The following is a 230,686-nucleotide window of genomic DNA, read 5'->3' on the forward strand; positions in this document are numbered from 1 at the left end:
TGATGCGGAACGAGAACGCCATTGTTACTTCTGGGTGCTACGGGAATCTTGGCACAGCCATCAAACCAAGCCTATGTTGACGTGCTGACGGCGCACTCTACCCATCACATTAAAAAACCGACCGATGTTAGAGCAACTGATGAGAAAACTTTTTTCTATTAGAGAGACAACTGGATGCGATGTCGAGGTATCCGTTGGTGGAATAAAAGCAAGTGCTAACTTGTATAGTTTAGTAATGACATATCGTACTGTGTGATCCATAGACATCCTTTCAACTAAAATGGATGTCTATGAATAGAGAAATTCAGAAAAGATTACAGTGGGTGAAGATGTATGAGGAATGTGGTGATGCAGGCCTCGTATGTCGTCGTTGTGATATATCTAGACCAACATTACGCAAGTGGGCGAAGCGATATAAGCAGAATGGAATCGCTGGCCTAGAAAGCCAGAGTAAACGCCCTCATTCTTCTCCAGATGCCAAGATTACCGATGAATTAAGAGCGTTGATCCTTGAGATGTGTGAGAAACGCAACCTAGGGGCACGACGCTTACAAACAGAACTAATCCGACTTCATCAAATACACCTAAGCACAGCGACAATCCATAAAGTTTTATCAGAAGCTTGTGTGAAAAAAATTGTAACTTACCGACGTAAAAAAGATTTCCAAAGATACGAGCGTCCGATTCCTGGTGATAGAGTCCAAATGGATACCTGTAAAATAACGGCTGGAATTTATCAATACACAGCTATCGACGACTGCTCTCGCTATCGAGTTTTGAGGTGCTATTCTCGGCGCACAGCAGCAAATACAATCGACTTTATCGAATGTGTAGTGGATGAGATGCCATTTCCTATCCAACGAGTTCAGACGGACAGAGGGCGCGAATTCTTTGCAGAGAAAGTCCAGAAGCAACTTATGTTATATGGAATAAAATTCCGCCCCAACAAGCCTAGTTCACCTCACTTGAATGGTAAAGTTGAACGTTCCCAGAAAACGGATAAAAGCGAGTTTTATCCGACCATAGATGTAAGTGTGGGGCTGGATGAGTTGGATCTGCTGTTATCTGAATGGCAGCACTACTACAACTGGGAGCGTCCACATAGCTCTTTAAAAGGGCTAACACCGATAGAAAAGATTACAGAGTTATCTGACCAAACTCCTCTGTCTGAAGAGGTATTACAGCGCTACCAGATATGGAAAGAGAGGTTTCAAGAGCAGAATTACAAGCTTGATCTTCAGTTAAGAAAATTGAAACCATCTCTGTGAATCACACACTTAAGGCTGTTTCAATCGCGTTATTTGAGTCTTAGAACTATCGAATTTGATTTATTTTTGCTTTCTATTTTTCCATTTCCATACTCGTTTCGTAACTGTTAATAGATTACATCGTAGTCATAGAGCCTAATTCAATTTAAGCAACCACATCCTTCATGAATGTTTGTTGCCTTTTAAACTATTGCTGCAGAGCAAAAACGCCTCACAAGGAGGCGTGTAAAAGAGATACTGGTTCCTATCGAGTTTTTAGCAGTTCATCAACATTGTTATTTTTTACTACAGTCCAAGGGATGTCGTATCGCTTTGAATCGCCGTTGTTCCAGTTTAAATCCCCACTATATTGATTCCAAACCTCAGATTTTGGAGTGTACTCTTTACCAATGATATGACGTAGCGCCACATCAATTGAGCCTTGCATCTGGCCGTTAGCATCTTGAAGTATCGAAACCATCTTGCCTTCTTTGACAGAATGAAGAGCGTCAGTCACACCATCGATTCCTGCTATTGCGTATGATGAAATGTCACCGCCTGTACCTTCTACCGCTTCAATAGCACCCAATGCCATTTCATCATTCTGACCGATGATTCCATTAATTTTATTTCGGTACTTCATCATCCAGTTCTCCATTAGCGTCATACCTTCAGCCCTCGACCAGTTTGCAGTCTTGCGTTCGAGGATGTTTACCGCACCTTCTGGGCACTCAGCTATGGCTTTTTCGTTGCCTTGGCCGCGCTGGATTTCACCTGAGCCACCTTTAGGACCTTCTAGAATAACAATATTACCTTTACAGCCAATTTGTTCCATTACGTATTTAGCTTCTAAATAACCACCTTGTACATCATCTGATACAACCTCTGATGTCATCTGTTCGGTATTTAGACGAGCGTTAGTCACGACAACAGGAATACCAGCTTCATTAGCCATGTCTACGACATCTACGTTTGCGTCGTAGTCCATTGGGTTTATGATGATTGCGTCGTGTTGGGTTCTAATTGCTGTTTCTGCCTGGTTGTTTTGAACCAATGGGTCATAACGGCCATCGTACATCGTGATCTCTACATCACCTGATTCGACTAAGGGGTGCTTGTATGCCGCTTGCTCCATTAACTGGACGAACTCTGCTTTCATACCATACATAAGAACGGCGATCTTGTAGTGGTCCTTTGCGAAGACTGGTGAAGATGACATAGCAAGCGTAGCGGTAACAAGACTACTAATAAGAACTTTTTTCATATTATTTCTTCCGTTTGAGTTGGAGTAGTTATTGGGGTGTTTACTGTTTTATTTTTGTAATATTATCGAGATTGCTTTCTTGAAGGATCGAGCATCACAGCTGATACAATCAAAATACCTTTGATAATTTGTTGATAATAGGACTGAACGCCTAATAGGTCTAAACCGTTGTTCATAACACCAATGATGAGAACGCCAAAAAGAGTTCCAGTCAGTGTGCCAATGCCACCAGCCATTGAAGTACCCCCAATGACGACGGCAGCGATAGCATCGAGCTCATAGGCAAAACCTGCATTAGTTTGAGCTGAACCGGTACGAGCGGTAAGTATGAGTCCAGCAAGAGCAGCAAGCACGCCACATAGTGTGTAAACCGCTATTTTTACCTTATCGACATCAATGCCGGATGTTCTAGCTGACTTCTCGTTTCCTCCAACGGCAAACACATATCGACCAAATAGTGTTTTGTTTAGGAGCACCCACGCCACAACGAAAATGACGCCGAAGATGATAACTGGAGTAGGGATACCTAATACATAACTGTTGCCGATTACACGAAAGTCTCGCTCTAGAGAAGAAACGGGGTTGCCATCAGTGGTTAGCATTGTCATACCTCGAGCTGCAGATAACATGCCCATTGTTACGATGAATGCTTGTAGTTTGAATTTTGAAATAACGTAGCCGTTGACTAATCCACACAACGCACCAATGGTGATCGCAATGATAAACGGCAGAAGAATTAGTGAATCAAAGTTGACTATTGCCATGGCATCTGATTTGGTGACAAACCTTGCAGCGACGATACCTGATAGTGCAAGTACAGATCCGACAGATAGGTCAACACCAGCGATAATAATGACAAACGTCATACCTATCGCCAGAATACCGTTGATAGAGACTTGGCGAAGAATTGATAGAAAGTTACCTTGAGTTAAAAAGTAATTGCTATCCCAAGTCCCCATTTTGACAAAATATTGGCCAAGTACGCTTACGGCGAGGCAAAGAAATAAGAAAGCAAATATAATTCCATACTTGCTAATTATTTCCATGACTCTGCGAGGTGAATTAGACGCTGAACCTTTTTTGATAAGAATATCCATTATTGAACCTTATTTTATGACGCTAAGCTTAGTAATAGTTGCTGAGTGGCTTTTTCCTTTGGCACGATGTCGACGATTTCACCGTCTTTAAATACGATGACTCTGTCACTCATACCTATCACTTCAGGAAGTTCTGAAGACACCATGATGATCCCTTTACCTTCTAAAGCCTGCTCAGACATGTACTTGTAAATCTCTTTCTTTGCCCCAACGTCTATACCGCGAGTGGGCTCATCGAGCATTAGTACCGACGGGTTGGTCAATGACCACCGACCTAACACTACTTTTTGCTGGTTACCACCAGAAAGGTTTTGAACAAGCTGTTCTCTGTTCGGCGTTTTGATTTTGAACAGTTCAATCATGCTTGTGACATCTTTAGCTTCGGATGAATGATCCAAAAAGCAGTAGCTAGATTTGTTCTTTAAAGAAGATATTGAGATGTTATGAGCAACTGAGCCTGATAGAACTAAACCGGTATTTTTACGGTCTTCTGTTACGTAGGCTAAACCTGCTGAAATTGAGTGTTTTGGAGAGGTGTTGTCAATCTTTTCTCCGTCCAAGTACACGTTACCTGAAGTTGGTACTTTGATGCCGAAAATAGCGTTGAGTACTTCAGAACGCCCTGAGCCAACCAAACCGTAGATGCCCAGGATTTCTCCCTTCTTGACCGAAAAATTTATATCGCGAAATTTTTCACAGTTGAAATTGCGCACTTCAAGGAGATCTTCTTTTTCAGGGATATTGAACTTAGAAAACTCCTCATTTATTTGACCACCTATGATAAGTTCGACGATGTCTTCGCGAGTCACATCCTTCATTTTCCCATCGGCAATGTATGTGCCATCACGAAATACAGTGTACTGACTTGCAACTTCAAAGATTTCTGACAGACGATGTGAGACGTAAACAATGCCTTTACCCTTGTTAGCAAGTGAGCGAATTACATTTAATAACTTCTTCGATTCCTCCTCACCGATTGCTGACGTTGGCTCATCCATGAATATGATGTCAGCATTCGAATGGGATAATGCTTTTGCTATTTCTATGAGTTGCTGCTCAGCGACGCTTAGGTTGTAAACTAGCGTATTTGGGTTGATATCAAAATCTAACTCTTTCAAAAGTGCAGTGGCTTTTAAGGTCATCTTATTGAAGTCGACGAAACCAAATTTTTTCTTAGGCTCTTGGCCAAGATATATATTCTCTGCAACAGTGAGGTTTGGTATCAAGCTAAGCTCTTGCTGAACGATAGTAATACCTGCATTCAGGGCATCTTTAGCGCTAGAGAAAGTCATTTCTTGACCTTTCACGCTAATGGATCCTTCGTCAGGTTGAAGAAAGCCCATTACAACGTTCATAAAAGTACTTTTGCCTGCACCATTACCTCCACAAAGAGCATGAATCTCCCCCGCATGCAGATTGAAATTGATGTCTTTGAGCGCTTTAACTTCGCCAAATGACTTTTTTACCGACTTGACCGAAAGTAGTGGGGTGGCTGTGATCATTACTTAGAAACCTCCAATGTTGGAAATTGCTTATGAAGTTCTTTGAGATAGAGTTGATATACCTCTTCTGTTTTAATCACATTGTCTAAAGTTGGTGTTACCTTCGAGCTTTCATCGAGAGTGACAAAGCTTTCAACAACGTCATAATCAATTTTTCCAGATAATGCCCATATCGCTTGAATTGCTGCTCCTAGAGCTCCTGCCTCCACGTTGACAGGGCAGATTGCCTCAACATTCATTGTGTCGGCGATGATTTGACGCCAGTTAGCCGACTTAGAGCCCCCCCCAATAAGGCGTATTTCTTTAACATCTATCCCCGCATTGCGTAATAAGTCCATGCCATATCTAAGCCCAAACGTAGCCCCTTCAATGACTGAGCGAACAATGTTGTCGCTATTGAAATTAGCAATGTTTAGATTATGAATAGAAGCCCGAGCTCCTGGTAAGGCTGGAACTCGCTCGCCATTAAAAAATGGAAGAAACGAAACGCCTTCAGCACCAATCTCAGTACGAGCAAGGCTTTTGTTAAACTCACTTAGGTCCATGTTGAAAATACTTTGAACTTGAGTTGTCGCAGAAGTTACGTTCATCGTACAGATAAGCGGAAGCCAACCATTCGAACTAGAACAGAAGCTTGCAATGCTAGGGTGGTTTAGTTCTATGTGATTACTGGTGAACGTGAAAATCGTGCCTGAAGTACCGAGAGAAAGTGTGACTATCCCATCTTTTACATTACCGGTGCCGATTGCCGCCATCATATTGTCGCCACCACCTGTAGCAACAACGACATTGTGACGGAGTCCAAGCGCTCTCATCGCCTCCCCTTTAACAAAGCCAATAGACTCATGAGCTTCTTTAAGAGATGGTAATGATGAGATCAGCCGACCCGATGGATCGATAAGATCACATACTTCTTCATTCCACTTTCGAGCCCTTATATCGAAGAGGCCAGTGCCTGATGCATCGCCATATTCCATGACACATTCACCAGTTAACCAGTAGTTAAGGTAATCATGTGGAAGTAAAATATGATGGACTTTTTGATAATTCTCAGGCTCGTGCTTTCTCATCCAGAGTATTTTGGAAGCGGTGTACCCAGTTTCAACTCTCAGTCCAAGTTTTTCGATGGATGCCTGTTCACCTCCGAGCATTTCAAGAATCTCTTCATTCTCAGATGCGGTCTCAGTGTCGCACCACAACTTTACGTTACGAATGGCATCGCCATTTGAATCGAGAGCCACTAACCCATGCTGTTGCCCTGAAATACCGATCGCATCGATTTGTTTGGGGTGGATTTTAGCCTCAAAACATGCGGCATAAAATGCCTCCGTTAATGCATTGATCCACCAGGAGGGATCTTGCTCTCGCTTTCCGTTTGTATCTGAAATCAACTCGTGGGAACGTGAGCATTCAGAAAGTACTTTGTGAGACAACGAGTCCACAATGACGACTTTTGTGCCTTGAGTCCCACAATCAACGCCCGCTATTAAGCTCATTTAATTACTCCATATCAATGATGATTTTTACATCAGAAGGGTGAGCTTCTACCGCGCGCTGGTAAGCCTCAATAGAGTCGTCAAATTTGAATGTGCGACTGATAAGAGGCTTAACATTAATCTTCCCAGAAGAAATAAGGTTAATCGTTTTTGGGTACATGTTTGCGTAGCGGAAAATGGTTTTGAAGGTGATTTCTTTAACTTGTGCAGCCACAATGTCGAATTTAACGGGCTCGATAGGCATACCAACTAGAACCGCTGTTCCATTGGGTGCGATTACACTGCACATATTGGTGATCACTGATTCAACACCGCAACACTCAAATAAAACATCGACACCAATACCATTTGTGATGGTATTAACAACGTCTTGAACGCTTTCTTTACTGCTGTTAACCGTGGTAATGCCTTCATAAGCCGAAATAATGTTAAGTTTTTCATCAACAACGTCAGCAACGATAACGTTAGAACACCCTCCAGCTAAGGCCGACAGCGCGCACATCACGCCAATGGTTCCTGCTCCATAAATTAAGGCAACATCACCTGGTTTGATCTCAGCTTTTGTTGCTGCCTGCATGCCGATAGCTAAAGGTTCAACCATTGCTGCTTCAGCGAAGCTCATGTGATCTGGAATTTTGAAGGTGAATGCGGCAGGGTGGACGGCATAATCAGAACAGCAACCATCATATGGAGGTGTAGCCCAAAACTTAACATTAGGGTCTAGGTTGTAAAACCCTCCCATTACTTCACGTGAAGAGGGGGAAGGTACGCCGGGTTCCATGCAAACGCGATCGCCAACTTTAAGGTGTTGAACATTCTCTCCAACCTCTGTGACAATACCAGATGCCTCATGACCTAAGACCATAGGCTTCTCTACTATAAAATGGCCAATCTTACCGTGTTGATAGTAGTGGACATCAGAACCACAAATTCCGACTGACTGGATTTTGATTTTCACGTCATCTTTACTTTCTAGTTGTGGTTCTTTAACTTCCGTCAAAGTTAGCTTGTTGGTTTCTTCTAGTACAAGAGCTCTCATTATGTCACCTCTATTGTTATCGTTAACATTGTGTGTGACGAAAATCTAACCTTTTGAGGTGTTTATTTATACTTTACGGATCACAAAAATCATATGACGGATGAATTTTAAGCTTATATATGTGTCTTTTGTGTCTTTTTGTGATTCTCATAACATTAAAATGTTTCTTATAACATTTTTGTTTGAGGGTTAACGCTGTTAGAATGCCTTATAGACTGGTGTCAGTGCCGGGCAATACCTTGGCGTTTACTTATCAAGCGAGTGCGTAGAAAGATAAAATGAAAAAAATAACAATGGCAGATATTGCAAAAAGAGCGAATGTTACGGCAATTACAGTTAGCAGAGCACTTTCGACACCCGACAAGGTAAAGGCAGAAACAAGAGAAAAAATACAAAAACTGGCCAAAGAAATGGGATACATCCCGAATATGCTTGCCAAAGGCTTAAAGTCAGGCTCTAAATCCATAGGAGTGATTGTCCCTTCTATTCAAAACCCTTTTTTTGCAAAAGCTATTGAGCGGATCTCAAGGTACGCTGCTGAAAGAGGGTACAATTGTATTTTTTTCACTTCAGATGAGTCGAGCGATATAGAGGAGAGTTGTGTTAATACGTTAGTAAGTTATAACGTTGAGGGCATTATTATCAGTGTTATCTCTGAAGAAGAGAATTATCAGCCAAGTTATTTTAAACATCTGAAACACATAGAAATACCGGTTGTCTTACTTGATAGATATGTTGAGCAACCACATGATTGCGGTGTCTACCTAGACAATATTGACTCTGGGCACAAGTTGGCTAAAGAAATAATTAAAGACCAAAATAAAGAACTGTTGATTGTTGCCGGACCACCTCAATCGAAAGTATCAAACGATCGCTTAGCTGGGATGAGTCGTGTATTTCAGCAATTGTGTTCACAAATGAAGGTCAGCATCATTCACGCGGATTTTAACAAAAGATTGGCGAGTGAAAATGTGAAAATATTTCTTAATAACTCTAAGCCAGATGCCATCGTAGGGTTAAATAACCAAATCACGCTTGGGTGCTTAGAGGCGAGTTATTTAAGTGGGTACAAACCCGGGGATGATATAAATTTTTATAGCATAGATAGAGTTGTGGGGGCGGAAAGTTTTGGCGTTTCAATACCATGTATTGAACATAATATTGATGAATTAGCCATCCAGTCAGTCAGTCAGCTTATCAGAGTGATAGAAAGTAAGAGCAACTCGAACATAGGAGATATTGTGATTCGAGGGAAAGTCCTGTCAAAGCAACCCTATGATGAACTTTGAGCCCTAAGAATTTGTTAATAAAGCCTCGTTTTATATGAGGCTGATTGCTCCAGACAAGGTGGCGATCAAAATAATCGACTTTCTCTTCGTATGTTAGGGTTTGTAAAGATATCGGTTTCATCGTTTGAATTGGTTGAGAATTCGGAAAGCACAGCACCATCAGTGTGAGCTTTAAACCAATGTTTCGAATCTGGAGAAAGCGTTAATTGATCGCCTTTCTCAAGTACTACTTCGTGAAAGACGCTAAAATTCTCAATGTCTTTTGGGAGTGAGGTCGTAGGTTTTTCAGTTGCTTGTCCTGAAATAAAGATGCTGACACGTCCAAATCGACAGCGAAAAGTTTCCTCTTTGCCTTCTACCTTACCAGCAGTCGGATGTATGTGTTCTGGGCAGGTTTGATGGGGGAGCATGATCAACTCTTTTGCGCAACATCTCTCGGTATTTACGTAGGTGTGAATAACCAGTCCTTGCTCACGAAATTTATCTAGCCCAAAGTCTGTTATCTCAAGTGAGGTAATCTCCTCCATTTTTAGAAAGAGGCCTGACTTTTCAATGATATTGTTAATATCGGTTGAAATGCTTTCTATGGAATCCATAATTTAACCCTGTCAATAGAGAACCATTCGCAAGCGAATGGAATTTCGATGAAAGTTGATAACTTAAGACTATATCTATTAACATTCTAACGCGACAATAAATACTTTCTTTGTGTGACCTGACTTACAATGTTGAGTAATTAACTACGCACGTGGGGCATACTTTTCTAAGTCAGATCGAGAGCGGCTTCTTTATTATAGACTTACTTAAATTGATATCTCCCGCTGATATAAATCAAGAAAGTGCCATCGAAGTCAGCAGATAATGTCATCAAAGCCACTATAGAGCTACTCATGCTTTATAAGGAATATGTCCATACCGTCACGACAGATTGCGGGAGAGAGTTTGCAGGTCATGAAACCATCGCAAAGGCATTGGAGGCTGATGTGTAGTTTGCCCACTTTTATAGCTCTTGGGAGCGAGGAGCCAAAGAAAATGCTAGGCAATATGTGCAGAAAGGAACCGACTTAACAACGGTAACAGACAGCGATATTGAATTCGTTGTATCACGGATAAATTATCGACCGAAAACGTGCTTAGACTTCAAGTAATCAGCGATTGTCTTTAAAGAAATGGCATTGGTGGCTTGATATTGGAGAGTGTCGTACTTCGCAGTTGAATTCGGGACCAAACGAATGCATTAGGCGGGAAATATTGCGTATAAAGTAACCCTTAAATTGAATGTTACTTTGATTCACTGTTTAACATGTTGTGTAATTCGGCCCCTTGTTACGTTTGCACTGCGTTAGGTTCTTGAATAAATAAAAACTGCCCGTAGTAAAAAGGCAGTTTTTATAAAACAAGCTATCGAGCTTAATAACTAAGCATTATGTGTTTGATAGTGGCGTTAACACCTGTAAGCGGGCTTCGTTACAGGCTGTTTCTAGTTTGTGCGGTAAAGCGTCATCAGAAATTAGATAATGGAAGTCAAGCAAACCACCGATCTTGTATGTTGCCGCTTGATTGATGGTCTTTTTCTCTACGATTAGATATCTTTTCATGCTTCTTTCCATAACTAAGTTGGCGATGTTCGACACTAACCTGTCTGAAGCTGTCACACCAAACTTGTCGTGTACGCCGGCAGATGAAATAAATATCTTTTGAAAGACCATTGAAGTTATTACGTCATTAGATGTTGAAATGAAAGTATCGTGCAACGCATTGTAATCACCACCTTGTAAGATCGCTTTACAGTTAGGTTTGTTCTTAAGAGCAATGAAAACATTCATTGAAGCAGTAACGCCTGTGAATTTAACGTGATCAGGTATTGATCCTATTATATCCGCATTGAGCACACCGTTATCAAAATAAACGACGTCATTCATTTCAACAAAATCTGAGACGACAGTCGATATGTAGTTGTTAACCTTAGTTGGATGGTAAATGTTAGTAGGGCTGACTTTACTTTTTGAAGAGGGGGGACTTGACGCTGTAGGTAAAGTTGAAGGTAATAGCTCTTCACTGCTCGGTTCTTGATCTTCCCATGTATCGTCGTGGACGATCGGACTACCACGGCGGATATACCCACCGTAGTATTCTAGAGGAAATGAATGTGCAGCATTGGAGCTTAAATCTCGACGAACGGTCATTTCTGACACTTCTAAAAGACGAGCGACTTCTTTCAAATGAATTTTGTCGCTGTGTTTTAGGCATGCTTCAATCCGTCTAAGCCTTTCTAACCGCTTTGTAACCATGTTTTTCCATTTCCGATTTTTCACTGTCGAATGATTCTTGCTCTTAGTAACCATCACTTGTTGGAGCTTCACCAGAGACGATGCTGACACTAGCACTGGCACCTATTCGGGACGCTCCTGCATCAATCATTGCTTGTGCTGTTTCTCTTGTGCGAACTCCACCGGATGCTTTCACCCCCATTTGTTGGTCAACATTATCACGCATTAATCTAATATGCTCAACTGTTGTACCACCTGTAGAAAAACCTGTTGAGGTTTTCACAAAATTGGCACCAACACGTTTACTAATGTGACATAAATGAACAATTTGTTCATTATTTAACAAGCAAGTTTCGAAGATCACTTTGAGTAAGACTTCTCCACAAGTTTCCTTAATTGCTCTGATCTCATTTTCAACGATATCCCAATTTCCATTAAGCACCTCGCTAATGTTCACCACCATGTCAATTTCGTCAGCCCCTAGTGTAATAGCATTTTGGGTCTCGAATACCTTGGTCTCTGTTGTGTTTGCGCCCAGTGGGAAGCCAATAACTGTGCAGATCTTCACATTTGATTTTGCTAAACGTTCAGCACAATACTCAACAAATCCCGGGTTAACGCAAACAGAGAAAAACTGATGCTCATGTGCTTCGTCGCATAATTTATTGATTTGATGGGTTGTTGCATTCGCTAATAGAAGAGTGTGGTCAATGTAGTGGTTCATGGTATTACCTTATGTTTAATTTGAAAGTACCTTCGTGTTATTTTTATAACACCGAAGGTTGATATGTGTTCTGAAATTAACTTTTTATTGTGTTTATATGCGTGGCTCCTCACGTTTTAGCTGAAAAAATCATCAATTGAGTGATCTTTGTCTCGGTAAAGAGGTGTTTAAATAGATTAGTGTTAATTTAATAACACGAATAGAGAGTGAACAATGAAAACAATTGCTGTAATCGGATCTAACATGGTCGATCTCATTTCATACACGGAACGTATGCCAAAAGAAGGTGAAACATTAGAAGCTCCATCATTCAAAATGGGTTGTGGTGGGAAAGGAGCTAACCAAGCTGTAGCTGCTGCGAAGATGGGAGCTGATGTAGTTATGGTTAGTAAGGTAGGTGATGATATGTTCGCCGATAATACGATCAGAAACTTTCAGTCCTATGGTATTAACACACAATATGTAAGCAAAGTTCCACAGATCTCAAGTGGAGTTGCACCTATATTTGTCAACCCCACATCTCAGAACTCAATTTTGATCATTAAAGGGGCTAATGAGTATCTTAAACCGGCTGATATTGATAAAGCGGAGAGCACACTGATTGATTGTAGCTTGATCGTTCTTCAACTCGAAGTGCCACTTGAAACCGTTTATGCTGCGATTGAGTTCGGTAATAAGCACAATATCCCCGTGCTTCTTAATCCAGCCCCAGCTGTTCCTGAGCTTGATATTGAGTATGCATGCCGATGTGAATTTTTTGTTCCGAATGAAACAGAGTTAGAAATACTAGTAAACAAGCCAGTTGAAACAGTCGAACAAATAAAAGAAGCGGCAAAGATTCTTCTTAATAAAGGTCTGAATAACATTATTGTGACCATGGGAGAAAAAGGAGCATTATGGTTGAATAAGGACGGAAAGGAAGTCTTTATTGAGCCAACAAAAGTCAATGCTGTGGACACGAGTGGTGCCGGAGATGCATTTATAGGCTGCTTCTCACATTATTTTATGCAAACCTGCGACGTGAAAAAGTCGTTAGAAAAAGCCTCGTTATTTGCTGCATTTAGTGTAACTGAAAAGGGGACGCAATTTTCTTACCCTAGTATCGAGCAATTTAAAGAATTCGAAGCTAAAAAATAAAATAATAAACAATATAATGGATTGAATTTAAAATTAATATGGCTCATTTTTATGAGCCAAGAATAACGTGTACTAAAAGGAAACCTACAATGATAAAAAATAACACAATCCAAGGAGCTGATGGGTATTTAGATAAAACGCCCATATTCCAATTTATACTATTATCTTGTCTATTCCCATTATGGGGCTGCGCTGCTGCGCTGAATGATATTTTAATCACCCAATTTAAGTCGGTTTTTGAATTATCCAACTTTGCAAGTGCTCTTGTACAGAGTGCATTTTATGGTGGGTATTTCTTAATTGCGATACCTGCTTCTATCGTAATAAAAAAATCATCGTATAAAGTTGCTATTATGATTGGCTTATCACTTTATATATTTGGGTGTGCGGCTTTCTTCCCAGCTTCTCACATGGCGACTTATACCATGTTCTTGGCTGCGATCTTTGCTATTGCAGTTGGCTTGTCATTCCTAGAAACAGCGGCGAACACTTACTCTTCGATGCTTGGGCCTAAATCACATGCAACACTTCGTCTTAACATCAGCCAAACTTTTTATCCTGTAGGTGCGATTGCAGGTATCCTTCTTGGTAAATACCTGATTTTCCAAGAAGGAGCTAGCCTAGAGTCGCAAATGGCAGCCATGTCGCCAGAACAGGTTCATGCATTTCGTTTGGAAATGCTAGAGCACACTTTAAAGCCTTATAAGTACATAATCTTTATTCTTATTGGTGTTCTTACTCTCTTTTCGTTCACGCAATACCCTAAATGTAAAGTAGCTCAACAAAGCGGTAAAAAGGCACCGTCTATTAGCGAAACTCTGCAGTACCTATCGACTAACTCTCGATTCAAAAAGGGTATTATTGCACAGTTTTTATATGTAGGTATGCAAGTCGCAGTATGGTCTTTCACAATACGTTTAGCACTAGAGATGGCTGACATTAACGAGCGTGTAGCCTCTAATTATATGGTGTACTCATTTGTTTGTTTCTTTATTGGTAAATTCATCGCGAACATATTAATGACTAAATTTCCTGCCGAGAAAGTACTAATTACCTATTCAATCGTTGGTATGGTGTTTCTAGCGTACGTATCTTTAGTTCATGACTTTAGTGCGGTATACGTAGCAGTTGGTGTGAGTATTCTCTTTGGTCCTTGTTGGGCGACTATTTACGCAGGTACATTGGATACAGTAGACAATAAATATACAGAAACGGCGGGCGCAGTCATTGTTATGGCAATTGTAGGAGCAGCTGTTGTACCGGCAATTCAAGGTTTAGTGGCCGATGTTGTTGGCATGCAATTATCTTTCTTAGTGAACTTTGTTTGTTTTGGTTATGTTGGCTATTACTTTGTTGGCGAAATGAAAAGCAAAAGCCAAGAACAACCTGAATTAAAAAAACAAGTCAATTAATATAATAAAGCTACTTTAATCGTAGCTTTTACCTTCTGGAGATATCAACATGTATACTTTACCGTTGAAAAGAAGTCAGTTTAATAATCAAGAAAATATAATTGTTGAATCTGAAAACTTTAAAGTGTCTGGCTTTAAATATAATTCGGGAATTGAAGCATTAAAGATAGAAAACTCTCAGGGTTATTTGGTTATCTTACCTTATATGGGGCAGATGATATGGGACGCAAAGTTTCTTGGTGAAGACTTATGCATGGAAAACATGTTTTCTGAACCAAAACTAGAGAAGGAAGTTGTAGCGACGTATGGCTGCTTTGCTTTTCACTCGGGGCTCATTCGCAATGGTTGTCCTAGCTCTGAGGATTCTCACCCTCTTCATGGTGAAATGCCGTGTGCGAGTATGGATAAGGCTTGGCTAGAGATAGACGAACAGAAAGTTACCATCACAGGTGAGTATGAATATGTTATGGGTTTTGGAGACCATTATCTTGCAACACCATCGGTCACATTGGAGAAAGGCGCATCTTTATTTGATATTGCAATGAAAGTGCAGAACCTTGCGTCTGTTCCTATGCCTCTTCAATATATGTGTCACATGAATACAGCCTATTTCCCTAATGCTAAATTGAAGCAGAACATTCCCGATACTGCGATAACATTGCGAGAGTCTGTTCCTAGCCACGTTAAACCAACGCCGCAGTGGTTAGATTTTAATGAATCATTAAAATCGCGAGAAAAACCAATACAGCAACTATCCACTCCCGACATGTATGACCCTGAAATAGTCTACTTTATGGATAATTTATCTCAGTTCACTCAGCATGCTGAATTTGAAATGGAGATCGCTAACGGAAAAACATTAGTGACCAGGTTCGATACATCAATGCTGAATTATGCGACTCGTTGGATTCTGCATAATGGGGACCAGAAGGTAGGGGCGTATGTACTACCTGCAACGTGTCGTCCCGAGGGCTACCTGGCAGCGAAAAGAAATAACACGCTCATTCACTTACAACCTCAAGAAGTTAGAGTGTTTTCTGTGACTACGGGCATCGTTTTACAACATGAGTTCATGTAAAGGTTGTGATTGATAAAGTAAGGGAACAATCATTGATGTAGGTACCCCTTAGTAAGCAACGACAATACAACTGGAGCGAATTACTCGTTCCTGTCTTTTTAGAATTCCTTTGTAATGGAGCTTACGTCATACCTTGTCGAGTCAAAGGTCACGACCTTAAGGTTTAAGGCTGTTCCCCGATCGCCTGTTTCAACCAGAATTTTGGTAGGCGTAGTTTGGTAAATAATGAAGAGCGGTTCCCTATTGGGAGCCGTTCTTGTGTTTAAATTAAGCAACCAAGGGTTGTTGGTGTTGCTTATTTATAACGTCGAACGAGAAAACCTCAACCTTAAACCATTGCATAAATCGCGTTTGTTATCGATAGCTACAGGCTCATTAATAAGACATGTGATAAGGAGAGTAGTCCACAAGCGTGCTCCTAAATCCAGAAATGATTGTTGATACTTTGCGTGAAGTATTTTTTGGCCCACGCACAATGAGATCGAGCTTTTATTAGAAATATTGAGCCAAAAATAAAATAATGAGGGCGAGAGATCCCTACCCTTATTTGTTATGGATAACGTTTATCTAATTGATGTACAAGGCTATTTTACGTACGCCTTCTCGGTGTTAAGCGACGACGAGACAAAAATCGATTTGGCGAAAACTGGCTCACCAACGAGTTCAGTGGCATCATTAAGGTTGATTTATAAGTCAACTGAGTGAAGTAATTTGACACTAATTGAGGTTTCGTCGATCAATGTAAAGACTTTCGGGCGAATCTCGCTAATCCACCAATCATTATAGGTTTCTTCATAAATCCGCTGTCTGGCTTCTTCATTTTCAAATTCTCGGAGCCAGACAAAAAAGTCAGTGTCGGTGTCGTCCGTTTGGATATATGTATCGACTATGACCATACCTTTGGATCGTTGGTAGGGGAGAAGCTCTTCGTGCATCCAACGTAGCCATTCAGACGTTTTTCCGGGTCTGATTTTATATTCTCGTAACTCGATAACTTTCAACTTTAATACTCCAATATAATTGATGCCCTAACCACCTCAAAAAATCATCATTTATCTCCTGATTTTTGGATTAGAGCATTAACGACCAAGCCTCTTTTAAGCTCTTTGTATGCATCTTATCCATTATGGCGAAGACATAGCTATAAAAATGACCTAAGATACTGTTACTGTTACTGTTACTGTTACTGTTACTGTTACTGTTACTGTTAATGTTAAACATAATAATTTAGGTCGATGGATTGTGGCTAAACATGAAATATTAATTATTGAGTCAAGAAGTGCAAAAGATATTTTTGACGATAGATATGAAGGCGCGACCCTTAAAGAGGTTTTGAAGCTACAAGGGGTATCAGCAAAGCATTTTGAAGTGGTCAATAAAGCTTACTTTGAAAAAGCCATTAAATATGCAGCAAGTAAGCACATCAAGTATGTGCATTTTAGCGGCCATGGATCTGAAGAGGGTATTGCGTTAACGGACGAGTTTATTACGTGGCAAGAGTTTGATGAGATAGCGTGGCCACATTTGAAAGATACGTGTTTATGCTTTTCAAGTTGCGATGTTGCCAAAGGTATCGAAGAAATATTCGAATACCATAAGTCATTTTGTAATGCCGTGATTGCCCCTACGAGGGAAATCACTTGGGGAGAAGGTTTGGTGGCCTTTAGCGCTTTGTACCATCGAGCTTTGTCATGCTCGACCAGCTCCAGTCAGGATGTGAGAGTGTTAAATCATATTGTTGGTGCGGGTACGTTCAGTTTTATTGCTTCTGCTTATAGATCGACAACATACGCCGTCGGTTAAGACATCGCCATTAAGCGGTGTGCACTGGTTTTGATACGGCGGTACACACGCTTAATCGTACTTTCTAATGCCTTTTATTTTCTCTGCGTATTTTCAAAAAACTAGCGGACGGACTCAACATGGATAAGACCAGTTTTCCAGAACTACCAATCAAGCTCTCCCATCCAATGGTCAGCCTTTATCGACTATTAGACGAAAAGAAAAAACATTCCCATTCGCTAGGTGAACAAAACTCGATCCTTGAGCTTCAGTTATATCTTCAAAATGCATGTCATCTGGCAAGGACGGCGTACTCTTCATCCATCACGCTGAAAAGCCGACCAATGTTAGAGCAATTGATGAGAAAATCGTTTTCACTTGAGAAACAGTTGAACGCGATGACCAAACATCATGAATGGCTAGGAGGTTCTGATACGCAAATGCTGAAACAGGTGGGGCTTATTAGAGACGCCTTGTCGAGCGAAAGTCAGCGTCTGAGTGAATAAACTTTCCGATTTTGCTACACCTGAATATTACCCTCATTGAGAACTTGGAGATCTAAACATGGAACGACTGATTAATGAGTTACATTTCATTAATTCCCCAAAAGCAGTAGACACTATTGAAGTGGATATAGACAGCCTTCCGACAGGGTGCTACGACTATGTGGACATTATCGTTGAGACTTTACGGCCATTGGCAGAGTCATCACCGGATCTGCGTGCCACTGTTTATGTACAACAGGTATTATCTGTCAACTTTGGGCATTCAGGCAGTTCAATCTTTATTGGTGTGGTTGGAAGCCCGAATGCTTTATCGGTGATTTTGAATGGATTCCAATCCATACCTGGGGTAGGTGCTCGCTACGGAGGTTCTATTTTCACAAACCAATCCCGTCGTAGGCTTCATATAGAAGATGGCTTTATTTGGCAGCAAGAAGACAATGTCACTTGGGCGGTAGCCTCTTCGACAGAGAGTATTGAAGAGACCGCGGATGAAAGTGTTCAATATGATGAACACCATTTTGAACGTTATCCAAGTCAGGCCAAAGTTTATGAAGCCGGCGACTTGTTAAAAAAAACAACCAAAGCTGATGGCTCTGAAGTCGACCATGTCGTTAACTCTGAGGACTTTGTTGCCTCACACTCTAAAGGCATTTATACCCGAACTCGAGCGGCTCGAGCAGACGCAAGAGTGGGATCGATTCGGACAATAATAGAAGATGTTTTTGGGCTGCCGGAAGGCTCAGTCAAGCTTTGCGACCCCGATGGAAACTCACTACGTGCGGATGCAAAAATAGGCACACTTCGTCGACGTTGGGATGAATGCTAAATCATTCGCTTTATCGTTTGAATCTCAAATATAGTGACAAGAGACTTGAACTACGCCCTACGTGTGATGATGATGTGAAAGCCCGTCGCCTGATCCTATATGAAATCACGGAATGTTTGTTCAAATCAAGCATGATAAAGATGAAACGCGTGGTAGAAGGGATGCGTCAATGAGAGGCGATTGAAGATGATGTGCATGTTGATAAATGGTAGGTTACCATAACTCATGATTTATGGGTTCAGGTATCGTTCAAATAGGGTTGGTACTCCTCACTTGAATGGCAAAGTGAAACGCACGCCGCAAAAGTGAGCTCTATCCGATCATAGATATTCTGTGAGGCTGGAAAAGTTAGATATGCTTTTAGCAGAATGGCAACACTTCTGTAATTGGGAGAAGTCCCACCGTTCGTCAAAGGGCTAGCCCCAATTACTGAGATATCTGATCAAACCCCTTTGGGTATGTACATTTTTGTGCATAGCGTCGACAGTCGTAGACTGGAGTGAGATAGAGTAACCTTTAATTCCTCGTGGTTTCCCCACCTTAAATTGTTACGTATATTGCGAGTTAGTGATGTTTATATCCAGAGAAGCATTCGACACAAATCTGAGGGAAAAGTGACTTGATTATCCACTGCTATTTGTATTCGGGTTTTGTTTTTTTCGGATTCGATCTTGTGTTGACACTCTTTCACTGAGCTTTTCCAGAGCGGATAATGAGATTGAATGAAGGTTATTTTTAGTTGGTTTCCTGTTCTTGACGGCTTCACCAGCAACACTTCCGGGGCCATTGAATACCTCGTAATAACTGCCATCGGGAAGAATCTTAATACCTATGTAGTATTCTGGAGTGTGGTCGACTGGAAACGTCAGAGAGTTTTTCATTGTGGTCTTTATTTGCACCTTTCGACCATCAGGTGTTTTTCCGTCGTGATGTTTTTCTAGGCCAGGGTACAGTTCTAGATCGTAGTCTTGTTCGACTAGAATCTCGCCCAAGTCACCAACTAACCTTCCATCTAACGTAAATTGTTTTTTGTTGTATTGCTTTTGGAGAGCTTCTACAATTTTTAGCATTTCTTTGACAGCGTGATGGATTTCCATATCTCTCCTTATTACTCTTACGAGTGTGAATTTTCCCACAGTACAATCCTGAAGTCAGAAGAAGTGAAGCGCATTCATTTAGCTGCTACTGATGCTCCATTCTTAAACTCTATCCAGTTTTATCACACAAGTGATAAGCACTTCGTGTATTGCCATGCCAAGGCTGGAATGAACCGAGTTGTTTCCTGTTAATTGCGATCTTAGACTTTGATGCAGGCTAACGAAAAAATTAACCGCTATCGAAGCCGTATTACCTGGGTAGTGTAAGCTAGGATTTGCTCTGCAGGCATAGGCTTAGCGTATAAGTAACCTTGTACCACATCAATGTTCTGAGCTTGACAAAATTGGCTTTGCGACGGGGTTTCGACGCCTTCAGCGACAATCGTTAGATTCAATTGATGAGCAATATTGACCATGGCTTGGACTAGGGCTGCATCTAGAGGGTGTTCAGGAGCAAGGTGGATGAAGGAGCGATCGATTTTTAAGTGGGTGATTGGGAAGCACTTTAAATAACTTAACGAAGAATAGCCAGTGCCGAAGTCATCAAGCGCGATGTTCATACCCTGTTCCTTTTGGGTATTCAGTGCCTCGATTAGCCAGTCAGGTGATTGAATCAAAGTGTGTTCCGTCAATTCAATACCCAGATCCGATGCAGACAAACCATATTCATCTCGGTAAGCCTCTAATTGATTAAAAAAATCGATACGCTCTAACTGTTTGCCAGACACATTGATGTCAATCCGGATGTTTATGCCGGCTTTTTTCCATTCTCTCGCTTGCATGCACGCGTGTTTGAGTACCCATTCTCCAATGAGGAGGATCAGGTCGGAACGCTCCATAATCGGGATAAAAATGTCGGGTAACACCGCTCTATTTGATTCTGAGGGTACCCATCTAAGGAGAGCTTCGCAAGAGAGCAATCGCCCAGTTTGAAAGTCGAACTGGGGTTGATAAACCAGCTTAAACTCATCATTAAGTAAAGAGTCGCGGAGTTGTGATGAAAGGGTCCATTGTTGTTGCAACGCTTGGCTGAGGGACGAGGTATAGAACTCATAACGGTTCCGCCCCGCTTTCTTCGCTTGATACATCGCAATATCGGCATGTTTCAGTAGCGTCTCTTTGCTGCCGCCATCACGCGGATAGAGACTGATGCCAACGCTAGCGGTGAGAAATACATGTTCATCATAAAGAGCAAAGCTTTGATTAAACGCTCGAACGACTTTATTTGCAATGATGTGGACGTCGTCCGTACATTCGATGCTGTGAATGAACAAGATAAATTCGTCTCCGGCAAAACGCGCCAGAAAGTCCTCTTTTCGAATGATTGTTTTGAGTCTTTTGGCTACGGAAAGCAATAAGCGATCTCCCCAAATATGACCTAAGGTATCATTGATATATTTAAAATTATCTAAGTCTATAAACAACACGGCAAAGGGTTGGTTTAAGGAATGAGCTTGAGTGATCCTAATGTCCAATTCTTGCTCTAAACCTCGTCGGTTTGGGAGGGAGGTCATCGGATCGGTAATGGCAAGAGCTTGTAATTCCTTGCGAGCGGCATATTGTTCGGATAAATCGATATCTACACAAAACATTTCTGGGGAGTTGGTGTGTTGTTTTAACATTACGTGTGCAGAAAACACTGGGACGAGGTGCCCCTCTTTGTGACGAAGCATGAGCTCAGAGGATGGAATAGGTATCCCTTGCTTGATCCAGCCTTGATGACGCTGTATGACTTCATCTCGCATTTCATCTGGGATGATGAGATCTTCAAGTCGATTGCCAAGGGTTTCACTGCGGTCATACCCATAGATTACTGTACTGGCCTCATTCCAGTAGATCACACGTCGGTTAACGTCATAACCTTGAACGGATACTTTAGGCAGCGTATCCAGCAACTGAATAAAATGGTCTTCATCAGAGTGATGACTTGGCTTCGTAGGTTTCATAGATCGCTAACCTTTATTCTAAGAATGGAGCTCTCGTGCTGTTCTCGACAAGCTGAACCGTCAAGTATTAAGTGGTATTATAAAATTTGGTGCATATATAAGTATATAATATCCCAATGAAGATGGGGGAAGAGTAAGAGGGAAGTCTGAAAGTTGTGATGAGGCTCTGAATTGAAACCAAAGCTGCTTGGGTAAAGATAGGCTTGTATGACATTGATATTCTTTTGAGTTTGCTTCATATCATCCGACCCGACGTACTTGATTCACGAAGGAGTGAACGTCTGAAAAAGAGAGAAAATGATGGCAACGACCTTGAAAAACGCCTCACACATCACTTTCGGTTGTCGAGTGTTAGAAAGAATCTCGCCTGTTGTATAGCTCCCCCTTTCCTCTAATTCGTCTCAGACACAGTTTGCCTAAGCTCTCACACAAATGCTTGACACGGAAGGCTAGCATGTTGCGTTTCTCTAAAAGAATCGAACGGTGCTTTTATCTCATCTCATATGGCTTCTGTGAGGCAACATCAAGGAAGTCACGATATTCAATGGGAGATTGAAGCCTCTCTTTTGCGGACACCTTTTGCCTCACGCTTTCACCGCTCCCATCGGTGTTGCCGATAGGTGGCAATATTCTGCCTGTTTTATTCGCCCTACCTCTTTAAATCTTATAGGTGATTAGTGGCATATAAATTGCTTAAGGACTCATAACGACAACCAAATGGTTCGGATACGTATAATCATCAACCGAATGATTGGTTTAACCAAATGGTGTCTAAATACAATGTGTTAATAAGGAAATAAAACAGTGAAAAAAGCAGTGGTATTCGCTTTGGTATGTGCAGTTTCAGCTTCAACGCAAGCAGCGTCACTTCCAAACTTTGGGGCGTTCAATCAAATGATGGGGCAAGGTGGTTTGGGTGGCACATTCTTTATTACGGGGACAACTGGATTCACCGACTATAAAGAAGATGAGATCACGGACACAGCCGCAATCGCAGGCGTTCGCGCTGGTTACCAATTCAATCCGTACCTCGGTGTCGAGCTTGGTTACATTGATATGGGGTCTGTCGACGTTGACGCCGACGTTGAACTTTCTAATACCACCAAATACATTGCAGTCAAACCCATCTTACCGATTGGCTTTTTTGATTTGTATGCGCGTGCAGGGGTTCATTCTTACGATGCCGAAGTCACACATCGTTTAGGGGGGAGTATAGATAACAGTGGTACGGAGGGCATGTATGGTGTCGGGGCCGATCTGCGCATCAATAACTTTAGCGTCGGTGTGGGCTACTCGCTGTATATCATGGACGATCTTGATGTGGGGAACTACGAACTGAACGCCACGGTACGTTTCTAAGCGCATCTTTACGCGCATGCGAATTGGCCTTTCGCGATTTAAAACGCTAGGGCGTGGCGTTTCATCACCGCCTTCGTATCAAAGCAATAGCGCTCATGGGATCATGAGCGCGACGTGTTTTGCATGGTGACCAAAACATGACCTTGATGTTCGCTCTGTGCTTGAGTGACATCGATGTCACGATATCAAGCAAAGTCGTCCGCCGTTTTGGATTCGGGAGTGACGGCACTCATGGGGGCGCAGACAAGACGGGTAGGGCGTGTCTTTTTCATTACCTTGGTTGTAGCATTGCGATGCACACTGTCTCAAAGGGCCCTCAATCGCCACGGTTGTGTCTCAGGATGAAACATTCATGGCTACAAGTCTCTTATTTTTTGGGTTTTCAGGAGGAATGAAAACGGCCTTAAGGCACCACGGGACTTTAACTATTTGCCCAAATCTTTTAATCCACAACACTCTGACTTCTGTTGATTTGAAGCAGGGCGTTTCGGTTTCTGAAACAGTGAAAGCCGTTCAGCCTCCTCATATCGCTCTTATTTATGACCGAAAAGAGCCAGATCTAGCAACACGGCAGATGACGAAGTCATCGTAAAGGGAACGATTGAACAACGATGACTGGCAGCGATATTGAACTCGCTATGGTGGACGAATTATTGACCGAAAAGTGTGCCGATGTCCGTACGCAGTGAGTGTCTTTAAAGCAATGTCTTGGTTGTTTGAGATAAAGAAAGAGTCGCAATGCACTGTCCAACTCGAGTAATATACTGAAAACTGATGCTTAAAGCATTGATGTGATGACGATATTATGCAAGCGAGTGGGTAGAAATGATGTTGGAAAGGGTGAATTTAAGAAAGTTAATAGTAATTTTGTGTGTGTTTGCTACGGTGGTCACCTTGTTCAACGCTTTCTATTCACTTTACCAGGTGCAGCGAGAGCTCATCATCCATACGACCCTTGAGTCTAACCGAGTGTATGCTAAAAAGATGGCAGACATGACGGATGCGTTTCTTGATTCCGCAATGACACAACTCCAGTACAGTGCAAACGCGCTCTCCCAAAGGGCGAATGACAGGAGTGCTTTGACAGAAGAAACGAAACGACTCAAAAATCAAACCAAGTTGTTTAATTCGGTTGTCATTGTGAATGCTGATGGCGTTATTACGGCCGTATCTCCTGAGACGGTGAATGTGAAAGGGGTTCAGTTGACGAGTGAAAGTTCACTCCAATCTTTAAAAGCCCAAGCTCCTTTAGTGACGGATCCTTTCGTCTCTCCTGCAGGTAATTATCTTATTAGCCTGTCCTACCCCATTTTTTCGAATCAGAGAGAATATCTTGGCTACATCGGTGGGACTATTTATCTAGAAGCCGAGAATATATTGTCGGATTTGTTGAATGATCACAGTTATGTGGATGGCTCTTACCTTTACGTTGTGGATCGTCATGGAACGTTGATTTATCACCCAAACAAATCGAGAATCGGTCAAGTCATCAGAAACAATCGCGCCATTAATTCGGTATCCAAGGGCGAAAGTGGCAGTTTAGATGTTGTCAACTCTTTAGGTATTCAAATGTTGGCAGGGTATGCTCCTATCTCTCGATCAGGTTGGGGAGTGGTTGCTCAGAAATCCAAAGAAAGTACGTTGTTTTTGGTGAATCAACAGATGAAAGAGGTGTTTGTCACTACGCTTCCGGTCGGATTATTGACGTTAGTACTCATTTGGGTGTTTTCTCATTTTATATCCAAGCCATTAAAACAATTAGCTCTGGCAGTTAGAGGTGCTGATAGTCATGTCGGTACCGTCAATGATGTTAAGAAAGTCAACTCTTGGTATTTTGAAGCCTCGCAATTGAAAAGTAGTTTCTTAAAGTCTTTTGGAGTGGCGTTTAAAACGATTGATACACTGCATACTGCAAGCTTAACGGACTCTATGACGGGTTTATTAAATCGGAGAGGTTTAGATAAAGCGGTTGAGAGCTTACAGCCTCAAACGACACCGTTTTCGATTCTTGCATTAGACATTGATTATTTTAAAGTCGTTAATGATAACTTTGGGCATGATGTCGGTGATGATTTATTAAGGTGCTTTTCCCAATTAATGAAGGAACACTCTAGAGAGCAAGATTTACTGTTTCGCTCTGGTGGGGAAGAATTTATTATATTTTTAATCAATACTGATGTGCGGGCCGCTTTTAGATTTGCAGAGCGGTTACGTGAGAAGGTGGCGTTACACGACTTTGCTTCTGTTGGACAGATCACGGTTTCGATTGGCGTGGCTTTTTGGGAAGGGAAAGATAAACCCGTTCATATGACTTTAAAAGAGGCCGATACCGCGTTATATCGAGCAAAACATAATGGTAGGAACCGCTCTGAAGTTTATCTTTCCGATGAAAAACACGAACAACAGTCTCAATCAGCCCAGTGAGCGTTTTTCGCCTATTTGGTGCGTTAGAAAATCATGACTAAAGCCTGAGTTCAACTGAGAAGTACGACACGCACCGATATCAAGCAGATCAGCCATGTCATTAAATACAAGAGTTGGCTGTTTGATATTGACACACGTCCTTTGCCGATAATATATCTGCAATAAAACAAACTCTCTAGCAAGGCATACCACAGTTGTTAGAGAGAACCTTTCTTATAAAAAAGAGACTCACTAAACGCCATATTCATGTTAAAGGTCGCTCAAAACCGTCGCTATTTCATCGCCGATGTCGCACTAGACTTTGCATTGTGATGGGCATCATCTGCGCGATGCTTGGGGAATATAGGGTGGCTTCTTACGATCTTTTTAAGTGCTCGATAAAATCTCAAAGTGCTAGGTGATCAAGCGGCACCGTTGACGTTGTATTAGACGGGATGACAATGCTCATTTTCACAGTTGATGTTTGAGAATGATGAGTGAGAAAAGTCGACGGAGTGTTTACATTTCTACAGATAAAAGGTAGCGTCACAGTCATATCATTTTTTTATGCACTTTGTACAATAAAGTGAGGATGCGTATCTCTATAAAGAAATCACTAGTGACCTCTTCTTGGTTTCATTACCTTGTTCTGGCCTGCTCTTTGATCCTAACTATTGCAGCATGGCAAGTCACACGTCAGCAATCGCATCAAAAATCTCAGGTTCAGTTTGATTTTCAAGTCAATCAATTGCTCGGGCTTGTTCAAGAAAGAATGCGTAAATATGAAGAGGCATTGAACGCGGGGTTGGCGGCGAATCATATGTTTTCGTCAACGGTTAACCGCGACAATTGGAAGGTGTTTGCGAATCAATTTGATATAACATCTCATTTTCCTGGCGTGAGTGGGATTGGCGTTATTCACTATGTACCTAAGAAAAAAAGCCCCTCTTATTTGGCTTGGCAGCAAGAGAGCTCTCCTTTGTATGATGTGCACCCCATTCGCAACGCTGAAGACTATTGGCCTATTACTTATATTGAACCTGAAGAGGCAAACCGAGCTGCTGTCGGACTGGATATTGCCCATGAAAATAATCGATATACAGCAGCAAAGCTTGCAAGAGAGAAAGGGAGCCCTCAAATCACAGGGCCCATAATATTAGTTCAAGACTCTAAGCAAACCCCGGGTTTTCTGTTTTATGCTCCGTGGTTTGATAGGAACAACGTGCCTGAATACTACGGTGATGACGCGGATGGCTTTTTAGGATTAGTTTATGCCCCTTTTATTGTTCAAAACTTAATGAATGGGACGCTTGATGATGCTAATCGCCTCATTAATTTCAGTATCCATGATGGCGATGTGTCGCTCTATGATGAGCAGGCAGGCGCTCGCGAATCCTCGTTAGAGCCCCCCATTTTTGAGCAGCAATTAGAAGTGAATATGTATGGAAGAACGTGGATTTTTGATTTTCAATCATCGCCTTTATTCGAAGCCCAACACCAGAGTAATCAACCAACATTGATCTTGCTGTTTGGCTTAATCGTGAACGCCATGCTAGCTGTCATTCTGATGATATTGAGAAATGGAGAAGAGAAAGCTCAACGTTATGCAAAAAGATTGAGCCAAGATTTGCAAGACCGGACGGATCGTCTAGAGCGAACTTCCGCCAATTTAGAAACAAGAAACCTTGATCTAGAAAGAGCAAATAGAGAGCTTGATCAGTTTGCTTATGTTGCATCGCACGATCTAAAAGCGCCCTTGAGAGGGATATCGCAATTGGTGTCATGGATAAATGAAGACATCGAGGAGTACCTAACCCCAGAAACAAAAGAGTATAGTCGTCTTTTACAGGGACGAGTTGCCAGGTTGGAACAATTACTCGATGACTTATTATCATATTTTAGAGTCGGTAGAAAAAAAGATGATATTCAAGACTTCTCTTTAGCGAACAATGTCAAAGAGACATTTGAGTTATTGAATACGGACAATAAGGCAACACTTATTTGCAACGATAGTATTGGCCCTTTTCGAACGTTGGGTGTCCCACTTGATTTAATATTACGAAATTTGATTTCTAACGCCATTAAACATCACGATAAAGAACATGCCAATATTAAGGTTTCTGGTGTTAACCAAGAAAATCATTACGAGTTCCGTGTAGAAGATGACGGACCTGGAATTCCCATCCCGCTTCAAGATAAGGTTTTTGAGCTTTTTCATACACTACAACCTCGTGATAGGGTTGAAGGTAGTGGTCTAGGTTTGTCTATCATCAAAAAAACTTTAGAACTTTACGACTGCCACTTCGAATTGCGCGCTAATGCACAAGGCGGGTGTTGCTTTAGCTTTACATGGCCCACTGAAGAGTTACTCGAAAAAAGGAGGTCATATGGAACATAACGATAGAAAAACGGTCAGTATTCTTCTGGTGGAAGACGACGATATCGATGCGATGGGTATTCAACGTTCATTAAGAGCGTTCAATTTACTCAACACTATACACCGAGCTCGTGATGGATTAGAGGCATTAGAGGCGCTTAAAAACGATGCGGTGGCTCGCCCTTTCATTGTGCTTTTGGATTTAAACATGCCGCGAATGAGTGGAATGGAGTTTTTGTCAGCCATTCGCTCGGACGAAAAATTGAGTGACATCGTGGTTTTTGTGCTTACGACCTCCCAACTTGATGAAGAAATATCTGCAGCCTATAAGAAAAATGTCGCAGGTTATATTGTGAAATCTTCATCCGACAAAGATTACAAACAGCTTATTAGTTTTCTAGAAAATTATTGGAACCTTGTTGAGTTACCAAAATAATAAAGCCAAGGGGGCTTAAATGAAGGTTTTGATCATTGATGACGATACAGTCGATACTCTGTCTATTGTTCGAACATTAAAAAATACAGATTTGCCTCTAGCTGTTATTGAGACAGCCGACACCGGTGCTAAAGGCTTGGAGCTGGCTTTGCAACAACAATTTGATGTGATCTTACTGGATTACCAACTTCCGTCCACTGACGGATTTGAACTGTTAATCGAGCTGCGCGCAAAAAATGATTTTTCTACATCGATTGTAATGTTGAGCCACAATGACGATGAAGAGATTGCCTTGAAGTGTATTGAGTCCGGCGCTCAAGATTTCATTATGAAAAGTGAAGTAACGGCCGTAAGACTGAGACGAGCAATTGTTATTGCATCTGAACGACATCAGCTTGAACAGCAAGTGTTGGAGACACATATTGAGTTAAAGCGACTAGCGGAGAGTGACAGTTTAACTGGTCTGAATAATCGCCATTTTTTTGAAGAACGTTTAACTAAAAAACTGCTTTCGTCGGCACAAGAGAGCTCCTCGTTTGCTTTAATGTTGATCGATATTGATAGATTTAAGGATGTCAATGATCGTCATGGGCATGTTTTAGGGGATAGAGTCCTCAAAGAGGTGGCTGAGAAGCTTAACCGCTGCGTAGGGTATAATGATATTTTATGTCGCTTAGGTGGTGACGAGTTTGCGCTTCTATTCCCTATTGGAAACAATAAACAGTACGTCCAACAGTTGGTCAATCGACTTTTGTCTGAGTTTCGTTCGTCGATGTGTGTGGACGGTGAGTTCTTAGATTTAACGATTAGTATGGGGATTGCAAGTTTCCCTGAATGTGCATCAAACTCTATCGAGTTACGCAAATGTGCTGATATTGCGTTATATCGTGCTAAAGAGAAAGGAAGGAATCAAGCCCAGTTTTATTCAAAAGCGTTTCATGATCAAATGAACCGCCGAGCAGAGCTTGAAAGAGGCCTCAAGCAAGCCTTGGTAAAAAATGAGATGGAGCTTTATTACCAACCTCAGTTTAATGTGGATATGAAACTAATAGGAGCTGAAGCTTTGTTGCGATGGAAGCATCCGGAGTTAGGGATGGTTCCGCCAGACAGCTTCATACCTGTGGCAGAAGAAACTGGGATGATCGTCGATATTGGTTTTTGGGTGATCGAGACGGCCTTGAAACAATTACAGTCTTGGTTAAACAGCAAAATGTTGACAGAGGACTTTACGTTAGCGATTAATTTATCCCCACGTCAATTAACTGACCGTTTTTTAGCGAAAAAAGTGAAACACCTTCTTGAGATTTATGGCATCCCTGCTTCAAATGTGGAGTTTGAAATTACGGAAAGTAACCTTATTTCTGGTGAGTGGGCGTCTGAAGCTTTAGGTAAAATCAGTGATTTAGGTGTGAAAGTGGCTGTGGATGATTTTGGGACCGGTTACTCTTCACTGTCTCATTTGAAGGATTATACGATTGATGTGATCAAAATCGATCGCTCTTTTGTTGAGAGCATTGAACGGACAAAACCAAGACAACTCTTTACCGCAATTTGTGCGTTCTCACACAGCTTAAAATACGAAACGGTAGCAGAAGGGATAGAGACGGACATTCATGATGCTATATGTAAAGAGGTGGGAGTGAAACGTTTACAGGGATATTATTACTCTAAACCACTACCTGTAACGGTTTTTGAGCGTCAATATTTCTGTGCTGCATGAATTGATAGATTAAAGTGGTAGAGCCACCCCCAAAGCGGTGACGAAAGGCATGTTGGGTTGAGAGTGTTTTAATCCCCTTACTGTAAATAGACATAACTGTTACGGTACATTTTGTTCGGACGCAGGGGGGAGGCTTCTTGTTTGTGGCAGAATAAATAAGGAGTAGCAAAAAAGCGATCATCAAATGACACTTTTTTTCATAACCGATCCTCTTACCTGCGAGCTTTCTTGATCTTCCACTACAGTTTTGACTGTAAACTGTAGTAAAATTACGCTAATTTGTTTTTATACCGATTTATTTTGAATTGAACGAGGTCAGTCCTATGTCAGCTAAGAAGCCTATGGCTCTAGTGATTCTTGACGGTTACGGTCACCGTGAAGACACAGCAAATAACGCAATCGCGAATGCAAACACTCCATTTATCGATAGCCTGTTTGCTAACAAACCAAACACGCTAATCTCTGCTTCTGGTATGGATGTAGGCCTACCTGACGGTCAAATGGGTAACTCAGAAGTGGGCCACACGAACATTGGTGCAGGTCGCGTGGTATACCAAGACCTAACTCGTATCACTAAATCTATCGCTGATGGTGAGTTCGCTGAAACACCTGCTCTAGTCGAAGCGATTGACTCTGCAGTTAAAGCTGAGAAAGCAGTACACATCATGGGTCTTATGTCTCCAGGTGGCGTACACTCTCACGAAGACCACATCTACGCAGCGGTTGAAATGGCGGCAGCACGTGGCGCTGAGAAGATCTACCTGCACTGCTTCCTAGACGGCCGTGACACGCCGCCACGTAGCGCACAAAACTCTCTACAACGTTTCCAAGACCTATTCGCTAAACTAGGTAAAGGCCGTGTGGCTTCTCTAGTGGGTCGTTACTACGCAATGGACCGTGATAACAACTGGGATCGCGTTCAAGTAGCTTACGATCTTCTTACTCAAGCGAAAGCAGAATTCACAGCAGAATCTGCAGTGGCTGGTTTAGAAGCGGCTTACGCTCGTGAAGAGAACGACGAGTTCGTTAAAGCAACAGCGATCAAGGCGGAAGGCCAAGAAGACGCGATCATGCAAGATGGCGATGCGGTTATCTTCATGAACTACCGTGCTGACCGTGCACGTCAAATCACTCGTACGTTCGTACCAGATTTCGACGGCTTCGAGCGTGAAGTGTTCCCGGCAATCAACTTCGTGATGCTAACGCAATACGCTGCGGACATCCCACTAGCTATCGCATTCCCACCTGCGTCTCTAGAGAACACCTACGGTGAGTGGCTATCTAAGCAAGGTCAAACTCAGTTACGTATCTCTGAAACGGAAAAATACGCACACGTTACATTCTTCTTCAACGGTGGTGTTGAGAACGAGTTTGAAGGTGAAGAGCGTCAATTAGTTGCTTCTCCAAAAGTGGCGACTTACGACCTACAACCAGAAATGAGCTCTGCTGAGCTAACTGAGAAGATGGTTGCGGCTATCAAGTCTGGTAAGTACGACACTATCATCTGTAACTACCCGAACCCAGATATGGTTGGTCACACTGGCGTTTATGAAGCTGCAGAAAAAGCGATTGAAGCGATGGACGAGTGTGTTGCTAAAGTAACAGCAGCTATCGAAGAAGTGGGCGGTCAAATGCTGATCACTGCTGACCACGGTAACGCAGAGATGATGGTAGACCCAGAGACAGGTGGTATCCACACTGCTCACACAAACCTACCAGTGCCTCTAATCTACGTGGGTGACAAAGACGTTGAGTTCAAAGAAGGCGGTAAACTGTCTGACCTAGCTCCAACAATGCTTTCTCTAGTCGGTCTAGAAATCCCAGCAGAGATGACAGGTACAGTTCTGGTTAAATAGCTTTCGAGTTATTGAACAGTACGCAAAATACTGAGAGCCCGCACCTTGTTGTGCGGGCTTTTTGTTTTTTAGATGCGAGAGGCGGGTAAACGAGATGCGAAGGGCTTAAAAGCGGATGCTCTAACAATCTTTTCGTATCTCGATACTCGCATCCCTCATCTTAAGTGCATAACAATACCCCGCAACACCACCTACGACGTTCCCCAATGCCAAGCCAATAAATAGACCTTCAATACCATCTAGCAGGCTACCAATCCAAGCAAAAGGTAGCGTGAACAGGAATAGGCGCATAAAGCTCCATTGGAAAGCTTTGAGTGGTTTGTGCATGGCGTTCATGCCGCTAATCAGCATCATCACTATGCCTTGGAAACCATAGCTGAACGGGACGACTAACAAGTAGTGCCATAAGATGTCGCGAACCGACTCTTCTTGAGAGAAAAGGGCGGCGAGCGGAATACTAAGTGGCACCATCATCAAGAAGATGAGCCCTTGGAACAGCACGGCAAAGCGCATGCTTAGGAACAAGGCTTTGAAGCTACGCTCTGGGTTGCTCGCCCCAAAGTTCTGCGCCATGAAAGGGGTCAGGGCAGAGGTGAGAGACATCAACACAATGATCAATATCGACTCAATTCGTTGCGCAGCTCCATAAGCAGCCACAGCCTCAGTCCCTTGCTTGGCGAGCATCATCATAATAATCGCGCCTGCCAGCGGATTCAGCGCATTAGATAGTGCCGCTGGCGTGCCAATGGTAAGGGTCTGCTTCCAATCATTGAACATGTCTTTAGGTTTAGGCAGTGCCAAAAGCTTCTCACGTTTGATAAGCACGTAAAGTGAGCCGCACAACGCGCCAAACCAACTCAAACCACTCGCTATCGCGGCTCCTTGAATACCGAGTTCAGGGAAAGGCCCGTATCCAAAGATGAGTAGTGGGTCGAGCACGCCATTGATAAGGCCAGCCAACATCATAATTTTGGCGGGGGTTTTGGTATCGCCACTGGCACGAATCGCGCTGTTACCTGCCATTGGAATCACGAGCAATGGGATCGCGAGATACCACACCAACATGTATTCCGATATCAAGGGTAGCAACTCTGGCTCAGCGCCAAGTGCTCGGAACAAAGGCTCTAATGTGAAAATACCGAGCGTTGAAGCACTAATGACGAGAATGACGGCCAGCAATAGTCCATGTGCGGTAAAACGTGCCGCATTGTCGGAGTTGCCTTTGCCAAGTAGCCGACCGATGTTGGTAGAAAGTCCAACCCCAATCCCCATGGTGATGCAGTTAATCGCAAAGGTGATCGGGAAGGTGAAGCTCACGGCTGCGAGCGCTTGTGTACCCAGCAGTGAGATGAAGAAGGTATCGACAAGGTTGAACATCAAGATCGCCACCATACCGAAGATGGTCGGTATGGTCATGGTTCGCAATGTCTCTGCTATGGGAGCCGTCAAAAGCCCGTGCTTATCTCGCATGTACAACGCCGTAAAAACTAAAAGCGTAGGATAAACAGATGTGGCTTGGAAAGAAAGGAAAGCATCTGCCCTTTGAGATCACAAATTTTTTCTATAACCCCTTGGGATCTTTCACTTCGCCCCAACATAGAGAAGGAGCCCACGCCAATCGTGGCAACTATCAATTTAAATGGAAATTATCAGGAGATAAGACCGATGAATATCCGTCCTCTACATGACCGAGTTATCGTTGAGCGCCAAGAAGTTGAATCTAAATCTGCTGGTGGCATCGTTCTAACTGGTTCTGCCGCAGAAAAATCAACTCGCGGTGTAATTCTAGCTGTGGGTAAAGGCCGCATCCTAGAAAATGGTTCAGTACAACCATTGGACGTTAAAGTTGGCGACACCGTTATCTTTGCTGAAGGCTACGGCACAAAAACAGAAAAGATCGACGGCAAAGAAGTTCTAATCATGTCTGAAAACGACATCATGGCGATCGTTGAGTAATCCGCGCTATATAAACTGAACTGACTGAAAATAGAATTTAAAGGAAATAAAGATGGCTGCTAAAGACGTTAAATTTGGTAACGACGCACGAGTTAAAATGCTAGAAGGTGTAAACGTTCTGGCTGACGCAGTAAAAGTAACGTTAGGTCCTAAAGGTCGTAACGTTGTTCTAGACAAATCATTTGGCGCACCAACCATCACTAAAGATGGTGTTTCTGTGGCACGTGAAATCGAGCTTGAAGACAAGTTCCAAAACATGGGCGCACAAATGGTGAAAGAAGTAGCGTCTCAAGCAAACGACGCTGCGGGTGACGGTACAACGACAGCAACAGTACTTGCTCAAGCTATCGTAAACGAAGGCCTAAAAGCCGTTGCTGCTGGCATGAACCCAATGGATCTTAAGCGCGGCATCGACAAAGCAGTTGCAGCAGCAGTTGAAGAGCTAAAAGCACTGTCAGTGCCATGTGCAGACACCAAAGCTATCGCGCAAGTAGGTACTATCTCTGCAAACTCTGACGCAACAGTAGGTAACATCATTGCTGAAGCGATGGAAAAAGTGGGTCGTGATGGCGTTATCACAGTTGAAGAAGGTCAAGCGCTGCAAGACGAGCTAGACGTGGTTGAAGGTATGCAGTTCGACCGCGGTTACCTATCACCTTACTTCATCAACAACCAAGAAGCGGGTTCTGTTGATCTAGAAAGCCCATTCATCCTTCTTATCGACAAGAAAGTATCGAACATCCGTGAACTTCTTCCGACTCTAGAAGCGGTTGCTAAGGCATCTCGTCCACTTCTAATCATCGCTGAAGATGTAGAAGGCGAAGCGCTTGCAACGCTAGTTGTGAACAACATGCGCGGTATCGTGAAAGTGGCGGCTGTTAAAGCACCTGGTTTCGGTGACCGTCGTAAAGCAATGCTACAAGACATCGCTATCCTAACTGGCGGTACGGTTATCTCTGAAGAGATCGGTCTAGACCTAGAGAAAGTAACGCTAGAAGACCTAGGTCAAGCTAAGCGTGTGACGATCACTAAAGAAAACTCAACCATCATCGATGGCGCGGGTGAAGAAGCGATGATCCAAGGTCGTGTTGCTCAAATCCGTCAACAAATCGAAGAGGCGACTTCAGACTACGACAAAGAGAAACTACAAGAGCGTGTTGCTAAGCTAGCAGGCGGTGTTGCAGTAATCAAAGTTGGCGCTGCGACTGAAGTTGAAATGAAAGAGAAGAAAGACCGTGTAGAAGACGCACTTCACGCAACTCGCGCTGCAGTTGAAGAAGGTGTGGTTGCGGGTGGTGGTGTTGCACTTATCCGCGTTGCTTCTAAAGTTGCTGGTCTTGAAGGCGACAACGAAGAGCAAAATGTGGGTATCCGCGTAGCACTACGTGCAATGGAAGCGCCAATCCGTCAAATCACGAAGAACGCAGGTGACGAAGAGTCAGTGGTTGCGAACAACGTGAAAGGCGGCGAAGGTTCTTACGGCTACAACGCTGCGACTGGCGAGTACGGCGACATGATCGCAATGGGTATCCTAGATCCAACGAAAGTAACTCGCAGCGCACTACAATTTGCTGCATCAGTTGCTGGTCTAATGATCACAACAGAAGCGATGGTAACAGACCTACCGCAAAAAGACGCGCCAGCTATGCCTGATATGGGTGGCATGGGCGGTATGGGTGGCATGGGCGGTATGATGTAATCACCCCTCGCTATTCATAGTGACATTGAAACGGAGACTTCGGTCTCCGTTTTTTATGTCCTGACATCGTCATTCCCTACAGCGAAGCACGAGCGTGATAGGGAATCTAGTTACTTGGGTAGAGAAGATTTTCAGGTGTTGAGATTCCAGACACTTCGTTCCTCAGTTCTGGAATGACGTGAATGCTAAGTACATCGAACTCTCGTCATTCCCTATAGCGAGGGACGAGCGTGATAGGGAATCTAGTTACTTGGGTAGAGAAGATGGTCAGGTGTTGAGATTCCAGACACTTCGTTCCTCAGTTCTGGAATGACGTGAATACTGAATGCTTCGAACTGGCGTCATTCCCTATAGCGAGGGACGAGCGTAGTAGGGAATCTGGCTCTTAGTCTTTTATCATCTCGTTCACTCGAATCCCGCATCTGCTCCTATCTGCTCTATACTCAAAAAGACAGTTATGACATTGATTTAACATGGATGACTGTTAGATAAAGCAAAATAATGAGATAACTCTATGATTGTTAGTGAACTTATCGATTAATAATTGACTTATTGATCGCTAATAAACGAATCAATCTCGGATTCAGTCAGTGGAGACTCCCCAATGAAAAAACTACTTTCAGTACTTGCAGTATCAGCAGCGGTCATCGCTCCGGCGGCCTTTGCTTCATCGCCAGTGATGTTCTCAACAATCAATGGATTTAATGCACCAGATTCTGATGCCGTTGGCGGTGTTCGCGTGGCGCTACTTCACGGTAAAGTCAATGACCTAAAAGGTGTAGATCTTGCGGTGATTGGTATGTCTGAAACTCAAACCACAACGGGTGTAAACCTTGGATTTTTTGGTGCGTCTAAGGTAAACCAAGAGATGACCGGTGCATCTTTGGGTTTCTTCAACTGGAATGAAGGCCAAACAACGGGTGTTAACTTTGGTGCTGTGAACATTACCAACAATGTAAAAGGCGCTAACGTAAGTTTCGTGAACTACTCGAAAGGCGACACTATGGTCGATGTCGGTGCAGCGAACTTGTCTGAAGTCTCGACGGTACAAGTGGGTATCTTCAACAAAACCAACAAGATTGAAGGGGTGCAAGTTGGCCTAATTAACTGTGCTGACAACGGCTTCTTCCCTTGCTTCCCGATCGTTAACTTCGCTAAATAACGACTACAATCAAAAGCCAAATCACTGTGAGCACCTAAGTCGATAGATTAGGTGCTTTTTGATGTTCGATGAATGACTCAAAATCAAGAGTTATTCATCGATATTGTTGAAGTGTATTTAAGGCTTATTGAATCGACCTCTGCGCATCCATCTTTGGTGTACGCCTCGGCGGAGACTCTGGAAGCTGTTTTCAAGCTTATCGACACCCAGCAAAACCATGATCGCTAAAACAGTGATGATCACCGATTGGCTAAGGTGTCCCAGTGCAATCATCATCCCCAATGCGGCCAAGACCCAGATAATAGCGGCAGAAGTCACGCCATGAATCTTCCCATCTAACGCCATCATCACCCCAGCCCCCAAAAAGCCGACGCCAGTAATGATTTGGCCTAACACACGCGCTTGGTCGAGCGTATTTGGTGATAGGCTTATTGCCATCGTCAGGAATAAATAGGTACCACTGATGATCAAAACCGAGGTGCGAATCCCCACTGGTTTACCGCGTGTTTGACGTTCAATACCGATTAAGGCGCCGCACAACATGCACACGGCGAGTGCTGCCCAGCTAAAAGGGGCAAGATTGAGGAATTGTTCGATGGTTTGTGGCATATCACCCCCTCTTAAACATGAAAGAATAGGGCCGAGTATGCGGATAATAGGTCGCACGATCGAACAAAAAGTTTTTGTCTAGACGATTAATCTTTACCGTTTGGTCACGGGCAACGACTGCTGAGCACTCACAACCGCTGGTGGTCATTTCAATGAGATAAACCTTTAATACCAATCGTAGTAAATAATTGCTCACCCTAGCTTGTTAAAATGCTCGATAACTGCGTTAGAATTTTTGATTGTAGAATAACTACTTATCGAAAAATTCTGCCTTGTTCTCAAGCCTTTTTACTGCGCTATTTTTGATCACTTATTTACTGTGATTGGTATAATGCATGTGGTTTGGTTCGAACTATTTTTTCGGTAACGTTTTATTCTAGGTGGAGGTCGAGTGGTGTTTTGCTGCTGCGGCCACCAATCTCTCGGGTGAGCTTTGGTACAAGATACCCAGACACTTCCGCTATTAAACCTTGCATGTGCTGCTTTGCTTCTTCATCCGAGATATAAAAATGGGCGGCGCCCTGTACCTTATCAAGTACATGCATATAGTAGGGTAAAACCCCAGCATCAAATAGGCTCTCGCTCAGGCTCTTCAAAGCGTTCACACTATTGTTGACGCCCTTTAGCATGACACCTTGGTTAAGCAGAATCACGCCACTTTGTCTGAGTTTCGATAATGCTTGTTTTAGCTCATCGTTGATCTCATTGGCGTGATTAATATGGTTTACCAACACCACGTTCAGGCGAGTGGTGCTTAGAATGTGGCACAGCTCATCAGTAATACGCGCAGGGATCACCACCGGCAGGCGACTGTGAATGCGAACCGTCTTAACGTGGGGGATAGCTTCAATTGCGTTAACTAGCCATTTCAATTCACTGTCTTTAGCCATCAACGGGTCGCCCCCAGAGAGCAGCACTTCATTGATCTCTGGATGCTGAGCCACATACTCAAGACTCGTTTGCCAAACCGACTTCGAACCTTTGTTGTCTTGATAGGGGAAGTGACGACGAAAGCAATAACGACAGTTCACCGCGCAGCCACCTTTCACTATCATCAAAGCGCGGTTTTTGTATTTGTGCAGCAGTCCCGGAATCGCGTTGTCTTGCTCCTCTAATGGATCGGCAGAGTAACCTTCATGCACTTCAAATTCTTCGCTCAGTGGCAAAACCTGACGCAATAGCGGATCGTGTGGGTTGCCTTTTTCCATTCGCTCGACAAAGCTTAACGGGACGCGCAGTGCAAATAGGTTGCGTGCGGCAAAGCCTGCTTGCCACGGTGTTGGGTCTATTTCCAATGCTTCAAGGAGTTTTGTCGGGTCTGAGATCGCATTCGATAGCTGTTTGAGCCAGTTTTGCTCAACAGATTCGACTTTTCGGGTTATGATATGCGGCATTGAAATCAACTCAAAGATGTGTAAGAGGAAATCATGGCGTCAGTAAGCACCAATGAATTCAAAGGCGGTTTAAAATTCATGATGGATAACGAGCCTTGCTCAATTATCGAAAATGAATACGTTAAGCCAGGTAAAGGCCAAGCGTTTAACCGTGTTAAACTTCGTAAACTGCTGTCAGGCAAAGTGTTAGAGAAAACATTCAAGTCAGGCGATACAGTAGAACTAGCAGACGTTGTCGACGTTGATCTAGGCTACCTGTACTCAGATGGCGAGTTTTTCCACTTCATGAACAACGAGACATTCGAGCAAATCGCTGCAGACGCGAAAGCCGTTGGCGAAACAGCTAAATGGCTAGTTGAAAACGACGTATGTACTCTAACGTTGTGGAATGATAACCCTATCACAGTAACTCCGCCAAACTTTGTTGAAATCGAAGTAACGGATACCGATCCTGGCCTGAAGGGTGATACTCAAGGTACGGGTGGTAAACCAGCAACTCTAGCAACAGGTGCGGTAGTTCGTGTACCTCTATTCATCGCTATCGGTGAAGTGGTTAAAGTCGACACTCGTACTGGCGAATACGTTGGTCGTGTGAAGTAATTGACTTCAACTGTTTGATGAAAGGTCGCTTAGGCGGCCTTTTTTATTATCTGCTTTTTTTCTCGTCTTCTGATTTATCCCCAATAGAGACCTGCCCCGCAAAATTAGCACAAATGTGTATTGTTCGTAAAAATCTTATAAATTTGATGAATCTTTCGATTATTCCTTAATGTAACAATTTGATACATTAGCCTCTGTTGTCAGCGAGTTGCATATCAATTTGATTTTTATCGATTTAACTCAATGACAATCCAATAAGGAGAATAAAATGGAAAGCAGAGGCTTAGGACAGGGTTTGAAAGTAGAAGAGAGACGTCAGCTACTACACAAAGGACTCAAAGCGGCAGTATTTGGTATTCCGCTGCTCGCATTAGGCTTAACAATTAATAGCTCAGTGCTGATGACCGATGCCGGTTACAGCTACGTGCACCAAAACAACATTACGGGTGAACTCGATGTATTCACAGAGCCGGGCATTCACTTTCGAATGCCGTTTCTGTCTAAGATCACCAAGTATGACCAAGTCATTACCGTGTCATTTGGCAACAGCAAAGGGGAAGATTTCTATCAGAGGTTAGATCCGGTACAGGTGCGTTTTGCTGATACCTATATCGGGCAGATCCCAGTGACGTTCCGCTTTAAGCTGAGTAACGATCCACAAGCTGTCGAAAAGATGCATAAAGAGTTTCGTAACAACAGCAACTTGATTGATGCTTTGTTAGTGAAGAATGCGCGTAACGTAACGGTGATTACCGCAACCCAGTACACGGGTGAAGAGTTCTTCCAAGGTGGCTTGAACCAGTTTAAATCCAAACTGGGTGACCAGTTGCGTGAAGGGATCTACCTGACCGAGCGTCGCCAAGTTGAAGTGGAAGAGTTAGAGCTAGCTCCAGTTGGGGCAAACCAGTCAAACTCAAACCAGCTCCAGCGAACCAATCAATTGGTGTGGAAGACAGTTCCGGTAGTAGACAATACTGGGCAGCCAATTCGTCAGGACAACCCGCTGCAGCAATATGGTATTCAAGTGACGCAGGTGACGATTGGCGACCCTCAACCAGAGAAGCAGCTGGATCAGCTCTTGGCGGACAAGAAGCGTCTCGTTGCAGACCGCATCCGAGCTATTCAGGAGCAAGAGACCTCAAAAGCGCAAGCGGAGACAGAGCAGCTACGTAAAGAGATTCAGCGTACTCGTGAGGTTCAAGATGCGCAGCGCAGTAAAGAGTTGGCTATCATCTCTCAACAAAAAGAGGTCGAAGTTGCCCGTCAAATAGCGGAGCGTGAAATCGTAGAAGTCGAGAAGACCAAGCGATTGGCTGAGGTTGAAAAAGAGAAAGAGCTTGCGATAGCAGAAGCGAACCTAGCGATTCAGAAAGCCAATGCGTTGTCTGCTGAATTTGAAGCGAAAGCGATTCTTGAAAAAGGTCGAGCGGAAGCTGCAGTACTGAAGGCGAAGTATGCCGCACTTGGTGCTAACCGTGAGGTGTATCTCGCTGAGCTAAACCGTGAGGTGGCGAACTCACTGTACAACAACCTGCAGAACTTCCAAGTACAGATGCCACAAAACTACATCGGTGGCGGTGAAGAGACTGGTTTGAAAACCAACCTCGATGTGATTACAGGCTTCGGAGCTCTGGGCTTAATGGAGCAAACCAAGAAGGTCACACAGCAATAAGATCATAGGTGGTCAAAAGCTCTGATTGCACCATGATTTAGAAAAGCAAAGAGGCTGATACTCAGGTATCAGCCTCTTTTTCTTGAATCGGATACTATAAAAATATGCGACTCTTGCCAGCCATATGACATTGTTATTTTTGTGGTGATAATTCTATCAATAATAGTTTCACTTTATGTAAGGCGGTGTAAGAGATGTTGAAAAACGTGAAGAGCAGGCAAAAAAAAGCAGAACCGGCTCACCCAGTTCTGCTTTTCGTTTTCCTTCGAAGTTCGTCTATTCGAAACTCGCCTATTCGAAACTCGAATCTGCTTTTAAGCTCTTCGCATCTCGTCTACTCGAATCTCGTATCCGCTCTTAACTAGATCATAAACACAAAGATCACAGCCAATGCGCTGATTAAGCCTGCAAATGCGTAGCACGCAACTTTACCAACAACACCTGTGTGAAACTTAAGATCGTGCATGCCGTGGTGAACACGGTGCATGGCGTGCCACATAGGTAGAGCTAGTGTACCAATCACAAACAGGCCACCAATGATGCTGGTAGCGAAGCCTGAAACGCGCTCGTAGCTCATCGCTTCTGCATCGATAATGCCCATTGGTACTAGGATACCGAGTACTAGGATCGTGATTGGCGTGATCATCGCAAACCAAGTACCGCCAGCACCAAATAGGCCCCACCAGATTGGCTCGTCAGAACGTTTAGGAGCACGATTTACTTTGTAACTTGGGTTCATAATTTAGCTCCTTAAACCACAACAAGAACGATGAGTGAAATAAAGGCGACTGCGGCCCATTGACCAAGTACGATAAGCTTCTTATCGAGCAGTTTACCTTTGATACGAATCGGCATTACTTGAGGCATCATGCTAAAGAAGGTTTGAGCATGAAGCAGGCTACCCACTAGTGCGACAATGTTAATGCCAACGATGAAAGGGTTTGCCATGAAGTCTAGCCAGGTTTGCCAAGATTCAGGCCCTTTCACAAGTGCACCCAAACCAAAGGTTAAGAACACAGTGAACAGCACCAGTGGCAGCACCGTTGCTTCGCGTAGCATGTAGAAGCGATAGAATGGATGCTTGCTCCACCACGTTCGATTCATTTCACGAACATAAGGTTTACGGTTGCTCATCTTATGCCTCCTCTGATGTTTTTGCTTGGTTCTTGCTAACTGAAGTACCGTCAGGTTTGAACATCGAGATAACGAAGTCCATAGAAGACTCAACTTTGCCTTGGTTTACTGCCGCTGCTGGGTCGACTTTCTTCGGACAAACTTCAGAGCAGTAACCCACAAAGGTACAACCCCAAGCGCCGTTTTCACCATTGATAAGCTTCATACGCTCATCTTTACCGTTATCACGGCTATCTAGGTTGTAACGGTGAGCAAGAGTCAGTGCCGCTGGGCCGATGAACTCAGGGTTCAAACCGAACTGAGGACACGCTGCGTAGCAAAGACCACAGTTGATACAACCAGCGAACTGTTTGTATCTCGCCATTTGCTCTGGTGTTTGCAGGTTAGTGCCGTCTTCTGGCTTGCGGTCATTACCAATGATGTAAGGCTTGATCGCTTCTAGGCGCTCGATGAACGGCGTCATGTCGACAATCAAATCTTTCTCGATTGGGAAGTTAGCCAATGGTTCGATAGTCAGGCCATTCGGGTAGTCACGTAAGAAGCTCTTACACGCTAGCTTTGGCACGCCATCGACCATCAGGCCACAAGAACCACAGATCGCCATACGACAAGACCAACGATAAGAGAGGTCTTTGTCTAGGTTATCTTTGATGTAGCCAATCGCATCAAGAACCGACATGGTTTCATCAAAAGGCACCTTGAAAGCCTGCATGTACGGTTCTGCATCTTTCTCTGGGTCGTAGCGCAGGATATCTACTTTTTGGATACGATTCGCTGACATTACGCTTTCTCCTCTTCACGGTTCTCATCTTGAGCTGCTTTTTCAGCCGCTGCCGCTTTCTCTGCTGCTTCACCATACAGACGCGCTTTCGGTTGAGACTTGGTGATCTTAACGTCGCTGTAGTCGATGGTTGGTGCTGCATCTTCGTTGAAGAAAGATAGAGAGTGTTTTAGGAAGTTCACGTCATCACGCTCAGTGCAGTTGTCGTCTAGACGTTGGTGTGCACCGCGAGACTCTTTACGTAGGATTGCTGAGTGAACCATCGCTTCCGCAACCTCTAGGCCGTAGCCCACTTCGATAGCGTAAAGTAGGTCAGTGTTGAACACCTTGCCTTTGTCTTTAATGCTGATCTTCTTGTAGCGCTGCTTAAGCTCAGTGATCTTATCGATGGTTGCTTGCATTAGGTCTTCTTGACGGTAGATACCACAGCCTGCTTCCATGGTGTGACCCATTTCAGTACGAATATCTGCCCAGTTCTCGTCGCCTTCTTGGTTCATCAGTGCTGCGATGCGATCTTCGACCGCTTTCACTTGCTTCGCGATAGACTCTTCATTCCAGCCTTTGAACTCTGCGGCACGTTTCACAGCGTGTTCACCAGCCACGCGGCCAAATACCACGAACTCAGCCAGAGAGTTAGAACCTAGGCGGTTTGCACCGTGTAGGCCAACCGACGCACATTCACCCACCGCGAATAGCCCCTTAATGCGAGTCTCACATTCACCGTTGGTTTCGATACCACCCATGGTGTAATGAACAGTTGGACGAATTGGGATTGGCTCTTTTGCAGGGTCGACGTTCACGTACGCTTTCGCAAGCTCACAGATGAACGGCAGACGCTCTTGCAGGTACTCTTCACCAAGGTGGCGAAGGTCAAGGTGGACTACATCACCAAGCGGGTGCTTGATGGTGTTGCCTTTCTGCTGCTCATGCCAGAATGCTTGAGAAACTTTGTCACGTGGACCCAGTTCCATGTATTTGTTTTTCGGCTCGCCCACTGGTGTTTCAGGGCCCATGCCGTAATCTTGCAGGTATCGGTAGCCGTTCTTGTTGACGATGATACCGCCTTCACCACGACAACCTTCGGTCATTAAGATTCCTGTACCAGGAAGACCTGTTGGGTGGTATTGAACGAACTCCATATCACGCAGTGGTACACCGTGGCGATAAGCCATTGCCATACCGTCGCCGGTTACGATGCCGCCGTTTGTATTGCAGTGGTAAACACGACCTGCGCCACCCGTTGCTAGTACAACCGATTTTGCTTTGATGGTAACAAGCTCACCTTCAGACATGTGAATCGCGATAAGGCCTTGTACTTCACCTTCTTCAACGATCAAATCCACCACAAAGTACTCGTCAAATCGTTTGATTTGGTCGTACTTCATCGAAGTCTGGAACAGAGTATGAAGCATGTGGAAGCCGGTTTTGTCCGCTGCGAACCACGTTCTCTCTACTTTCATACCGCCAAAGCGACGTACGTTTACTTCACCATTTTCTTTACGACTCCATGGGCAGCCCCATTGCTCCATTTGGATCATTTCGCGAGTCGCGTTCTCAACAAAGTATTCAACAACATCCTGTTCACATAGCCAGTCGCCACCGCCAACCGTATCGTTGAAGTGGTTATCTAGGCTATCTTCGTCCTTGATTACAGCCGCTGACCCGCCTTCTGCTGCCACCGTGTGCGAACGCATCGGGTAAACTTTAGAAATCAGTGCGACTTCTAATTCAGGATTAGCTTCAGCCGCTGCAATAGCAGTACGAAGACCAGCGCCGCCTGCGCCGATGACTGCGATATCTGTGGTAATTGTCTTCACAGTTATCCTCCAGTGTGATGCGGAGTTTTCCGCTTGTTATTATTAAAAGCCGATTTAGGAAGTTCTAAATAGTCGTAACCATTCAGCACCCCTAAGCCTTAAGTGGTAGGTTCAGTGTATGAGAGGATGTGATTTCAAAAATTGATGTATTTAGTGTTTTGCTTCGGTAGTGCAAGCGAGAGCATAAACTTTATGGAATCTGTGACTGTAGTCACGGCAAGAATTTGTTGCGTGCTACAGTTAAGATAAGGTGTCGATAAATGTAGCGAAATTGAGAAGTTTGTTATTGATTTTGTTGATTATTGTTCGCGTTAATCATCAACGCCAGTGTTAGAAACTTTCTGATAACTAAGGCTTAAGAAAAGGTGATCTTTTGCTAAACAAACGGTATCTTTCGCTCCAGTTATTTCAGTGAGTAATTCTAAAATCATGAACCAAGCTAACTGGCAGCCAGCTGCGCCGATTAAGCAGTTGAAACAACGTGCTTTATTGATTCGTCAGATCCGTGACTTCTTCTTTGAGCGTGATGTGATGGAGGTTGATACCCCAGCCATGAGCCACGCCACGGTCACCGATGTGCACTTGCATACTTTCAAAACCGAGTTTGTTGGGCCTGGGTATGCCGGTGGTCAAAAGCTGTTTTTCATGACTAGCCCTGAATTTCATATGAAACGCCTACTAGCGGCTGGCAGTGGCTGTATTTATCAGATTGCCAAAGCCTTTCGTAATGAAGAGAACGGCCGTTACCACAACCCTGAGTTTATGATGTTGGAGTGGTATCGCGTTGGTTTTGACCATCACAAGTTGATGGATGAGATGGATGACCTGCTTCAGTTAGTTCTGAAATCGGACAAGGCTGAGCGTATGACTTACCAAAACGCGTTTCTCAACGTGCTCGGAGTTTGTCCTTTAGAAGGTTCGATGGAAGCGCTAAAAGTGTGCGCTGGCACTTTAGGATTGAGCGATATTGCCGATCCTGAAGAGGACAGAGACACCTTGTTGCAACTTCTATTCAGCATCGGTGTGGAGCCGAAAATTGGTCAAACGGTACCTGCATTTGTCTATGACTTCCCAGCTTCGCAAGCGGCGCTCGCTAAGATTAACCCGCAAGACAATCGCGTAGCGGATCGCTTCGAGGTTTACTTTAAAGGCATTGAACTGGCTAACGGGTTCCACGAATTGGATAACCCGCAAGAGCAATTGCAGCGCTTTGAAGAAGATAACCAAAAACGCATCGAGATGGGCCTAGAGCCACAACCTATCGACCATCATCTCATTGAAGCACTCAAAGCTGGCTTGCCAAGCTGCGCAGGTGTGGCATTAGGTATCGACCGATTAATCATGCTCGCAATGGGACACGATCATATCGATGAAGTGACGGCTTTTCCTTTCCCGCGCGCTTAACGCTTGTTTCTTGAGTTAGCTAATCTTCAGCTCTAATTCTCTAATCGAGAACTTCAAGGTTAGCTGACCAATATCCCCGTTCCCACGACCGCGACAATAGCACCAATCCAAGCGTAGGCGTTGGGCCTCTGCTTGGTGTAAATCCATAGAATAGGCAGCAGCATAATCGGTGTGGTCGATGATAACAGTGCCACCATACCGACATTCCCTTCCTGTAGTGCATAGAGAATTAATGTCATCCCAACAGCCATCGCGAGGAAGCCGTTGATCGCGGTAATGAACAGGATCTTGCCGTTAATCGGATGGATCGCGCGCGACAATTTAGCACCCGTTAGCCTGAATAGTGAGTGAGCAACAAAAGCGGTAATCATACGAATCGCGGAGGCGGCGACAGGATCGATGTTGGTCTGCATGACTGGTTTGGCAATGATGCCTCCCAGAGCTTGGCAAATTGCTGCTGTTAACCCTAAAGCGACGCCAATCCAAACGGTGCCTTTGATGGCCTCAAGTTGGTTGTTGGCTTGTCCACGACGACCAAAGAAAATCGCCGTGAGTACGCCACTAAATACCAGTGCAGAGCCGATAAGCTCTAAGCTGGTCATACTTTCACTAAACAGGAAGTAGCCAAGAATGGCAGAGAAAACGGCGTGACAAGAGAACAATAAACCAGCTTGGCGTGGCCCCATTCGGTTCAAACAAGCAAATAGGGCGGTATCACCAATGAAGATACCAATTAATCCTGACAGCATCATAGGAGTGATTAAATCGGATTCTACGGTTGCCCAGCCTCCGGTTAGCCAAGCCATGGTTGAGAGCATGATCGCGGTGCAGCCCATACGCCAACGACTATAGGCAAACGAGCCTAGATGCTGAGCCGGCTTTACCGACATCAAGCTGGCAATCGCCCACAAAAAAGCCGCCGCTAAGGCCAACCATTCAAATCCCATTACTCACATCCATGTAAAAAAGCGAAGAGAGTTAATATGCCCGAAAGCGTTGAGTTCGCAAAGGGTTTGATTGATGGAGACTCAAAATAATACGGGTTTGAAGTGGAGGAAGCCCTGAATAGGCAGAGAAAGGCGTCACAGCGCAATTGGGTTTTGAGCTGTGACGAGTTTGGGTAAGAGGGAGTTAAACGAATAAGAACATCGCCAGATAGACAATTGCTAGACCAACGACACCCAAGATCACGCCCATTTTCGCCATGTCTTTGCTTTCGATAAGACCAGTTGAATAGGCGAGTGAGTTTGGTGGTGTGGATACCGGTAGAATCATGCCGAGTGATGCAGAGAAGGCAACCACAACTAGCAATCCTTGTAATCCACCAATCGCAGCTAAACTCTCCATCGATGCGCCAATGGCTGCAGCGATCGGCATCAGCAAGTTAGCGGTCGCGGTGTTGGACATGAAGTTGGCCATTAACCAGCAGACGATAGACAGCGTTAATACCACAGCAGCCGGGGAGAGTGATTCATAGTCAATCGCGTGTGCTAGTGCCGCGGCAAGTCCGGTTTTATCTAAACCAATACCAATCGCAATACCACCGGCGACTAACCACAATACGTCCCAGTTAATCAGTTTGAGTTCTTCTTTGCCCATGATGCCCGTCAAGGTAAATACGGCTAATGGAATGATCGACACCACATAGGTGTTCATCCCGTGCAGCTTAGTCGTCATCCACAATAGAATCGTTGCAGCAAAGGTGACGTAAACCACAATCGCACGCCAACTCTTTTTAAATTGACCATCGAGTCTTAACACCATGTTCTTCTGCTGAGAGGGAAAGAACTTCTGTAGCAGAACCCAGGCAATCGTCAGCTGAATAATCACAAAGGGTAGACCCATCATCATCCAGCTGAGGAAGTCGATGGCGTTTTCTCCGGTCAGGTACTGCAGTGCGATAGCGTTTGGTGGTGTACCGATTGGCGTTGCAATACCACCGGTATTGGCCGCGATTGGAATACACAACACTAAGGCTTTAATGCCTAAGTCACCTTTGGGCGCAGAAGCGACAATTGGACCGAGTAGGGCGAGCATCATCACCGTGGTTGCGGTATTCGACATGAACATGGAAAACACAGCAGTAATCAGCATCAGGCCGAGCATGATAAAGCGAGGTTCTGTTCCAAAAGGTTTTAGCAGAACGCGCGCTAAGTTGTTATCCAGTTCGTATTTTGAAGCTGCGATCGCCAACGCAAAGCCACCCATAAACAGAATAATAATGGGTGACGAGAAGGCGCTGAAGATATCGGTGTATTTTATCAACTCTCCTAAATCATGACCTGCTGGTGGTTGTCTGAATAGGTGTAAGCCTTTGTCCGATATCATGATCACCTCAAGAGTGATGATCAGGATCGAGGTGGCAAAAACCGGAACGGGCTCTAATACCCACAACAACGCAGCCAGTAAGAAAATGGCTAGTAGACGATGCTGAATAAGGGTCAGATCGTCGATGGGGATAGAGTCGATAGGCATAAAGAGCACACCTAACGGAATGGCAAAGCAGATCAGCAGTTTAACGAGTACGCCAACATTGAGCTTAGGCATGTGATGGAAACCCTATGAAGAAAATATCTACAAATAGAGTAAGTTATCTGAGTTTAGGATACTTAGGCGACGGTTGTAAAATTGCAAAGTCGTTTAACTTTTCGGCAACTGTTTTGCTTTTGGTCAATATTTGTAAATCCGCTTTGATATCGAGCAGATTATGGATACAAAAAAGGCGAGCCATGAGCTCACCTTTCAAATATCAATTAACCGCTAGCGCTTATTCTTGCTCAGCGTCCGGTTGTACTTTTTCTGCTTCTGCTTCTGCTTCTGCTTCTGCTTCTGCTTCTGCTGACGCGATATGTGCGTATGGAGTACCTAGAACCGTTTTCTCACCGTTTGCCATGCTCTCGTCGAACTTGATTGCGTCTTTAGCAAATAGGTTGATAACGGTTGAACCTAGCTTGAAGCGGCCCATCTCTTCGCCTTTCTTCAAGATAACCGCTTTGTCACCCTCAGCTGGATAATCCCACTTGTAAACCGTGTTACCGCGAGGTGGAGTAATTGTGCCAGCCCAAATTTGCTCGATGCTGCCAACAATCGTTGCACCAACTAGAACTTGAGCCATTGGGCCAAATTCCGTATCGAAAATACACACTACACGCTCGTTACGAGCAAACAGGTTAGGAACGTTTTCTGCTGTTAGTGGGTTCACTGAGAACAGATCACCTGGTACGTAGATCATTTGGCGCAGTGTACCGTCGCATGGCATGTGAACGCGGTGGTAATCACTTGGTGATAGGTACAGAGTCGCGAAATCACCGTCTTTAAACTCTTCAGCAAGGTTTGCATCGCCACCTAATAGCTCACGTGCAGAGAAATCATGACCTTTTGCTTGGATCAGTTTGCCGTCCGTAATTGGGCCAAATTGGCTTACGCGTGCATCGGCAGGGTGCACAATCACAGATTCGCCTTCCGCGATTGGACGCATACCTTCTTTAAGTTCACGTACGAAGAACTCGTTGAAGGTCTTGAAGTGTTTTGGATCGCTGTGAAGGGCTTCATCCATGTTCACTTTGTACTGCTTGATGAACCAGTTGATGATCGCTGTCGTTAAGCCGCCCGCTTTAGCCGACGCTAGTTTACCGACTAAGCGAGTCAGTCCATGTTGTGGAATCCAGTACTGCAATCCAACTTTGATCTTATCCATTGTATTAATATTCCAATGTTGTGTATTTCTTCAATGAAAATCAGTTAATGACACTTTAGGGCGCGAGATGTTACTCAATATCGCGTCCATTGTCAGCAAGTGCGCAAACTTTGGTTGCAACTGCTGAGAGTTATTCACAAAATTTGCCTTAAAGATCAGCCTTCTTGTTTCTTGAGTACTGTCGGTTGGCTTTGTTTTCAACCATGCTCTCAATGATGCGATGATAGTTTTCAAAGCGGATGCGGCTGATCTTTCCATCTTCGACTGCTTCGCGCAGGATACAACCTGGGTCATCATTGTGCTTACAGTCGCGGAACTTACAACCACCAAGATACGGCTTGAATTCAACAAAGGCTTCGGTGATGGCTTCAGGCTCTAAGTGCCATAAACCAAACTCACGAACCCCCGGAGAGTCAATCAAGTCACCGCCTGATGGGAAGTGGTACAGGCGCGCTGCTGTTGTGGTGTGTTGGCCAAGACCTGAGTTTTCTGACACTGCGCCTTCTTCGATATCAAGTGTTGGCATCAGCGCGTTAACTAGGCTGGATTTACCTACGCCCGATTGACCAACAAAGATGTTGATGCGGTTTGCCAGCTCAGCTTCAAGCTCAGCGATGCCGTAGCCTGTCTCTTTACTTACAAAGAGAACCTTGTAGCCAATCTCCTCGTAGATGGTTAGGGTCTGTTTGTATTCTGCGAGCTGTTCTTCGCTGAGTAGGTCGACTTTGTTCAATACAATCAGCGGCGCAATGCTTAATGTATCTGAGGCGATAAGGTAACGGTCGATGATGTTCAGAGACAGCTCAGGCAGTACCGCAGACACAATCACCATTTGATCAACGTTAGCTGCGACAGGCTTCAGGCCGTCGTAGTAATCCGGGCGAGTTAGAATAGAAGTACGTGGCTCAACGGCCTCAACTACACCAGAAATGCCAGCCATCGATTCAAGACCAGCACGCCAGATCACTCGGTCGCCAGAGACCAAGCTTTCGATACCACGACGTAGGTTACAACGGTGGATCTCGCTGGTTTCAACGTCTTCAATATCTGCATGTTGACCAAATCGAGTAATTACTAGGCCACTCTTGGTGCCGCCGAGCATGCTCTCATCCCACTGGACAGAGTCTTCCTGCTTGAGTCGTTTCTTTTGGTTACTGCGTACGCGTCGCACTTGACCTTTGGTTAACTTTTTCTTTTTTGCCACAATTTTCTACTTAACACATCTAACTTGATGATAGGGAACTCGACGTAACTGAGTTTGTTACCGTGATATTTACGCGGCACAAAACCTAGTTTGAGTATACTTATTTGGGTATAGTACCTCTTTTACACGCAAACAAATAGGCAGCGCCATTATGTCCTTTAGCGATCAGAACCTAATATGGGTTGATCTAGAGATGACGGGACTTGATCCTGAAACTCATAAAATCATTGAAATTGCTACTATCGTCACCGATAGTGAGCTGAACATTCTTGCTGAAGGCCCAGTATTAGCTATCCACCAACCAGACAGCGAGCTGGACAAAATGGATGAGTGGTGTACGAATACGCATACCGGTAGCGGCTTAGTGAAACGTGTGAAAGAGAGCACTGTGACGGAACAAGATGCGATTGCTAAAACGATCGAGTTTCTTGAAAAGTGGGTACCGAAAGGCAAATCGCCGATTTGTGGCAACAGTATTGGCCAAGATCGTCGTTTCTTGTACAAGCATATGCCTGAACTGGAAGAATACTTCCACTATCGCTACATCGACGTAAGCACCTTGAAAGAGCTGACGCGCCGTTGGAAACCGGAAGTATTAGATGGCTTTACTAAGTCTGGTAGCCACTTAGCCTTAGATGACATTCGCGAGTCGATTGCTGAACTTCAGTATTACCGCAAGACGATTATTAATATCTAATCAATTCAAAATGGTTGTTTTGAATTGATTATCTGGCTGCGAAATCAACATTTTTTTGAAATTCTGTGTGCTTTTTCAGCACTTGACGAAAAAGTTGCAGAATTTTGCATTAAGGACTTGCATCACAAAAAAATGCTCTTATAATTCGCAGCCCTGAACGGCGAAAGACGTTTTCAGAATGCGACACTAGCTCAGCTGGTAGAGCGCAACCTTGCCAAGGTTGAGGTCACGAGTTCGAACCTCGTGTGTCGCTCCAAATTGATAGCTTTCATTGTGCTTAACAATGACATCCGGACGCGGGATGGAGCAGCTTGGTAGCTCGTCGGGCTCATAACCCGAAGGTCGTCGGTTCAAATCCGGCTCCCGCAACCACATTACAGTTAAACGCGTTAGCGGTTAACTATGCGACACTAGCTCAGCTGGTAGAGCGCAACCTTGCCAAGGTTGAGGTCACGAGTTCGAACCTCGTGTGTCGCTCCAAATTGATAGCTTTCATTGTGCTTAACAATGACATCCGGACGCGGGATGGAGCAGCTTGGTAGCTCGTCGGGCTCATAACCCGAAGGTCGTCGGTTCAAATCCGGCTCCCGCAACCACATTACAGTTAAACGCGTTAGCGGTTAACTATGCGACACTAGCTCAGCTGGTAGAGCGCAACCTTGCCAAGGTTGAGGTCACGAGTTCGAACCTCGTGTGTCGCTCCAAATTGATAGCTTTCATTGTGCTTAACAATGACATCCGGACGCGGGATGGAGCAGCTTGGTAGCTCGTCGGGCTCATAACCCGAAGGTCGTCGGTTCAAATCCGGCTCCCGCAACCACATTACAGTTAAACGCGTTAGCGGTTAACTATGCGACACTAGCTCAGCTGGTAGAGCGCAACCTTGCCAAGGTTGAGGTCACGAGTTCGAACCTCGTGTGTCGCTCCAAATTGATAGCTTTCATTGTGCTTAACAATGACATCCGGACGCGGGATGGAGCAGCTTGGTAGCTCGTCGGGCTCATAACCCGAAGGTCGTCGGTTCAAATCCGGCTCCCGCAACCACATTACAGTTAAACGCGTTAGCGGTTAACTATGCGACACTAGCTCAGCTGGTAGAGCGCAACCTTGCCAAGGTTGAGGTCACGAGTTCGAACCTCGTGTGTCGCTCCATTTTGAAAGTGAAACATGAAGAGCATTCTGGTAGAGTGCAATCCTTGCCAAGGTTGAGGTCACGCCTAAGCCTTGAAGATCGGGAACCTCGTGTGTCACTCCAATTTGATAGCTTTCATTGTGCTTAACAATGACATCCGGACGCGGGATGGAGCAGCTTGGTAGCTCGTCGGGCTCATAACCCGAAGGTCGTCGGTTCAAATCCGGCTCCCGCAACCACATTATAGTTAAACGCGTTAGCGGTTAACTTATGCGACACTAGCTCAGCTGGTAGAGCGCAACCTTGCCAAGGTTGAGGTCACGAGTTCGAACCTCGTGTGTCGCTCCAATTTGTAGATTAACGCGAAAGCGATAATCGAAAGGTGAAAGACCTTTCCGTGATGCGACACTAGCTCAGCTGGTAGAGCGCAACCTTGCCAAGGTTGAGGTCACGAGTTCGAACCTCGTGTGTCGCTCCAATTTGTAGATTAACGCGAAAGCGGTAATCGAAAGGTGAAAGACCTTTCCGTGATGCGACACTAGCTCAGCTGGTAGAGCGCAACCTTGCCAAGGTTGAGGTCACGAGTTCGAACCTCGTGTGTCGCTCCAATTTGTAGATTAACGTGAAAGCGATAATCGAAAGGTGAAAGACCTTTCCTGATGCGACACTAGCTCAGCTGGTAGAGCGCAACCTTGCCAAGGTTGAGGTCACGAGTTCGAACCTCGTGTGTCGCTCCATTTTGAAGATTAGCGTGAAAACGGTAATCGAAAGGTGAAAGACCTTTCCTGATGCGACACTAGCTCAGCTAGTTTAGCGAATCCTTGTCAAGGTTGAGGTCACGCCTAAGCCTTGAAGATCGGGAACCTCGTGTGTCGCTCCAATTTCTTTCTAAGCTATCTAGCTTGGATATAGGCTGTAAGCCTAAGCTCTTTCTTTAATGCTGCGAAGCATCATCCCTTAAAAAAGAAAACAATCCTCCAATACTCTTGGTGGATATTTTTTTGTCTCAAATTTGTCTTAGCTAATGGAATGCTAATAACTATCAGGTTTCTAAAGAAGATACTTGAGGTTTTTCATATCTATAAACAGACTTATCCACATATTGTTTGATGTGGATAACTTGGTTGATAAAGTTATTTCAGCCTTAATTCTCAAGTGCTACTGAAAAGATCCTTTCTAATAAAATTACTTTACATTGTGATTTATTATTTTAAGTTGCTGTTTTTATTGGTTTTGTTTGTTTTTGTGGGTTTTAGGTAGGATCATTAACTCGTTGTTTATTGATCTTAATCATTTATCCGAACTGTGTTTAACTTTGCTGCCATGTGGAAAGTTTGAGAGAAATTAATTTTTTTTCCACATTGTAAAATTTGAGAACAAGGTCAAACATTGTGCTCAAATTCTATGAAACAGCTTACTGTTATTTTTCCGCTAACCTCGCTATATATCAAGCTTCTCGACTGATATTCATAGTCAATGCACTAAGCGTCTCTCGGTAGTCCTTTTTCAACAATTCGAATAAGTCGCTCCTTTTTGCTCTTAATCTTATTCACAGACTCTCTAGGAGAGGTTGTTGAAAGGGTAGCTTGTACTGAGTTTGGCAATTGTTGGTTTTGTTTTTCTAACGCCCATTGGATATGTTCATCGAGCATCTCATTGTTACCTAAATGAGACTCTAAAATATCAATGATGCGCTGTTGGTAAGGCGCATTACCCATCGCAACGAATAAATTACGTAGCCATTGCGTATGGCCAATGCGTCGAATCGCAGAGCCTTCCATCTTTTTCAGAAAGGTTGCCTCATCCCAACTTGCTAATGTGACTAAATCGATATCTTTGAATGCTTCACGGCGGTGAAAATCCGTTTGCTTACTCACATCAGCATGTCGATTCCAAGGGCAAACCAATTGGCAGTCATCACAACCGTAGATTCGGTTGCCAATGGCTTCACGGAACTCAAGCGGAATAACACCATCGAATTCGATAGTCAGGTAAGAGATACAACGACGAGCATCCACAACGCCGTCTTCTACGATGGCACCTGTTGGGCAAGACGTTATGCAAGCGGTACATTTACCACACTCTTCGGTGTTCGGTTCATCCACCGGTAGTGGGATGTTGACCAGTAGCTCTCCTAGGAAAAACCATGAGCCTGCTTCTTTATCGAGAATGAGTGAGTGTTTACCTGTCCAACCTAAACCAGCCTTTTGAGCTAAAGGTCGTTCTAAGATCGGTGCGGAGTCTACGAATGGACGATAGTCCAGCCCTTCAATCTCTTTTTCGATTTTTTGACCGAGCTTCTTTAACTGATTGCGAAACAGTTTGTGATAGTCACGACCCAGCGCGTAACGGCTGATATAACCTTGAGTATTGTCTGCAAGGTTGGTTGCGAATTGTGCTTCAGGTGGCAGATAGTTCATGCGAGCACTGATCACTCGAACGGTACCTGGGTGTAACTCATCAGGCCTCGCGCGCATCATGCCGTGACGAGCCATCCAATCCATTTCACCGTGGTAGCCAGCATCTAACCAAGCTTGCAAAGCCGCTTCATGTTCACTTAAGTCGACGTCGCAAATGCCCACTTTTTGGAAACCGAGCTCTTGTCCCCAAGTTTTAATTTGTTCAGCAAGGTGGTCTAGATTCATAGCTTAGCGGCAACTTTATTCATAACTTTGTAATAAGTTTATATCGTGACATGAGCGAAAATGGGGGCGGATCTTAACGGATCTTAATAGTGTTGACCAGAACAGAGGCGAATTCATGGTTATTTTTCATATTACTTACACTTGAATGCTTGTCTCTCAAAACCTTCACGGTTTACTATTCTTGTTCTTTTGATTTTTATATAGTCAACGATCGATTTTTAGAGAACGTATTCATGAGCACAAAACAGTTTACTTTGAAAGATGAGCAAGCAACGATTCAACTGGGGACGGAGCTTTCAAATCTATGCTCACAGCAAACCACTATCTATTTGCATGGCGATCTTGGCGCAGGTAAAACGACGTTCAGTCGTGGCTTTGTAAAAGCGCTTGGTCATCAAGGAAATGTAAAAAGCCCAACCTATACTCTGGTTGAACCATATCAATTGGCAGATTGGCAAGTATATCACTTTGACCTATATCGTCTTGCTGACCCTGAAGAGCTAGAGTTCATGGGGATTCGTGACTACTTCACTCCTGATGCTATTTGTCTGGTTGAGTGGCCAGAGAAGGGAGAAGGTTTACTACCAGAAGCCGATCTTGATATTGATATCCGTTACCAAGATGATCACCGAGTCGTCTCTTTAACCGCCAACAGTGAATATGGACAACGCTTACTTAGTCAGTTGGAGTTATGTTGATTTCTAAACGCCTTCTTTCCGCAGTGGCCACGATGGCCGCTGTTTTCTCATTGTTGTTTTCTTCCTTTGCTGCTGCGAACTCTTTAAAAGGTTTACGTGTGTGGCCTTCCCCTGAAGAGACCCGAGTTGTTATTGATCTGAAGTCCGAAGCGGATTTTAGCTATTTCACGTTGACTAGCCCTAGTCGTTTGGTCGTAGATCTTAAACGTACCAATCTCGCGACCAAGTTACCGGTTACCGTGACAGATAGTCCGGTATTAAAAAAAATCCGTAAGAGCTCTCCTCCCGAGAAAACAACCTATCGTTTAGTGTTTGAGTTGAAGAAATCGACAAAAGCAGAGATCTTCAAATTGAGCCCGACACCGGGTGGTCAATATGGTCATCGCTTGGTGATCGACCTTCCGCATGGTGAAACGAAAAAGTCATCGGCCAGTTCAACGGTAAGTAAGAGCATTGATCAAGTTCAGCGAAGCAAAGATATCCTGATCGTGATTGATCCTGGGCATGGTGGAGAAGACCCAGGCTCTATTGGACCGTCTGGAAAGTATGAGAAAAATACAGTGTTAAGTATTTCTCGCCAAGTTGCTGCTAAGTTGAATGCCGTACCGGGCGTGAAGACTCGTATGACACGAAATGGTGACTACTTCGTTAACTTGAACCGTCGTGTTGCGATCGCTCGTGAAAATGAAGCACATCTGTTGATATCAATTCATGCGGATGCATTTACTACGCCTCAACCTCGTGGCGGTTCTGTATTCGTACTCAATACTCGTCGTGCTAATACGGAAATTTCCCGCTGGATTGAGAACAAAGAGAAACAGTCGGAGCTCTTGGGTGGCGGCGGCGCGGCTTTCACTAATAATATTAACGATAGAAACGTTAACCAAACCTTATTAGACCTGCAATTTAGCCACTCTCAGAAAGAGGGCTATAAATTGGCGACGGAAATCCTATCTGAGATGGGGAAAGTGGCGAGGCTGCACAACCGTAAACCAATCAATACCAGTCTAGCGGTATTACGCTCACCACAGATTCCGTCAGTATTGGTCGAGACGGGTTTTATCTCTAACCCAACGGAAGAGAAGCTTCTGTTCCAACGCTCACATCAAGATAAGTTGGCAACAGCGATTACCACCGCGGTGGTGAAATACTTGAAAGCGAACCCACCGGAAGGAATGGTGCTATCGAACACAGCAAGACCTACACCAGCTCCAGTCGCCTCTACCATTATTCATAAGGTCTCGCGTGGCGAGTCGCTGTCAGTGATTGCGAAGAAGTACGGTACAACCACCAAAAACTTGATGACGATGAACAACCTGAAATCGACAGGTTTGGTTATCGGTCAGAAGCTAAAAGTACCTGGCGCGGCGCAAAGTGTCGGTAACGATGTTGAAAGACGCACCATCACTCACGTGGTGAAGCGTGGGGAATTCTTAGGTAGCATTGCTAATAAGTATGGTGTGAGTGTCTCAGCGATTAAGCGTGAGAACAATCTGCGTTCAGATATCGTCAAAGTTGGCCAAAAACTCAAGATTACCATTAGTATCAAGGCGTTGCCGTTGCGTAAGCACACTGTGGTGCGTGGCGACTACCTTGGTAAGATCGCTTCTAAATATGGAGTGACCGTAGACAGCATTCGTAAAGCAAACAAATTGCGCTCTGACGGCTTGGCTGTTGGACAAGTGTTGGTTATCCCTCACAAGTAGTGAGTAGAAAGCCAGAGCGAGTAGAGAACCATTATGACGATTAAGATATTACCAGCGCGCCTTGCCAACCAAATCGCAGCCGGAGAAGTGGTTGAAAGGCCGGCTTCGGTGGTTAAAGAGTTGGTTGAGAACAGTCTGGACTCTGGTGCGACCCGAATCGACATTGATATCGAGAAGGGCGGCGCTAAGCTGATTCGCGTTCGTGATAATGGTAAAGGCATCGTCAAAGATGAACTAGGGCTGGCGCTAAGCCGACATGCGACATCAAAGATTCATACCCTTGATGACCTTGAAGCTATCGTGAGCCTTGGCTTTCGTGGTGAAGCTCTTGCGAGTATCAGTTCGGTCGCGCGCTTAACCATGACTTCACGTCCTGCGACGCAAGATCAAGCGTGGGCAGCGTATAGTGAAGGGCGTGACATGGCGGTAAAATTACAGCCAGCGGCACATCCAATCGGTACTTCAGTCGAAGTCTTAGACCTATTCTTTAATACGCCGGCAAGACGCAAGTTCCTGCGTACCGAAAAAACCGAGTTCACCCATATTGATGAGCTCTTAAAGCGCATTGCCTTGAGTCGTTTCGATGTGACGATTAATTTGCGTCACAACGGTAAGATGGTGCGCCAATACCGCGCAGCTAAAACTGAAGTTCAAGCCGAAAAACGTATTGCGGCTGTGTGTGGTAATGCGTTTGTCCGTCATATGCTCAAAATTGAGTTGGAGCACCAAGGGCTTAAACTCCACGGTTGGATTACGACGCCAGAAGGTGCGAGACAGCAGAGCGATCTGCAATACTGTTATGTGAATGGTCGTATGATGCGCGACAAACTGATCAATCACGCGATTCGTCAAAGCTACGAGACCAGTCTACGTCCTGATCAATTTGCTACCTACGTGCTGTTTATTGAGCTCGATCCACATCAAGTGGATGTTAACGTTCACCCAGCTAAGCACGAAGTGCGTTTTCATCAAGCGCGCCTGGTGCATGATTTTATCTATCAAGCGTTAAGCGATGGGTTAGCGCAAACCAAACAGATTGAAGCGGCGCCACTCAATCAATCCGCTTTTCACCAAGCTGAGTCTGAATCGAGTGATGAAGCCACCGGTCACACTGAAGCTGTTAACCACTCAGAGGGTGTTGATACCTTTGTTTCGTCACAAGCCTCTAAACGGTCTTCGCCAACAGGTGCAGAACAAGCGTCTGAGCGAGCAAGAGAGGCGATCGACAAAACGCCGGCTTATCCAAGAAAAGCGGAATCAGAGCATGCTCAAGAGTCGGTTCAAGATCGCGCGCCGAGTTACAATCAGAGTCGTGCAAAAGCCGGTTCTAAACGAGAGGGCGAACCAAGCATAGGTTATGACTCTCGAAGTGGACAAGCGACCAACTTTACAGGCTCTCCGCGTCAGGAGTGGATTGAATCTCGTCCTGCTCCAAAACCTGATAAGCCTTCGAATCAGCATCATGCAGAGCCGGCACCGTCTAAGCGTGAAGTCAAAGCCTACAAAGAACTGCTGCAAACTCCCGAGTTTCCAAGTTCGACAGCAGGCGACAGTGCGCTTTCAAAAGATCCATCGTCGAGGGCAGCTCCTGTAGTTGAACACTCACCGGCTGAAAGACCGATCATTGCTGAGCTTGGTAAAGCGATCACTGTGGTTAATCAGCGGTATTTGGCAATGGGAAGTAAAAACGGGTGCTTATTGCTGTCTCTCGCCAAAGCAGAGTACTTGCGTGTGTTGGGGCAGCTCAATACTCAGCATGGACCATTGAAAAGTCAGCCGTTATTGGTACCGCTATCGATGAAAGTCGGCAGTGAATTGGTTGAGGTGATGAAAACAGTCAGCCCTCAACTGAACTTACTAGGCATAGAGCTTAAAGCCAGAAACAGCGAAGCGATCATGGTGATGGGAGTGCCATCACCTCTAAGGCAGCAAAACTTACAAACTTTAATCCCAGATCTGTTATCGTACGCGGCTTCGCTCGATATCCAACCCAATGATACTCAAAGTTGTATGCAACAGTTGGTCAATTGGATTGGTGTTCAAACCGCGCAGGTAAAAAGCGACTACACTTTATCTGAAGCGGTTCAATTAGTTGGGGAACTTGAACAGCTCTGGCATGGTCTACTTCCATTAGACGACCCTGAGTTTGTAAACCCAGTTGATTTTTCAGCGACCATTGCAGCGTTTACGGTTTAATTTATTGAGCTGCGCGGTCAGTTTGCGCAGCACTAAGCTCTGAAAAACAGAGCGCTTTAACAGAGAAGCAAAAACAAAATATCATGACTCAGAAACTACCTTTAGCACTGTTTTTAATGGGGCCAACCGCATCAGGTAAAACAGATCTAGCCATTCGCCTACGCCAGAAGTTCCCAGTAGAGATCATCAGTGTGGACTCGGCGTTGATCTACAAAGATATGGATATTGGTACTGCGAAACCAGACGCAGAAGAGTTAGCCCTTGCTCCTCATCGCTTGATCGATATTTTAGATCCGAGTGAATCCTACTCCGCGGCAGATTTTCGTCGTGATGCGCTCAAAGAGATGAACGACATCGCTGCGGCAGGAAAAATACCATTATTGGTCGGTGGTACTATGCTTTACTACAAGGCGTTGCTAGAAGGGCTATCCCCATTACCAGCGGCAGACCAAGAGATTCGTAAACAGATTGAAGCAGAAGCAAACGAGCACGGTTGGCAAGTTATGCACGATCAATTAAGAGAGATTGATCCAGTATCTGCGGAAAGAATTCACCCAAATGATCCACAAAGATTGTCAAGAGCATTGGAAGTTTTTCGAATTTCGGGTAAAACATTAACAGAGCTAACTCAAACGAAGGGCGATAGCCTGCCATTTCGTGTGAAGCAATTTGCTATAGCTCCCAAGGAAAGGGCTGAACTGCATCGTCGTATCGAACTGCGTTTCGAAAAAATGATAGAAGCAGGTTTTGAAGATGAGATGAAAGCGTTATACGCTCGAGACGATCTTCATCCTGATCTTCCATCGATCCGTTGCGTAGGATATCGTCAGATGTGGGACTATTTAGATGGGAATTGTGACTTAGATGAAGCGGTATTCCGCGGAGTCTGTGCAACCCGTCAATTGGCCAAGCGCCAAATCACCTGGTTACGCAGTTGGGATGATTTGACTTGGTTAGATAGCGAAAACATTGAACAAGCGCTAGAAACTCTTTCAGATGCAATAGCATCTGACTAGCATAGCTGTGTATAATGTGATCGCTTTTGCGTGAATATACTCTGGAAAGGATCCGTTATTGAGGCTTTTTAAACTTACAGCCTTTCAATAACAACGGAGTTTTTTTATTCGTTTAGCTCAGATGCAAAGGCCGCACCTTTTTGTGCACCACTAGCTAAATAATTACAACAAAATACAAAATAAGGAAAATAAAATGGCTAAGGGGCAATCGCTGCAAGACCCATTTCTAAATGCACTACGTCGTGAGCGCATTCCAGTATCTATCTACCTTGTAAACGGCATTAAGCTGCAAGGTCAGATCGAATCTTTTGATCAGTTTGTGATCTTATTGAAGAACACAGTAAACCAAATGGTTTACAAGCATGCTATTTCTACAGTGGTTCCTGCTCGTGCAGTTAGCCACCACAGCGGTGAGCGTGCACCTGCTGATCGTGCAGAGAAATCTGAAGATTAATCGTTCAATCAATACAGCTAAAGCTGTAATAAGGAGTTGGTTGCTTGTTTGACCGTTATGAATCCGGTGAGCGAGCCGTACTTGTTCATATCAACTTCACGCAAGAGGGTGAGTGGGAAGACTTAAGCGAATGTGAAATGCTAGTCTCCTCTGCGGGGGTGGAAACACTACAAGTGATTACTGGTAGTCGTCAGTCCCCGCACCCTAAATACTACGTCGGAGAGGGTAAAGCCCAAGAGATCGCTCAAGCCGTTCAGTTAACTGGGGCTGAAATTGTGATTTTTAATCACGCCCTCTCTCCTGCCCAAGAGCGCAACCTAGAGCACTTGTGTAAGTGTCGTGTGATTGACCGCACTGGTCTTATCTTAGATATCTTTGCACAGCGTGCGCGAACTCATGAAGGTAAGCTACAAGTTGAGCTTGCTCAGCTTCGTCATATCTCTACTCGACTGATTCGCGGTTGGACCCACCTTGAGAGACAAAAAGGTGGTATTGGTCTTCGTGGTCCAGGAGAAACTCAACTAGAAACAGATCGACGTCTGTTGCGTGACCGTATAAAAGCGATATTACGTCGTTTAGCTAAGGTAGCTAAGCAGCGTGAACAGGGCCGCCGTGCTCGTAATCGAGCTGAAATCCCAACCATTTCTCTTGTTGGTTACACCAACGCAGGGAAATCAACACTGTTTAACCAGATCACGCGTGCTGGTGTGTATGCAGCAGATCAACTGTTTGCAACGCTCGATCCAACACTGCGTAAAATTGATCTGACGGATGTAGGTCCGGCAATCCTTGCAGATACTGTAGGGTTTATTCGTCACCTACCGCACGATTTAGTCGCGGCATTTAAAGCAACGTTACAAGAGACGCAGGAAGCTGACATTTTGTTACATGTTGTTGATGCCAGTGATGACCGCTTTCGTGAGAATATTCAGGCAGTTCATGATGTATTAGAAGAAATTGATGCTCATGAGGTGCCAACCCTTGTAGTCATGAACAAGATTGACTGCATGGAAGACCAAAAACCTCGTATTGAGCGAGACGAAGAGGGCGCTCCTCGCGCTGTTTGGGTCTCGGCAATGGAAGGAGAAGGCATTGAATTACTGTTTGAGGCGCTGACAGAACGTCTAGCAAGCCAAATGGTTCAATATCGACTTTGCATTCCACCTCAACATCAAGGGCGCATTCGTAGTCTGTTTTTCCAGTTGAAATCTATTCAACAAGAAGAATATGATGAAAATGGTAACCTCTTGATAGATATCCGAATGCAACAAGTGGATTGGTCTAAACTAGAAAAAAGAGAAGGGGCACTCTTAGGTGACTTTATCGTTACCACAGAGACTGCTACAGTATAACGTCATATCAAATGATGGAGCTTTCTAATGGCGTGGAATGAGCCTGGAAATAACAACGGCGATAATGGCCGCGATAATGACCCTTGGGGTAATAAGAATAATCGCGGTGGCCGAGATCAAGGACCGCCAGACTTAGACGAAGTGTTCAACAAACTGAGTCAAAAGTTGGGTGGCAAGTTTGGTAAAAAAGGTGGCAACGGTTCATCTGCAGGTGGCGGTGGTGCAATTGGCTTTGGTGTCATTGCCGTTATCGCTATCGCGATCTGGTTCTTTGCGGGTTTCTACACCGTAGGGGAAGCAGAGAGAGCTGTGGTACTTCGATTAGGTCAGTTCGACCGTATTGAAGAGCCAGGTCTAAACTGGCATCCACGTTTCATCGATCAAATTAGCGATGAACAGCTGGTTAACGTTCAAGCGATTCGTTCACTGCGTGCTTCTGGCACCATGCTGACTAAAGACGAGAACGTAGTGACGGTTGAAATGGGTGTTCAATACCGCGTTTCAGACCCATACAAATATCTGTATCGTGTCACGAATGCGGATGACAGCTTACGCCAAGCTACGGATTCTGCGCTTCGTGCAGTTATCGGTGACTCGCTAATGGATAGTATCCTTACTAGCGGCCGTCAACAGATTCGTCAAAGCACTCAAGAGACACTGAACCGTATTATTGATAACTACGACATGGGTATCCTAGTTGTAGACGTTAACTTCCAGTCGGCTCGTCCACCTGAGCAAGTTAAAGATGCATTCGATGATGCTATCGCGGCTCGTGAGGATGAAGAGCGTTTTGAGCGTGAAGCAGAAGCGTACCGAAACGACATTCTTCCTAAAGCGACAGGTCGTGCAGAGCGTTTGAAGAAAGAAGCTGTGGGTTACTCAGAGCGCACTATCAATGGTGCACTTGGTCAAGTGGCTCAGTTTGAAAAGCTACTTCCTGAATACCAAGCAGCTCCAGAAGTAACACGTAACCGTCTGTACCTAGATACAATGGAAAAAGTGTACTCAAGCACGTCTAAAGTGCTGATTGACTCTGAATCGAGCGGTAATCTACTTTACCTACCGATTGATAAGTTAGGCGCTCAAGGTGGTTCTAAGTCGGGCTCTCGCTCTACTAAAGCGCCATCAGCTTATGATCAGATTGAGCTAGAAACTCAACCTGAAACGCCATCGAGCTCTCAGTCTCGTTCAGATAGCTCACGTCAAGGGAGATACTAATAATGCGTAAGTTAATGATCCCTGTATTGGTCGTTGCGTTAGCACTGATGCTGATGTCTGTGTTCGTTATTCCAGAAGGCGAGCGCGGTATCGTGATTCGTTTTGGTCGTGTATTGAAAGATAACAACGACATTTCTCGAATCCACGAGCCTGGTCTGCACTTCAAACTGCCACTGTTTGACCGTGTGAAAACACTAGACGCACGTATTCAAACAATGGATGGCCGCTCTGACCGTTTCGTAACGTCAGAGAAAAAAGACGTCATCATCGATTCGTACGTGAAATGGCGTATTCAAGACTTCGGTCAATACTACCTGGCAACGGGCGGCGGTAACGCACTAACGGCGCAAGCACTTCTTGAGCGTAAAGTGACAGATGTACTTCGTTCGGAAATTGGTTCTCGTGAGATCAAGCAGATCGTTTCTGGTCCTCGTAATAGTGATGTGCTTCCAGATTCAGCGGACAGCGACGTGGTAACCACGGTTGCAGCAGCTGAAGCTCTTGAGGTAGATGGTGAACGTGACAAGATCATGGAAAACGTTCTTACCGACACGCGTGAGAGTGCACTGAAAGACTTAGGTGTGGAAATTGTCGACTTCCGTATGAAGAAGATTAACCTTCCAGACAACATCAGTGACTCAATCTACAAGCGTATGCGTGCAGAGCGTGAATCGGTTGCTCGTAAGCACCGTTCTCAAGGTCGTGAGCGTGCAGAGGTTATTCGTGCACAAGCTGAACTAGAAGTAGCAACAGTACTGGCAGAAGCGGATCGTACTGCGCGTGTTACTCGAGGTGATGCGGACGCAGAAGCAGCGAAGATCTACTCTGAAGCATACAACAAAGATCCTGAGTTCTTTGGCTTTATGCGTTCACTGCAAGCTTATGAGTCATCATTTAGCGATAAGAGTGACATCCTAGTACTGGATCCGAAGACTGACTTCTTCCAATACATGAACAAAGCAAAAGGTGCACAACCTCAATAAGCCAACAGGCTGAATTGAACCTTTGCACTGCTAAGGCACAAAAACAAAAGGCTTCCACGATGGGAGCCTTTTTTGTTTGTATCGACAATCTAGATGTCTTTCAATCCTTCTCGAATCTCGAATCTCGAATCTCGAATCTCGAATCTCGAATCTCGAATCTCGAATCTCGAATCTCGAATCTCGAACTACCGATACGTCATAAACGCGATAACCGCGCCGGCTACCACTAAGCAACCACCAATACGTCGAAGCTGATTATCTGGTTGCTCGCTAAGCTGCGCCATCATGTTGCGCCAGCCTCTTGGAGCGATAAGTGGCCCTAAACCTTCGACGACCAAAACTAGGCCAATAGCCAACCAAATAGAGTGAGACATGATAGGTGCCTTGTGAGATAAAAAAGGAATAATATCAGTATCGTTGCGCATTTTGATAGCGCCTTGTATATGCCACTCGTGATCAAATCTCACGATTGTGAACAAAAAATGACTGCAAGAATTGTGATTCGGTGCTAGAATCCATTTTTAACTAGCAACAGATACTGGAAAGATGGGAAATAACGTAGTCGTTCTAGGCACCCAATGGGGTGACGAAGGTAAAGGTAAAATTGTTGACCTTTTAACTGAAGATGCAAAATACGTGGTTCGCTACCAAGGCGGTCACAATGCAGGTCACACACTTGTAATTGACGGTGAAAAAACCGTTCTTCACTTAATTCCATCAGGCATCCTGCGCGATAACGTTAAATGTGTTATCGGTAACGGTGTTGTACTTTCGCCTGAAGCACTTCTTAAAGAAATGAAGCCTCTTGAAGAGCGCGGTATCCCAGTGCGCGAGCGTCTTTTCGTTTCTGAAGCTTGTCCTCTAATTCTTCCGTACCACATCGCTATCGACAACGCGCGTGAAATCGCTCGTGGCGCGAAAGCTATCGGTACAACGGGTCGTGGTATCGGTCCAGCTTACGAAGATAAAGTTGCTCGTCGCGGTCTACGCGTTGGTGACCTTTTCGATAAAGAAATGTTCGCTGAAAAACTAAAAGAAGTAATGGAATTCCATAACTTCCAACTAGAGCACTTCTACAAAGCTGAGACAGTAAGCTACGAAGAAGTACTTGAGCAGTGCATGGGTTATGCCGATCTACTAACTTCAATGGTTATGGACGTAACTGACGAACTAGACGCAGCACGCAAGCGCGGCGATAAGATCATGTTCGAAGGTGCTCAAGGTACTCTACTAGATATCGACCACGGTACTTACCCATACGTAACTTCTTCTAACACGACTGCTGGTGGTGTTGCTGCAGGTTCTGGTTTCGGTCCTCGTCACATTGGTTACATCCTTGGTATTACTAAGGCGTACTGTACTCGTGTAGGTTCAGGTCCATTCCCAACTGAGCTTTACGATGGTCTAGACAAGCAAGACCCAGTAGGTAAGCACCTAGGTGATGTTGGCCACGAGTTTGGTGCAACAACAGGTCGTCTACGTCGTACAGGTTGGTTTGATGCAGTAGCAATGCGTCGCGCAATCCAAATCAACTCTCTAACGGGTATGTGTCTGACTAAACTAGACGTTCTTGACGGTCTAGAAGAGATCAAGATCTGTACTGGCTACAAGATGGCCGACGGTACTATCCTAGAAGTTTCTCCAATGGCTGCTGAGTCTTTCGAAGAAGCAACACCAATCTACGAAACAATGCCAGGTTGGTCTGAGACAACATTTGGTGCTAAGACAATCGACGCGCTTCCACAAGCTGCTCTTGATTACATCAAACGTATCGAAGAACTAACAGGCGTACCAGTAGACATCATCTCTACAGGTCCAGACCGTAACGAAACTATTATCAAGGTTCACCCTTACAGCGCATAGTGCTGATACACGAAAGTGTGTAGATAATAGAAAGTTGTTCGAAAGCCAGCTGAAATACGCTGGCTTTTTTGTGCCTACTATTTGGTGCTCGTTGACTATGCGTTGTGAGTGTGATGATCTTTTGTATGCTATCTGGCAAAGTATTGCCGATTGACGGCAAGTTTTGTCTAAAGCGATACGAGTAATTGCCGATACAGATATCATAGTGAGTAAAATGTAATTGAACTTGGATAATCCAAAGGCTCAATGCGTTTTTAAAACAAGATAATAGAGTGCAGGTATGAAGCTACGAACTGTGGCGGCTTCATTGATAATGGCGCTGAGCTCCTCCTTGAGTCATGCTAATTTGGCTGATGTCGGTGAGCCGGTACCTATATACACAGAAGCTGAACTGATCAATCTGATAGAGAAGAATCAACACCTTGAGCGTGTGAAAGCTGATAAGTGCCAACTGGTTGAAGATATTGTTGCGCGTGCGACACGTATCAGTTTGCCTTCTTATGAGTTTTTATACGGTGATATGCTGGCTTGGGGTGTATGTGTAGAGCAAGACGTTGAGCTTGGTCTGTACTACATGGAAAACGCTGCGCATCAAGGTCTGCCGGCCGCTTTAGAGCAGCTTGGCCGTTACTACTCGCGTGGTACCTTGGTTCAACAAGACAAAGAGCGAGCGATCCCTTATCTACGTGAAGCGGCATCTATGGGTAACCTTAATGCACGTATTCACTTAGCTGAACTTTTACTGCGCGATTACGGTAGCCCGCTAGATTATGAAGATGCGTACCGCTGGCTGTATAACTCCGTCACTGCCGACCAGCGTCAACACAAACGCATTTCTGTATTGAGAAGTGGGTTGGAGCAAAGAATGCCAGACAACATTATTGCTCGAGCCAAACGACGCGACGTTTTCTGGTAATAACGAATTCTAATCCTGTAATGATCTCTGCACTCATTATTACGGGACACCGAAAGATTACTGAAAGCTGAAAAGCCCTGCCTAATTGGATTAGTGCAGGGCTTTTTGCATTTAGATAGCCATGCTATTACGTGGCGAGATTATTGAACTACTTCACCTGACTCAACGACGGTTTCACGAACGACTTTAGTGAAATCCAATGCTTCTTGACGAATCTTATCTTCATCAACAGTGAGCATGTTGCGGTCTTTCATCAGCAGTTTACCGTCGACGATTGAGTGGCGAACGTTACCTGAGTTTGCAGAGTACACCAGTGCAGAGTATGGGTTGTAGACCGGTACCATGTTGGGTGCTTTGGTATCGATCACAATGATGTCTGCCAACTTACCAGTCTCTAATGATCCGATCTTATCTTCCATATGGAGCGCTTTTGCTGCGCCCATTGTCGCCATGTCGATCACTTTGATCGGTGGCATTGCTGCACGATCTTTGTTTACTAGTTTGTGAACCTTGGCAACTTGGTTGAATTCATCAATCGTGCTCAAGGTGTTCCCCGACATTGGACCATCAGTTCCTAGGCCAATACGCACTTCTTCGTCGTACATCTGCAAAGCAGGTGAGACGCCTTTCGCTGACTTAATGTTCGCGCTCATGTTGTGTGCAACGCCCATGTCAGACTCTTTCACTAGTTTAATGTCTTCGTCATCAACCAAGATCATGTGTGCGCCAACTAGGTTTTTATTGAGTGCGCCAATGCTATGCATGTACTGAACAGGTGATAGACCATCAGAGCGCTCGGCGATCTTCTCTTCTTCACGATGAGACTCTGCAAGGTGGATCATCACGGGAACATTCAGCTCTAGAGATAGCTTCGCCACTTTTTGTAGGATCTCTGTGGTGTTGGTGTAAGGGGCGTGCGGTGCGAACGCTGGGGTGATACGCGGGTGGTCTTTGTACTCTTCAATGAAGTTGAGTGCGTACTTAATTCCTTCTTCAGCATTGGCTGCATCCGCGACTGGGAATTTAATCACGGTCTCACCTAATATCGCGCGCATACCAATCTTATCGACGGTTTTCGCTACCTCGTCTTCGAAATAGTACATATCTGCGTAAGTCGTTACGCCGCCTTTCACCATCTCTACGTTACCTAGGTTTGCGCCAATACGGACCATATCGCGCGAAACCAGTTTTTTCTCCAATGGGAAGATATAGCGGTGTAGGCGATCAGGTACATCGTCCGCCAAAGAGCGGAATACGGTCATTGAAACATGGGTATGAGTATTGATAAGACCGGGCATCACGATATCACCGTCGACATCAAGCACTTGTTCAGCTTTATATAGCTTCTCTAGTGAAGCGTCGCCTACCGCGATGATTTTGTTGTCTTTAACCACTACCGTACCGTTTTCATATACAGTTTTATCTTGGTTCATGGTCAGAACCATGGCATCTGTGATCATCAGATCCGCTTTCTCCATCGCGTTACTCGACAACGAAAACAGAGAGAGACCCGCCATCGCTGATGCCATTAAGGTGCGTTTTAATTTCATATCAATACTCAGAACAGGAGTTGGTAAATGTTGCTGAATCATAGTGGATTTTATTGTTGTCGCAAACGTTTGTTTTATCGTTTGCGTAAAAACTGAAAGGTTCGACGTAATTACGATCGGATATTTCACATCATGAAGATTTGTATCAATTTCAGCTAATTTGTCGGTTTTCTAAAGCATATCTGTAGCTTACCTGTTGCATCGGATATAATAGATTTATATCCCTTCCTTGCATGAGCAGGCCCGCCTATGACCAAAAAGATACCGATGTCAGAAAATACGACAACCACAGCGAATGCTGACCCTTTTGCAGACCGAGAGTCGCAAAACTACGAGAACCCAGTTCCAAGTCGCGAGTTTATTCTTTCGTTTCTGACGGATGCGAATATTCCAATGAACCGCAACGATCTGTTCGATGCATTAGGTTTATCTGGTGAAGAGCAATATGAAGGCCTGCGTCGTCGTCTACGCGCGATGGAGCGTGATGGTCAATTGATCTTTACCCGTCGTCAATGCTACGCCCTGCCTGAAAAATTGGAGCTAGTGAAAGGCTATGTGATTGGTCACAAAGATGGTCATGGCTGGGTGCGTCCCGATGGTAGCACAGGCAAGGATGATGACATCTTACTGCCGCACCATCAGATGAAGACGCTAATGCATGGTGATTATGTATTGGCGCAGCCAACTGATAACAGTAAACGCGGTCGTCGTGAAGGTCGTTTAGTTCGTGTACTTGAAGAGCGTACAGCACCGTTAATCGGTCGTTTCTTCCTTGAGTACGGCCACTCTTATGTCGTCCCTGATGACTCTCGAATCAGTCACGACATTCTGATCCCAACCGAGCATAAAGGCGGTGCTCGTATGGGTAACGTTGTGGTGATCGAAATTATGGATCGCGGCGGTCGTTCACGCAATATGATGGGTAAGGTCATCGAAGTATTGGGTGAGAATATGGCACCGGGGATGGAGACTAAGATTGCGATTCATACGCACCAAATCCCTCATGAGTGGCCTCAAGCGGTTGAGAAACAGGTTGAAAACCTTGGTGAGCATGTACCTGAAGAAGCGAAAGAAGGCCGTGTAGATTTGCGCGAGTTGCCTTTGGTCACGATTGATGGTGAAGATGCGCGTGACTTCGATGATGCGGTTTATTGTGAAGCGGAAAAAGATGGAGGCTGGCGTTTATGGGTCGCCATTGCTGACGTAAGTTACTATGTGCGTCCAGATACCGCCCTAGATAAAGAAGCGATTAATCGTGGTAACTCGGTGTACTTCCCATCTCAGGTTGTGCCGATGCTGCCGGAAGTACTATCGAATGGCTTATGTTCATTGAACCCGCAGGTTGACCGCTTGTGTATGGTGTGTGAAATGACCATCTCAGAGAACGGCAAGTTATCAGGTTACAAGCACTATGAAGCGGTGATGAACTCGCACGCGCGCCTGACATACAACAAGGTAGGCGCCATTCTCGATGGTGATGAAGAGCTTCGTCAGCGTTACGAGAAAGAAGTCCCACACCTTGAAGAGTTGCATAAGATGTACAAGGTGCTTAAGCAGACTCGTGATGAGCGTGGCGCGATTGAGTTTGAAACAGTAGAGACCAAATTTATCTTCAATGCCGATCGTAAGATTGAGCGCATTGAGCCTGTGATTCGTAACGATGCACACAAGATCATCGAAGAGTGTATGATTCTGGCAAACATCGCTTCTGCCTCATTGGTGGAAAAAGCCAAAGAGCCTGCGCTATACCGAATTCACGAAACGCCTGGAGAAGAGCGTCTTGCGGGCTTTAAAGATTTCTTGAGTGAATTAGGCTTAAGCTTGGAAGGGGGGCTACAACCATCGCCAACCGACTACGCGCAACTGATGCGTCAAATTAACGAACGTGAAGATCGTGAACTGATTCAAACCATGCTGCTGCGCTCTATGAAGCAAGCCGTGTACAACGCCGACAACTGTGGTCACTTTGGCTTGGCTCTGAAGCGTTACGCGCACTTTACTTCGCCAATTCGCCGTTACCCAGACCTACTGCTACACCGTGCGATCAAGTACTTGATTGCTAAAGGCGAAGGCCGCAACACTGACCGTTGGACACCCACTGGTGGTTACCATTACTCGTTTGATGATATGGATTTCTACGGTGAGCAGTGTTCGACAACGGAACGTCGAGCCGATGATGCCACTCGTGAAGTATCGGACTGGCTGAAGTGTGAATACATGCAGGATCACGTTGGTGAAGAGATGCCGGGTGTGATTGCTAACGTGACTGGTTTTGGTTTCTTTGTTCGCCTAACAGAGCTGCATATTGATGGCCTCGTACACGTGACGTCACTCGCGAACGATTACTACCAATTCGACCCAATTGGACAGAGATTAATTGGTGAGAGTTCTGGTAATATCTACCGCCTTGGCGATTCAGTGAAAGTTAAAGTCTCTGCGGTAAACCTAGATAGCCGCCAAATTGATTTTGATATTGTCGACACTGACCGCAAGCCTCGTGGTAAAGGCAAAACCGCGAAGAAACGTGCAGCGGATGCCGCGAAAAAGGCGAAAAGCAAGAAACGCGCAGCGGTAAAAAGCCGCCGTCCGGGAAGCAGTGCTAAACCATTAGTTGAGCCGACCAAGCGCCCTGATGGTAGCAGTGAAGAAGAGACACGCAGTAAGAGAAAGCCGAAGCGCAAACCGGCGAGTACCGATAAGCCGAAAGCGAAAAAGAAGCGCACAGCAAAGCGTAAGCCAAAAGCGCCAAAGGCTTAACACAGGAGTAGGCAGAAGCAGTGCCTACTCGATATTGAATAGTGAATTAAGGAGAGGCGCAGTTTGCTCTCCTTAACGTAACAAACCGAACAGGTAGACAATGAGTAACGAATTTATCTACGGCATTCACGCGGTGAAGGCTGTACTAGAAAAAGATCCAGCGCGTTTTATCGAGGCTTATGTATTAAAAGGCCGTCAAGATGAGCGTCTATTACCGCTGTTAAACCAACTGCAGCAGTTTGGGGTGTCTATCCAACAAATGGGTCGTAAGGTGCTGGATGATAAAGCTCAAGGGGCTAACCACCAAGGTATCATTGCTAAGGTGAAACCCGCTAAGCAGCTGAACGAGAACGATCTTGATGACATTCTTGCGCAGCATGATCAACCTCTACTGCTGGTTCTTGATGGTGTAACAGACCCACACAATCTAGGTGCTTGTTTACGGAACGCTGATGCAGCTGGTGTTGCAGCTGTGATCGTACCGAAAGATCGCTCTTCACCGTTAACCGCGACAGTAAGCAAAGTAGCATGTGGCGCAGCAGAGACTGTTCCTCTAGTTCGCGTAACTAACTTGGCGCGTACTATGCGTGCGCTACAAGAGAAAGGCGTGTGGTTTGTAGGAACTGCGGGTGAAGCGACGCACGATATCTACCAAGCAAAACTGACGGGTCCATTAGCGGTAGTGATGGGGGCAGAGGGTGACGGTATGCGCCGCCTAACGCGCGAAACCTGTGATGACCTGATTAAGATCCCTATGGCGGGCAGCGTATCAAGCCTCAATGTGTCAGTGGCTTCTGGTATTTGTCTGTTTGAAGCGGTACGTCAGCGTTTAGCGCAGTAAATCGCTCATTGAATTGATTTATTTCTAACGCCCACCACATGCTGGTGGGCGTTTGTTTTCATCGAATTAAGGTAGATCTTGAGAGAACCGTGGGTGGCTAGAAAAACTGTTTCATTATTCGCCAAATACCACTTGCCAATACGGGGTTCTTTCTATAACATTTGCCGTCCTTAAAACTCAGTCAATTATCTTTAGTTCCTTGCTTCCTCTGGATGACTGAGCCAACTGTGGAAGCTAATAATCCGTAAGGAGCAACCAATGCGTCATTACGAAATCGTATTCATGGTGCACCCTGATCAAAGCGAGCAAGTTGCTGGCATGATCGAGCGTTACACTGGTTCTATCACTGAAGCTGGCGGTAAAATCCACCGTCTAGAAGACTGGGGCCGCCGTCAAATGGCTTACCCAATCAACAAGCTTCACAAAGCTCACTACGTTCTAATGAACGTTGAAGCTGGTCAAGAAGTGATCGACGAGCTAGAAACTGCTTTCCGTTTCAACGATGCAGTTCTACGTAACATGATCATGCGCACTAAAGGCGCTGTGACTGAGCAATCTATTATGCTTAAGCAAAAAGAAGAGCGTGCAGAGCGTGCTCCTCGTCGCGAAGAGCGTACAGAAGCTAAGCCAGAAGCATCTGCTGAGTAATTCTTTTTTGGCGTAAAGCCTTAAAAAATTCTCAACTTGTTTTAGGTTCTTGGTAATTACTTCGGTATTTATTGAAGACCGCTTTTTTAAATTTAAGATCAGGAGATAGCCCATGGCTCGTTTCTTCCGTCGTCGTAAATTCTGCCGTTTCACTGCAGAAGGCGTACAAGAGATTGACTACAAAGACGTAGCAACTCTAAAAAACTACATCACTGAAGCTGGTAAAATCGTACCTAGCCGTATCACTGGTACAAGCGCTAAGTATCAGCGTCAACTAGCTCGCGCTATCAAGCGTTCTCGTTACCTAGCACTTCTACCATACACTGACAAGCATCAGTAATTGGTAAGAGTTAATAAAAGTTTAAGAGGACTAAGATAATGCAAGTTATTCTACTTGATAAGATCGGTAACCTAGGTGGCCTTGGCGACCAAGTAAACGTTAAATCTGGCTACGCTCGTAACTTCCTTATCCCACAAGGTAAAGCAGTTATGGCAACTAAGGACAACGTTGCTATGTTCGAAACTCGCCGTGCTGAACTAGAAGCTAAAGTTGCTGAGCAACTAGCTGCTGCTGAAGCTCGCGCAGAGAAAGTTAACGCTCTAGAAGCTGTTGTTATCGCTTCTAAAGCTGGTGACGAAGGTAAACTATTCGGTTCTATCGGTACTCGCGACATCGCTGACGCTATCACAGCTGCAGGTGTTGAAGTTGCTAAGAGCGAAGTACGCCTACCTGAAGGCGCTCTACGTAACATCGGTGAATTCGAAGTAAGCATCCAACTTCACTCTGAAGTATTTGCTACTGCGAAAATCGCTATCGTTGCTGCTGAGTAATTTCAGTCAAAAGACGAATTCTTTCTTTTGAAAGTTTTAAAGCACCAGCTTCGGCTGGTGTTTTTTTATGTCTGGAATTTGAGAACAACGACCTGAAGACGTCTAAGACTTGCGATACATAAATGAGAGAGAACAAGGCGTCTAGGTAACCTATGATGATCTTTTTACCCTAAAACGGTTTCTACTGGGTTTAGAAGTGGAATAATAGGTTTACGGAAAGTACAGAGTCTGCTTTATCTAAGCCATTTGGTACTTTGTCGTGGTACTGACGAGAGTGTGCAATCTTGAGCGCGATGTTTTCGGTGATATCGTTTACTGCTTCAAGTTCTGTATCGAGCCTTAGGTTACTTCTGCCCGAAACCAGCGTCATATCGACATTGAAACTTAGGTTCGGCAAAGCCTGCCAGGTCGAATTTACGTTGCCTCGGAAAATACCCTCTTCGACGATCTCTGGAAAAATAATATCATCGTCATCGATTTCATCTAGGTTTGGCTCTTGGTAACGAAAACCAGGACCAACTTCAAACTCTAGAACGAAGGTTTCAGTATTTGAGAATTGATAACCTAAGCCTGTCGAAATCGTATAATCCTTGAAGTAAGCACTGTAGCGCGAGTCTACCCCTTTAAAACTTCCGTAAAGATAGGTTTTTGGGCTTAACTTATAGTCGCTCTGCGCGGTGTAAGTCGACTGTCTTTTGTCTTCTTCACCATCTTTATAGAGGTTGTAATACTTCCATTCACCTGTACTACGGTGACGCCCTTCAGTGTATTCCGCACTGAGTCGCGCATTGAGCGAGCGAGAGTCTGAATTACCGGTATGCGATTGGTAGCCAAACTCAACTTCCGTCGAGAGTGGATCTTCAGGTTCAGTGTCTGTGTCACTCGGCGCGATATCCATATCCACAACATCTGTTGCTACTTCTAATTGTAACTCTTCAGCTGACTCTAAAGGCTCAGCCACTTCTATGGAGTCAAGAAGCTTATCAACAGAGGATTCTGTGTCATTAGCTAAAACTAATGGAGTGCTCAGTAGGCCAAGGCTAAGAGCAAATAATTTGGACACGCATACCTCATTTGGACAGTGAATGAATGGGGAATCGTAATGCTAGGCTTGGTGATTTTAGTCAGCAATAAGTAAATTCTTACGTAAGACGAAAACAAACCGACTCCATAGCATTACAAATGAATGTTCTTGGGTATAATGAGCGGTCATTATTAGTTATTTGAGTGTAGTCATAGTGGATACCAGAAATCAGAAATCAGCCAACGATCAGGTGGACGCGATTAAAGTCCCGCCCCATTCATTAGAAGCTGAGCAATCCGTGATTGGCGGCCTGTTGCTGGACAACGAACGCTGGGATACGGTTGCTGAGAAGGTTGTGGCGAAGGACTTTTATAGCCGTCCGCACCGTTTGATTTTCGAAGCGGTGAAAGACATTCTAGAAGAAAGTGCCCCTCTGGATCTCATTACACTCTCAGAACACTTAGAACTGCGCGAGCAACTAGAAGAGGTGGGTGGCTTCGCTTACCTTGCAGATCTCGCGAAAAACACCCCAAGTGCGGCAAACATTAACGCGTATGCCGATATCGTTGCGCAGCGTGCTCTGGTTCGCAGCCTGATTGGTGTTGCGAATGAGATCGCCGATTCTGGTTATGACCCGCAAGGTCGCACATCAGAAGACTTACTTGATCTTGCCGAGAGTAAAGTATTCGCGATTGCGGAAGGTCGTGCGAGTGAGAACGAAGGCCCCCAAAACGTAGACAGTATTCTAGAGAAGACGCTAGAGCGTATCGAGATCCTATATAAAACGCCACAAGATGGTGTGACGGGTGTCGATACCGGTTTTAATGATCTCAATAAGAAGACCGCAGGTCTGCAGGGCTCAGATTTAATCATTGTCGCGGCGCGTCCATCAATGGGTAAAACCACCTTTGCGATGAACTTGTGTGAAAACGCAGCGATGAAGCAAGACAAGCCAGTGCTTATCTTCTCACTAGAGATGCCAGGCGAACAGCTAATGATGCGTATGCTGGCGTCCCTTTCTCGTGTAGACCAAACCAAAATTCGTACCGGTCAGTTGGATGATGAAGATTGGGCTCGAATCTCTTCGACTATGGGTATTCTCATGGACAAGAAGAATATGTACATCGATGACAGTTCAGGTCTAACACCCACCGAAGTGCGTTCACGTGCGCGTCGTATTGCTCGTGAACACGACGGTCTTTCAATGATCATGATCGACTACCTTCAATTGATGCGTGTACCGTCTCTTTCTGATAACCGTACATTGGAAATTGCTGAGATCTCTCGCTCTCTCAAAGCTCTAGCGAAAGAGTTGAATGTTCCGGTTGTGGCACTGTCTCAGCTTAACCGTTCCCTTGAGCAGCGTGCTGATAAGCGTCCGGTGAACTCGGACTTGCGTGAATCGGGCTCGATTGAGCAAGATGCCGACTTAATCATGTTTATCTACCGTGATGAGGTTTATAACCCAGACAGCGCACTAAAAGGTATCGCTGAAATTATCATAGGTAAGCAGCGTAACGGTCCGATCGGTTCGGTTCGTTTGACCTTCCAAGGTCAGCACTCTCGATTTGATAACTATGCAGGCCCTGCATTTGATGATGAGTAACGCTCAATGACGTATATGAAAGCGGCAACCGCAAGCATTGATCTCAATGCACTAGAGCACAACCTTCGTCAGATAAAGTCGAAGGCTCCTCAATGTAAAGTGATGTCGGTAGTCAAAGCCAATGGCTATGGTCACGGCTTACTGCAGATTGCGAAACACTCTAACAATTCCGATGCGTTCGGCGTCGCTCGTATTGAAGAAGCGTTGCAGTTGCGTGCGGGCGGTATTGTGCAACCTATTCTACTGCTTGAAGGCTTTTATACTTCAGGTGATTTACCGATCCTTGTTGCGAACAATATACAGACCGTGGTCCACTGTGAAGAGCAGCTAATCGCACTAGAAAACACCCAGCTTCAAGCGCCGGTCGTTGTCTGGTTGAAGGTAGACAGTGGCATGCATCGATTGGGAGTTCGCTCTGAACAGTACCAAAACTTTGTAGAACGTTTGCATCAATGCCCGAATGTCGCTAAACCACTGCGTTACATGAGTCATTTTGGTTGTGCGGATGAATTAGATAAAGACACCACACCGCAGCAGACTGAACTCTTTCTGTCGTTAACAGAGGGCTGTGAGGGTGAGCGTTCTTTAGCGAACTCGGCAGGTTTGTTAGCATGGCCTGAAAGTCACCTAGATTGGGTGCGTCCTGGAATTATCTCTTATGGTGTTTCTCCGTTTATTGAGCAGACAGCACAAGATCTGGGCTTTCAGCCTGTGATGACTCTGACCTCACATCTGATTGCAGTTCGTGATCTCAAAGCCGGTGAGAGCGTTGGTTATGGTGGAAACTGGACCAGCGATCGCGATACCAAAATGGGTGTGATTGCTATTGGTTATGGTGATGGTTATCCGCGAACCGCACCTAACGGTACACCAGTATTCATCAATGGTCGTAGGGTGCCGATTGCTGGTCGTGTCTCTATGGATATGCTGACGGTTGATCTCGGTCCAGATGCCGCTGATCAGGTAGGTGATGAAGCAATCTTATGGGGTAAAGAACTCCCTTCAGAAGAGGTGGCGTCTCACATTGGTACGATCGCTTATGAACTGGTTACCAAACTCACCTCACGTGTTGAGATGGAGTACGTGAAATTGTGAGTAGTAAAAAAAGGTGGTTTGCCAGTGCTATCACGCTGGCGGCCTCACTGGTTTTTACGTCCGCTCAAGCCTCCAGTCAACCAGAGAAACAACCTAAAGACTCTGCGTTTGTTCCCTTCTACTTCAGCACTGAAACTATGGGCAATACCTTTGGTGGTGCTGGTGTCGCAAAAGGGGTAGGGCAGCCACAAGCCGCCCTGTTTGGTACTGCTCTTTATTCCGATAAAGACAGCTATGTCGTCTTCTTGTCCGCTTTTAACTATGCGTTATCGCAGAGTCTCCTGTTTAGTACTCAAATGTACCAAGCTCGTTTTAATGACAACCCGTATTATCTCGGTGAACAGGGCAGCAATGGCTCTTCCGATCTGGATAACACCGTCACTGACGGCTACGAACAGAACTACCAAGCGGAGTTTAAATATCTGCTGCCTTGGGGCAATGTGGCTGAGCATGGTTTGCTGGGCGCGTTTCAGCCGATTAAAAATGTCAGCTTTGCCTCTCCATTAGAGTCTGGTGTGAGTTCGATTCTTTTTACACCGTTTTACACCTCTCGTGATCTCAAAGAGCTCAACCAAACCGAGAAAGCCACCGGCTTCAAGTTAAGCTTTGATTGGGATAACCGAGACAGCACTCACAACCCGACTAAAGGCTCTCACTCTTTGCTAGAGCTGACCACAGGCGCTGACGATTGGTCCGAAGATGACCCTTGGTTTAAGTGGTCATTTCAAAACAGCCAATACTTCGCATTAGGCCCACTTGGAGATTGGTTTGATCAACAAGTCCTCGCATTTGACTTCTATACTGCGGATACACCAACGTGGGATGACTGTTCTGATCAGGTGTGTGCTCGTCCGCCTGAAACGGAACAAGCACGCCTTGGTGGTCTATATCGACTTAGAGGCTATACCGGTGGTCGGTTTCATGGTCGCTCTGCGGTTCATTACTCCGCGGAGTATCGAGTATTACCTGAATGGCAGCCATTGGAAGATATTCCTCTGATTAATTACTACGATCTACCTTGGTGGCAGTGGGTTGTTTTTGCCGAAGCAGGGCGAGTGGCCGATGAGTACGATGTAAAAACCCTGCACTCTGATATGAAGTGGAGTTTAGGTGGAGCGGTACGCTTTCAGGTAGAGGGCGTCGTGGTACGAGCTGAATTAGCCCGCGGCGGCGATGAAGGCACCTTTAGGATCATGATAAACCAACCCTTCTAAAGTGTATTTTTTCGCGCAATTGAGCCTAAAAAAGCTTTTGGCCTATGGTAGGTCTAAAGCACTAGTAATAAGAGCGGTTGAGGGACATACCACTCTTATTATCGTGTTGTCTGTGCTACTCACCTTGAATAGTCACAATCACAGTACGGCTCCCACCGAAATCACGGTGTTCACCTAAGTAAATGCCCTGCCATGTTCCTAAAGCTAATCGACCATTGGTAATCGGGATTGTCACACTATTGCCCAGAAGCGATGCTTTAATGTGAGCAGGCATGTCATCGTCGCCCTCATACGTATGACGATAGTAGGGTGCTCTTTCAGGTACATAACGATTAAAATGCGACTCCATATCCGCACGTACGGTAGGATCAGCATTCTCGTTAAGGGTTAAGCTTGCAGAGGTATGTTGGATAAATAAGTGTAATAAACCAACAGTTGGACAATTAATGTCGTTGATGTGTTGTTCAATTTCATCAGTGATGAGATGAAATCCACGCTTTCGTGCATTGAGGTGAATAGTCTTCTGAAACCACATATAGCATCCTCTATAATGTATTTGGCAAAAAAGCGGTTTAACGCTATCTTTTGAACTTGAATTTATAAGGTTTAGTTCACACTTCTACAGTGTATAACCGAAATCAGCGTCAGTGAGTGGTTCACAAAAACGAACCGTGATTTATCTCAAGGCGCTGATGATTATATACGGCATAATACGTCGTGAAAAAAAATTACATAGAATCTTTCAGTGATGATGAAATCTTTGTCGTCACCGAGTCATAGAGCTTTTGCCTAATCGGGGGTTCTCTTATCACATTAATGATATTGAGAATAAAACCTAAAGTAACATCGGGATAGTTACCATGTTGAAAAATATCAACCCAACGCAAACACAAGCGTGGAAATCTCTAACTGCACACTTTGAATCTGCTCAAGATATGGATCTAAAAGAGCTATTCGCTCAAGATGCAAAGCGTTTTGATGCGTTCTCTACTCGCTTCGGTTCAGACATCTTAGTCGACTACTCTAAGAACCTTATCGATGCAGAAACAATGCAGCACCTATTCGCACTTGCTAATGAGACAGAAGTGAAATCTGCAATCGAAGCAATGTTCAAAGGTGACGCAATCAACCAAACTGAAGGCCGTTCAGTTCTTCACACTGCTCTGCGTAACCGCAGCGACAAGCCAGTAATGGTTGATGGTAAAGATGTAATGCCTGCTGTAAATGCTGTTTTGGCAAAAATGGAACTCTTCACACACCGCATCGTATCGGGTGAGTGGAAAGGTTACACAGGTAAAGAGATCACTGATGTTGTAAACATTGGTATCGGTGGTTCGGATCTAGGTCCATACATGGTGACGGAAGCTCTAACACCATACAAAACCCGTCTAAACATGCACTTCGTTTCAAACGTTGATGGTACTCACATCGTTGAAACACTGAAGAAAGTAAACCCAGAAACAACACTGTTCCTAGTAGCTTCTAAAACGTTTACCACTCAAGAAACAATGACCAATGCACACTCTGCACGTGATTGGTTCCTAGCAGAAGCGGGTGATGAAGCGCATGTTGCTAAGCACTTCGCAGCGCTATCTACTAACGCAACGGCAGTCGCTGAGTTTGGTATCGATACAGACAACATGTTCGAATTCTGGGACTGGGTTGGCGGTCGTTACTCTCTATGGTCTGCAATCGGTCTATCGATCTCACTGTCTGTCGGTTTCGACAACTTTGTTGAGCTTCTTGAAGGTGCTCACGACATGGATAATCACTTTGCTTCAACTGAGTTTGAAAGCAACATTCCAGTTATCCTTGCGCTAATCGGTATTTGGTACAACAACTTCCACGGCGCTGAGTCTGAAGCAATTTTACCTTACGACCAATACATGCACCGTTTTGCTGCGTACTTCCAGCAAGGTAACATGGAATCTAACGGTAAGTTTGTTGACCGTGACGGTAACCCAGTGGAATACCAAACCGGTCCTATCATCTGGGGTGAACCTGGCACAAACGGCCAGCACGCTTTCTACCAGCTGATTCACCAAGGTACTAAACTGATCCCTTCTGACTTCATTGCTCCAGCAATCAGCCACAACCCAGCCTCTGATCACCACCAGAAGCTAATGTCTAACTTCTTTGCTCAAACTGAAGCACTAGCATTCGGTAAGACCAAAGAGACAGTAGAAGCTGAATTCCTAGCAGCAGGTAAAACAGCGGAAGAAGTGGCAGAACTGGTACCATTTAAAGTGTTTGAAGGTAACCGTCCAACAAACTCTATCCTAGTTAAGCAAATCACGCCTCGCACTCTGGGTAACCTAATCGCGATGTACGAGCACAAGATCTTCGTACAAGGTGTTATCTGGAACATCTTCAGCTTTGACCAATGGGGTGTAGAGCTTGGTAAGCAACTCGCGAACCAAATCCTACCTGAGCTTGCAGATGACGCAGAAGTGACATCTCACGATAGCTCAACTAACGGTCTAATCAACGCATTTAAAGCGCTTAAAGCTTAATTGCGTTGAACCGATAGAAAGAAACGTCAGCCTTCGAGCTGGCGTTTTTGTTTTTGTTGAGTAGAGCGATATGATCTGGTCTATCGCAGGTAATAAAAAAGGTTGGCACTGCGCCAACCTTTCTTTCAATTCGCTTTCTCTAAAGTCGAACGTTCGATGCTGTTATTCGAAACAGATCTCGATGAAGGCGTTACCCCATTGAGATGAGAATGGCATAATGATGATCGCACCTTCACACTTGTGACGGATAGTGTGTCCTTTGCCTGATACAACAATCGGTGTTGCCATATCAAAGTCAAAGCCACTTTCAGCAAGGATACGCTTTGCACCACCCGTTACCATGTTCGTGATCTCACCAACCATATCGGTCACTTCTTCGTTTAGACCGTTAGGGCGCTCACCTAGCATGTTCTGCATGATCTCTAGCGCTAGGCCTTCATCAAAGGTGATCGACATTGAACCACGAGATTGTGGGCCCACCATACCGATTAAACCAGAGACATCACCACGAGCGATTTCATCTTTTTTAACTCTAGGTTTCTGTGGCTTCAATTCTAGAGAAGCCATCGTTTTCAGCACATTCATGAGGGAAGCTAAAAACGGGTTTACAAATTCAGCGCGCATAATGTTCTTCTATAATCTTAATCTTTCAGCTCAGTCGAGCAGGCTTGGCAAGTGCCATGAGATTCGATGACGTGATTGGTCAGTCGAAAGCCGTGCTTTTCTGCATTGTTAGCAAGTTGAGCTACTAGGTTATCGTCTTGCAGTTCAATAACGCTGCCACATTTGTCACAGATAAGCAGCTGTGAGAAATGTTTGTGAGCATTACAAGAGCAGCAGCATATAAAGCTGTTTGTTGACTCAACTCGATGAATGAAACCTTGTTCCAACAAAAAGTCTAAAGCGCGATATACAGTAGGTGGTTTGGCCTGAGGTTCACTTTGCTTAAGCTGTTCCAGTAACTCATAAGCACTAGAGGCTTTTTTATTCGCTAAGATAAGCTCAAACACTCGCTTTCTTTGAGGTGTTAGACGAACGCCTCGTGATGCGCATATCCCTTCAACTTGCTCTATTAATGTTTGGTCCAAATTTTTCACCATACAAAGGGACGGTCCTAACTGTTTACTATTTTTGCAGCAAGATCAGTGAGGTGTCCTTAATTTCAATAAAAGTCAGGTACAGAGCGTATTGTGACTTATGGCTTTGAATAAAACAAGGTAACTCAAAATGACTACATGACTCAAGATATAACTGATTATTGACGTCAAAATAGAGGCTCTGTGAATGGGTTGAAATATAAAAGTGTGAGGTAAAGATCATATAGCGTAAACAAGGTATAGCTATTACAATGGCCGACTTCACTTTTGTTGGCTGCGCCAATAAGTACGTTTGACTCGTAATTAGGGTATTTACCATGACACATTCATGTAGACTTTCTGTTGCACCAATGCTCGATTGGACTGATCGTCACTGTCGCTACTTCCATCGCCTGCTGTCTCAGCAGACTCTTCTGTATACGGAAATGGTAACGACAGGCGCAATACTGCATGGTAAAGGTGACTTCCTAGAGTACAGCGAGCAAGAGCACCCTGTGGCGCTACAATTAGGTGGCTCAACCCCAGTTGATTTGGCGGAATGTGCCAAACTTGCTGCAGAGCGTGGTTACGATGAAGTGAACCTTAACGTAGGTTGTCCATCTGATCGTGTTCAAAATGGTCGCTTTGGTGCTTGTCTAATGGCTGAGCCTGAGCTGGTGGCTGATTGTGTATCAGCGATGAAAGAAGTCACCGATATCCCTATCACAGTGAAAACGCGTATCGGCATCGACGAGCAGGATTCATACGAGTTCTTAACTCAGTTTATCTCAACGGTTTCAGAGAAAGGCGGCTGTGAGCAATTTACTATTCACGCTCGTAAAGCTTGGCTGAGTGGCTTGAGCCCGAAAGAGAACCGTGAGATCCCACCGTTAGACTACACACGTGCTTACCAAGTGAAGAAAGATTTCTCTGACTTAGTGATTGCGGTGAATGGCGGCATTACTACTCTAGAGCAGACCAAAGAACATCTGCAGCACTTAGATGGCGTAATGATCGGTCGTGAGGCCTACCATAGCCCATACATTTTGGCTGAAGTGGATCAGCAGATCTTCGGTTTAGATACACCAATCAAGAAACGTTCACAGGTTGTTGAAGAGATGTACCCTTACATTGAGCAAGAGTTGATGAAAGGTGCGAGCCTAGGTCACATCTCTCGTCATATGCTTGGTCTGTTCCAAAGCATGCCGGGTGCCAGACAGTGGCGTCGTTACATCAGTGAGAACGCACACAAGAAAGGTGCAGGTATCGAAGTGATGCAAACGGCACTAGCGAAAATTCCTAAAGAACTGAATGTATAGTCTTTAGGTTTATCACCCCGGCGAAATTTACCACTGTTGGTTATTTTAACCATTTTAAAGAAAACCAAAGCCATGCATGAAAATGTGTGGCTTTTTATTTGTTTGATTTTTAAAGGTTTTATTTTTATCTCGTGTTGGTATGGAAGCTGCAATGAGCAAGGTTAAGAGAAACAGGTCATCATAGGAGACCATTATGTTTGAATTAATCTTTGTTCTTATCTTTGTTGTGACGTTATTGGTAACAGGTATTACTTTTATGACGGTATTGGCAGCAACGGGGCTGGCACTCGTCGTGATGGTCGTATTGGGTATGGTAGGAGCGGTATTAAAACTATTACCTTGGTTGATTGTCATCGCGATTGGTATTTGGTTCTTCAAGAACGTAGTGAACAGCTCTAATCCTCGCCGTTATTAACGGGTTATTGGGCGAAAGTCATGGTAACGTCAAATTTGACCACAACGGATGTTTGTCGCATCCGTTGTGCATATGTGTGGTAGAATTTTACTCATTAGTCTATGAATATACTTAGAATTAGTACAACGTAATGGAACGGGAGTTCTCTCAAATGAATAAAATGCCATTAATTGCTTTAGTGGGAATGTTATCTTTCAGTTCGACAACGTCTGCTCAAGAAGAACCTTTCTACACGGCGAAAGTCGGTGCCGATATGTGGTGGGGAAGTACAAAGCTTAATGAAGTGGGACAAGATGATTCACAATCACCATCTTTGTACTTTGCATTTGAGCACAAGTTCCCAATGTTGCCGAACGCAAGTATTCGTTACACGTCAGTTGATGCAGAAGCATTGGCGTTTGATAAGTATGACTACACTTTTTACTACACACTGCTAGAGCACAAGTTAATGAACTTTGATGCTGGTGTGACCTTCTCTCAGTACTCTGACTCAAACTACGTTGAACCTAAAATGGGCGGTAAGCAAACGGACTTTGATGAGCGGTTGTGGAGTTTCTACGGCAACGCTGAAATTAATGTTCCTGATACTAATTTTGATATCATTGGAACTATGGAGTTTGGTAACAGCAGCGGTATCAAGAGCACGGATCTCATGGCTGGCGTTCAATACCGAATCCCAGTGGCCGGTACACAAGTTGCTCTGCGTGGTGGCTACCGTGTTATCGATCTAGACTCAGATGAATTCTTTACTTCTGATTTAGGTAAGAGCTTCGTTATGGTTGATGGCTGGTTTGCGGGCGCAGAAGTGATTTTCTAATATCGAGGCCGCTAGGCTACATACGATAAGCTGAATTAAATGATATGAAAACGCGACTGAATCTCAGTGGCGTTTTTTGGTTTTGGATATACCAATCTGGAATGAGTTAGTACTCCCATCACTTTTGGGGATTCTTATGCATTGCTTCAATCGACGTCTATTATTAAAAGACACAGTATTGCAGAGTCACAGCAAAGGATGGGATATGACACTCAATGAACTACGCGCACTCTATCGAGAAAATCAGCTGGTGGAAGCTATCATAGAGCCCTCAATCCAAGAAGGGGCTTGGGTTGTGGAGTTTCGACACATGAGCGGCGGCTTTGTACTGTTGACCGATGTTCATGGTGAAGAGTGCCATTATGCCGACCTCGACTTGGCATCAAAGTCCGCAATGGCTGTCGGATTTCAACAGGTTCGCATCGAAAATCAACAACAGTGAATGAACCCATAACGGTTTTTTACTTCCAAAAAGTTATAAAACATACTTTTCTATTCTTTCTTGTTATTAAAAGGAGTGGTTAATCTATCGTCACGCAATGATTAGGGATGTCGTGACCATGTCTTTAAATAAGAAAGAGTCTTCACAGAATAACGCACAAGCAGGTAGCAACGAACTACCGGGCTTAGCTGCACCATTAAATGATCAACAATTAGGTCATCTTCAACAGAGTGTTTCTGAACTTTCACCACAACAGCTTGCTTGGGTAAGTGGTTATCTATGGGGTGTAAGCCAAAACCAACCTTCAGCGGCAGCAGCTCCAATTGCTCAAGCAGCGGCTGTGGTTGCGGCTAAACCTGCTGGTAAGCTAAGCATCATCTTTGCTTCTCAAACGGGTAACGCAAAGGGTGTCGCAGAAGCACTAGAGTCTGAAGCAAAAGCACAAGGCATTGCGGTTGAACTGTTCGACGCGAGTGACTACAAAGGTAAGAACTTAGCAAAAGAAACACACGTTATCTTCGTTGCTTCAACGAACGGGGAGGGCGAAGCTCCTGATAACGCGATTGAACTGCATGAGTTTCTCCAATCGAAGAAAGCACCTAAGTTACCGAACCTGCAATACGGTGTCATCGGTCTCGGTGACTCAAGTTATGAATTCTTCTGCCAAACTGGTAAAGATTTCGATAGCTTCCTATCTAAACTCGGCGCGACGCCATTTATTGATCGTGTTGATCTAGATGTGGATTACGAAGCGCCAGCACAAGAGTGGCGTGCATCAGCACTTGAGAAAGTGAAAGAAGCACTCTCTTCAGGTACTGAAGCTGAGGTGGTTCAACTTCCTGTAGGCCAACAAGCGGCTGGTCATAGCCTTTACACCAAACAGAATCCATACACAGCAACACTATTAACCAGTCAAAAGATCACCGGTCGTGATTCAGGTAAAGACGTTCGTCATATCGAGATCGATTTAGGCGAATCAGGTATTACTTATCAACCGGGTGACGCATTGGGTGTTTGGTTTGAAAACAGCTCAGAACTCGCGAATCAAATTCTAGCGAAAGTAGGTCTTTCTGGGGTAGAGAGTGTTGATGTCGATGGCGAGAGTCTTTCTATTCATAGTGCTCTAGTCAGCAAATATGAGATCACCGCATCGAATCCACAACTCGTAACTAAGTTTGCAGAGTTATCGGGCAGTAAGAAGCTAATTAAGCTGGTGGAAGACAAAGATAAGCTTCGCGAGTACGCAGGTAACACTCAAGTTGTTGATGTTCTCTCAGAGAAGAAAACAAAGCTATCCGCTGATGAATTACTTGGTCTGCTACGTAAGCTAACACCGCGTCTTTACTCCATTGCATCAAGCCAATCTGAAGTTGATGAAGAGGTTCACCTAACAGTAGGTTTAGTGGAATACCAAAAAGGTGATGAGTCTCGTCAAGGTGGCGCATCAAGCTTCTTAGCTCAGCGCTTAGAAGAGGGCGGTGAAGTGAAAGTGTTTGTAGAGAACAACAATAACTTCAAACTTCCTCAAGATGATGCAACGCCGATCATCATGATTGGCCCGGGTACAGGTATCGCACCATTCCGTAGCTTCATTCAAGAGCGTGACAACAATGATGCTGAAGGTAATAGCTGGTTGTTCTTTGGTGACCGTACCTTCACTCAAGACTTTTTATACCAAGTTGAATGGCAGAAGTACTTGAAGTCAGGCGCTCTAACCAAGCTTGATGTGGCATTTAGTCGCGACCAGCAAGAGAAGGTGTATGTTCAAGACCGTCTCATCGAGCAAGCTGAGCAAGTGTGGCAGTGGCTACAAGATGGCGCTTACCTCTATGTATGTGGTGATGCGACTCGTATGGCAAAAGATGTCAACGAAGCGCTGATTACAATCGCACAAGAACAAGGCAAGCAGAGCCGAGAGCAAGCTGAAGAATATATTAACGATCTACGTAAAGCGAAACGTTACCAAAGGGATGTGTACTAATGAGCAAGCAAGTTATAGAGCAAGAAGTATTAGGCCAAGTGCTGGGCCCATTAGCAGACAACGAACGTTTAAAGCGTGAAAGTAATCATCTACGTGGCACCATTGAAGCCGATCTACAAGATCGCGTCACAGGTGGATTTACGGCGGACAACTTCCAACTGATTCGCTTCCACGGTATGTATCAACAAGACGACCGTGATATCCGTAACGAGCGTGCTAAGCAAAAGCTAGAACCGTTGCACAATGTGATGCTGCGTGCACGTATGCCGGGTGGCATCATTACACCAAAGCAGTGGCTAGCAATTGATAAATTCGCGGATGAGAGCACTTCGTATGGTTCTATCCGACTCACTACGCGTCAAACGTTCCAGTTTCACGGTGTATTGAAGCCAAACATCAAGTTGATGCACCAAACGCTAAACAGCATTGGGATTGATTCGATCGCGACAGCGGGTGACGTAAACCGTAACGTACTATGTACGACCAACCCTGTAGAATCAGAGCTTCATCAAGAGGCTTACGAGTGGGCGAAGAAGATCAGTGAGCACCTTTTACCAAAAACGCGTGCTTATGCTGAGATCTGGCTAGATGGCGAGAAACTAGAAACGACCGATGAAGAGCCGATTCTAGGTAGCAACTATCTACCTCGTAAATTCAAAACCACGGTAGTGATCCCGCCACAGAATGATGTGGATGTGCACGCTAATGACTTGAACTTCGTGGCAATTGCAGAAGACGGCAAGCTGGTGGGCTTTAATGTGCTTGTCGGTGGTGGTCTAGCAATGACTCACGGTGATACGTCGACTTATGCACGTAAGGCGGATGACTTTGGTTTTGTACCACTAGCAAACACATTAGATGTTGCAGCAGCGGTTGTAACAACACAACGTGATTGGGGTAACCGTTCTAACCGTAAGAACGCAAAGACCAAGTACACCTTAGACCGTGTTGGTATTGATGTCTTTAAAGCTGAAGTAGAGAGACGTGCAGGGGTGAAGTTCTCTGATAGCCGCCCTTATGAGTTTACTGGTCGAGGCGATCGTATCGGTTGGTCTGAAGGTATCGATGGTAAATTCCACTTAGCACTGTTCATAGAGAATGGCCGTCTACTGGATTTCCCTGGTAAGCCTCTAAAAACAGGTGTTGCTGAAATCGCTAAGATTCATAAAGGCGATTTCCGCATGACAGCAAACCAAAACTTGATCGTTGCAGGTGTGCCAAAGAGTCAAAAAGCCAAAATCGAGAAGCTTGCTCGTGAATATGGTCTGATGGACGATGCAGTAACTGAGCAGCGTAAAAACTCAATGGCATGTGTGGCATTCCCAACTTGTCCATTGGCAATGGCTGAAGCGGAACGTTTCCTTCCTGAGTTTGTGACGGATGTAGAAGGCATTCTTAAGAAGCACGGCTTACCGGAAGATGACAACATTATTCTGCGTATTACAGGTTGTCCAAATGGTTGTGGTCGAGCGATGCTAGCGGAGCTTGGTCTCGTTGGTAAGGCGCCGGGTCGTTACAACATGCATTTAGGTGGTAACCGAGCGGGTACTAGAATTCCTAAGATGTATAAAGAGAACATCACCTCTGCACAAATCCTTCAAGAGATCGATGAGCTGGTGGCTCGTTGGGCAAATGAAAGAGAAGAGGGCGAAGGGTTCGGTGATTTCACTATTCGCGCTGGCATCATTGAAGAAGTGATCATTTCTAAGAGGGATTTACATGCATAATTCTGTGACTTCCAAATTGAAGTTGGCAGATCTGCTTGCATTAACCAAGACGGAGCAAATTCTCCGTCTTTCAGAAATCAATGCTGAGTTAGAGACGCTAACCGCTCAACAAAGAGTTAAGTGGGCACTAGAGAACCTAGAAGGCAATCACGTTGTCTCATCTAGTTTTGGTATTCAAGCGGCGTTAATGCTTCACCTTGTGACCCAAGCGAAACCGGACATCCCAGTGATCTTGACGGACACTGGTTACCTTTTCCCTGAAACGTACCGCTTTATTGATGAGTTAAGTCAGCAACTGACATTAAATCTTCAAGTCTTTAGAGCGAAACAGAGCCCGAATTGGCAAGAAGCGCAATACGGCAAGTTGTGGGAACAAGGTTTAGAAGGGATAGAAAAGTACAACAAGCTAAATAAAGTCGAGCCAATGAGGCGTGCACTGGATGAGCTTGATGCAGGGGTTTGGTTCTCGGGGTTGAGAAGAGAGCAATCTAAGTCTCGTGCAAACCTTCCTATACTCTCTATTCAAAATGGTGTGTTTAAATTCTTGCCTGTCATCGACTGGAGTAATAAAGATGTTCATTATTACTTAGAAGAGCATGGTTTGAGTTATCACCCACTACGAGAAGAAGGCTACCTATCCATTGGTGACACTCACACTACTAAGAAGTGGGAGCCGGGTATGACCGAAGAAGAAACGCGATTTAATGGTTTGAAACGCGAATGTGGTCTTCATGAAGACGATGGTGAGCAATACGGTTCCGGTATTTAGTCCATCTTGTGTTGAAAAAGCTGCTTTTAAGCAGCTTTTTTTATGTTTGTAGAATATGAAAATTACCAATTGTGGATAACTCTGTGGGTAGCTTGTAGTTCGATTGGGGTTAAACTTGCATAAATATGGCTTTGAATGTTATTTCTGCACTCAAGCGTTATTTTTGCAATTTTCTTGAATTAAAGCTTGCCAATGTGAGGAACATCTCTATAATGCCGCCTCACTGACACGGCAGACGCCACAAGGCTTCAGCGAAGAATGTTAGTTCGGCAACTAGCTTAAAGCGATATTTCGCTTCTACTTTTAGAAAGTAGAAATTAATTTTCAAAAAGTGTTTGACACTGAGAATTAAGTCGCTAGAATGGCCGCCTCTTCCGAAGTGATGCAAGTCACAACGAAGAAAAGCTCTTTAACAATTTAAACCTATCAATCTGTGTGGGCACTCGTTGATGAATATCACTAAGTTTGTTTTCGCTTTTAAAAGCAAAGGCAAACAGATTCTTCGGAATCAAAATGATTTCAATGAACTGAGTGACCAATTAAGACTTCGGTCTTAGCACAGTCAATTCACTATCGTTAGATAGAATCAGTATTCATTGAGTCGACAAAATCTTAAATTGAAGAGTTTGATCATGGCTCAGATTGAACGCTGGCGGCAGGCCTAACACATGCAAGTCGAGCGGAAACGAGTTATCTGAACCTTCGGGGAACGATAACGGCGTCGAGCGGCGGACGGGTGAGTAATGCCTAGGAAATTGCCTTGATGTGGGGGATAACCATTGGAAACGATGGCTAATACCGCATGATGCCTACGGGCCAAAGAGGGGGACCTTCGGGCCTCTCGCGTCAAGATATGCCTAGGTGGGATTAGCTAGTTGGTGAGGTAATGGCTCACCAAGGCGACGATCCCTAGCTGGTCTGAGAGGATGATCAGCCACACTGGAACTGAGACACGGTCCAGACTCCTACGGGAGGCAGCAGTGGGGAATATTGCACAATGGGCGCAAGCCTGATGCAGCCATGCCGCGTGTATGAAGAAGGCCTTCGGGTTGTAAAGTACTTTCAGCAGTGAGGAAGGGGGTGTCGTTAATAGCGGCATTTCTTGACGTTAGCTGCAGAAGAAGCACCGGCTAACTCCGTGCCAGCAGCCGCGGTAATACGGAGGGTGCGAGCGTTAATCGGAATTACTGGGCGTAAAGCGCATGCAGGTGGTTTGTTAAGTCAGATGTGAAAGCCCGGGGCTCAACCTCGGAACTGCATTTGAAACTGGCAAACTAGAGTACTGTAGAGGGGGGTAGAATTTCAGGTGTAGCGGTGAAATGCGTAGAGATCTGAAGGAATACCAGTGGCGAAGGCGGCCCCCTGGACAGATACTGACACTCAGATGCGAAAGCGTGGGGAGCAAACAGGATTAGATACCCTGGTAGTCCACGCCGTAAACGATGTCTACTTGGAGGTTGTGGCCTTGAGCCGTGGCTTTCGGAGCTAACGCGTTAAGTAGACCGCCTGGGGAGTACGGTCGCAAGATTAAAACTCAAATGAATTGACGGGGGCCCGCACAAGCGGTGGAGCATGTGGTTTAATTCGATGCAACGCGAAGAACCTTACCTACTCTTGACATCCAGAGAACTTTCCAGAGATGGATTGGTGCCTTCGGGAACTCTGAGACAGGTGCTGCATGGCTGTCGTCAGCTCGTGTTGTGAAATGTTGGGTTAAGTCCCGCAACGAGCGCAACCCTTATCCTTGTTTGCCAGCGAGTCATGTCGGGAACTCCAGGGAGACTGCCGGTGATAAACCGGAGGAAGGTGGGGACGACGTCAAGTCATCATGGCCCTTACGAGTAGGGCTACACACGTGCTACAATGGCGCATACAGAGGGCAGCCAACTTGCGAGAGTGAGCGAATCCCAAAAAGTGCGTCGTAGTCCGGATTGGAGTCTGCAACTCGACTCCATGAAGTCGGAATCGCTAGTAATCGTAGATCAGAATGCTACGGTGAATACGTTCCCGGGCCTTGTACACACCGCCCGTCACACCATGGGAGTGGGCTGCAAAAGAAGTGGGTAGTTTAACCTTCGGGAGGACGCTCACCACTTTGTGGTTCATGACTGGGGTGAAGTCGTAACAAGGTAGCCCTAGGGGAACCTGGGGCTGGATCACCTCCTTATACGAAGATGTTCACGATAAGTGTCCACACAGATTGATACGGTTTAGAAAGTTAAGAGATATCTTAGTGTCCCGTTCGTCTAGAGGCCTAGGACACCGCCCTTTCACGGCGGTAACAGGGGTTCGACTCCCCTACGGGATACCATCTTTAAGTGCATTTTTAATAGTGCTTTTAAAAATGGTTACTTCATTAAGAAGTGATTAGCTCTTTAACAATTTGGAAAGCTGACTGATTTAAATAACAGAGTTATTTAAATCAAATTAAAAGTTCTCAATGTTTACTTTTCGAAGTAAACACAACACAAACACATTCAAGTGTCTTGTATTCGAATCAATGTTTACATTGATTCACCATTGAGTCCGGCAAACATGTAATAAGAATTAACCCTTCTTATTACAACCAAAAACCTTGGTTGCTAGTTTGTCTTTACTGCCATTTTTCTTCACTTTTTAAAGTGAAATCAAATAAGCAAGTGAAAGCAAACAGTCATCAACTCGAAACTTCTTCGGGTTGTATGGTTAAGTGACTAAGCGTACACGGTGGATGCCTTGGCAGTCAGAGGCGATGAAGGACGTATTAACTTGCGATAAGCCCAGATTAGGTAGTAAAAACCTTTTGAGTCTGGGATTTCCGAATGGGGAAACCCACTTACATAAGTAAGTATCTTGTTGTGAATACATAGCAACAAGAGGCAAACCGGGGGAACTGAAACATCTAAGTACCCCGAGGAAGAGAAATCAACCGAGATTCCGAAAGTAGCGGCGAGCGAAATTGGATTAGCCCTTAAGCTTTTAATGATGCAGGTGAAGGCTCTGGAAAGTGCCGCAATAAAGGGTGATAGCCCCGTAACCGACACATCATAATCAGTGAAATCGAGTAGGGCGGGACACGTGATATCCTGTCTGAATATGGGGGGACCATCCTCCAAGGCTAAATACTACTGACTGACCGATAGTGAACCAGTACCGTGAGGGAAAGGCGAAAAGAACCCCTGTGAGGGGAGTGAAATAGAACCTGAAACCGTGTACGTACAAGCAGTAGGAGCACCTTCGTGGTGTGACTGCGTACCTTTTGTATAATGGGTCAGCGACTTATATTCAGTGGCAAGGTTAACCGTTTAGGGGAGCCGTAGGGAAACCGAGTCTTAACTGGGCGTTCAGTCTCTGGATATAGACCCGAAACCAGGTGATCTAGCCATGGGCAGGTTGAAGGTTGAGTAACATCAACTGGAGGACCGAACCGACTAATGTTGAAAAATTAGCGGATGACTTGTGGCTAGGGGTGAAAGGCCAATCAAACCTGGAGATAGCTGGTTCTCCCCGAAAGCTATTTAGGTAGCGCCTCGGACGAATACTACTGGGGGTAGAGCACTGTTAAGGCTAGGGGGTCATCCCGACTTACCAACCCTTTGCAAACTCCGAATACCAGTAAGTACTATCCGGGAGACACACGGCGGGTGCTAACGTCCGTCGTGGAGAGGGAAACAACCCAGACCGCCAGCTAAGGTCCCAAAGTATAGCTAAGTGGGAAACGATGTGGGAAGGCTCAGACAGCCAGGATGTTGGCTTAGAAGCAGCCATCATTTAAAGAAAGCGTAATAGCTCACTGGTCGAGTCGGCCTGCGCGGAAGATGTAACGGGGCTAAGCTATACACCGAAGCTGCGGCTGCACACTTTAGTGTGCGGGGTAGGGGAGCGTTCTGTAAGCCGTTGAAGGTGGTCTGTAAGGGCTGCTGGAGGTATCAGAAGTGCGAATGCTGACATGAGTAACGATAAAGGGAGTGAAAAACTCCCTCGCCGGAAGACCAAGGGTTCCTGTCCAACGTTAATCGGGGCAGGGTAAGTCGACCCCTAAGGCGAGGCCGAAAGGCGTAGTCGATGGGAAACGGGTTAATATTCCCGTACTTCTTACAATTGCGATGGGGGGACGGAGAAGGCTAGGTGGGCCTGGCGACGGTTGTCCAGGTTCAAGTACGTAGGCGGAAGGTTTAGGTAAATCCGGACTTTCTTAACGCTGAGATACGATGTCGAGCCACTACGGTGGTGAAGTCATTGATGCCATGCTTCCAGGAAAAGCCTCTAAGCTTCAGATTGTAAGGAATCGTACCCCAAACCGACACAGGTGGTCGGGTAGAGAATACCAAGGCGCTTGAGAGAACTCGGGTGAAGGAACTAGGCAAAATGGTACCGTAACTTCGGGAGAAGGTACGCTCTTATCGGTGAAGTCCCTCGCGGATGGAGCTGACGAGAGTCGCAGATACCAGGTGGCTGCAACTGTTTATTAAAAACACAGCACTGTGCAAAATCGTAAGATGACGTATACGGTGTGACGCCTGCCCGGTGCCGGAAGGTTAATTGATGGGGTTAGACTTCGGTCGAAGCTCTTGATCGAAGCCCCGGTAAACGGCGGCCGTAACTATAACGGTCCTAAGGTAGCGAAATTCCTTGTCGGGTAAGTTCCGACCTGCACGAATGGCGTAATGATGGCCACGCTGTCTCCACCCGAGACTCAGTGAAATTGAAATCGCTGTGAAGATGCAGTGTACCCGCGGCTAGACGGAAAGACCCCGTGAACCTTTACTACAGCTTGGCACTGAACATTGACCCTACATGTGTAGGATAGGTGGGAGACTTTGAAACCGCGTCGCTAGATGTGGTGGAGTCGTCCTTGAAATACCACCCTTGTAGTGTTGATGTTCTAACGTTGGTCCCTGAATCGGGATTACGGACAGTGCCTGGTGGGTAGTTTGACTGGGGCGGTCTCCTCCCAAAGAGTAACGGAGGAGCACGAAGGTGGGCTAATCACGGTTGGACATCGTGAGGTTAGTGCAATGGCATAAGCCCGCTTGACTGCGAGAATGACAATTCGAGCAGGTGCGAAAGCAGGTCATAGTGATCCGGTGGTTCTGAATGGAAGGGCCATCGCTCAACGGATAAAAGGTACTCCGGGGATAACAGGCTGATACCGCCCAAGAGTTCATATCGACGGCGGTGTTTGGCACCTCGATGTCGGCTCATCACATCCTGGGGCTGAAGTCGGTCCCAAGGGTATGGCTGTTCGCCATTTAAAGTGGTACGCGAGCTGGGTTTAGAACGTCGTGAGACAGTTCGGTCCCTATCTGCCGTGGGCGTTGGAAGATTGAAGGGGGCTGCTCCTAGTACGAGAGGACCGGAGTGGACGAACCTCTGGTGTTCGGGTTGTCATGCCAATGGCATTGCCCGGTAGCTAAGTTCGGAATCGATAACCGCTGAAAGCATCTAAGCGGGAAGCGAGCCCTGAGATGAGTCTTCCCTGGCGCTTTAAGCGTCCTAAAGGGTTGTTCAAGACTAGAACGTTGATAGGCAGGGTGTGTAAGCGCTGTGAGGCGTTGAGCTAACCTGTACTAATTGCCCGTGAGGCTTAACCATACAACACCCAAGGGGTTTTGATGGACTCAAGATATACAAACGCTTGAATGAGTTTGAAGAGAACAAGAAACAGCTTTCCGAATTATTTTACCTTTAGCTTTTTAAAAGCTGAAAGTAATAAAAGAATTTGCTTGGCGACCATAGCGTTGTGGACCCACCTGATTCCATGCCGAACTCAGAAGTGAAACGCAATAGCGCCGATGGTAGTGTGGGGCTTCCCCATGTGAGAGTAGGACATCGCCAGGCTCCTATTTATTTTCACTTTTTTGAAAAGTGAAGACAAAAAGTTCGACTTGTCTCAATGAGACGAGTCAATATAGGATTTTAAGTAAAAAACTTAGAGTTTTATGTTGACTTACAGAGTCAATCGCGTATTATACGCATCCGCTTCAACGCTAAGGCGTTGATAGCAAAGCTCTTTAACAATTTAAACCTATCAATCTGTGTGGGCACTCGTTGATGAATATCACTAAGTTTGTTTTCGCTTTTAAAAGCAAAGGCAAACAGATTCTTCGGAATCAAAATGATTTCAATGAACTGAGTGACCAATTAAGACTTCGGTCTTAGCACAGTCAATTCACTATCGTTAGATAGAATCAGTATTCATTGAGTCGACAAAATCTTAAATTGAAGAGTTTGATCATGGCTCAGATTGAACGCTGGCGGCAGGCCTAACACATGCAAGTCGAGCGGAAACGAGTTATCTGAACCTTCGGGGAACGATAACGGCGTCGAGCGGCGGACGGGTGAGTAATGCCTAGGAAATTGCCTTGATGTGGGGGATAACCATTGGAAACGATGGCTAATACCGCATGATGCCTACGGGCCAAAGAGGGGGACCTTCGGGCCTCTCGCGTCAAGATATGCCTAGGTGGGATTAGCTAGTTGGTGAGGTAATGGCTCACCAAGGCGACGATCCCTAGCTGGTCTGAGAGGATGATCAGCCACACTGGAACTGAGACACGGTCCAGACTCCTACGGGAGGCAGCAGTGGGGAATATTGCACAATGGGCGCAAGCCTGATGCAGCCATGCCGCGTGTATGAAGAAGGCCTTCGGGTTGTAAAGTACTTTCAGCAGTGAGGAAGGGGGTGTCGTTAATAGCGGCATTTCTTGACGTTAGCTGCAGAAGAAGCACCGGCTAACTCCGTGCCAGCAGCCGCGGTAATACGGAGGGTGCGAGCGTTAATCGGAATTACTGGGCGTAAAGCGCATGCAGGTGGTTTGTTAAGTCAGATGTGAAAGCCCGGGGCTCAACCTCGGAACTGCATTTGAAACTGGCAAACTAGAGTACTGTAGAGGGGGGTAGAATTTCAGGTGTAGCGGTGAAATGCGTAGAGATCTGAAGGAATACCAGTGGCGAAGGCGGCCCCCTGGACAGATACTGACACTCAGATGCGAAAGCGTGGGGAGCAAACAGGATTAGATACCCTGGTAGTCCACGCCGTAAACGATGTCTACTTGGAGGTTGTGGCCTTGAGCCGTGGCTTTCGGAGCTAACGCGTTAAGTAGACCGCCTGGGGAGTACGGTCGCAAGATTAAAACTCAAATGAATTGACGGGGGCCCGCACAAGCGGTGGAGCATGTGGTTTAATTCGATGCAACGCGAAGAACCTTACCTACTCTTGACATCCAGAGAACTTTCCAGAGATGGATTGGTGCCTTCGGGAACTCTGAGACAGGTGCTGCATGGCTGTCGTCAGCTCGTGTTGTGAAATGTTGGGTTAAGTCCCGCAACGAGCGCAACCCTTATCCTTGTTTGCCAGCGAGTCATGTCGGGAACTCCAGGGAGACTGCCGGTGATAAACCGGAGGAAGGTGGGGACGACGTCAAGTCATCATGGCCCTTACGAGTAGGGCTACACACGTGCTACAATGGCGCATACAGAGGGCAGCCAACTCGCGAGAGTGAGCGAATCCCAAAAAGTGCGTCGTAGTCCGGATTGGAGTCTGCAACTCGACTCCATGAAGTCGGAATCGCTAGTAATCGTAGATCAGAATGCTACGGTGAATACGTTCCCGGGCCTTGTACACACCGCCCGTCACACCATGGGAGTGGGCTGCAAAAGAAGTGGGTAGTTTAACCTTCGGGAGGACGCTCACCACTTTGTGGTTCATGACTGGGGTGAAGTCGTAACAAGGTAGCCCTAGGGGAACCTGGGGCTGGATCACCTCCTTATACGAAGATATTCACGATAAGTGTCCACACAGATTGATACGGTTTAGAAAGTTAAGAGACGATATTGGGTCTGTAGCTCAGCTGGTTAGAGCGCTCGCCTGATAAGCGGGAGGTCGGTGGTTCAAGTCCACTCAGACCCACCACTATCTTTTCCCAGAGATAGCGGTCAATATCGATTTCGTTGGGGCTATAGCTCAGCTGGGAGAGCGCCTGCCTTGCACGCAGGAGGTCAGCAGTTCGATCCTGCTTAGCTCCACCATCTTTAAGCGCATTAGCGATAGTGCTTTTAAACATGGTTTCATTAAGAAATCTGCTCTTTAACAATTTGGAAAGCTGACTGATTTAAATAACAAAGTTATTTAAATCAAATTAAAAGTTCTCAATGTTTATCTGTTCTTATTTATTAAGAACAGTAAACACAACACAAACACATTCAAGTGTCTTGTATTCGAATCAATGTTTACATTGATTCACCATTGAGTCCGGCAAACACGTAATAAGAACTAACCCTTCTTGTTACAACCAAAAACCTTGGTTGTTTACCATACATAAAGACCTCTTCGGGTTGTATGGTTAAGTGACTAAGCGTACACGGTGGATGCCTTGGCAGTCAGAGGCGATGAAGGACGTATTAACTTGCGATAAGCCCAGATTAGGTAGTAAAAACCTTTTGAGTCTGGGATTTCCGAATGGGGAAACCCACTTACATAAGTAAGTATCTTGTTGTGAATACATAGCAACAAGAGGCAAACCGGGGGAACTGAAACATCTAAGTACCCCGAGGAAGAGAAATCAACCGAGATTCCGAAAGTAGCGGCGAGCGAAATTGGATTAGCCCTTAAGCTTTTAATGATGCAGGTGAAGGCTCTGGAAAGTGCCGCAATAAAGGGTGATAGCCCCGTAACCGACACATCATAATCAGTGAAATCGAGTAGGGCGGGACACGTGATATCCTGTCTGAATATGGGGGGACCATCCTCCAAGGCTAAATACTACTGACTGACCGATAGTGAACCAGTACCGTGAGGGAAAGGCGAAAAGAACCCCTGTGAGGGGAGTGAAATAGAACCTGAAACCGTGTACGTACAAGCAGTAGGAGCACCTTCGTGGTGTGACTGCGTACCTTTTGTATAATGGGTCAGCGACTTATATTCAGTGGCAAGGTTAACCGTTTAGGGGAGCCGTAGGGAAACCGAGTCTTAACTGGGCGTTCAGTCTCTGGATATAGACCCGAAACCAGGTGATCTAGCCATGGGCAGGTTGAAGGTTGAGTAACATCAACTGGAGGACCGAACCGACTAATGTTGAAAAATTAGCGGATGACTTGTGGCTAGGGGTGAAAGGCCAATCAAACCTGGAGATAGCTGGTTCTCCCCGAAAGCTATTTAGGTAGCGCCTCGGACGAATACTACTGGGGGTAGAGCACTGTTAAGGCTAGGGGGTCATCCCGACTTACCAACCCTTTGCAAACTCCGAATACCAGTAAGTACTATCCGGGAGACACACGGCGGGTGCTAACGTCCGTCGTGGAGAGGGAAACAACCCAGACCGCCAGCTAAGGTCCCAAAGTATAGCTAAGTGGGAAACGATGTGGGAAGGCTCAGACAGCCAGGATGTTGGCTTAGAAGCAGCCATCATTTAAAGAAAGCGTAATAGCTCACTGGTCGAGTCGGCCTGCGCGGAAGATGTAACGGGGCTAAGCTATACACCGAAGCTGCGGCTGCACACTTTAGTGTGCGGGGTAGGGGAGCGTTCTGTAAGCCGTTGAAGGTGGTCTGTAAGGGCTGCTGGAGGTATCAGAAGTGCGAATGCTGACATGAGTAACGATAAAGGGAGTGAAAAACTCCCTCGCCGGAAGACCAAGGGTTCCTGTCCAACGTTAATCGGGGCAGGGTAAGTCGACCCCTAAGGCGAGGCCGAAAGGCGTAGTCGATGGGAAACGGGTTAATATTCCCGTACTTCTTACAATTGCGATGGGGGGACGGAGAAGGCTAGGTGGGCCTGGCGACGGTTGTCCAGGTTCAAGTACGTAGGCGGAAGGTTTAGGTAAATCCGGACTTTCTTAACGCTGAGATACGATGTCGAGCCACTACGGTGGTGAAGTCATTGATGCCATGCTTCCAGGAAAAGCCTCTAAGCTTCAGATTGTAAGGAATCGTACCCCAAACCGACACAGGTGGTCGGGTAGAGAATACCAAGGCGCTTGAGAGAACTCGGGTGAAGGAACTAGGCAAAATGGTACCGTAACTTCGGGAGAAGGTACGCTCTTATCGGTGAAGTCCCTCGCGGATGGAGCTGACGAGAGTCGCAGATACCAGGTGGCTGCAACTGTTTATTAAAAACACAGCACTGTGCAAAATCGTAAGATGACGTATACGGTGTGACGCCTGCCCGGTGCCGGAAGGTTAATTGATGGGGTTAGACTTCGGTCGAAGCTCTTGATCGAAGCCCCGGTAAACGGCGGCCGTAACTATAACGGTCCTAAGGTAGCGAAATTCCTTGTCGGGTAAGTTCCGACCTGCACGAATGGCGTAATGATGGCCACGCTGTCTCCACCCGAGACTCAGTGAAATTGAAATCGCTGTGAAGATGCAGTGTACCCGCGGCTAGACGGAAAGACCCCGTGAACCTTTACTACAGCTTGGCACTGAACATTGACCCTACATGTGTAGGATAGGTGGGAGACTTTGAAACCGCGTCGCTAGATGTGGTGGAGTCGTCCTTGAAATACCACCCTTGTAGTGTTGATGTTCTAACGTTGGTCCCTGAATCGGGATTACGGACAGTGCCTGGTGGGTAGTTTGACTGGGGCGGTCTCCTCCCAAAGAGTAACGGAGGAGCACGAAGGTGGGCTAATCACGGTTGGACATCGTGAGGTTAGTGCAATGGCATAAGCCCGCTTGACTGCGAGAATGACAATTCGAGCAGGTGCGAAAGCAGGTCATAGTGATCCGGTGGTTCTGAATGGAAGGGCCATCGCTCAACGGATAAAAGGTACTCCGGGGATAACAGGCTGATACCGCCCAAGAGTTCATATCGACGGCGGTGTTTGGCACCTCGATGTCGGCTCATCACATCCTGGGGCTGAAGTCGGTCCCAAGGGTATGGCTGTTCGCCATTTAAAGTGGTACGCGAGCTGGGTTTAGAACGTCGTGAGACAGTTCGGTCCCTATCTGCCGTGGGCGTTGGAAGATTGAAGGGGGCTGCTCCTAGTACGAGAGGACCGGAGTGGACGAACCTCTGGTGTTCGGGTTGTCATGCCAATGGCATTGCCCGGTAGCTAAGTTCGGAATCGATAACCGCTGAAAGCATCTAAGCGGGAAGCGAGCCCTGAGATGAGTCTTCCCTGGCGCTTTAAGCGTCCTAAAGGGTTGTTCAAGACTAGAACGTTGATAGGCAGGGTGTGTAAGCGCTGTGAGGCGTTGAGCTAACCTGTACTAATTGCCCGTGAGGCTTAACCATACAACACCCAAGGGGTTTTGATGGACTCAAGACATACAAACGCTTGAATGAGTTTGAAGAGAACAAGAAACAGCTTTCCAGATTACTTTTCTGAAAGAAAATCAGAGAAGAAAGAATTTGCTTGGCGACCATAGCGTTGTGGACCCACCTGATTCCATGCCGAACTCAGAAGTGAAACGCAATAGCGCCGATGGTAGTGTGGGGCTTCCCCATGTGAGAGTAGGACATCGCCAGGCTTTAATTTCGACTTGTCTCGATGAGACGAGTCAACATAGGATTTTAAGTAAAAAACTTAGAGTTTTATGTTGACTTACAGAGTCAATCGCGTATTATACGCATCCGCTTCAACGCTAAGGCGTTGATAGCAAAGCTCTTTAACAATTTAAACCTATCAATCTGTGTGGGCACTCGTTGATGAATATCACTAAGTTTGTTTTCGCTTTTAAAAGCAAAGGCAAACAGATTCTTCGGAATCAAAATGATTTCAATGAACTGAGTGACCAATTAAGACTTCGGTCTTAGCACAGTCAATTCACTATCGTTAGATAGAATCAGTATTCATTGAGTCGACAAAATCTTAAATTGAAGAGTTTGATCATGGCTCAGATTGAACGCTGGCGGCAGGCCTAACACATGCAAGTCGAGCGGAAACGAGTTATCTGAACCTTCGGGGAACGATAACGGCGTCGAGCGGCGGACGGGTGAGTAATGCCTAGGAAATTGCCTTGATGTGGGGGATAACCATTGGAAACGATGGCTAATACCGCATGATGCCTACGGGCCAAAGAGGGGGACCTTCGGGCCTCTCGCGTCAAGATATGCCTAGGTGGGATTAGCTAGTTGGTGAGGTAATGGCTCACCAAGGCGACGATCCCTAGCTGGTCTGAGAGGATGATCAGCCACACTGGAACTGAGACACGGTCCAGACTCCTACGGGAGGCAGCAGTGGGGAATATTGCACAATGGGCGCAAGCCTGATGCAGCCATGCCGCGTGTATGAAGAAGGCCTTCGGGTTGTAAAGTACTTTCAGCAGTGAGGAAGGGGGTGTCGTTAATAGCGGCATTTCTTGACGTTAGCTGCAGAAGAAGCACCGGCTAACTCCGTGCCAGCAGCCGCGGTAATACGGAGGGTGCGAGCGTTAATCGGAATTACTGGGCGTAAAGCGCATGCAGGTGGTTTGTTAAGTCAGATGTGAAAGCCCGGGGCTCAACCTCGGAACTGCATTTGAAACTGGCAAACTAGAGTACTGTAGAGGGGGGTAGAATTTCAGGTGTAGCGGTGAAATGCGTAGAGATCTGAAGGAATACCAGTGGCGAAGGCGGCCCCCTGGACAGATACTGACACTCAGATGCGAAAGCGTGGGGAGCAAACAGGATTAGATACCCTGGTAGTCCACGCCGTAAACGATGTCTACTTGGAGGTTGTGGCCTTGAGCCGTGGCTTTCGGAGCTAACGCGTTAAGTAGACCGCCTGGGGAGTACGGTCGCAAGATTAAAACTCAAATGAATTGACGGGGGCCCGCACAAGCGGTGGAGCATGTGGTTTAATTCGATGCAACGCGAAGAACCTTACCTACTCTTGACATCCAGAGAACTTTCCAGAGATGGATTGGTGCCTTCGGGAACTCTGAGACAGGTGCTGCATGGCTGTCGTCAGCTCGTGTTGTGAAATGTTGGGTTAAGTCCCGCAACGAGCGCAACCCTTATCCTTGTTTGCCAGCGAGTCATGTCGGGAACTCCAGGGAGACTGCCGGTGATAAACCGGAGGAAGGTGGGGACGACGTCAAGTCATCATGGCCCTTACGAGTAGGGCTACACACGTGCTACAATGGCGCATACAGAGGGCAGCCAACTCGCGAGAGTGAGCGAATCCCAAAAAGTGCGTCGTAGTCCGGATTGGAGTCTGCAACTCGACTCCATGAAGTCGGAATCGCTAGTAATCGTAGATCAGAATGCTACGGTGAATACGTTCCCGGGCCTTGTACACACCGCCCGTCACACCATGGGAGTGGGCTGCAAAAGAAGTGGGTAGTTTAACCTTCGGGAGGACGCTCACCACTTTGTGGTTCATGACTGGGGTGAAGTCGTAACAAGGTAGCCCTAGGGGAACCTGGGGCTGGATCACCTCCTTATACGAAGATATTCACGATAAGTGTCCACACAGATTGATACGGTTTAGAAAGTTAAGAGACGATATTGGGTCTGTAGCTCAGCTGGTTAGAGCGCTCGCCTGATAAGCGGGAGGTCGGTGGTTCAAGTCCACTCAGACCCACCACTATCTTTTCCCAGAGATAGCGGTCAATATCGATTTCGTTGGGGCTATAGCTCAGCTGGGAGAGCGCCTGCCTTGCACGCAGGAGGTCAGCAGTTCGATCCTGCTTAGCTCCACCATCTTTAAGCGCATTAGCGATAGTGCTTTTAAACATGGTTTCATTAAGAAATCTGCTCTTTAACAATTTGGAAAGCTGACTGATTTAAATAACAAAGTTATTTAAATCAAATTAAAAGTTCTCAATGTTTATCTGTTCTTATTTATTAAGAACAGTAAACACAACACAAACACATTCAAGTGTCTTGTATTCGAATCAATGTTTACATTGATTCACCATTGAGTCCGGCAAACACGTAATAAGAACTAACCCTTCTTGTTACAACCAAAAACCTTGGTTGTTTACCATACATAAAGACCTCTTCGGGTTGTATGGTTAAGTGACTAAGCGTACACGGTGGATGCCTTGGCAGTCAGAGGCGATGAAGGACGTATTAACTTGCGATAAGCCCAGATTAGGTAGTAAAAACCTTTTGAGTCTGGGATTTCCGAATGGGGAAACCCACTTACATAAGTAAGTATCTTGTTGTGAATACATAGCAACAAGAGGCAAACCGGGGGAACTGAAACATCTAAGTACCCCGAGGAAGAGAAATCAACCGAGATTCCGAAAGTAGCGGCGAGCGAAATTGGATTAGCCCTTAAGCTTTTAATGATGCAGGTGAAGGCTCTGGAAAGTGCCGCAATAAAGGGTGATAGCCCCGTAACCGACACATCATAATCAGTGAAATCGAGTAGGGCGGGACACGTGATATCCTGTCTGAATATGGGGGGACCATCCTCCAAGGCTAAATACTACTGACTGACCGATAGTGAACCAGTACCGTGAGGGAAAGGCGAAAAGAACCCCTGTGAGGGGAGTGAAATAGAACCTGAAACCGTGTACGTACAAGCAGTAGGAGCACCTTCGTGGTGTGACTGCGTACCTTTTGTATAATGGGTCAGCGACTTATATTCAGTGGCAAGGTTAACCGTTTAGGGGAGCCGTAGGGAAACCGAGTCTTAACTGGGCGTTCAGTCTCTGGATATAGACCCGAAACCAGGTGATCTAGCCATGGGCAGGTTGAAGGTTGAGTAACATCAACTGGAGGACCGAACCGACTAATGTTGAAAAATTAGCGGATGACTTGTGGCTAGGGGTGAAAGGCCAATCAAACCTGGAGATAGCTGGTTCTCCCCGAAAGCTATTTAGGTAGCGCCTCGGACGAATACTACTGGGGGTAGAGCACTGTTAAGGCTAGGGGGTCATCCCGACTTACCAACCCTTTGCAAACTCCGAATACCAGTAAGTACTATCCGGGAGACACACGGCGGGTGCTAACGTCCGTCGTGGAGAGGGAAACAACCCAGACCGCCAGCTAAGGTCCCAAAGTATAGCTAAGTGGGAAACGATGTGGGAAGGCTCAGACAGCCAGGATGTTGGCTTAGAAGCAGCCATCATTTAAAGAAAGCGTAATAGCTCACTGGTCGAGTCGGCCTGCGCGGAAGATGTAACGGGGCTAAGCTATACACCGAAGCTGCGGCTGCACACTTTAGTGTGCGGGGTAGGGGAGCGTTCTGTAAGCCGTTGAAGGTGGTCTGTAAGGGCTGCTGGAGGTATCAGAAGTGCGAATGCTGACATGAGTAACGATAAAGGGAGTGAAAAACTCCCTCGCCGGAAGACCAAGGGTTCCTGTCCAACGTTAATCGGGGCAGGGTAAGTCGACCCCTAAGGCGAGGCCGAAAGGCGTAGTCGATGGGAAACGGGTTAATATTCCCGTACTTCTTACAATTGCGATGGGGGGACGGAGAAGGCTAGGTGGGCCTGGCGACGGTTGTCCAGGTTCAAGTACGTAGGCGGAAGGTTTAGGTAAATCCGGACTTTCTTAACGCTGAGATACGATGTCGAGCCACTACGGTGGTGAAGTCATTGATGCCATGCTTCCAGGAAAAGCCTCTAAGCTTCAGATTGTAAGGAATCGTACCCCAAACCGACACAGGTGGTCGGGTAGAGAATACCAAGGCGCTTGAGAGAACTCGGGTGAAGGAACTAGGCAAAATGGTACCGTAACTTCGGGAGAAGGTACGCTCTTATCGGTGAAGTCCCTCGCGGATGGAGCTGACGAGAGTCGCAGATACCAGGTGGCTGCAACTGTTTATTAAAAACACAGCACTGTGCAAAATCGTAAGATGACGTATACGGTGTGACGCCTGCCCGGTGCCGGAAGGTTAATTGATGGGGTTAGACTTCGGTCGAAGCTCTTGATCGAAGCCCCGGTAAACGGCGGCCGTAACTATAACGGTCCTAAGGTAGCGAAATTCCTTGTCGGGTAAGTTCCGACCTGCACGAATGGCGTAATGATGGCCACGCTGTCTCCACCCGAGACTCAGTGAAATTGAAATCGCTGTGAAGATGCAGTGTACCCGCGGCTAGACGGAAAGACCCCGTGAACCTTTACTACAGCTTGGCACTGAACATTGACCCTACATGTGTAGGATAGGTGGGAGACTTTGAAACCGCGTCGCTAGATGTGGTGGAGTCGTCCTTGAAATACCACCCTTGTAGTGTTGATGTTCTAACGTTGGTCCCTGAATCGGGATTACGGACAGTGCCTGGTGGGTAGTTTGACTGGGGCGGTCTCCTCCCAAAGAGTAACGGAGGAGCACGAAGGTGGGCTAATCACGGTTGGACATCGTGAGGTTAGTGCAATGGCATAAGCCCGCTTGACTGCGAGAATGACAATTCGAGCAGGTGCGAAAGCAGGTCATAGTGATCCGGTGGTTCTGAATGGAAGGGCCATCGCTCAACGGATAAAAGGTACTCCGGGGATAACAGGCTGATACCGCCCAAGAGTTCATATCGACGGCGGTGTTTGGCACCTCGATGTCGGCTCATCACATCCTGGGGCTGAAGTCGGTCCCAAGGGTATGGCTGTTCGCCATTTAAAGTGGTACGCGAGCTGGGTTTAGAACGTCGTGAGACAGTTCGGTCCCTATCTGCCGTGGGCGTTGGAAGATTGAAGGGGGCTGCTCCTAGTACGAGAGGACCGGAGTGGACGAACCTCTGGTGTTCGGGTTGTCATGCCAATGGCATTGCCCGGTAGCTAAGTTCGGAATCGATAACCGCTGAAAGCATCTAAGCGGGAAGCGAGCCCTGAGATGAGTCTTCCCTGGCGCTTTAAGCGTCCTAAAGGGTTGTTCAAGACTAGAACGTTGATAGGCAGGGTGTGTAAGCGCTGTGAGGCGTTGAGCTAACCTGTACTAATTGCCCGTGAGGCTTAACCATACAACACCCAAGGGGTTTTGATGGACTCAAGATATACAAACGCTTGAATGAGTTTGAAGAGAACAAGAAACAGCTTTCCAGATTACTTTTCTGAAAGAAAATCAGAGAAGAAAGAATTTGCTTGGCGACCATAGCGTTGTGGACCCACCTGATTCCATGCCGAACTCAGAAGTGAAACGCAATAGCGCCGATGGTAGTGTGGGGCTTCCCCATGTGAGAGTAGGACATCGCCAGGCTTTAAATTATGGACACTTGCTTAAAGCAAGTAAGCCACTGCGGAGTGGTAGTTCAGTTGGTTAGAATACCGGCCTGTCACGCCGGGGGTCGCGGGTTCGAGTCCCGTCCACTCCGCCACTTATTCGAGAGCCTCGCCCAGTGTGAGGTTTTTTCGAATCTACAGTATTGAAATTTTAGGGGTGTAGCTCCAATTGGCAGAGCAGCGGATTCCAAATCCGCGTGTTGGGAGTTCGAATCTCTCCACCCCTGCCATATCCAAGGCTCTAGTCGAAAGACTGGGGCTTTTTCATAGCTATCGTTCAATAAATTCAAACTACCCATACAACACTTCCCCATTTCCCTATTCAACGATTCCTCTATACTTTCCCAACCTGTTTTTCGGTTCATACCAATCGTAGTAAATAATTGCCCACCCTAGCTTGCTAAAATGCTCGATAACTGCGTTAGAATTTTTGATTGTAGAATAACTACTTATCGAAAAATTCTGCCTTGTTCTCAAGCCTTTTTCCTGCGCTATTTTTGATCACCTATTTACTGTGATTGGTATCATATCAGGTCGGATACTCTTATCGCTTGGTAGGGAACACGATCACGTTATCTTGTATCGATTCTGGTTGTTTCTGTAGATCCCACTCTTCGTGATCTGTACTCATCTCTATGGGCATAGGCGCATCGGACATAGCCCGCTTAAGTTCACGTATACGCTCAGAGACATCCTTAATCTGTTTCTCATCGTAATCACAGTAGTTTCTTAACCAATGGAACAGCATCTGATTCGCAGGATAGATCATGTCCTTAAACCCTTTATACTGTCTCAGCATGCTGTTCATGTCAGCATCAAAGCACATCACTTGCTCGGTATCAGGCAAGCACCCAGAATTTTCAGCAGTATCCTTAAAGAACCAGGCTATCTCGTTTATATGCGACTGCATGCTTCTGTCCGAGCGACTAAAGAAGCGGTATTCGCTGTTTGCGGCCAAGAAGTTATTCAGAATAGGCTCAAAGGTATCATTATTCATGATCATCAGATCTTCACCGAAGTACTGAACCAAGTTAGCTATGCGCTCAATGAAGTCGGTTAGAAACCGTTGGTATTCACCCTTCTTAAGATCAACGAAGGTCATCACATACCGCGTATCTTTCTCAATAGCGAAGATGATGGGTTTACGTTGAACTCGGACTACATGCACCAACCACTCACAGAGCTCTTTTGGAGTACTGCCATCATTTTCTTTCAAGTAATCAGTATCATCAGCTATTAACTTGCATGGAGCAGGGGCTATTGGTGAGAACTCTCTTCCTTTTCGAGTCACGGTGAAGAAATCACTAGCTGCTTTAGTACAGTTGAAAATTAACATGATTCTCTGTTTTAGTTTCTTAATTTGTTCCAGATTAAAGACCATTTGAATAAATGCAACTACAGACAATGTGTAAATGACTTTGGAGCATGAATTTTGTTAGTAGTATCTGGTATCACGTTTGTCGCTGACATCGTTAATTACATCTAACGATAAACGACCTCACAATCTACGAAAGCTTAGTTTGGACTGGAGGGGAAGATTTTGATAGCAACGGTATAGAGGCTACTTAGGAGCAGCCTCTATGTAGGGTCGGAGTGTTATTTGTTTAACTCTTTTTCTGCGAGTTTAGCTTTCTCAATCATTGGTGTAATCGTTGAGCCTTGAATTAAGATTGAGAACACCACAACTGAGTATGTCATGACTAGAATGATCTCTTTTACATCAATCAGTTTGTCTTCGATGACCCAGATACCTGATGGGATAGATAGAGCCATTGCAAGTGCTAAGCCACCACGTAATCCACCCCACGTGAGGATGTTAACTGAGCACGGGTTATAGCTTCTAAAGCGCTTAAAGCCAATGTATGATAAAAATACACTGAGGTAACGCGCTCCTAGTACTAACGGTACAGAGAAAGCCATTAAGATCCAGTCTTCTTTATGGAATTCAAAAAGCAGCATCGACATACCGATCAGTAGGAATAGCACGCCATTTAGAAACTCATCGATGAGCTCCCAGAAGTGGTCTAAGTGATCTTCACTCTCTTTTGAGAATCCGATAAAGCGTGTCCAGTTGCCAATCATAATACCTGATACGACCATAGCTAATGGGCCCGATACATGAAGCACTTCTGCAAACGCGTATCCGGCGGTTGGGATACCAATCGTTAGTAACAACTCCATAGAGTGATCGTCGGTATTGCTGATTAAGTAGTGGAATATAAGCCCCAATACGAAACCATAAACAATCCCACCAATCGCTTCTTGAATAAATAGCATCGTTACGCTGCCCACTGTTGGAGCTTCGCTACCAAATGCGATAGTAAACAGAGTGACAAAGATAACCAGACCGAAACCATCATTGAACAGTGACTCACCTTCAATTTGGGTTGAAATACGTTTTGGGGCATTGAGTTTCTTAACAATCGCTAAGACTGCAATCGGGTCAGTCGGAGAGATAAGAGATCCAAACAGTAAGCAGTAGATAAGATCAAACTGAATGCCGATAACTTGGCAAAATCCGTAAAGCGCAAACCCAATGAAAAAAGTCGAAAATAGAGTCGCTCCTAACGCGAGCACAGTAATTTCCCATTTCTGATCTTTGAGGTTAGGGAGTTTAATCCCTAGCCCACCTGCAAATAGTAGGAAACCTAAAATCCCTTTGAGTAGAAAATCTTCGAAGTTGATACTCGCCACTGTCTCTGAAGCGATTTCAGACAGCTGAAACCAATCGTTTTGACCAGCAATCAGGATAATTAGTGAAAGCATCATCGAACCAGCAGTAATAGCGATTGTGGTTTGCATCTTTCCTATCTTGCTGTTTACAAACGCTATCAACATAGCGGCTGCAGATAAAAAGCAAAGTGTGTAGTAGACCGACATTGGATTTCCGATATGTAACAAAATATGAAAATGAATTTTCGTCCTCTATCGCTTAAATAGCAAACGGTTTTTTGTCATAGATTAGTTATCAATTTCTCCGTTTAGACGTCTAGACTCCTTTTTAATGTGTGATAGGATGGAGTGATAATTAAAGGAATGAGGCTGTACTGTGGGAAGTAATGTAAAGCAACAGATCGAAGCTCAGTTAGAGCAACGAATTCTATTGATCGATGGTGGTATGGGCACCATGATCCAGAATTATAAACTGGAAGAGCAGGACTATCGAGGTGAGCGCTTTGCCAATTGGCATAGTGATCTTAAAGGCAATAACGACCTTTTGGTGCTTACTCAACCTCAGCTTATTAAGGACATACATTCGGCTTACTTAGAAGCTGGCGCAGACATCCTTGAAACCAATACCTTTAACGCAACTACCATTGCGATGGCTGACTATGATATGGAAAGCCTCAGTGAAGAGATTAACTTTGCTGCTGCTAAGTTGGCGCGTGAAGCTGCTGATGAGTGGACTGCAAAAACACCTAACAAGCCTCGTTACGTAGCTGGCGTGCTTGGCCCAACGAACCGTACTTGTTCGATTTCCCCTGATGTAAATGACCCTGGCTATCGAAATGTTAGCTTTGATGAGTTAGTGGAGGCTTACTCCGAATCAACTCGAGCGCTGATTAAAGGTGGTTCTGATCTGATCCTGATTGAGACCATTTTCGATACTCTAAATGCTAAGGCTTGTGCATTTGCCGTTGATACTGTGTTCGAGGAGTTAGGGATTACTCTTCCAGTCATGATCTCAGGTACTATCACAGACGCATCAGGTCGAACGCTTTCCGGTCAAACAACAGAAGCTTTCTACAATTCATTGCGTCACGTTCGCCCACTGTCCTTTGGCTTGAACTGTGCCCTTGGGCCTGATGAACTGCGACCTTATGTCGATGAGCTTTCTCGCATTTCAGAAACCTTTGTTTCAGTTCACCCTAATGCTGGTCTTCCTAACGCATTTGGTGAATACGATCTCTCTCCTGAAGATATGGCCTCTCATGTAAAAGAGTGGGCGGAGAGCGGCTTCCTAAACCTAATCGGTGGTTGTTGTGGCACCACTCCAGAACATATTCGCCATATGGCTAATGTGGTCGAGAACGTTAAGCCGCGAGCTTTACCTGAGTTAGCTGTTTCATGCCGCCTATCAGGGTTAGAGCCCCTCACCATCGACAAAGACACCTTGTTCGTCAATGTTGGTGAGCGTACCAACGTTACTGGTTCTGCTCGATTCAAGCGTCTAATTAAAGAAGAGCTTTATGACGAGGCTCTGGAAGTTGCTCGTCAACAAGTTGAGAATGGCGCACAAATCATCGATATCAACATGGATGAAGGCATGCTAGATGCTGAGGCGTGTATGGTGCGTTTCTTAAATCTATGTGCGTCTGAACCTGAGATCTCTAAAGTGCCTATTATGGTCGACTCTTCGAAGTGGGAAGTCATCGAAGCGGGCCTGAAATGTATTCAAGGCAAGGGCATCGTTAACTCCATCTCTTTAAAAGAAGGTAAAGAGAAATTTGTTGAGCAAGCTAAGCTGATTCGCCGTTATGGTGCTGCGGTTATCGTGATGGCTTTTGACGAAGTCGGTCAAGCAGAAACCCGTCAGCGTAAGCTAGAGATTTGTACTAACGCATACAATATCTTGGTGGATGAAGTTGGTTTCCCACCGGAAGATATTATCTTCGACCCGAACATCTTTGCTGTTGCGACCGGTATTGAAGAGCACAACAACTACGCGGTTGATTTCATTGACGCGGTAGCAGACATCAAACGCGACCTTCCATATGCGATGATTTCAGGCGGTGTTTCTAACGTATCGTTTTCTTTCCGTGGTAACAACTACGTTCGAGAAGCGATTCACGCGGTATTCCTGTATCACTGTTTCAAGAACGGTATGGACATGGGTATCGTTAATGCTGGTCAGCTTGAAATTTACGATAACGTCCCAGATAAACTGCGTGAAGCGGTAGAAGATGTTGTTCTTAATCGTCGTGATGACTCGACTGAGAGATTACTAGATATCGCTGCGGAATACGCTAATAAAGGTGTTGGTAAAGAGGAAGATGCTTCCGCACTCGAGTGGCGTACTTGGGCGGTTGAGAAGCGCCTAGAGCATGCACTTGTCAAAGGTATTACTGAATTTATCGTCGAAGATACTGAAGAAGCTCGTTTGAATGCCAGTAAGCCATTAGAGGTCATTGAAGGTCCCTTGATGGATGGCATGAATGTTGTGGGTGATCTGTTTGGTGAAGGTAAGATGTTCCTTCCTCAGGTAGTTAAGTCAGCGCGTGTAATGAAGCAAGCCGTTGCACACTTGGAGCCTTTCATTAACGCTTCTAAGCAAGCTGGTTCTTCAAACGGTAAGATTTTGCTCGCTACCGTAAAAGGCGATGTTCACGATATCGGCAAGAACATTGTGGGCGTGGTACTGCAGTGTAATAACTACGAGATTATTGACCTTGGAGTGATGGTTCCTTGCGAACAGATCCTAAAAGTCGCTAAAGAAGAGAATGTCGACATTATCGGCCTATCTGGCCTAATTACTCCATCACTCGATGAGATGGTGCATGTCGCTAAAGAGATGGAACGTTTGGATTTCGATTTGCCACTGTTGATTGGTGGTGCAACAACTTCCAAGGCGCATACTGCCGTTAAGATTGAACAGAACTACAAGAACCCTGTGGTGTATGTGAACAACGCATCACGAGCGGTTGGGGTATGTACGTCTCTATTATCTGATGAGCTTCGCCCGGCGTTTGTTGAGAAGCTAGATTTGGATTATGAGCGTGTCCGTGATCAGCACAACCGTAAAAAGCCTCGCACTAAGCCGGTAACGTTAGAGCAAGCTCGAGCGAATAAAGTGGCTATTGATTGGGAAAGCTATACGCCGCCAGCTCCAGCTAAGCCGGGTGTGCATGTTTATGATGACTTTGATGTTTCGACTTTGCGTCGTTACATTGACTGGACTCCGTTCTTCATGACTTGGTCGCTAGTGGGCAAATACCCTGCCATTCTTGAACATGAAGAAGTAGGCGAAGAGGCAAAACGTCTATTCAAAGACGCCAATGACCTGCTTGATCGAGTTGAACGTGAGGGCTTACTTAAAGCTCGTGGTATGTGTGCGCTGTTCCCTGCGGCAAGCGTTGGTGATGATATTGAAGTTTATACTGATGAATCACGCACTGAGGTGGCTAAGGTTCTTCATAACCTACGTCAGCAAACAGAAAAACCAAGAGGTTTTAACTACTGTCTGTCTGATTACATTGCACCAAAAGAGTCAGGTAAGAAAGATTGGATCGGTGCCTTTGCCGTAACAGGTGGCATTGGAGAGCGTGAGCTTGCTGATGAATATAAAGCGGCGGGCGATGACTACAACGCCATCATGATTCAAGCGGTAGCTGACCGACTTGCTGAAGCATTTGCCGAGTACTTACATGAGCAAGTACGTAAAGATATCTGGGGCTACTCAGCCGATGAAAACCTATCGAATGATGAGTTGATTCGTGAGAAGTATCAAGGTATTCGTCCAGCACCGGGTTATCCTGCATGTCCTGAGCATACTGAAAAAGGCTCATTGTGGGAGCTACTGAAAGTGGAAGAGACGATCGATATGTCTTTGACGAGCAGTTACGCGATGTGGCCAGGTGCATCAGTATCGGGTTGGTATTTCTCTCACCCTGATTCACGTTACTTTGCAATTGCTCAGATTCAGCAAGATCAAGTAGATAGCTACGCTGATCGCAAGGGCTGGGATGCGCTGGAAGCAGAGAAGTGGTTAGGTCCAAACATTAACTAAGATCGACTAGAAAGTAAAAGGGTTGCCATTGCGCAACCCTTTTTTAAATCTGTTTGAATGTATTACTCTTGCTCAAATAACTCTTGGTGGAGTTTCTGAATTGCCGAGCGAGAAACGGACTCATGCACTAAGAAACAAAGGTTGTGTGGGCTTGCGCCGTAGCAGATCATGCGTAAGTTGAAGTCTTCAAGAGTGCTGAAGACCTGTTTTGCATAGCCTTTGCTCTCACTCATATTGTTACCGATAAGTGCCACAAGGCATAGGTTGTGTTCAACTTCTACTGTACATAGCTCTTCAAGCTCTTTGCGCACGACTTCAGGCAGTTCTGGAGCTCCACCAGAAGTGTCTGTCTGATCCAGCGTCAGAGAGACACTGATCTCTGACGTTGTAATAAGATCGACAGAGATCTTATGCTTAGCAAGGATTTCAAATACTTTTGCTAGGAAGCCGTATGCATGGAACATGTTCGCACTGCGCAGTGTGACCATAGTTTGGTTACAACGCAGGGCAAGTGCTCTGAACAGTGGCGAGCTCTCAACTTGTTGACGAATCCAAGTACCGCCTTTTTCAGGTTCTTTAGAAGAGCCGACAAAGACAGGAATTTTATGACGTAGCGCTGGCACCAATGTAGAAGGGTGCAAGATCTTCGCGCCAAAGTTCGCCATCTCAGAGGCTTCACTGAAGCTGATCTCTGGAATTGGTGAAGCTTTAGGGGCGATACGAGGATCTGTGGTGTAGATCCCCGGGACATCAGTCCAAATCTCTAGACCAGAAGCTAATACTGACTCTGCAATGAGTGCTGCTGAATAGTCGCTTCCGCCACGACCGAGTGTGGTTGTATTGCCTTCATCGTCCGCACCAATAAAGCCTTGAGTGATGACGACGTACTCTTGGCATAAAGGAATCAGTTTCTCTTGAGCAAGCTGAGAGATCTGCTCCAGTTGAGGTTCTGCTTTGCCGTAAGCGTCATTGGTACGCAACACTTCTCTAATATCAAATCTGACTGCAGATACGCCACGCTCTCGAAGAATTTGCGCAAAAAGGTGGGTCGACATTAGCTCACCACACGCCACTAGATGGTCAGTTAACTTGGCACTGGACTGAAAAGATGCAGCTTCTGCAGCACTGGCAACGTTGTCCAAAATCGCATGGATCTCTTTCTCGACACTCATAGGCTCTGCGAGTTGATCTAAAATCGCGTGATGAATATCGGTTAGTTGACTCATTAGCTCTTGGCGGCGGGCTTGGTCTTGTACACCGTTTGCCAGTTCAACTAAAAGATTGGTGACGCCTGAACACGCACTGCTGACAACAAGCTTGGTATTTGGGTTATTCTCAATAATGGCTGCACAGTGACTCATTGCTTCAAAGTTAGCAACGCTTGTCCCACCGAATTTGGCGACATTAAAAGAACCAGCTACATTAGATGCGCTCACGATAAATCTCCCGACTTCCTAAAATAAAAATTACTGTTGGTAATCCAACGTCCAATGTTTTGAAGAGAGGGTTTAGAGCAAAAAGAGAGGTGTGTATTTGAATTGTAAACCTCAGAAGCTCCTCATCATATTGGAATGATGACAGTTAATGGGATTCAGCCCAATTAACCGATAACAGAAACCCGACATGTTTCAGTTACCTCGGCACTGCTCCCCCTGAATGCTCTGTATTGGAAATGTGGTTCCACAAAACATCTACCTGGGCAGTGCTCCTCTTCTGCTTGATAGCTGATTTATTGAACGTGTTTGCGGTAAGAATGTCAATCGATAACTCAAGATAAAGTGAAAATAAATTTAACAATTCTGTGACAGTGGTTTGACCTCGAGACTTTCGACTAATTGCTGAGGTTGTAGATTTGCTTTAGTGTGGAAGGTTGATGTCATAAACATAAAGGATAATTATGTCGAACCTGCACACAATCTCAATCGCTGAAAGCTTCTTTCCTCCTCATCGCACGTTAATGGGACCTGGGCCTTCTGATATTTCCCCGCGAGTGCTACAGGCGCTGAGTCGTCCTACTATCGGTCACTTAGATCCTCTGTTTATCAATATGATGGATGAAGTGAAACAGCTACTAAAGTACGCCTTCCAAACGGAAAACGAGTTTACGATTGCGGTCTCAGCACCGGGTAGTGCAGGTATGGAAACCTGCTTCGTCAATCTGATTGAACCTGGCGAAAAAGTGATTGTGTGCCGTAATGGTGTATTTGGTGAGCGAATGCGTGAAAACGTAGTTCGCTGTGGTGGCGAAGCTATTTTGGTTGACGATGAGTGGGGGAGACCTGTATCGGTCGATAAAGTGGAGCAAGCACTCACTGAGCACCCAGATGCGGTCGCGGTTGCGTTTGTTCACGCAGAAACATCAACGGGCGCCCTTACAGATGCGGAAGCGATTTCTCAGGTTGCTCGTCGTTTTGACGCACTAACCATCGTGGATGCTGTGACTTCATTGGGTGGTGTCCCGCTGCTGGTGGACGAATGGCAGTTAGATGCCGTCTATTCGGGTAGTCAGAAGTGTTTATCTTGTGTTCCGGGCCTTTCGCCAGTGACGTTTTCGCAAAAAGCGGTAGAGAAGATGAAAGCGCGTCAATCGCCTGTGCAGAGTTGGTTCTTAGATCAGAGCTTGGTACTGGGGTACTGGAGTGGGGAAGGAAAGCGTAGCTATCATCATACTGCGCCGGTAAATAGCCTGTACGCACTGCATGAATCTTTAGTGATTCTACGCAATGAAGGGTTAGAGAATGCTTGGGAGCGTCATCAATCAGCGCATCGTGAGTTAAAGGTTGGGCTTGAATCGCTGGGTCTAAGCTTTGTGGTTGAAGAGGGAAGTCGGCTACCACAATTGAACGCGGTGTATTTCCCTGAAGGGATTGATGAAGCGGCGGTTCGAACACGACTGCTTGAAGAGTACAACCTAGAGATTGGCGCAGGTCTTGGCGCATTAGCCGGGAAAGCGTGGCGAATTGGCTTAATGGGTTATGGTGCTCGCAAAGAGAATGTTGCCTTGTGTTTGAAAGCTCTGGCGGATGTTTTAAAGTAAACAGAGTGACTCATTGATTTAAAAGGCGAACGAATCATCTCGTTCGCCTTTTTTATTGCGTTGCTATTGAGCGCTGCTGTGCGCTGATGAGGTCGATGATTTTACCTGTGATGGGCGCTGGTACTGCACCGTTGAAAAATCTCGATTAGGGAATAGGAATTGCGCTTCGCTGCGAATTTGTTCTGCTTTGCTTTCGTCCCCTAAGCCTTGGTAAGCCAAGATCAGGTTGTTGTAAAACGCAGGTCGAGGCTTCGACTTGATGATATTCAAAGACCAATCGATATACGGCTGAATCAGCTTCGGATCTTCTTGATAGAGTCCGATATTGAGATAAGTACTGTAGATATCCCAATCGTAACGATCTTTCCAAACTACAGGGTTCGAAACCTCTTTTAGAATGTCCGGATTTTTAGGCTGAGACTTCTCAAACTTGGTCAGTACATAGTTGGTATGCAGGGCACTTAACATATAAAAGCTGACAAGAATAGGCACAACCAAGCTCGTTACTCTAAACAACGTCTTACTGATAATGCTAAATCCCTTTTGGTAATGCTGGGAAGTGCGTTGATCTACCCAGTAAAGGAGCACGATAAAGGTGATCCAGTGAATCGCTGAGTGGTAAAACGGATACTCAAGTTGTGAGTGTAAAACGATCGGAATAAACAACGCGAACAATGCGAGCCGCGTTCCTTTTATTGCAGTGGTTATCCGACCTGCGACTAAAGCCGCTGCAAGCAGAATACCGATAATAGGCACGATACCGCCTTCGACGCCCCAAAATAACAACTCATTGTGTGGATGGTCCATCGCTGGAAGGCCAGGGTGATAATTGGGATTAAGTTGATGTTGGCGTGCTGTATAGAGCGTATATTCAGACTCAAACTTACCGTAGCCGTAACCAGAAAATGGCTTTTCCACCATCATGTCGAGGGCTTGCGGAAAAGTATAAGCTCGAGGGCTTTCTAAGTGTGTACGCTTGCTGGCTAAGCTATCCGCTGCTTGTAAGTTGATGATAGCGAAACCGGCAATCAGCCCAAGTACGACAGAACCACACCAGCCGTAAAAACGTTTCTTGGTCGAAAACTTGTAAAGGTATGGCAGGATAAGGACAAAGCTTAACACGCTGGCTAGCCAACCCGTTCTGGATGCGATGATGATCAGCAGTGGTACTGTGATTGCTGGCATAAGATAGAGCAGAAATGATTCACTCAGTTTGAGGTTGTACTTGGTTGGTTGTCTTGCCAGTAGATAAGCAGAAAGTACAAACCCAGTTGCGAGAAAACTTGCCATCACATTTGGTTGTTGAAAAATACCATAAGGACGGTTGGCTTTGGTGTTGTAACCAAACATATTGCCCGCTTCTAAGAAAAAGTACTGGAAGTAACCAAACAGAGCTTGAAGCATCACGGCAAGTACAATGAACCACAGTAAGCGCTGCTTGTGTTTGTTACTGAATTTGAACTGCTGAAGAAGAACAAACAACGCGAAACCAGCCCATAGTCCAAGTAAGCGACCTGAAGCTCCGGAAAGTGCAGCATTACTGTATAAAACTGGCAGGGTAAGAATTATGCAGCTAATCAGAAGTCCAATAGTGAGCTTTGAGTATTTGATGACACGGTTATTGGCCATTTGATAAAAGCCAATTGCCAGAGTAAAGCTCAAGGCAAGCCATGTGGTTGGGTTGAAGGAGAGCGCTAGGCCTGAACCACCAGGGTTGGGCATAAAAAAGTGCATAGCGATGAGAAAGACAACAGCCAAAGAAACCAAAAAGGGCTTATTGAGCGGAAGTTGAGTCACTTGAGCCTCAAGCTGTGTACCACTGGTGTGTATTGTCGCCATAGATCCTTAACCTTATAAAAACGGGGCTTGTTCAACTAGAACAAGCCCCGATACTGTAACACTTTTCGCCTTATTCGCTGAGTGCTATTGTAGACCTATTTCATAGTTAACATAGGCTTAAGAAAACGAGCGGTGTGAGAACCTTCGACTAATGCCACATCTTCTGGTGTACCAGCGGCAATAATTTCACCGCCACCTTGGCCACCCTCTGGGCCAAGATCGATGATCCAGTCTGCGGTTTTAATCACATCCAAGTTGTGTTCGATGACTACGACGGTGTTTCCGTGGTCACGCAGACGGTGTAGAACGGTCAATAGCTGTTGGATATCGTGGAAGTGTAGGCCTGTGGTTGGCTCATCTAGGATATAAAGAGTCTTACCAGTATCACGTTTAGATAGTTCACGAGCCAGTTTAACACGCTGCGCTTCACCACCAGACAGCGTTGTCGCGGCTTGTCCGAGTCGAATATATGACAAGCCCACGTCCATTAATGTTTGGAGCTTGCGTGCGATCACTGGAACTGGGTTAAAGAATTCGCGAGCATCTTCGACCGTCATCTCTAACACTTCATCGATGGTCTTGCCTTTGTAGCGTACTTCCAACGTTTCACGGTTATAGCGTTTCCCTTTACATACATCACAAGGAACGTATACATCTGGTAAGAAGTGCATTTCGACTTTAATAACCCCATCACCCTGACAGGCTTCACAGCGTCCACCTCGAACGTTGAAGCTAAAGCGGCCCGGCTTGTAACCACGAGAACGCGCTTCTTGTGTACCCGAAAACAGTTCACGAATCGGTGTGAAGATACCAGTATAGGTTGCAGGGTTAGAGCGCGGGGTGCGTCCAATTGGGCTTTGGTCGATATCGATAACCTTATCGAAATGCTCTAAGCCTTTTATCTTCTTATATGGCGCTGGTACTGCCGTGGTTGCACCGTTAAGTTGCGTGTGGGCGATCTTAAAGAAGGTATCGTTAATTAGAGTTGATTTGCCTGAACCTGACACGCCTGTAATACAGCTGAACAGACCGACAGGAATTGTGGCTGTCACCTCTTTAAGGTTGTTGCCTGTCGCACCAATTAGCTCAACCACTTTCTTTTTGTCGATTGGAGTACGCTCTTTTGGTACGGCAATTTCTTTTACGCCACTGAGGTACTGACCAGTTAAAGAGTTTGGATTGTCGATGATCTCTTGCATGGTGCCTTCGGCTACAACATTACCACCATGAACACCAGCGCCCGGACCAATATCAATCACGTGATCGGCGCAACGAATCGCATCTTCATCATGCTCTACCACCAATACCGTGTTACCAAGATCGCGAAGGTGTACGAGAGTCTGTAGTAGTCGCTCATTGTCGCGCTGGTGGAGACCAATGGAAGGTTCATCTAGAACATACATAACGCCAACCAGACCTGCACCAATTTGGCTTGCAAGTCGGATTCGTTGCGCTTCACCACCCGAAAGTGTCTCTGCGCTGCGTGATAGGTTGAGGTAGTTCAAGCCAACGTTGACCAGGAAGTGCAGGCGGTCGTTGATCTCTTTCATTACCTTTTCAGCAATTTGGGCGCGCTGACCGTTTAATTGTAGATTTTGGAAGAATGCCAATGCATCAGCAATACTCAGCTCGACAATTTGCGGTAGGGTAGTATCACCAATAAATACATTACGTGCTTCGAGTCTTAGACGAGTGCCACCACAGCTAGAACATGACTTGGTTGAGATGTATTTCGCTAGATCTTCACGAACCGAGTTTGACTCCGTATCACGGTAGCGTCTCTCTAACGTATTCAGAATACCTTCAAACGGGTGACGCTTAACTCGAATATCGCCACGATCATTGATGTACTTAAATTCAACCTCTGTTCGACCTGAGCCTTTCAAGATGATGTCTTGAGTTTTCTTTGGTAAAGAGCTGAACGGGGAAAATAGATCAAATCCGTAGTGCTCAGCTAGCGAGGTGAGCATTTGGAAGTAGTAATAGTTCTTTTGATCCCAACCTTTGATGGCACCGTCTGCAATACTTAGGTTGTCGTCAACAATAATGCGGCTTGGGTCGAAGTATTGCTGTACACCTAGGCCATCACAGGTACCACAGGCACCGGCAGGGTTATTGAAAGAGAACAGTCGTGGTTCAAGCTCTTGCATGCTGTAACCACATTTCGGGCAAGCGAAGTTAGCCGAAAATACGATCTCTTCTTGATCGTTATCGTCCATCCAATCGACAACAGCGATACCGCCAGATAGCTCTAGAGTCGTCTCAAAAGACTCAGCGAGTCGTTGTTGAAGATCAGGGCGAACCTTAAAGCGATCCACTACCACTTCAATCGTGTGTTTCTTATGCAGTTCTAGTGCTGGTGGATCGGAAAGATCACAAGTCTCTCCGTCGATCCTTGCTCTAATAAAGCCTTGAGCCGCAAGGTTTTGCAGTGTCTTAACATGCTCACCCTTACGCTCTTTAACGATAGGTGCCAGCAGCATCATCTTCGAGCCCTCTGGCAGCTCTAGTACCTTGTCCACCATTTGGCTGATGGTTTGCGCAGCAAGAGGGATGTGGTGATCTGGACAACGAGGTTCACCAACACGAGCATACAAGAGTCTCAGGTAATCATAGACTTCGGTAATTGTACCGACGGTTGAACGCGGGTTATGAGATGTTGACTTTTGCTCGATAGAGATCGCTGGAGACAGGCCTTCAATGTGGTCAACATCGGGTTTTTCCATCAGGGATAAAAATTGACGAGCGTAGGCAGACAGTGACTCAACGTAGCGGCGTTGACCTTCTGCATAGAGGGTGTCGAAAGCCAGTGAAGACTTACCAGATCCAGACAAACCCGTAATCACAATTAGCTTATCTCTTGGGATTGTTAGGTTTATATCTTTGAGGTTGTGCGTGCGAGCACCCCTTACTTCAATTTTATCCATTTCGGGCAACCATGTAGTTTTCAGTGGCTAAAGTATTACATAGTGTGAGTTTTGTGCAAAGTTTTACTGGATAAAAAAACAGTACAAAAAGGCAGCTCGATTGAGCTGCCTTCAAAATACATTTAAAGCAGGATGCGATTAAGCTTCTTTCTTGGTTGAGTGTTTATCTAACTCAACTTTTTGCTCGTCTTTTTTGTATAGGTTTTCGTAGCAGAAGTTTGTTGCTTCGATATAGCCTTCAATGCTACCACAGTCGAAGCGTTTACCTTTGAATTTGTAGGCAAGTACACAGCCTGATTGAGCCTGTTTTAGTAGCGCATCGGTGATTTGAATCTCGCCGCCTTTGCCAGGTTCAGTATTCTCAATCAGCTCGAAGATATCTGGGGTCAGAATGTAGCGACCAATGATGGCTAGGTTACTTGGAGCGGTGCCTTGCTCTGGTTTCTCTACCATGTCATCCACGCGGTAAAGGTCATCTTTAATCATTTCACCTGAGATCACACCGTATTTGTGTGTTTCGTCTTCTGGCACTTCTTGTACCGCAACAATTGAACAACGGAACTGTTTGTAAAGTGCGACCATCTGCGCAAGTACACCCTGCTGCTCGTTCACGCATAAGTCATCAGCCAGTACCACAGCAAACGGTTCATCACCAACAAGCTCACGACCAGTTAAGATAGCGTGACCTAAGCCCTTCATTTCACGCTGACGAATGTAGGTGAAGTTTGCCGCTTCAATCGTTTCACGAATGTTATACAGCAGTTCTTCTTTATTAGTGCCACTGATTTGGTGCTCAAGTTCGTAGTTTTTGTCGAAGTGGTCCATGATCGAGTGCTTACCACGGCCTGTTACGATACACATGCCGTCCATGCCTGCTTCAATGGCTTCTTCAACGCCATATTCTATGAGTGGTTTGCTCACAACAGGCATCATCTCTTTTGGCATCGATTTAGTTGCAGGTAAGAAACGTGTACCGTAGCCAGCCGCCGGGAAAAGGCACTTTTTAATCATGGTAAAAACCCTATATCTTTAATAATTATCGAATCAGCTTAGTGCGCTGAACATTTCTGAGGGCAACTCTAGCACAGGTAATGTCGAAAATTCAGCAACAATCCGTATGCTTTATTGGAGCTGACCTCAAAAATATTAATATTGGCATGTTATGAAATTAGGTTCTGGTTTGCCCACGCTATAGCTTGCACTCGATTCTTTACAGCCAGTTTACCGTTTTAGCGCGTAAAGCCTCGCCCGCTCCAAGGGCGGGGATACAAGCGCATACCGCGAAGCGGTATTTACAGAACCAACCATTTTCTGTAAACTATTTCATATGAAGCGAGCATACAAAGAAAGATTCTATCCAACCGAACAACAAACCGAACTACTGGCAAAGTCGTTTGGTTGTGCTCGTTTTGTCTGGAATAACTCGCTAAAGTTCCGCACCGATGCGTACTATGAGCGTGGTGAATCTATTGCTCACTCAGTGTTGGAAAAGCGTTTAGTGCCTTTAAAAGCTGAGTTTGAGTGGTTGAAAGAAGTATCTAGCGTGATATTTCAACAATGCCTACGCGATCAACAAGAGGCATTCAAAAACTTCTGGGAGAAGCGCACCAAGTACCCTAAGTTCAAATCGAAACATCATAAGCAATCCATTCGTCTAACCAAAGCTGCGTTTAACTATAAAGACGGGCAATTATTCATTGCTAAGTCAAAGCAACCTTTAGATATTCGTTGGTCGCGTGAACTACCAAGCGAACCTAGTTCAATCACTATTTCAAAAGACAAAGCAGGTCGATACTATGTGTCGATGCTATGTGAGTTTGAACCTAAATCAATGCCAATAACCGCTAAAACGGTTGGCATTGATTTAGGTTTAAATAACCTGTTCATCACTGATAGCGGTGAGAAAGTCGATAATCCTCGCTACACCAAATGCTACGAAAAGAAACTGGCATATCTACAGCGAAAGCTCGCCAAGAAAAAGAAAGGCAGCAAGAACCGCGACAAGATGCGTCAGAAAGTCGCTAGGCTACATGCAAAAATAGCCGATTGTCGATTAGATAACTTGCACAAGTTATCTCGCAGACTAATAGATGAAAGCCAAATCATCTGTGTTGAGTCGCTCCAAGTGAAGAACATGATCCGAAATCCAAAACTAGCTAAGTATATCGCTGACGCTTCATGGGGCGAGTTTGTCCGTCAATTGAAGTACAAAGCGGAATGGGCTGGACGCACTATCGCAGAGATAGACCGCTTCTTTCCTAGCTCAAAACGTTGCTCTAGTTGCGGGTTTGTACATGAATCCATGCCGCTTAATCTCAGAGACTGGACTTGTCCAGAGTGCCAAACGCACCATGATCGTTATCTATTACATAAAATAACCAGTCCACATAGTAAACAAAGAATACTTTACATCTAAATACCTACGTCATAGAATCCATATCTATTACAGTTCTTCACAGTAAGAGAGTGGAAGTCATGCAGGTAAGAAAGATTAAGATCAATAACCAGAGTGAAGACTTCTGGATTGTAGTTGGATCTGATTACCTCCCTATCAAAGAAATAGACCTTTACCTTAAATACCTACTCTCTACTGGTAAGTCACCAAACACCATAAGATCATACGCCTATCACCTAAAGGAACTGTGGCTCTTTTTAGCTGATGCTGAACTGGAATGGGACAATGTTGGCTTGGTCGAAATGTCGAAATTTATCAACTGGCTGAAAGTTGGTTATACAGGGAATGTAATGACGTTATCTGAAACCACGTCATTACGCTCAGAGAAAACAATCAACACCATCGTTACGGCAGTGATCTCTTTTTATGACTATCACTCAAGGCTGGATAACACAAAAGAGTTGCAGACCAAGAAAGCCAACAAGTTTGGCGGCAAAAACTACAAATCTTTCTTGCACCACATAAGCAATCAAGAAGGTAACTCCAGAAACATCCTCAAGATAAAAGAACCTAAGCGAATTCCTAAAACACTCACCACTGATCAGGTGAAAAACCTGATTAAAGTAAGTGGTAACAGAAGAGATAAGTTTCTAATCAGCTTGCTTTACGAAACAGGAATGAGGATCGGTGAAGCTCTTGGGTTAAAGCATGAGGACATCCAGAGTTGGGACAAAGTTATTCAAGTTATTCCTCGTAAGAAAAACGAAAATAACGCTAGAGCCAAAAGTGACGAGCAAAGGACGATAGATGTTAGTACGCAACTAATTCAGTTGTACACGGACTACGTAGTGTATGACTTTGACGAAATTGAGTCCGATTATGTATTTGTGAATATTTGGGGAGAGAATGTCGGCAAGCCTCTGACTTATAGCACTGTCTACACCAAATTTCGACGCTTGGCTGAGAAACATGGTATCCCTTTTTCGCCGCACATCTTTAGGCACACTCATGCCACCGAACTATTAAGAAGCGGTTGGGATGCGTCATATGTCCAGAAGCGGCTCGGACATAAAGACATACAAACAACCATAAACACCTATGCCCACTTGGATGACCAAGACCTCAAGCAAGCATTTCAGAAATTCCAGAAGGACAAAAAATGAGTAACAAACTAGCAATTGTAGGCACTGGTAGCACAGGGCTGAATGCGAAAGAGGTAAACCCTTCTGATAGTGTCAGGAAACTTGCTATAGAGGCTGTTGAGCGCATGTTAACAGGCGAGCCTGTAAGAGTGGCGAAAGAGTCAAAGTTGGTATTTAAGAATGTCGCCAAAGAAGCTGGTATATCTTCAACAGTGCTTCATCGAGAGTTCGGTGATGTGATGAGTTATGTTGAGGCTAGAAAACGCAGTGGGAAAGCACCGCGCACCACAATCCATGCTATCGACGCTAGAAAAAAGTGCTTTGAAGCTATCAGGCGCATCGTAGGCAAAGAGCCACTTGTCATTTCCAAAAGTGCAAAACTCAATGTTAAGAATGTAGGCAGAGAGGCAGATGTCGATGATTCCTATATTTACCAAGCATTACCTGATGTCCTTGAGGAAATTGTTAAACAGCAATCTGAAAATGAAGTCTTCGGAAATAAGGAAACTAATGCCAAGTTGATGGCTGCGCTTCAAAGGTTAGTAGAAAAAAACAAAAAGGTAACGGTTAAAGATGTTTGCCGTGAGGCAAAGATGCGCGAACAATTTGATATGGTAGTTCGCAAGAGCTATCCAGATGTACATAGCGCCATTCTTGATGTTATCACTAGGCAAAAGGAAGAGAAACGCTTAGAAGAGCGCACAGCCATTTTAGAAGCACTAGAGCGCCTAAGAACAGGCAACCCATTAAACACTACGCCAATACCTGCTGGGCGCTATTTAAGCGTTAAAAAGCTGATGCATGAGTCAGGTGTACATGAAACAACTATTCTTCGGTATCACCGTGACATAGCTGATGACTGTATATCCCAAAAAAGGATTGATACTGATGACGTGTGGTTTTTGAATGATGGCGAACTTGAGGTTAAAGGTGGTACTGATGCGTCAAAACTCAACTTTAGCCAGATTCCTTTTGAGTGGCTCAAGAAGTCAGCTATGGACTTCATCAAGGCGAGTTATGCAACAAAATCGACGGGCACTTTAGTTGGTCATATTCATGCCATAAAAATGTTTGGTAATGCTCTTCAAGAGCTGAACGAATCATGCACACCAACTGATATTGATCGTTCGCTAATAGAAAAAATGCTATTTGTTTGGTCGAAAGCTGGGTTAAAAAACACGAGCTTAAAAAGAAGGCTTGGTTCGCTCAGGCAGTATGTTGAATGGTGTGAAGATACAGGGGTCATTACATTCGGCTCTACGAGACTAATTCGTGACTCCGACTATCCTAAAGAAGAGAAAAAAATTCCTAAGTTCATACCCGAATATGTAATGAGCCAGTTAAACGCCAACATAGACGGCCTTCACCCACATGTGATGCGATTTTTCTTAACACTTCAAGAGGTGGGGATGCGTATAAGCGAGTGCTGCGCCCTGCCGTTTGACTGTATTTATGCCGATGCTCAGGGTGATTACTTCATCAAGTATTACCAATTCAAAATGAAAAAAGACCATGTTGTTCCCATCAGCACAGAACTGGTTGAAGTTATAAAAGAGCAGCAGCGTGAAGTGATTGCTGAATTTGGCAGCGCGACAGAATTGTTATTCCCTACGCCTAAATTCCAACAAAATAAACGAGCATATCCTCGTGCGGGGAAGGCGTGGTCTAAAGGAACGTTAATTAAAAACCTTAACGCACTGGCTAACGAGCGCAACATAGTTAGCGAAGACGGTAGCATTTACCATTTTTCTTTTCATAAATTTAGACATACCACAGCGACTCGAATGATCAACAACGGAGTCCCACAACATATTGTTCAAAGGTACTTAGGGCATGAGTCGCCGACGATGACTAGCACCTATGCGCATATATTGGATAAAACGTTAAAACAGGAGTTCGCTAAATTCCAAGGTAAGATGGTTGATATTAATGGGGATATCTATGGTGTGGAAGAGGTTGCTAATAGCTTGTCAGAAGGCTCAGATGCAGACTCTCTAGATGCTCAGTGGCTAAAGAAAAACATTGCTGTCCAAACCTTGCCAAACGGACTTTGTTCACTTCCCGTTGTGCAAGGAAGCTGTCCTCATGCTAATGCTTGCTTGACCTGTCCTAGCTTTAGAACTGACCATCGGTATCTTCCTCAACATAAAGATCAGTTGCAACGAACAGAAGAAATTATTGCTACGTGTGCAAGTAAGGGGTGGACACGGCAACTAGAAATGAATGAAAAAATTAAGCAATCACTGGTAAATATCATTGAACCGCTAGAGGTAAAGCAAAATGACGCATAAGAGAAATACTTCTGGTCTGAAATCTACAGCAGGAAAAAAGAAAGAGGTGGCTCTTAAGAAAACGGATGAAGCCATAAAGCGGCTAATAAAGACCGATAAGCCAATCAATTTCAACACGGTTGCAGAAGAAGCTGGAGTATCCAAAGCGTGGCTGTACAAAGAAACCGAAGTCTCTGAGCGAATTAAGCGACTAAGGGAGCAATCATCGAGCAAGAAACCTTCTGCTCGAACCACAACTTCTAAGGTCGGTGACGCCTCTAAAGACGCTCTAATAGCCACTCTTAAGTCCAGAGTGAGAGAATTAGAGTCGGAAAACAATGACCTTAAAAAACAGCTAGAGGTGGTATACGGAAAGCTCCATGATGCTACTATGTAGATATATCCACATAGTCAGAGGTATTATATAAAAAAGGATTTTTGTTTAGTAGGCGGCTTCATGTATAGATAGTGATCGAGATATTAACGCAGCAATGAATATAAAAACCGTCGGACTGGCGGGGTTAGTCTAGGGAGCGACTGGATCGGGGATTGGAGCAATCCAGTCTAGTGAAGGCGTGATGAGCTAGAAACGTTCTCATAGCAATATAAGAACCCTTGCCCAACAGGGCGGGGAGAAGTCAGGAAAGATTTGATAAAGATGGGATTTGACTGTGAACTCACTGATGAAGAGATCTTCTGCGATTTGGGTATTCGAAGCGCCAGTTTGAAGACAGCGTATCACTTGTAATTCACGGATAGTTAAGTCGACCGTAATGGGACAAGTGCTGATGTTGACGATATTGCGATAGTAGAACAGCAACTGACTGGTGATTTTTCGAGGTAGCCAATTCTCACCATCAATGATCCTAGTGATGCCTTTGGCTATCTTTGGTTTTGTATCGCTGCAGTAGAATAACCCTTTTAAGTGGCCGAAGCGGATGATCTCTTGAGTTTGCAACGGCTTTTCAACATTGAACAGAATGATTTCAAAGTTCTTCCACAAAACGGCAAGGTTGGGGAAAGCCTCAAACAGCTCAGGCAGTTGCTTGTAGTCGACCAAGAGGGTTCGGTTGCTCTGCTTTTTATTAACACACATCAACTCTCCCGGAGGCATTCTATACATTGGAATAGACAGCAACTTTTCTATTTCATTGATGTATAGGTGACTCTGTTCTGTATCTGAGCATAAAAAGTGTAGGGTGCGAGTATATCTCGATACCTTCATATGAAAGCTCCTTCTATAATTTAGAGGCGTTCACACTGTCATGATGTGAATTTCATCACTAGTCGCTATATTATGACTTGCGTTGAATATCAATTGACCAAGTAAATGAGTGGTTTATAAGTGGCGAAAAAAACAACATTCGTCTGAATATCATGATTTGTTACGTTTTTATTCTTTCGATTCAATAGAGAATCGGATTGCGATTTATCACTGTTAAAAAGCGTGTTATTCTTATGCGCTAAAATTTTTAAGACTATGAATTTAGACGGAGCAAATCATGGCTAGCCGTGGAGTTAACAAAGTTATATTAGTGGGTAACCTAGGTAATGACCCTGAAATTCGTTACATGCCAAATGGCGGTGCAGTAGCGAACATTACCATTGCAACGTCAGAATCATGGCGTGATAAAGCAACTGGCGAGCAGCGCGAGAAAACAGAATGGCACCGTGTCGCTCTGTTCGGCAAACTAGCAGAAGTTGCAGGTGAATACCTACGTAAAGGTTCTCAAGTTTACATTGAAGGCCAACTGCAAACCCGTAAATGGCAAGATCAAAGCGGTCAAGATCGCTACACAACAGAAGTTGTGGTTCAAGGCTTTAACGGTGTAATGCAAATGCTTGGCGGTCGTGCTCAAGGCGGCGCACCAGCTCAAGGCGGTATGGGTGGTCAACAGCAACAAGGTGGTTGGGGTCAACCTCAGCAACCACAACAGCAGCAATACAGTGCACCTGCTCAGCAGCAAGCACCTCAACAGCAAGCTCCACAACAGGCTCAACCTCAATATAATGAGCCTCCAATGGATTTTGATGACGACATCCCGTTCTAGACTCTGTTTTTCATAAATCAGAAAACAAAGTATTAAAATGGAAAAGCCGCGTTTGTCGCGGCTTTTTGCTACCCAAAAGGCTTAACGCTTTATTTACAACCTCGAATTATAGTATAACGAAGCAGTACGGTATAATGTGAGTTGAAAAGGATTTCGTTATTCATGAGATATACCCCAACCCTTAAGTTGAGCACCCGTTTGGTTGCATTCGTTACTGTTATTGTTATCAGTGCAATGTTTATTCTATTCATCGGGGGCACACTCTCTTTCAAACGCATTGGGCAAGAGTATCTCGATCACTATTTGGTCGGGATTGTCGATGTTGTGGATAAAGAGATGGAAGATCCTGATGCCGCGTATTCTATGCAGCGTTGGATGCCCAAAATGTTGCAGGCCAGCAATATCGTCGAGATGAAGCTCTCAAACTCCACCGGTATTGTTTATCGCTTTAAAGACACGTCTCCGCAAATCGACTCAGATCGCCTTTATGAGCGTACTTTTGTATTGGAGCGAAATAATGGCTACCAAATCGAATTCAAGGCGTTACCTCCTTATATTGGTTACAACTATTCAATGGAAGCAATGTGGTCGATAACTTTAGCGGTGGCTCTGATCATTTTCTGCTTAGCGAGAGGTGTGCGGTGGCTTAAAGAGCAACTAATGGGCTCTGAAATGCTCGAAGAGCGCGGACGAATGATTCTTGCTGGGCAAGTGGAGTCTCATGCTAAGGGGGATGAGCGAGAGTGGCCATATACAGCCAGTGAGGCTCTTGATGTATTGATTGAAGAGCTGCAAGACGCCCGGCAAGAGCGCAGTCGTTTTGATACCTTTATTCGCACACATACCTTCTTAGATAAACTCACCGGTACGGCTAATCGAGTACTTTTCGATAACAAACTGGAATCGGCTCTGCATGAGAGTGGGGCGCGTGGCGGTGTGCTTCTTGTCCGTATCGATGAGTGGGAACAAGTTCGAGACAGCAATGACAAGCAAGTCACTGACGCCTTTATCGTTGAAGTGGGTGAAGTATTGTCCAATATCGTCCAGCGTTATCCTGATGTTATCTTCTCTCGATATTACGATGCCGACTTTGCGGTGTTCATTCCTCATCAAGGTAGTAAATATATTGCGACATTGGCTGCCCAATGTTTGAGACAACTTGATAAATTGACCCCACCGGAGCCGCTAGATGTGGATAATTGGTGCCACATCGGTGTGACCATGTATGCAGAGGGTGAGCGCCATAGTCAAATTATGAATGAGGCTGAAACGGCGCTGAAAAGTGCTCAGTTAGAGCGAAGTAACAACTGGAGTCGTTACCCTAAGCTAAATAAGAATGAGCTGGATCGCGGTAGTGTTCGTTGGCGAACATTATTGGATAGGGCATTGCAGCCGGAAAACTTAGTAATCTTCGCACAGCAGTGTTATCTTATGTCCAATAAAGGGCAACCTTATGAATTACATAGAGAAATGTTCGCAAGGATTCAAGACCCAGAGAAAGGTTTACTCAAGTCTTCTCGGTTTATGCCTGCAGTAGAGCAGATAGGTTACCAAGCGCAAATGGATCAGTCAGTTTTACGGGTTTTATTGAAGTCAGTAAAAGAATCCTCGGAGCTGATGCATTACTCTATTAATCTAAATGTTACTCCTTTCGCGAATAAGCAGCACTTTAAGTGGTTTAGAAGTGAGTTATTGCAGCTTTCAACCCAACAACGCGCGCATTTAGGTTTTGAATTCTCAGAAGGTCATGTGATCGCCCACTTGGATTACATGAGACCTGTCGCAAAAATGCTGAAAGGACTTGGATGCAAAGTGACGGTTGGCCAAGCGGGTCGAACGATTGTCAGCACTCACTATATTAAGGATTTGAAAATCGACTTTATTAAGCTGCATAGAAGCTTGGTTAAGAAGATCGATCAAAGGCATGAAAATCAACTGTTTGTACGCAGTTTGATTGGAGCTTGTGGAGATTCTCCAACGCAGGTTATTGCGGTTGGTGTAGAAACGAACTCAGAGAAAAATACTCTGCTTGAGTTGGGAATCCACGGCTATCAAGGACGATTGTTTGATGAAGAGAGGCAAATTATTCCGGTTCCTCAACTGGATAAGCCTAAGTTAAAAACAGAGTCGGTAGTTAAAGTTGGCCGAAGAAATCGATGGCGTAAGAGTAGTAGTTAACCATGAAGTTAAAAGCGATTTTAAATAAAATAAAGCCTGCCTCAAATGGCCCACAAGCTCAGGTGGTTTTATTAAGCAGCGAAGCGGTTTATGTTTCAGCAGCGGATAATAGCGTCATTGCTACACCAATCATGAATGGTGATTGGGAGAGTGCCTTGAAAAAGTCACTTGCAAGTGATGTTTTCAATAGCGCTAGCCTGCAATTGATCGTGAGTGCTAACTACTACCAAACCTATCAAATTGATAAGCCGGAAATTCCTGAAAGTGAATGGCCGGTCGCATTGCCTTTCTTGCTCAAAGATCTTGTGTCAGAGCGTGTTACTGAAATCACCGCCAGTGCGGTTACTTTGCCTACGTCGAACAAACTTCAAGTATATGTTCTTGCAAAAAAACTCCTTAATAAACTACTGAATGTAGCAGGACAAGCTCAAGTGACACTCAATGGTGTGGCACCTGAAGATGAACTGTGGGGTTACAGCGCGGGTGAGCTATCGAACTTCATTTTATTGCAACGCAGCAAAAACGCGCACTTTAAGCTGGGTGCTTTTGTCGATCATACCGTGTGTTTCCAGCGCTCTATTCGTAGTGTTGTGCCACCGTTAACTGGAGTTGCCTCGAGTGCTCTTCAAATGGACGGTCTGGCGCTTGAGCTGCAACGTTCAATTGATTACCTCTCTTCACAGATCAAAGGTGTGCAACTGCGACAGCTAAAAATATGCTGCGATGAAGAGGATGAAGTAGAGCTAAAAGAGGCGCTATCTAATACCTTAAGTTCTAGTGTGTCTCTGATCAGTGAGAATCGGCGTGAAAGTTCCGAATCGCTGCTTGTAGAGCTCGCACAAGCACACTCTGAATTCAGAGTTAATCTCTATCCAGAGCATTTAAAGCCGAAAAAAGAGTATTTTACTCTAACCAATGTTGCAGCATCTTGGGCTTTAGTTTCTGCTGTTATGCTCTCAGCTTATGGTTTTATACACTATCAAACAGTTAATGTTGCAGATGAACTGGTTGTTCTTCAGCAAAAGTCCAATCAATTAAACAGTCAGGTGAAGCAGCTTAATGCTGAATTAGTGCAACATAAGCCCTCTCCAGAGAAAGTGGCGGCCGTTGAGCGTCTCAAACGTGAGATTCAAGCAAAAAAAGACGCATTACTGGCGGTAGGTCAATACGACGAGAGCCAGCAAATGGGGTATTCTGGCGTCATGAACGCCCTGGCTAAATTGGGGCGTAATGACATCTCGCTTTCTCGCATTTATATGACTCATGACTCGCTTGATCTTTCAGGTTTCGCTCGCAGTGCCGAGGTGATTCCTAATTGGGTTGGGCAGTTCAAAAATGAGCTTAATCTCGTGGGGCGCGCGTTTGAAAAACTGAAGATTGGTCGCAATGACCAAGATGTTGTGACGTTTGAATTAAGCACCCGTAGGGAGAATTAATAATGCAAAGGTGGGGGCAGTATAGCGATAAATTTCTAGCGCTAAGCTCAAGAGAAAAATGGCTGGTTTTACTGTGTGGTTTCGTCGGTCTATTTATGCTCCTATTCAGTGTATTGGTTGAGCCTGCATACAATGATTTACAAGCCAAGCGAGCAAAGAGTATGAATTTGACTCAGTCAAATCAAAGGCTTGAAGGTGAACTTTTGGTGCTGCAAGCTAAGCTCAATAAAAATCCAGACAAAGAGATTGATATTGAGTTCAAATCACTGATGGCTCAGAGCCAAGCGCTTTCAATGGATCTGGCTCAAATGGTCGATGGCTTGATTTCACCATCGCAGATGACAGAGCTGTTAGAGAGTGTTTTGAGTTCTGGTAAAGGGTTGAAACTTGCGTCGTTGGAGTCACTAAAACCGGAGCCAATTTCAAATGAAAAAGGTACCAGTGAGTACTCGGGTTACTACGTGCATCCCGTTCGTATGGAACTGACAGGCTCGTACTTTGATATCTCGGCTTATCTACAGGCATTAGAGTCTCTTTCTGTTCGTTATTACTGGCGAACCTTCCAATATAAGGTAGAAGAGTACCCGCAAGCTCGTTTGGTATTTGAGGTTTACACATTAGGGACAAGACAGGAGTTTATCGGTGGTTAGAGTTCTTTTCGTGTCTCTGCTGTTTTGCAGCTCATCGGTTTTCGCCGCGCAAGATCCAACCGCACCACTAGGGTGGTTGGTTCCCAAAGAACAGAAAGCAGCACCCGTTAAAAAGGCCCCAACTCGTTATCGGCTACCTTCATTACAGAGCATAGTGTGCAAAGGGGAAAGCCCGTGCTATGCCATTTTGAATGGTCAGGTTGTCTCGCAAGGCGAGATGGTTCGTGGGTATAAAGTAAAAAAAATAGATTCAGAATATGTCACTCTTCAGAGAAGTACTCAGCAGTGGAAGTTAGAGCTGTTCTCTTTGGATATTAAGAATAATTAAGGTTTGAGTGAAGACATGCGTCAACTTGTAGTAGCAATTCTAGTTTCATCTTTAGTCGGTTGTTCTATGGGCCACCGTGACCCAGTAGAGATCAAAGCGTCTTTAAATGAATCCATTAATGAAGCCAATAGCCGCGCACTGAGTGAGCTTCCTTCATCGGTTCAAGACGATCTTATGCCGCAATTTGACGATGATCCAATGTCGCCAAATATGGAGACGGTTAAGCGTTTTCGTATTCAAGCCAATCGCGTTGATGCTCGAGCTTTTTTTGCAAGCTTAGTCAAAGGGACGGAGTTTAGTGCCGCAATTCACCCAAGTGTTACGGGCAACATTACCGTTAATTTGACCGACGTTACTCTGGATGAAGTGCTGTCTGTCGTACAAGATCTTTACGGCTACGATATCGAGAAGCGCGGTAAGGTTATCCAAATCTTCCCTGCTGGCTTGCGCACCGTGACTATCCCTGTTGACTACTTGCAGCTCAAGCGAGCAGGTCGTTCATTGACGACGATTACAACAGGGACGATCACGAACTCAGACTCGAATTCATCTAGCTCAAGCTCTAACTCAAACAACGCTTCTACATCTTCAAACTCTTCGTCTTCGACAGGGGGCACTGAGATTGAAACCACGTCTGAGAGTGACTTCTGGCCTCAGTTGGAAGCGGCGGTGAAGCATTTAATTGGTAGTGGCAATGGACAAAGCGTTGTTGTGACACCTCAAGCCAGTGTGATTACTGTGCGCGCGTACCCTGATGAGATTCGTGAGGTTCGTCAGTTTTTAGGTGTTTCTCAAGAGCGCTTACAGCGTCAAGTTATCTTGGAAGCTAAGATCTTGGAGGTCACTCTAAGCGATGGCTACCAGCAAGGTATTAACTGGACCAAGATGTTCTCATCCAATGGTACTAACTACACAATAGGCACGGGTAACATTGTTAAAGATACAGCGGGTGTCATCACTCCTGGGACGCTACCTGGACTTGATCCGGTTGGTGCGCTGCTCGGTGGTCAATCGAATATTGTTGTCTCTGGCGGTAGCTTTGAAGCGGTATTGAGCTTTATGGGTACTCAAGGCGATCTGAATGTACTATCTAGTCCACGAGTAACGGCATCAAACAATCAAAAAGCGGTGATCAAAGTCGGTACCGATCAATACTACGTGACGGACTTATCGAGCTCTGTAGGCAGTGGCGACAACGCTAATGTTGCACCAGAAGTTGAACTAACCCCATTTTTCTCTGGTATTTCTCTCGATGTTACGCCTCAGATTGACGACACAGGCAACGTGTTCCTTCATGTCCATCCTGCAGTTATTGATGTGAGCGAGGAGACCAAGTCTCTAAACCTCGGTTCAACAACAGGCATCGTCGAATTGCCGTTAGCAAGAAGCTCAATCCGTGAGTCAGATTCGGTGATTCGTGCACGAAACGGTGATGTTGTTGTGATCGGCGGATTGATGAAATCTAACTCCAGTGATATGACTTCTAAGGTGCCATTTTTGGGTGACATCCCTGTACTTGGTCATTTGTTCCGAAACACCAGTCAGTTGACGCAAAAAACTGAGCTAGTGATCTTACTAAAACCGACAGTTGTTGGTGTGAATACTTGGCAGAGTGAGCTTGAGCGTTCACGTGAACTGCTGCAGCAATGGTTCCCTGATGAAGAGTAATCCGCAGTTTTACGTAATGGCGGCGTCACAGAGGTGAGTAGTGATGTATCAAGCTCACTTTGGTTTTGAACAACCGCCATTCTCTTTGACGCCAAATACGGATCTTTTTTATGGCTTAGCACCGCATTTTGAAGCGATTCAGACGGTGCTTGCGGCACTCGATATGGGTGAAGGTCTCATTAAGATCACCGGTGAAGTTGGGACAGGTAAAACAATGGTTTGCCGTATGTTGATAAATCATTTGGGTGACAACACGGCATTAATTTATTTGCCTAATCCCGTATTGTCAGGAGATGACTTGCGATACGCTGTCGCTAAAGAGTTGGGGCTCGACGTTCAAAACCAAGCCATGCTGGTGGATGAGATCCAACACAAGCTGATCGAACTAAATCGCTCCGGAAAAAGAGTCGTGGCGATTTTGGACGAAGCTCAGGCTTTGTCGGATGAAGCGCTAGAAACCTTGCGTCTGTTTGGTAATTTAGAGACGGAATCGACCAAACTGCTGCAGATCGTACTGTTAGGCCAGCCGGAATTAGAGACTCGCCTAAATGCACATCATCTAAGACAATTGCGTCAACGCATCTCTTTTAGTTCTTGTTTGCGAACACTGAATCTTGATGAGACTGTTGCCTATATCGACAACCGAATCAGCAAATCTGGTGGTGCATCAACCCTATTTAGTTTGAACCATAAGAGAGCGATTTGGCGTTCAAGTAGAGGTGTTCCTAGGCTAATTAATCAACTGTGTCATAAAGCACTGTTAATGGCTTTTAGCGAGCATAAGCAGGCCGTCGAAAATCAGCACCTGTTTTCAGCGATGCATGAAACCTACGATGTATTAAAACCTAAGTTTAAGAAGCCAATTTTGTGGGGTTGGAGTGAATCATGAGTACCATAAATAACGCCTTATCAGAATTGGCTAAGAAAGAATCCAGAGTAGCGATTGAAGCTGCTGAAGTACCAAAGATAAAAACACGCTCTCCATTGCTGTGGGTAACGGCTGGCTTCTCATTGAGCCTGGCTATGGGCGGATGGGCTGTGTCTCAAGGGCCAAGTGTGGAGTCCGGTACGGTTGAGCGAAGCCGCGCAGTGAATGATGAGGTCACTGCAACTAACGTTGTTTCATCTCCTGTATTAGCAGAGTCACCGACGAAAAAAGTCGTGTCTGCAGAATCACAACCTGCGCCTGAAAAAGCGTTAGCTAAAACGGCTGCAAATGGTAAACCTACGACGGCAACAAATACTTCGGTTGACGCGGCATTAGAGCCGGTAAAAGCGAGTCGAGCGAACGTCAGTGTCAAAAAAACTACCGATACACCGACGGTGACAACATCAAAACCAGTGTTATTGGCAAGCACGCAAACAACGAATGCTCAGCCGAAAAAATCACTAGCTCAAGCGAAACCGTTAACAGCCGAGAGTGCAGCCACTGCACAAGAGAACGCAAGCGGGATCGTTGTTGAGCAAGTTGATCTGACTCCGGAGCAATTGGCTGCAAATGCCGTTGGCCGAGGTAAGAAGGCACTTGATGCCAATAATCTAGAGGGTGCACTGCAAGGGTTTACAGAAGCGCTGCGCTATACACCTCGCGATGAAGAAGTCAGACAGAAACTTGCGATACTCTATTTTGGTAAGGGTGAAACACGCAGAGCCTACGAGCTTTTGCAAGCGGGTATACGCTTGAACAACGACAGTGAAGCCTTGCGATTAGGACTATCAAAACTGTTAGTCAAAGCAGATCAAGCAGAGGCGGCACTTAGCCCGCTGTTGTATTTACCAAGTAACGTATCCAAAGAGTACCTTGCGATGCGCGCTGCGCTAAGCCAAAAAGCTCAGCGAGAAACGATCGCGCTAGAGAGTTATCAAAAATTGACGGAGATAGAGCAAGACAACGCACGCTGGTGGTTAGGTTTAGCTATTCAGCAAGAGCGTCAATTGATGTTTGAAGATGCAAAGCAGTCTTACCAAAATGCGTTGGTTCGTGTCGGTATCTCATCACAATCTCAAAGTTTTATTCGCGATAGGCTAAAAGTTATCTCAGACCTAGAGGGCACCAAGAATGCAGATTAGATTAAGAAAAAGACTCGGTGACCTATTAGTTGAAGAGGGTATTATTACTGAGGCGCAAGTTGACCAAGCACTTGCCGCTCAAAAGAGCTCAGGCAGAAAGCTAGGTGATACGCTCATTGAGCTCGGATTCTTGTCTGAGCAACAGATGCTGAGCTTCTTGTCGCAACAGCTTGATATTCCTCTTATTGATTTAAGCCGTGCTGCGGTTGATGTTGAAGCGGTACAACTGCTTCCTGAAGTGCATGCGCGACGTCTTCGTGCGTTGGTTATCGGCAGACAAGGTGACACATTACGCGTTGCGATGAGTGATCCTGCGGATCTGTTTGCTCAAGAAGCTCTGCTTGGTCAATTAGGTGATTACGCGCTTGAGTTCGTGGTTGCCCCTGAACGCCAGTTGGTTGATGGCTTTGACCGTTATTATCGTCGTACCAAAGAGATCGCCTCATTTGCTGAGCAGCTGCATGCTGAGCATCAAGTGAATGGAGCTTTTGATTTTGATATCGCAGAAGAAGATAGCGACGAAGTTACCGTTGTTAAGCTTATCAACTCACTGTTTGAAGATGCGATTCAAGTTGGCGCTTCCGATATTCACATTGAGCCAGATGCCAATGTATTGCGCTTACGTCAGCGTATTGATGGTGTGCTGCACGAGACACTGCTTAACGAAGTGAATATCGCGTCTGCACTGGTTTTACGTTTAAAATTGATGGCAAACTTGGACATTTCTGAGAAACGTCTACCACAAGATGGTCGCTTTAACATTCGCGCCAAAGGGCAATCGGTGGACATTCGTATGTCGACCATGCCAGTGCAGCACGGCGAGTCGGTGGTGATGCGTCTACTTAACCAATCGGCGGGCCTACGTAAGTTAGAGTCTTCAGGTATTCCAGCCGATCTCTTGATTCGTCTGCGCAAACAGCTGCGTCGACCACACGGTATGATCTTGGTAACGGGTCCAACAGGTTCAGGTAAAACCACCACGCTTTACGGTGCGCTGAGTGAGCTCAATGAGCCAGGTAAGAAGATCATCACCGCTGAAGATCCGGTGGAATATCGTCTACCACGTATCAACCAAGTACAGGTTAACCCGAAAATTGACCTCGATTTCTCAACCATTCTGAGAACCTTCCTGCGTCAAGACCCGGACATCATCTTAATCGGTGAGATGCGTGACCATGAAACGGTCGAGATTGGTCTGCGAGCTGCATTAACCGGTCACTTGGTATTAAGCACCCTTCACACGAACGATGCTGTTGATAGCGCTCTGCGTATGATGGATATGGGGGCTCCAGGTTACTTGGTGGCTAGTGCCGTGCGTGCGGTAGTGGCTCAGCGATTGGTTCGTAAGGTGTGCAGCGACTGCAAGGTAGAAGATGAGCTAGATGATGCACGTAAACAGTGGCTCAGTGAGCGATTCCCCAATCAGGTTTCTGCGTCATTCGTAAAAGGTCGCGGTTGTCAGAACTGTAACCTCACCGGTTATCGTGGCCGAATTGGTGTTTTTGAAATGTTGGAGCTTGAGCAAAATATGATGGATGCCCTTCGCGCTAATGATGCGGTCGGTTTTGCTCAAACAGCAAGACGCTCTGAAAATTATAAACCACTGCTCGCATCGGCGATGGAACTGGCGTTGCAAGGGGTAGTCAGCCTAGATGAAATTATGCACCTTGGTGAAGGTGACGCTTCAGGCTCGGCAGAACCAATCTTGTTGTAGAGGTGTAGAGTATGCCTACTTATCGTTATGTTGGTCGCGGCTCCGACGGTCGTCAGGTTTCCGGACAATTAGAGGCGAATAGCGAAGAGCTCGCTGCTGAGAGTTTGATGGGGAAGGGGATCATCCCAACTTCGATTAAACCGGGCAAAAGTGGCGAATCTGTGCTGGAGATGGACGTCTCTAGCCTATTCTCACCTAACGTTCCGCTCGAAGTTTTGGTGCTTTTCTGTCGTCAGTTATACAGTTTGACTAAAGCTGGTGTTCCTTTGCTACGCTCTATGAAGGGCCTCACGCAGAACTGTGAGAACAAGCAACTCAAAGCTGCACTTGAGGAAGTGAGTAATGAGCTCACCAATGGTCGTGGTCTTTCAGCATCGATGCAGATGCACCCTAAAGTGTTTAGTCCGTTGTTCGTCTCTATGATCGGAGTCGGCGAGAACACGGGTCGACTGGATCAGGCTCTGCTTCAACTCGCTGGTTACTATGAGCAAGAGGTCGAGACTCGCAAACGCATAAAAACAGCAATGCGTTACCCAACGTTCGTGATCAGCTTTATCTTGGTCGCGATGTTTGTGTTGAATATCAAAGTGATCCCTCAGTTCACCACCATGTTTGCGCGCTTTGGTGTTGACCTGCCGCTGCCCACGCGAATCTTGATTGGTATGTCGGACTTTTTCGTCAACTACTGGATGTTGATGGTTGGCGTGATTGTTGGTTTGATTTTCGCGTTCAAGGCTTGGGTGAAAACCGATAAAGGTTTGGAGACGTGGGATAGATTCCGCCTCAAGATGCCAGTGATTGGTGGGGTTGTTAACCGAGCTCTATTGTCGCGCTTTTCACGAACTTTTGCTTTGATGCTTAAAGCGGGCGTGCCATTGAATCAATCTTTGGCGCTATCAGCAGAAGCTCTGGATAACCGATTCCTAGAGTTGCGTGTCCAAGAGATGAAATCAGCGATTGAAGCGGGCAGTACGGTCTCTTCAACCGCGATTAATAGCGAGATTTTCACACCACTGGTGATACAAATGATCTCGGTGGGTGAAGAGACAGGTCGTATTGATGAACTGCTTCTCGAAGTGTCGGACTTTTATGACCGAGAAGTGGATTACGATTTGAAAACCCTGACAGCGCGTATCGAACCGATTTTGTTGGTAATCGTCGCTGGCATGGTGTTGATACTGGCTTTGGGTATTTTCTTGCCGATGTGGGGCATGCTCGATGCAATTAAAGGGTAGTGCATGATAAATAACCTACGACGCTCACGTTTTGTCATATGGAGTGTGGTTATTCTGTCTATTATCACGGGATTGTTATCGGCTTGGCGTTCGGTAGAAACGGAGGCGACGCACACGGTTTTGGTCGTTGTGAGTAAGCGTATTTTAGACCGTGCCAATCTCTATAAGCAACAGTATCTTCTGAATGGCCATCAGGAGCGTAACAGCTTAGGAGAGCCACTCCGATATAGCAGAACGGGTTGGCTACTACCTATTGATCAGAGCGATGTAAGCTGTGATTATTGGTTAGAGCAGTTATATCCTGATAGACGAGTTTTAGGTTTGAAAAGCCCTAAAATTGAGAATTTGAGCGATCAATTTGAGTACCATTGTCGCTACAAATATACAGAAAAATACCAAATAGAGATTTTACTCAAAGGTGAACGTTTTCGTGTGATGGCCAATATTTTGGCTTAGTGAAAATGTTGACGGTTTTCTATGGTTTTATAGGCGTGCATATGTATAATGCGCATAAGCAATGAGATGAGAAGGTAGAAAATGCTTAAAAATCAAAAGGGTTTCTCCCTTGTTGAATTAGTGATTGTGATTGTTGTGGTTGGTTTGTTGGCTGTGGCAGCACTACCTAAATTTCTAGATGTGACTGACGAAGCGAAAAAGTCGAGTATTGAAGGTGTCGCTGGTGGCTTTGCGACGGCAGTGTTGTCGGCTCGCGCTCAGTGGGAAGCTGAAGCTCGCCCAACAGCAAAAATTGGGAATGAAACATACAATACTGTAAACTATGATGGTGTTGATTTTTGGTTGACGAGATCGAAGAACAGTAGCAACGTCGATACTGATTTTCGTGACGGCTACCCTTGGGCACTCAATGAGAATTCCACCTCATTTCCACAGAGTCTAACCAACGAAATTTGTTCAGAGCTGATGGACAATCTTCTGCAAAACCCGCCAAAAGTAGGGGATGTAGATAATGTAGCTAGCGACAGCAACTACAAGTACTCAGCGGAAGCGAATACAAATGATGCGACCTGTACTTACGTTCAACTTGAAGGTAATACTGGGCATCAGTTTGTTTATGAAATCAAAACTGGTCGTGTGACCGTAACGTTGCAGTAACCCTGCATTATAAACATAGAGAGAGTCAAACTATGAAAAAACAAGGCGGTTTCACCCTAATCGAATTAGTGGTAGTAATTGTTATCCTAGGTATTCTTGCTGTAACGGCAGCACCACGTTTCCTAAACCTGCAAGATGATGCGAAGCGTGCATCAGTAGAAGGCTTACGAGGTGCGATTGCAGGTGCATCAGGAATCGTATACGGCAAAGCTGCAATTGAAGGTGTTGAAAAAAGCACAAGTAAAGCTATCAATATTAATGGTACAGATGTTGACATTGTTTTCGGTTATCCTGCTGCAACATCTACAGCGTTACAAGCCGTAGTATCTGGATTATCAACCGACTGGAAGTTAGTAAACTCTCCTGTTAGCGGCGGAGTTGGATATGGTTTCTCAAATTCAAACCAAGAGTGTTATGTAGAGTATTTAGCAGCAGCTGCTAGCAATGCTGAGCCAACAATCCAGTTAACTAACTGCGATTAATATAGCTGTTGTATATGTAGAGGCCAGCACCTGCTGGCCTTTTTTCTATCTACCACACATTACTGTTAAAACCATAGGTAGAGATATCATTTTACCTATCAATATCTTGTATAGTTGAAGTCACACCGTAGTGAGAGGTTTGTGATGAAGAGAAGTCTCCCAAGTTATGGCTTTACCTTAGTCGAGCTGATAACGGTTGTTATTTTACTGGCAATTCTATCTACCTATGCTTCCAGTCGTTACTTTGGTGCAAGTTCTTTTAACAGCGACTTGATCAAAAGTGAGCTGATTTCTTCTCTTCGTTTAACCCAGTTACGAGCAATGCATCGGAATGGGCTTTGCAACCGGTGGGGTATCGTTCAAAACCAAGCTGGTCAAGTATCTGAAGATGAAGATGAAGATGAAGATGAAGATGCGAAATGCTTATCTACTCTAAATCAATCCGACAGCAGTTTTGTTAATATTGCGAATTATGATGCAACTATCTTTTTGACATCAGCTGATGGCTCCCAGTTTATCGACTTTGATAGCATGGGCCGCCCAAGGCAATGTGATACCAGCATCGGCCAATGTACATTGACCGCTCAACCTAAATCTGGTTTGTCATTCTCGGTTTGTATTAATACGCAAGGGGGAATTCATGATTGCTAAATTCAAAGGCTTCACTCTAATTGAAATGGTTATCGTGATTACTATTCTTGCCATCGCTATCACTGGTGTGACTGCCTCCTTGTTTCCTCTGGGCAAGCAAAGTGCCGATCAGGCAGCTGCAGTGAAAGCAGCTGAGCTAGGGCGTGCCGTTATGGATGAAATATTAGGTCGTAATTTTGATCATAAATCAGGTCCTAATGGTGGTTTACCTAACTGTATCCCAAAGTTAGTAGATGATGCAGAATCGTGCACTTTACCGGAAGATTTAGGTCCTGATGATGGTGAAGATTTTTCTGATAAGTCAGCTTTTAATGATGTTGATGATTTTAATGGATTGACTGGGTTAGTTACCGATGTCCTTGATGAGGATCTTCAAGGAATAAATGCTGGCTATACGGATTACAGAATCAACATTGAAGTTTTTTACGAAGTAGATGATTCTGGAATAATGTTAGGGCAGGCCTCCGCAACTGCTACGCATTATAAGCGTATAAATATCGTAATTACTGACCGTCAAGGTCAAGATTATCCAATTTCAGCGATTAGAGGTAACTTTTGATTAAGATTCGAGGCTTTACTCTAATAGAGATGGTGGTGTCTATTATTTTATTAGGCATCGTTGGATTATTTTCTGGGGAAGTTATTCGTCAGTCTCTTGTACTTTATTCTGATGTTGAAGCTCGAAGTTTATTAATTCAACAAGGTCGTTTTGCTACTGAGAGATTGCGACGTGAGCTTCGTGAAGCTGTACCAAATAGTGTCGTAACCAACTTAAGTGGAAGTTGTGTTGAATTCTTTCCAATTGTGAATAGCGGCATCTATACTAATTTACCAACTACTTCTCCAAGTAATATTTTGAGAGCTCTACCTTTTATCGATGCCGGTGATAAAGGTGACCGTATAACGGTATACCCTACTTCTAATTTCCAACTTAGAGATAATATTGCTCTCAATGACAACCAAGTCGCGATATTAGAGAATGACATCGATTTCTCACCTTCTATATCTTCCACAATGATCGATATTGAATTTACTTCGTCAACGACGTTTGGCAATAACTCTCCCGCGAATCGATTTTATATTTATTCTCAACCTGTTGCATTTTGTATCGTGGGAGATGAACTGCTGCGATATGAAGCTTATGATATGAACAGAACCTTAGAGCCCGGAGATACTACATTAGGCTCAGGTGTTGCGTTAGTTGATAGCCTAATAGATGCAAATTTTGTAGCACAAGAAGCTCAGCTGCAAAGAAATGGCTTAGTTAAAATAGAGTTGATGCTTGCAAACAATGGTGAGGTTATAAGGTTTGATGATGATGCGCTTGTCTACAACACGCCGTAAACAGCAAGGTAGCGGACTGATATTGGTTATATTTATGCTTGTTGTAGTTATAGGATTGGTCGGATTTGTTGCCAATCGAAATCAAGAGCGAGATAGCGCTCAACTTCTTGCTTCAGTCATTGGAGCAAGGGCTGAAATGGCAGCAAGATCTGGTGCCCAAATTGAAATTAGTCGATTTTATCAAACAGATAACACAGGAAGTTGCCATTTAGGTGCCCCTCAAACAATCAACTATAATGGTGATGGCCTGGATCAATGTTCTGTAACCGTAATGTGTAATGGGATCGGCGTAATGGATACTGGTGCTGTAGTTCGCCAGTTAGTTTCGACCGGGCAATGTACCGTTGGGCAATGGACATTACAAAGAGTAATTCGGGTAGGGCTTCGTGATGATTAGGTTGGTATTATTGTTTTGTCTAGTTTTCAATGTTTCGACAGCATTTAGCCAAGACTATTATGTAGGTTCCGCAATACGGAAGCTACCTCCATGCTCTGTTCCATACACGTTTCCAGCTCATAAAGTATACAAGTGCAGTGGTGTCGTAGAGCTCTCTGCAGGCGATAACCTCTACCCATCAACAACATCAACCTTAGTCGCAACTGGTGGCTTTGTCTTACGTGGCAGCAACAATATACAAGGACAATCGAACAAGAAACTCGGTCTTGAAGGTGACATTTACTCCTATTATGAAACAAATCTAGACCATGTAATTCTATCTGGAGATGTTCGTTCACAAAACTACATAGATATCGATAACAGTGATATCAACGGAACACTCACTACTGATTATGGTTATGTCAGTGTCAATGGTTCGACGGGAAGCATCGGGGATGTCTTTTCTCACAATGGTGTCTGGATGGATGGCGCCAATGTAGATGGAAATGTAACAACAAGAAACGACATTGTCTCGTTAACTAATGTATCAGGAGGAGTTGGCGACATATATTCTCAAAATGGTGTTCGGGCAGAGAACTCAACGATTGAAGGGGATGTTACAACAACATACCAAACAGTCACACTAATAGATGTAGACGGTGGAGTTGGTGATATTTATGCTCAAAATGGTGTTCGGGTTGAGAACTCAAATGTTGAAGGCGATGTGACGACACAGTACGGTACTATTACCATTGAGGACTCAAGCGGAGGCTTTGGTGATTTAAGTGCTCAAGGAAAGATTGAAGTTATTGATACCACGATTAACGGTAATTTAGTTAATACATGGAATGGTATTACGTTAAGTGGAACGACGCATATTACCGGAGATGTCACCTCTTTTGGGGATAGTAATAATGGTGTCGTGTACTTCAATGATGAGGCATCTGTCGATGGCATATGTTTATATATAACGGTACCTGAGGATGCTTGCGGTAGTGGAAGTCCTCCTGAACCTGCTGCACTTTACCATTTTGATGAATCAAGCTGGAGTGGTATTACTAATGAAGTGATTGATAGTTCCGGAAACGGATTACACGGCGTTGCAAAAAACGGTGCAACGACTGCACCTGCATCAAATAACTCAGCTTTACCTAGCATCGATTCCCTAGGTACTTGCGGTTACGGTGTTTTTGACAATCAACAAAATCAATATGTTGAAGTTGCAGACCATGATCTTTTAGATATGAATGGTTCCTTCACCATATCAGCTTGGGTCCGTCCTGGGAGTTACCCGAGCTCTGGCCTGCATACTATTTTATCTAAAGACACCAATTATGAGTTTCATATTAACTCGCAAGGAAAAGTGTTTTGGTGGTGGGAAGATGAAGATGGTCAAAAATCAATAACGAGTAAAAACTCACTACCTTTGAATCATTGGAGTTTTATCACTGTTCGCTATAACCAAAACACTGAAGTGGCAAGACTATTTATTGATGCTAGCAGTGAAGGAAAACTTGAAGATGTTGAAGATATAGTAACGAATAACGATCCGCTTCAGATTGGCCAAGACCAAAACTACTCGGGTAGGGCGTTTGATGGCTTCATTGATGAGATTCAACTTTTTGAAAAAGCACTTTCCAAGAGCGAAATCGAAGATTTGATGGCTCAAAGGCATCAGTGTTCCGACACACCTGTTCTTCAATGTTTTACCGATGATTTCAATAGTGGCAACCTTTCTAATCTATGGGTTACTTCACGAAGTAAAGGCTCTTTTACACCAGATATTGTGAGTAATCGACTGCGGTTTACAGAAGCGGGTCGTAATCAATCTACCGCTTCTAGTTATCAGCGCCTGTTCCCTGCTGCAAACAACTTAGTCGAGATCGAGTTTGATCACTTTGCTTATGGTGGGAATGGTGCAGACGGTATTGCGATAGTCCTATCTGATGCGACTGTAACACCTAAACCTGGAGCCTTTGGTGGTCCACTGGGCTATGGCTTTAAATCTGGAGAGCCGGGGTTTGCTGGTGGCTGGTTAGGTATCGGTATTGATGAGTATGGTAATTATTCTAATGAGGGAGGCACAGGCGATAAACCTGGAAGGCGTCGGCAAAGTGTGGCTTTAAGAGGTTCAGGTACGAATGAAACAGGCTATGAGTACCTAGCCGGTGCGTGTAATGACGGTAAGACGAATACAAGTGGTAGTTGTTTAGATCCTGAAGTGGACAACAACAATAGTGGGGACACCCATCGTTATAAAATCGTTGTCGATTCACGCAATAGTGGGGAATCCAATGTTGAGATATTTCGGAAACTGGGTAGTGGTAGCTGGAGCACTATTGTAGAACCTATCAATGTACTTGATAACCAATACAGCCAATCTGATATCCCACAAGATTTCTTGCTCTCGATTACAGGTTCAACGGGTGGTTCAACAAACATCCATGAAATTGATAACTTCCAAGTTTGTGCGTTAGACTCACGCCCTATCGAAGATCAAATTGATCACTTTAGACTGACGCACTCTGGACAAGAACTCACTTGTAATGCGGAAAGTGTATTGGTTGAAGCTTGCTTAGATGCAACATGTAGTTCGAGATATACTGGTTCGGTGACCGCTCACCTTACTCCAGCGACTCTAGATGACGGCGGATGGATTGGTGGAAATGTCGTTACCTTCAGCGGCGGAAGCGCGAGCTTTGACATACGAAAAAAACAAATAGGTAGCGTCACTTTAGGGGTGACGGGCTCTTCGCCAACCACCAAGCCGTTTTCTGAAACTTTGTGTAGTAAGGCAGGCTCAGGATTTAGCGCTAATAATTGTGAATTAGAATTCACCAGCAGCGGTTTTGATCTTGTAGTTAATGATAAAATTGCCAATTTGCCTACCACTGCAACGCTTAAAGCTGGTGGGAATTGTGGTCCGGGCTTTGCCAATGAAAGTAAAAGCATCGCTTTTTGGAGTACCTACGAGTCACCAATGGCGAGTGATATAGTTGGCTCTCCCAAAATTGAAATTGCAGGTACGGAAATAGGTAATACGGAATCTACATCGGCTCCTATTAACGTACAGTTCAATTCTAACGGTGAAGCTCAACTGCAATTGGATTACCCAGATGCGGGTAAACTTCAATTAAATGTCAAATATACTGGCCAGTCTGGTGAGGATGATGAGGGCCTTGTTGTTAAAGGCGATGGACAGTTTGTTAGTTTCCCGCAGCGGCTTATCGTAACTGCCAAAAATAGTGCCAATCAATCGGGGGCCTGTGCGAGTGCTAACTTGAGTTGCTCAACTTTTGCTAAAGCGGGAGAGCGATTTAATATCGAGGTAACAGCAGTCAGCGGATCTGACGCAAGTCTAAATCGAAGTGAAATCACAACACCAAACTACAGTGATAGTATTGGATTTGAGCATCTACTTGTCGCTCCTAATGGGAGAGAGGTAGGAGAGCTTGCTTTATTTGATAACAGTGATGAACCTATCACGACTCCAGAAAGTGTCTTGCTTTCTCCGGGAGAGACGAAAGTTACTTCTGCAACTATCTCCGAAGTGGGCGTGTTTTCAATCAAGGTTACGCCTCCAGAAACTTACCTAGGCAGCAACTTTCATACTATAGCGCCTGCGACAAGCGCCAATATTGGACGTTTTTACCCTGCATATTTCACGGTTTCTGACTCAAGCATATCACCCAATTTGGATGCGTTTTGCTCGAACGATGATAATCCTGTCTCGAAGTTTAGTTATATCGGTCAAAGCTTTACCTATGTTCAATCGCCTGAACTCTATTTAGAGCCTAGATCAGTGCAAGGAGATGAAACTAAGAATTACTATCATAAAAACTGGTGGAATTACTCGACGCCATGGGCCGGCCGCAACTACATAGATTCTAATAGCCGGAACATAGTATTTGAAGGTGACGGAGGCACGATGTCAGAGTTTGCATCTGGCCGTATCTATTTAAGTGATGCTGAGTTGATCCGTTATGAGAAAACTGAGCCCGCTATATCACCGTTTGTTGCCGATTTTAGTTTGCACCTTGCGGCAAGTGATTTAATCGATTCAGATAATGTGTGTGTTAAGACTTCGGATAGTAATTCTTTCAGTGATTGCCTCTCGTATTCGTTTTCAGATATTGATGAGGAGATGGAATTGCGATGGGGGCGGTTACTTATTCATGATACTTATGGCCCAGAAGTTTCGCCTATTCGACAGCGTGTTGAAGTTCAACATTTTGAAAATGGACGCTTTACGACTAACTTACTTGATTCGTGTACAGACTTAGTTTCTATCAATCGCTTTGATTTGACCTCAGATGATTACACCGTAGTGACATCGGGGATACCAAACCCTCCAGAGGTGAAGGCAAGCTTACTGAGTGCTCAAGTTGTAAATGGTGAATCATGGATTGAGTTTTCTGCTCCGGGCGCTGGTGAAGCTGGTTCGATTGATACTGAAATTGACTTAAATGCCCATGCTACTCCTTGGCTTATTGAGGATTTAAATGGTGCAGGTACTGTTTCGGGGGGAGCGCAGTTTGGTATCTACCGCGGTAATGATCGTGTAATTTGGTGGAATGAACAAAACTAATTGAACAGCGAGTGCCTATATTCGTTAACGATCGCGTGATCTACCGAGGGGAGAGTGGCCTTACAGGTCAGCGATAATATAATTTTCGCGCGCTAAGTTAGGAATCTGTAAGAAAATGCGGGTTTCAGCCCATGTTTATACGTCAATGCCTTGCCGTTACAGCAAGGCATTGGTACATTTAGTGCAATTTTTGTCTTCTAATTCTTGCAGGATGAGCGAAGAATATGTTTAAAAAACTTCGTGGCATGTTTTCAAACGACCTATCGATTGACTTAGGTACTGCCAATACCCTTATTTATGTAAAAGGCCAAGGCATCGTTCTTGATGAGCCTTCTGTTGTAGCTATTCGCCAAGATCGTGTGGGTTCTGCAAAGAGTGTTGCTGCTGTTGGTCACGCAGCAAAACAGATGCTAGGCCGTACGCCTGGTAATATTTCAGCGATTCGCCCAATGAAAGATGGCGTAATTGCAGACTTCTACGTGACAGAAAAAATGCTGCAGCACTTCATCAAGCAAGTGCATGACAACAGCGTTCTTAAGCCAAGCCCTCGCGTTCTTGTTTGTGTTCCTTGTGGTTCTACCCAAGTTGAGCGTCGTGCAATCCGTGAATCTGCATTAGGTGCGGGTGCGCGTGAGGTTTACTTAATCGATGAGCCAATGGCGGCTGCAATCGGTGCTGGTCTACGTGTTTCAGAGCCAACAGGTTCGATGGTTGTTGATATCGGTGGTGGTACAACAGAAGTTGCGGTTATCTCACTAAACGGTGTGGTTTACTCATCTTCAGTACGCATCGGCGGCGACCGTTTTGATGAAGCGATCATCAACTATGTTCGTCGTAACTACGGCAGCTTGATTGGTGAAGCAACGGCAGAGAAGATCAAACATGAGATCGGTTCAGCGTACCCTGGTGATGAAGTTGAAGAGATTGAAGTACGCGGTCGTAACCTTGCTGAAGGTGTGCCACGTAGCTTTAGCTTGAACTCAAATGAGATCCTGGAAGCACTACAAGAGCCACTGTCTGGTATTGTTTCAGCGGTAATGGTTGCACTTGAACAGTGCCCACCTGAGCTTGCTTCAGATATCTCAGAAAACGGTATGGTTCTGACTGGTGGTGGTGCACTACTTAAAGACCTTGACCGCCTGCTAACCGAAGAAACAGGTATTCCTGTTGTTGTTGCAGAAGAGCCACTAACGTGTGTTGCTCTGGGTGGTGGTAAAGCCCTAGAGATGATCGACATGCATGGCGGCGATCTGTTCAGCGAAGAGTAATCATTGAGTGTTAGGCTCTTTCGCCTCTTATACCAGCTGAGAGCCTAGGACTTTGTCTAAAGGATCAAATGTAGCCCTAGGACCAACATAGAATGAAGCCAATTTTTGGTAGAGGTCCCTCTCTACAATTGCGCCTATTTTTTGCTGTAATTATATCAGCCAGCCTTATGCTGGCTGATAGTCGTTTAGATGCTTTCTCAAATGTTCGCTATCTATTGAACAGCATGGTAGCGCCAATTCAGTACGCGGCTAACCTGCCTCGAACCATGTTTGACGGTGTTTATGAGCGTTTTAATACGCGTAAAGGCCTGATCGAATCAAGTCGTTCACTCAAGCGTGAAGTGCTTCACCTCAAAAGTGAACTTATCCTGCTCGAGCAGTATCAAGAAGAGAATAAACGCCTACGTAAGCTTTTAGGCTCGCCTTTTATTCGTGACGAGAAGAAGGTAGTCACAGAAGTCATGGCGGTTGATACCTCGCCGTATCGCCATCAAGTGGTGATCGATAAAGGCCAGATCGATGGTGTTTATGAAGGGCAGCCGGTGATCAATGAGAAAGGTATTGTAGGGCAAGTCACCTTTGTTGCTGCGCACAATAGTCGCGTTTTACTGCTTACGGACGCCAACAACGCGATTCCGGTGCAGGTGATCCGTAATGACATTCGAGTGATTGCATCAGGTAACGGCAACATCGATGAGATCGAACTTCAGCATATCCCAACCAGTACTGATATCCAGCCAGAAGACATGCTCGTGACATCTGGCTTGGGTGGCGTTTATCCAGAAGGTTACCCAGTGGCTTACGTGTCGTCGGTCGATTACGATCCGAAACGTGAGTTTGCGGTAATCAAAGCAGAACCTGTGGTTGAGTTTGATAAACTTCGTTATCTGCTATTGATTTGGCCTGATGAAAACAAGCGTATGCAAGCAGATCAGACTAATATAGAACAAACCATGTTAGAGGGTGACAATGGCCAATAGCGTATTAAGAAGTAAGTTAGTGATCGCTTGCTCGCTTCTGATTGCCCTGATACTTCAAACGATCCCGTGGCCAGGTAGCTTAGACCTATTTCGCCCATCGTGGTTGCTGCTGGTAACCTGCTACTGGGTATTGGCACTGCCACACCGTGTTAATGTAGGGAGCGCTCTGATTCTCGGTCTGCTTTGGGACTTGTTGATCGGTTCCACACTCGGCATTCGCGGCATGATGCTCTCGATTGTGATATACATTATTGCCATGAATTTCCTTGTGATTCGTAACATGGCGCTTTGGCAACAAGCGATGATCATGGCGGCATTGACCGTTTTGTTTGAAGTATTGATCTTCTTTGGTGAATATTTGATTCAAGACGTTGTTTTTAATCCATTATCGCTATGGAGCGCATTGATTAACTGTATACTTTGGCCTTGGATGTTTTTGTTGATGCGTCGCGTGCGTCGCCATTGGCACGTGAGGTAAAGGAATATGGAACAGTTATCACTCGTTTTGGCATCTGGCTCGCCACGTCGTAAAGAACTGCTGACACAATTGGGTTACGAGTTTTCTGTTCTCGTCACCGATATTGAAGAGCAACAACAGCCGAATGAAGATGCCCAAGCGTATGTTAAAAGACTGTCGCTTGATAAAGCCAAAGCTGCTTTGGACTTGATCGCGGAGCAAGAGGCTAAATCAGATAGCCTTATCTCTCTAGGTTCAAATAATATTGTGGTCTTAGGGTCAGATACCGTGGTTGTGAGCCAAGGGCAGGTGCTAGAGAAACCAAGCGATTTAGCTGACTGTAAGCGAATGCTCACTCAGCTGTCTGACCAACGTCATCAAGTGATGACCGCAGTGTCTGTGGTTTCTGCAGACAAACAAAAAACAGAAATCGTAATTACCGACGTATGGTTCAAACCCCTCAGTGAACAAGAAATAGAAAAATACTGGCAAACAGGGGAGCCATGCGATAAAGCCGGTAGCTATGGAATCCAAGGTTTGGGTGGACGTTTTGTCACTCGAATCGAAGGTAGTTATTACGCCGTTGTCGGCTTACCTTTATTTGAAACGGACCAGCTACTGCAAGAGTTCTTATAATTTACTAATCTGAGGTGCACCATGAGTGCTGAATTGTTGCTGAACGTGACCCCGAGTGAAACTCGTGTGGCTATGATTGAAGGGGGAGCTCTTCAAGAGATCCATATTGAAAGAGATGCTCGTCGTGGCATTGTAGGAAACATCTACAAAGGACGTGTCAGTCGCGTTCTTCCAGGTATGCAGGCAGCATTTGTCGATATTGGTCTTGAAAAAGCGGCGTTTTTGCACGCTTCAGATATTGTTCCTCACACGGAGTGTGTGGCGGAGAATGAGAAAAAGCAATTTCAGGTTCGTGATATTTCAGAGCTTGTTCGTCAAGGACAAGACATCGTTGTGCAGGTCGTTAAAGACCCGCTCGGCACTAAAGGTGCACGTCTAACCACCGACATTACTCTTCCTTCTCGTTATCTTGTCTTTATGCCTGGTGCAAGCCATGTAGGTGTATCTCAGCGTATTGATAGTGAATCAGAGCGTAATCGTCTTAAGAAAGTGGTTTCTCGTTACTGTGATGAACACGGTGGCTTTATTATCCGTACCGCTGCAGAGGGAGCTGATGTTCATGAGCTTGAGCAAGATGCTGCATTCCTAAAGCGTTTGTGGTTAAAGGTCTTAGAGCGTCGTGGTAAGCATAAAGCGCGCACTCGCTTATATGGCGAGCTGTGCCTGAGTCAACGTATCCTACGCGATTTTGTGGGTACTGAACTCAGCAAGATTCAAGTCGACTCACGCCAAGAGTTTGAAAACCTGAAAGAGTTTACTTCGGAGTACGTACCAGAGCTAACGAGTAAGTTAGAGCTGTATGAGGGCGACAAGCCGATTTTCGATATGTACGATACCGAGAACGAGATTCAGCGCTCGTTGGACCGTAAGGTTGAGCTCAAATCTGGTGGTTACCTGATTATCGACCAAACGGAAGCCATGACCACGGTAGACATCAACACGGGGGCTTTTGTCGGTCGTCGCAATCTTGAAGAGACGATTTTCAATACCAACGTCGAAGCAACTCAAGCGATTGCACGTCAACTGCGCCTGCGTAACCTTGGTGGCATTATCATTATCGACTTCATCGACATGCTGTCTGAAGAGCACCGTAAGCGTGTACTTACTTCACTAGAGTCGGCACTGGATAAAGATCGCGTCAAAACCAATATCAATGGCTTCACTCAGTTAGGTCTGGTTGAAATGACGCGTAAACGCACACGTGAAAGCATTGAGCATATCCTCTGTTCGAGCTGTCCTGCTTGTGAAGGGCGTGGCAGTGTGAAAACGGTGGAGACAGTGTGTTACGAGATTCTGCGTGAAATCACTCGAGTGAATCGCGCCTACGATGCGGATAAATTCGTGGTTTACGCTGCCCCTGCGGTAGCCGAAGCCCTTGAGGGTGAAGAGTCTCATGCACTGGCTGAGCTTGAAGTCTTCATTGGTAAACAAGTTAAAATTCAAGCTGAGCCTTTGTATATTCAAGAGCAGTTTGACGTTGTTATGATGTAATGGATACTTTGTGAGCTCTAGTGTTACTCAGCTGCTTCGTGCATGTTTATGGTTAGTGGTTACTTTGCTTGTGGCACTTGCCATTGCAGTAACCACTTTACGTGTTGCACTCCCTAACCTGAATAAATACCAATCTGAGATTGAACAGTGGGTAAATCAACATTCAGGTTTTGAATTCTCTATTCAAGATGTGAGTGGCTTTTGGCGTAATACTCACCCTTCGATTGCATTGAAAGGCGTTCATGCCAATCTTGCACAAGCTGAAGACGTCACTTTCTCGGTTGACACTGTTGAGGTTGAGTTCGACCTGGTTCAATCGGCGCTGCAAATGCGCCCAGTGGTTGCTGACTTGGTGATGAACGGGATGTATCTCGACATTCGCTCTATTGATCTGTTCGCTGCTCGTAATAGTGATGATGCTAACAAGCAGAGAACAGATTCGTCTGGACGAGTGATTAAAGAGCTTGATAATCTTCTCTTAAAAACCTTGGTCGATGTCACGGCTAAGGACTCCTCACTGCTTTATCGCACCGTTTCTGATGAAGAGCGTCAACTCGATATCGAAATCCTTAAGTGGCAGAACTCTGGCAAGCACCACCTTGCTGAGGGGGTTGTCAGTATTAAAGATGCGAACCTTAACTCCTTGTCAGTAAGTGCTAACTTTATTGATGGCGGCTCACTAACGGATGTGACGGGGCAGTTTTATGCCAGTGCTGAAAATGTTTCAGTAAAACCTTGGTTGACGCGTTATATGCAAGCCGAGTCTGGAATTGAGGCAGGAAATGTCAGCCTAAACAGCTGGTTAACGCTAAAAAACAGTAAGCCTGTTGACGCTTACGTTGAGGTGCTTCCTTCTGAATTGGCTTGGAATGAAGACGGTTATCACGAGCTGATGATTGAGTCTGGAACCTTCAAGCTCACACCTACTGATATGGGGTGGCAAGTAAATGGCCACTCACTTAATCTGCGTACTGATGATCACGTTTGGCCTGAGTTCGACGTTGTATTCAGTTGGCAGAAAGGTCCTTGGCAATTGAATGTCTCGGAGCTGGATATCGCCGCGCTTACCCCATTGATTAAACTTCTTCCAGATACTGAAAGTACTAACGAGCTGGTTGATAAGCTATCTCCGGGGGGGCGGGTTGAAGACATTCGTGTTTCGATGGCAAGCGATATCGAGAGCTTACGTTACTCCGCAAAATTCTCTGAATTGGCTATGGAGCAGTGGGAACTGTTACCTGGTTTTAGTCAGGTGTCAGGTTCTGTGTCGGGTTCCACAACTGAAGCCAAAGCCAGTATCCATGTGATTGATGATGTCTTTCCATATGGAGAGGTATTTCAAGCCCCGCTCAACATTAAGCAGGGGCAAGTCGATATTATTTGGCAGCAAGATGAGAGCGGTTGGAGATTGTGGTCAGACAAAGTGACAGCTGCAACCCCCGACTTGCAGGTGCTTGGTGCGTTTCGTCTTGATTTTCCGAATAATGCCAGCCCATATCTTTCATTTTATGGCGAGGCGGACGCATACAACGTCGGTGAAACTTGGCGTTATCTACCCACTTTAGCGTTAGGGCAAGATCTTACCGACTATCTATCGACTGCTATTCAGGCGGGTCGTTCAAGCTCTGTCAAACTACTCTGGCATGGTGATCTGGAACAATTCCCTTATGCAAATAACGACGGAATCTTTCAGATCTGGGTTGGGCTTGAGGATGTGACCTTCAGTTTCGATACCGCATGGCCATTGATCACGGATTTACAACTCGATCTACTGTTTGAAAACGACGCGATGCATCTTGACTCACGCTCTGCGCAATTGATGGATGTTACTGCTGATCGTATTACAGGGCGCATTCCCTATCTGGGGGAAGGTGGTCATATCGAGATTGAAGCTAAAGCAGCGGCGACAGGTAATGCCGTCCGTGATTATATGACGGCGTCTCCGCTGGTGGACTCGGTCGGTGCTGCGTTAACGGCGCTGCAGGTCAAGGGCGATGTTTATTCCGAATTTCAACTTGATATTCCGTTTGATAACAGCCGTGAGCCAAGAGCTTGGGGCTATGCCGACCTAAAAGGTAACCATGTTCAGATTGAAGCGCCGCCAATGGTGCTGGAAAATACGACGGGTCGTATTGAATTTGATAATGATGTCGTGACCGCGACTGGTTTATCTGCTGAGTTGCTCACTCAGGGGATCTCTGTTGATTTCACAGGGCAAAATGATGGCCCTGGTTATGTGGTCGGTATTGATGTGATAGGGGATTGGGACGTCAAACCGCTTGAACCTTATATCGGAAAGCAGTGGCTGAGCCGTTTGTCTGGACATGCACCGTGGCAATCCAATATCGATATACAACTCAACGACATAGGCTTCACTTATCAACTAGACTTAAATTCAGATTTAACTTATTTGGCGAGTGATTATCCGTACCCATTGGAAAAGCGGACTTTTGAAAAAGGCACAGCTCGGCTACAGGCATCAGGCAATCAAGAGTCGATCACAGCTCGTCTGCAGTTGCCAAATACTAAATACCAAACCGAAATTGATATTACTGGAGAAGTCCCAGTACTTAAGGCGACTAATTTAGTACTTGGGCGAGGTGGTTTTAAGATCAGCCCAGTGGTAGGGCATCATGCATTAATCCGTATTGATGAGTTTAACCTTGATGACTGGTTAGAAGTGGCAATGGAGCCGGTTAAACCATCAACGGCGGTGCTTAGCCAGATGAATACACCGACAATTCCAGCGCCAACCAGAGTCACACTAGAGAGCAAAGAGCTGACTCTTGGTGGAATTGCTTGGAATGATGTCGAATTTAGCGCTCGTAAAAACAAACTCGCGTGGCAGATGCAGGTTTCTAGCCAGGAAATAGAAGGTGATATCAACTATTTAGCGCCTTATGACTTAACGGTTTCTTTAGATCGCGTACACCTATTTGTACCGGATTGGAGCGAGAAGAAGAGTGAAGAGCAGCTCTTACAGATCATGGATGAAGACGCTCCGTTGATCTCGGAACTCGATAGAAAAATTCATGACGCAATGCCAAATGTGACATTAATGATCAAAGATTTTTGGTTGCAGGGCTACAAAGTCGGCAAAGTGGATGTTGAGCTACAGCGCAAAGGCGACCGTATTGAGTGGAATAAAGTCCAAGTCCGCAGTGGTAGCAACACTGCAGATCTTAGCGGCTGGTGGGCGCTGAGTGATACAAAGAGCCATTCGGCACTGAATATTGATGTGGAAGGCGAGAACAATAGTGAGCTAATGGAGCGTTTTGGTATTACCTCAGGCATCCAAAAAGCCCCGTTTGCAATGCAAGCTCAGCTTGAATGGGACGGTTCACCTTGGGGTATCAAGGTAGACACACTGGATGGTAAAGTAGAGACCGAGCTGGGTAAGGGGATGATCTCGGATGTTAGCGGTGCAGCGCGACTACTTGGACTGTTCAGTCTGGACTCTATCATTCGCAAAATGCAGCTCGACTTTTCCGATGTCTTCGACAAAGGCATGGCGTTCAACAGTATTACCGGTACGGGTGAGTTCCAAAACGGGATATTCCTAACCAACGACCTGACAATGGATGCGGTAGCGGGTGAGATGAAGATCAAAGGCATCGCTAACCTCAATAGTCGCCTAGTCGATGCTGAGGTGAACTTCACCCCAGATATTACATCGGGTATTCCGGTTCTGACCGCATTTGCCGTAACACCACAAACCGCGCTCTATGTGCTTGCGATTACCACAGTAATTTCTCCGGTGGTTGAGGTATTTACCCAAGTGAATTATTCGGTGAAAGGGCCGCTTGATTCACCGACGGTGAGTGAGTTGTCGCGGAGTAAAGGTGAGTTTAAGCTGCCAGAAAAGCTGAGAGACATGGCTAAGTAAAGTCGCTGATAGCGATGAGAAGTCTTGGCTAGATAGAGAAGAAATAGGAGTAAAACACATGGATAGTGTTGGCTTGATTCAGATGACGTCAGGGCCGAGCCCGAGCGAGAATTTACGTTTTCTTGCTCAAGAGATCATCAAGTGTAAAGCACACGGTGCCAAGTGGGTCATCTGCCCTGAAAATGCGTTAGTGTTTGGTAGCAAGCAAGACTACCATCAACACGCAGAGCCTCTGGGTGATGGGCCATTACAAACGCAGGTGTGTGACTTAGCTAAGCAGCACCGTATGTGGATTGTTATCGGCAGTATGCCTATCAAAACGGAAGCTGGAGTTACGACTACATCTGTTGTGATTGATGACTTTGGCTCTGTAGTTGCTCATTACGACAAGTTACACATGTTCGACGTTGATGTCGCCGATTCGCACAAGTGTTATCGAGAGTCCGACATTTTTACGCCGGGCGATCGTGTAGTCACTGCGGAAACACCTTTCGGTCACTTAGGCTTGAGTATTTGCTATGATGTCCGTTTTCCGCATCTCTACTCTGAACTAAGAAATCAGGGTGCACAAATTATGTTAGTGCCGGCTGCTTTTACCGCGGTGACAGGCGAAGCGCACTGGGAAGCGTTATTGCGCTGCCGCGCTATAGAAACACAATCTTGGGTCGTCGCAGTTGGGCAAGGAGGTAAGCACTCTTGTCAGCGAGAGACCTGGGGACACTCCATGGTCATAGACCCGTGGGGGAGAGTGGTTGCTCAACTTGGCCAAGAGCCGGAAAGTATGGTTGTCGAACTGGATACGACCCGATGTGAGCCTATCAGAAAGAATATGCCGATCGTTCAACACTCTCGATTTACACACCAATTTTAATTACAAATAAGAGCCATTTATGAGCATCAATCAAATTGAAGAAGCGCTACTTAACCCGACAGGGCTTACGGAGCAAAATATCGCAGATACATTGGCGAGCATTGCTACCCGCCAGATTGATTATGCTGATATCTACTTTCAGTCGAGCTGGCATGAATCTCTAGTCCTAGAAGACAGCATCATCAAGGATGGATCTTTTAATATCGATTGTGGTGTTGGCGTCCGAGCGGTTGCAGGTGAAAAGACCGGTTTTGCCTACTCAGATCAAATTCAACTCGAAGGTCTAAAACAGAGTGCGATCGCGGCTCGTGGTATCGCGAAGCAGGGGCAAAACGGTAAGGTGCAAGCGTTCAAGCGCAACATGAACCAAGCTTATTATGATGCAGTAAATCCGCTAGCAAGTTGGGAAAAGCAGCAGAAAACCGAACTGCTTAAAGCGATAGATGCTTACATTCGTACTAAAGAACCAATGGTAACCGAGGTATCGATCAGCCTAAGTGGTGTGCACGAGCAGATGCTTGTGGCAGCAACCGATGGTACCTACGCTGGTGATATTCGCCCGTTGGTTCGTCTGTCTATTAGCGTGTTAGCGCAGAAAGGTGATCGTCGTGAACGCGGCAGTGCTGGTGGCGGTGGTCGTTTTGGTTATGACTTCTTTTTGAGCGACGATAATGGCACTCAAGTGGCGTATCAATTTGCTGACGAAGCGATTCGTCAAGCTCTTGTTAACCTTGAAGCTGTGGCTGCACCTGCGGGTGCGATGCCAGTGGTTCTTGGTTCTGGTTGGCCGGGCGTGCTATTGCATGAAGCGGTAGGTCATGGCTTAGAGGGTGATTTCAACCGTAAAGAGTCTTCAGTTTTCTCTGGTAAAATTGGCGAGCAAGTAACATCTAGCCTATGTACGATTGTTGATGACGGTACATTGACTGATCTTCGAGGCTCGCTGAATGTCGATGACGAAGGTGTCAACGGTCAATACAATACCTTGATTGAAAACGGCGTATTAAAAGGTTACATGCAAGACAAACTCAACGCTCGTTTAATGGGTGTCGCACCAACTGGTAATGGTCGTCGTGAGTCTTACGCGCATCTTCCAATGCCTCGCATGACCAACACTTATATGCTGCCAGGAGAGCATACGCCAGAAGATATCATCGCAACCGTAGATAAGGGTATCTACGCTCCCAACTTCGGTGGTGGTCAGGTTGATATTACTTCAGGTAAGTTTGTATTCTCGGCTTCTGAAGCGTACATGATTGAAAACGGCAAGATTACTCACCCTGTGAAGGGCGCAACACTGATTGGCTCTGGCATTGAAGCGATGCAGCAAGTATCTATGGTCGGTAATGACCTAAGCATTGACCGTGGTGTAGGTGTATGTGGTAAAGCGGGTCAAAGTGTACCAGTAGGTGTTGGTCAGCCAACGCTGAAGCTAGACTCACTGACTGTCGGTGGTACTGAGTAATCTAGACTCACCCCATAAATGATCAAAGCGCCTTCTAGTGAGGCGCTTTTTCGTATTTGTTAGCTAGGTTTTAAACTACATATTCTCTTCAGCAAACTCTGCCAAACGGCTTCGTACAACGCCATTGAGGTGGATATTGGCGCTGCCTTCGAAGTCTTTGAAGCGTTCGACCATGTAGGTTAGACCAGAGGTCACTGGGGTTAGGTAGGAAGAGTCGATCTGCGCTAGGTTACCTGAGCAGACGATCTTGGTGCCCTCACCACAACGGGTGATGATGGTTTTTATCTGTGAAGCGGTGAGGTTCTGGCACTCATCAAGCAACACGAAGGCGTTCTGAATTGAGCGACCACGCATAAAGTTTATCGATTTAAACTGAATGTTGGCTTTGTCGCAGATGTACTTCATCGACCCTTCAGTGCAGTGATCATTTTTGTGCAGCGCCTCTAGGGTATCGGTGACCGCAGCAAGCCAAGGTAGCATCTTCTCTTCTTCGGTGCCGGGTAAGAAACCAATCGATTCACCGATGTCAGGTGTGTTTCGGGTTACGATGATCTTATCGAACTGCTTACGTTCGATGGTTTGTTCGAGAGCAGCAGCCATAGCGAGCAATGTTTTACCGCTACCCGCAGCCCCAGTGAGAATCACTAGGTCGATATCTGGGTCGAGTAACGCATCAATTGCCATTCCTTGATAGATGTTTTTAGGGGTGATGTCCCACGCGCGGCGGTTCATTAAACGCTCGCGGCTCATGTCTTGTAGAGTGATGGTTTCCGGTTCTATTTCAGCAACACGGGCGGCGAAGTCACTCTCTTCATCAATCACATATTGATTAATAAAGGTTGGCTCAAATGGGCTGCGTGCCAAGGTGTGATAGGTTTTTCCGCCGAGAGTTCGGCTATCAACGTTATCAATGCCGTCCCAAAATGCGCCCTCTATCGTTTGGAAGCCCTTGGTTAGATATTGGATGTCATCAATCAGTTGGTCGGTTTGATAGTCTTCAACAAAGCGTACACCGGCACCTTTGGCGCGCAGTCGCATGTTGATGTCCTTAGTGATCAGCACCACTTCACGCGGTGCGCGTTTGTTTTGGAGGTAGAGCACGGCATTAAGAATACGGTTGTCACCGGCTTTGTCGTCGGCGAATGCCTTGATGCTCTCTTGCAGCTCATAATCTGCAAGAATGGAAATGCTGCCTGAGGCGCAGCTTAAGTCTTTGGAAAATGGGATACCTTCAGAGATTTGATCCGGGGTTGCGTCTCTGAATAGGTCTTCCAAGGCGCGAATAGCGATTCTTGCGTCGCGTGCGACATCTCTTTTGCTGTCTTTGATTCGGTCGAGTTCTTCAAGAACGGTCATCGGGATAACCACGTCGTGTTCTTGAAACGAAAAAATTGCGAAGGGTTCGTGAAGTAGAATGTTGGTGTCTAAAACAAATAGTTTCCGATTGGTCTCGCCCATAGCATCTCCTTGCCAGATACGGCTTCTTGTATCACAGATAAACGTGGATAAAGCCAGCTAGGATCACAGCCTAATGAGCATGTCAGTTCACAACCTAGCTCAACTTTAGCCAGAGGAATGTCACCATATTGCCGATACTCTAAATATGGTTCATTCATGCAAAAACAGCAATCTTTGCCATCTAGAATAGCCATGCTTTTTTGACAGTTTGATTGCACAGACGAAATCGGAAAAAAAGCATGAAATCATCACCTTTTGGCGTGACCTAAATCACAGCATCAAGTAAGATTAGCGACCTTTTTCTGCACCATATTCTCAATCGATAGAATCTAATTCGCTTAATTGGAATGTGGCTGCAAACGAAGCATTTTTAGCTATATTTTTATTCTGGGAATTGCAAAGTCCCGATAAGAAATTGATGGCTTAAATGACCAAATTCCACAGATAAGATTGAGGTAGTCGATTCATGACATTTGCTTTGGGGCAGCGCTGGATAAGCGATACGGAGAGCGATTTAGGTTTAGGTACCGTTGTAGCAATGGATGCTCGCACAGTGACACTCATGTTTGCCGCGTCAGAAGAGAATCGTGTTTATGCACGCACTGATGCTCCCGTAACCCGAGTAACGTTTAATGTTGGCGATGTTATTGAATGTCAGGAAGGCTGGTCACTGTCGGTTGAAGAAGTGATTGAAGAGCAAGGCCTGTTTACCTATCTAGGCACTCGCCAAGACACGGAAGAGAGCGGCGTTTCTCTGCGTGAGATCTTCCTAAGTAACCAGATCCGTTTTAACAAACCTCAAGATAAGCTCTATGCTGGTCAAATTGATCGCATGGACAACTTTGTGTTGCGCTACCGTGCATTGAGCAACCAATATCAGCAACATAAGAGCCCTATGCGTGGCTTATGTGGCATGCGTGCAGGTCTAATCCCTCACCAACTATACATCGCTCATGAAGTCGGTCGTCGTCACGCACCGCGCGTTCTGCTCGCGGATGAAGTGGGCTTAGGTAAAACCATCGAAGCGGGTATGATCATCCATCAGCAGGTGCTTTCTGGCCGTGCTGAGCGTATCCTGATTGTGGTACCAGAAACACTGCAGCATCAATGGTTGGTCGAAATGATGCGTCGTTTCAACCTGCATTTCTCGATCTTTGATGAAGAGCGCTGTATTGAAGCCTTCGCTGAATCGGACAATCCATTCGATACTCAGCAATATGTATTGTGTTCACTCGACTTCCTGCGCAAGAGCCGTAAACGCTACGAGCAAGCTCTGGAAGGTGAGTGGGATCTATTGGTTGTCGATGAAGCGCACCACCTAGAGTGGAGCCAAGACAAACCAAGCCGCCAATACCAAGTGGTGGAAGGGTTAGCTGAGAATACTCCGGGTGTGCTGCTACTGACGGCGACGCCTGAACAACTGGGTCGTGAGAGTCACTTCGCTCGTCTGCGTCTGCTGGATCCTGATCGCTTCTATGACTACGACGCATTTGTCGAAGAAGAAGAGCAATACGCGCCGGTTGCAGATGCAGTAACGGCACTGTTCTCTGGTATCAAGCTAGAGAATAGCCAGAAAAACCAGATCACTGAGCTGCTTTCGGAACAGGACGTTGAACCTCTATTCCGCGTTATCGAAGGCGACAGCCCAGAAGAAGAGCAGGCGATTGCGCGCCAAGAGCTGATTGATAACCTAATGGATCGTCACGGTACTGGCCGCGTTCTATTTAGAAACACTCGTGCTGCGATTAAAGGCTTCCCCAAGCGTAACGTTCATCTACTGCCAATGGAGATCCCAAGTCAGTACACCACATCGATGCGTGTATCGGGCATGATTGGTGGCAAGATGACACCAGAAGCGCGAGCGATGAAGATGCTCTACCCAGAAGAGATCTTCCAAGAGTTTGAAGGTGAAGAATCAAGCTGGTGGCAGTTCGATTCACGCGTAAACTGGTTGCTAGAGAAGATCCAAGAGAAGCGCAGCGAGAAGATCCTGGTGATCGCATCTCGTGCGAGCACAGCTCTGCAACTTGAGCAGGCATTGCGTGAGCGTGAAGGTATTCGTGCAACGGTATTCCACGAAGGGATGTCTATCCTAGAGCGTGACAAAGCGGCGGCATACTTTGCTCAAGAAGAGGGCGGTGCTCAGGTTCTGATCTGTAGTGAGATCGGCTCTGAAGGTCGTAACTTCCAGTTTGCAAACCAATTGGTGATGTTTGACTTACCATTTAACCCAGATTTGCTTGAGCAGCGTATTGGCCGTCTTGATCGTATCGGTCAGCAGCGTGATATCGACATCCACGTTCCATACCTGAAAGGTACCTCACAAGCAATTCTTGCACGTTGGTTTGACGAAGGCTTGAATGCGTTTGGTGAGACATGTCCAACAGGTCGCACCGTTTACGACAAGTACGCAGAAAATCTGATTGAGATGCTGGCATCGGGCAACACTGAACAGTTAGATGAAGTGATTGAAGAGTCGGCGAAGCTCAACCAGAGCCTTAAAGCTGATCTTGAGAAAGGTCGTGACCGACTGCTTGAGATGCATTCAAACGGCGGTGAGAAAGCGGCTGAAATCGCTGAGAAAATTGCTTCTACTGATGGCGACACCAATTTGGTGACGTTTGCACTTAGCCTATTCGACACCATCGGTCTTAACCAAGATGACAAGGGTGAAAACGCACTGGTAGTCACACCGTCTGAGCACATGATGGTTCCAAGCTACCCAGGCCTGCCATACGAAGGTGCTACGATCACCTTCGACCGTGATACAGCGCTTTCTCGTGAAGATATGAACTTCATTAGCTGGGAGCACCCGATGATTCAAGGTGGTATTGATCTGCTATTGAGTGAAGGCGTGGGTACTTCAGCTGTGTCACTGTTGAAGAACAAAGCCCTCCCTGTCGGTACCATTCTTCTAGAGTTGGTTTACCTTGTTGATGCGCAGGCGCCTAAGCGCAGCGGTATCAGCCAGTTCTTACCTAAGACACCGATTCGTCTGATGATGGATGGGCGTGGTAACGATCTCTCTTCACAGGTGGAATTTGAAGGCTTTAACCGTCAATTGAGCCCTGTGAACCGCCATTTAGCAAGTAAGCTAGTGAACTCGGTGCAAGCGGATATCCATAAGTTGATTGAAGCCGGTGAAGCGCAAGTGCTGCCTAAAGTGGAAGAAGTTCGAGAGCAAGCTCAGAAAGAGATGCAAGCGAACCTTAATGGCGAGCTAGAGCGTCTACAAGCACTGAAAGCGGTGAATCCAAACATTCGTGACGAAGAGTTACAAGTGATTGAGACACAAATTGAAGAGCTGACGGGCTACATTGCTAAAGCGCAAGTACAGCTTGATTCGCTGCGTTTGATTGTGGTTTCGCACAACTAATTTGAGTGACGCTACAGGACTAGTTCTTAGCTGGTAAATACCCCAAAGGCCTTCACGATGAAGGCCTTTTTTAGATTTGTTTAAAAGCGTTATTTAGAGTGTCACATGAACCACTTCCACCAGACAAATAGAGCAAGGAAGCCGAATAAGTAAATCAAACCGACAATTGATAGCAGTTTCAGTTTTGACCCTAGATCTAAGGCTTTAGGCAGCTCTGCTTTGCTCACCAAAATGTAGTTAAGTAGAGCAAAGAATGGTGTGGTAGCAAACGCCAACACCATCGCAAAGTTTAGCATCGGCATTAGAGCGGACGTGAAGAACATGACAATAGCGATCGCAGCTATAGAGACGACAATGATCCAGCCTTGTAACATTTTAGGGCTGTCCGCTTTATTGGTGAGCAGTCGTTGTGACTCGGCCAAGACTCGTGAATAACCGTCGATCACTGTAATGGTACTGCCGAAGATACAAAAGAAAGCGATAATGGCGATCAGAGGGCGTGACCATTCTCCAATGGTTGAAGCATAGATACCAACTAATTGATGGGTAAAACCAACACCAGAACCTGAGAGTTCAACCCCCGAACCATGCAGTACTAGTGCGCCAAGTGCAACGAAGACTAAAGCCAGTAGTGCCGTACCAATGTAACCTACATTAAAGTCAAACAGAGCGGATTGCGCGGTTACGTCATGCTTGGTTTTTTGGCTCTTAAGCCACATCGAGGTGATGCTGGAGATCTCAATTGGGGCTGGCATCCAACCCATGGTTACCACAATGAATCCAATCGCAGCCAGAGACCACGGTGAAGGTGGCTCAAAGGTCGCTGCTGGTTCGATGGGTGAACCAAACGCAATCGCCACCGCAGCCAAAGTGGTAATGGTTAATACAGCCATGATCGTTTTTGAGAGCATATCTAGAGCACGATAATGTCCTGCAAACAGAATGATCAAACAGGTCGCAAGCACAATGATTGATAGCGTGCTAGTGGCGAGCTCGAAAGGAATAAAGTAACTGAGTAGGCTCGCGCTGAACAATAACAATGCAGCGGTATTCACGACCGCAGAGATCGCACTAAGCACCGTGAAGACGAGTAAGTAAGGACGCCCAAGGTTAGAGTAGCCTTCGACTAGGCTCTGCCCAGTACCTAAGGTGTACTGGATGCCAGCTCGGAAAAATGGGTATTTAAAAAGGTTGACCAGAACGATCAGCGCGGCCAATTGCCAGCCATACATAGCCCCTGCTTTTGTGGATGCGACTAGGTGAGAGCCACCAACGGCAGCAGCTGCCATCATTATCCCTGGACCGAGTGATTTCAGTAATCCAGATAGCGGCGTTGGTTGAGTGGGGTGAGGGGCGGTGACCGTGTTTTCCATTAATACATCCTTGGGTTTTTCTTGTTAAGCTCCTGTTTCCTTATCAATAACATGTTTAAAATTACTGTCAATTAAAATGTACGATATTGGCTTTTATTTGTAATTATAAATGTACATTTTGGTTTGCTTTTATTTTTGAGAAATCTATGAGACGAAAAAAATATCATGGCATTAGTTAAATACACGCCTCCGACCGATCCTTGGATTGAAGTTGTGTTTGAAGATGAAGATATCTTAGTGGTCAACAAACCATCAGGATTACTGTCGGTTCCTGGTCGAGAGCCACAGCACTATGACAGTATGTGGAGCCGAGTTGTAGAGGCTTTCCCACAGGCGCAAGCCGTGCATCGCTTGGACATGTCGACCTCAGGTCTGATGCTGTTTGCGAAACATAAACAGGCTGAGCGCCATTTAAAGAAGCAATTTCAGTATCGATTAACTCATAAACTTTACTACGCTCGAGTATGGGGTGACGTGGAGCGGGCTGAAGGGGAGGTTGATCTGCCTTTGATTTGTGATTGGCCAAATAGACCTCGACAGAAAGTGTGTTTTGAACAGGGAAAGCCTGCCCAGACTCGCTACCAAGTTGCGCAGCGTGAGGAGCATACAACTCTGTTACGTTTGCTTCCGATTACAGGGCGTTCTCATCAGTTGCGTGTTCATACCATGGCACTGGGTCATCCGATGGTGGGAGACGAGTTTTACTCAACGGAGCCAGCACTCAGTTATTCTCAACGATTAGAGCTTCATGCATCTGAACTCAGTTTTTATCATCCTGCGACTGACCAGTTATTTACCGCGTTTGTCCCGTGTGACTTTTACCCAGAAGCCAAGCCGCAGATCGCTCAACATTTTGATATTGAGCAGGAACTACCAGACTACAAAAGGCTGAAAGGTTAGAATGGACTGATAGACGAATGTTGAAACAAGGAAGAATAATGAGCAAGCCTAAGGTGGTGTTCCTCGATAGGGCAACCATTCCATCCCAGATCTCTTTGAAAGCGTTGAGTTTTGAACATGAGTGGGTGGAGTATGACTTCACTCAACCGAACCAAGTCGCTGAGCGAATAGCTGACGCAGAGATTGTTATCACGAATAAAGTGGTGCTGAATGCTTCCAACTTATCATCCGCCGCTAAACTGCGTTTTATTGCTGTCTCTGCTACTGGCGTAAACAACATTGACCTGGAGTACTGTCAAGGTAATGGAATCTCAGTCAGTAACATTCAGGGATACGCGACTCAGTCCGTTCCCGAACATGTGATTGCAATGCTGTTCGCTTTAAAGCGTAACCTTAAGGGCTACCACCAAGATATCGAGCGTGATGTATGGCAACGTGATAAACAGTTCTGCTTTTTCACGCACCCAATTCAAGATATTGCTGGCAGCACCTTAGGTATCTTGGGGAGTGGCAGTTTAGGCCAAGCGACTGCAGTTCTGGCCAAAGCGATTGGAATGCAGGTGGTGTTTGCTGAACGCAAGGGAGCGAGCACTTGCCGCGAGGGTTACACGTCCTTTGAAGAGGTACTTAAAACCGCGGATGCAATCAGCTTACACTGCCCGTTAACGGCTCAGACAGAGAATGTAATCTCTAGCGAAGAGTTTCAGATGATGAAACCAAATTGTGTGCTGGTCAATGCAGGACGCGGTGGACTGGTGGATGAAGTCGCGTTAGTTGAAGCGCTGCGCAGTGGCGAGATTGCAGGGGCGGGTGTTGACGTATTCACGGCTGAGCCGGCAGATAAGTCTAACCCTCTTTTAGCAAACAGTGACTTACCTAATCTTATTTTGACACCTCATGTGGCGTGGGGCAGCGATAGTGCGATACAGAAGCTGGCGGATATTCTAATGGATAACATTGACGCGTTTGCAGCAGGGGTCGCTCAAAATCTAGTGACGTAGTCTTTGGTTGAATTCCTCCAATAAAAAAGGTTGGCATAGAAGCCAACCTTTTGTGCTTGAGAACGGAATAAACTTAGCCTTGTGGCTTCACCACCAAAACATTGATTGGTGAGTTCTGTACCACTTTGCTTGCTACAGAGCCTAGAACCACTTTATCAATCTTAGAGCGCTTATGGCTTGGCATAACGATAAGGTCTGCGCCTAGCTTCTCTGCGTGGTCTAAAATGGTCGAGTAGGTTTTACCTTCAGCCACATGTACTTTGTAGATCACTTCGTCATCGATGTATTTATCTGCAAACTCTTGAAGCTGACGCTTTACGTCTTGCTTCATTTGGTTTGCTGCATCTTTCGGGAAGTAAGATGCAACCATAGACATGTGAATACCTGGCAGAACGTTCAAAAGGTGAATCTCTGCGTTGCTATGTTTAGCGTGCCATACTGCAAGTTCAACGGCTTTGTCTGAAAAGCCTTTGTCATTAAGATCAACTGGAACAAGGATTTGTCTGTACATGTTTTTGTCTCTTTAGTTTAGCGGCGCTGAGCGAGTCTAGCACCGTACTATCCTTTCCGTGTAATACAGAAGTGAAAGCGTTTGGAATACTCTCACTTCCCATCGTTACGCGCTAATCTCATCCTTACGAGCACGTCTTCTTTGGTTCATACCTAAGCCAATGAGGATCAGTAGAGTCGGAACAAATACCCACTCTTTCATTGGTCGGTCAGCATCTTGAATGATGGACTTAATTTCCCAATCAAAATCGATACCAGCCGCTTCAGCAGGGCTGCCAAACTCAACCATGTCGACAATCATCTTGCCGTCAGCTTCGGTTAGCATCAGACCCATTGATGAGATACGTTCTTCAGCAGTGGCTGCCTTGTCATCAAACGGCAGACGCACAGTCTTTTCTGAGTATTCGCCTTCTAGGTTCTCACCACCGACTCTTAGTTCGATAGATTGTCCTACATTTAGCTGCTCAGTAACTTGCGCAATCTCAACACCTGGTGAAAGAACTTTCGCTGGGTAGATCATGTCCCACCAGAAACCTGGACGGAAGAAAGAGAAGGTCAGTACAAGTAAGAGTACCGTTTCCCACCATTTATTCTTAGTGAACCACCAACCTTGCGTCGCGGCAGAGAAGATCAGCATCGCTGCTACTGATGAGAAGATCGTCAGCGCTAAATGCCACCATGAATCAATGCCCATCAACAGTAGTTGAGTATTGAAGATGAACATGAATGGCAAGATGGCAGTACGGATATCGTAGGTAAAGCCTTGAATACCAGTACGGATTGGATCTGACTTAGCAATCGCTGCGGCTGCAAAGGCTGCTAGGCCAACTGGCGGTGTATCATCGGCTAAGATACCGAAGTAGAACACGAACAGGTGAACCGCAATCAATGGAATGATCAAGCCGTGTGCTGCACCTAGAGTTACGATTACCGGCGCCATGAGAGTCGAAACAACAATGTAGTTAGCGGTTGTTGGTAGACCCATACCTAGAATTAAGCTAATTACCGCAGTAAACAGCAGCATGAGTAGGATGCTACCACCTGAGATAAACTCAACGAAGTCAGTCATAACCAGACCGATACCAGTAAGTGTTACCACACCTACCACTGTACCAGCTGCGGCAGTCGCCACACCGATACCGATCATGTTACGCGCACCTGAAACCAGTGCTTCAGCTAGATCGATAAAGCCTTCTTTTGTTTGAGCCGCAAGATCTTCAGATTTGGTCATCATCGCCATCAGTGGACGTTGAGTGATCAGAATAAAGATCATAAACACCGTTGCCCAGAATGCGGATAGACCCGGAGAGAAGCGCTCAACGGTTAGACACCATACTAGAACCACGATAGGCAGTAGGTAGTGCAAGCCTGACTTGATGGTTGGACCTGGATCCGGTACTTCCGTTAGGTTCTCGTCGATTTCGATACCGCCCTCTTTAGCGTATTTTGCTGAGATGCGAATCAAACCAAGATAGGAGAGAAGTAGAGCGACTGTGACGATAGGTGTCGCAGCTGCGCCAAACACATCTTTCGTCCAACCAACACCGTAGTAAACCACTGCACTGATGATACATAGACCTAAAATCGTGCCAGTGAACGATAGTAGACTTTGAACCACAGTTGGAGTGTGACGACGAGGAAGACCTGTCATGCCCGCTTTACACGCTTCTAAGTGAACGATGTAAATCAGAGCGATGTAAGAAATAAGTGCAGGTAGTAGTGCCGCTTTGATAACTTCAACGTAAGAGATACCCACGTATTCCACCATCAAAAATGCAGCTGCACCCATGATTGGCGGAGTCAGTTGACCATTGGTTGAAGCTGCTACTTCTACTGCGCCCGCTTTAGTCCCTGGGAAGCCAACACGTTTCATCAGTGGAATCGTGAAAGTACCTGTGGTTACTACGTTAGCAATCGAAGAACCAGAAACTAGACCAGATAGACCTGAAGCCACAACCGCGGCTTTTGCTGGGCCGCCTTTCATGTGTCCAAGCAGTGAGAATGCGACTTTGATGAAGTAAGCACCTGCGCCCGCACGCTCCAGCATCGCACCAAAGAGTACGAACAAGAATACGAATGAGGTAGAAACACCCAGAGCAACACCAAATACACCTTCAGTCGTTAACCATAGATGCGACATTGCTTTGTTGAGACTTGCACCTTTGTGTGCGATCACGTCTGGCATGTATGGACCACCGAACGTGTACAGCAGGAATACAGCTGCAACCACCATAAGCGGTGGACCAAGTGCACGTCGTGTCGCTTCCAGTAGCAGTACCATACCGGTTACCGCTGCCACAATATCAAAAGTCGTCGGAGCGCCTGAACGGCCAGCGAGCTCCGTGTAAAAAATGTAGATATAAGCAGCAGAGAAACTACCAGCAAGCGCCAATACCCAATCAAGAGCTGGTATATAGTCGCGAGGAGAATTCTTTAATGCTGGGTAAGCAGTAAATGCAAGAAAGATAGCAAACGTGAGGTGAATGGCTCGTGCTTGAGTATCGTTCAATACAGCGAAGTCAAAAATAAATGGTAGCGGAGATGCATACCAAAGTTGGAACAATGACCAACATAGCGGCACAAACCATAGAATACGACCTTGCATACCGCTCGGGCTACGTGCTCCAGTGTCTGATTGTGCCACCATTTCTTGCACATCAGAAGACGGTGATGTTGTCTGCGTCATGTACTTTATCCTTATTATTGATGGTCTAGCCTTTTCGCATGTCACAGCGATACGTAATTTTTCTTCCTATCTAGTGTAGTGAACTGACAAGAAAATGCGTTTTGGATCAACTGTGTCTTAGGCTTGATACGAAGGTAAGTTCTCCAATTTGGAGAGACTTAAAAGTTTGTCTCTTTTCACTTAGGTTCTTTTTATAAAGCGTGAAAAGCCAATAAGGAGGGCTCGCCTCCTTATTGGATAGAGTAGGTTTGAAGAGGGATTACTTCAGAAGACCCACTTCTTTGTAGTATTTTTCAGCACCTGGGTGTAGAGGGATAGAAAGACCTGCTTTTACCATGTCCTCTTTCTTCAGGTTTGCAAATGCAGGGTGAAGACGTTTGAACGTGTCAAAGTTTTCAAATACTGCTTTTGCAACGTTGTAAGCAACATCGTCTGATACGTCAGTCGTTGTTACCATAGTTGCTGCTACACCAAAGCTGTTTACGTCAGCGTCTGTACCGCGGTACATACCTGCAGGTACTGTGCTGTATGCGTAGTATGGGTTTTCAGCAACGATCTTGTCGATTTGAGGACCTGTTGCAGAAACTAGCTTAGCGTCACAAGACGTTGTTGCTTCTTTGATTGAACCGTTCGGGTGACCAACCATGTAGATGAATGCATCAATCTTGTTATCACAAAGTGCTTGAGAACGCTCAGAACCTTTTAGTTCAGACGCTAGCTTGAAGCTGTCGTTAGTCCAACCCATAGCGTCCATTACAACACCCATAGTTGCACGGTCACCAGAACCTGGGTTACCAATGTTTACGCGCTTACCTGCTAGGTCAGCAACGCCATTGATGCCAGCATCTGTACGAGCAATGATGTTGAACGGTTCTGTGTGTAGAGAGAACATAGCGCGTAGTTTTTTGTACTCGCCTTGATCTTTGAACTTACTTGTACCGTTGTAACCGTGGTATTGCCAGTCCGATTGAACAACACCGAAATCCAGTTCACCAGCACGGATAGTGTTAACGTTGTAGATTGAACCACCAGTCGATTCTACTGAACAACGGATGTTGTGGTCTTTGCGGCCTTTGTTCACGAGTTTACAAATAGCACCACCTGTAGGGTAGTAAACACCCGTAACAGAACCAGTACCGATTGTGATGAACTCTTGAGCGTTAGCTGCGCCAGCGCCCATTACAGCAGCTGCAATCGCACCAACTTTAAGAAGTTTGGTAAATGCCATGAATTTCCCTTCCTTTATTCATTATTAACCCTGAAGCAAGTGTAGTTGCTTCTGGAGTTTCCTCTTTGGAAACGGCACCTTTTTCAATCCATGTGATGAAAAAGTGGCTGAATAATATCAAAAAATTGGCAGTAAATTACTCGAATGTTAAAACTTATAGCGAAAAAATCTAAATAACTGTGCACTAATATAACGTTTTAGTTGCAACTAGATTTTTTAAAATCAAATAGTTATGTGATTTTTGGTGGCTGGAGATGGATATTTCAGGATGTGATTTGGATCACGAAATTTATAGATGTTCATGATCCATTCATATGAGCCATGTTTATGGCGTTTCAAACATTAGCCAGCGTATTCAAATAGTTCACATACCGACTCAAATAGCTGTTTGGTTGTGACTGCCAGCGTTGGGGTAATAAAGATAGTGTCATCACCAGCAACCACGCCTAAGATACCTTCCGACTTACCCAGAGAGTCCAATAAGCGAGCGATTAACTGTGCAGCACCAGGACCTGTGTGAATAACAACCAACGCATTGTTGTGGTCAATATCTAGCACCAACTCTCTGAGCGAGCTAGAAACTGTTGGAACACCTAGTTCAGCGGGAAGGCAGTAAACCATCTCCATTTTCGCATTGCGAGTTCGAACCGCACCAAACTTAGTTAACATACGCGAGACTTTTGATTGGTTGATACTCTCAAAGCCTTCGTGCTTGAGTGCGTCGACAATCTCACCTTGAGAGCCAAAGCGCTCTTCTTTTAGTAAAGCTTTAAAAGCGCGAACTAAGTTGTCTTGTTTTTCGGTATTGCGCATATGTCTTCTTATTTTTAAACAAATCTATTTGCATATTCTCGCATACATATTCAGTTTTAGCCAAAGTATCCAGGCAATTTGTTAGTCATATCACTGTAAACATTAAATAGAATAATATGCCATTAATGACGATTTGCTTTGTTATTTCAGTCAATTATTCACATAATACAAATTCTCCGTGTAGCACGGTTTTATTGACTTGCGCGAGGTCGCAAAGCTGGCGTTAATTGATTGTAATCACTTTGTGATTATTATAGTTTTTGAACTTAAATTAGCTCACAAATCACCCTACTAAGAATTTATAAGAGAAAATCTCTCAAGGAGAATAACAATGAAAGTAGCTGTTATTGGTGCCGCTGGTGGCATCGGTCAAGCCCTAGCCCTATTACTTAAGAACCGCCTACCTGCTGGTTCTGATCTTGCTCTTTACGATATCGCTCCAGTAACACCGGGTGTTGCTGCTGATCTTAGCCATATCCCAACGCCGGTTTCGATCAAAGGATACGCGGGTGAAGATCCAACTCCAGCGCTAGAAGGTGCTGATGTCGTTCTTATTTCTGCGGGTGTTGCACGTAAGCCAGGTATGGATCGTGCGGATCTTTTCAATGTAAACGCGGGTATTGTTAAGTCTCTAGCTGAAAAAATCGCGGTTGTTTGTCCAAAAGCTTGTGTGGGTATCATCACGAACCCTGTGAACACAACGGTGCCAATCGCTGCTGAAGTTCTTAAGAAAGCAGGCGTTTACGACAAGCGTCGTCTATTCGGTGTGACTACTCTAGATGTTATTCGTTCTGAAACATTCGTTGCTGAGCTAAAAGACAAAGATCCAGGCGATATCCGTGTACCAGTTATCGGTGGTCACTCTGGTGTAACAATCCTTCCACTACTTTCACAAGTAGAGGGTGTTGAGTTTACAGACGAAGAGATCGCAGCACTGACAACTCGTATTCAAAACGCGGGTACTGAAGTAGTAGAAGCGAAAGCGGGCGGTGGTAGTGCGACACTATCTATGGGCCAAGCAGCTTGTCGCTTTGGTCTAGCACTTGTTAAAGCGCTTCAAGGTGAAGAAGGCGTTATTGAGTGTGCATACGTTGAAGGTGAAGGCGAGCACGCCCCATTCTTCGCACAGCCAGTGAAACTTGGTAAAGAAGGCGCAGAAGCGATCCTGAGCTACGGTGAACTTAGCGACTTTGAGCGCAATGCACTAGACAGCATGCTAGAAACTCTAAATGGCGACATCGAAATCGGTGTTGAATTCGCTAAATAAGCGCATTTAGATTGTCTTGATTCAAAAGCCGCTCTGATGAGCGGTTTTTTTGATCTCGGCTTTTGATCTTTGTTTGCTAAAGGCTCGTATTCCCGTTGAAATGGAAAACCGAGGGTAGGGTATGAGTCGAGTACGAAAAGGGACGCACGTCGAATATTTGGGGCACCTAGGTAAGGTGTTAGTGATTGATGAGCAAGAGCAAACCGCCTTAGTTGAGTCTTATCACACCCATGAGCAATATGCAGTGCCGCTAGAAGAGCTAGAAGCGATTGATGCGCAACTTCCACTTTCATTGGAGTCTAGCCGTTACTAACTCCCCAAAAACTAAAAAAGAGCCTCTGAGGGCTCTTTTTTTGTTTACCTGACGAATTGCCAGTTGCGCTGAATGATTACTTGCTGCGTTTTACCGCTAGGTGAGCCAGTGTTATTAGCGCTTGCTTGTATTCTGAATCTGGAAGTATAGATAACTCGGCAATGGCTTTGTCCGCCTCTTCGTGCGCCTTCTGCGTGGTGTATTCTAGAGATCCTGTCGCTTTCATTGCTGCAAGAATATCGTCAAGCTTCTCCATACCGTTTGAGTGCTCAATCGCTTCGCGGATCATACTTGCTTGCTCTGGTGTACCGTTGCGCATGGCGTAAAGCAGTGGCAGAGTCGGTTTACCTTCTGCAAGGTCATCACCCACGTTTTTACCCATCTCTTTACCATCTGCGGTGTAGTCCATCACATCATCAATCAACTGGAAAGCGGTGCCAAGGTATTTACCGTAGTTCTGCATTGCCGTTTCGACTTCAGGTGACGATTCAGTCAAGATAGCGCCAATTTGTGTCGCTGCTTCAAACAGGCGTGCAGTCTTCGAGTAGATCACCTGCATGTAGCTTTCTTCAGTGGTGTTTGGATCATTGCAGTTCATTAATTGCTGAACTTCACCTTCCGCGATCACGTTTACCGCTTCACTCATCAGTTCAAGGATCCTTAGTGATCCTAACTTTGTCATCATTTGGAATGAACGAGTGTAGATAAAATCACCAACGAGAACGCTGGCTGCATTGCCAAAGGCTGCATTCGCTGTTGCTTTACCGCGACGCATGTCCGATTCATCCACCACATCATCATGCAATAACGTCGCTGTATGGATGAATTCAATAAAGGCTGCCGAGGTGATATGAGCGTCACCTTGATAGCCAAGAGCACGAGCTGATAAAAGAGCAAGCAAAGGGCGAAGGCGCTTGCCGCCACCGCTCACGATATAGAAACCAAGTTGGTTGATTAAACTTACGTCAGAATTAAGTTGGGCTTGAATTGTTTCATTCACTTTTGCCATATCATTGGCAGTAAGCGCTTGGATAGCTTTAAAATCCATTGTTCATCCGGCTAAAGTTAGACCCTGTAAGGCTTATACGTTGTATTAATTGTTGAATAATACACTAAAAAACGTTGATTAATATATCGCTTAAGGGCATGATTGCCGCACTTTTCTTTGGCGAACAGGTTTTCGCCAATTTTTTAAAAATATGGCTTGTCAAAGGCGTATCTTCTCTGTAGAATCTGCGCCCTATTGATGATTAGTTTAGCGCACACCCAAATGAGGCTGTGCGGAAAAAGCGGAGTAAAATATGTACGCTGTTTTCCAATCTGGTGGTAAACAACACCGTGTAAGCGAAGGTCAAACTCTTCGTTTAGAGAAATTAGACGTTGAAACTGGTGCAACTGTTGAATTTGATAAAGTTCTTCTTGTTGCTAACGGTGAAGAAATCACTGTTGGTGCACCTCTTGTTGAAGGTGGTAAGGTTACTGCGGAAGTAGTACAACACGGTCGTGGCGATAAAGTTAAAATCGTTAAGTTCCGTCGTCGTAAGCACTCTCGTAAGCAAGCTGGCCACCGTCAGTGGTTCACTGAAGTGAAAATCACTGGCATTAACGCTTAAGTTATAGGAGAGTTTAACAATGGCACACAAAAAAGCTGGCGGTTCTACTCGTAACGGCCGCGATTCAGAAAGCAAACGTCTTGGTGTAAAGCGTTTCGGTGGTGAATCTGTTCTTGCAGGTAACATTATCGTTCGTCAACGTGGTACTAAGTTCCACGCTGGTACTAACGTAGGTATCGGTAAAGACCACACTCTTTTCGCTCTTACTGAAGGTAAAGTGAAATTCGAAGTGAAAGGTCCTAAAAACCGTAGATTCGTTAGCATCGATTCTGAGTAATTCCTCAGTCTCAAGATGAATTTAAAAGCCCTGCCGTTAGGCGGGGTTTTTTATTTATAATGAGATTGAAATTAAAGCGAGAATAAAAAAGCAGGCGCTCTTGTTACGTGTACAGCAAAGAACCCCTTCTTATTTGTTCCTTAGTTGCAGATAGACCCTAGATCTTAGGTGATCGATCTAAATACGGATCTGCTAGAATTTATATCATTCTCTGATGAGTGATGCACAGCGCAAAGTGCGGAGTTAAAAATGAAATTCGTTGATGAAGCGGTAGTAAAAGTAGAAGCCGGTGATGGTGGTAATGGTACAGTAAGTTTTTGGCGCGAAAAATTCGTAGCAAAAGGCGGCCCTGACGGCGGTGATGGCGGTGACGGTGGTGATGTTTATATCCAAGCGGATGAAAACCTAAACACACTGATCGATTACCGTTTCCAACGTTTTTACAATGCAGAGCGTGGTGAGAATGGCCGTGGTGGTAACTGTACAGGTAAGCGTGGTAAAGACATCACATTGAAAGTACCAGTCGGTACTCGTGCTGTTGATATCCACACTAATGAAATCGTGGCTGAAGTTGCTGAGCACGGCAAGAAAGTGATGGTCGCAAAAGGCGGTTGGCACGGGCTAGGTAACACGCGTTTTAAGTCGTCTGTTAACCGAGCTCCTCGTCAAAAGACCATGGGTACCAAAGGTGAGGTTCGTGAACTTCGCCTAGAGCTACTGCTGCTTGCGGATGTAGGTATGCTAGGTCTACCAAATGCTGGTAAATCTACCTTCATTCGTTCTGTTTCTGCAGCGAAACCAAAAGTAGCGGATTATCCGTTTACGACACTTATCCCAAGCTTGGGTGTAGTGAGTGTGGTTCCTGAGAAGAGCTTTGTGGTTGCCGATATCCCAGGTCTGATTGAAGGCGCTGCGGATGGTGCTGGCCTTGGTATTCGATTCTTGAAGCACCTTGAGCGTTGTCGTGTACTGCTGCATATGATCGATATCATGCCAATTGATCAATCGGATCCTATTCAGAATGCACTCACGATCATCGACGAGCTTGAACAGTACAGCGAAAAAGTGGCTCAAAAGCCTCGCTGGTTAGTGTTTAATAAAGTTGATCTAATGCCTGAAGAAGAAGCACAAGAGAAGATCCAAGAGATTATTGATGCTCTAGGTTGGGAAGGTGAGTACTTCCAAATCTCAGCTGTGAATAAACTGGGTACTAAAGACCTTTGTTACAAACTCGCTGACTTCATGGAAAACCTACCTCGTGAAGAGGAAGAGGTGACTGAAGAAGAGAAAGTCGACTTCATGTGGGATGACTACCACAAAGACGCGATGAGCGGCAAAGATGTAGTGACTGACGATGATTGGGACGATTGGGATGACGAAGAAGATGACGGTCATGTTATCTACGTTCGTGACTAATTGAGCCGATTAGACGAAAACCGCAATTAATATTGCGGTTTTTTTGTATCTAAATCATGAATCGGTGATGATGAATCAGGCAAAATCTACCTCTTAAGTATCAACGCCAATGGGAAGGAAATCATGGCATCAAAACAACGAGCGATATCTCGATTGGTCGCTCAATCTGGACAAATGTTATTGGCACACGGTGCTGAAAGTACCTTAGTGGGCGACATCATGCGTCGCATAGGCATTGCATGTGGTGTCGACGAAGTGGAAGTCGCTCTGTCCGCCAATGCGCTAGTGGTTACGACCGTTATGGGTGATCACTGTATCACCACCACTCGAAGCTGTGCTGATCGTGGTATCAATATGCGGGTGATTACTGATATTCAACGCATCTGCATCATGATGGAAAAAGGGATTCTAGATTCTGACTTAGCACAGAGGAAGATTAACGATATCAGCCCTGAGCGCTACAACCGCTGGTTGGTTGTGGTGATGATAGGGTTATCTTGTGCTTCATTCAGTCGTTTAGCGGGAGGCGATTGGCACGTATTTATGATGACTTTTATCGCGTCTGCGTGCGGCATGATTGTTCGTCAAGAGATCGGTCATCGACACTTTAACCCTCTGCTTAACTTTGCCGTTACAGCTTTTGTGACTACAGCCATTTCTGCTCAAGCTGTTTTGTTCGATATTGGCGGTCAACCCACTATAGCAATGGCCTCTTCTGTATTAATGTTGGTTCCAGGCTTTCCATTAATTAACTCTGTTGCAGATATGCTTAAAGGACATATCAATATGGGGCTAGCGCGCTTTACTATGGCGAGTTTACTGACATTGGCAACTAGCCTTGGCATTGTGGCTGCAATGAGCTTGTCGGGCGTATGGGGGTGGGCTGGATAATGTTAGAGTTATTATTAGGTTTAGCCAATGATATGTTTTTTGCTGCCATTCCTGCTGTCGGCTTTGCGCTGGTATTCAACGTTCCACAGCGAGCACTTATCTATTGTGCGCTTGGTGGGGCCATTGGTCACGGAAGTCGATATTTAATGATGCACTTCGGTGTACCTATTGAGTGGGGGACCTTCTTTGCTGCAACCCTTGTTGGCATGATAGGTGTCCATTGGTCGCATAAACTGCTGGCTCACCCTAAGGTGTTTACGGTCGCAGCTCTCATTCCAATGGTTCCGGGTGTCTTTGCCTTCAAGGCGATGATTGCGATGGTTGAGATTAACAATACGGGCTATACACCTGAGTTAGTCGCGATGTTGATGGAGAATTTCCTTAAAGCGATGTTCATTATCGCGGGGTTAGCGATTGGCTTAGCAGTGCCCGGGCTGTTATTCTACCGCCGTAGACCTATCGTTTAGCAAACATTAACCCAATTCAGAGTAGGACCTCAGTAGATATGATCATCAGTATGATAGCGGCAATGGCAGATAATCGCGTCATTGGTAAAGACAATCAAATGCCTTGGCATCTTCCCGCTGATTTTGCGTGGTTTAAACGTTCGACAATGGGTAAGCCTATTGTGATGGGACGTAAAACTTATGATTCTATTGGCCGTCCGTTACCAGGGCGCTTGAATATCGTTGTGAGCCGTGATGAAACCTTGAAAATTGATGGTGTCACGATGGCGGCGTCTGTTGAGCGGGCTTTAGAGTTGGTCGGTGATGTGGAAGAGGTGATGATCATCGGTGGTGGCTCGATCTACGCTCACTGTTTACCGAAAGCGGATAAGCTGTATCTAACCTATATTGATCTTGTTGTTGAAGGCGATACTCAGTTCCCTGATTGGGGAGAAGGTTGGACGCAAAGCTATTCTGAGCAGTTTAAAGCGGATGAGAAAAACAAACACAACATGGAGTTTGTGATTTTAGAGCGCTAAGGTCTAAAGTTTGTAACTGCTTGCGCTATCTCGCTAGTAGCGCAAGCTTCTCGTATCTCGTATCTCGTATCTCGTATCTCGTATCTCGTATCTCGTATCTCGTATCTCGTATCTCGTATCTCGTATTTATAGTGCTTTCTGTGTGAAGAACTTCTTATCCTCCCAGCGTAAGATGGTGAGTTCTCCTCCCCATACACACCCGGTATCCAAGCCAATCACATCTTTACCTTGATAGCCTTCTAGTGCTGCCCAGTGGCCAAACAGTACCGTTTTATCGAGTTGTTTACGCTGCGGCAGGTTAAACCAAGGAATAAACTGGTTATCTGACACCTCTTTTGGTGGGAGTTTACATCCCATATCCAAACGCCCATCTGGGAAGCAAAAACGCATGCGGGTAAAGCTGTTAATGGCATAGCGATAGCGTTCGATTTTTTCTAAATCCTTGCTCCAGAGATCGGGAGTGTTGCTGTACATATTCTCGATCAGCCAAGGCCATTTGTCTGACTGGAGGAGTTTGCTTATCTTGTCACTCTCTTTACGAGCGCGCTTTAGGCTCCATTGAGGTGAAATACCAGCATGGGCCACCACAAATTCATCGTGCTCTTGCATTAGTGGCTGTTGTCGCAACCAACTCAGTAGCTCTTCTCTGTCTGATGCATCTAGAATCGGTTGAGTCTTGTCTTTCGCTTTAGCAGGGAATAAGCCTTGAGACACGGCAAGTAAGTGTAAGTCATGGTTACCTAACACCACCTTTGCAGAGTTGCCAAGATCGCGGATATATCTCAATGTTTCTAATGACTTGGGGCCACGAGCGACCAAGTCTCCCGCAACCCATAAAGTGTCTGTGCTCGGGTTGAATTGCACCTGTTCAAGAAGCTGCTTAAATTCATCAAAGCAGCCTTGGATATCTCCGACAATATAATTCGGCACGTTATTTCCTGTTCAATCTATGGGAGAGGGTTAGTTAAGGATATTAGGGATAGCTAAGCGAAACGGTTCAATCTCAGCAATAAACTCCGCTCCTTTGCTGTCAGTCATAACGTAATGCCCTTGCATTACACCGACAGGGGTTTCGATGACAGTTCCACTGGTGTAAGTGTATTCGTCACTGGACTCAATAACTGGCTGTTGACCGACCACACCTTCTCCCTCAATAGAGAGCTGTTTTCCGTTTGAGTCGGTGATCAACCAACGTCGAGAGAGCAGCTGAACAGTCTCTTGGCTGAGGTTTTTGATTGTGATGATGTAGGCGAAGACGTAGCGGTTCTTAGTTGGCTCTGATTGGTCTTCTATGTATTTAGAGTGGACTTGGCACTTAATACAAGGCGTTGATACATCCATATTCGCACCTTTTTGTTATTGTTCAATCTAGAGTATTACATAAAAAAGAGGCTCCTAACCGCAGCTAGGAGCCTTTTTATCTATTTTGTTGCGTTGTGGTTGTCGTATAACCAGTTCGCCATATCCACGAATTGCACCAGAGTCAGGTTTTCTGGACGCATGCTCGGATTGATGTCCAACTCTTCCAGAACCTCTTTGCTAATCAAAGATTTGTAGCAGTTACGGACTGTTTTACGACGCTGGTTAAAGCCTTCACGACATACGCGATCTAGCCACTTCAGGTCTTTAGCTGGGTACGGAAGCTCTTCGTATGGTTGAAGACGAACTACTGCTGAGTCTACTTTCGGTGGCGGAACGAACGCTGTTGGTGGCACTTCAAGCACTGGCGTAACTTTACAGTAGTACTGAGCCATCACTGTTAAACGGCCATAAGCTTTGCTACCCGGTCCAGCTGCTAGACGGTTTACCACCTCTTTTTGAAGCATAAAGTGCATGTCTTTAATGTCTTTATGGAATTCAAATAGGTGGAACATTAACGGCGTAGAAATGTTGTACGGTAGGTTACCGAAGATACGCAGTTTATTGTTTGGCTTAACGAGCTGATCGAAGTCGAACTTCATCGCATCGCCTTCGTGGATCGTCAGCTTATCCGCTAGGTCTGGATGAGTGCGTAAGCGTTCTGCTAGATCTCTATCGAGTTCAATTACGGTGAACTTATCCACCAGCTTGCCGACTGGCTCTGTGATTGCACCTAGACCAGGGCCAATCTCTACTAGGTTTTGTCCCGGTAGTGGATTAATGCTCGATACGATCCCGTCGATAATATACGGATCGTTTAGGAAGTTTTGACCAAAACGTTTACGCGCTTTGTGCCCTAAGTGGACATCATTTCTCATTGTTTTTTCTCTACTAATTCAATGGCGTGCGTGAGCGCTGTTCTAAAGCTCCCTGTATCAGCTTGGCCTTTCCCTGCCAAATCTAAGGCGGTGCCATGATCGACCGATGTACGGATAAATGGCAAGCCAAGCGTGATATTCACTGAGCGACCAAAGCCTTTGTATTTTAGTACAGGTAGAACTTGGTCGTGATACATACCTAAAACAGCATCTGCATCTTGCAAATATTTTTCATTGAAAATGGTGTCTGCTGGTAATGGACCAATCAGGTTTATGCCATCTTCTTGGCGAATTTTTTCGAGCGTTGGAGTGATGGTTTCAATCTCTTCACGTCCTAAACAGCCATCTTCGCCGGCATGTGGGTTTAGTCCACATACATAAATGTTAGGTTTCTCAATCGCAAATTTCTCAACGAGATCTCTATTTAGAATTTCGATGATTTGCGCAAGTCTGTCTTCGGTGACGGCTTGGGAAACATAGGCTAAAGGAATATGCGTTGTGACAAGCGCAACACGTAATCCTTCGGTTGCCAACATCATTACAACTAATGGTGTGTTGGACTTCTCAGCAAAGAACTCAGTGTGACCGCTAAACGCGACCCCAGCACGGTTAATTACCCCCTTATGAACAGGGCCGGTGACAATAGCATCAAATTCATTATTCATACAGCCCATTGCGGCAGTTTCTAATGTATTTAATACATAATGACCATTGGCTTCGTTGAGTGTGCCTGCAATCGTAGGCTCTGCCATTGGAATATGGTTAACCACTAAGGTTCCGGCTTGCTGAGGTTGAGGTGCATCTTCACTATTGTAGTCGAGTAGCTCAACGTTTAAATTGAGGAGTTTTGCGCGTTCAGCCAGCATCTGTTTATCCGCACATACCACCAATTGATGTGGCCAGCTCTCTTGAGAGAGAGCAAGCACTAAATCTGGCCCGATACCGGCAGGTTCACCTGCTGTTACCGCAATTCTTCTAGTTGTCATCTTGCTCTTCCTCAACCATCTCTACAAAAGCGCTTGCTCGAACCTCTTGTAGCCAAGCGCCCGCTTCTTCATTGAACTTGCGATTGAATAGAATCTGGTAAGCTTTGTTTTTAAGCGCTGAGTCGGTGCGGTCTACTTCACGGCGATCAAGAACTTCAACAATGTGCCAACCATGAACGGTTTTAAATGGCGCACTGATATCGCCTTCAGGCAGAGTCTCAACCTGATGTTTAAACTCTGGTACGTACAGGTCTGGAGTTTGGTAGCCCAATTCACCATCTTGAACTGCTGAGCCTGGGTCTTGGCTATATTGCTGTGCTAATTCACCAAAGGTTGCTTCACCTGCTTTGATGCGACGTGTGATGTCGAGCAGAAGCTCTTGCGCACCTTCATCGCTCAAGATAACCGTTGGTTTGACTAGGATGTGTCGCGCATTGACTTCGGTTACAGCGACGGTTTCTAGACCTTTTACATCTTCGATTTTTAGAATATGGAAACCCACACCACTTCGGAACGGGCCGATGATGCTGCCTTTATTCTGAAGTTTGATTTGGTCTGCAAAGATTGTCGGCATCTCTTCCTTACGCATCCACCCCCAATCACCGCCTTGCAGTGCTTTAGGACCTTTTGAGTAAGTGTAGGCCATGGTGCTGAAATCTTTACCTGAGTTCAGCTCTTCAACAAGCTCATTGGCTTGTGCTTCTAGTTCTTCTTTGGTCTGATCATCGTTAAAACGAAGCTGGATGTGACCAATCTTATATTGAACCGTTGCATTGGTTTCTTGCGCTAGGATGTCAGCTAGGTTGTCGACTTCTGCAGGTAGAATGTTGATTCGACGACGTACCAACGCATTGCGTGCTTCACTCGCGGCAATCTCTTTTCTTACCTGTTCGCGGAATGCGTTGTAGCTTAGACCTTGTTCAGCTACGGAAGCGGTGAGCTGCTCTATAGTCTGGTTGTTGTCTTTAGCGATACCGGCGATAGCTTGATCAAGGCGGCTATCGTCAATACGCACACCAATGCGCTCTGCTTCTTGAGTTTGAATGGTGTCGATGATCAGTTTCTCTAATACCTGATCTTTTAATACCTCTTGAGAAGGAAGAGTTTGACCATTTTTCTTAGCATTGGCGCGCAATGTTTTCATCGATGCGTCGATATCACTCTGTAGGATAACGCCCTCATTTACGATGACTTTTACTTTGTCGAGCTCTACTGGAGCAGCGTGGCTTACTGAAACAGTACAAACAGTAGCAAGCGCGATTAATGTGTGTTTCCACAGTGTCATGTGTTGTCCTTTCTATTTACCGGTTTAACACCAATAAAATCTAAATTAGTTATTTAAGAAGAATGGGCGGCCATACTCTAATGAGTTACCCGAACTATCAAAGCCAGTGGTGTTGGAGCCTGTGCCTGCTGCTGTGCCGAAACCAACAATACCGAAGTTGATACTGAAGTTATTTTCGTAAACAGGATCGGCGTTGACATCGGCATAGCCCGTTCCTGTCCAGCTTCGTAGCTCGTTACTATAGGTCACGCCCACATACCAACAATCGTCTTTGTAACGAAGGTTGGCGAGCCACTCGATAGCGATGTTTTCATTCATATCATGGTAGTACTGAGCACTTGCATACCATTTCGGTGAGAACTGGTAGCCCGTTACTAAGCCAGCTTGAGAAATACCCTCACGGGTGATCTCATCAATATTAGTGATGGTATCGCCTACATTATCTTCAATATACTCTTTGGTGACATAGCGATAGTTAGCTTGAACAAAGCCGTTTTCATCGATGCGGTACTCAATTGTACTATTCGCTAACTGCATATCGCCTGCATCAATGTCGTATTGAACACCACCGTGATAGAAGAGGTAATCATCATAGTTAAAGTCGATCTCAACAGCCCATGATGAGTAGTTAGAACGAGCCTCTTCTCCGACGGTTGCATCTGGGTTTTTGGTGTCTTTATCGATGAAAAAGATCTGACCAAAAGAGATATTGAGACGCTCTTTGTATTCATCGTCAAAGAAACGTGACGATGCACCATAGCTCAATTGGTTTGCTGCTGCGATACGATCAACGCCGCTGTACTTACGACTGCGGAATAGGCCGTAATAGTCAGTTTGCAGAAGGGTTGTGTCATACAAGCCAATCTCACTTTGGTCTTGCTCTGGTACATAGAGATATTGAACTTGCGGTTCAAGAGTCTGGGTATAGCCAGTGACAAGGGTGGTATTTCGCTCAAGAATGATGCCAGCATGACTTCTAAACTCAGGGATCACTCGGCTGACGGTCTTTTCTAAACCAGAAAACTCACCGCTTGTGGTATCAACACCGTTAAGGTCTTGGCTGTAATAAGTTCCAAGCAGGCGTGCCTCCGTTGTCCAAGAACCCCAAGTGTTACTCAGAGGAACCTTAATGCCTGGCTCAATATGCGCTCGAGTGGCGGAAGGTTTACCATTTGCCTCGGTCTCAAAGCGAGACACGTGACTGATAACATCCATTTCTACAGTGTTCCACAGTATAGGTGCGTAGTAGTTGAATTTGACCTGCGGCATTAGCTGGTATGGTTGGTTTTCACCTTCGGTCAGTACTTGGAAATCACGCACTGCCAGTGAAGCATCCCAATTTAAAGAGCGATAAGCGACGGAACCCGACTGTAAAAGTTGGCCATCTTCTCGGTTACCAATAGCCGAGTCGACATCCGTGAAGTAATCTACGTCACTGACCTTTGCGTAATCGACGTCAAACTTCCACGCTTCTTTGTAGATACCATTAAACTCAAACTGGCCGCCCCATCGACTGCCTTTCTCTTTGAATTTGCTGTCGTTATCTAAATACTCAAATGTGACGGTACTTTGACCAAACTGACTTAAATGGCGGAATTCATTATTCAGCTGAGTGCCACGCTCAGACATGTATTTCGCGGTAGTTTGAAGGTCGTAATTTGGTGCAATGTTCCAGTAAAACGGTATTTCTGTTTCGAAACCGTCGCTTGAGCCGTAAGAGAATGTTGGGTAAAGAAAACCGGTTTTACGACTCTCACCTACTGGAACCGTTAAGTATGGCAGGTAGAAAATAGGAACGTCTAATACCTCGAAACGAGGATTGACGAAAGTGGCGCTCTCTTCGTCTTGATCAAGTTCGATATTAGAGGCTTTCAGACGCCACGACTTGTCACCTGGAGGGCAAGAGGTAATGGTTCCATCTTCCAGCTCGTAGACGGCTTTACCCGTGCGAGCAATATACCGCGCATCACCACGACCTGACTCACACAGCATCTGATACTGAGTGTTTTCCAGCTCAAACTCATTGGTAGTGAGGTTGTTGGTCACTTTATCTGATGTGGCTTTGAACTGACCATCATTGAAGGTCACATTCCCTTCTGCGACAACAATGTTTTCTTGCTGGTGTAGGGTGACCGTCTCAGCTTCAATGGTTTTGATGCCTTGAGTCACTTTTACAGACCCTGAGTAACTTGCTTTCTCACCGTTAACGGCTTCTAGGCGATCGGCCTCGACGTACGCCGGCTCATTGAGGTGTAAATCTTCAGATGGTGCGATCAAACATTGATCTGTAGAGGGCATTTCCTGCACACTATCATCAATTGTTGTTTCAGCTTGAGTTGTCGGCACAAATAACGCAGAGCTGATCGATGCGGCTAACAAGGTGCGGGAGAAACATTGCATGAAGTTGAACTATCCTGTGTCACTAGAAGGAGGGTTGATCTAGTATCAATCCAATTAATAAAGCTTTGTCCTTATGATAAAGGAAATCTTAGCATTCAGCACCATAAGACAGCAGTACTCGAATAAAATTCATAGATAGAGAACACATAATGCAAATATTTGGCAAAATTTTGGGCGCTTTTTTTGGTTTCTTGTTTGGCGGACCCTTGGGCCTAATTTTTGGTCTATTTCTTGGTCATCAATTTGATAAAGCGCGTCGTTTAAATCAGTCAGGCTTTAACACGTCGGGGTTTGGTAGTGGGCCAAGTCAGGCTGAGAAGCAACAGGAGTTCTTTAAAGCGGCATTCGCGGTTATGGGACACGTAGCGAAGGCGAAAGGTCAAGTAACACGTGAAGAGATCCAATTAGCATCGACAATGATGGAGCGCATGAATCTTCATGGTGAGCAGCGTATTGCCGCTCAGAATGCGTTCCGTGAAGGTAAAGAGAGCGACTTCCCACTGAAAGAGACGCTCGAGCGAGTTAAGATTTCATCGGGTGGCCGCTTTGATTTGCTGCAGTTTTTCCTTGAACTTCAAGTATCAGCAGCGTTTGCTGATGGCAGCTTGCACCCTAGTGAACGTCAAGTTCTGCATAAGATAGCTCAAGGTCTTGGCTTTTCATCGGAGCAGCTAGAACGTCGTCTACAAATGCAAGAAGCTGCATTTCGTTTTCAGCAGCAAGGTGGTAGTTTTGGTGGCGGTCATCATCAAGGGCAGTCTTCGGGCTGGCAGCAAGCGACTCAACAAGACCAACTGGCGGATGCCTTTAAAGTCTTAGGTGTCAGTGAATCCTCAGATGGTAAAGCGGTGAAGAAAGCCTACCGTAAGTTAATGAATGAGCATCATCCAGATAAGCTAATGGCAAAAGGTTTACCGCCAGAGATGATGAACGTTGCCAAAGAGAAATCTCAGGAAATTCAAAATGCTTACGATCTAATTAAGAAGGTCAAAGGCTTCAAATAATATCAATAGAGTCGCTCAGTACAGCGGCTCTTTTTGTGTAAAGGAATAGGTATGACAGTTGGTTATCAAGATGTTTTGGCGTTCTGGTTTGACGAATTAACCCCTCGAGATTGGTTCAATGGTGGCGAGGAAATAGATCGACAGATAACAGAGCGCTTCGCTGAGATTCACGCTGCGGCTGTGCAAGGCGAGCTATATACATGGCGTGAAAGCGCATTAGGGCGTCTGGCTGAAATCATTGTGTTAGACCAGTTTTCAAGAAACATTGGTCGCGATACGCCACAAGCCTTCTCAGCCGACCCGATGGCACTAGTACTTGCACAAGAAGCGGTAGCTGGTGGCTACGATCACCAACTCAGCGAACAGCAGAAAAGTTTCTTATACATGCCGTATATGCACAGTGAGTCGTTGATGATTCATGAGAAGGCGGTTGAACTGTTTAACCAAACGGGTTTGGAACATAACCTCGATTTTGAGTTTAAACATAAGGTGATCATTGAGAAGTTTGGTCGCTACCCACATCGTAATCAAGTGCTTGGACGCGTTTCAACGCAAGAGGAGCTGGCATTTTTGCAGCAGCCAGACTCCAGTTTCTAGTCTTATTAGTTATTCATTAAATCAAGTTACTTTGCTTGATTGAGCGCCCAATCATACTCGTAATCGATGTTTTTCACGTTTGATAGCGGTTGAGTACGATATTGGTTGAGGTGCTCGATGAGTTGCGCCTGAGTACCAAAATCGGCGATAAACCAGTCATAAATTGAAGAGAGTTGTAACTTATTCTGTAGAACCAAAACACCTTTGTCGCTGTTCACAAACTCGTGTGCAGCCCGCTCCAGTAGGGCTTCGGTGTTTTCAGCCGTAAACGCTTGAGTTTGAAGGTTAGGGCAACCTAAGCTGGCACAGTTGACGGCGTAATGTGTTCTAGGGTCTTGCCAAATTGGGCGTAAAATACGGTGCTCAATATCGTTCAGAGTCAGTGCTTTACCATTAATGGTAACGACTTCATCTCCCCACGGACCAAAACTGAACAAACCGCCGAGTTTGGTGATCGATTTGACTGGATAAGCATCTAAGATTAGCTCGACAGTGACCGCATTGTAGAGGTTTACCCAGTAGGCATATTGTTCTGCTCGAGATAATTGTCGAGGGTCAGTGGTGGCGAGTTGTCCAATATACTGTTTTAGCTGTGAGCGATCATTAGAGCTAACGGCTTGATAACGAACTAGATGGTTTTGTCCGTCGATCACTAGATAATCATCAAGAAACTGCTGCCAAGTAGCATGAGAAATGGTGCCACTATTTGACTCATTACTTTGATCCCAATATGACCACAGTTCTGATTTTGGCGCTGAAAAAGCCAGTGAAGAAAAGAGTAGGCTAATAATTAGAAGTAGGTTTTTCATAAATGTTCTCCCTAATGACATCTATAAGACCTTGGCTACCCACACTTTCTTTCAACTTTTGCTAGTTTAAAGCCTAGGCATCAAAAAAGGCTGACTTAAGCCAACCTTTTGAGTGTTATCAGCAGATTCTAGCTTGCGTTAAGGTGTTACTTTAGAAAGCTAGGAATGTTTGCTTCATAGGCAGAAATTTTCTCTTCGTGCTGTAGCGTTAAACCAATGTTATCTAAGCCATTTAGCAGACAGTGGCGACGGAATTCGTCGATCTCGAAAGAGTACTCTTTGCCGTTCGCACGAACCACGTTCGCTTCTAGGTCTACTTCAACTTCAGCCCCTTCATTCGCTTCAACGAACTGGAAGATTTCATCGACTTCTTGCTCAGTTAGGCGCACTGGTACCATCTGGTTATTGATGGAGTTACCGTAGAAGATGTCGGCGAAGCTCGGAGCGATCATCGCTTTAATACCGTAATCCGCGAGTGCCCAAGGCGCGTGTTCACGTGATGAACCACAGCCGAAGTTTTCGCGAGCCAACAAAATAGAAGCGCCTTGATAGCGAGGGGCGTTCATTACAAACTCTGGGTTTGGTTGCTGACCTGCATCATCTAGGAAACGCCAATCATGGAAAAGGTGTTTACCAAAGCCCAAGCGAGATACTTTTTGTAGGAACTGTTTTGGAATGATGGCATCGGTATCAACGTTCGCAGCATCTAGAGGAACGACTAAACCAGTGTGTTGTTTGAAACCTGACATGTTAAATCCTCTAAATTAAAGTTCACGAATATCGACGAAGTGGCCAGCGATCGCAGCAGCAGCGGCCATTGCCGGGCTCACTAGGTGTGTACGACCATCACGGCCTTGGCGACCTTCGAAGTTACGGTTAGATGTTGATGCACAACGCTCTTGAGGACCTAAGCGGTCATTGTTCATTGCAAGACACATAGAACAACCAGGTAGACGCCATTCAAAGCCAGCTTCTTTAAAAATGACATCCAGCCCTTCTGCTTCCGCTTGCGCTTTAACTTGTTCAGACCCAGGAACGATCAGAGCCTGTACATGAGATGCGACTTTACGACCTTTCGCTACCGCTGCAGCAGCGCGCATGTCTTCGATGCGAGAGTTAGTACAAGAACCAACAAATACTTTATCAACGTTGTATTCAGATAGAGATTTACCTGCTTCTAAGCCCATGTAAGCCAATGCTTTTTCAGCCGACGCTTTTTCAACTGGGTCAGAGAAGCTGTCTGGTGATGGGATAGGCGTATCAACCGAGATAACTTGGCCTGGGTTAGTACCCCAAGTCACTTGTGGTTTGATATCTGCAGCATTTAGGGTAACAACCGCATCAAACTCTGCGTCGTCATCGGTTTTCAGTGTGTTCCAGTACTCAACAGCCGCGTCAAAGTCTTCACCTTGTGGCGAGAATTTACGGCCCTTGATGTATTCGTATGTGGTTTCGTCAGGTGCGATAAGACCCGCTTTGGCACCGAGTTCAATCGCCATGTTACAAACCGTCATACGACCTTCCATCGTAAGATCGGTAATGGCTTCACCGCAGAACTCAACAACATAGCCTGTACCGCCAGCAGCCGTTGTTTCACCGATGATCGCCAATACGATATCTTTAGCGGTAATGCCTGGAGCGACTTTGCCTTTTACTTCGATTTTCATGGTTTTAGCGCGAGCTTGCTTTAGCGTTTGAGTTGCTAGCACGTGCTCTACTTCTGAAGTACCGATACCAAAGGCCAGTGAACCAAATGCGCCGTGTGTCGCTGTGTGCGAGTCACCACAAACGATGGTCATACCCGGTAGCGTAATACCCAATTCAGGGCCCATTACGTGCACAATACCTTGGTATTTGTGGTTCAAGTCGTAAAGTGTAACGCCAAACTCTTCACAGTTTTTCGATAGCGTTTCCATCTGGATACGAGCCATCTCACCTGATGCATTGATGTCTTTCGTTTGGGTGGATACGTTGTGATCCATGGTCGCGAAAGTCTTACCAACTTGGCGAACTTTACGTCCCTTTTCACGAAGACCATCAAAGGCTTGCGGTGATGTTACTTCGTGTACTAGGTGGCGATCGATGTATAGGATTGGGTTTTCACCCTCAGCTGCAACGGCAACGTGCGCGTCGTAGACTTTTTCGTATAAGGTTTTGGCTTGCTGGTTTGTAGACATAGCTTGTTCTTCCTTGGGAGCATTAATCCCAGTGCTTATTTCAGCTCACCGCTTTGCAGTCAGTGAGCCGATATTGTTCTTATAGAGTGTTGCGTGATCTTACGCTTCTAGAATGTACTGTGCGATCTTATCGCCCATCTCTGAAGTGGTGAGTGCCGGTTTGTCACCAGCAAGATCAGCGGTTAATTCACCTGCAGATAGCGCTTTTGATACTGCCGTCTCTATCGCTTGTGCTGCCTCTTCTTCACCTAAGCTGTAACGCAGCATCAATGCTGCAGACAGGATTTGAGCGACTGGGTTTGCGATGTTTTTGCCTGCGATGTCAGGTGCACTGCCGCCTGCAGGCTCGTATAGACCGAAGTTGCTTTCGTTTAAGCTAGCAGAAGGTAGCATGCCCATAGAGCCGGTGATCATTGCGCACTCATCTGAGATGATGTCACCAAAGATGTTCGAGCAAAGCATCACGTCAAATTGAGACGGGTCTTTGATAAGCTGCATCGTCGCGTTATCAATGTACATGTGGTTTAGCGTTACGTCTGGGTAATCTTTTGCTACTTCTTCGACAACTTCACGCCACAAGATAGAGCTTTGTAGAACGTTCGCTTTGTCAATTGAGTAGACATTCTTGTTACGGAGACGAGCAGATTCAAAAGCGATTTTAGCGATACGCTCGATCTCGTAGCGGTGGTACACCTCAGTATCGAATGCTTTTTCATTGGCGCCTTCGCCTTCACGGCCTTTTGGTTGACCGAAGTAAATACCACCCGTTAATTCACGAACAACAACGATGTCGAAGCCGCGATCAGAGATGTCTGCACGAAGTGGTGAGAATGACTCTAGACCTTTGTGGATCTGTGCTGGGCGTAGGTTACAGAACAGTTGGAAGTGTTTACGTAGAGGAAGTAGGGCACCACGCTCTGGCTGGTCGTTTGGTGGAAGGTGTTCCCACTTAGGGCCACCGACAGAGCCGAACAATACAGCGTCAGACTCTTCACACCCTTTAACTGTTGACTCCGGTAGTGGGCAACCGTGGTTATCGATCGCGATACCGCCGACATCATACTCTTCACGTGCAAAGCTAATTGCATGTTTCTTTTCAATAGCGTCTAACACTTTATGTGCTTGTTGCATTACTTCTGGGCCGATGCCATCGCCAGGTAGTACGGCAATTTTGTATGATTTGTCAGTCATGTTAATCCTTTAATTTCTTCGAGCTTGGAGGAGCGTTAATTTGTTTCCTAGCTCTCCTATATAAGAGAGCCAGAGAGTGATTCTGTTTATACGGTTTCGATTCGTTGCTGTTTCATTTCAGCAATCGTGTCTGCACGTTGAATGCTATTGATAACATGCAGTAGCGCTTGGCCAGATGCTTCTACGATATCGGTTGAAACGCCAGTACCGTGGTATTTGCGACCTTTGTAGTTAGCGATGATGTCTGCTTGTCCTAAGCCATCTTCCCCTTCCCCTTTTGCCGTTAGGTCGAACTTGTCTAGTACGATTTCGTAGCCAGTCAAACGGTAGATACATTGGTATAGCGCATCAACAGGGCCATTACCGACTGCTGCTTCACACTTCTCTTCATCACCACATTGCAGCTTGATGCTGGTGGTCGACATCACACTGCCAGATTGAACACTTAGGTAGTTCAACTTGTAGAAGTCATCTTCGTCGCGAAGGTTAGCGAAATGCATCAAGGCTTCTAAGTCGTAATCGAATACTTGACCCTTGCGGTCGGCTAGCTTCAAGAAATCTTCGTACAATGAATCTAGGTTGTACTCGTTTTCTTGGTAACCCATCGCATCCATGTGGCTCTTAACGGCTGCACGGCCACTGCGGCTGGTTAGGTTTAGCGCTTTATCTTTAAGACCTATAGACTCAGGAGTCATGATCTCGTAGGTATTTTTGTTCTTAAGCATGCCGTCTTGGTGGATACCCGAAGAGTGGCTAAAGGCGTTCGCACCGACAATGGCTTTGTTGTCTTGGATTGGCATGTGACATAGCTGACTCACTAGCTTACTGGTGCGGTGAATCTCTTCGTGTTTAAGGCCTGTATGAACGCCTAGCAACTCTTGACGTGTCTTGATGATCATTGCGATCTCTTCAAGAGAACAGTTACCCGCACGCTCACCAATACCATTGATCGTACCTTCAACCTGACGAGCCCCCGCTTGTACCGCAGCAATAGAGTTTGCGACTGACATACCTAGATCATCGTGACAGTGAACGGAGATGATCGCTTTGTCGATGTTTGGTACACGGTTGAACAGTGTTTGGATAATGCCACCGAACTCATTGGGTACTGTGTAGCCCACCGTGTCTGGAATGTTTATGGTTTTTGCGCCTGCATCAATCGCGGCTTCTACCATGCGACATAGGTTATCAATAGGTGTACGACCTGCATCTTCACAAGAGAATTCAACATCATCAGTGTAGTTACGTGCGTGTTTTACCGCTTTAACACCCATCTCAACCACGTCGTCGTAACTGCGACGAAGCTTGTCTTGTACGTGAACTGTAGAAGTTGAGATAAAGGTATGAATACGAAATGCTTCAGCAACTTTCAAAGCCTCCGCAGCTGCGTCAATATCTTTGGCAACGGCACGAGAAAGAGCACAAATACGGCTGTTTTTGATGTTCTTAGCGATGGTTTGCACTGACTCAAAATCACCCGGAGATGAAACAGGGAAACCCGCTTCAATAACGTCCACACCGAGTCTTTCAAGTGCATAAGCAATTTGTAACTTCTCTTTTACTGTCAGGCTTGCAGCTAGTGCCTGCTCGCCGTCTCGTAAAGTCGTATCAAAAATTATCACTTGATCGTTCATGGGTGCTTCCTTATATCGATATCGTATCGATTGCTATCCAAAATATTATTGAGAATGATGTTCTTTTAATGAGCTTAGTTACAAAAAAACCCGCTTAGCGCGGGTTTTAATATTTGTGCAGTTCTTGACCCACAACTTACCCACGCGATTGGTTCACGATAAGGAGAAGTTTCAGCAGTCGAGAAAAAGAAAACGTCATGGCACAAATATCCGTAAATAAACTGTTAACACCATATGTACCGTAATTTATTCTGAGCGTCAAACGTGAAAATCCAATATCGGTGTGCATCGTGAGCTTTTTCATTTTGTTTGTGCTTATTTTTGCTTGTTTATTGGTTTTTTATTTTGCTTATTTACTTTCGGGTTGCGCGGTTAGTTTATCGTTTGCATGATGTTTAGGTTATAACTTTGTACTAAATCTTTTTTACAGGGTGAATGACGGGAAAATAATTCAGACGCAAAACTTAATTAATCACTTGATTAAATAGTGAGTAATTATTCTTCACCACCCGTTTGAATATCACCCTATAATTAATCACACGATTAATTATAGGGTGATCGAAGAGTGGGACAAAAAGCGGGACGACCGCAAAAAAATCGAGAGGTGCGGCAACGCTTGATTGAACATGCGCGGGATCTGTTTGTCGTGCAGCCTTATGACAAAGTATCGACGCGGCTCGTCGCTGAGAGGGCTGGCGTTAATATTGCGATGATTCGCTACTACTTCGGCAACAAGGCGGGTCTGTTTGAAGCGATGTTGCGTGAAACTCTACGGCCAATGCAGCAGCAGATGCAAAAGCTCATTGATGAGAGTAACCACGATAATTTTCTCGACCTTATGCGTACCTACTACAAAGAGATGGCTAAGGTTCCAAAATTCCCTCGCTTGGTGGCTCAAGTGATGAATATGCCACCCTCTGAGGTTCAGCGAGAGCTGCTTGAAAAGGTGTTTATTGATATCGCTAAACCTGCCCAAGACGTGATATTCGAGAAGCTGATTGATCATGGTGTGCTGAGAAAAGATATGGATCCTAAATTATGTCGGATCTCGTATATCAGCTTAATGGTCTTTCCTTTTATCGCACCACCACCACTGCTTGCACTGCATGGCATTGAGTTAAATGAAGACTTCCTTAACCGTCTGATTGAACACAATATTAAACTAATGAGTGAAGGCTTTGTGAATCCAAGCAGCCCCTCAGAACTTCAGGACTAAATAGAATGAAAATAGGGAAAAAGTGGCTGTTCTTTCCAGCATTAGCGATAGGCATTGTCGGCTTAGTTGTTGCGATAAATCTCAAGCCTGATCTTCCAACCAAGCCTGCTGGAGATCGAGCCCGCTTAGTCGACATACAAGTGTTAGAGCAACAAGCTATCGCTCCCTTAGCAATTGGGTTTGGCAAAGTGGAGCCGAAAGTTGAGTGGAAAGCGATCGCGGAAGTGACGGGCAAGATAGTCTATCGCCATCCCGAATTGGAGAAGGGCAAAGTGATCCCTGCTGGTACAGAAGTGCTTAAGATTGATCCGCTCGATTATGAACTCAAATTGACCCAAGCTCAGGCCGACCTTAAATCTTCTCAAACCTCTTTGGCTAAGTTGAATCAAGAAGAGCAGAACCTAAACCAAACATTGAAGATCGAGAAAAACCGTTTAGTGATCAGCAATAAAGAGCTTAAGCGCAAACAAGATCTTCGTAAGAAAGGGTTAACCTCTCAGTCTGATGTTGATCTGCAAGAGCAGAGTGCGCTGTCGCAGCGCAAACTGGTCCTCGATATCGAAAATCAAATTGCGTTAATGCCTGATGAGAAGAGAGTCGCTGAGGCGGTGATCAAAGTGAATGTCTCTAAAGTAAGAGAAGCAGAGCGCTCTTTGGAAAAAACCACCATTACTCTGCCAAAAGCAATGCGTATCGCGCAGGTTGATATCGAGACCAACCAAGTGGTCAATCTTCAACAAACCATGTTTATTGCTCATGGTATTGATGTAATGGAGGTGGAGGCTCAGCTTTCAATTCACGATATGCAGACCTTGGCTTCGAGCTTAGGTGAATTCACTCGTGATGAGTCTGGTGTTCCTAACACCGATACTTCAGAAATCAGCGCTACGATTGAACTTAACAGCGGAAATTTAAATGCTGTATGGCCTGCACGAGTGGCGCGTATCAGTGAAACCGTGGATGAAAACCAAGCAACCGCAGGCGTCATACTAGAGATCCAGCAAGACTATGCACAACTTAATCCAAGTAGCTTGCCTCCTCTAGTAAACGGCATGTTCGTTAAAGCTTTGATTGAAGGGGCATCTAACCCTGCTTGGGTTGTACCAGAGCGAGCACTGCATGGCGATACTCTGTACTTAATGAACAGTGAGCAGCGCTTGAGTATGGTTCAGGTGGAAGTTTTATACCGCCGTGATAATCAGGTCGTGGTTCGTGGAGATCTCAAACAAGGGGATAAGTTAATCCTCAATGATGTTCTTCCAGCCATAGAGGGTATGCTTCTGAGAGAAGCTGGCGATGATTCGGTCTCGAAGCAGGAGAGCGATTCATGATCAAGTTTTTCTCTCGACACCCAACCGCAGCCAACCTACTCATGCTGGGATTGCTGGTGCTGGGTTTTACCTCGCTCTCCAACATTAAGCGAGAAACCTTTCCTGAGTACGATCCTCCATACATCATGGCGGGTATTGTTTACCCCGGCGCTTCACCACAAGAGGTGGAGGAGAGCTTATGTATTCGTATGGAAGACGCCGTTGATGGTTTGGCGAACATTGAAGAAACGCAATGTGAAGCTATTGAAGGTAGCGCGCGACTGATCCTCAAACTCAATGAGAAAGCGGATATTGGTCGTATGCTGGTGGACGTACAGACTCAGATTGATTCGATCAACGATTTCCCTTCAGAGATTGAGTCTCCTGTCGTTCAAGAGCTTGATTGGAATGAGCCCGTGGTTGATGTGGCAATCACTGCAGATACTACCTGGCCTGAACTCAAAGCTTATGCTGAGCAGTTAAAGCGCACCATGAAGCTCGACTATGGTGTCTCGTTGGTCGAGGTGAGCGGTTTTTCTGATCACCAATATCGTGTTGAGCTGGATACCCAAGCCATTCGTCAGTTGGGGCTCACCGTCAATGACATCGCCGAGCAGATTGGGCGTCAAAACGTTAAGCTGCCAAGTGGTAATGTCGAAACACCGGATAAAAACTTCCTGATCCGTTTTGATGAGCGTCGAGTAACGCCACAAGAACTCGAAAGCATTGTGGTTGGCTCTGCGCCAAACGGCTCTGTGATTCGCCTGCGAGACATTGCAACCATCACAGACCGATTTGAATTGGATGAACAGAAAGTACTGTTTGATGGAAAGCCATCGGCTCTGCTTAAGGTCAGTAAAAACAAAGAAGATGATGCACTGCGTATCAAAGAGCGCGTGACTCAATTTGTTGAAGAGCAGAGTGTCATCGCTCCTGATGGTGTCACGCTGCAAATGACCAATGATCTTTCGTCTGTGTTGTGGGACCGTCTGACGATGATGGTGCGCAACGGCTGGCAAGGGATCGTATTGGTGTTTGCGACAATGTGGTTGTTCTTCAGCTTACGTTATTCATTTTGGGTTGCCGCTGGCCTGCCGGTTGCTTTTATGGGTGGTCTGTTCTTGATGGCGAACCTTGGGTTATCCATCAACATCATGTCACTGGTTGGTTTGTTGATGGCCATCGGTATCATGATGGATGACGCCATCGTGATCGCGGAATCGATAGCCTCACATCTCGATCGGGGACAGAAGGTCGATGATGCTGTCTACAATGGAGTGAAGAAAGTTCTGCCTGGTGTACTCTCTTCATTCTTAACGACAGTGTGTATTTTTGGCAGCTTGTTGTTTTTAGATGGCGAGATGGGGGCGGTACTAAAAGCGGTGCCTCAAGTCTTGATATTGGTACTCTCGTTGAGCTTGATTGAAGCCTTCTTGATCTTGCCAAATCACTTGTCGCATTCACTGCATAAGGAGAAACAAGAGAAGCCTGCTCTACGTTTTAAAGTTGTGCTATTGGAGAAATTTGAACATTTCCGCAACACCACTTTGATGAACATGGTTGAGCGCGTTGTTTCGTTTCGATACGCCTTTATGGGAGGTGTAGTGAGTTTGCTGCTCCTTGCGATCGCTTTGATTGCTGGTGGTATCGTTAAATTCCAGCCGTTCCCTGAATTAGATGGTGACATCGCTGAAGCTCGGGTGATTTTGCCGCCGGGTGCATCGCTGGCGCAAACTGAACGAGTTGTGGAGCATATCGTCTCTTCTGCCGAGCGTTTGAACTTGCAATGGAGTGATGAAGTTGAGGGCGGTAATACCTTAGTTGAACACATTACCAGCCAGTTTAATGCCAATGCGGATGCCAATGAATCCGGTCCACATTTGGCGACGGTACGTTTGGATCTGCGTGGTGCCGAAAGCCGAAATACGATTATCGATGACTTTATCGATGCTTGGCGTGATGATGTGGGTGAAATGGCTGATCCTATTTCTCTGGTATTCAAGCAGCCCACGATGGGGCCGGGTGGACGCGCGATTGAAATTCGGGCCAAGCACGATGATTTGCAAGAGTTGAAAGCGGCTTCGATTGATATCCAAGAGTATTTGAATCAGTTTGATGGAGTGCATGGCGTGCTTGATGACATGCGAATGGGTAAAGAGGAGATCTTAGTTAAGCTGAGACCGGGAGCAGAGACTTATAACGTCAACGGACAGATGATTGCGTCTCAATTGCGTGCGGCGTTCTTTGGACAAACTGCGGATGAGATTCAGGTGGGTGTTGAGAATATCTCCATTGAAGTGCGCTTGGACAAGCAGCAAGCGGGCGATGTTCAGCAACTGGCGAATTTCCCAATCATCACTTCCGATGGTAGTCAGATCCCGTTAGCGACCTTAGCGACCCTCGATTTTCAGCGAAACTATGTGCGAATCCAGCGTATTGATGGTCTGCGTACCATCAGCATCTTTGGTGATGTGAACAACAAAAAAGCCAGCTCGTCAGCTATTTTGGCGCAGTTTCAGCGTGATGAAGCGCCTAAGTTGTTAAAGAAATACCCTGGACTGCGTTTTGACTTTGAAGGTGAGGCGAAAGATGCCGCTAAGACGGGTGCGTCTATGGGGAAAGGCTTCTTACTGGGCTTGTTTGGCGTCTTTACCATATTGAGTTATCAATTCCGCAGCTACTTAGAACCTTTCGTGGTGATGCTAGCGATACCTTTGGCTTTTATTGGTGTCGTGGTCGGACACTGGTTGTTGGGACACGCTCTGAGCATGCCGAGTATGATGGGCTTCGTCTCATTAGCTGGGATCGTAGTTAACGACTCGATACTCTTGGTGCAATACATCCGGCACCATGTGGATGAAGGAGATAGCGTGCATGACTCTGTAGTGAAAGCGAGTCGTGAGCGTTTCCGTGCCGTGTTCTTAACCTCGATGACGACTGCGGCAGGTCTGTTGCCTCTGCTCACTGAAACCAGTTTGCAGGCTCAGGTTATACAGCCACTGGTGATTTCAATCGTGTTTGGTATCTTCGCTTCCACGCTACTGGTGCTGTTTATGATCCCTGCGGCCTATGCGATTTTGGCAGACTTTGGCTTAGTGAAGAAACATGAGCCTCTCACTATCTAGTGAGCAGCATATGAACATGAGAAGCGGCGTTTGAGCCGCTTTTCTTTTATACCAATCACAGTAAGTAAGTGATCAAAAATAGCGCAGGAAAAAGGCTTGAGAACAAGGCGGAATTTTTCGATAAGTAGTTATTCTACAATCAAAAATTCTAACGCAGTTCTCGAGCCTTTTAACAAGCTAGGGTGAGCAATTATTTACTACGATTGGTATTATCTATAATTCACAGCCTTGATGAATTACCACATGAATGAAATGTTCATTTTTTATCCGCAAAATCGTCACCATATTGTCATTTCTAACTTCTAACGTAATCCCAAAGCAATGATATAAGCTGAGGGAACACATGAGAACGATAGAACCTATTGTCCGCTGGGATGTGGCATTTTCTATGTTTTGCTTAAAGAGTCGTTATAGCAAGCAAACCGCGCAGATCAGTAAAGCAATATCTCACACTGGGGACGGACACCTATACCTTTTGTTTGCCATAGCTGCCTTGTTCTTAGATGAGCAAAGTGGCAAAGCGTTTCTTATGGTGGGCTTGGCGGCATTCGCCATTGAACTCCCCATCTATTGGTTGGCAAAAAATACCATCAAGCGCCGTCGTCCTGCCGAGTTCTCCACTTTCTTACACTCTTACATCGTGCCTTCTGATAAATATAGCTTGCCATCAGGTCATTCGGCGGCGGCTTTTGTTATGGCTACGGTCATTGGTCACTTTTATCCGCAGGTTTATTTGGTGAGTCTGGTTTGGGCAAGCCTGATCGCAGGTTCTCGCATCTTGCTCGGTGTTCATTTTCTTACCGATGTTTTGATCGGTGCGGCACTTGGTATTGCTTGCGCGAACCTTGCTCTAAATGGGCTGCTTTAGGCTCATCAACATTTCCTCCGATTCGAGAGTCTACAAAGGACCGAACATGAAAATACTTTATGGTGTACAAGGCACTGGTAATGGTCATATTGCCCGTGCTCGGGCGATGGCGAATGCTCTGAAAGCGAAGAATGTGGATGTCGACTTTCTATTCTCTGGCCGTGAAGGGGACAAGTACTTTTCAATGGAAGCGTTTGGCGACTACCAGACCCGCCACGGCTTAACTTTTTTCAGTGAACAGGGGCAGGTGAAGTATGGCAAAACCTTCCTCAAGAATAGCCTGTGGCGTCTTGGTCGTGAAATTGCCGAGTTGGATCTCTCACACTACGACTTAGTCTTGAATGACTTTGAGCCAGTGTCAGCTTGGGCGGCTAAAAAACAGAAAGTATCGTGTATTGGTATTAGCCATCAGAATGCATTTCGCTTCGATGTGCCCAAGAAAGGAGGGAACTGGATTGAGCGTTCTGTGATACAGCACTTCGCTCCAACGGAACACTCTATTGGATTGCATTGGTATCATTTTGAACAGCCAATTTTGCCTCCGATCGTATATACGCCGTCTAACCGTGAAAAGGCGTCATGCGCAGAAAGGAACGTTAATTTCAGCCTGGTGTATCTGCCGTTTGAAGATTTGGATGATGTGACAGACCTTTTGATTAAGTTCATCTCTCACCAGTTCATTTGCTATCACCCAGATGTCATAGAGCAGCGCATCGTTGAGAATATTGTGTTTAAACCACTGAGCCACGATGGCTTTCAAATCGACCTGCAAGGGTGCTCTGGTGTTATTGCTAATGGTGGCTTTGAGTTGCCCTCTGAAGCGATGACTCTAGGCAAGAAACTGTTGCTTAAACCACTGGCGGGCCAATTCGAACAACAGAGCAATGTGGCGACTTTAGAGGCGCTAGGTTTAGCTCAGATGATGAGCTTTCTTGACCCTGCTGCCCTGCGCAGTTGGCTAGGGGAAAAACAAGCTGAAATGGTCACCTATCCAGATGTTGCGAGTGCGATTGTTGAGTGGATTTTGGCGAAAGATTGGCACTGTCACGAGCAACTAAGAAGGCAGTTATGGGAGAAGGTCGACTTTCCTAGTTACGCTTCTATCACTTGATTCATAGGTGAGGTTTTTGAATGCTCCACCCTATCAATTCATAGGCTCAATCATTTGTAACAAATGTAACTGAATGATTGAGCTGTCAAATAAGTCGTAAGAAAACCCCAAAAATCGTTATTTTATGTTTTTTTACAAAACCATAAGTTAATGATATTAAAAGAATAATTATTCAGTGAGGTAAAATAAAATTATTCTTTATCAATCTTGTTGGTAGCGTTCGATTTATTGGTTAATAGTAGATGTTATCCGAAACACATCGGCCAGATAAATATAAAAACTAGTGGTTATCTATTCCCACACTATTACCAATTTAACGCTGTCATATCGACGAGAGGCAACTTGAATGTTAGAGAAAAAAGACGCAATGAGTGCTATTGCAAGCTACAGAATGGAAAGCACACTTCGTGGAGTAGACTTAAACCTGTTGACGGTTTTTGATGCTGTAATGCAAGAGCAAAATATTACCCGTGCGGCGCACAATTTGGGGATGTCTCAGCCTGCAGTAAGTAACGCTGTAGCACGTCTAAAAGTGATGTTTAACGACGAGCTATTTATGCGTCAGGGTCGTGGTATTCAACCGACTCAACGTGCTCGTCAGCTGTTTGGTCCAATCCGCCAAGCACTGCAACTTGTGCGCAACGAACTGCCAAGTTCTGTCTTCTCTCCAGAGTCCTCTTCTCGTCTATTCAAGTTGGCGATCTGCAGCCCTTGTGACATGCGTTTTGCACCTAAGATTATGTCGACGATCAATGAGCTTGCGCCAAGTGTTCAACTGCACATGGACGCGGAGTTCGACCGTCAACTTTCTGAGCGCATGCGTTACCAAGAGATCGACTTCGTTATCGATTACGCTCGTTTCGATGAGCAAGGTTTCTCAAGCACAGAGATCTTCCAAGATGAGCTAGTGGTTGTCGCTTCAGCTTCACACCCACGCATCAATGGGTCGGTTACTGAGTCTGAGCTTCTTGAAGAGAAGCACGCAAAACTGTCTCGCATTCACGGTCAACGCAGCTTCTCTGAGCAAGCATACCGCGACCTAGACTGTACGCCTTACTATGAAGGCACGAGCCTAAGCAACGTTTTATATGTTGTTGGTCAGTCTGAACTCGTTACGATTGCCCCTCGTTGGATGGTTGAGCATGCAGCGAATAAAGAGCAGTTACAGATTCTAGACTTCCCATTCGATAATGCGGCAATCTCAGGCTTCCTAAGCTGGCATGAATCAAGCGAAAAAGACAAAGGACACATTTGGTTACGAGATCAACTCATGATGATCTGTGGCGAAGTAGTAGCACTTAACTAATCGCTGAACACCTTGATTTATAAGCCCTGAGCTACTTTGCTAGTTCGGGGCTTTTTCATAACAGAACGCCGAACTTCGTTCATTTTTCAGAGTTAAGTTTACTATTACTGATAACTTTGAGCTCCGTCAGTTGCCTTTTCCATGATCAGAGGTACACTTGTGCGCTCAAAAAAGCTTACAGGTGTAAGCCAAAGGTAAAGAGATGGCCAATTTAGACTTTCATATCGTAAAACGACTTCGCGAGCAGATTGCTCAGGGCGGCAACCGCACGGCTTTAAAGCATAAAGTAAATAATGTTTGGCAAGGCATTAGCTGGCAGCAATTTGGTGAACAGATCGATAAGCTGTCACTCGCACTATTGGCTCAAGGATTGAGAATCCAAGACAAAATCGGTATTTACTCAAACAACATGCCTCAATGGACTGTGGCAGACTTTGCAGCTCTACAAGCTCGTCTTGTCACTGTGCCGATTTATCCAACCAACACGGCGGCGCAGTCGTCCTACATTGTTCAAAATGCAGACGTCAAAGTACTTTTTGTTGGTGAACAGCCACAGTTTGATGCAGCAATCAGCTTATTTGACGAATGTGAGCAGCTTGAAATCATCGTTGCGATGTCAGATGACATTGATACTCAAGGCTATGATTTTGCTATCTCTTGGCAAGAGTTCATCGAGCGTGGTCAACAAGCTCAGCAAGCGGAATTAGACGTTCGTCTTGCCGATGCGAATATGGATGATCTGCTGACTCTTATCTATACCTCTGGTACGACAGGTCAACCGAAAGGTGTCATGTTGGACTACGCTAATATTGGCTCTCAACTAGAAGGTCATGACGAGCGCTTAAGCCTAAGCAAAGATGATGTTTCCCTCTGTTTCTTACCGCTATCTCATGTATTTGAACGCGCTTGGACCTTCTATGTCCTTTATAAAGGTGCAACCAACTGTTACCTACAAGATACAATGCAGGTGCGTGACGCTTTAAGCGATGTGAAACCAACCGTCATGTGTGCTGTTCCACGTTTCTACGAGAAAATCTTCTCAGCGATTCACGAGAAAGTATCGAAAGCACCACTGATTCGTAAGGTTCTCTTTACTTGGGCTGTAAACATGGGCGCTAAATTGGCTGCATGTCACCAAGAAGGTCGCACACCTTCTCTAATGTTGAAAAAGAGCCATGCATTGGCAGATAAACTGGTGTTATCTAAACTGCGTGCTCTGCTTGGTGGAAACATCAATTTTATGCCTTGTGGTGGTGCGAAGCTTGACGAAACCATCGGTCGCTTCTTCCACGCAATTGGCATCAATGTGAAACTTGGCTATGGCATGACAGAAACCACAGCAACGGTTTCATGTTGGGATGACCGCTGTTTTAACCCAGATTCAATCGGTATGTCTATGCCGGGTGCGGAAGTAAAAATTGGCGAACAGAACGAAATCTTAGTACGTGGTCCAATGGTGATGCGCGGCTACTACAAAATGCCAGAAGAGACAGCTAAGACGTTTGACGAGCACGGCTTCTTGAAAACGGGTGATGCGGGGCATTTCGATGAGAACGGTAATCTATTTATTACCGATCGCATTAAAGAGTTGATGAAAACCTCTGGTGGTAAATACATTGCGCCGCAAGTGGTTGAGGGTGCTATCGGTAAAGACCACTTTATTGAGCAGATTGCCGTGATTGCTGATACACGTAAATTTGTTTCTGCATTGATCGTACCATGCTATGACTCCCTAGAAGAGTACGCGAAAGAGCTCAATATCAAGTACCACGACCGTGTTGAGTTGATTAAGCATCACCAGATTGTTGAGATGCTAGAAAAGCGCGTTAATGACCTCCAACAAGAGCTGGCTAAGTTTGAGCAAGTGAAGAAATTCAAACTGTTGCCAAAAGCCTTCTCTATGGATGCTGGTGAACTGACACCGACTCAGAAACTGCGTCGTAAAGTGATTAACGATAAGTATCAGGACGAAATCGAAGAAATGTACACTGAAAAGTCGAAAGATAAGTAATTTTATCTAAGTTAACTTTTTGGTTGTTTAAAAATCCCTCTAGACGTATATGGTGACGACTAGGGGGATTTTTTACGTCACGACATCAGGTAAATGTGCGTGAGAGCACATCTTTAGCGTGGTGTTCACACTGAAAAAAGAGTGGTTATGAAATATTTAGAGTTTTTTTAATCACTATGGTTGGTGATTTGTTCTGCATTAAAAGTTCATAGTGGTATTAGATGAGGTTTTCTCTCTAAAACATGGTTATATCGAATAATTGACTGTTGAGGGGTGTTAGACCCAATGATAATAAAACGTTACAGTTGTTTCGTACCACTGCTTGTTGTTATCACGACGAGCAGTCATAGCCGAAAAAGTGGAAGTATTTCGAATTAGGCTACGAATAAGACCTAGACTATGTAAAAACCAGCCCTTCGGCTTACCCAACTGAAGGAAACTGGTAAAGGAGAGCAATATGACAACTAAGCCAGAGTGCGCCCAATTATCCGGCGCGGAAATGGTAGTTCAGTCCCTAATTGAAGAAGGGGTTGAGCAGATCTTTGGTTATCCAGGCGGTTCCGTTTTGGATATCTACGATGCCCTACATGCAAAAACTGACAAGATTAAACACGTATTAGTGCGCCACGAGCAAGCAGCGACGCATATGGCCGATGGCTACACGCGTTCAACTGGTAAGCCTGGTGTCGTACTAGTATGTTCAGGTCCTGGCGCGACCAATACCGTAACGGGTATTGCCACAGCGTACATGGACTCGATTCCAATGATCGTTATTTCGGGTAACGTACCGAATAACTTGATTGGTAATGACGCATTCCAAGAGTGTGATATCGTAGGTGTATCTCGTCCAATCGTAAAACACAGCTTCTTGGTAAAGAAAGCGGAAGACATCCCAGAGATCGTAAAAAAGGCCTTTTATATTTCTACCACAGGTCGACCTGGCCCAGTTGTGATTGACCTTCCTAAAGATGTACTTAATCCACAAATTAAGCTGCCGTACCAATACCCAGAAACGATCAAAATGCGTTCGTACAACCCAACGGTAACAGGCCACAAAGGACAAATTAAGAAAGCACTTAAAGCCCTTCTTGAGGCGAAGAAGCCAGTTCTTTATGTAGGTGGTGGTGCAGTTATCTCAGAAGCTGATAAGCAGCTGCTTAAGCTTTCCGAGGCACTAAATCTACCTGTTGTGAGTACGCTGATGGGTCTAGGTGCTTTCCCTGGTACACATAAAAACTCGCTAGGCATGCTTGGTATGCACGGCTTATACGAAGCCAACATGGCTATGCATAACGCAGACCTTATCTTTGGTGTTGGTGTTCGCTTTGATGATCGTACGACCAATAACCTAGAGAAGTACTGTCCAAACGCGAAGATCATGCACATCGATATCGATCCATCATCGATCTCTAAGAACGTGAAAGTGGATCTACCGATCGTAGGCTCTGCTGAGCGAGTACTTGAGAGCATGGTGAACCTGCTTATTGAGCAGGGCGGAACCAACGATGCGGAAGCTTTGGATGCATGGTGGGCTGAAATTAAAGTATGGCAAGACCGTAAGTGTCTCGCTTACGATAAATCGCCTGAGCGTATCAAACCTCAGCAGGTTATCGAAACTCTACACAAAGTGACCAATGGCGATGCGTACGTTGCTTCTGATGTAGGTCAGCACCAAATGTTTGCCGCGCTCTACTATCCATTCAATAAACCACGCCGTTGGATCAACTCAGGTGGCCTTGGCACCATGGGCTTTGGCTTACCAGCAGGTATGGGCGTTAAGTTTGCTAAACCGGATGAAGAAGTGGTTGTTGTAACAGGCGATGGCAGTATTCAGATGAATATCCAAGAGCTATCAACAGCACTGCAATACAACATCCCGGTTAAGATCATTAACTTGAATAACCGTTTCTTAGGTATGGTAAAGCAGTGGCAAGACATTGTTTACCAAGGTCGTCACTCAAACTCATACATGGACTCTGTGCCAGACTTTGCGGCTATCGCGGAAGCGTATGGTCACGTAGGTATGCGTATCTCTTCTCCTGATGAACTTGAATCAGGTCTAGAGAAAGCTCTGGCAATGAAAGATCGCTTGGTATTCGTCGACATTAGTGTCGATGATACAGAGCACGTATACCCAATGCAGATTAAGGGCGAGGGTATGGATAACATGTGGCTAAGCAAAACGGAGAGAACATAGTATGAGACACATTATTTCGCTATTAATGGAAAACCAACCGGGTGCCTTGTCTCGAGTGGTTGGCTTGTTTTCTCAACGTGGTTACAACATCGAATCACTAAACGTGTCGCCGACAGATGACCCAACGCTTTCGCGTCTGAACGTAACGACCAACTCAGATGAGATGCAACTAGAGCAGATCCAGAAGCAGCTGCACAAGCTGATTGATGTGCTAAAAGTTCAAGAAGTGTCAGAACTTGATCATATTGAACGTGAACTGCTAATGGTTAAGGTACGCGCGAGCGGTTTTGCGCGTGCAGAGGTTAAGCGCACTGCTGATATCTTCCGTGGCCAGATCGTCGACGTAACGGCTTCTCAATACACAGTACAGATGGCGGGCACCAGTGAGAAGTTGGATGCATTTATTCAAGCGCTATCAGAAGTGACGGAAGTACTTGAGGTCGCACGCAGTGGCGTGGTTGGGATTGCTCGAGGAGAGCGCTCCCTAAAAGCTTAACAAAATGGTAAGATAGAAAGCCGCATTAAGTGCGGTTTTTTATTTTGTTCATTTGTAACAGTGATATAATTCTCGCCAAATTCCCCCTATTTTGAGCAATTAATGAGAAATAAAAAAACAATCGCTACGCTTCTCGTTATTTGCGTCACCTTCTGTGCAGCTATTGGATTGTATTACCAACAGCGATATCAAGATGTTAAAAAGCAGAGTTACCAAAGCACTGCAAAACAGGCTCTTCATCAGCTTGTGTACGCTGAACGTGATTACAATGTGTTTAAAGACCAACTGGTCTCTATGATGCGATTGCTCAGCCACAGTCAAAGCTTGATTGATTTTGCGACTTCTCCCTCTCTTGAGAATAAGAAGCTCCTGGAAGAGGTTTGGAAGTCGTTATTGGTTAACCAGAGATGGTACACCCAGATCCACCTGCTGGATATTGATGGTCAAGAGACAGTAAGAGTTGATTATGCCTCACGAACAGGTACGGTTTCTCTGCCCACAAAACTGCAAGACCAATCGAATTATAGCTACTTTCACTACGCTCAAACGTTGAAGGAAGAAGAAATTGGCGGTTGGGGGATTGAGTTGGAAACTGAACACGGTGAACTGACTTATCCTTATACGCCCATATTGAGAGTGATGACACCTGTCCAAACATCAGAGCGTCGTGTCGGTTACTTAGTAATAAATCTCGATGTATGGGGATTAGCGTCACGCTTAAATTTCGCTCCTGACTTTGATTTTCGCGCTGAAGTGGTTAACCAATATGGTTACTACATCGCCAGTCAAAACAAGAACAAACTGTTTGGCGATTCGATTCCTGAGCGTAAAGAGTTCAATCTGGCCTATATTGCCCCAAAAACATGGCAAGCCATCTCTTCCGAGCGTGTGGGGTATGTGTTCGAAGATGGAAATCTATTTGCTTTCAATACCGTAGACCTTGCTCAGCAGCAGAAGATGCACTTAGTTATCCAGCTAAGCTCAGAGCAGTTGTTAGACAGAGCTGAACGCGATCTCCATGATTTAGCACAACAGCAGCTGATCGTTTTCTTTACTGTGATGGTGTTCGCCTTCCCGTTAGCCTATCTCGTGACTCACTATCGCAGACGTAGCTTAGAAAGCAAATTGGCTCGTGCTGCATTGAGTGGCATGTCGGCGGTGATGATCTCTGATAAGCAGCATCGCACTATCATGACCAACAATGAGTTTGAGAATATGACCGGCTACAGTACGTCGCAGGTTGATGGAAAAAATGCTCTGCAGCTCTTGCTAGAGAATAGTGAACAGCTTAATACCGTGGAAAGTATATGGAAACACCTTGAAGAGAATGATCTTTGGGAAGGTGAGGTGAGTTGTAAGAGCAAGCTTCGGATCCCTTTTACTGCGATCATGAGAGTGCAAGCGGTAAAGAATAATTCAGGTAAGGTGAGTTACTACATCACGTCGCTGGTGGACATTACGGTACGCAAAGAGCTAGAAGTACGATTACGTATTCTCAGTGAGCGAGATTCACTGAGTAAGTTATGGAATCGTCGCAAGTTTGAAGAGCAGTTGGCGCAATATTCACGAATGGTGGAGCGTTTCCCTAACGAGTCTCATGTGTGCTTAGCGTTGATCGACATCGATAATTTCAAGCGCATCAATGATGAACTTGGACATGATGAGGGTGATCGTGTGATCGCTAGAGTGGCGGCGATCCTTCAGGAAAGCTTGAGAACCACAGACTTTGTCGCGCGCGTTGGTGGAGAAGAGTTTGCAATCTTAATGCCTCACACTTCGTTAGCCGAAGCGAGACGATTGTTGGATCGCTTACGTATTGAAGTTCAACTCTCTGAAGGTACGAAGGTGACAGTCAGTATCGGTTATACCGATCTTACAGCGAATAGCACCCACTCCTACAAGTGTGCGGATATAGGTCTTTACGAATCAAAGTCCTCTGGTCGTAACACTATCTCTTTCTGTTCCAGTCGAGCGGACATTGCCTAGTTTTCTCGTTGAGTTTGAGTGTCAGACAAAAAAGTAGAACTAACCTGTCTTATTTTTGAGAGATGTCCGTCACAATATCTGTACGATTAGACTAAAGTCTAATTTGTGCGCAAATTTGAACTAAACTGAACAATAAGTAAACTACCTTGCTTCGCAGAGTTGGTGTTGCACTGACTCTTTTTGAGAGGCCAGATCTCAAAAAAGGGATGACAAAGTTAACTTAATTCAACTGCTCAGTTTCATCGACTCTACCAGCAGAATTAGGTTAACAGGAGCAAGAGTTTGGGATTCATACTGTCTGGTGAAATGAGGCGTGGTATGTTTGTCGATTTTTTAGTGAGATTGACCATAGGTACACTAGTGATTCTTGGTTTTAAGCTTAGTGCACTCTATTTTTTGCCTATGGTGTTATTACTTAATACTCACCATAAAGAGTTTTTTGGGTGGTAAATAAGAAACGGAGCATTAAGCTCCGTTTTTGCGCTCTAAGGTATGTGGATTACGCAGGTTTTACGCCGCTTCAATCACTTTTTCAATACGTCTCATTGACCCTACTAAATGCTGATCAAGTCGTTCTGTTGCTTGCTCTGCGTCCTTCGCAAGTACCAATTTCATAATCATCTCATGTTCATTGATATTAAACAGCTCTTCTGAGTCTGGAACTCCGGCTAATGCTAGGAAACGGTATCGCTTCACTTGGTTGATCAAGTCACTGAAGAATTCGAACATATTTTTTGAATCCGCACCTTCTAAAAGTGCCACGTGGAATTGCTGATGGCGCTCTTCCCACTCTGCACTATCAAACTCTTCAGCGCTGTTGTTCATACGAGAAAGCTTGTGGTAGGAAGTTAGGACTTCTAGCTCCCAGCTTTCATCTCCGGTAGCGATTGCTTTTTTCAGTAGAACAGAAGAAACCACGCGCAAGCTTTCATAGAGGTCGTTAAGCTCTTTCTTTGAGACAGGGGCTACCCAGCACCCTTTTTGGGGCTGAAGTGTTACATACTTGCTCCATGATAGTTGAACAAGAGCTTCACGAATCGGTGAAGCGCCGACGTTGTATTTCTGTTTTAGATCTGCCACAACCAATTTTTGACCAGGGAGTAATTCACCATTAAGAATATCTCGGCGAATCATCTTTGATACTTTGTCGGTGAGAGTGGGGCTAGACATTGTGCGACCTCATGTAATTTGAATTCTTAGCCTGTTAATTCAAATGACCTGAGAATAGAATTAACAGTACGCAGTTCTAGATTTGATAATACAGCGTACTGATTATTGGGGCAAGACGTAATATATAAAAAAAGAGGGCCGAAGCCCTCTTTTTTATCTAACTGATGATTAAACTCTTCAGTCTTATAGAACGTGTACAGAAGCTGTATTTGTAGTGCCTGAAGCAACTAGAGCACCAGAAACCATAACTACGATGTCGCCTTTGCTACCGAACTCAGCGTTAAGAGCGTACTCTTTACCCATCTGGTAGAACGCATCTGTGCTGTCGATAGAATCAACAAGAACTGGGCGAACACCTTTAGTAAGAACAAGTTGTGCAGCTGTCTTCTTGTTTGTTGTTAGAGCGATGATGTTTGCAGTTGGGAAGTACTTACGTACAGAACGTGCAGACTTACCACCTTCAGTAGCAACGATGATTAGTGGAGCCGCTAGCTTCTCAGCTGTGTCTACCGCGCCTTTACATACTGCTTCAGTGATGCGTAGACGTGGGCTGTCTAGACGAGAACCTAGTTCAGCTTTAAGAGCGCTGTCAGTGCGATTCGCGATTTGAGCCATGATAGTTACCGCTTCAACTGGGTACTTACCTTTCGCCGTTTCACCAGAAAGCATTACAGCATCAGTACCGTCCATGATTGCGTTCGCAACGTCACCCGCTTCTGCACGAGTTGGACGTGGGTTGTTGATCATAGAATCAAGCATTTGAGTTGCAGTGATAACCATCTTACGTGCACGGTTACACTTCTCGATCATCATCTTCTGAGCGAAGATTACTTCTTCAGCTGGGATTTCAACACCTAGGTCACCACGAGCAACCATGATACCGTCAGAAAGCTCTAGGATTTCGTCGAAGTTATCAACACCTTCTTGGTTCTCAATTTTAGAGATGATGTGGATGTCGCTACCGCCGTTCGCGTCTAGGATCTCACGGATCTCTTTAACGTCAGATGCTTTACGGATGAAAGAAGCAGCTACGAAGTCAACGCCTTGCTCACAACCAAACTTAAGGTCGTTCTTATCTTTTTCAGATAGAGCTGGAAGTTGAACAGAAACGCCAGGAAGGTTAACACCTTTGTTTTCGCCTAGTGCACCGTTGTTAAGAACTTTACACTTAACTTCAGTTTCAGTAGTAGAGATAACTTCCATTTCGATTAGGCCGTCATCTACAAGGATTGTGTTACCAACGTTTAGGTCAGCTGCGAAACCTGCGTAAGTTACTGCTACAGTCTCTTTGTTACCTACAACTGAAGTGTCAGTTGTGAAAGTGAATTCTTGACCAGCTACTAGATCTACGTCGTTGCCGCCTTCTAGCTTGATAGTACGGATCTCTGGGCCTTTAGTATCAAGAAGGATAGCCAGTTGCTTACCTACTTTGTCCATTACTTCGCGGAAGTTCGCAATACGAGTGCCATGCTCTTCGTAGTCACCGTGAGAGAAGTTAAGACGCATAACGTTCATGCCTGCGTTTACTAGTTCAGTTAGCTTCTCTACAGATTCAGTTTTAGGGCCAATCGTACATACGATTTTGGTCTTTTTCATGGAAGGTACTCTCCGGTAAGTTTTGTTACAAATTGAAATTTATCTGTTTTCTGAAGCGGCCTACCCATTTCGTCAGCATTTTGTGCCTGCTGCGATAATAGAGGGACTTATCAATTGCCCTTCAGAGTTGTAAGTCTTTCATCAATTTTAGTCATTTTATGACCAAATGATTTTGATTCAACATCGGTTTTCTGTGACTTGCCCCAATATATCAGGTGAAAGTTGCAGAAAAATAACGGTCATTTTTGTAATTTTTTTTCTTTTCGGGTGCGGATTCTACCACCGAATGAATTCAATATCACTGCTTAACAATTGTCTTAGGACAAGGTTTTAGCGCTATTTATTAATTTTTTGGATCGAAATAAATGGACTAAATGCTTTCGTTGTAACTATAATATCTTTCATATCGAAACTTATGGTTCATTTTTAAATGTCGAAACGAAATACTCAGCTCAGAAGGCACGCAATTTCTAATCTAGTTAACGAGAAAGGCGAGGTTAGTGTTGATGAATTGTCCGCTAAGTTTGAAACCTCGGAAGTCACAATTAGAAAGGATTTGGCCTCTTTAGAGAAAAATGGTCAGCTTTTGCGCCGATATGGCGGTGCTGTTTCATTGCCGAAAGAAGTTGTGAACGATGAGATAGGTAAAAAAGTTTCGACTCGAAAGATTTCACTGGCAAAAGCCGCGGCTGACCTAATTCGCGACCATAACCGCATTGTGATCGACAGTGGCAGTACTACCGGTGCTCTGATCGAACAGCTAAACAGTAAGCGTGGCTTGGTGGTGATGACCAACTCGTTGCATGTCGCTAACGCGCTAAATGAACTTGAAAGCGAACCGACTCTGCTAATGACAGGTGGAACCTGGGATACACATTCAGATTCGTTTCAAGGTCAGGTTGCTGAATCAGTACTGCGCGCTTATGACTTTGACCAACTGTTTATCGGTGCAGATGGCATCGACCTTGAAAGAGGCACAACAACATTTAATGAGCTTGTTGGACTGAGTAAGGTCATGGCTGAAGTATCTCGCGAAGTTGTGGTGATGGTTGAATCAGAGAAAGTCGGTCGCAAAATCCCCAATCTTGAGCTGTCTTGGGAGCACATCAATGTCTTGATCACTGATACTGAACTGGCGGAAGAAGCTAAGCAGAGTATCGAGTCTCAAGGTGTACGTGTGATTCTTACCGAGCCAGTATAGAAACCAAATTTTAATTATATGCATTTAACTTCCTATAATAGATCTCTATGAGACATGGCCTTTGCTTGCTGCCAGATAGGAATAACCAAAAATTGATGGAGTAACATTATGTGTGGAATTGTTGGTGCAGTAGCACAACGTGACGTAGCAGAAATCCTAGTAGAGGGCCTACGCCGTCTTGAGTACCGTGGTTATGACTCTGCAGGTGTCGCGGTTGTGGATAGCGAATCCAACCTGACTCGTGTACGTCGCCTAGGTAAAGTACAAGAGTTGGCTGACGCGGTTGAAGCACAACAGGTAATCGGTGGTACAGGTATCGCTCATACACGTTGGGCAACGCACGGTGAGCCTTCTGAAGCGAACGCGCACCCACACATGTCTGGTGATATTGCAGTTGTTCACAACGGCATCATCGAAAACCATGAAGAGCTACGCACGCTTCTTCAAGGTCGTGGTTATGAGTTCACGTCTCAAACAGATACAGAAGTTATTGCTCACCTAGTTGAGTGGGAACTGCGCACGTCTGAGACGCTAGTTGAAGCTCTACAAAAAACAGCGAAGCAACTTGATGGTGCGTACGGCACAGTAGCGGTTGATCGTAAAGATCCTTCACGCATTGTTGTTGCTCGTTCTGGTAGCCCAATCGTAATCGGCTTTGGTGTTGGCGAAAACTTCCTAGCATCTGACCAACTAGCACTACTTAGCGTGACACGTCGCTTTATGTACCTAGAAGAGGGCGATGTTGCTGAAGTGACTCGTCGTGAAGTTAATGTATTTGATGCAAGCGGTGAGCCTGTTGAGCGTGAAATCGTTGAATCTAACGCAGAGCACGATGCGGGTGACAAAGGTAAATACCGTCACTTCATGCAGAAAGAGATCTTTGAGCAGCCAACTGCACTGATCAACACAATGGAAGGTCGTATTTCAGATACGGCTGTGATCACTAATGCAATCGGTGTTAAAGCGGAAGAGATCCTAAGCAAAGTAGAGCACGTTCAGATCATTGCATGTGGTACTTCTTACAACTCAGGTATGGCAGCGCGTTACTGGTTTGAGTCTCTAGCGGGCGTAAGCTGTGACGTAGAGATCGCTTCTGAGTTCCGTTACCGTGACTTCGTTGTTCGTCCAAACAGCCTGCTTGTGACGCTTTCTCAATCTGGTGAGACGGCAGACACACTAGCAGCACTTCGTCTTGCTAAAGAGAAAGGCTACATGTCCGCTATGACTATCTGTAACGTTGCGGGCTCTTCACTGGTTCGTGAATCTGACTTTGCATTCATGACTCGCGCAGGGACAGAGATCGGTGTAGCTTCAACAAAAGCATTTACTACACAACTTGCAGCGATGCTGATGATGGTAACGTCAATTGGTCGTCTACAAGGCCGTATCGATGAAGCGAAAGAGACTGAAATCGTTCAAGCACTTCACCAACTGCCTACAGACATCGAGAAAGCACTGGCGTTTGATAAAGAGATCGAAGCGCTAGCAACTGACTTTGCTGATAAGCACCACACACTATTCCTAGGTCGTGGCGAGTACTACCCAATCGCGATGGAAGCGTCTCTGAAACTGAAAGAGATCTCTTACATCCACGCTGAAGCATACGCTGCAGGTGAGCTTAAGCACGGCCCTCTGGCTCTGATTGATGCAGACATGCCTGTAGTGGTTATTGCACCAAGCAACGACCTGCTAGAGAAGCTGAAGTCGAACGTAGAAGAAGTACGTGCACGTGGCGGCCTGCTGTATGTATTCGCGGATGAAGCAGCTGGCTTTGAAAGCGATGAGAATATGAAGATCATAAAGATGCCTCACGTAAGTGAAGTAACAGCGCCTATCTACTACACGGTTCCAATGCAGCTACTGTCTTACCACGTAGCGCTAATCAAAGGTACGGACGTTGACCAACCTCGTAACCTAGCGAAAGCGGTAACGGTAGAGTAAGTTAACTTACATCAATAAATAGACCAAAGCCCATCACGATGATGGGCTTTTTGTTTTTCGGTATTGAGCTATTGTTATTTGTGGTTGAGGTAGGCCTTGGTTGAGATGTTGGTCCACGCTCGGACTTTCTTTGCGTAATCCGCTTGAGAGTCGATGATTTTCTTCGCCAAAGGATCTTTTGCGGCTTGCTCAGCAAGTAGCTCGTCTGTAGCTGCGCGCATCGTTTGTAGTACTTCTGGCGGGAAGTCACGGACTTTAATGTCTGGGTACTCAGACTGCATCGTTGCCCAGCTATTAGCATTCGCATCAAGTGCTTGGGTATACATATCGAAAGCCGCCACTCGGAAAGACGTTTCTAAAATGAGCTGAAGGTCTTTGGGTAGCTTATCCCAAGTCTTTTTGTTTACTAAGAATTGAGTCTCTGATCCCGGCTCATGCCAAGCGGTGTAGTAGTAAGGTGCAATCTTTTGAAAGCCCATACGCAGGTCAAAGGCAGGGCCAACCCATTCGAGCGCATCAATCGTGCCACGTTCTAGAGAAGTGTAGAGCTCACCCGGTGCAATATTGGTTGGCTTCGCACCAACCTTAGCGAACACTTCGCCAGCAAAGCCTGGGATGCGCATCTTCAAGCCTTTGAGGTCCTCGATTGAGTTGATTTCTTTCTTAAACCAGCCACCCATTTGAATATCGGAGTTGCCACCTGGGAACGACAGTAGGTTATGTGGCGCGTACACCTCTTGCATTAGCTCCATACCACCGCCTTGGTAAAACCATGCGTACTGCTCGGTGGTCATCATGCCAAATGGCATTGAGGAGAAGTAGAGCGTATTTGGCACCTTACCTTTCCAGTAGTAAGAGCTTGAGTGTCCTAAATCGTATTGTCCCGACTTCACCATATCGAACACGCCAAGCGGTGCTTTGTGCTTATTGGCTGAGTCGATGCGGATCTGCAGGCGACCGTTAGACATTTCATTGGCTAACTTAGCCATGTTTTTGCTGGCATCACCTAGGATTGGGGTATTCGGCCCCCAAGTTTCAGCAAGCTTTAAGCGATACACTTTTTCCGCGGCCTGTGCGGAGAGTGAAACTGTTGCGAGCAGCGCCACTGAGGCTGCTTTGATTAGGGGGAGGATTTTGTTTCGAGTCGTCATGAGGTTCCCATTATCGGCTGTCATTATTATAGGTTTGACTTAGATTCCCGAGTTCTTTCGACAAGGTCAATTAAGCTGATGTGGTGAGGCGCGAGCGATGACAGCCGTTTCGTTCAAGTTTAGGTTGAGTATTAAGATGTTTGGGGGAGGTATGTCTCTCTTATGCAGAAAGATATCCTGATAGAAGGTAGGAAGTAGGGAAGATATCGTTATTGCTTAATTGATATACCAATCACAGAACGATAGCCTCAACAAATAAGCCAGCACGTGACATGTTGGCTTATGGTGTTGTTTGCTATCAGAACATAATGTCGTTTGTTATAGAAACATAGCGTTAAGCGTTCAATGCTTGTTCTAGGTCGGCAAGAATATCGTCGATATGTTCGATACCAACAGAGAGACGAATCATTTCTGGAGACACACCTGCTTGCTTCTGTTCTTGCTCACTTAACTGACGGTGAGTCGTTGACGCTGGGTGACAGGCTAGTGACTTAGCATCACCAATATTAACCAAGCGTTTGAAGATCTGCAGTGCGTCATAGAAGCGAACTCCGGCTTCATAACCATCCTTGAGGCCAAAAGACAAGATAGCGGAAGGTTTACCTTGCATGTATTTCTCAGCCAGTGGGTAGAACTCAGAGTCTGGCAAACCAGCATAGCTCACCCAGCTCACTTTGTCGTGCTGCTTGAGATACTCAGCAACCTTGAGGGCGTTCTCAGTGTGACGTTCCATACGCAGTGACAAGGTCTCTAAGCCTTGCATCAGTATAAAGGCGTTCATTGGTGAAAGTGCTGAGCCTGTATTGCGCAGCGGTACTGTACGCGCTCGGCCGATAAAGGCTGCTTCACCAAAAGCTTCGGTGTACACCACGCCGTGGTAAGAGGGCTCGGGTTGGTTGAATACTGGGAAGCGATCTTTATGCTCGGCCCATGGGAATTTTCCTGAGTCGACAATGACGCCACCTAGAGTAGTACCGTGGCCGCCAACGTATTTCGTTAATGAATGCACAACAATGTCCGCGCCAAAATCGATAGGCTTGCATAGAACTGGAGTCGCGACTGTGTTATCGACAATGACTGGCACACCCTGAGCGTGGGCAAGTTCGGCGACACGCTCAAGGTCGATGATATTACCGGCTGGGTTACCAATACTTTCACAGTAAACCGCTTTGGTGTTCTCATCGATGAGTTCAGCCAAGCTTTCTGGTTTATCGTCCTTAGCAAAGCGCACTTCAATGCCTTGGTTTGGCAGCATGTGTGCAAACAGAGTGTATGTACCACCGTATAGTTGAGGCGTGGACACAATGTTATCCCCAATTTGCGCCAAGGTCTGAATCGCATAGTTGATTGCAGCACTACCAGCACTCACCACTAAGCCTGCAATACCACCCTCAAGCGCTGCCATTCGTTTTTCCAACACATCATTGGTTGGGTTCATGATACGGGTGTAGATGTTGCCTGGAACTTCTAGGTTAAAGAGATCAGCGCCATGTTGAGCATCATCGAACTCGTAAGCCACCGTTTGATAGATAGGTGTGGCGACAGATTTGGTTGTCGGGTCAGTTTCGTAACCAAAGTGAATCGAGAGTGTTTCGTCTTTCATGTGTCTTCCCTGAGCAGTTGATGAAGTTGTGACCTTTCATAGTGCCGCCTTTTAAAACAAAAAAACGCAAATCAAGTCACAGGTAAGTGATTGAATACACCGTGCTGTGAAGAAGTATTGAGGAAACCGACTTAAAGATGTGGCAAATAGGGCGAGTAGAATTGGGAAAAGGGCTGAAAATTATTCAGGCCAGAAAAGCAAAAAGCCAGAGCAGTATAAACTGTTCTGGCTTTGATAAATTGGGTGGTTTCTTGGGACCGAGCGATTATAACAGTGAGACTTAACTAATCAGTACAATAGTTTAACTTTGAAACTAAGCTAAGTTACTGTGTTAAAACCGTTCGCTCCACCTTGGTTTTTTTCGACCAATATCCGGCAAGTATCGAACCGCTGATATTGTGCCACACAGAGAAAATGGTACCTGCAATAGCAGCAGTAGGTGCAAAAAATTTCATTGCAAGTGCAGTTGCAAGGCCAGAATTTTGAAGACCGACTTCGAAAGCAATCGTTCTGCATACACTCTCTTCAAAACCTAACTTCTTAGGTAAGAAATACCCCAGAAATAATCCAATTGAATTGTGTATTACTACCGCTAATGCAACAACCGGTCCAACTTCAACTAGCTTCCCTGCATTTAGAGCAACAACAATCGCAATAATTAAAACGATTGCAATCATAGAGATAAGCGGTAAAACATCGGAGATTTTATCGAGAGCTGAATTAAAGAGACTGTTTAATACTATGCCAATAATAACTGGTATTAATACAATCTTGATTAGGCTAGTAATCATACCCATAACAGGAATATCAACGGCTTTACCTGCTAATAATTCAACTAGAAGCGGAGTAATCAGCACGCCAAGTAAGGTACTGATTGCTGTCATTGTTATAGAAAGAGCGACATCTCCTTTTGATAGGAAGCACATAACATTGCTACTTGTGCCGCCAGCAACACAGCCAACAAGAACTAATCCGACCGTAAGGTCTGCATCAAAATTAAGTGAGATGGCAATCAATAAAGCTACTAGTGGCATAATGGTGAATTGAAGCACAACACCGACTGCTACAGCTGAAAATCTATTTAATACATTAGCAAAATCAGAAAGCTTCAGAGTTAACCCCATAGCGAGCATTATTAAGGTTAATAGTGGAACAATAGATGTTTTTAAACCAATGAATAAATCTGGTTTAAAAAAAGCTGCCGTAGAAAACAAAACAGCCCATATGGGAAAAAGGTTAGTGATTACTCTGAGCATAACAAATCCATTTGCATAAAATTTCATAAAAAAAGCATCATAATCCACCTTATCTGTATTTATCAACACTAGAACCACTCCTAGCGTTGAGATTATCGACTTCAGTATCCAATGATTAACTGTTGCTTCTCACTCTGTGGTTCACTCTAGAGCGTCACTAACCTAAATCACTTAAGAGATATCAGACCGATTACCACTGAGGGTGAGCGGTCATCATTGTTTAGTTGCCATCAGGTTCTAATATGGTATTGAGCGGTATTACCTAGTGCAGAATCGTGTTGTACAGATGAGAGAGCCTACTGATGGTTGATATTAGCCTGAGATATATTTACGGGTTCTGTGGTGATTAGGTCGAGTTTTTAGTGGTGCTAATGGAATGGTGCTTACAGGAAGTAATCGAAGACCGGATATGGAAAGGACTAGAAAAAGATAAAGGCCCATGAATTTCTTCATGAGCCTTATCGGAATTTGGTGGCCCCTCCCAGATTTGAACTGGGGACCGAACGATTATGAGTCGTGCGCTCTAACCACTGAGCTAAGGGGCCGTAGGGCAATGATTATAGGGGATGCAATCAGTGGTGTCTAGCCACTAAAGGGGGCAATTGCGCTTAGTTCTTAGCCACTTAAATCATATAGATACAAAAAAGGTGAGCTACAGCTCACCTTTCTTCTTATATGCTTAAAAGCTAGCCAAATCTCGTGAGAGGTTACTCGTCTAGGAAACTACGTAGAGTTTCAGAGCGGCTTGGGTGACGCAGCTTACGTAGCGCTTTTGCTTCGATCTGACGGATACGTTCACGAGTTACGTCGAACTGCTTACCAACTTCTTCAAGAGTGTGGTCTGTGTTCATATCGATACCGAAGCGCATACGTAGTACTTTTGCTTCACGCGGCGTTAGGCCAGCTAGAACGTCTTTAGTTGCACCGCGTAGGCTAGTTGCCGTTGCAGAGTCTAGAGGTAGTTCTAGAGTCGTATCCTCGATGAAATCACCTAGATGCGAATCTTCGTCGTCACCGATTGGTGTCTCCATTGAGATAGGCTCTTTAGCGATCTTCAGTACTTTACGGATCTTGTCTTCTGGCATTTGCATGCGCTCAGCCAACTCTTCCGGTAGTGGTTCACGACCCATCTCTTGCAGCATTTGACGAGAGATACGGTTTAGTTTGTTGATCGTTTCGATCATGTGAACCGGAATACGGATAGTACGAGCTTGGTCGGCAATCGAACGAGTGATTGCTTGACGGATCCACCATGTAGCGTAAGTCGAGAACTTGTAACCACGACGGTATTCAAACTTGTCAACCGCTTTCATCAGACCGATGTTACCTTCTTGGATTAGATCCAGGAACTGTAGACCACGGTTGGTGTACTTCTTAGCAATCGAGATTACTAGACGTAAGTTCGCTTCAACCATCTCTTTCTTCGCACGGCGAGCTTTTGCTTCACCGATAGACATACGACGGCTGATGTCTTTAATGCTTTGTACGGTTAGTGATGTCTCTTTCTCGATCATATCCAGTTTCTGGATAGAGCGGCGGATTTCACTTTCGTTACGTTTGATCTTCTCTGCATATGGCTTGTCTGAAGCAAGTACTTCATCTAGCCATGCTTCGCTAGATTCGTTGCCTGTGAATAGGGCAATGAAAGATTTCTTCGGCATTTTGCCGTACTCAACCGTTTGGCGCATGATTAGGCGCTCTTGAGTACGTACACGATCCATTGAAGTGCGAAGTTCATTAACTAGGTAATCGAACTGTTTTGGCGTTAGACGGAACTCTTTGAACACGTCTTGCATCATCGTTGTTGCAAGAACAGCTTTCGGGCTCTCTGCACCGTATTCGTTGATCGCTAGTTGACGATTTTGGAAGCTTGTGCGAAGCGCAGTGAACTTCTCAAGAGCAAGTTCAGGGTCGATACCTGTATCTTCTTCTTCCTCTTCAGCGTCATCTTCGTCATCTACGTCTTCAGCATCTTCATCGTCAAGATCAGATTCTGCCAGCTCAGAACCGATATGCGTTGCTGTTGGTGCTGCAGTACCATCGTCATCTGGGTCAACGAAGCCGCTGATCAGATCGGTAAGGCGCAGCTCTTCAGCTTGAACTTTGTCAAACTGCTCCAAGATGTATGGAATAGTGCCAGGGTATTCAGCAACAGAGAGCTGAACTTGGTTGATACCATCTTCGATACGCTTAGCAATATCGATCTCGCCTTCACGAGTCAATAGCTCAACAGTACCCATCTCACGCATGTACATACGTACTGGGTCCGTTGTACGGCCAATCTCGTTTTCTACGCTAGAAAGCGCTGCTGCTGCCGCTTCGGCTGCATCTTCATCTGTGATGGTATCGTCATCATTTAGGGCTAGATCATCGGCATCAGGTGCGGTTTCTACAACCTTGATACCCATGTCGTTAATCATCTGAATGATGTCTTCTACCTGTTCAGAATCAACAATTTCTGCAGGTAGGTGGTCGTTTACTTCGGCGTAGGTCAGATAGCCTTGTTCCTTGCCTTTAATAACAAGTAATTTTAGCTGTGACTGCGGATTTTGATCCATAGATGATATCCAACTTCAGGTCTGGTGAAGGAAGTTGCATTTTAAAATGCAAACCATAAATGTTAACAAATTTTATCAATGCTGACTAATCAATCAGGGTTACGCTTTTAAATCTAGCATTAAGGCTAGCAGCTCCCTTTTTTCTTCGGCTGATAAACCGACACTTCTTGCTTTGGCCTGCAGGTTTTCAATTTGCTTTTCTACGCACTGGGCAAGAATATTGTCCAATGAGTCTAAGAATATATCTTCTTGATTGTCATCATCGAGGGGGATTTCCCAGCTCGCGAGACGAGACAGAAGTGCCTCATGTTTACTATGTCGCCAGTGCTCTAACAACTGGCCGGTGTTGATATGGGGGTTAGCATGGCATTTATCAAGTACCTCTACGAATAAACTTAAACCAGGTAATGGTAAGTCTCGTACACTTGATAAATCCGGTACCATATCAGCATAGCTCGGATTTTGTAGAAGCAAAGCGATCACTTCTCGCATAGGGGTGCGTTTAAGCTCTTTATGCGGTTGCGGGCTAGAGCTCTTTTTATGAACTCTAGCTCGTCTTAGCTGATTATCAAACCCCGTGCGTTCATCCAGTAACTTTTCAAGCAGTTCTTGGAAGTAGCTATCAGGAATTTTATTGATAAGTGCACTGGCATGGGCTCGTAACGCCGATTTACCTTCGGTTGTTCCAAGGTTTAATTGATGGATTTCAATTAGGTTGTCGAACAAGTAAGTCGAAAGTGGCGTCGCGTTTTGAACCAGTTGTTCAAAGGCTTCTTTGCCGTGCTGTCGAATATAACTGTCTGGGTCTTCGCCATCTGGCAAGAACAGAAACTTCAGGGTATTACCCGTCTTTAAATATTCAAGCGCATTTTCCAGCGCGCGCCAAGCGGCTTCTTTACCCGCTCGGTCACCATCATAACAACACACAACCGTGTGGGTTTGACGGAACAACATCTGGATATGATCACCAGTTGTCGACGTGCCCAGCGAGGCGACGGAATAATCTACGCCATATTGCGCTAGCGCGACAACATCCATGTAACCTTCAACCACCAAGACTTGAGGTGGCTCACGGTAAGCCTGTAAGACTTCGTAAAGACCATATAGCTCTTTGCCTTTATGGAAGATCGGAGTCTCAGGGGAGTTGAGGTACTTTGGTGTTCCATCTTCAAGAACACGGCCACCAAAACCAATCACTCGACCACGACGATCGCGAATCGGGAACATGATGCGTCCACGAAAACGGTCGTATCGGTTACCCTTGTCGTTTTCGATTAACATGCCGCCCGTGACCAGCATGTCCTGCGCTTCTTTTTGTTGACCGAAATTCTTACGAACTAAATCCCACTCATCGGCAACGTAACCAATCCCAAACTTCTGTACGATTTCACCTGAAAGCCCTCTATTCTTAAGGTACTCAATCGCAGGCTTACTCGAAGATAGCTTGAGTTGTGAGCGATAAAATTGACTGATACCACTCATTAAGTCATAGAGATTACGCTTTTGCTCTGTGTTGGCGCGCGGCTGAGTTGAAATGGCACCGCTGCGCTGCTCGCGAGGGACCTCTAGGCCAAGAAAGCTCGCAAGCTCTTCAATAGCTTCAACAAACTCAAGGCGCTCGAACTCCATGATGAAGTCGATGGCGTTGCCGTGCACGCCGCAACCAAAACAGTGATAGAACTGCTTTTCTTGGCTTACGCTAAAAGAGGGCGTTTTTTCGTTGTGAAATGGACAACAAGCACTGTAGTTTTTGCCTTTTTTCTTAAGTTTTACGCGTGCGTCAATGATGTCGACGATATCGAGACGCGCGAGGAGGTCATCAATGAAACTACGTGGGATAATTCCAGCCATAAAACCTTAGAAAAATGCACTAACTGAGAGTGATGATAATATAGTTTGAATAGGTAACAGATACAAACAAGCCGTGCGTTCCATAGGATTGCACGGCTTGTTGCAATTTGATTTGGGATTAAGCGAGTTTAGAGCGAACTAAACCACTAACTTTACCCATATCTGCACGCCCTTGAATTTGTGGTTTCAAGATAGCCATTACTTTACCCATGTCTTGCATGCCCGCAGGTTGAGCTTCTGCAATTGCGCTATCTAGTAGTGCAATGACTTCTTCTTCAGTAAGCGGTTGAGGCATAAAGCCTTCAAGTACAGCAATTTCTGCTTGTTCCACGTCAGCAAGATCTTGACGACCAGCCGATTCATATTGAGCAACAGAATCGCGACGCTGTTTAACCATCTTAACTAGAACAGCAAGGATGTCGTCGTCGCTCAGAGTAATCTGCTCGTCGACTTCACGTTGCTTAATAGCTGAAAGAGCTAAACGGATAGTGCCAAGGCGCGGTTTGTCCTTGGCTTTCATCGCTAATTTTTGCTCTTCTTTGAGTTGTTCAATAAGAGCCATAACTCAGTCCTTATGGATTAAGTTATTAGTACAGGCGAACGCGACGTGCGTTTTCGCGAGCTAGCTTCTTAGCGTGACGCTTTTGAGCTGCTGCTTTAGCGCGTTTGCGAACTGTAGTTGGTTTTTCATAGTGCTCACGACGACGCACTTCAGAAAGGATACCTGCTTTTTCGCAAGAGCGCTTGAAACGACGTAGTGCAACGTCGAACGGTTCGTTTTCACGTACTTTAACTACTGGCATATGCCTTTCACCTCAGGGGTTATTCGTTAACGCTGGTAACTTAGTGAGCTGAACTTAAATATTCAGTCTTAACCAGCTTGATCAAAAATGGTGCGGAATTTTAATCCGATCACAGTGGCTTTGTAAAGCACTTTGTCGATTATAGTCTGTACAATATTTGTTTGCTGAGCTCAGGCAGGGTAATATTGCGCTAATTTCCCATTAAAGATGAAAGCGTGCCGAGAAAATTATGCGCATTATTGGTATTGAAACCTCTTGTGATGAAACAGGAATCGCAATTTATGATGATGAGCAAGGTCTGCTTTCTCATCAACTCTACAGCCAGGTAAAACTGCACGCCGATTACGGTGGTGTTGTTCCTGAGCTTGCATCACGTGATCACGTGAAGAAAACCATTCCACTGATCAAAGCGGCTCTTAAAGAAGCAAACTTAACCTCTAAAGACATTGATGGTGTTGCTTACACAGCAGGCCCTGGTTTGGTAGGTGCTCTTCTTGTTGGTGCGACGATTGGTCGCAGTATTGCTTACGCTTGGGGCGTTCCAGCCGTGCCAGTACACCATATGGAAGGCCATCTACTTGCTCCCATGCTAGAAGATAACCCACCACCGTTCCCGTTTGTGGCACTGCTGGTATCGGGTGGTCATACCATGATGGTTGAAGTAAAAGGCATTGGTGAATATCGTATTCTGGGTGAGTCAATTGATGACGCAGCTGGTGAAGCCTTCGACAAAACCGCGAAGTTGATGGGTTTAGATTACCCAGGTGGTCCACTGCTTTCTCGCTTGGCAGAAAAGGGCACGCCGGGTCGCTTTAAGTTCCCGCGCCCAATGACGGATCGTCCTGGTCTAGATATGAGCTTCTCAGGTCTAAAAACCTTTGCAGCTAATACCATTCGTGACAATGACGATAGCGAACAGACTCGCGCAGACATCGCATACGCGTTCCAAGAGGCGGTTTGTGGCACCTTGGTAATCAAGTGTAAGCGTGCCTTGGCGGAGACTGGCATGAAACGTATAGTTATTGCTGGTGGTGTGAGTGCAAACAAGCAGTTACGAGCAGAACTTGAAGCGCTAGCGAAGAAGATTGGCGGTGAGGTTTACTACCCGCGCACTGAGTTTTGTACTGACAATGGTGCAATGATCGCTTATGCAGGTATGCAGCGTCTTAAGAACGGTGAGGTGGCTGATCTTTCAGTTCAAGCGACACCACGCTGGCCTATCGATCAGCTTGAGCCTATTGCTGAGTAATCGAATCTGAATGAATGGACGGCCGCTGAAGTAGCGGCCGTTTTTATATGACTTAGGGAAGACAATGAACAATTTCACTATTGAAAACCAAAACATGGCGTACCTAGATGAAGGGCAAGGGCCTGTACTAGTGTTCGGTCACAGCTATCTATGGGATAGTGCAATGTGGCAACCTCAATTAGAGGCGCTGAAATCTAAGTACCGTTGTATTGTTCCTGAGCTTTGGTCACACGGTCAATCTGATGCGGCGCCAAGCTCAATGCGCACGCTAAAAGATTATGCTCAACATGTTTTGGCACTGCTTGATCATTTGGGTGTTGAGGAGTTCTCAATTGTTGGTCTATCGGTAGGCGGCATGTGGGGGACAGAGTTGGTTGAATTGGCACCGTCTCGAGTGAAAACGCTAGTACTTATGGATACCTTTGTTGGTCTAGAGCCAGAAGTAGCACACGCTAAGTACTTCTCAATGTTAGATACCATCGCCCAGACCAAGATGGTTCCACCACCGATTGTTGAAGCGGTGGTTCCTTTGTTCTTCGCGAATCAAGCAGAGCAAAATAGCCCTGCGCTAGTGAAAGGTTTTACAGAGTTTCTGTCGCAGCTAAGCGGTGAGCACGCAGAACAGGTCGCACGTATTGGGCGCATAGTGTTCGGACGCCGCGACATGATCGAATCGATAGAGAAGTTTGCTTTACCAGTCTTGGTTGCCGTAGGTCAAGAAGACAAACCTCGTCCGGTATTGGAATCTTACTTAATGCATGATTGCATTTCAGGTAGCGAGTTAGCTGTAATTCCAAATGCTGGCCATATTAGTAGCTTAGAACAGCCTGAGTTTGTAAATGAGATGCTTGCGAGCTTCTTAGATAAGCATCTGTTGGTGTAACAGTATCACCAGCGAAATGTTGGAAAGTCGGCGTAATCTGTATCGATTACGCCGATTTTTTTTGTCCTAATTTGGGTTCACTACCATCGAGTAATCGACGAATATTTTGATGATGACGCAATACGATGAGGCAACACAACATGGCAACAGGAAGCGTGTACTGTGGTTTAACCATCCATGCATAAAACGGAGTGACTAACACAGTCACAATCGCAGCTAAGGATGAGTAACGGAAGAGAAACGCGACCAGTAGCCAAGTACCCATAATCATACCAGTAAGATCAAGACCAATAGGTGCGATTGCACCCAAGGCGGTCGCGACACCTTTGCCACCTTTAAAGTGGAAGAAGATCGGGTACATATGACCTAAACATGCGGCAATCGCGACAACACCCAGAATGATAGGGTCGATATCGAGAAAGTAACCGAGCCAGACAGGAATCGTGCCCTTTAGCATGTCACACAGCAGTACAGAGGCTGCCGCGGCTTTACCACCGATACGCAATACATTGGTAGCACCGGGGTTATTTGAGCCCACCGTTCTGGGATCAGGCAGACGCGCGATTCGGCATATCAAGACCGCACTTGAGATTGAACCTAGTAGATAGGCTGCAATGATCATAATGAGTGCCAATGGAGTCATGTCTGTCCTTAATGGTGCGAAAATAATGCTCAATCCAAGAGTAATTGATATCATATCCTGAATTAGGCAAATAATACGTTTTTTTCCCATTTTTGGGTATCCGACCTCTAAAAGGACAACTAATGGCACTGGATAAAGTTTTCATCGAACAGTTAGAAGTGATCACAACGATTGGTGTGTATGACTGGGAACAAGAAATTAAGCAAAAGCTAGTGCTTGATATAGAAATGGCTCACGACAACCGCCCTGCAGGTAAAAGTGATGATGTGGTTGATGCTTTAGATTATTCAAAGGTGAGCACGGCGGTTCTTGAGCACATTGAAAATGGTCGCTTCCTATTGGTTGAGCGTGTCGCAGAAGAGATCGCTGAGTTGATCATGACGCAATTCTCAGTGCCGTGGATCAAGATCCGCCTGGCGAAACCGGGCGCAGTGCCTCAAGCGAAAGCTGTAGGCGTGGTCATCGAACGAGGCCAAGCATGACCATTGCTTATGTCGGGGTCGGCACCAATATCGACCGTGACAAACATGCCAAGGCCGCTTGGCTAGAGTTGCAATCTTTGGGGAGTAATCTACGTTGCTCCTCAATTTATCACTGTGAACCAGTGGGGTTTGACAGCCATCCGTTCTATAACTTCGTGATTGAGCTCGATACTTTGTTGTCATTGACCGAATTTTCACAACAGCTGCGTAAAATTGAGTTTAAATACGGGCGCGCGAAGGATGCTCATAAGTTGCAAGATCGCAATTTAGATCTCGATATTGTGCTGTTTGGTGATGTGGTTTCTTCTCAAAAACCTCAACTGCCTCGCAGTGATATCTTTAAATATCCTTTTGTCACACAACCACTATATGATCTCTGTCCTTCTCGTGTAATCCCTCAGGATGGGCGAACCGTCAGTGAAATATGGCAGAAAATGGAGCAGCTAGACTCTCTCTCTGTTGTAGATATAGAACTATAAATTTTTAAGGTTAGAAATGAGTTATTTTGAAGCGTTTATTTTGGCGTTGGTGCAAGGCTTTACCGAGTTTTTGCCGATCTCAAGTTCGGCACACTTGATCCTTCCTTCAGCTGTACTTGGCTGGGAAGACCAAGGTTTGGCATTCGATGTGGCGGTACACGTTGGTACATTGGCGGCTGTAGTGATCTATTTTCGCAAAGAAGTTATTTCACTACTGAATGCGTTTTTTGGTTCCGTGTTCAAAGGTGATCGAAGTAAAGAAGCGAAACTGGCTTGGATGATTATCTTAGCGACCATTCCTGCGTGTGTGTTTGGCCTATTGATGAAAGACATCATTGAGCTTTACCTGCGTAGTGCGTGGGTTATCGCGACCACGACTATCGTGTTTGGTTTGTTGTTATGGTGGGTAGATAAGAACTCAGCACTGCGTGATGATGAGTATCAAGCGGGTTGGAAGAAGGCACTATTCGTTGGTTTGGCGCAAGCGATGGCGATGATCCCTGGTACGTCTCGTTCAGGCGCAACTATTACAGCTGCGTTGTACCTTGGCTTTACCCGTGAAGCGGCAGCACGTTTCTCTTTCCTAATGTCGATTCCTATTATCACGCTAGCGGGCGGCTACTTAGGTCTTAAGCTAGTTACCAGTGGTGATCCAATCCATTTTGGTACTTTGTTGACGGGGATTGTGGTCTCTTTCATCAGCGCTTATATCTGTATTCACTTCTTCTTGAAGTTAATCTCTCGTATGGGTATGACGCCATTTGTTATCTACCGTCTGATTCTAGGCTGTGGTCTGTTTGCTTTCTTGATGATGCAATAAGCTCCAACTCAAAGTTCAAAACGCACAAAACCCGCTGATTCAGCGGGTTTTGTTTTTCTAATCAATGGTATAAGTTTGTATTTCTAAGTGGTAACTAGAGCGCGCTCAATAGC

General features: G+C 45.4%; 176 protein-coding genes, 23 tRNA genes, 9 rRNA genes, 2 pseudogenes and 1 riboswitch (1 of these 211 only partly in view). Of the genes and pseudogenes, 144 read left to right on the forward strand and 66 right to left on the reverse strand.

Translation table 11 applies throughout. The features are described from left to right. Positions 1–290 precede the first annotated feature (290 nt). Positions 291–1,268 carry an IS481 family transposase gene (locus vsple_RS01045; protein WP_261882435.1) on the forward strand — a complete coding sequence of 326 codons (978 nt, stop codon included), beginning with the start codon at positions 291–293 and terminating at the stop codon, positions 1,266–1,268. 244 nt (positions 1,269–1,512) lie between these two features. On the opposite strand, the gene vsple_RS01050 is transcribed toward vsple_RS01045, so the two are convergent. The 5 genes from vsple_RS01050 to vsple_RS01070 all read right to left on the reverse strand — a co-directional run bounded on the left by vsple_RS01050 (position 1,513) and on the right by vsple_RS01070 (position 7,645). Beyond that, positions 1,513–2,511 carry a substrate-binding domain-containing protein gene (locus tag vsple_RS01050; RefSeq protein WP_261882436.1) on the reverse strand — a complete coding sequence of 333 codons (999 nt, stop codon included), beginning with the start codon at positions 2,509–2,511 and terminating at the stop codon, positions 1,513–1,515. 62 nt (positions 2,512–2,573) lie between these two features. Further along, positions 2,574–3,608 (reverse strand): ABC transporter permease, encoded by a 1,035-nt coding sequence (locus vsple_RS01055; protein WP_261882437.1) that lies wholly within the window; start codon positions 3,606–3,608, stop codon positions 2,574–2,576. Positions 3,609–3,622: 14 nt separating this feature from the next. Then, positions 3,623–5,110 (reverse strand): sugar ABC transporter ATP-binding protein, encoded by a 1,488-nt coding sequence (locus tag vsple_RS01060; RefSeq protein ID WP_261882438.1) that lies wholly within the window; start codon positions 5,108–5,110, stop codon positions 3,623–3,625. Further along, the gene (gene xylB / locus vsple_RS01065; protein ID WP_261882439.1) at positions 5,110–6,606 is read right to left on the reverse strand and encodes a xylulokinase; all 1,497 of its coding nucleotides are present in this window, start codon (positions 6,604–6,606) and stop codon (positions 5,110–5,112) included. The genes vsple_RS01060 and xylB overlap by 1 nt, the downstream gene beginning before the upstream one ends. 4 nt (positions 6,607–6,610) lie before the next feature. After that, entirely contained in the window at positions 6,611–7,645 is a 1,035-nt protein-coding gene (locus vsple_RS01070) for an NAD(P)-dependent alcohol dehydrogenase (RefSeq protein WP_261882440.1), read from the reverse strand. A 278-nt stretch (positions 7,646–7,923) separates the two neighbouring features. Here vsple_RS01070 and vsple_RS01075 point away from each other — a divergent pair, with 278 nt between their 5' ends. Beyond that, positions 7,924–8,934, forward strand: coding sequence for a LacI family DNA-binding transcriptional regulator (locus tag vsple_RS01075; protein ID WP_261882441.1), 1,011 nt, complete (start codon positions 7,924–7,926; stop codon positions 8,932–8,934). A gap of 65 nt (positions 8,935–8,999) precedes the next feature. On the opposite strand, the gene vsple_RS01080 is transcribed toward vsple_RS01075, so the two are convergent. Beyond that, positions 9,000–9,530 carry a D-lyxose/D-mannose family sugar isomerase gene (locus vsple_RS01080; RefSeq protein WP_261882442.1) on the reverse strand — a complete coding sequence of 177 codons (531 nt, stop codon included), beginning with the start codon at positions 9,528–9,530 and terminating at the stop codon, positions 9,000–9,002. 234 nt (positions 9,531–9,764) lie between these two features. On the opposite strand from vsple_RS01080, the pseudogene vsple_RS01085 reads away from it, so the two are divergent. Next, a pseudogene (locus vsple_RS01085) lies at positions 9,765–10,082 on the forward strand (IS30 family transposase); the annotation flags it as partial. 276 nt (positions 10,083–10,358) lie between these two features. On the opposite strand, the gene vsple_RS01090 reads toward vsple_RS01085, so the two are convergent. Next, positions 10,359–11,225, reverse strand: coding sequence for a DeoR family transcriptional regulator (locus vsple_RS01090; protein WP_261882443.1), 867 nt, complete (start codon positions 11,223–11,225; stop codon positions 10,359–10,361). A 43-nt stretch (positions 11,226–11,268) separates the two neighbouring features. Beyond that, complete coding sequence (gene deoC, locus vsple_RS01095) at positions 11,269–11,928, reverse strand: deoxyribose-phosphate aldolase (RefSeq protein WP_261882444.1); 660 nt, start codon at positions 11,926–11,928, stop codon at positions 11,269–11,271. Positions 11,929–12,141: 213 nt separating this feature from the next. On the opposite strand from deoC, the gene rbsK reads away from it, so the two are divergent. The 3 genes from rbsK to vsple_RS01110 all read left to right on the forward strand — a co-directional run bounded on the left by rbsK (position 12,142) and on the right by vsple_RS01110 (position 15,555). Beyond that, positions 12,142–13,065 carry a ribokinase gene (gene rbsK, locus vsple_RS01100; protein WP_261882445.1) on the forward strand — a complete coding sequence of 308 codons (924 nt, stop codon included), beginning with the start codon at positions 12,142–12,144 and terminating at the stop codon, positions 13,063–13,065. Between the two features lie 89 nt (positions 13,066–13,154). Further along, positions 13,155–14,477 (forward strand): L-fucose:H+ symporter permease, encoded by a 1,323-nt coding sequence (fucP, locus tag vsple_RS01105; protein WP_261882446.1) that lies wholly within the window; start codon positions 13,155–13,157, stop codon positions 14,475–14,477. 49 nt (positions 14,478–14,526) lie between these two features. Then, positions 14,527–15,555, forward strand: coding sequence for an aldose 1-epimerase family protein (locus tag vsple_RS01110; RefSeq protein WP_261882447.1), 1,029 nt, complete (start codon positions 14,527–14,529; stop codon positions 15,553–15,555). Positions 15,556–16,241: 686 nt separating this feature from the next. Here vsple_RS01110 and vsple_RS01115 read toward each other — a convergent pair. Next, a complete protein-coding gene (locus vsple_RS01115; protein ID WP_261882448.1) occupies positions 16,242–16,556 on the reverse strand; it encodes a hypothetical protein in 315 nt (104 codons plus the stop codon). 241 nt (positions 16,557–16,797) lie between these two features. On the opposite strand from vsple_RS01115, the gene vsple_RS01120 reads away from it, so the two are divergent. From vsple_RS01120 to vsple_RS01135, 4 genes and pseudogenes are all read left to right on the forward strand, one after another. Beyond that, entirely contained in the window at positions 16,798–17,358 is a 561-nt protein-coding gene (locus vsple_RS01120) for a hypothetical protein (RefSeq protein ID WP_261882449.1), read from the forward strand. Between the two features lie 119 nt (positions 17,359–17,477). After that, positions 17,478–17,843, forward strand: a complete 366-nt coding sequence (locus vsple_RS01125) for a hypothetical protein (protein ID WP_261882450.1) — start codon at positions 17,478–17,480, stop codon at positions 17,841–17,843. Between the two features lie 58 nt (positions 17,844–17,901). Continuing rightward, complete coding sequence (locus vsple_RS01130; RefSeq protein WP_261882451.1) at positions 17,902–18,669, forward strand: hypothetical protein; 768 nt, start codon at positions 17,902–17,904, stop codon at positions 18,667–18,669. A 222-nt stretch (positions 18,670–18,891) separates the two neighbouring features. Then, positions 18,892–19,124, forward strand: a pseudogene (locus vsple_RS01135) (IS481 family transposase); the annotation flags it as partial. 168 nt (positions 19,125–19,292) lie between these two features. On the opposite strand, the gene vsple_RS01140 reads toward vsple_RS01135, so the two are convergent. Further along, complete coding sequence (locus tag vsple_RS01140) at positions 19,293–19,766, reverse strand: DUF6998 domain-containing protein (protein ID WP_261882452.1); 474 nt, start codon at positions 19,764–19,766, stop codon at positions 19,293–19,295. Here vsple_RS01140 and vsple_RS21985 point away from each other — a divergent pair. Continuing rightward, positions 19,755–19,958, forward strand: coding sequence for a type II toxin-antitoxin system YafO family toxin (locus vsple_RS21985; RefSeq protein ID WP_420833786.1), 204 nt, complete (start codon positions 19,755–19,757; stop codon positions 19,956–19,958). The two genes, vsple_RS01140 and vsple_RS21985, sit on opposite strands and share 12 nt — an antisense overlap. 44 nt (positions 19,959–20,002) lie before the next feature. On the opposite strand, the gene vsple_RS01145 is transcribed toward vsple_RS21985, so the two are convergent. Further along, entirely contained in the window at positions 20,003–21,712 is a 1,710-nt protein-coding gene (locus vsple_RS01145; protein WP_261882453.1) for a putative bifunctional diguanylate cyclase/phosphodiesterase, read from the reverse strand. An 804-nt stretch (positions 21,713–22,516) separates the two neighbouring features. Here vsple_RS01145 and vsple_RS01150 point away from each other — a divergent pair. The 7 genes from vsple_RS01150 to gpmM all read left to right on the forward strand — a co-directional run bounded on the left by vsple_RS01150 (position 22,517) and on the right by gpmM (position 31,863). Then, positions 22,517–23,071: a porin family protein gene (locus tag vsple_RS01150; protein ID WP_261882454.1), complete on the forward strand. Its 555-nt coding sequence runs from the start codon at positions 22,517–22,519 to the stop codon at positions 23,069–23,071. Between the two features lie 352 nt (positions 23,072–23,423). Next, positions 23,424–23,663 (forward strand): hypothetical protein, encoded by a 240-nt coding sequence (locus vsple_RS01155; protein WP_261882455.1) that lies wholly within the window; start codon positions 23,424–23,426, stop codon positions 23,661–23,663. Between the two features lie 236 nt (positions 23,664–23,899). Continuing rightward, positions 23,900–25,495: a sensor domain-containing diguanylate cyclase gene (locus vsple_RS01160; protein WP_261883101.1), complete on the forward strand. Its 1,596-nt coding sequence runs from the start codon at positions 23,900–23,902 to the stop codon at positions 25,493–25,495. Positions 25,496–26,093: 598 nt separating this feature from the next. Beyond that, the gene (locus tag vsple_RS01165; protein ID WP_261882456.1) at positions 26,094–27,872 is read left to right on the forward strand and encodes a CHASE domain-containing sensor histidine kinase; all 1,779 of its coding nucleotides are present in this window, start codon (positions 26,094–26,096) and stop codon (positions 27,870–27,872) included. Further along, positions 27,862–28,287: a response regulator gene (locus vsple_RS01170; RefSeq protein ID WP_261882457.1), complete on the forward strand. Its 426-nt coding sequence runs from the start codon at positions 27,862–27,864 to the stop codon at positions 28,285–28,287. The genes vsple_RS01165 and vsple_RS01170 overlap by 11 nt, the downstream gene beginning before the upstream one ends. Before the next feature lie 19 nt (positions 28,288–28,306). Then, positions 28,307–30,007 carry a putative bifunctional diguanylate cyclase/phosphodiesterase gene (locus vsple_RS01175; protein WP_261882458.1) on the forward strand — a complete coding sequence of 567 codons (1,701 nt, stop codon included), beginning with the start codon at positions 28,307–28,309 and terminating at the stop codon, positions 30,005–30,007. Positions 30,008–30,330: 323 nt separating this feature from the next. Next, positions 30,331–31,863: a 2,3-bisphosphoglycerate-independent phosphoglycerate mutase gene (gene gpmM, locus vsple_RS01180; protein WP_261882459.1), complete on the forward strand. Its 1,533-nt coding sequence runs from the start codon at positions 30,331–30,333 to the stop codon at positions 31,861–31,863. A 120-nt stretch (positions 31,864–31,983) separates the two neighbouring features. On the opposite strand, the gene vsple_RS01185 is transcribed toward gpmM, so the two are convergent. Next, on the reverse strand, positions 31,984–33,333 hold the full coding sequence (locus vsple_RS01185) for an MATE family efflux transporter (RefSeq protein ID WP_261882460.1): 1,350 nt from the start codon (positions 33,331–33,333) through the stop codon (positions 31,984–31,986). Between the two features lie 195 nt (positions 33,334–33,528). Here vsple_RS01185 and vsple_RS01190 point away from each other — a divergent pair, with 195 nt between their 5' ends. The 3 genes from vsple_RS01190 (at position 33,529) to vsple_RS01200 (ending at position 36,680) form a co-directional block, all read left to right on the forward strand. Then, a complete protein-coding gene (locus vsple_RS01190; RefSeq protein WP_032551221.1) occupies positions 33,529–33,819 on the forward strand; it encodes a co-chaperone GroES in 291 nt (96 codons plus the stop codon). A gap of 52 nt (positions 33,820–33,871) precedes the next feature. Next, the gene (gene groL / locus vsple_RS01195) at positions 33,872–35,518 is read left to right on the forward strand and encodes a chaperonin GroEL (RefSeq protein WP_261882461.1); all 1,647 of its coding nucleotides are present in this window, start codon (positions 33,872–33,874) and stop codon (positions 35,516–35,518) included. 604 nt (positions 35,519–36,122) lie between these two features. Continuing rightward, entirely contained in the window at positions 36,123–36,680 is a 558-nt protein-coding gene (locus vsple_RS01200) for a VC2662 family protein (protein ID WP_255231612.1), read from the forward strand. A gap of 117 nt (positions 36,681–36,797) precedes the next feature. Here vsple_RS01200 and vsple_RS01205 read toward each other — a convergent pair whose 3' ends face one another. Together vsple_RS01205 and epmB are read right to left on the reverse strand one after the other, a co-directional pair. Further along, positions 36,798–37,289 (reverse strand): MgtC/SapB family protein, encoded by a 492-nt coding sequence (locus tag vsple_RS01205; protein ID WP_261882462.1) that lies wholly within the window; start codon positions 37,287–37,289, stop codon positions 36,798–36,800. A gap of 371 nt (positions 37,290–37,660) precedes the next feature. Next, positions 37,661–38,683 carry an EF-P beta-lysylation protein EpmB gene (epmB, locus tag vsple_RS01210; protein WP_261882463.1) on the reverse strand — a complete coding sequence of 341 codons (1,023 nt, stop codon included), beginning with the start codon at positions 38,681–38,683 and terminating at the stop codon, positions 37,661–37,663. A gap of 33 nt (positions 38,684–38,716) precedes the next feature. On the opposite strand from epmB, the gene efp reads away from it, so the two are divergent. Continuing rightward, positions 38,717–39,283 (forward strand): elongation factor P, encoded by a 567-nt coding sequence (gene efp / locus vsple_RS01215; RefSeq protein WP_032551233.1) that lies wholly within the window; start codon positions 38,717–38,719, stop codon positions 39,281–39,283. A 268-nt stretch (positions 39,284–39,551) separates the two neighbouring features. Further along, complete coding sequence (locus tag vsple_RS01220; RefSeq protein WP_261882464.1) at positions 39,552–40,955, forward strand: SPFH domain-containing protein; 1,404 nt, start codon at positions 39,552–39,554, stop codon at positions 40,953–40,955. A gap of 361 nt (positions 40,956–41,316) precedes the next feature. On the opposite strand, the gene frdD is transcribed toward vsple_RS01220, so the two are convergent. The 4 genes from frdD to frdA are packed head-to-tail and all read right to left on the reverse strand — an operon-like array spanning position 41,317 to position 44,687. Further along, a complete protein-coding gene (gene frdD, locus vsple_RS01225; RefSeq protein WP_150872923.1) occupies positions 41,317–41,694 on the reverse strand; it encodes a fumarate reductase subunit FrdD in 378 nt (125 codons plus the stop codon). An 11-nt stretch (positions 41,695–41,705) separates the two neighbouring features. Next, on the reverse strand, positions 41,706–42,089 hold the full coding sequence (gene frdC, locus vsple_RS01230) for a fumarate reductase subunit FrdC (RefSeq protein WP_261882465.1): 384 nt from the start codon (positions 42,087–42,089) through the stop codon (positions 41,706–41,708). 1 nt (position 42,090) lies between these two features. Continuing rightward, positions 42,091–42,870: a succinate dehydrogenase/fumarate reductase iron-sulfur subunit gene (locus tag vsple_RS01235; protein ID WP_261882466.1), complete on the reverse strand. Its 780-nt coding sequence runs from the start codon at positions 42,868–42,870 to the stop codon at positions 42,091–42,093. After that, positions 42,870–44,687: a fumarate reductase (quinol) flavoprotein subunit gene (gene frdA, locus vsple_RS01240; protein ID WP_255231606.1), complete on the reverse strand. Its 1,818-nt coding sequence runs from the start codon at positions 44,685–44,687 to the stop codon at positions 42,870–42,872. Before frdA ends, vsple_RS01235 begins: the two co-directional genes overlap by 1 nt. Positions 44,688–45,116: 429 nt before the next feature. Here frdA and epmA point away from each other — a divergent pair, with 429 nt between their 5' ends. Then, positions 45,117–46,091 carry an elongation factor P--(R)-beta-lysine ligase gene (gene epmA / locus vsple_RS01245; RefSeq protein ID WP_261883102.1) on the forward strand — a complete coding sequence of 325 codons (975 nt, stop codon included), beginning with the start codon at positions 45,117–45,119 and terminating at the stop codon, positions 46,089–46,091. A gap of 59 nt (positions 46,092–46,150) precedes the next feature. Here the strand turns inward: epmA and vsple_RS01250 are convergent, their stop codons facing one another. From vsple_RS01250 to rsgA, 4 genes are all read right to left on the reverse strand, one after another. Then, positions 46,151–47,038, reverse strand: coding sequence for a DMT family transporter (locus vsple_RS01250; protein WP_261882467.1), 888 nt, complete (start codon positions 47,036–47,038; stop codon positions 46,151–46,153). 184 nt (positions 47,039–47,222) lie between these two features. Continuing rightward, positions 47,223–48,638 carry an SLC13 family permease gene (locus tag vsple_RS01255; protein ID WP_255231604.1) on the reverse strand — a complete coding sequence of 472 codons (1,416 nt, stop codon included), beginning with the start codon at positions 48,636–48,638 and terminating at the stop codon, positions 47,223–47,225. A 220-nt stretch (positions 48,639–48,858) separates the two neighbouring features. Further along, entirely contained in the window at positions 48,859–49,788 is a 930-nt protein-coding gene (gene asd, locus vsple_RS01260; RefSeq protein WP_261882468.1) for an archaetidylserine decarboxylase, read from the reverse strand. Between the two features lie 148 nt (positions 49,789–49,936). Further along, positions 49,937–50,992, reverse strand: coding sequence for a small ribosomal subunit biogenesis GTPase RsgA (rsgA, locus tag vsple_RS01265; protein WP_032551244.1), 1,056 nt, complete (start codon positions 50,990–50,992; stop codon positions 49,937–49,939). A gap of 151 nt (positions 50,993–51,143) precedes the next feature. Between rsgA and orn the strand changes: the two genes are divergently transcribed. From orn to vsple_RS01345, 16 genes are all read left to right on the forward strand, one after another. Further along, a complete protein-coding gene (orn, locus tag vsple_RS01270) occupies positions 51,144–51,689 on the forward strand; it encodes an oligoribonuclease (protein WP_261882469.1) in 546 nt (181 codons plus the stop codon). Between the two features lie 180 nt (positions 51,690–51,869). Continuing rightward, positions 51,870–51,945: transfer RNA gene (locus vsple_RS01275), tRNA-Gly, on the forward strand. Between the two features lie 39 nt (positions 51,946–51,984). Beyond that, positions 51,985–52,061: transfer RNA gene (locus tag vsple_RS01280), tRNA-Met, on the forward strand. Between the two features lie 32 nt (positions 52,062–52,093). After that, positions 52,094–52,169, forward strand: a tRNA-Gly gene (locus vsple_RS01285). 39 nt (positions 52,170–52,208) lie between these two features. Beyond that, positions 52,209–52,285: transfer RNA gene (locus vsple_RS01290), tRNA-Met, on the forward strand. Between the two features lie 32 nt (positions 52,286–52,317). After that, positions 52,318–52,393: transfer RNA gene (locus vsple_RS01295), tRNA-Gly, on the forward strand. Between the two features lie 39 nt (positions 52,394–52,432). After that, positions 52,433–52,509, forward strand: a tRNA-Met gene (locus vsple_RS01300). Between the two features lie 32 nt (positions 52,510–52,541). Next, positions 52,542–52,617: transfer RNA gene (locus vsple_RS01305), tRNA-Gly, on the forward strand. 39 nt (positions 52,618–52,656) lie between these two features. Then, a tRNA-Met gene (locus tag vsple_RS01310) sits at positions 52,657–52,733 on the forward strand. A 32-nt stretch (positions 52,734–52,765) separates the two neighbouring features. Further along, positions 52,766–52,841 (forward strand) — tRNA-Gly (locus tag vsple_RS01315). Between the two features lie 142 nt (positions 52,842–52,983). Continuing rightward, a tRNA-Met gene (locus vsple_RS01320) sits at positions 52,984–53,060 on the forward strand. 33 nt (positions 53,061–53,093) lie between these two features. Further along, positions 53,094–53,169: transfer RNA gene (locus vsple_RS01325), tRNA-Gly, on the forward strand. A gap of 54 nt (positions 53,170–53,223) precedes the next feature. After that, positions 53,224–53,299, forward strand: a tRNA-Gly gene (locus vsple_RS01330). 54 nt (positions 53,300–53,353) lie between these two features. Then, positions 53,354–53,429 (forward strand) — tRNA-Gly (locus tag vsple_RS01335). Between the two features lie 53 nt (positions 53,430–53,482). Continuing rightward, positions 53,483–53,558 (forward strand) — tRNA-Gly (locus vsple_RS01340). A gap of 53 nt (positions 53,559–53,611) precedes the next feature. Continuing rightward, positions 53,612–53,701, forward strand: a tRNA-Asp gene (locus vsple_RS01345). 601 nt (positions 53,702–54,302) lie between these two features. Here the strand turns inward: vsple_RS01345 and queG are convergent. Further along, positions 54,303–55,466 carry a tRNA epoxyqueuosine(34) reductase QueG gene (queG, locus tag vsple_RS01350; protein WP_261882470.1) on the reverse strand — a complete coding sequence of 388 codons (1,164 nt, stop codon included), beginning with the start codon at positions 55,464–55,466 and terminating at the stop codon, positions 54,303–54,305. A gap of 233 nt (positions 55,467–55,699) precedes the next feature. Here queG and tsaE point away from each other — a divergent pair, with 233 nt between their 5' ends. From tsaE to hflC, 8 genes are all read left to right on the forward strand, one after another. Next, the gene (tsaE, locus tag vsple_RS01355; RefSeq protein WP_150872913.1) at positions 55,700–56,164 is read left to right on the forward strand and encodes a tRNA (adenosine(37)-N6)-threonylcarbamoyltransferase complex ATPase subunit type 1 TsaE; all 465 of its coding nucleotides are present in this window, start codon (positions 55,700–55,702) and stop codon (positions 56,162–56,164) included. Continuing rightward, positions 56,158–57,870: an N-acetylmuramoyl-L-alanine amidase gene (locus vsple_RS01360; protein ID WP_261882471.1), complete on the forward strand. Its 1,713-nt coding sequence runs from the start codon at positions 56,158–56,160 to the stop codon at positions 57,868–57,870. Before tsaE ends, vsple_RS01360 begins: the two co-directional genes overlap by 7 nt. A gap of 33 nt (positions 57,871–57,903) precedes the next feature. After that, positions 57,904–60,066 carry a DNA mismatch repair endonuclease MutL gene (mutL, locus tag vsple_RS01365; protein ID WP_261882472.1) on the forward strand — a complete coding sequence of 721 codons (2,163 nt, stop codon included), beginning with the start codon at positions 57,904–57,906 and terminating at the stop codon, positions 60,064–60,066. Positions 60,067–60,149: 83 nt separating this feature from the next. Continuing rightward, the gene (miaA, locus tag vsple_RS01370) at positions 60,150–61,082 is read left to right on the forward strand and encodes a tRNA (adenosine(37)-N6)-dimethylallyltransferase MiaA (RefSeq protein ID WP_261882473.1); all 933 of its coding nucleotides are present in this window, start codon (positions 60,150–60,152) and stop codon (positions 61,080–61,082) included. A 193-nt stretch (positions 61,083–61,275) separates the two neighbouring features. Continuing rightward, positions 61,276–61,536: an RNA chaperone Hfq gene (gene hfq / locus vsple_RS01375; protein ID WP_255231596.1), complete on the forward strand. Its 261-nt coding sequence runs from the start codon at positions 61,276–61,278 to the stop codon at positions 61,534–61,536. Positions 61,537–61,580: 44 nt separating this feature from the next. Continuing rightward, positions 61,581–62,888 carry a ribosome rescue GTPase HflX gene (gene hflX, locus vsple_RS01380; protein WP_032551490.1) on the forward strand — a complete coding sequence of 436 codons (1,308 nt, stop codon included), beginning with the start codon at positions 61,581–61,583 and terminating at the stop codon, positions 62,886–62,888. Between the two features lie 27 nt (positions 62,889–62,915). Continuing rightward, positions 62,916–64,106 (forward strand): FtsH protease activity modulator HflK, encoded by a 1,191-nt coding sequence (gene hflK / locus vsple_RS01385; RefSeq protein WP_255231595.1) that lies wholly within the window; start codon positions 62,916–62,918, stop codon positions 64,104–64,106. 2 nt (positions 64,107–64,108) lie between these two features. Beyond that, complete coding sequence (gene hflC / locus vsple_RS01390) at positions 64,109–65,089, forward strand: protease modulator HflC (protein WP_255231594.1); 981 nt, start codon at positions 64,109–64,111, stop codon at positions 65,087–65,089. A 185-nt stretch (positions 65,090–65,274) separates the two neighbouring features. On the opposite strand, the gene vsple_RS01395 is transcribed toward hflC, so the two are convergent. Further along, entirely contained in the window at positions 65,275–65,463 is a 189-nt protein-coding gene (locus tag vsple_RS01395; RefSeq protein WP_032549906.1) for a DUF2065 domain-containing protein, read from the reverse strand. 172 nt (positions 65,464–65,635) lie between these two features. Between vsple_RS01395 and vsple_RS01400 the strand changes: the two genes are divergently transcribed. Beyond that, on the forward strand, positions 65,636–66,952 hold the full coding sequence (locus vsple_RS01400; protein WP_255231593.1) for an adenylosuccinate synthase: 1,317 nt from the start codon (positions 65,636–65,638) through the stop codon (positions 66,950–66,952). 280 nt (positions 66,953–67,232) lie between these two features. Next, the gene (gene motX, locus vsple_RS01405; RefSeq protein WP_150872908.1) at positions 67,233–67,868 is read left to right on the forward strand and encodes a flagellar protein MotX; all 636 of its coding nucleotides are present in this window, start codon (positions 67,233–67,235) and stop codon (positions 67,866–67,868) included. Between the two features lie 140 nt (positions 67,869–68,008). Here the strand turns inward: motX and vsple_RS01410 are convergent, their stop codons facing one another. After that, a complete protein-coding gene (locus vsple_RS01410) occupies positions 68,009–69,418 on the reverse strand; it encodes an amidohydrolase (RefSeq protein WP_261882474.1) in 1,410 nt (469 codons plus the stop codon). Between the two features lie 249 nt (positions 69,419–69,667). Here vsple_RS01410 and rnr point away from each other — a divergent pair, with 249 nt between their 5' ends. The 5 genes from rnr to rplI all read left to right on the forward strand — a co-directional run bounded on the left by rnr (position 69,668) and on the right by rplI (position 74,495). Next, positions 69,668–72,175: a ribonuclease R gene (gene rnr / locus vsple_RS01415; protein WP_261882475.1), complete on the forward strand. Its 2,508-nt coding sequence runs from the start codon at positions 69,668–69,670 to the stop codon at positions 72,173–72,175. 100 nt (positions 72,176–72,275) lie between these two features. After that, positions 72,276–73,016, forward strand: a complete 741-nt coding sequence (gene rlmB, locus vsple_RS01420) for a 23S rRNA (guanosine(2251)-2'-O)-methyltransferase RlmB (protein ID WP_255231589.1) — start codon at positions 72,276–72,278, stop codon at positions 73,014–73,016. 258 nt (positions 73,017–73,274) lie between these two features. Continuing rightward, entirely contained in the window at positions 73,275–73,664 is a 390-nt protein-coding gene (gene rpsF / locus vsple_RS01425) for a 30S ribosomal protein S6 (protein WP_255231588.1), read from the forward strand. A gap of 112 nt (positions 73,665–73,776) precedes the next feature. Next, a complete protein-coding gene (rpsR, locus tag vsple_RS01430) occupies positions 73,777–74,004 on the forward strand; it encodes a 30S ribosomal protein S18 (protein ID WP_000090472.1) in 228 nt (75 codons plus the stop codon). Positions 74,005–74,042: 38 nt separating this feature from the next. Further along, complete coding sequence (gene rplI / locus vsple_RS01435) at positions 74,043–74,495, forward strand: 50S ribosomal protein L9 (RefSeq protein ID WP_255231587.1); 453 nt, start codon at positions 74,043–74,045, stop codon at positions 74,493–74,495. 190 nt (positions 74,496–74,685) lie between these two features. On the opposite strand, the gene vsple_RS01440 is transcribed toward rplI, so the two are convergent. Beyond that, complete coding sequence (locus vsple_RS01440; protein ID WP_261882476.1) at positions 74,686–75,558, reverse strand: DUF481 domain-containing protein; 873 nt, start codon at positions 75,556–75,558, stop codon at positions 74,686–74,688. A gap of 175 nt (positions 75,559–75,733) precedes the next feature. Here vsple_RS01440 and vsple_RS01445 point away from each other — a divergent pair, with 175 nt between their 5' ends. From vsple_RS01445 to vsple_RS01455, 3 genes are read left to right on the forward strand one after another with little or no spacing between them, the layout of a single operon-like run. Continuing rightward, the gene (locus vsple_RS01445) at positions 75,734–77,125 is read left to right on the forward strand and encodes a replicative DNA helicase (RefSeq protein ID WP_261882477.1); all 1,392 of its coding nucleotides are present in this window, start codon (positions 75,734–75,736) and stop codon (positions 77,123–77,125) included. Positions 77,126–77,131: 6 nt separating this feature from the next. Then, entirely contained in the window at positions 77,132–78,220 is a 1,089-nt protein-coding gene (alr, locus tag vsple_RS01450; protein WP_261882478.1) for an alanine racemase, read from the forward strand. Continuing rightward, positions 78,214–79,434, forward strand: coding sequence for a BamA/TamA family outer membrane protein (locus vsple_RS01455; RefSeq protein ID WP_420833793.1), 1,221 nt, complete (start codon positions 78,214–78,216; stop codon positions 79,432–79,434). The genes alr and vsple_RS01455 overlap by 7 nt, the downstream gene beginning before the upstream one ends. Positions 79,435–79,549: 115 nt before the next feature. Here vsple_RS01455 and vsple_RS01460 read toward each other — a convergent pair whose 3' ends face one another. Beyond that, entirely contained in the window at positions 79,550–79,969 is a 420-nt protein-coding gene (locus vsple_RS01460; RefSeq protein WP_255231584.1) for a secondary thiamine-phosphate synthase enzyme YjbQ, read from the reverse strand. 325 nt (positions 79,970–80,294) lie between these two features. On the opposite strand from vsple_RS01460, the gene pgi reads away from it, so the two are divergent. After that, a complete protein-coding gene (gene pgi, locus vsple_RS01465) occupies positions 80,295–81,947 on the forward strand; it encodes a glucose-6-phosphate isomerase (protein ID WP_261882479.1) in 1,653 nt (550 codons plus the stop codon). Between the two features lie 162 nt (positions 81,948–82,109). On the opposite strand, the gene vsple_RS01470 is transcribed toward pgi, so the two are convergent. Beyond that, a complete protein-coding gene (locus tag vsple_RS01470; RefSeq protein WP_032549890.1) occupies positions 82,110–82,571 on the reverse strand; it encodes a chemotaxis protein CheX in 462 nt (153 codons plus the stop codon). A 17-nt stretch (positions 82,572–82,588) separates the two neighbouring features. After that, on the reverse strand, positions 82,589–83,047 hold the full coding sequence (gene zur, locus vsple_RS01475; RefSeq protein ID WP_255231583.1) for a zinc uptake transcriptional repressor Zur: 459 nt from the start codon (positions 83,045–83,047) through the stop codon (positions 82,589–82,591). A gap of 314 nt (positions 83,048–83,361) precedes the next feature. On the opposite strand from zur, the gene dusA reads away from it, so the two are divergent. The 23 genes from dusA (at position 83,362) to vsple_RS01590 (ending at position 107,789) form a co-directional block, all read left to right on the forward strand. Next, positions 83,362–84,342 carry a tRNA dihydrouridine(20/20a) synthase DusA gene (dusA, locus tag vsple_RS01480; protein ID WP_261882480.1) on the forward strand — a complete coding sequence of 327 codons (981 nt, stop codon included), beginning with the start codon at positions 83,362–83,364 and terminating at the stop codon, positions 84,340–84,342. Positions 84,343–84,535: 193 nt separating this feature from the next. Then, positions 84,536–84,757, forward strand: a complete 222-nt coding sequence (gene pspG, locus vsple_RS01485) for an envelope stress response protein PspG (protein WP_261882481.1) — start codon at positions 84,536–84,538, stop codon at positions 84,755–84,757. 151 nt (positions 84,758–84,908) lie between these two features. Continuing rightward, on the forward strand, positions 84,909–85,574 hold the full coding sequence (locus vsple_RS01490) for a TIGR04219 family outer membrane beta-barrel protein (RefSeq protein WP_261882482.1): 666 nt from the start codon (positions 84,909–84,911) through the stop codon (positions 85,572–85,574). Between the two features lie 205 nt (positions 85,575–85,779). Continuing rightward, entirely contained in the window at positions 85,780–86,016 is a 237-nt protein-coding gene (locus vsple_RS01495; protein WP_255231579.1) for a hypothetical protein, read from the forward strand. Positions 86,017–86,134: 118 nt separating this feature from the next. Further along, entirely contained in the window at positions 86,135–87,997 is a 1,863-nt protein-coding gene (locus vsple_RS01500; RefSeq protein ID WP_261882483.1) for an assimilatory sulfite reductase (NADPH) flavoprotein subunit, read from the forward strand. Further along, entirely contained in the window at positions 87,997–89,724 is a 1,728-nt protein-coding gene (cysI, locus tag vsple_RS01505; protein WP_261882484.1) for an assimilatory sulfite reductase (NADPH) hemoprotein subunit, read from the forward strand. Before vsple_RS01500 ends, cysI begins: the two co-directional genes overlap by 1 nt. Continuing rightward, positions 89,717–90,493, forward strand: coding sequence for a phosphoadenylyl-sulfate reductase (locus tag vsple_RS01510; protein ID WP_150872900.1), 777 nt, complete (start codon positions 89,717–89,719; stop codon positions 90,491–90,493). The genes cysI and vsple_RS01510 overlap by 8 nt, the downstream gene beginning before the upstream one ends. A 614-nt stretch (positions 90,494–91,107) precedes the next feature. Next, a 16S ribosomal RNA gene (locus vsple_RS01515) occupies positions 91,108–92,660 on the forward strand. Positions 92,661–92,728: 68 nt separating this feature from the next. Beyond that, positions 92,729–92,804 (forward strand) — tRNA-Glu (locus vsple_RS01520). Positions 92,805–93,176: 372 nt separating this feature from the next. Then, positions 93,177–96,067: ribosomal RNA gene (locus vsple_RS01525) — 23S ribosomal RNA — on the forward strand. Between the two features lie 130 nt (positions 96,068–96,197). After that, positions 96,198–96,313: ribosomal RNA gene (rrf, locus tag vsple_RS01530) — 5S ribosomal RNA — on the forward strand. A gap of 378 nt (positions 96,314–96,691) precedes the next feature. Further along, positions 96,692–98,244: ribosomal RNA gene (locus vsple_RS01535) — 16S ribosomal RNA — on the forward strand. Positions 98,245–98,310: 66 nt separating this feature from the next. Next, a tRNA-Ile gene (locus tag vsple_RS01540) sits at positions 98,311–98,387 on the forward strand. Between the two features lie 40 nt (positions 98,388–98,427). Then, positions 98,428–98,503 (forward strand) — tRNA-Ala (locus vsple_RS01545). A gap of 312 nt (positions 98,504–98,815) precedes the next feature. Beyond that, positions 98,816–101,706: ribosomal RNA gene (locus vsple_RS01550) — 23S ribosomal RNA — on the forward strand. Between the two features lie 120 nt (positions 101,707–101,826). Continuing rightward, positions 101,827–101,942, forward strand: a 5S ribosomal RNA gene (gene rrf, locus vsple_RS01555). A gap of 343 nt (positions 101,943–102,285) precedes the next feature. After that, positions 102,286–103,838: ribosomal RNA gene (locus vsple_RS01560) — 16S ribosomal RNA — on the forward strand. A gap of 66 nt (positions 103,839–103,904) precedes the next feature. Continuing rightward, positions 103,905–103,981, forward strand: a tRNA-Ile gene (locus tag vsple_RS01565). A 40-nt stretch (positions 103,982–104,021) separates the two neighbouring features. Then, positions 104,022–104,097 (forward strand) — tRNA-Ala (locus vsple_RS01570). Positions 104,098–104,409: 312 nt separating this feature from the next. Next, positions 104,410–107,300 (forward strand): 23S ribosomal RNA (locus vsple_RS01575). 120 nt (positions 107,301–107,420) lie between these two features. Next, positions 107,421–107,536: ribosomal RNA gene (gene rrf, locus vsple_RS01580) — 5S ribosomal RNA — on the forward strand. The 16S, 23S and 5S rRNA genes sit together here with 7 tRNA genes alongside, the layout of an rRNA operon. A 41-nt stretch (positions 107,537–107,577) precedes the next feature. Beyond that, positions 107,578–107,654: transfer RNA gene (locus tag vsple_RS01585), tRNA-Asp, on the forward strand. A 58-nt stretch (positions 107,655–107,712) separates the two neighbouring features. After that, a tRNA-Trp gene (locus tag vsple_RS01590) sits at positions 107,713–107,789 on the forward strand. 314 nt (positions 107,790–108,103) lie between these two features. Here vsple_RS01590 and vsple_RS01595 read toward each other — a convergent pair. Together vsple_RS01595 and vsple_RS01600 are read right to left on the reverse strand one after the other, a co-directional pair. Continuing rightward, a complete protein-coding gene (locus vsple_RS01595; protein ID WP_261882485.1) occupies positions 108,104–108,895 on the reverse strand; it encodes a DUF6933 domain-containing protein in 792 nt (263 codons plus the stop codon). Positions 108,896–109,155: 260 nt separating this feature from the next. After that, on the reverse strand, positions 109,156–110,439 hold the full coding sequence (locus tag vsple_RS01600; protein WP_255231575.1) for a cation:proton antiporter: 1,284 nt from the start codon (positions 110,437–110,439) through the stop codon (positions 109,156–109,158). A 169-nt stretch (positions 110,440–110,608) separates the two neighbouring features. Here vsple_RS01600 and metH point away from each other — a divergent pair, with 169 nt between their 5' ends. Continuing rightward, positions 110,609–114,286 carry a methionine synthase gene (metH, locus tag vsple_RS01605; protein ID WP_261882486.1) on the forward strand — a complete coding sequence of 1,226 codons (3,678 nt, stop codon included), beginning with the start codon at positions 110,609–110,611 and terminating at the stop codon, positions 114,284–114,286. A gap of 62 nt (positions 114,287–114,348) precedes the next feature. On the opposite strand, the gene lysC is transcribed toward metH, so the two are convergent. Beyond that, complete coding sequence (gene lysC / locus vsple_RS01610) at positions 114,349–115,722, reverse strand: lysine-sensitive aspartokinase 3 (RefSeq protein WP_261882487.1); 1,374 nt, start codon at positions 115,720–115,722, stop codon at positions 114,349–114,351. 107 nt (positions 115,723–115,829) lie between these two features. After that, positions 115,830–116,007, reverse strand: a riboswitch (Lysine riboswitch). A gap of 176 nt (positions 116,008–116,183) precedes the next feature. Between lysC and vsple_RS01615 the strand changes: the two genes are divergently transcribed. Next, positions 116,184–117,323 (forward strand): pyridoxal-phosphate-dependent aminotransferase family protein, encoded by a 1,140-nt coding sequence (locus vsple_RS01615; RefSeq protein ID WP_261882488.1) that lies wholly within the window; start codon positions 116,184–116,186, stop codon positions 117,321–117,323. Between the two features lie 63 nt (positions 117,324–117,386). On the opposite strand, the gene vsple_RS01620 is transcribed toward vsple_RS01615, so the two are convergent. From vsple_RS01620 to galU, 3 genes are all read right to left on the reverse strand, one after another. Then, positions 117,387–119,162 carry a PglL family O-oligosaccharyltransferase gene (locus tag vsple_RS01620; RefSeq protein WP_261882489.1) on the reverse strand — a complete coding sequence of 592 codons (1,776 nt, stop codon included), beginning with the start codon at positions 119,160–119,162 and terminating at the stop codon, positions 117,387–117,389. Between the two features lie 95 nt (positions 119,163–119,257). Further along, positions 119,258–122,089, reverse strand: coding sequence for an excinuclease ABC subunit UvrA (gene uvrA / locus vsple_RS01625; protein WP_261882490.1), 2,832 nt, complete (start codon positions 122,087–122,089; stop codon positions 119,258–119,260). Between the two features lie 138 nt (positions 122,090–122,227). Continuing rightward, positions 122,228–123,100 (reverse strand): UTP--glucose-1-phosphate uridylyltransferase GalU, encoded by an 873-nt coding sequence (gene galU, locus vsple_RS01630; protein ID WP_255231569.1) that lies wholly within the window; start codon positions 123,098–123,100, stop codon positions 122,228–122,230. A gap of 316 nt (positions 123,101–123,416) precedes the next feature. Here galU and vsple_RS01635 point away from each other — a divergent pair, with 316 nt between their 5' ends. From vsple_RS01635 to vsple_RS01650, 4 genes are read left to right on the forward strand one after another with little or no spacing between them, the layout of a single operon-like run. Then, positions 123,417–124,505 (forward strand): RNA-guided endonuclease InsQ/TnpB family protein, encoded by a 1,089-nt coding sequence (locus vsple_RS01635; RefSeq protein WP_261882491.1) that lies wholly within the window; start codon positions 123,417–123,419, stop codon positions 124,503–124,505. 59 nt (positions 124,506–124,564) lie between these two features. Then, positions 124,565–125,647 carry a site-specific integrase gene (locus vsple_RS01640; protein WP_261882492.1) on the forward strand — a complete coding sequence of 361 codons (1,083 nt, stop codon included), beginning with the start codon at positions 124,565–124,567 and terminating at the stop codon, positions 125,645–125,647. Next, positions 125,644–127,917 carry a tyrosine-type recombinase/integrase gene (locus tag vsple_RS01645; RefSeq protein WP_261882493.1) on the forward strand — a complete coding sequence of 758 codons (2,274 nt, stop codon included), beginning with the start codon at positions 125,644–125,646 and terminating at the stop codon, positions 127,915–127,917. Before vsple_RS01640 ends, vsple_RS01645 begins: the two co-directional genes overlap by 4 nt. Beyond that, positions 127,907–128,293, forward strand: coding sequence for a DUF6262 family protein (locus tag vsple_RS01650; protein WP_261882494.1), 387 nt, complete (start codon positions 127,907–127,909; stop codon positions 128,291–128,293). Before vsple_RS01645 ends, vsple_RS01650 begins: the two co-directional genes overlap by 11 nt. Before the next feature lie 198 nt (positions 128,294–128,491). On the opposite strand, the gene vsple_RS01655 is transcribed toward vsple_RS01650, so the two are convergent. After that, positions 128,492–129,121, reverse strand: a complete 630-nt coding sequence (locus vsple_RS01655) for a LuxR C-terminal-related transcriptional regulator (RefSeq protein WP_261882495.1) — start codon at positions 129,119–129,121, stop codon at positions 128,492–128,494. 277 nt (positions 129,122–129,398) lie between these two features. On the opposite strand from vsple_RS01655, the gene vsple_RS01660 reads away from it, so the two are divergent. The 26 genes from vsple_RS01660 (at position 129,399) to tldD (ending at position 160,834) form a co-directional block, all read left to right on the forward strand. After that, a complete protein-coding gene (locus tag vsple_RS01660) occupies positions 129,399–129,947 on the forward strand; it encodes a single-stranded DNA-binding protein (protein WP_032552989.1) in 549 nt (182 codons plus the stop codon). Positions 129,948–130,109: 162 nt separating this feature from the next. Then, positions 130,110–132,125 carry an RNase E specificity factor CsrD gene (csrD, locus tag vsple_RS01665; protein ID WP_261882496.1) on the forward strand — a complete coding sequence of 672 codons (2,016 nt, stop codon included), beginning with the start codon at positions 130,110–130,112 and terminating at the stop codon, positions 132,123–132,125. Between the two features lie 2 nt (positions 132,126–132,127). Then, a complete protein-coding gene (locus tag vsple_RS01670; RefSeq protein ID WP_261882497.1) occupies positions 132,128–133,561 on the forward strand; it encodes an MSHA biogenesis protein MshI in 1,434 nt (477 codons plus the stop codon). Positions 133,562–133,563: 2 nt separating this feature from the next. After that, complete coding sequence (gene pilO / locus vsple_RS01675; RefSeq protein WP_261882498.1) at positions 133,564–134,211, forward strand: type 4a pilus biogenesis protein PilO; 648 nt, start codon at positions 133,564–133,566, stop codon at positions 134,209–134,211. Continuing rightward, positions 134,204–134,539, forward strand: a complete 336-nt coding sequence (locus vsple_RS01680) for an MSHA biogenesis protein MshK (protein ID WP_261882499.1) — start codon at positions 134,204–134,206, stop codon at positions 134,537–134,539. Before pilO ends, vsple_RS01680 begins: the two co-directional genes overlap by 8 nt. A gap of 15 nt (positions 134,540–134,554) precedes the next feature. Next, positions 134,555–136,207, forward strand: coding sequence for a pilus (MSHA type) biogenesis protein MshL (mshL, locus tag vsple_RS01685; protein WP_261882500.1), 1,653 nt, complete (start codon positions 134,555–134,557; stop codon positions 136,205–136,207). Positions 136,208–136,250: 43 nt separating this feature from the next. Continuing rightward, the gene (locus vsple_RS01690) at positions 136,251–137,096 is read left to right on the forward strand and encodes an ExeA family protein (RefSeq protein WP_261882501.1); all 846 of its coding nucleotides are present in this window, start codon (positions 136,251–136,253) and stop codon (positions 137,094–137,096) included. Next, positions 137,093–138,277, forward strand: coding sequence for a tetratricopeptide repeat protein (locus vsple_RS01695; RefSeq protein WP_261882502.1), 1,185 nt, complete (start codon positions 137,093–137,095; stop codon positions 138,275–138,277). Before vsple_RS01690 ends, vsple_RS01695 begins: the two co-directional genes overlap by 4 nt. Continuing rightward, positions 138,267–139,991: an MSHA fimbrial ATPase MshE gene (locus vsple_RS01700; protein WP_255231560.1), complete on the forward strand. Its 1,725-nt coding sequence runs from the start codon at positions 138,267–138,269 to the stop codon at positions 139,989–139,991. The genes vsple_RS01695 and vsple_RS01700 overlap by 11 nt, the downstream gene beginning before the upstream one ends. A gap of 11 nt (positions 139,992–140,002) precedes the next feature. Further along, the gene (locus tag vsple_RS01705; protein ID WP_255231559.1) at positions 140,003–141,226 is read left to right on the forward strand and encodes a type II secretion system F family protein; all 1,224 of its coding nucleotides are present in this window, start codon (positions 140,003–140,005) and stop codon (positions 141,224–141,226) included. A gap of 3 nt (positions 141,227–141,229) precedes the next feature. Further along, positions 141,230–141,682 (forward strand): MSHA biogenesis protein MshF, encoded by a 453-nt coding sequence (locus vsple_RS01710; RefSeq protein ID WP_261882503.1) that lies wholly within the window; start codon positions 141,230–141,232, stop codon positions 141,680–141,682. Positions 141,683–141,763: 81 nt separating this feature from the next. After that, positions 141,764–142,339: a prepilin-type N-terminal cleavage/methylation domain-containing protein gene (locus vsple_RS01715; protein ID WP_255231557.1), complete on the forward strand. Its 576-nt coding sequence runs from the start codon at positions 141,764–141,766 to the stop codon at positions 142,337–142,339. Positions 142,340–142,371: 32 nt separating this feature from the next. Continuing rightward, positions 142,372–142,821, forward strand: a complete 450-nt coding sequence (locus vsple_RS21940; RefSeq protein ID WP_276540051.1) for a type II secretion system protein — start codon at positions 142,372–142,374, stop codon at positions 142,819–142,821. 144 nt (positions 142,822–142,965) lie between these two features. Beyond that, entirely contained in the window at positions 142,966–143,472 is a 507-nt protein-coding gene (locus vsple_RS01725) for a pilus assembly FimT family protein (protein WP_261882504.1), read from the forward strand. Continuing rightward, positions 143,462–144,031 (forward strand): prepilin-type N-terminal cleavage/methylation domain-containing protein, encoded by a 570-nt coding sequence (locus vsple_RS01730; RefSeq protein WP_261882505.1) that lies wholly within the window; start codon positions 143,462–143,464, stop codon positions 144,029–144,031. The genes vsple_RS01725 and vsple_RS01730 overlap by 11 nt, the downstream gene beginning before the upstream one ends. Before the next feature lie 29 nt (positions 144,032–144,060). Continuing rightward, a complete protein-coding gene (locus vsple_RS01735) occupies positions 144,061–144,816 on the forward strand; it encodes a PilW family protein (protein WP_261883104.1) in 756 nt (251 codons plus the stop codon). After that, complete coding sequence (locus tag vsple_RS01740; protein WP_261883105.1) at positions 144,788–145,213, forward strand: MSHA biogenesis protein MshP; 426 nt, start codon at positions 144,788–144,790, stop codon at positions 145,211–145,213. Before vsple_RS01735 ends, vsple_RS01740 begins: the two co-directional genes overlap by 29 nt. Beyond that, positions 145,206–149,780, forward strand: a complete 4,575-nt coding sequence (locus vsple_RS01745; protein WP_261882506.1) for a DUF6701 domain-containing protein — start codon at positions 145,206–145,208, stop codon at positions 149,778–149,780. Before vsple_RS01740 ends, vsple_RS01745 begins: the two co-directional genes overlap by 8 nt. A 224-nt stretch (positions 149,781–150,004) precedes the next feature. After that, entirely contained in the window at positions 150,005–151,048 is a 1,044-nt protein-coding gene (locus vsple_RS01750; RefSeq protein WP_004740843.1) for a rod shape-determining protein, read from the forward strand. Positions 151,049–151,140: 92 nt separating this feature from the next. Then, on the forward strand, positions 151,141–152,028 hold the full coding sequence (mreC, locus tag vsple_RS01755; protein WP_261882507.1) for a rod shape-determining protein MreC: 888 nt from the start codon (positions 151,141–151,143) through the stop codon (positions 152,026–152,028). Continuing rightward, positions 152,018–152,506 carry a rod shape-determining protein MreD gene (mreD, locus tag vsple_RS01760; protein WP_261882508.1) on the forward strand — a complete coding sequence of 163 codons (489 nt, stop codon included), beginning with the start codon at positions 152,018–152,020 and terminating at the stop codon, positions 152,504–152,506. The genes mreC and mreD overlap by 11 nt, the downstream gene beginning before the upstream one ends. Positions 152,507–152,512: 6 nt before the next feature. Then, positions 152,513–153,121: a Maf family protein gene (locus tag vsple_RS01765; RefSeq protein WP_261882509.1), complete on the forward strand. Its 609-nt coding sequence runs from the start codon at positions 152,513–152,515 to the stop codon at positions 153,119–153,121. A 21-nt stretch (positions 153,122–153,142) separates the two neighbouring features. Next, a complete protein-coding gene (gene rng, locus vsple_RS01770) occupies positions 153,143–154,612 on the forward strand; it encodes a ribonuclease G (protein ID WP_261882510.1) in 1,470 nt (489 codons plus the stop codon). Between the two features lie 10 nt (positions 154,613–154,622). Further along, complete coding sequence (locus vsple_RS01775; RefSeq protein ID WP_261882511.1) at positions 154,623–158,498, forward strand: YhdP family protein; 3,876 nt, start codon at positions 154,623–154,625, stop codon at positions 158,496–158,498. A 58-nt stretch (positions 158,499–158,556) separates the two neighbouring features. Continuing rightward, positions 158,557–159,369, forward strand: a complete 813-nt coding sequence (locus tag vsple_RS01780) for a carbon-nitrogen hydrolase family protein (protein WP_261882512.1) — start codon at positions 158,557–158,559, stop codon at positions 159,367–159,369. Positions 159,370–159,388: 19 nt separating this feature from the next. Next, positions 159,389–160,834, forward strand: a complete 1,446-nt coding sequence (tldD, locus tag vsple_RS01785) for a metalloprotease TldD (protein ID WP_261882513.1) — start codon at positions 159,389–159,391, stop codon at positions 160,832–160,834. Between the two features lie 75 nt (positions 160,835–160,909). Here the strand turns inward: tldD and vsple_RS01790 are convergent, their stop codons facing one another. After that, entirely contained in the window at positions 160,910–162,292 is a 1,383-nt protein-coding gene (locus tag vsple_RS01790) for a PhoH family protein (RefSeq protein ID WP_261882514.1), read from the reverse strand. Between the two features lie 466 nt (positions 162,293–162,758). Between vsple_RS01790 and rapA the strand changes: the two genes are divergently transcribed. After that, positions 162,759–165,668 (forward strand): RNA polymerase-associated protein RapA, encoded by a 2,910-nt coding sequence (gene rapA, locus vsple_RS01795; protein WP_255231544.1) that lies wholly within the window; start codon positions 162,759–162,761, stop codon positions 165,666–165,668. A 101-nt stretch (positions 165,669–165,769) separates the two neighbouring features. On the opposite strand, the gene vsple_RS01800 is transcribed toward rapA, so the two are convergent. Next, positions 165,770–167,041 carry an NRAMP family divalent metal transporter gene (locus tag vsple_RS01800; protein WP_261882515.1) on the reverse strand — a complete coding sequence of 424 codons (1,272 nt, stop codon included), beginning with the start codon at positions 167,039–167,041 and terminating at the stop codon, positions 165,770–165,772. Between the two features lie 165 nt (positions 167,042–167,206). Between vsple_RS01800 and rluA the strand changes: the two genes are divergently transcribed. Together rluA and vsple_RS01810 are read left to right on the forward strand one after the other, a co-directional pair. Beyond that, complete coding sequence (gene rluA, locus vsple_RS01805) at positions 167,207–167,941, forward strand: bifunctional tRNA pseudouridine(32) synthase/23S rRNA pseudouridine(746) synthase RluA (protein ID WP_261882516.1); 735 nt, start codon at positions 167,207–167,209, stop codon at positions 167,939–167,941. Positions 167,942–167,979: 38 nt separating this feature from the next. Beyond that, positions 167,980–168,942 (forward strand): D-2-hydroxyacid dehydrogenase, encoded by a 963-nt coding sequence (locus vsple_RS01810; protein ID WP_261882517.1) that lies wholly within the window; start codon positions 167,980–167,982, stop codon positions 168,940–168,942. A 73-nt stretch (positions 168,943–169,015) separates the two neighbouring features. Here vsple_RS01810 and vsple_RS01815 read toward each other — a convergent pair whose 3' ends face one another. The 4 genes from vsple_RS01815 to argR all read right to left on the reverse strand — a co-directional run bounded on the left by vsple_RS01815 (position 169,016) and on the right by argR (position 174,179). After that, positions 169,016–169,453 carry a universal stress protein gene (locus tag vsple_RS01815; RefSeq protein WP_255231540.1) on the reverse strand — a complete coding sequence of 146 codons (438 nt, stop codon included), beginning with the start codon at positions 169,451–169,453 and terminating at the stop codon, positions 169,016–169,018. A gap of 105 nt (positions 169,454–169,558) precedes the next feature. Further along, complete coding sequence (locus vsple_RS01820; RefSeq protein ID WP_261882518.1) at positions 169,559–172,138, reverse strand: TRAP transporter permease; 2,580 nt, start codon at positions 172,136–172,138, stop codon at positions 169,559–169,561. Positions 172,139–172,397: 259 nt separating this feature from the next. Beyond that, positions 172,398–173,366: a TAXI family TRAP transporter solute-binding subunit gene (locus vsple_RS01825; protein WP_255231538.1), complete on the reverse strand. Its 969-nt coding sequence runs from the start codon at positions 173,364–173,366 to the stop codon at positions 172,398–172,400. A gap of 342 nt (positions 173,367–173,708) precedes the next feature. After that, the gene (gene argR, locus vsple_RS01830; protein ID WP_032553023.1) at positions 173,709–174,179 is read right to left on the reverse strand and encodes a transcriptional regulator ArgR; all 471 of its coding nucleotides are present in this window, start codon (positions 174,177–174,179) and stop codon (positions 173,709–173,711) included. A gap of 331 nt (positions 174,180–174,510) precedes the next feature. On the opposite strand from argR, the gene mdh reads away from it, so the two are divergent. Together mdh and vsple_RS01840 are read left to right on the forward strand one after the other, a co-directional pair. After that, positions 174,511–175,446 carry a malate dehydrogenase gene (mdh, locus tag vsple_RS01835; protein WP_032553024.1) on the forward strand — a complete coding sequence of 312 codons (936 nt, stop codon included), beginning with the start codon at positions 174,511–174,513 and terminating at the stop codon, positions 175,444–175,446. A 121-nt stretch (positions 175,447–175,567) separates the two neighbouring features. After that, positions 175,568–175,759 (forward strand): hypothetical protein, encoded by a 192-nt coding sequence (locus vsple_RS01840; protein WP_261882519.1) that lies wholly within the window; start codon positions 175,568–175,570, stop codon positions 175,757–175,759. Between the two features lie 76 nt (positions 175,760–175,835). Here the strand turns inward: vsple_RS01840 and ispB are convergent, their stop codons facing one another. Further along, on the reverse strand, positions 175,836–176,807 hold the full coding sequence (gene ispB / locus vsple_RS01845) for an octaprenyl diphosphate synthase (protein WP_261882520.1): 972 nt from the start codon (positions 176,805–176,807) through the stop codon (positions 175,836–175,838). A gap of 253 nt (positions 176,808–177,060) precedes the next feature. On the opposite strand from ispB, the gene rplU reads away from it, so the two are divergent. From rplU to folA, 6 genes are all read left to right on the forward strand, one after another. Then, complete coding sequence (gene rplU, locus vsple_RS01850) at positions 177,061–177,372, forward strand: 50S ribosomal protein L21 (RefSeq protein WP_032553027.1); 312 nt, start codon at positions 177,061–177,063, stop codon at positions 177,370–177,372. A gap of 19 nt (positions 177,373–177,391) precedes the next feature. Continuing rightward, entirely contained in the window at positions 177,392–177,649 is a 258-nt protein-coding gene (gene rpmA / locus vsple_RS01855; RefSeq protein WP_261882521.1) for a 50S ribosomal protein L27, read from the forward strand. 249 nt (positions 177,650–177,898) lie between these two features. Beyond that, positions 177,899–179,065 carry an Obg family GTPase CgtA gene (cgtA, locus tag vsple_RS01860; RefSeq protein WP_150895887.1) on the forward strand — a complete coding sequence of 389 codons (1,167 nt, stop codon included), beginning with the start codon at positions 177,899–177,901 and terminating at the stop codon, positions 179,063–179,065. Positions 179,066–179,188: 123 nt separating this feature from the next. Further along, positions 179,189–179,956: a threonine/serine exporter family protein gene (locus vsple_RS01865; RefSeq protein ID WP_255231535.1), complete on the forward strand. Its 768-nt coding sequence runs from the start codon at positions 179,189–179,191 to the stop codon at positions 179,954–179,956. Beyond that, a complete protein-coding gene (locus tag vsple_RS01870) occupies positions 179,938–180,423 on the forward strand; it encodes a threonine/serine exporter family protein (protein WP_261882522.1) in 486 nt (161 codons plus the stop codon). The genes vsple_RS01865 and vsple_RS01870 overlap by 19 nt, the downstream gene beginning before the upstream one ends. 38 nt (positions 180,424–180,461) lie before the next feature. Continuing rightward, positions 180,462–180,941: a type 3 dihydrofolate reductase gene (gene folA / locus vsple_RS01875; protein WP_261882523.1), complete on the forward strand. Its 480-nt coding sequence runs from the start codon at positions 180,462–180,464 to the stop codon at positions 180,939–180,941. Positions 180,942–181,067: 126 nt separating this feature from the next. Here the strand turns inward: folA and vsple_RS01880 are convergent, their stop codons facing one another. From vsple_RS01880 to lptD, 6 genes are all read right to left on the reverse strand, one after another. Continuing rightward, positions 181,068–181,871 (reverse strand): symmetrical bis(5'-nucleosyl)-tetraphosphatase, encoded by an 804-nt coding sequence (locus vsple_RS01880; RefSeq protein ID WP_261882524.1) that lies wholly within the window; start codon positions 181,869–181,871, stop codon positions 181,068–181,070. A 30-nt stretch (positions 181,872–181,901) separates the two neighbouring features. Continuing rightward, positions 181,902–182,282, reverse strand: a complete 381-nt coding sequence (apaG, locus tag vsple_RS01885) for a Co2+/Mg2+ efflux protein ApaG (RefSeq protein WP_255231531.1) — start codon at positions 182,280–182,282, stop codon at positions 181,902–181,904. An 80-nt stretch (positions 182,283–182,362) separates the two neighbouring features. Next, a complete protein-coding gene (gene rsmA / locus vsple_RS01890) occupies positions 182,363–183,178 on the reverse strand; it encodes a 16S rRNA (adenine(1518)-N(6)/adenine(1519)-N(6))-dimethyltransferase RsmA (protein ID WP_032553036.1) in 816 nt (271 codons plus the stop codon). Continuing rightward, on the reverse strand, positions 183,175–184,164 hold the full coding sequence (pdxA, locus tag vsple_RS01895; RefSeq protein ID WP_261882525.1) for a 4-hydroxythreonine-4-phosphate dehydrogenase PdxA: 990 nt from the start codon (positions 184,162–184,164) through the stop codon (positions 183,175–183,177). The genes rsmA and pdxA overlap by 4 nt, the downstream gene beginning before the upstream one ends. Continuing rightward, positions 184,154–185,449 (reverse strand): peptidylprolyl isomerase SurA, encoded by a 1,296-nt coding sequence (gene surA / locus vsple_RS01900; protein ID WP_255231529.1) that lies wholly within the window; start codon positions 185,447–185,449, stop codon positions 184,154–184,156. The genes pdxA and surA overlap by 11 nt, the downstream gene beginning before the upstream one ends. 45 nt (positions 185,450–185,494) lie before the next feature. Next, the gene (gene lptD / locus vsple_RS01905) at positions 185,495–187,849 is read right to left on the reverse strand and encodes an LPS assembly protein LptD (RefSeq protein ID WP_261882526.1); all 2,355 of its coding nucleotides are present in this window, start codon (positions 187,847–187,849) and stop codon (positions 185,495–185,497) included. 149 nt (positions 187,850–187,998) lie between these two features. Here lptD and djlA point away from each other — a divergent pair, with 149 nt between their 5' ends. After that, the gene (gene djlA, locus vsple_RS01910) at positions 187,999–188,853 is read left to right on the forward strand and encodes a co-chaperone DjlA (protein ID WP_261882527.1); all 855 of its coding nucleotides are present in this window, start codon (positions 187,999–188,001) and stop codon (positions 188,851–188,853) included. A gap of 51 nt (positions 188,854–188,904) precedes the next feature. Further along, positions 188,905–189,450, forward strand: coding sequence for a DUF924 family protein (locus vsple_RS01915; RefSeq protein WP_261882528.1), 546 nt, complete (start codon positions 188,905–188,907; stop codon positions 189,448–189,450). A 26-nt stretch (positions 189,451–189,476) separates the two neighbouring features. Here the strand turns inward: vsple_RS01915 and vsple_RS01920 are convergent, their stop codons facing one another. From vsple_RS01920 to leuA, 5 genes are all read right to left on the reverse strand, one after another. Then, a complete protein-coding gene (locus tag vsple_RS01920) occupies positions 189,477–190,259 on the reverse strand; it encodes a DUF547 domain-containing protein (protein ID WP_261882529.1) in 783 nt (260 codons plus the stop codon). Between the two features lie 146 nt (positions 190,260–190,405). Beyond that, complete coding sequence (gene leuD / locus vsple_RS01925) at positions 190,406–191,008, reverse strand: 3-isopropylmalate dehydratase small subunit (protein WP_032553047.1); 603 nt, start codon at positions 191,006–191,008, stop codon at positions 190,406–190,408. A 15-nt stretch (positions 191,009–191,023) separates the two neighbouring features. After that, on the reverse strand, positions 191,024–192,436 hold the full coding sequence (gene leuC, locus vsple_RS01930; protein ID WP_261882530.1) for a 3-isopropylmalate dehydratase large subunit: 1,413 nt from the start codon (positions 192,434–192,436) through the stop codon (positions 191,024–191,026). A gap of 99 nt (positions 192,437–192,535) precedes the next feature. Beyond that, the gene (gene leuB / locus vsple_RS01935) at positions 192,536–193,627 is read right to left on the reverse strand and encodes a 3-isopropylmalate dehydrogenase (RefSeq protein WP_150870817.1); all 1,092 of its coding nucleotides are present in this window, start codon (positions 193,625–193,627) and stop codon (positions 192,536–192,538) included. 86 nt (positions 193,628–193,713) lie between these two features. Further along, entirely contained in the window at positions 193,714–195,261 is a 1,548-nt protein-coding gene (gene leuA / locus vsple_RS01940; RefSeq protein WP_032553051.1) for a 2-isopropylmalate synthase, read from the reverse strand. A gap of 565 nt (positions 195,262–195,826) precedes the next feature. Here leuA and vsple_RS01945 point away from each other — a divergent pair. The 10 genes from vsple_RS01945 (at position 195,827) to vsple_RS01990 (ending at position 210,887) form a co-directional block, all read left to right on the forward strand. After that, positions 195,827–196,477, forward strand: a complete 651-nt coding sequence (locus vsple_RS01945) for a TetR/AcrR family transcriptional regulator (RefSeq protein ID WP_261882531.1) — start codon at positions 195,827–195,829, stop codon at positions 196,475–196,477. 5 nt (positions 196,478–196,482) lie between these two features. Then, complete coding sequence (locus vsple_RS01950; RefSeq protein WP_261882532.1) at positions 196,483–197,808, forward strand: efflux RND transporter periplasmic adaptor subunit; 1,326 nt, start codon at positions 196,483–196,485, stop codon at positions 197,806–197,808. After that, positions 197,805–200,912, forward strand: a complete 3,108-nt coding sequence (locus vsple_RS01955) for an efflux RND transporter permease subunit (RefSeq protein ID WP_261882533.1) — start codon at positions 197,805–197,807, stop codon at positions 200,910–200,912. Before vsple_RS01950 ends, vsple_RS01955 begins: the two co-directional genes overlap by 4 nt. 343 nt (positions 200,913–201,255) lie before the next feature. After that, positions 201,256–201,780, forward strand: a complete 525-nt coding sequence (locus tag vsple_RS01960; protein WP_261882534.1) for a phosphatase PAP2 family protein — start codon at positions 201,256–201,258, stop codon at positions 201,778–201,780. 46 nt (positions 201,781–201,826) lie between these two features. Then, the gene (locus tag vsple_RS01965) at positions 201,827–202,891 is read left to right on the forward strand and encodes an MJ1255/VC2487 family glycosyltransferase (protein WP_261882535.1); all 1,065 of its coding nucleotides are present in this window, start codon (positions 201,827–201,829) and stop codon (positions 202,889–202,891) included. Between the two features lie 346 nt (positions 202,892–203,237). Beyond that, on the forward strand, positions 203,238–204,197 hold the full coding sequence (gene leuO / locus vsple_RS01970; protein WP_255231516.1) for a transcriptional regulator LeuO: 960 nt from the start codon (positions 203,238–203,240) through the stop codon (positions 204,195–204,197). Between the two features lie 202 nt (positions 204,198–204,399). Further along, on the forward strand, positions 204,400–206,208 hold the full coding sequence (locus tag vsple_RS01975) for an AMP-dependent synthetase/ligase (RefSeq protein ID WP_261882536.1): 1,809 nt from the start codon (positions 204,400–204,402) through the stop codon (positions 206,206–206,208). 457 nt (positions 206,209–206,665) lie between these two features. Then, the gene (locus vsple_RS01980) at positions 206,666–208,405 is read left to right on the forward strand and encodes an acetolactate synthase 3 large subunit (RefSeq protein WP_255231514.1); all 1,740 of its coding nucleotides are present in this window, start codon (positions 206,666–206,668) and stop codon (positions 208,403–208,405) included. A 1-nt stretch (position 208,406) separates the two neighbouring features. Beyond that, positions 208,407–208,901, forward strand: a complete 495-nt coding sequence (gene ilvN / locus vsple_RS01985) for an acetolactate synthase small subunit (protein WP_032553060.1) — start codon at positions 208,407–208,409, stop codon at positions 208,899–208,901. Positions 208,902–209,003: 102 nt separating this feature from the next. Further along, a complete protein-coding gene (locus vsple_RS01990) occupies positions 209,004–210,887 on the forward strand; it encodes a sensor domain-containing diguanylate cyclase (protein ID WP_261882537.1) in 1,884 nt (627 codons plus the stop codon). Positions 210,888–211,397: 510 nt separating this feature from the next. Here vsple_RS01990 and vsple_RS01995 read toward each other — a convergent pair. Together vsple_RS01995 and pykF are read right to left on the reverse strand one after the other, a co-directional pair. Then, positions 211,398–212,021 (reverse strand): GntR family transcriptional regulator, encoded by a 624-nt coding sequence (locus tag vsple_RS01995; protein ID WP_261883106.1) that lies wholly within the window; start codon positions 212,019–212,021, stop codon positions 211,398–211,400. A gap of 219 nt (positions 212,022–212,240) precedes the next feature. After that, positions 212,241–213,653, reverse strand: a complete 1,413-nt coding sequence (pykF, locus tag vsple_RS02000; protein WP_032553063.1) for a pyruvate kinase PykF — start codon at positions 213,651–213,653, stop codon at positions 212,241–212,243. A 430-nt stretch (positions 213,654–214,083) separates the two neighbouring features. On the opposite strand from pykF, the gene vsple_RS02005 reads away from it, so the two are divergent. Then, on the forward strand, positions 214,084–214,854 hold the full coding sequence (locus tag vsple_RS02005; protein ID WP_255231511.1) for a DeoR/GlpR family DNA-binding transcription regulator: 771 nt from the start codon (positions 214,084–214,086) through the stop codon (positions 214,852–214,854). A gap of 108 nt (positions 214,855–214,962) precedes the next feature. Then, the gene (glmS, locus tag vsple_RS02010) at positions 214,963–216,795 is read left to right on the forward strand and encodes a glutamine--fructose-6-phosphate transaminase (isomerizing) (RefSeq protein WP_032553065.1); all 1,833 of its coding nucleotides are present in this window, start codon (positions 214,963–214,965) and stop codon (positions 216,793–216,795) included. Between the two features lie 74 nt (positions 216,796–216,869). On the opposite strand, the gene vsple_RS02015 is transcribed toward glmS, so the two are convergent. From vsple_RS02015 to rpsU, 8 genes are all read right to left on the reverse strand, one after another. Then, positions 216,870–217,946: a TRAP transporter substrate-binding protein gene (locus vsple_RS02015; RefSeq protein ID WP_255231510.1), complete on the reverse strand. Its 1,077-nt coding sequence runs from the start codon at positions 217,944–217,946 to the stop codon at positions 216,870–216,872. Positions 217,947–218,280: 334 nt separating this feature from the next. Next, positions 218,281–219,549, reverse strand: a complete 1,269-nt coding sequence (locus vsple_RS02020; protein ID WP_261882538.1) for an O-acetylhomoserine aminocarboxypropyltransferase/cysteine synthase family protein — start codon at positions 219,547–219,549, stop codon at positions 218,281–218,283. Between the two features lie 323 nt (positions 219,550–219,872). Beyond that, entirely contained in the window at positions 219,873–220,805 is a 933-nt protein-coding gene (locus tag vsple_RS02025; protein ID WP_261883107.1) for a bile acid:sodium symporter family protein, read from the reverse strand. 469 nt (positions 220,806–221,274) lie between these two features. Beyond that, positions 221,275–221,350 (reverse strand) — tRNA-Ile (locus vsple_RS02030). A 162-nt stretch (positions 221,351–221,512) separates the two neighbouring features. Further along, positions 221,513–223,363 (reverse strand): RNA polymerase sigma factor RpoD, encoded by a 1,851-nt coding sequence (gene rpoD / locus vsple_RS02035; protein ID WP_261882539.1) that lies wholly within the window; start codon positions 223,361–223,363, stop codon positions 221,513–221,515. Between the two features lie 99 nt (positions 223,364–223,462). Continuing rightward, the gene (dnaG, locus tag vsple_RS02040; RefSeq protein WP_261882540.1) at positions 223,463–225,214 is read right to left on the reverse strand and encodes a DNA primase; all 1,752 of its coding nucleotides are present in this window, start codon (positions 225,212–225,214) and stop codon (positions 223,463–223,465) included. 118 nt (positions 225,215–225,332) lie between these two features. After that, entirely contained in the window at positions 225,333–225,776 is a 444-nt protein-coding gene (locus tag vsple_RS02045) for a GatB/YqeY domain-containing protein (RefSeq protein ID WP_152468123.1), read from the reverse strand. Between the two features lie 25 nt (positions 225,777–225,801). Beyond that, positions 225,802–226,017: a 30S ribosomal protein S21 gene (gene rpsU, locus vsple_RS02050; RefSeq protein ID WP_001145625.1), complete on the reverse strand. Its 216-nt coding sequence runs from the start codon at positions 226,015–226,017 to the stop codon at positions 225,802–225,804. Between the two features lie 229 nt (positions 226,018–226,246). Between rpsU and tsaD the strand changes: the two genes are divergently transcribed. After that, on the forward strand, positions 226,247–227,266 hold the full coding sequence (gene tsaD / locus vsple_RS02055) for a tRNA (adenosine(37)-N6)-threonylcarbamoyltransferase complex transferase subunit TsaD (protein ID WP_032553071.1): 1,020 nt from the start codon (positions 226,247–226,249) through the stop codon (positions 227,264–227,266). Between the two features lie 64 nt (positions 227,267–227,330). Further along, complete coding sequence (locus vsple_RS02060) at positions 227,331–228,149, forward strand: alpha/beta fold hydrolase (protein ID WP_261882541.1); 819 nt, start codon at positions 227,331–227,333, stop codon at positions 228,147–228,149. A gap of 46 nt (positions 228,150–228,195) precedes the next feature. On the opposite strand, the gene plsY is transcribed toward vsple_RS02060, so the two are convergent. Beyond that, the gene (gene plsY / locus vsple_RS02065; RefSeq protein ID WP_255231504.1) at positions 228,196–228,792 is read right to left on the reverse strand and encodes a glycerol-3-phosphate 1-O-acyltransferase PlsY; all 597 of its coding nucleotides are present in this window, start codon (positions 228,790–228,792) and stop codon (positions 228,196–228,198) included. Positions 228,793–228,914: 122 nt separating this feature from the next. On the opposite strand from plsY, the gene folB reads away from it, so the two are divergent. Genes folB through vsple_RS02080 form a run of 3 tightly spaced genes read left to right on the forward strand, consistent with a single transcriptional unit; the run spans position 228,915 to position 230,573 of the window. Further along, a complete protein-coding gene (gene folB, locus vsple_RS02070; RefSeq protein WP_032553075.1) occupies positions 228,915–229,274 on the forward strand; it encodes a dihydroneopterin aldolase in 360 nt (119 codons plus the stop codon). Continuing rightward, entirely contained in the window at positions 229,271–229,753 is a 483-nt protein-coding gene (gene folK, locus vsple_RS02075; protein ID WP_261882542.1) for a 2-amino-4-hydroxy-6-hydroxymethyldihydropteridine diphosphokinase, read from the forward strand. Before folB ends, folK begins: the two co-directional genes overlap by 4 nt. 16 nt (positions 229,754–229,769) lie before the next feature. Next, on the forward strand, positions 229,770–230,573 hold the full coding sequence (locus vsple_RS02080; RefSeq protein WP_261882543.1) for an undecaprenyl-diphosphate phosphatase: 804 nt from the start codon (positions 229,770–229,772) through the stop codon (positions 230,571–230,573). Positions 230,574–230,656: 83 nt separating this feature from the next. On the opposite strand, the gene vsple_RS02085 is transcribed toward vsple_RS02080, so the two are convergent. Continuing rightward, positions 230,657–230,686, reverse strand: partial view of a multifunctional CCA addition/repair protein gene (locus tag vsple_RS02085; protein WP_261882544.1) — the 3' end only. The gene runs 1,278 nt beyond the window's last position; only the last 30 of its 1,308 coding nucleotides appear in the window; its start codon lies off the right edge, out of view; the stop codon is at positions 230,657–230,659.

This window comes from Vibrio pelagius (genome assembly GCF_024347575.1).
Taxonomy (GTDB): Bacteria; Pseudomonadota; Gammaproteobacteria; order Enterobacterales; family Vibrionaceae; genus Vibrio; species Vibrio pelagius.

What these genes read in the sequence shown, in the direction of transcription:
- vsple_RS01045 (WP_261882435.1), top strand. Translation starts at nt 291, where the DNA reads ATGAATAGAGAAATTCAGAAAAGATTACAGTGGGTGAAGATGTATGAG.
- vsple_RS01050 (WP_261882436.1), bottom strand. Translation starts at nt 2,511, where the DNA reads ATGAAAAAAGTTCTTATTAGTAGTCTTGTTACCGCTACGCTTGCTATG.
- vsple_RS01055 (WP_261882437.1), bottom strand. Translation starts at nt 3,608, where the DNA reads ATGGATATTCTTATCAAAAAAGGTTCAGCGTCTAATTCACCTCGCAGA.
- vsple_RS01060 (WP_261882438.1), bottom strand. Translation starts at nt 5,110, where the DNA reads ATGATCACAGCCACCCCACTACTTTCGGTCAAGTCGGTAAAAAAGTCA.
- xylB (WP_261882439.1), bottom strand. Translation starts at nt 6,606, where the DNA reads ATGAGCTTAATAGCGGGCGTTGATTGTGGGACTCAAGGCACAAAAGTC.
- vsple_RS01070 (WP_261882440.1), bottom strand. Translation starts at nt 7,645, where the DNA reads ATGAGAGCTCTTGTACTAGAAGAAACCAACAAGCTAACTTTGACGGAA.
- vsple_RS01075 (WP_261882441.1), top strand. Translation starts at nt 7,924, where the DNA reads ATGAAAAAAATAACAATGGCAGATATTGCAAAAAGAGCGAATGTTACG.
- vsple_RS01080 (WP_261882442.1), bottom strand. Translation starts at nt 9,530, where the DNA reads ATGGATTCCATAGAAAGCATTTCAACCGATATTAACAATATCATTGAA.
- vsple_RS01090 (WP_261882443.1), bottom strand. Translation starts at nt 11,225, where the DNA reads ATGGTTACAAAGCGGTTAGAAAGGCTTAGACGGATTGAAGCATGCCTA.
- deoC (WP_261882444.1), bottom strand. Translation starts at nt 11,928, where the DNA reads ATGAACCACTACATTGACCACACTCTTCTATTAGCGAATGCAACAACC.
- rbsK (WP_261882445.1), top strand. Translation starts at nt 12,142, where the DNA reads ATGAAAACAATTGCTGTAATCGGATCTAACATGGTCGATCTCATTTCA.
- fucP (WP_261882446.1), top strand. Translation starts at nt 13,155, where the DNA reads ATGATAAAAAATAACACAATCCAAGGAGCTGATGGGTATTTAGATAAA.
- vsple_RS01110 (WP_261882447.1), top strand. Translation starts at nt 14,527, where the DNA reads ATGTATACTTTACCGTTGAAAAGAAGTCAGTTTAATAATCAAGAAAAT.
- vsple_RS01125 (WP_261882450.1), top strand. Translation starts at nt 17,478, where the DNA reads ATGGATAAGACCAGTTTTCCAGAACTACCAATCAAGCTCTCCCATCCA.
- vsple_RS01130 (WP_261882451.1), top strand. Translation starts at nt 17,902, where the DNA reads ATGGAACGACTGATTAATGAGTTACATTTCATTAATTCCCCAAAAGCA.
- vsple_RS21985 (WP_420833786.1), top strand. Translation starts at nt 19,755, where the DNA reads ATGGATTTCCATATCTCTCCTTATTACTCTTACGAGTGTGAATTTTCC.
- vsple_RS01140 (WP_261882452.1), bottom strand. Translation starts at nt 19,766, where the DNA reads ATGGAAATCCATCACGCTGTCAAAGAAATGCTAAAAATTGTAGAAGCT.
- vsple_RS01145 (WP_261882453.1), bottom strand. Translation starts at nt 21,712, where the DNA reads ATGAAACCTACGAAGCCAAGTCATCACTCTGATGAAGACCATTTTATT.
- vsple_RS01155 (WP_261882455.1), top strand. Translation starts at nt 23,424, where the DNA reads ATGGCTACAAGTCTCTTATTTTTTGGGTTTTCAGGAGGAATGAAAACG.
- vsple_RS01160 (WP_261883101.1), top strand. Translation starts at nt 23,900, where the DNA reads ATGTTGGAAAGGGTGAATTTAAGAAAGTTAATAGTAATTTTGTGTGTG.
- vsple_RS01170 (WP_261882457.1), top strand. Translation starts at nt 27,862, where the DNA reads ATGGAACATAACGATAGAAAAACGGTCAGTATTCTTCTGGTGGAAGAC.
- vsple_RS01175 (WP_261882458.1), top strand. Translation starts at nt 28,307, where the DNA reads ATGAAGGTTTTGATCATTGATGACGATACAGTCGATACTCTGTCTATT.
- gpmM (WP_261882459.1), top strand. Translation starts at nt 30,331, where the DNA reads ATGTCAGCTAAGAAGCCTATGGCTCTAGTGATTCTTGACGGTTACGGT.
- vsple_RS01185 (WP_261882460.1), bottom strand. Translation starts at nt 33,333, where the DNA reads ATGCGAGATAAGCACGGGCTTTTGACGGCTCCCATAGCAGAGACATTG.
- vsple_RS01190 (WP_032551221.1), top strand. Translation starts at nt 33,529, where the DNA reads ATGAATATCCGTCCTCTACATGACCGAGTTATCGTTGAGCGCCAAGAA.
- groL (WP_261882461.1), top strand. Translation starts at nt 33,872, where the DNA reads ATGGCTGCTAAAGACGTTAAATTTGGTAACGACGCACGAGTTAAAATG.
- vsple_RS01200 (WP_255231612.1), top strand. Translation starts at nt 36,123, where the DNA reads ATGAAAAAACTACTTTCAGTACTTGCAGTATCAGCAGCGGTCATCGCT.
- vsple_RS01205 (WP_261882462.1), bottom strand. Translation starts at nt 37,289, where the DNA reads ATGCCACAAACCATCGAACAATTCCTCAATCTTGCCCCTTTTAGCTGG.
- epmB (WP_261882463.1), bottom strand. Translation starts at nt 38,683, where the DNA reads ATGCCGCATATCATAACCCGAAAAGTCGAATCTGTTGAGCAAAACTGG.
- efp (WP_032551233.1), top strand. Translation starts at nt 38,717, where the DNA reads ATGGCGTCAGTAAGCACCAATGAATTCAAAGGCGGTTTAAAATTCATG.
- vsple_RS01220 (WP_261882464.1), top strand. Translation starts at nt 39,552, where the DNA reads ATGGAAAGCAGAGGCTTAGGACAGGGTTTGAAAGTAGAAGAGAGACGT.
- frdD (WP_150872923.1), bottom strand. Translation starts at nt 41,694, where the DNA reads ATGAACCCAAGTTACAAAGTAAATCGTGCTCCTAAACGTTCTGACGAG.
- frdC (WP_261882465.1), bottom strand. Translation starts at nt 42,089, where the DNA reads ATGAGCAACCGTAAACCTTATGTTCGTGAAATGAATCGAACGTGGTGG.
- vsple_RS01235 (WP_261882466.1), bottom strand. Translation starts at nt 42,870, where the DNA reads ATGTCAGCGAATCGTATCCAAAAAGTAGATATCCTGCGCTACGACCCA.
- epmA (WP_261883102.1), top strand. Translation starts at nt 45,117, where the DNA reads ATGAACCAAGCTAACTGGCAGCCAGCTGCGCCGATTAAGCAGTTGAAA.
- vsple_RS01250 (WP_261882467.1), bottom strand. Translation starts at nt 47,038, where the DNA reads ATGGGATTTGAATGGTTGGCCTTAGCGGCGGCTTTTTTGTGGGCGATT.
- vsple_RS01255 (WP_255231604.1), bottom strand. Translation starts at nt 48,638, where the DNA reads ATGCCTAAGCTCAATGTTGGCGTACTCGTTAAACTGCTGATCTGCTTT.
- asd (WP_261882468.1), bottom strand. Translation starts at nt 49,788, where the DNA reads ATGGATAAGATCAAAGTTGGATTGCAGTACTGGATTCCACAACATGGA.
- orn (WP_261882469.1), top strand. Translation starts at nt 51,144, where the DNA reads ATGTCCTTTAGCGATCAGAACCTAATATGGGTTGATCTAGAGATGACG.
- queG (WP_261882470.1), bottom strand. Translation starts at nt 55,466, where the DNA reads ATGAATCTAGACCACCTTGCTGAACAAATTAAAACTTGGGGACAAGAG.
- tsaE (WP_150872913.1), top strand. Translation starts at nt 55,700, where the DNA reads ATGAGCACAAAACAGTTTACTTTGAAAGATGAGCAAGCAACGATTCAA.
- vsple_RS01360 (WP_261882471.1), top strand. Translation starts at nt 56,158, where the DNA reads ATGTTGATTTCTAAACGCCTTCTTTCCGCAGTGGCCACGATGGCCGCT.
- mutL (WP_261882472.1), top strand. Translation starts at nt 57,904, where the DNA reads ATGACGATTAAGATATTACCAGCGCGCCTTGCCAACCAAATCGCAGCC.
- miaA (WP_261882473.1), top strand. Translation starts at nt 60,150, where the DNA reads ATGACTCAGAAACTACCTTTAGCACTGTTTTTAATGGGGCCAACCGCA.
- hfq (WP_255231596.1), top strand. Translation starts at nt 61,276, where the DNA reads ATGGCTAAGGGGCAATCGCTGCAAGACCCATTTCTAAATGCACTACGT.
- hflK (WP_255231595.1), top strand. Translation starts at nt 62,916, where the DNA reads ATGGCGTGGAATGAGCCTGGAAATAACAACGGCGATAATGGCCGCGAT.
- hflC (WP_255231594.1), top strand. Translation starts at nt 64,109, where the DNA reads ATGCGTAAGTTAATGATCCCTGTATTGGTCGTTGCGTTAGCACTGATG.
- vsple_RS01395 (WP_032549906.1), bottom strand. Translation starts at nt 65,463, where the DNA reads ATGTCTCACTCTATTTGGTTGGCTATTGGCCTAGTTTTGGTCGTCGAA.
- vsple_RS01400 (WP_255231593.1), top strand. Translation starts at nt 65,636, where the DNA reads ATGGGAAATAACGTAGTCGTTCTAGGCACCCAATGGGGTGACGAAGGT.
- motX (WP_150872908.1), top strand. Translation starts at nt 67,233, where the DNA reads ATGAAGCTACGAACTGTGGCGGCTTCATTGATAATGGCGCTGAGCTCC.
- vsple_RS01410 (WP_261882474.1), bottom strand. Translation starts at nt 69,418, where the DNA reads ATGAAATTAAAACGCACCTTAATGGCATCAGCGATGGCGGGTCTCTCT.
- rnr (WP_261882475.1), top strand. Translation starts at nt 69,668, where the DNA reads ATGACCAAAAAGATACCGATGTCAGAAAATACGACAACCACAGCGAAT.
- rlmB (WP_255231589.1), top strand. Translation starts at nt 72,276, where the DNA reads ATGAGTAACGAATTTATCTACGGCATTCACGCGGTGAAGGCTGTACTA.
- rpsF (WP_255231588.1), top strand. Translation starts at nt 73,275, where the DNA reads ATGCGTCATTACGAAATCGTATTCATGGTGCACCCTGATCAAAGCGAG.
- rpsR (WP_000090472.1), top strand. Translation starts at nt 73,777, where the DNA reads ATGGCTCGTTTCTTCCGTCGTCGTAAATTCTGCCGTTTCACTGCAGAA.
- rplI (WP_255231587.1), top strand. Translation starts at nt 74,043, where the DNA reads ATGCAAGTTATTCTACTTGATAAGATCGGTAACCTAGGTGGCCTTGGC.
- alr (WP_261882478.1), top strand. Translation starts at nt 77,132, where the DNA reads ATGACGTATATGAAAGCGGCAACCGCAAGCATTGATCTCAATGCACTA.
- vsple_RS01460 (WP_255231584.1), bottom strand. Translation starts at nt 79,969, where the DNA reads ATGTGGTTTCAGAAGACTATTCACCTCAATGCACGAAAGCGTGGATTT.
- pgi (WP_261882479.1), top strand. Translation starts at nt 80,295, where the DNA reads ATGTTGAAAAATATCAACCCAACGCAAACACAAGCGTGGAAATCTCTA.
- vsple_RS01470 (WP_032549890.1), bottom strand. Translation starts at nt 82,571, where the DNA reads ATGCGCGCTGAATTTGTAAACCCGTTTTTAGCTTCCCTCATGAATGTG.
- zur (WP_255231583.1), bottom strand. Translation starts at nt 83,047, where the DNA reads ATGGTGAAAAATTTGGACCAAACATTAATAGAGCAAGTTGAAGGGATA.
- dusA (WP_261882480.1), top strand. Translation starts at nt 83,362, where the DNA reads ATGACACATTCATGTAGACTTTCTGTTGCACCAATGCTCGATTGGACT.
- pspG (WP_261882481.1), top strand. Translation starts at nt 84,536, where the DNA reads ATGTTTGAATTAATCTTTGTTCTTATCTTTGTTGTGACGTTATTGGTA.
- vsple_RS01490 (WP_261882482.1), top strand. Translation starts at nt 84,909, where the DNA reads ATGAATAAAATGCCATTAATTGCTTTAGTGGGAATGTTATCTTTCAGT.
- vsple_RS01495 (WP_255231579.1), top strand. Translation starts at nt 85,780, where the DNA reads ATGACACTCAATGAACTACGCGCACTCTATCGAGAAAATCAGCTGGTG.
- vsple_RS01500 (WP_261882483.1), top strand. Translation starts at nt 86,135, where the DNA reads ATGTCTTTAAATAAGAAAGAGTCTTCACAGAATAACGCACAAGCAGGT.
- cysI (WP_261882484.1), top strand. Translation starts at nt 87,997, where the DNA reads ATGAGCAAGCAAGTTATAGAGCAAGAAGTATTAGGCCAAGTGCTGGGC.
- vsple_RS01510 (WP_150872900.1), top strand. Translation starts at nt 89,717, where the DNA reads ATGCATAATTCTGTGACTTCCAAATTGAAGTTGGCAGATCTGCTTGCA.
- vsple_RS01595 (WP_261882485.1), bottom strand. Translation starts at nt 108,895, where the DNA reads ATGTTAATTTTCAACTGTACTAAAGCAGCTAGTGATTTCTTCACCGTG.
- vsple_RS01600 (WP_255231575.1), bottom strand. Translation starts at nt 110,439, where the DNA reads ATGTCGGTCTACTACACACTTTGCTTTTTATCTGCAGCCGCTATGTTG.
- vsple_RS01615 (WP_261882488.1), top strand. Translation starts at nt 116,184, where the DNA reads ATGTCGAACCTGCACACAATCTCAATCGCTGAAAGCTTCTTTCCTCCT.
- vsple_RS01620 (WP_261882489.1), bottom strand. Translation starts at nt 119,162, where the DNA reads ATGGCGACAATACACACCAGTGGTACACAGCTTGAGGCTCAAGTGACT.
- uvrA (WP_261882490.1), bottom strand. Translation starts at nt 122,089, where the DNA reads ATGGATAAAATTGAAGTAAGGGGTGCTCGCACGCACAACCTCAAAGAT.
- galU (WP_255231569.1), bottom strand. Translation starts at nt 123,100, where the DNA reads ATGATTAAAAAGTGCCTTTTCCCGGCGGCTGGCTACGGTACACGTTTC.
- vsple_RS01635 (WP_261882491.1), top strand. Translation starts at nt 123,417, where the DNA reads ATGAAGCGAGCATACAAAGAAAGATTCTATCCAACCGAACAACAAACC.
- vsple_RS01640 (WP_261882492.1), top strand. Translation starts at nt 124,565, where the DNA reads ATGCAGGTAAGAAAGATTAAGATCAATAACCAGAGTGAAGACTTCTGG.
- vsple_RS01645 (WP_261882493.1), top strand. Translation starts at nt 125,644, where the DNA reads ATGAGTAACAAACTAGCAATTGTAGGCACTGGTAGCACAGGGCTGAAT.
- vsple_RS01650 (WP_261882494.1), top strand. Translation starts at nt 127,907, where the DNA reads ATGACGCATAAGAGAAATACTTCTGGTCTGAAATCTACAGCAGGAAAA.
- vsple_RS01655 (WP_261882495.1), bottom strand. Translation starts at nt 129,121, where the DNA reads ATGAAGGTATCGAGATATACTCGCACCCTACACTTTTTATGCTCAGAT.
- vsple_RS01660 (WP_032552989.1), top strand. Translation starts at nt 129,399, where the DNA reads ATGGCTAGCCGTGGAGTTAACAAAGTTATATTAGTGGGTAACCTAGGT.
- csrD (WP_261882496.1), top strand. Translation starts at nt 130,110, where the DNA reads ATGAGATATACCCCAACCCTTAAGTTGAGCACCCGTTTGGTTGCATTC.
- vsple_RS01670 (WP_261882497.1), top strand. Translation starts at nt 132,128, where the DNA reads ATGAAGTTAAAAGCGATTTTAAATAAAATAAAGCCTGCCTCAAATGGC.
- pilO (WP_261882498.1), top strand. Translation starts at nt 133,564, where the DNA reads ATGCAAAGGTGGGGGCAGTATAGCGATAAATTTCTAGCGCTAAGCTCA.
- mshL (WP_261882500.1), top strand. Translation starts at nt 134,555, where the DNA reads ATGCGTCAACTTGTAGTAGCAATTCTAGTTTCATCTTTAGTCGGTTGT.
- vsple_RS01690 (WP_261882501.1), top strand. Translation starts at nt 136,251, where the DNA reads ATGTATCAAGCTCACTTTGGTTTTGAACAACCGCCATTCTCTTTGACG.
- vsple_RS01695 (WP_261882502.1), top strand. Translation starts at nt 137,093, where the DNA reads ATGAGTACCATAAATAACGCCTTATCAGAATTGGCTAAGAAAGAATCC.
- vsple_RS01700 (WP_255231560.1), top strand. Translation starts at nt 138,267, where the DNA reads ATGCAGATTAGATTAAGAAAAAGACTCGGTGACCTATTAGTTGAAGAG.
- vsple_RS01705 (WP_255231559.1), top strand. Translation starts at nt 140,003, where the DNA reads ATGCCTACTTATCGTTATGTTGGTCGCGGCTCCGACGGTCGTCAGGTT.
- vsple_RS01710 (WP_261882503.1), top strand. Translation starts at nt 141,230, where the DNA reads ATGATAAATAACCTACGACGCTCACGTTTTGTCATATGGAGTGTGGTT.
- vsple_RS01715 (WP_255231557.1), top strand. Translation starts at nt 141,764, where the DNA reads ATGCTTAAAAATCAAAAGGGTTTCTCCCTTGTTGAATTAGTGATTGTG.
- vsple_RS21940 (WP_276540051.1), top strand. Translation starts at nt 142,372, where the DNA reads ATGAAAAAACAAGGCGGTTTCACCCTAATCGAATTAGTGGTAGTAATT.
- vsple_RS01725 (WP_261882504.1), top strand. Translation starts at nt 142,966, where the DNA reads ATGAAGAGAAGTCTCCCAAGTTATGGCTTTACCTTAGTCGAGCTGATA.
- vsple_RS01730 (WP_261882505.1), top strand. Translation starts at nt 143,462, where the DNA reads ATGATTGCTAAATTCAAAGGCTTCACTCTAATTGAAATGGTTATCGTG.
- vsple_RS01735 (WP_261883104.1), top strand. Translation starts at nt 144,061, where the DNA reads ATGGTGGTGTCTATTATTTTATTAGGCATCGTTGGATTATTTTCTGGG.
- vsple_RS01740 (WP_261883105.1), top strand. Translation starts at nt 144,788, where the DNA reads ATGATGCGCTTGTCTACAACACGCCGTAAACAGCAAGGTAGCGGACTG.
- vsple_RS01745 (WP_261882506.1), top strand. Translation starts at nt 145,206, where the DNA reads ATGATTAGGTTGGTATTATTGTTTTGTCTAGTTTTCAATGTTTCGACA.
- vsple_RS01750 (WP_004740843.1), top strand. Translation starts at nt 150,005, where the DNA reads ATGTTTAAAAAACTTCGTGGCATGTTTTCAAACGACCTATCGATTGAC.
- mreC (WP_261882507.1), top strand. Translation starts at nt 151,141, where the DNA reads ATGAAGCCAATTTTTGGTAGAGGTCCCTCTCTACAATTGCGCCTATTT.
- mreD (WP_261882508.1), top strand. Translation starts at nt 152,018, where the DNA reads ATGGCCAATAGCGTATTAAGAAGTAAGTTAGTGATCGCTTGCTCGCTT.
- vsple_RS01765 (WP_261882509.1), top strand. Translation starts at nt 152,513, where the DNA reads ATGGAACAGTTATCACTCGTTTTGGCATCTGGCTCGCCACGTCGTAAA.
- rng (WP_261882510.1), top strand. Translation starts at nt 153,143, where the DNA reads ATGAGTGCTGAATTGTTGCTGAACGTGACCCCGAGTGAAACTCGTGTG.
- vsple_RS01780 (WP_261882512.1), top strand. Translation starts at nt 158,557, where the DNA reads ATGGATAGTGTTGGCTTGATTCAGATGACGTCAGGGCCGAGCCCGAGC.
- tldD (WP_261882513.1), top strand. Translation starts at nt 159,389, where the DNA reads ATGAGCATCAATCAAATTGAAGAAGCGCTACTTAACCCGACAGGGCTT.
- vsple_RS01790 (WP_261882514.1), bottom strand. Translation starts at nt 162,292, where the DNA reads ATGGGCGAGACCAATCGGAAACTATTTGTTTTAGACACCAACATTCTA.
- rapA (WP_255231544.1), top strand. Translation starts at nt 162,759, where the DNA reads ATGACATTTGCTTTGGGGCAGCGCTGGATAAGCGATACGGAGAGCGAT.
- vsple_RS01800 (WP_261882515.1), bottom strand. Translation starts at nt 167,041, where the DNA reads ATGGAAAACACGGTCACCGCCCCTCACCCCACTCAACCAACGCCGCTA.
- rluA (WP_261882516.1), top strand. Translation starts at nt 167,207, where the DNA reads ATGGCATTAGTTAAATACACGCCTCCGACCGATCCTTGGATTGAAGTT.
- vsple_RS01810 (WP_261882517.1), top strand. Translation starts at nt 167,980, where the DNA reads ATGAGCAAGCCTAAGGTGGTGTTCCTCGATAGGGCAACCATTCCATCC.
- vsple_RS01815 (WP_255231540.1), bottom strand. Translation starts at nt 169,453, where the DNA reads ATGTACAGACAAATCCTTGTTCCAGTTGATCTTAATGACAAAGGCTTT.
- vsple_RS01820 (WP_261882518.1), bottom strand. Translation starts at nt 172,138, where the DNA reads ATGACGCAGACAACATCACCGTCTTCTGATGTGCAAGAAATGGTGGCA.
- vsple_RS01825 (WP_255231538.1), bottom strand. Translation starts at nt 173,366, where the DNA reads ATGGCATTTACCAAACTTCTTAAAGTTGGTGCGATTGCAGCTGCTGTA.
- argR (WP_032553023.1), bottom strand. Translation starts at nt 174,179, where the DNA reads ATGCGCAATACCGAAAAACAAGACAACTTAGTTCGCGCTTTTAAAGCT.
- mdh (WP_032553024.1), top strand. Translation starts at nt 174,511, where the DNA reads ATGAAAGTAGCTGTTATTGGTGCCGCTGGTGGCATCGGTCAAGCCCTA.
- vsple_RS01840 (WP_261882519.1), top strand. Translation starts at nt 175,568, where the DNA reads ATGAGTCGAGTACGAAAAGGGACGCACGTCGAATATTTGGGGCACCTA.
- ispB (WP_261882520.1), bottom strand. Translation starts at nt 176,807, where the DNA reads ATGGATTTTAAAGCTATCCAAGCGCTTACTGCCAATGATATGGCAAAA.
- rplU (WP_032553027.1), top strand. Translation starts at nt 177,061, where the DNA reads ATGTACGCTGTTTTCCAATCTGGTGGTAAACAACACCGTGTAAGCGAA.
- rpmA (WP_261882521.1), top strand. Translation starts at nt 177,392, where the DNA reads ATGGCACACAAAAAAGCTGGCGGTTCTACTCGTAACGGCCGCGATTCA.
- cgtA (WP_150895887.1), top strand. Translation starts at nt 177,899, where the DNA reads ATGAAATTCGTTGATGAAGCGGTAGTAAAAGTAGAAGCCGGTGATGGT.
- vsple_RS01865 (WP_255231535.1), top strand. Translation starts at nt 179,189, where the DNA reads ATGGCATCAAAACAACGAGCGATATCTCGATTGGTCGCTCAATCTGGA.
- vsple_RS01870 (WP_261882522.1), top strand. Translation starts at nt 179,938, where the DNA reads ATGGGGGTGGGCTGGATAATGTTAGAGTTATTATTAGGTTTAGCCAAT.
- folA (WP_261882523.1), top strand. Translation starts at nt 180,462, where the DNA reads ATGATCATCAGTATGATAGCGGCAATGGCAGATAATCGCGTCATTGGT.
- apaG (WP_255231531.1), bottom strand. Translation starts at nt 182,282, where the DNA reads ATGGATGTATCAACGCCTTGTATTAAGTGCCAAGTCCACTCTAAATAC.
- rsmA (WP_032553036.1), bottom strand. Translation starts at nt 183,178, where the DNA reads ATGAGAAATGATGTCCACTTAGGGCACAAAGCGCGTAAACGTTTTGGT.
- pdxA (WP_261882525.1), bottom strand. Translation starts at nt 184,164, where the DNA reads ATGACAACTAGAAGAATTGCGGTAACAGCAGGTGAACCTGCCGGTATC.
- surA (WP_255231529.1), bottom strand. Translation starts at nt 185,449, where the DNA reads ATGACACTGTGGAAACACACATTAATCGCGCTTGCTACTGTTTGTACT.
- lptD (WP_261882526.1), bottom strand. Translation starts at nt 187,849, where the DNA reads ATGCAATGTTTCTCCCGCACCTTGTTAGCCGCATCGATCAGCTCTGCG.
- djlA (WP_261882527.1), top strand. Translation starts at nt 187,999, where the DNA reads ATGCAAATATTTGGCAAAATTTTGGGCGCTTTTTTTGGTTTCTTGTTT.
- vsple_RS01915 (WP_261882528.1), top strand. Translation starts at nt 188,905, where the DNA reads ATGACAGTTGGTTATCAAGATGTTTTGGCGTTCTGGTTTGACGAATTA.
- vsple_RS01920 (WP_261882529.1), bottom strand. Translation starts at nt 190,259, where the DNA reads ATGAAAAACCTACTTCTAATTATTAGCCTACTCTTTTCTTCACTGGCT.
- leuD (WP_032553047.1), bottom strand. Translation starts at nt 191,008, where the DNA reads ATGTCAGGTTTCAAACAACACACTGGTTTAGTCGTTCCTCTAGATGCT.
- leuC (WP_261882530.1), bottom strand. Translation starts at nt 192,436, where the DNA reads ATGTCTACAAACCAGCAAGCCAAAACCTTATACGAAAAAGTCTACGAC.
- leuB (WP_150870817.1), bottom strand. Translation starts at nt 193,627, where the DNA reads ATGACTGACAAATCATACAAAATTGCCGTACTACCTGGCGATGGCATC.
- leuA (WP_032553051.1), bottom strand. Translation starts at nt 195,261, where the DNA reads ATGAACGATCAAGTGATAATTTTTGATACGACTTTACGAGACGGCGAG.
- vsple_RS01950 (WP_261882532.1), top strand. Translation starts at nt 196,483, where the DNA reads ATGAAAATAGGGAAAAAGTGGCTGTTCTTTCCAGCATTAGCGATAGGC.
- vsple_RS01955 (WP_261882533.1), top strand. Translation starts at nt 197,805, where the DNA reads ATGATCAAGTTTTTCTCTCGACACCCAACCGCAGCCAACCTACTCATG.
- vsple_RS01960 (WP_261882534.1), top strand. Translation starts at nt 201,256, where the DNA reads ATGAGAACGATAGAACCTATTGTCCGCTGGGATGTGGCATTTTCTATG.
- vsple_RS01965 (WP_261882535.1), top strand. Translation starts at nt 201,827, where the DNA reads ATGAAAATACTTTATGGTGTACAAGGCACTGGTAATGGTCATATTGCC.
- leuO (WP_255231516.1), top strand. Translation starts at nt 203,238, where the DNA reads ATGTTAGAGAAAAAAGACGCAATGAGTGCTATTGCAAGCTACAGAATG.
- vsple_RS01975 (WP_261882536.1), top strand. Translation starts at nt 204,400, where the DNA reads ATGGCCAATTTAGACTTTCATATCGTAAAACGACTTCGCGAGCAGATT.
- vsple_RS01980 (WP_255231514.1), top strand. Translation starts at nt 206,666, where the DNA reads ATGACAACTAAGCCAGAGTGCGCCCAATTATCCGGCGCGGAAATGGTA.
- ilvN (WP_032553060.1), top strand. Translation starts at nt 208,407, where the DNA reads ATGAGACACATTATTTCGCTATTAATGGAAAACCAACCGGGTGCCTTG.
- vsple_RS01990 (WP_261882537.1), top strand. Translation starts at nt 209,004, where the DNA reads ATGAGAAATAAAAAAACAATCGCTACGCTTCTCGTTATTTGCGTCACC.
- vsple_RS01995 (WP_261883106.1), bottom strand. Translation starts at nt 212,021, where the DNA reads ATGATTCGCCGAGATATTCTTAATGGTGAATTACTCCCTGGTCAAAAA.
- pykF (WP_032553063.1), bottom strand. Translation starts at nt 213,653, where the DNA reads ATGAAAAAGACCAAAATCGTATGTACGATTGGCCCTAAAACTGAATCT.
- vsple_RS02005 (WP_255231511.1), top strand. Translation starts at nt 214,084, where the DNA reads ATGTCGAAACGAAATACTCAGCTCAGAAGGCACGCAATTTCTAATCTA.
- glmS (WP_032553065.1), top strand. Translation starts at nt 214,963, where the DNA reads ATGTGTGGAATTGTTGGTGCAGTAGCACAACGTGACGTAGCAGAAATC.
- vsple_RS02015 (WP_255231510.1), bottom strand. Translation starts at nt 217,946, where the DNA reads ATGACGACTCGAAACAAAATCCTCCCCCTAATCAAAGCAGCCTCAGTG.
- vsple_RS02020 (WP_261882538.1), bottom strand. Translation starts at nt 219,549, where the DNA reads ATGAAAGACGAAACACTCTCGATTCACTTTGGTTACGAAACTGACCCG.
- vsple_RS02025 (WP_261883107.1), bottom strand. Translation starts at nt 220,805, where the DNA reads ATGCTCAGAGTAATCACTAACCTTTTTCCCATATGGGCTGTTTTGTTT.
- rpoD (WP_261882539.1), bottom strand. Translation starts at nt 223,363, where the DNA reads ATGGATCAAAATCCGCAGTCACAGCTAAAATTACTTGTTATTAAAGGC.
- dnaG (WP_261882540.1), bottom strand. Translation starts at nt 225,214, where the DNA reads ATGGCTGGAATTATCCCACGTAGTTTCATTGATGACCTCCTCGCGCGT.
- vsple_RS02045 (WP_152468123.1), bottom strand. Translation starts at nt 225,776, where the DNA reads ATGGCTCTTATTGAACAACTCAAAGAAGAGCAAAAATTAGCGATGAAA.
- rpsU (WP_001145625.1), bottom strand. Translation starts at nt 226,017, where the DNA reads ATGCCAGTAGTTAAAGTACGTGAAAACGAACCGTTCGACGTTGCACTA.
- tsaD (WP_032553071.1), top strand. Translation starts at nt 226,247, where the DNA reads ATGCGCATTATTGGTATTGAAACCTCTTGTGATGAAACAGGAATCGCA.
- vsple_RS02060 (WP_261882541.1), top strand. Translation starts at nt 227,331, where the DNA reads ATGAACAATTTCACTATTGAAAACCAAAACATGGCGTACCTAGATGAA.
- plsY (WP_255231504.1), bottom strand. Translation starts at nt 228,792, where the DNA reads ATGACTCCATTGGCACTCATTATGATCATTGCAGCCTATCTACTAGGT.
- folB (WP_032553075.1), top strand. Translation starts at nt 228,915, where the DNA reads ATGGCACTGGATAAAGTTTTCATCGAACAGTTAGAAGTGATCACAACG.
- folK (WP_261882542.1), top strand. Translation starts at nt 229,271, where the DNA reads ATGACCATTGCTTATGTCGGGGTCGGCACCAATATCGACCGTGACAAA.
- vsple_RS02080 (WP_261882543.1), top strand. Translation starts at nt 229,770, where the DNA reads ATGAGTTATTTTGAAGCGTTTATTTTGGCGTTGGTGCAAGGCTTTACC.